Origin of the sequence: Nocardia sp. NRRL S-836 (assembly GCF_001279525.1) — a bacterium.
GTDB lineage: Bacteria > Actinomycetota > Actinomycetes > Mycobacteriales > Pseudonocardiaceae > Lentzea.
Genome location: NZ_LGDY01000107.1, coordinates 1 through 203,925, shown reverse-complemented (window position 1 = coordinate 203,925; position 203,925 = coordinate 1). Strand labels below are relative to the sequence as shown.

The window sequence follows — 203,925 nt, the reverse complement described above, 5'->3', positions numbered from 1 at the left end:
GTGGCGCCCTGGCGGGTGAGGGCGTCGGCGCCGGTGATCACGGCGGTCGGGCCGGCGAAGGACAGGGCGGCGTGGAGGCGGTCCAAGCGGGTTGGCGGTGAGGGTTTTTGCAGGATCACGCCGGGCAGGAGGAGTTGCCAGGGGCCTGCAGGCAGGCAGCGGCGGAGGATCTCGCGCGAGGAGAGACCGGATTTGCGCAGGTCAGTGGTGGTTGTGATAGCCATGAGTTCATCTTGGGGCACGAGGTGATCGGTGAAAGGACCTCGGCGCCAACCTGTGGACAACTCGGGCCACGTTCACTCGATGGTGGCCACCGCAGCTCGCCAACGCGGGTTGGGAGCAAGGGACCAGTCGGCGCAGACGAGAGCCAGACCCCGTCTGAACTCGACCGGAACCCTGGACAGAGCCAGACCCGCAGTCTGACCAGAACCCTGAACACAGGCCACCAGAACCCCGGCCACACCGCGAACCCGGCGAAGACCCGAAAACGGCTCAGACCTCCTCGAACCCCGGCTGCCACCGAGCCACGATCTCGCGCGCCTTCACGTGCGCGTCGAGCTGGCAGAGGATGCCGGTCGCACCCAGCGTCACGCGGTGGATCAGCAGGTACTGCGGCGGCAGGTTCAGCGAGCGGCCGGTCTGCGAGTCGGGGCTGCGCAGGTCGCCGACGCGTTCGGCCTGTGACTGCAGCCAGCGGCGGGTGAAGTGGAACGACTCGGTGCGCAGGGGCTCGACGAACGGGGCCAGGTAGCCCAGGACGTCCTCGCCGTCGAGGGGCATGCCCTCGCGGATGAAGTTCTCGGTGCGCAGGAGGTCGACGAGGTCGGCGGAGCGGCCGTCCAGGGCCAGGCGGGTCATGCGGCCGAGGGTTTTCGGCAGGCCGTCCGGGAGGCGGGCCACGGCGCCGAAGTCGATCACGCGCAGGCGGCCGTCGGTGCCGAGCATGAAGTTGCCGGGGTGCGGGTCCGCGTGCAGCAGTCCGGAGCGGGACGGGGCCGAGAAGTGGAACTCGGACAGCAGCTGGCCGGCCAGGTCGCGGTCCTCGGCGGAGCCCTCGCGGATGATCGTCGACAGGCCCACGCCGGAGGTCCACTCGGTGACCATGACCTTGGGTGCCGAGGCGATGACGCGGGGCACGAGCACGTGCGGGTCGTCTTCGAAGGCCTTGGCGAACGTGCGCTGGTTGGCGGCCTCGTCGCGGTAGTCGAGCTCCTCCAGGTACCGGTCGCGCAGCTCCTCCAGCAGCGGGCGCACGTCGGTGCCGGGCATGATCGCCTGCAGCAGGCGGGAGAACCGCAGCAGCTGCTTCAGGTCGGCGCGCAGGGCCTCGTCGGCGCCGGGGTACTGGACCTTCACGGCCACGTCGCGGCCGTCGTGCCACACGGCGCGGTGCACCTGGCCGATGGAGGCCGAGGCGGCGGGCTCGTCGTCGAACGACTGGAAGCGCTTGGTCCAGGACGCGCCGAGCTGTTCGGCGAGCACGCGGTGGGTGGTGCGGGCGGGCATCGGCGGGGCGGCGGTCTGCAGCTTGGTCAACGCCTCGCGGTACGGGGCCGCGAGCTCGTCGGGCACGGCCGCCTCGAACACGCTGAGTGCCTGCCCGAACTTCATGGCGCCGCCCTTGAGCTGGCCGAGCACGGCGAAGACCTGCTCCGCGGTCTTGGCGGTCACCTCGGCGTTGACCTCGTCGGCCGCGCGCCCGGTCAGTCGCTTGCCCCAGCCGCCGACCACCCGGCCCGCCACGCCGAGCGGGAGGCTCGCCAGCTTGGCGGTGCGCTGCACGGCCTTGCGCGGAATCTCGGTCACACGGCCATGTTATGTGCGCTGCACTGACAGTCAGGGTGCGGATACCAGCTTCGTTTCTCAGCAACGCCCGTGACCAGGTCGAGCTCGACAGTGGCGTTGAGCACTGGCGGCGGTGCCTGTGCGGCTCCGCGGACGTAGCGCAACGACTCCAGCGCCTGCACGACGGCGAGCGCGGCGGTGCCCGAGGCGAACAGCACGTCGGACGAGGCGGGTTTGGCCACGAGCTGCGCGGCGATGTCGGGCCACGCCGGGTCGTGGTCGGTGCGGTGCAGGTCGGCGCAGTTCAGGCAGCTGGTGCGGCCGGGGAGCACGAGGGGGCCGACGATGCCCACGCCCTCACGCACGCGCACCGCCATATGCGGTGTCCGGGCGGCCATGAGCCCGGAGACGACGCTCGGATCGGGGACCAGCGTCGCGGCGAGCACCACGAGATCGGCCTGGTGGGCGAGCCGGACGCCCGACTCGGCCAACAGCGACGTCATCGCGAGCGCCAGGTGGCCGGCGCCGAACACGGCGACCGTCGCGCCCTTCGTCGTGGAGGGCGACTCGAGCAGGCCCGCGTCGTCCAGCGCCTCCAGCACGGCGGTCAGCTGGGCGGGGTCCTCCCCGCGTTCTCGGAGCTTTTCACCCAGTTCAGTGATCGTGTAGCGGCCGTCGAGGACGAGCAGCTCGTCCACCAGCGCGGCGGGCAGCTCGTCGATCACGACGGCGTGCTTCGGGTCGGTTCCCACCTGCACGACGCCGGGGCCGCGGCGCACCACGGGCAGTCCGCTGCGCACTCGGGGTCGGGTGTCCACACTGGAGAGACTGGCAGGGGGCAGCGCCCCCTGCCAGCGGAAACGTCAGACCTTGGCCTTGCCGAGGATCCGCGTCATCTTCGTACCGCACACAGGGCAGGTGCCCTTCGCCATGCGCCGGCCGTTGGTCTCCTCGACCTTGCCTTCGAAGTCGCGCTTCTCGCGGCACTTGACGCAGTAGCCGTTGTAGGTCTCGGCCACAGCCCCTCCCTTGCAGTTGTGAGTGCGGACACACTCGGGGACCTTGGCGCGACGGTACCTCTGCAGGGCGGCGATTCCGCGCATGTCGATTCTGCGCGTGTCCAGCCGCCGTTCGGTGGAACTTCACCCGCCGGGTGCGCGCCTGCGGCCGGTTGGGGGCGGAAAATTGTCGGTGCCGCCGATTACGGTGACTGCATGGCCGAACCGCGGGTGGAGGTGCGGCGGAGCTCCCGGCGCCGTCGCATGGTCAGCGCGTACCGGGAGGGCGACACCGTCGTCGTCCTTCTGCCGGCACGGATGACCAAGGGGGAAGAGAAGCACTGGGTGGCGGAGATGTTGAGCCGCCTCCAGCGCAGTGAGACGCGCAGGAGATCTCCTGCGCGGACGTCGGACGAGGCGTTGATGGCGCGGTGTGCCGAGCTGTCGGCGCGCTACCTGGACTCGCTCGCCGATCCGGTGAGCGTGCGCTGGGTGCCGCCCATGCGCACGAGGTGGGCGTCCTGCACGCCGTCCGAGGGCACGATCCGGGTGTCCGAGCGGCTGCGTGACGTGCCGCCGTGGGTGCTCGACTACGTGCTGGTGCACGAGCTGGCGCACCTGCTGGTGCCAGGGCACGGCAAGGACTTCTGGGAGTGGGTGCACCGCTACCCGAAGTCCGAGCGGGCCATGGGCTACCTGGAGGGCATCTCGGCGGCGGCTGGACTGGGTTTGTCGGAAGACTGATCCGCGGACCGGTTCCGCGGCGAACGCGAAAGCGCCCGATGAGGGTGTGCTCACCGGGCGCTTTCACACGTCAGGAGGTGCTCAGTCGGTCTTCGGCTCGTCGCCGGGCTGCGGCTTGCCGCCGCCCTGGGACTCGCCGCCCTGCGGCTTGTCACCAGCCTGGGACCTGTCGCCCTGCGGCTTGTCACCGGCTTGGGACGTGTCGCCCTGCGGCTTGTCACCGGCTTGGGACGTGTCGCTCTGCGGCTTGTCACCGGCTTGGGACGTGTCGCTCTGCGGCTTGTCACCGGCTTGGGACGTGTCGCTCTGCGGCTTGTCACCGGTCTGGGACTCGCCGTTCTGGGACTCGCCGGTCTGGGACTCGCCGGTCTGGGACTCGCCGGTCTGGGACTCGCGCGCCTGCGGCTTGTCGTCCTGGGGCGCGTTGCCCTGGGGCCGGTCCGCGGGCTCGCCCGTGCTCTCGGCCTTGGCGCCGTTCTCCGCGCGCATGGTGCGCTCGAGCTCGGCGATCGGGTCCTCGAGCGCATTGCGGGTGTTGGCGAGCCGCTCGGCGAACTCCAGCGGGTCGTCCAGGTCCTCGGCGGTCGGGATCAGCTCGGCGTGCTCCCAGACGCTGTCGCGGACCTCGACGCCGTGCTGGTCGCCGACGAGCTTCCACAGCGCCGAGGCGGCTCGCAGGCGCCGCGGCCGCAGCTCCAGGCCGACCAGGGTCGCGAACGTCTGCTCGGCGGGCCCGCCGGACGCACGGCGGCGGCGCAGCGTCTCGCGCAGCGCGGGCGCACCGGGCAGCCGGTCGGCCACGGCGGCGTCGACCACGACGTCCACCCAGCCCTCGACGAGGGCGAGCAGCGTCTCCAGGCGGGCCAGCGCGGCCTTCTGCTCCGGGGTCGTCTGCGGTTCGAGCAGGCCGGAGCCCATGGCCTCCTCGATCGAGGCGGGGTTCGACGGGTCGATCTGGCCCGCGAGCTGCTCCAGGGCGGACGTGTCGACCGTGATGCCCTTGGCGAACTCCTCGACGGTGTCGAGCAGGCGCTGCCGCAGCCACGGCACGTGGGTGAACAGGCGCTGGTGCGCGGCCTCGCGGGCGGCGAGGAACACCATGACCTCGGAGGCGGGGCGCTCCAGGCCCTCGGTGAACTTCTCGATGTTCGCCGGCAGCAACGCCGCGGTGCCCTCGGGCCCGAGCGGCAGGCCGACGTCGGTCGAGGTGAGGACCTCGGCGCCGAGCTGCGCCAAAGCGTTGCCGAGTTGAGACCCGAAGGCCATGCCGCCCATCTGGCCGAGCATCGACAGCAACGGTCCGGCGGCCTGCTTGGCCTCGGCCGGCATCGCCTCGACCCACGCGCCGGACATGCGCTGCGCCACCGGGTCGCACAGCCGCTGCCAGGTCGGGATGGTGCGCTCGATCCAGTCGCGGGCGGTCCACGCCTGCGTGGTGCGCGTACCGGCGGGCAGCGAGGTGACGGGGTCGAGCCACATCTCGGCCAGGTGCACGGCGTCGGTGACCGCGCCGGACTGGTCGGCGGCGAAGCCGATCGTCGTCTGCGACGAGGACAGCTGCTGGAACGCGATCTGCTTGGCGAGGTCGTAGTTCACCGGCCCGCTCGACGACCCTGCGCTGCTCAGCATCGCGCCCAGCTGGCTCAGCATGTTGCCCAGCTGGCTGAAGTCGAACGGGTTGTCTCCCGGTTTCCCGCCCTTGTCATCGGGGTTTTGCGCGCTGAACCCGAACGGCACGTCACTCATGCCTCTACCGTACGCGGATCGACATGGTCGTACGCTGTTCAGCCGTGAGTGAAACCGTCACGACCGCACCCGCTCCCGCGCCCCCGCCGAGGGAGCGCGGACTGACCCGCCGGACGTGGACGCTGATCGCCAGCTTCCTGGTCGTGGCGCTCCTCGGAACGGCGGGCGGGTTCGCCCAGGTCCCCTACGTCGCACTGGGCCCCGGCCCCACCTACGACGTGCTCGGCAAGGTCAAGGACACCGACGTCGTGTCCATCGACGGCCAGAACACGTTCCCCACCCAGGGCACCCTGCGGATGACGACGGTCTCGCTCACCAACGACCTGTCGCTGTTCGGTGCGCTGGGCCTGTGGCTGTCCGGCCGCTACGCGCTGGCGCCCAAGGAGGACTTCATCAAGCCCGGCCAGACCGAGGAGGACGTCCAGCGCGACAACGAGCAGGCGTTCAGCGAGTCGCAGACCGCCGCCGAGGTCGCCGCGCTGCACTACCTCGGCTATCCGGGCAAGGTGATCGCGAACCAGGTCACCAAGGGCAGCCCCGCGGAGAACGTCATCCCGCTCGGTGCCCGCATCATCTCGGTGAACGGCAAGCAGGTGCAGAGCGCCGCCGACGTGAGCGCCGCGCTGGAGAACACCAAGCCCGGCGACCGCATCGAGGTGGCCTTCGAGCAGGACGGCACCTCCAAGTCGACCCAGCTCACCCTCGGCAACCGGCCCGACGACCGCCCGTCCGGCTTCATCGGCATCTCGCCGGTCGACCGCGCCGACGTGCCGTTCAAGATCAAGATCAGCCTCTCCGACGTCGGTGGCCCGTCGGCCGGCCTGATCTTCGCGCTGGCGATCGTGGACAAGCTGACGCCCGGCGAGCTCAACGGCGGCAAGGCGATCGCGGGCACCGGCGAGATCCAGGGCGACGGCACGGTGAAGCCGATCGGCGGCATCGCGTTCAAGATGGTCGCCGCGAAGGAGGCCGGGGCGAACGCCTTCCTGGTGCCCTCCGCGAACTGCACGGACGCGAAGCAGCAGGCGCCGGAGGGGCTGACGCTGATCAAGGTCGAGAACCTCAAGGACGCGGTGTCGTCGCTGGAGGCGTTGACCAAGGGGCAGCCGACGCCGAGTTGCTGACCTGCGGGTGACGGTTTCAGCGGGGTCTTTCGCGCCGGGCGGTGCGGGAGGCCCCGCTGTCGTTCCCGCCTGCGGTGAGCTAGGCTTTCTTGCTCGCGGAAGGGCTGTGGGCGCGCTTTCGCAGGGGTACCCCCGTGTTGGGAACCCCTGCGTTTCAACGTACTCAGGGGGTCCGACAAGATCGGGTGGCGGCCGGGGGCGTGACGCGTTCCGCCGTGGGTGAGCAGCGCCAACACCGCCCGGCGTGATCAAGCGCCCGGCCTGGACTGTTCCAACTCCGAGCTGGAGCCGGGCCGGCGCCGCCCGCAGTGGAGCCCAGCCGTTCACCCTGCGGTGGTGCTCGGCCGTTCTGCGCGCGGCGGGCTGGGCTTTCTTGCCCGCGGTAGGGCTGTGGGCGTGCTTTCGCAGGGGTACCCCCGTGTTGGGAACCCCTGCGTTTCAACGTACTCAGGGGGTCCGACAAGATCGCGTGGCGATCGGGGGCGTGACGGGTTCCGCCACGGGCGAACAGCACGAACACCGCCCCGGCGCGATCAAGCGCCGGGGCTGTGCCAGCCTGGAGGTGTGACGACTAGGGCCGCAGTGTGGCGAGCAGGGCGTCGGTGAGGTTGGGCGCGAGCTCCGGGTGCTCGACGAACTCCTCGGGGACCTCGACCGTGCCGCGCAGCCGCAGCACGCACGACACCGTGCCGTCCCGCAGCACGGCGGCGACCAGGCGCGCCTCGCGGCGGGCCGGGTGCTCCGCTGCGAACTGGCGCGCGGCCTCGTCGTCGAGCTCGCCGTGGTGCAGCTCGGTCTCGGCTTCCGGCGGCAGGACGACGATCTCCTGCGCCAGCGCGCAGCCGGTGACCGCGGGCGGCCACTCGATGCCCGCCAGCGCGTCGGCCAGGTCGCCGGAGAGGGCGTCCTGGGCGATCGGCGTCAGCGGGGAGGCCTCCGCGTCGAGCTGGGAGCGCAGCTCCGGCTGCTGGGCGATCAGGTCGGCCGTCGCCACGAGGGCGAAGAGCTGCGGGGGCTGTTCCCAGCCGCCGGCCGCTACGAACTCTTCTACCTCGCGGGCGACCGTCGGGAGGACGACCGCTGGCGTTTCACTCGCTGACACGCGTGTCATCGTAAGACGGCGCTCTTCACGGGAACCCAGGGCGTCGTCCGTAGAGTTGGACTAAACGTACGTATCGAAATACCGCGATCCAGGAGCGTGCCTCGTGGCCACACGGCCTCCGGTCGGACTGCCGAAACTGTCCCGGCGCAGTCGAATACTGCTCATCGTCGGTGTCGTGCTCCTGTTCGGTCTCATCACGGGATCGCGGCTGCTCGACACCTACGTGAACTGGCTGTGGTTCGGCGAGGTCCAATTCCGCAACGTCTTCAGCACAGTGCTGCTCACCCGGCTGGGGCTGTTCCTGGCCGTCGGGGTCGTGGTCGGCGGCATCGTCGGGCTCAACCTCTGGCTCGCCTACCGGGCCCGGCCGGTGTTCGTGCCGGTCTCCGGCCCGGACGACCCGGTGGCCCGCTACCGCACGGTCGTGATGCGGCGGATGCGGTGGTTCTCCATCGGCATCCCGGTGTTCGTCGGCCTGATCGCGGGCGCGTCGGCGCAGGCTGAGTGGCAGCAGGTCCAGCTGTTCCTCAACGGCCAGCCGTTCGGGATCACCGACCCGCAGTTCGGCCACGACATCGGCTTCTACGCGTTCCAGCTGCCGTTCTACGAGTACGTGCTGTCGTGGCTGTTCATCACCACGGCCGTGTCGTTCATCGGCGCCGTGATCGCGCACTACCTCTTCGGCGGCATCCGGCTGGCCGGTCGCGGCGGGCAGCTCTCGGGTCCCGCGCGGCTGCACCTGGCGCTGGTCGCCGGCACGTTCGTGCTGCTGAAGGCGGTCGCGTACTTCTTCGACCGGTACGAGCTGCTGCTGCACGAGAACGAGAAGTTCGTCGGCGCCAGCTACACCGACCTCAACGCGGTGCTGCCCGCCAAGCTGATCCTGCTGTGCATCGCGGTGTTCTGCGCCGTGGCGTTCTTCGCGGGCGCCTTCATGCGCAACGTGCAGCTGCCCGCCATCGCGACCGTCCTGCTCGTGCTGTCCAGCGTGCTGGTCGGCGCGGCGTGGCCCGCGGTGCTGGAGCAGTTCTCGGTCAAGCCGAACGCCATCCAGAAGGAAGCCGAGTCGATCACCCGCAACATCGCGGCGACCAGGCAGGCGTTCGGGCTCACCGACGACAAGGTCACGACCAAGCCGTACGAGGGCAAGCAGAACGTCCCGAACGACCAGATCAAGACCAGTGACGCCGCCACCCTGGGCAACATCCGCCTGCTCGACCCGGCGGTGCTCGGCCGCACGTTCACCCAGTTCCAGCAGCTGCGGCCGTTCTACGGGTTCCCCAGCAAGCTCGACGTCGACCGGTACACAGTGGACGGCAAGCTGCGCGACTACATCGTGGCGGTCCGCGAGCTGAAGCTCGACAGCCTGCCGCAGGGCCAGCGCGACTGGATCAACCAGCACCTCATCTACACCCACGGCAACGGCTTCGTCTACGCCGAGGCCAACAAGGTCAACGAGGTCGCCGACCAGTCCAACGGCGGCTACCCCGACTTCAAGGCCGGTGAGGTCAAGCCCAACGGCGAGGTCGGCAACGAGTCCAACGGCATCAAGGTCGAGCAGCCCCGCACCTACTACGGCGAGCTGTTCGGCACGAACGACTACTCGATCGTCGGCGGCCGGCCCACCGGCTCCGCGGCCGAGTACGACACCGACGCCAAGTCCTACACCTACACCGGTGCCGGCGGCGTCCCGATCGGCAGCCTGTTCAACAAGCTCGCGTTCGCCGCGTACTACGGCGAACGGAACATCCTCTTCAACCAGTCGATCGCCGACGAGTCGAAGATCCTGTTCAAGCGCACGCCGCGCGACCGCGTGCAGGCCGTCGCACCGTGGCTGACCGTCGACAGCGACCCGTACCCGGCCGTCGTCAACGGCCGCATCACGTGGATCGTCGACGGCTACACCACCCTGGAGAACTACCCGTACGCGCAGCGCACGCCGCTCAGTGACGCCACCAACGACTCGCTGACCGCGGACGGCGTGGTGATCTCGCAGGTCAACAAGCCCGTCAACTACATCCGCAACTCGGTCAAGGCCACTGTGGACGCTTACGACGGCACGGTGTCGCTGTACGCGATCGACGAGAAGGACCCGGTCCTCAAGGCGTGGATGGGCGTCTTCCCCGGCACCGTCAAGCCGGCCAGCGACATCAAGCCGGAGCTGCGCCAGCACTTCCGCTACCCCGAGGACCTGTTCAAGGTGCAGCGGCAGATCCTGTCGAAGTACCACGTCTCCTCGCCGTCGGACTTCTACTCCGGCGTGTCCTACTGGGCACCGGCGCAGGACCCGACGATCGACAACGTCACCTCGGCCGACGCCCAGCAGGCGGAGGCCAAGAAGCGCCGCGACGCGCAGCCGCCGTTCTACGTGCTGGCCGGTGACCCGACCGACGGCAGCAAGGTCCGCTTCCAGCTCACGAGCCCGCTCGTGCGCGAGAACCGGGAGTTCATGGCCGCCTACGTCTCGGTCGGCTCCGACCCGGACAACTACGGCAAGATCAACGTGCTGCAGCTCAACACCGACGCCAAGGGCCCGCAGCAGATCCAGACGCAGTTCCTCACCTCGGACAACGTCAGCAAGGAGCTCAACGTCCTGGCGTTGCAGAAGACGTCCGTCGTCTACGGCAACCTGCTGACCCTCCCGGTCGGCGGCGCGCTGCTCTACGTCGAACCCGTCTACATCGAGCGCGCGGCGAACAACACCTCGTTCCCGCAGCTGTCCAAGGTGCTCGTCTGGTACGGCGACCGCGTCGGCTACGCCTCCACCCTCGGCGAAGCGCTCGAACAGGTGCTCAGCGGAGCCGGATCCGTCGTGCCGCCGCCCAGCGACAACCCCGGCAACGGCCAGACCTCCACGCCGCCGTCGACGACCACCCCGGGCAACGGCAACACCTCGCTCAGCCCGGACCTGCAGAAGGCCGTCAACGACATCGACGCGGCACTGGCCGACATCAAGAAGGCCCAGTCGAACGGCAACTTCACCGAGCTCGGCCAGGCCTACCAGCGCCTCGACGACGCGACGAAGCGGTTCAAGCAGTACAACACCGGGTCGGCCTCACCCCCGCCCACCGGCCAGTCGTCCGTTGTGCCCAGCCCCACACCGTCCGGCTGACCGCTCGATTTGCATCAACCGCTCCACCCCGCGTAAGGTTCTATTCATACCGACGCGGGGTGGAGCAGCTCGGTAGCTCGCTGGGCTCATAACCCAGAGGTCGCAGGTTCAAATCCTGTCCCCGCTACAAAGTGGGATGGCCCTGTTCGCGGAGATCGCGAACAGGGCTTTTTCGCATTTTGCATTGGGGGCGAAGCCCCCAAACCCCACCCGGGAGGCTTCGCCCCCGGACCCCCACCCGGTGGGCCCACCTTGACGGAGGTCCGGGGGGATCAGGGGGATTGCAGGGGAGTGCAGGGGGGATGACCTGCGGAGATGTGGTTAGAGGGGGGTGGTGGAAAAGGGGTTTTTGGAGGGTGTAGAGTTCTCCTTACAACAGCAAGACAGCAAGAAAAGCTAGAAGCGGCGCGGGGTGGAGCAGCTCGGTAGCTCGCTGGGCTCATAACCCAGAGGTCGCAGGTTCAAATCCTGTCCCCGCTACTAGATGGAAGGCCCGGAGTCTCAGGACTCCGGGCCTTCTGCGTGTTCTGGCCACGGTGTGGCGGGTCTGGGCCTGGGGTTCAGGTCATGTTCTCCGCCCAGTACTGGGCGCACAGCATGCTCGAACAGATCCGGCCCTCACCGTTGACCGTGCGGTGCTTGCGGATCTGCTTGCCGCACACCATGCACTCGTCCTTGCCCGCCTGCTCCGGGATGCCGCCGGTCATCCACGCACGCGTGTGCATGGCGACCTTCTTGTGGTCCAGCCACTTCAACTTCAGGTTCATGCCCATGGTTCCCCGACCTCCGCTGCTGCTGCTCGTCGCACTGCTGTCGCCCCGGCGAGGGCAGTGATCATTTTTCCAGGCCTGCGCCGAGGCGAAAGAGGGCAGAACGGACATCACCGGGTCGTGCGACGGGAGCCCTCGTCCGTCCAATCGGGTGGCTTCGGCCGGTGAGAGCAGTGCCGCCGATCGGGTGAGATCGGGTGAGTTTCGTTTGTGCGGAAGGATTTTTCCATCCGGGATGGACACGGACGGTCAAGCGGCCAAACGCGTGAGGCGCGAAAACTGCCGCTTACTCAGCGAGACTTTTCGTTGCTCCGCATGGCCCATCAGACTAGCCCGGTGATCAGCCACAGTGGACAGAACGGCTGACCATTGTGGACAGCTTCCCCCGGACGTGGGAACGTTGTCGTTGTGTCAGACCTGAATGCGACCGCAGCCGCCCTGCTCGGGCTGCTGCACGACGGACCCAAGACCGGTGGCCAGTTGGTGGCGGAGGCAGGGGAGCGCTTCGGTGCGTTCTTCAGCGTGACCCGCAGCCAGGTGTACCGCGAGCTGCCCGCGCTGGCCGACCAGGGCCTGCTGCGACTCGGCAAGCAAGGGCCGCGCTCCAGCCAGCAGTACGTGCTCACCGCGGCGGGCAAGAAGGCCTTCAAGAACTGGCTGCTGTCCGAGCCGGGCCCGGACCACCTGCGCAGCCCGCTGATCCTGCGGCTCGTGCACGCCGGCTCGCTGACGGCGAAGCAGCGCGAGGCACTGGTGGCGACGGCACGCACCACGTACGGCGCTGAGCAGGAGAGCGCGCGCAGCGCCTCGAAGACCGCCGAGGACCCCTACGCGAAGGCGGTGGCCGAGTTCGGCCTGGCCCACGCGAAGGCCGTGCTCAAGTTCCTGGACGCGATCCCCACGGCCTGAGACCGGGACGTCCGCGAGTACCGCCGGCAACCGGGCCGGCGGCACTCGCGGACGCCGTCACCTGCGCCGGTTTCGCGGCCGGTCGCTGGTGGTGACCGGCTTTGGCGTAATCTTCTGCTGTGAATCCGGACGTCGAAGCAGACATCAAGGACCTCTCCGCCACCCTGAGCAGCATCGAGGCGGTGATGGACCTCGATGCCCTGCGTGCCCAGGTCGCGGATCTGGAGGAGCAGGCGGCCCGCCCCGACCTCTGGGACGACCAGGAGAAGGCGCAGAAGGTCACCAGCCAGCTCTCGCACAAGCAGGGCGAGCTGCGCCGCATCACCGGGCTGCGCGAACGCCTCGACGACCTGCCGCTGCTCTACGAGCTCGCGGAGGAGGCCGAGGACGCCGACGCCCAGGCCGACGCGGACAACGACCGCGCGAAGCTGCGCGACGAGATCGCGAGCCTCGAGGTGCGCACGCTGCTGTCGGGCGAGTACGACGAGCGCAACGCGCTGGTCACCATCCGCGCCGAAGCCGGTGGCGTCGACGCCGCGGACTTCGCCGAGATGCTGCTGCGCATGTACTCGCGCTGGGCGGAACGCCACAACTACGGCGTCGAGGTCTTCGACACCTCCTACGCCGAAGAGGCCGGCATCAAGTCCGCCACCTTCCGCGTCACGGCGCCGTACGCCTACGGCACGCTGAGCGTCGAGCAGGGCACGCACCGCCTCGTGCGCATTTCGCCGTTCGACAACCAGGGCCGCCGCCAGACGTCGTTCGCCGGCGTCGAGGTCGTCCCCGTCGTCGAGCAGACCGACCACGTCGAGATCGACGAGAAGGACCTGCGCGTCGACGTCTACCGCTCCTCCGGCCCCGGCGGCCAGGGCGTCAACACCACCGACTCGGCCGTGCGCCTCACGCACATCCCGACCGGCATCGTGGTGTCCTGCCAGAACGAGCGCTCGCAGCTGCAGAACAAGGCCACCGCCATGGCCGTCCTGCAGGCGAAGCTGCTCGAACGCCGCAGGCAGGAGGAGCAGGCGAAGATGGACGCGCTGAAGGACTCCGGCTCCAGCTGGGGCAACCAGATGCGCTCCTACGTGCTGCACCCGTATCAGATGGTCAAGGACCTGCGGAACAACCACGAGGTCGGCAACCCGTCCGCGGTGCTCGACGGCGAGATCGACGACTTCCTCGAGGCCGGCATCCGGTGGCGCAAGCAGTCCCAGCAGGGCTAGCGGAGCGCGCCGCCACACGGCTGGTCACGTTGATCTGAGGCGAAGGGCACGTTCGGGCCGTCCGATGGTCCGAACGTGCCCTTTCGTCAACCGGTTGTGCCGGGGTGACCACGCCCTGTCGACGGCGGGGCTCGCCTTTCCGGGGCGGGAAGTTAACCGGAACGGGGGCTTTACCCCGGCCATGGGTAGACTCGCGCCTCGTGATTCGCCTCGAACACGTTTCCAAGGTCTACAAGACCTCTACGCGTCCCGCGCTCGACGACGTGTCCGTCGAGATGGAGAAGGGCGAGTTCGTGTTCCTGATCGGGCCCTCCGGGTCCGGTAAGTCGACCTTCCTGCGCCTGCTGCTGCGCGAAGAGGTGCCGACCAGGGGACGCGTCTACGTCTCCAACTTCGACGTCGCCAAGATGTCGCGGCGCAGGGTCCCCCGCCTGCGCCAGTCCATCGGCTGTGTGTTCCAGGACTTCCGCCTGCTGCCGACGAAGACGGTCGCCGAGAACGTCGCGTTCGCCCTCGAGGTCATCGGCAAGCCCCGCAACACCATCGTCAAGGTGGTGCCGGAGGTGCTGCAGCTGGTCGGCCTCGACGGCAAGGAGGACCGGTTCCCCACCGAGCTCTCCGGTGGTGAGCAGCAGCGCGTCGCGATCGCCCGCGCGTTCGTGAACCGCCCGCTGGTGCTGATCGCCGACGAGCCGACCGGAAACCTGGACCCCGACACGAGCCAGGACATCATGCTGCTGCTGGAGCGGATCAACCGCACCGGCACGACGGTCATCATGGCCACCCACGACCACGGCATCGTCGACTCGATGCGGCGCCGCGTCGTGGAGCTGTCGTACGGCAAGGTCGTCCGTGATGACGCGCGCGGCGTTTACGGCGTCGGCCGCTAAGCGCTCCCCACCCCCGACCCCCCAAGGAACCCCGCCCCCGATGCGTACCAGCTTCGTGTTCAGCGAGGTCGTCACCGGACTTCGCCGGAACGTCACGATGACGATCGCGATGATCCTCACGACCGCCATCTCGCTCGGGCTGCTCGGCGGTGGCCTGCTCGTCGTCCGCATGGTCGACAAGATGCAGGCCAACTACGCGGGCAAGCTCGAGGTCTCGGTCCTGCTGACCAACGACGTCAGCGCCAACGACAAGGACTGCACCCAGCAGCCCTGCGCGGGGCTGCGGTCCCAGCTCGACCAGACCTCCGGTGTCGAATCGGTGGTGTACCAGAACCGCGACGAGGGCTTCGAGCGCTTCAAGCAGATCTTCGAGGCCCAGCCCGAGCTGCTCAAGCTCGCACGGCCGGAGGCCATCCCGGCCACGTTCCGGGTGAAGCTCGAAGACCCGGAGCGCACCGACGTCATCAAGAACGCCTTCCAGGGCAAGCCGGGCGTGAAGGGCGTCGACGACCAGGGCAAGTTCCTGGAACGGTTCTTCGACGGCCTCAACGGCTTCCGCGACGTGGCGCTGATCCTCGCCCTCATCCAGGCGTTCGCGGCGTTGCTGCTGATCTCCAACACCATCCAGGTGTCGGCGTTCACCCGCCGCGTCGAGGTCGGCATCATGCGCCTGGTCGGCGCGACCCGCTGGTACACGCAGCTGCCGTTCCTCATCGAGGCGGTCGTCGCGGGCATCATCGGCGCGGTCACCGCGGTGGCGGGCCTGGTGCTGTTCAAGGCGTTCTTCCTGGACCGGATCACCCGCAACCTCACCGAGTCCGGCATCATCCCGCCGGTCGGCTACCTGGACATCCTCATAGTCTCGCCGTGGCTGTTCCTGGTCGCGGTCCTCATCTCGGCCACGACCGGCTACGTCACGCTGCGCCTCTACGTGCGGCTTTAAGAGTTTTACCGACCACGTAAAGTTGTCGCCATGGTCAAGGAACGCGGGCAGAAGGTCATCGCGTCGAACCGCAAGGCTCGGCACGACTGGGCCATTCTGGACACCTACGAGGCGGGCATTCAGCTCGTCGGCACCGAGGTGAAGAGCCTGCGCATGGGACGGGCGTCCCTCGTGGACGCCTTCGCCCAGGTCGACGACGGCGAGATCTGGCTGCACGCGCTGCACATCCCGGAGTACGTCGCGGGCACCTGGACGAACCACGAGGTCCGGCGCAAGCGCAAGCTCCTGCTGCACAAGAGCGAGATCGAGCGGCTGATCGGCAAGACCAAGGAGTCCGGTCTGTCGCTGGTCCCGCTGCAGATGTACTTCAAGGACGGCTACGTCAAGGTCGAGATCGCGCTCGCGAAGGGCAAGAAGGCCTACGACAAGCGGCAGGACATCGCCAAGCGCGACGCCAACCGCGAGATCGCGCGGGCGCACGGACGGGCCTTGAAGGGCCGCTACTGAACTGGCTGCGCTGATACCGCACCGACGAGAACGCCCAGCTCACCACACTGTGGGGAGCTGGGCGTCCACGTTGGTGGGCGACGGTGCCCGGCCGGCTCAGCTGTCGAGGTAGGCCAGCACCGCGCGCACCCGGCGGTGCTCGGAGTTCGACGGCTCCAGGCCGAGCTTCGCGAAGATGTTGCCGACGTGCTTCTCCACCGCGCCGTCGGACACCACGAGCGTGCCGGCGATGGCCGTGTTGGACAGTCCCTGTGCCATCAGCCCGAGCACCTCGCGTTCGCGCGGCGTCAACGAGTCGACGGGGCTCTTCTTGCTGCGCACCATGAGCTGCGTGATCACCTCGTGGTCGATGCTCGTACCCCCGTCGGCGACCCGGCGCAGGGCGTCGACGAACTCGGCGACGTCCGCCACCCGTTCCTTGAGCAGGTAGCCGACGCCGCTGGCGCCGCCGGCGAGGAGCTCGACGGCGTAGCGCTCCTCGACGTACTGCGACAGCACCAGCACCGGCAGCCCCGGATGACGCCTGCGGGCCTCGATGGCGGCGCGCAGGCCCTCGTCGGTGAACGTCGGCGGCATCCGCACGTCCACCACGCACAGGTCCGGCCGGTGCTCGGTGACGGCGTCCAGCAGCCCGTCACCGTCCTCCACGGCCGCGACGGTCTCGATGCCCACGTCGGCGAGCAACCGCTGCACGCCTTCCCTCAGCAGCACCGAGTCCTCGGCGATCACCACGCGCACGGCAACTCCGCTCGAACAACGGTCGGCCCACCGACGGGGCTGACGACGACAACAACACCGTCGATCGTGGCAGCCCGGTCGGCGAGCCCGGCGAGCCCACCACCCGGCTTCAGCTCCGCGCCGCCCTGACCGTTGTCGGTGACCTCGACCAGCACCCCGGTGTCGACCCGGTTGACCCGCACGGTCGCCCTGGTGGCGTTGGAGTGCTTGGTGATGTTCGTGAGCGCCTCGCCGACGGTGAAGTACGCGGCGCTCTCCACCGCCGTCGGCGGCCGCGGATCGACGTCGACCTGCAGGTCCACCTCGATCGGCACGCGTGCGGCCAGCGCGGACAGCGCCGCGTCCAGCCCGCGGTCGCCCAGCACCGACGGGTAGATGCCCCGTGCCAGGTCGCGCAGCTCCTTGATGGCGAGCTTCGCGTCCGCGTGCGCCTCGGCGATGAGCTCGGCCGCACCCTCCGGATCGGTGTCCATCTTGGACTTCGCCCGGCCCAGCCCCATCGCCACGGCCACGAGCCGCTGCTGCGCGCCGTCGTGCAGGTCGCGTTCGATGCGCCGGCGCTCCGCCTCCGCCGCCTCGACGCCGCGGGCCCGGCTCGACTGCAGCCGTTCCGTCTCGATCGCCAGCGCGTCGGCCCGCGTCGGCCCCAGCATGGCGCGGGCGAACCTGCCGTGCAGCACACCCAGCCACCTGGTGCCCATGACCGCGAACGGGATCAACGCGAGCCCGACCAGCGCGACCGGCAGCGCGGAGCTGAACGAGTTGATGGTCCAGAAGTTGCCGACGACCACCGCGAACGGCGCGTCGTCGATCCAGAACGGCAAGCCGACGAGCGACGCCACCACCGACCACATCGCGACCACGGAGGTGAACTCCAGGATCCCCACCGGCAGCAGGAGCAGCAGGTAGCCGAAGTCGCGCCACGTCGCCGGATCGGTGAACTGCGCCTTCCACCGCTCCCACAGCGTGCCCCGCGGCCGCTCCCGGTACGGCGAGGGGATCTCCGTGCGCAACGCCGCCCCGACCCACGCCCGCTCCACCGACGCGCCGCCCCGCACGACGTTCATCGCGAGCCAGAGGATCGGCAGCCCGACCCAGATCACCGACGTCGCCAACCCCACGACCGTGAGCACGACGGAGAGGGTGAACCAGAAGATGCCGGTCACCAGGTTGGTCAGCAGGTAGAACCCGGCTGCGAGCGCGTTCGGTTTCCTCATGACGTCCATGTTGTCGTTACCGCTGGTCAGGGACCATGTGGCCAACCAGTCAGCCGGGGGTGGGGACAGCCCTACCTGCCTCGGGAAGAACTCGGTGGCGAACATCGTTATGCTAGGTGCTACCACTACGAGGGGGTGAACGGTTTCGACTGTGGACGTTGATTCAGGGGAAGCGTGCCGGTGCAGGCGAGAGACCACCGCAAGCGTCATCGCAAACCAATAAGCGCCACGTCTAACGACAAGCGCGCGTTCGCTCTCGCCGCCTGAGGCGAGTAGCAACGCTGTCGGCCTAGGAGTGCCTTCGGCCTAGAGTCCGGCATCAGCTAGAGGGCTTACCTGCAGTCCCGGTCGCGGGGACTGTCGGGGAAACTCACAGCGACTGGGCCCGTCACATCAGCTCGTCCGCGTGACTGATGGGGTCAAGCAGAGGCAGAGCGGACTGCGCACGGAGAAGCCCTGATGAACCGCCATAGGACCCGGGTTCGATTCCCGGCACCTCCACTCGGACGGCGGGTGCTCGCGCACGCTGCGCGTGCGCTCGCCGTTTCTCGTTCCGGGTGTCTATCTGGGGGGCGACCCCCAGGCCCCCGAGCAGTTCGGGCGCGAGCGCCCTCACGCGGCCGTTGCATGCAACGGACCCCTCTCCGGTAGTGCCGACCCTTTCTCCGGTAGCGCCGGCCCTCTCGCCGGTAGCGCGGCCCTCTCTCCGGTAGTACTGGACCCCTCTCCAGTAGCGCTGGACCCCTCTCCGGTAGCGCCGGTTTCTGTCCGCGGGAGCGTGGAAGGCTGAGGTGTGGCTGTGGGGTGTGAGGTTGTGTTCGTCGTGTTCGACGGTGTGAAGATGTTGGACGTCAGTGGGCCCGCCGAGGTGTTTGCCGAGGCCAACGCTGCCGGGGGTGCGTACGGGATTTCCTGTGTTTCGCCGTCTGGGGGAGATGTCACGACGTCTGTCGGTATCCGGCTGCCGGTTGATGGCGCTGCTGCGGGCGTTCTTGAAGCTGACACGGTTGTGGTGGCCGGGGGTGACGTGCTGGTGGAGCGCGGGGTGCCGGCCGAGTTGGTGGCCGCCGTGCGGCGGGTGCGGGCGCGCAGGCTGGTGTCGATCTGCACCGGGGCGTTCGCGCTGGCCGCGGCCGGGGTGCTGGACGGGCGGAAGGCGACCACGCACTGGAAGCAGGCGGACCGGCTGGCGCGGGCCTATCCGGGCGTCGAGGTGCGGCCGGACGCGATCTTCGTCGAGGACCGCGGCGTGTTCACGTCGGCCGGGGTGTCGGCGGGCATGGACCTGGCGCTGGCGCTGGTCGAGCAGGACCACGGGCCGGAGCTGGCGCGGACGGTGGCGCGGAACCTGGTGATGTTCATGCAACGGCCCGGCGGGCAGTCGCAGTTCTCGGCGCCGCTGCAGGTCAGGCGGCCGAACGTGCCGGCGTTGCGGGAGGTCGTGGACCTGGTGTCGGCGCAGCCGGCGCTCGACCACAGCGCGCGGGCGATGGCGGCGCGGGTCGGGGTGAGCGAGCGGCACCTGGCGCGGTTGTTCGCGAGCGAGTTCGAGCTGACGCCCGCGCGGTACGTGGAGCAGGTGCGGCTGGACCACGCCAAGGCGTTGCTGGACGCGGGGCACGGCGTGGCGCAGACGGCGCGTGCGGCGGGGTTCGGGAGCGCGGAGACGCTGCGGCGGACGTTCGTGGCGCGGTTCGGGGTGTCGCCGAGCCACTACCGGGCGCGGTTCGTGTCCACATCTGTGGGCTGACGGTCCGGTTCAGCGGTGGGAGGCCGGCCGGTCCTCGCCAACCATGGAGCCATGGCTGAGTTCATCGCAGGGGTGGAGATCCCCGACACGGAACTGGTGCGCGCGGCGACGGAGCTGGTGCGCGAGGCGGCGGACGACACGGTGTTCCACCACTCGCGGCGGGTGTTCCTGTGGGGGTCGCTGAAGGCGGCGGCGCGCGGGCTGGAGGTCGACCCGGAGCTGGCGTACGTGGGCGGGTTGTTCCACGACCTGGGGCTGACCGCCGGCTACGCGGCGAAGGACCGGCGGTTCGAGATCGACGGCGCCGAGGCCGCGCGGACGTTCCTGCTGGAGCACGGCCGTGGCGAGCACGACGCGCGCACGGTGTGGCTGGCGATCGCGTTGCACACGACGCCGGAGGTGCCGATGTACCTGGCGCCGGAGGTCGCGGTGGTGTCGCTGGGCGTGGAGACCGACGTGCTCGGGCAGGGCCTGGACGAGCTGACCGAGCGGCAACGGGCCGAGGTCGTGGCGGCGCACCCGCGGCCGGACTTCAAGAACCGGATCCTCAAGACGTTCTACGACGGCATGGCGCACCGGCCGGACACGACCTTCGGGACGATGAACGACGACGTGCTCGCCCACTTCGATCCCGACTTCCGGCGCACGGACTTCGTGGAGATCATCACGAACAGCGCGTGGCCGGAATGACGTCCGAGAGCGACTGCAGGAAGTCGGCGGCGTCGAACATCGCGCCCGCCGACGCCACGCCGGTCACCCGGAAGCGCCCGGTGAGCAAGCGTTGGACCGCCTCCACGGCCAACGGCGCGCTGACGGCGTAGATGTCGCGCCCGGCAACGCAGGCCCGGCGTTCCTCACCACCCCGCCGCACCACCACGTCCACCTCGAACGTCTCCGGCTCCTCCCGCGCACCGGCGGCCGCGAGGCCCCGCGCCGCCGTGACCGACATGTACGAGGTGACGGACGGAATGGCCAGGTGGCTGGGCACGGTGACGACGTCGGCCATCGAGAACTCGCCGATGACCTCGCGTGGTCCGCTGGGGAACTCCCAGGTCAGAACGGGCGGCGGGGTGTCGTGGTACTCGAGCCGGCCGTCGTGGAACCGGACCCGCCGGCCGCCGCGGCGGTCCCGGGAGACCGCGCCCGCGGCGAGCGTGCCGGGCGTCGGCTGCCAGCCGCTCAGCCCGTAGGCGACGTGCGCCTCGTCCGCGGCCGGCCAGTCGGCCATCGCGGCGGTGACCAGCAGGTCGGCCAGGCCGCCGAAGAACGCCATCGCGGGCACGACCGGGACCGCGGCGCCGCGGGCGAACGTGTCGGCGTTCGCCTCGATCTCGGCGGCCACGTCGACGTACGGGATGCCCGCGCGTTCCGCCGCGGCGACCAGCGGGGCGGCGGTCACCGCGAACGGGCCGGCCGTGTTGACCACCGCGGCGGCACCGGTGAGGGCCCGGTCGAGTGCGACCGGGTCGTCCGCCGCTGCCTGCGCACGGCCGAACGGCCACGGCTCGAAGCCGCGCTTCTCCAGTTCCGCCAGGACGAACCGACCGGTGTGGCCGGATGCGCCGTAAACCGCGACCTTGTGTCCCATGTGGACCAGCGTCACAGTCGGACGAGGTGCGGGCCAGTGTCCGGAACGACACGATGCGTACAATTCCGGACATGCTCGCGTTCGCTGTGACCGGCGGGATGCTGCACTTCGAGCTGACCGCGACCTACGAGATCTTCACCGCGCCCCAGCTCGGCTACCGGGTGGTCGTGTGCGGCGACGAGCCCGTGCGCGTCGGCCGGTTCACGCTGGAGCCGGACCTGCCGCTCGAACAGCTCCACCGCGCGGACACCGTGGTCGTGCCCGCGATCGAGGACGTGGACCAGCCGGTCGACCCGCGCCTGGTCGGCGCCGTCACGGCCGCCCACGCCAACGGTGCGCGGATCGTCTCGCTGTGCACGGGTGCGTTCGTGCTGGCCGAGGCGGGACTGCTGGACGGGCTGCGCGCGACCACGCACTGGGCGCACACCGACGTGCTGGCCCGCCGCTACCCGCGGGTCGAGGTCGACCCGGACGTGCTCTACGTCGACAACGGCCAGGTGCTCACGTCCGCGGGCAAGGCGGCGGCGATCGACCTGAGCCTGCACCTGATCCGCCGCGACCACGGCGTCGCCACGGCCAACACGGCGGCGCGGCGGCTCGTGGTGCCACCGCACCGCGACGGCGGGCAGGCGCAGTTCGTGCTCGCGCCGGTGCCGACGGGGGAGGGGCACCCGCTGACGGAGCTGTTCGAGTGGGTGAGCCGGCGGCTCGACCAGCCGGTGACCGTCGAGGACCTGGCGCGGCAGGCGAACATGAGCTCGCGGCACCTCACCCGGCTGTTCAAGGACGTCACGGGCACGACGCCGTTGCAGTGGCTGCACACGCAACGCATCCGGCGCGCGCAGGAGCTGCTGGAGCTGACCGACGACAGCGTCGACCTCATCGCGGAGGCGGCGGGCATGGGCACCGCGACGACGCTGCGCCGGCACTTCCACCGGACCGTGGGTGTGCCACCGGACACATACCGCCGCACGTTCCGGCCGGTTGCCGGCGGGTAGGTCCCGGCCAGGGCGTTATGTTGGCTCGATGAGGAACGATCAGCGCATCGGGGCGCGGGTGTTGCGGCGCAAGCCGATCGACCAGCTGACCCATCCCGGCGGCGAGCTGCGGCGCACGCTCGGCGTCGGCCACCTCACGATGATCAGCATCGGCGCGACGCTGGGCACCGGCATCTTCGTGGTGCTCGGCGAGGCGGTGCCGCTGGCCGGTCCGGCGATCGTGGTCTCGTTCGTGCTCGCGGGCATCACCGCGTTGTTCTCCGCGCTGTCCTACGCCGAGCTCGCCGGCCTGATCCCGGCGTCCGGCTCCTCGTACTCCTACACCTACGCCACGCTCGGTGAGATCGTTGCCTGGGTGTGCGGCTGGTGCCTCGTGCTGGAGTACGGCGTGTCGGTGGCGGCGGTCGCGGTCGGGTGGGGGCAGTACGTCAACGAGCTGCTGCACCTCGTCACGGGGCTGCGGATCCCGGACGTGCTGAGCCAGCCGCCGGGTGCCGGTGGGGTCGTCAACATCCCGGCCGTGCTGGTCGTGGTCATCTCGATGCTGGTGCTGCTGGGCGGCGCCAGGGGCAGCGCGCGCACGAACACGATCCTCGTGTACATCAAGATCGGCGCGCTCATCATGTTCTGCGCGGTGGCGTTCACGGCGCTCAAGGCCGGCAACCTGCAGCCGCTGTTCCCGCTGGGCCTCGCGGGCATGAGCGCGGGCGCGGCCACGTTGTTCTTCTCCTACATCGGGTTCGACGCCGCGTCGACCGCCGGTGAGGAGGCGGAGAACCCGCAGCGCGACCTGCCGCGGGCGATCATCCTGTCACTGGTCGTGATCACGGCGCTGTACTGCGCGGTCGCGCTCGCGGCGGTCGGGGCGATGCCGTGGCAGTCGTTCGAGGGCACCGAGGCCGCGCTGAGCCGGGTGCTGACCGACAACGTCGACGGCGCGATCTGGCCGATCCTGCTGTCGATCGGTGCCGTGGTCGCGACGACGTCCGTGGTGCTGACCGTCCTCTACGGACAGACGCGCATCCTCTACGCGATGTCGCGCGACGGGCTCGTGCCGTCGATCTTCGCGAAGCTCAGCCCGCGCACCGGCGTGCCGTTCGTCAACACCGTCGTCGTGGGCCTGTTCATCGCGGTGCTCGCCGCGCTCGTGCCGCTGGGGTCGCTGGCGGACGCGACCAGCATCGGCACGCTGTTCGCGTTCGGGCTGGTCAACATCGCGGTGATCATCCTGCGCCGCACGGAACCGGACCGGCCGCGCAGCTTCCGGGTGCCGCTCTCGCCGGTCACGCCGCTGCTGGGGCTGGCGTTCTGCGTCTACATGATGTTCAGCCTCGGCCTGGACACGTGGATCGCGTTCCTCGCCTGGATGGCGCTCGGGTTCGTCATCTACTTCGGTTACAGCATCAGGAAGGCGCGCCTTGCGGTTCCAGGCGATCACTGACGTGCCCGGCATCGCCAGGGCGGCGCGGTACTACGCGGACGTGTGGGAGACCAGCGTCGACGTGCTGTCCACCGAGACTCTGCACTGCGTCCGGCACGCGGGCGGCGCGACGATCGGCGCGTTCGACGGCGACGAGCTGGTCGGTGCCACGACCGGGCTGTTCTGCCCGGACGGCTCGGCGTACTCGATGATCGCCGCCGCCGCACCCGGCGTCGGCCTCCCGTTGAAGCTCGCGCAGAAGCAGTGGGCGGCCGGGCTCGGCGCGCGGTCGATGCGCTGGACCTACGACCCGCTGGTGGCGCGCAACGCCCGGTTCAACCTGGTGAAGCTCGGCGCCGTCGTCACCGAGTACACGGTGGACTTCTACGGGCCGATGAACGACGGCGTCAACGACGGCGAGTCCGACCGGCTCACCGTGCGGTGGGACCTGACCGGCACCGCCGTTGCGCACGAGTCCGAGCCGCGCGGCGAGGTCACCGCGACCGCGCCCGACGGGGAACCGTTGCGGCGCACCGACGGCGAACGGATCTGGTGCCGGGTGCCACACGACATCGTCCAGGTGCGCAAGGAGTCGCCGGAGCGGGCACGGCAGTGGCGTGAGGCGGTGCGGGAGGTGTTCGTCGACGCCTTCGACCGCGGCTTCGTCGCCACGTCGATGTCCCGTGACGGCTGGTACGAGCTGGAGCGGCGCGGATGAGGATCGACCGGGTCGAGTTGCTGCACGTCGCGATCCCGCTGGTGTCGCCGTTCCGCACGTCGTTCGGCACGATGACGACGAAGGACACGTTCCTGCTGCGCGTCGTCACGGACACCGCGGAGGGCTGGTCGGAGTTCGCGGCCGACCCGGAACCGCTGTACTGCTCGGAGTTCGTCGCCGCCGCGGAGCTGGTGCTGGCCGAGCACCTCGTGCCGCGGGTGACACCGGAGGTCACCGCTGCGGCGGTCGGGCCGAGGACGCACGCGGTCAAGGGCCACAAGCTCGCCAAGGCCGCGCTGGAGACCGCGGTCCTGGACGCCGAGCTGCGCTCGTTCGGGATGCCGATCGGCACGTTCCTGGGTGCCACGGCCGACGAAGTCCCCGCCGGTGTCTCGGTGGGGATCAAGGACTCGATCCCGGAGCTGCTCGCGGACGTCGAGGACTACCTGGCGCAGGGCTACGCGCGGATCAAGCTCAAGATCGAGCCGGGCTGGGACGTCGACCCCGTCCGCGCGGTCCGCGAGCGCTTCGGCGACGTCCTGCTGCAGGTCGACGCGAACACCGCCTACACGCTGGCCGACGCCGACCACCTGCGCCGCCTGGACGAGTTCGGCCTGCTGCTGGTGGAACAACCCCTCGAAGAGGACGACCTCCGCGGCCACGCCCTGCTGGCACAGCGGATCCGCACGCCGATCTGCCTGGACGAGTCGATCACCTCGGCGAAGGACGCGGCCACGGCGATCGCGCTCGACGCGTGCCGGGTGATCAACGTCAAGCCCGCGCGGGTCGGCGGGTACCTGGAGGCGCGCCGGATCCACGACGTCGCGGTGGCGCACGGCGTTCCGGTGTGGTGCGGCGGGATGCTGGAGACCGGTGTCGGGCGTGGGCCGAACCTCGCGCTGGCCGCGTTGCCCGGTTTCGTGCTGCCCGGTGACGTGTCGGCGTCGCGCCGCTACTTCGCGGAGGACCTCACGGAGCCGTTCGAGCTGGTGGACGGGTTCATGCGCGTTCCGGCCGGGCCGGGCATCGGCGTCGAGCCGATCCCGGAGACCCTGCGGCGCTTCACCACCGCCACCCGCGTGCTCTACGCCAGGGACTGAAGCTCGCGGGCCAGGTTGCTCCGCGCGGCGGCGTCCCACAGCTGCCGCGCGGGCTCGGTCACGTAGAGGTCGTCGCGCTCCAGCAACGACCTCAGCACCGCGGCCCGTCCGGTGCGCCACGCCGGGTCGTCGTACCGCGCGTACTCGCGGCGCACGGCCTGCCGGTAGCGCTCGTAGTGCTCGGGTTCCGAACCGAGGATCGCGAGGTCGGCGTCCAGCAGCACGTGTGCGAGCGGGTCGTCGGACGAGTGCGTGATCGTGGCCAGCACCAACGACTCCACGCGGGCGATGTGCTGTTCGTCCAGTCCCGCAAGGCGGTCACGGGCCCACTGCGCGCTGGCGCGTTCGTCGTCACCGGGCTTGCCGTCGTAGATCACGTCGTGCGCGCACGCGGCGAGGGCGAGGACCGCCCGTTCCTCCACGGAGAACGCGAAGGCGTCCGCGAGTGCGGAGGAGTCGCGCACGACCGTCACCACGTGGAAGGTGTTGTGGTAGGCCCGGTGCGGCTCGGCGTAGCGTTCGGCCAGGTCACCCGCGTCCGGTGTGCCACCCAGCGCCCGAACCGCGTCGTCCCAGATCCGTCTCACCGTGCCAGCTCCTCTTCGACGACGTCCGCGGCGGCGGTGCTGCCGCCCGCCCGGTGGATCATCCGCTGCATGTCCTCGACGCGTGCGGAGATCGCCGAGTCCGAGGCCAGCTGGTCGACCAACGACCGCACGCCCTCCGCGGTCGCGGTGTCGAGCACCACGCCCAGACCGAGCTCCTCGACCCGCTGGCCGTTGAGGCGCTGGTCGGTCATCCGCGGCACGACGATCATGGGCACGCCGTGGTGCAGCGCCTCCATCACCCCTGCCATCCCGCCGTTCGTGACGAAGACGGCGGCGTGCTCCAGCACCCGCAGCTGCGGGACGTCGTCGTGCACCTCGACGTTCGACGCCGCCCGGCCGCCCGTCGTGACCAGGTGCCACGGCATGCCGATCGCCGCCTCCGCGCACTCCTCGACCGCGGCCGTCGCGAGCACCACCGGTCCGCCCGGCGGCGTCCACGGCGCCTGGAACGGCCGCGAGGTCAGGCACGGGCCGACGAACGCGTGCCAGTCGCCGAACGTGTCGCCCTCCGGCTGGAACTCCCTGGGGAACAGGGCGATCCGCCTGCGCACACCCGTCATGAACTCCGGCAGCGCGCTGCCGACGAACCCGTGCACCCTGGTGAAGAACTCGACAACGTCCGGGCCGAACCCGGTGGACGGCACGGCGGCGTCACCGAGCGACCAGTGCCCGTTGCTGGACAGCAGGCTCTCCACCAACAGGTCCGGCACGCCCAGCCGGCGCGCGACCAGCGCACCCGCCCAGGCGGCGATGTCCCACAGCACGAGGTCCGGCGGATCGGCGCGGAAGAGCCGCTCCAGCACCGGAAGCGTGGCCTCGGCGTCGGCGAACACCGCCCTGGCCGCGAAGTGCAGCTCGGCGGGCAGCGGGAAGCTGAGCGTCGTGTCGTGGCACCGCGGCGTGGCACCGGTGCTCGACACGGCGGCGGCGAGCGGTGCGGGCACCGGGACGCTCACCCGGTGCCCGCGGCGCACGAGCTCCTCGGCCAGCCCGAGCGCGGGCAGCACGTGACCGCGCTCGGGGAGCAGGAAGATCGCGATGTGTGCCATGGCCCGCCCCTCACCTGCTCTTGTCGTAGGGGCGTTCCGGCCAGTGGTGCTTGGGGTAGCGGCCCTTCAGCTCGCTGCGGACCCGCAGGTAGCCGTTGCGCCAGAACGACCTGAGGTCGCTCGTCACGGCCGTGGGCCGGCCCGCGGGGGAGAGCAGGTGCACCACCACCGGCACGCCCGCGATCTTCGGCGTGTCGGCCCACTTCATCGCGTCCTGGATGCGCACGTGCAGCGCGGGGACGTCCTGGGTGTAGTCGACCTTGCCCTGGCCGATGCGTTCCGGGGCGAGCTGGTCGAACTCGGCCGCCTCCGGCCACGGCAGCAGGTTCCGCAGCACCTGCGCGGTGTCGATCTTGGCCAGGTCGGAGCGCTTCTTCGCCTTGCCCAGGTCGAGCGAGCGGATCAGGCTCTCGTCGTCCACGGCGGGCCAGTCGCGGGTCCGGTGCAGGAACGCCATCCGTTCGCGCAGGCGCTTGGCGGCGTCGGTCCACTTGAGCAAGCCCAGCCCCTCGGCCTCCAGGCCCATGCGCAGTGCCTGCTGCGACTTGGCCAGGTCGTTGAGCGGGCGTTCGTCCAGGGTGATCGCGCCGAGCTTGCGGACGCTGTTCGCGACGACGTCACGGTCCCAGCGGATGTCGTCGACCGTGTGCACGAGTGCGGCGGCGGCCGTGACGGCGAGCTCTTCGTCGGCGGGCGCGGCGAGGCGGATGCGGCCGTGCTTGCTGCCCGGTTCGCGGTCGGCGATCGCGACCGCGAGCCACTGGGAGTGCGAGTTGTCGTGCTCGACGGCCGTGCCGTTGGCCATCAGGTAGACGGTGCTGTTCTTGGACCTGCGCTTCGCCAGCCGCTCCGGGTAGGCGAGGGCGACGACCAGGGCCGGGTCACCGTTGCCCTGCGGGTTCGTGCCGAGCTTTTCGAGTTTCTTGGCCTCCTGGCGCCACTTGCCGGGGGACTTCAGAGCGGTGGCCAGGTCGGTCGTGGCGGGGTGGGTGCTGTCGTCGAGCAACGCCACGACCTCGGCGGCCGTCCGGTTGCCCGCGAGTGCGCTGCCGTCGATCAGCGCGCGGCCCAGGCGCGGGTGCAGGCCGACGCTCGCGATGCGGTCGCGGCGGTCCGGTTCGAGCGCGCCGATCGCGGTCAACGTCTCCTGGGCCGCCTTGAGCGCGCCCTCCGGCGGGGCGTCCCACCAGTTCAGGCCGGAACCGTCCGGGGTGCCCCACACGGCGAGCTCGAGCGCGAGCCGGGTCAGGTCGGCGGTGCGGATCTCCGGTTCGGGGTAGCGGGGAAGCGTCGAGTGCTCGTGTTCGGGCCAGCAGCGGTAGACGCGGCCGGGCGCCTCACGTCCGGCGCGACCGGCGCGCTGGTCGGCGACGGCCTGGGACACGCGGATCGTCGCGAGGCCGGCGAGCCCGCGGCGGTGGTCGACGCGCGGGACGCGGGCCAGCCCGGCGTCGACGACCGCCCGCACGCCGGGCACGGTCAGGCTGGACTCGGCGATGCTGGTGGCGAGCACGACCCGCTGGCGCGGACCGGGCTGGAGGGCGGCGTCCTGCACGGCTGCCTTGAGCTGGCCGTGCAGCACCACCGTGTCGGCGTTCAGCAGGCGGGCCGTGCGGTTGATCTCGCGCACGCCGGGCAGGAACGCGAGCACGTCACCGTCCACTTCGGACAACGCCCGGTTGATGGCCCGCGCGACGGTGTTCTCGATGTGCTCGTTGCGCGCCGGCGGCACGTACGTGATCGTCGTGTCGAACGTGCGGGCCTCGGTGTGCAGGACCGGTGCGTCGCCGAGCAGGTCGGCGAGTCGTTGGGCGGCAACGGTCGCGGACGTCGCGAGCAGCCTGAGGTCAGGCCGCAGGCCCGCTTTGGCGTCCAGCAGGAGCGCGAGCAGCAGGTCGGCGTCGAGGTGGCGTTCGTGGCACTCGTCGAGCAGGACGGTGCCGACGCCGGTGAGCTCCTGGTCGTGCTGCAGGCGGCGGACGAGCAGACCGCTGGTCACGACCTCGATGCGGGTGTGCCGGCTGGTCTTGCGGTCGCCGCGCACCGAGTAGCCGACGGTGTGGCCGACCGGTTCGCCCAGCAGGCTCGCCATGCGCGCGGCGGCGGCGCGGGCGGCGATCCGGCGTGGCTCGGCGACCACGACCTTGCCGGGCAGCGCCAGCGGGACCAGCGTGGTCTTGCCGGTGCCAGGCGGCGCGACGAGAACCGCCGACCCGTGGTGCTCCAGGGTGCGCAGGAGCTCGGGCAGGACGGACTTCACCGGGAGATCGGGCAGGTGCACGTACCTGAGTGTGTCAGGGTGGACGCATGGTCCTGTTGGGTGTGGTGTCCGGGGTGCTGTCCACACTGCGGTCCGCGCGCACCGTCGCGCAGTGGAAGCACGTGCCGATGGTGTCGGAGTCGTCGAAGACAGGGTCCGTGCTGGCCGTGGTGCCGGCACGTGACGAAGAAGCCACCCTGCCGTCGTTGCTGACCGGTCTGGTCGGCCAGCCGGGCGTGCGCGTGGTCGTGGTGGACGACGCTTCCGCGGATTCGACGGCCAAGGTGGCGCTCGCGCACGGCGCCGAGGTCATCGCGTCGCCCGGTCCGCCGCAGGGGTGGGCGGGGAAGGTGCACGCGATGCACCTCGGTGTGCAGGCCGTGCGCGACGAGGACTGGCTGCTGTTCGTGGACGCTGACATCACCTGCTCGCCCGACCTGGTCGGACGGCTCGTGGCCACGGCCTCGGAGCTGGGCGCGGACCTGATCTCGTCGTCGGCGCGCGGCACCGGGCCGGCCTGGTGGTTCCTGCTGCCCGCGTTCAACTCGCTGGTGTTCGAGGGCTCGCCGCCGGACGGCAAGGGACCGACGGCGCTCGCGGTCGGGCACTGCGTCCTCGTGCGGCGGGCCGCGTTCGAGAAGGCCGGTGGCTGGGAGGCGCTGGCCGGCGACCACGCCGACGACGTCGGGCTCGCGACCCTGGTCAGGGACTCCGGCGGGTTCGTGCGGTTCGTGGACGCCTCGATGCTGCTGACGACCTCGGGCCTTGACACGTTCGGTGACACCTGGCGGTCGTTGCGCAAGAGCATCCAGCCCGCGTTCCGGGACATGTTCGGCGCGCGGGCCCGCCCGCTGCTGTTCGCCGCCGGGCTGCTGCACCTCGTGTACGGGCTGGTCCCGGTCCTGCGGTGGCGCTCGCCGTGGTCGTGGCTGGCGTGGTGCGCGCAGGCCGCACCGCACCGGGCGTTCGTCAAGCGCGTCGGCCAGCCGGAGGTCTCCGCCGTGCTGGCACCGCTGTCGTGGGCGACGATCGGGGTGTTCCTGCTGGACTGCGCGCTGCGACCCGGCGCGAGGTGGAAGGACCGCCGCGTTGGTTGACCCGTTGCGCGACCCGGACGACCCGGAGCTGCTCGACCCGTACCAGTCGCGCTCGCTCGCGATCCTCGTGGAAGGCGCGCGGCTGGCGTCCGGCGCGGTCAGGTACGGCAAGATCGGCCGAGTCGGCAGCGCGGCCGTCGTGATCAACCGGGAGAACCCGTTGCCCAGCGGCAACTTCGGCTGCGCGCTCGACGGGTCGTCGGTGGAGGTCGCCTCGACGCTGCTGCGGCTGGAGCAGACGTTCGCCGACGTGGGGCGGGCCGAGGCCGTGGTCTACGCCTCGCCGACGACCGTGGACGAGATCGAGGGCATCGCCGACGACTCCGGCTGGTACGCCGTCGAGGAGCTGCTGACCGTCGTGCACCGCGGGCGTGCCGTGGTCGCGGAGGGCGTGCGGCGGGCGGAGGACGCCGACCTGCCGGGCATCGTGGAGCTGCTGTCCGACGAGCTGGTCGGCAACCGGGCGCGGTTGCAGAAGTGGCTCGGGCACCGGCTGGACGACCCGCGGTGCCTGCTGCTGGTCGTGGACGACGGCGACCGGGTCGGCGGTTTCGTGTCCGGGTTCGCCGAACGGGGCGTCGGCCTGGTCGAGCAGTGCGTGGTGCGACCGGCGCGACGACGCCGTGGCCTGGGGCTCTCGCTGGTGGTGTCCGCGGTCGCGGCACTGCGGTCGGCGGGCGCGGCGCTGGTCGCGTCGCAGGTGGACGAGGGTCCGGGGGAGCGGTTCGCCGAGGCGTGCGGGTTCGTCGCCGCCTACCCCGTGACTGCGTACGTACGCAGAGTGGATGAGCTGCTCGACTGAACATTTAGTTGCCGCGTGACATATCCTTAGCAGGGCTAAGGGAGGCTTTCGGTGCGCGAGCGCTTGCCGGTTGAGGTGTGGGTACTGGTCGCGGCGAGCTTCATCATCGCCATCGGGTTCGGGATCGTGGCGCCGGTGCTGCCGGTGTTCGCGGCGACCTTCGGCGTCGGGCACACCGCCATCGCGGTCCTGATCAGCGTGTTCGCGCTGGTCCGGCTGGCGTTCGCGCCGCTGAGCGGACTGCTCGTGAACAGGTTCGGCGAGCCGCACGTCTACATCGTCGGCATCCTGATCGTCGCGGCCGGCACGACCATGGCCGGGTTCTCCGGCAGCTACTTCGAGATGCTCGGCTGGCGGGCGCTCGCGGGCGTGGGGTCGACGATGTTCACCGTCGCCGCGCTCGCGTTGCTGATCCGCATCACCCCCGCGCCGATGCGCGGCCGGGCCTCCGGCATGTGGGCGGCCGGCTTCCTCGTCGGCAACGTCGCGGGCCCGATCGTCGGCGCCGGCCTCGTGCCACTCGGGCTGTGGGTGCCGTTCGTGTCCTACGGCGCGTTGCTGTGCGTCGCGGCGTTCGTCGTCTGGTTCTTCCTGCGGCGTTCGGAGCTGGCGGCACTGGACAGGGCGAACGGCACCGACCACATGCCGTTCATGGACGCGATGCGCCACCGTGCCTACCACGCCGCCCTGGCCTCCGGGTTCGCCAACGGCTGGGCCGTGTTCGGCGTGCGGATCTCGCTGGTGCCGGTGTTCGTGATCGAGGCACTGGAACAGACCCCCGCCATCGCCGGCATCTCGATGTCGGTGTTCGCCGCCGGCAACGCCTCGATGCTCTTCTTCTCCGGCCGGATCGCCGACACCCGCGGCCGCAAACCGGTCGCGATCGCCGGCCTCGTCGTCAGCGGCGTCACCACGATCTGGATGGGCTTCACCACCGGCACGTGGGACTTCATGGCCGCCTCGCTGATCGCGGGCATGGGCGCGGGCCTGCTGAACCCGCCGCAGAACGCCGTGGTCGCCGACGTGATGGGCGCCCGCGGCCGCGGCGGCCCCGTGCTCGCCGGCTTCCAGATGGTGACCGACCTGGGCGCCATCATCGGCCCGATCTCCGCAGGCGTCCTCGCCGACACGCTGGGCTTCGAAGCCTCCTTCGCCGTCACCGGCGCGGCCCTGCTGCTGTCGGTCTTCTTCTGGGTGATCGCCCCCGAAACCCTCCCCACCCACGAGGAGGAACACACCGCCGCCGCCGTGGCACCCGAGTGCGGCCGCCTCGACGAGACCGCCGAGGTCCCGACCGGCGAACGCGTCGGCGGCAAACCACGCCACCCGGAAGCGTGACGCCGTACTCAGGTTCTTTTCAGCCTGAATCGCTACCCTCGGCGCCGTGGGTGGAGCAGAGCGCAGTGCGCGGAAACGAAAGCAGGCCGCGCGTGCGGTGACCCAGGCCCGTAAGGGCGGGGACCGGACCAAGGTCATCGCCGGCATCGCGGTGGTAGCAGTCCTGGCCGTGGCCGTGATCGGTTACGTGATCTTCCAACAGCAGTCGAGCGGCTCGACGACGGACGGCGCCATTCCCGCCGCCCCCGCCGCGAAGATCATCTCGGCCCCGTCGGCCAGGGACAACAACGTCGTGGTCGTCGGCAAGGACACCGCCAAGGTGACCATCGACGTCTACGAGGACTTCCTCTGCCCGGCCTGCGGCCAGTTCGAGGAGATCTACGGCAAGGACCTCAAGAGCGCGGTCGAGGACGGCAAACTCAAGATCCGCTACAACATCCTCCCGATGCTGGACCGCCTCTCGAAGCCGACCGGCTACTCCTCGCTCTCCGCGAACGCCGGCCTCTGCGCCGCCGACGCCGGCAAGTTCAACGAGTTCCACGCCGCCCTGTACGCCAAGCAGCCGCAAGAAGGCGGCCCCGGCTACACCAAGGACCAGCTGATCAAACTCGGCAAGGACCTCGGCATCACCGACGCGGCCTACGAGACGTGCGTGCAGAACGACACCTACAAGCCCCAGCTCGCCGACCTGATGGCGAAGACGAGCGCGAACGACGCCCTGAAGAACAACGGCGGCTTCGGCACCCCGACCGTGGCGCACAACGGCACCCGCGTCGACATGGCGGGCAACGACAACTGGCTGGCCGACCTGCTGAAGTGACCCGTTCCGACGCCCGGCCCCTCGTTGGTGGGGGCCGGGCGTTGTGCTTTTCCGGGGGTGTGTGGTCCGAGTCACTCGATCTTGTGGTGGCTCGTGTCCTGCGGGATTTGGTCGTTGAGGCGGGGTGAACGTGGCGTCTACCTGGGACGATGGGGGGTGGGGGACCCCGATTTTTATCTTGTGGCGGGGGTGATGTACGGTATTGGCACACGAGAACGGCAGGGAAACCTACCGGGAACGTGGACCTTCAAGGGGCTGTGGCGCAGCTGGTAGCGCATCACACTGGCAGTGTGAGGGTCAGGGGTTCGAGTCCCCTCAGCTCCACAATTGAAAGTGGTACAAAGATCGCCCGCTGACCTGCGGTTTCTGGGTCGGCGGGCGATCTTTGTTCTTCGTCCCAAGTGGACGGTCGTGGTCCTGCGTGGAGCGGAACTGGAGCACGATCCCGCATCTGGCGAAATGGGGTCAGGTAGTCGCTCCAGGATCGGTCGCCCGGTCGGGCGAATGTCCCTGGGACTTTCGATTGCCTGCAGACGTGCTGGCGTTCCGTCTGCGCTGTCCCCTTGTTGAACGCGTTTCGCGCGGATGCTGTCTGTTTGTGGGCGACCGCGGTGGTCACGCCGGTGCGGTGTGTCGGGTCCTGTGGGGCAGGTTGAGCGGGTGTCGACTTCGGCGTGACGCTGCGCAGATGTGAGCTGTGCACGTGCTTGTTCCTGTCTACTTGTTAGCCTCGGCAGGAGTGCTGGCTCAGTCGTGGCGCTGCGGTGTTGTCGATCTCGCTGCTTCTGTGGTTGTTTGGCGCGACGATGCTCTGGATGCAGTTGGCGTGCCGCAGTTGTGGTTGGGAACCGTAGGCGTGGTGTGACACGCCGTGAGGTTCCGAAGCGTGGTGGCGGCGTGTTGTGTCCGCAACGACGATATGGCGATCAACGAAGATGCTCGTAGGATGGTTTTGCCTGTTCGGGCAGGGCAGCGCTGGGCGTTCGCGCTCAGCGAGGATCGCAACCACTGCTTGTTCAGCCAGGCCTGCACCCGCTCACGCAGCGCTGGGCGTCCGCGCCCAGCGAGGATCGCAACGAGGTCGAGGTCCCGGAGCCGGCAGGCGATCTCCCAGGCAGCGCTGGGCGTTCGCTCAGCGAGGATCGCAACACGGCGAAAGCAACGGCAACGCAGCTGCCGTTGGGCAGCGCTGGGCGTTCGCGCTCAGCGAGGATCGCAACACCACGTTCGGGCGCAAGACCAAGGAGCGCCCCAACAGCAGTTCGCGCTCAGCGAGGATCGCAACACCACGTTCGGGCGCAAGACCAAGGAGCGCCCCAACAGCAGCGCTGGGCGTTCGCGCTCAGCGAGGATCGCAACTACCCCGTCAACAGCGACGGCGTCGAGGACGAGTTCGCAGCGCTGGGCGTTCGCGCTCAGCGAGGATCGCAAAAGCAGCGACAGCGCGGCGCGCCCGGCGTTGTGGCGGCGGCAGCGCTGGGCGTTCGCGCTCAGCGAGGATCGCAACATCAATCAGTGCGTGGGCGCGTCCGGGTTGGTGGTGCAGCGCTGGGCTTTCGTGCTCAGCGAGGATCCCAACCAGGACGAGGAGGAGTGCTCGTGCTGCACGTCGGACAGAAGCGGCGGGCGTCCATACGCAGCGGGCATCGCATTGCTCATGCTTTTTTCATCTCGAAGAGTGACAAGTTGTTTATGTCATCAAATTGGTAATTAAACGGCTTTATCGTCACTGAATGACTAGTCGATCTGCGTTTATGGCTTCACTCGAACGGGGTATCATCGCCGATGAAGGATCACTGCCGGCGTTGCGATACTGCGGATCGTGGGCCGGATGAGTGAGGGCGCAAGCGTTAGCTGATCTCTTTGGGGTGAGCCGCACCCCTATGTAGAGAACAAGAAACCCAGGTCACGGTACTGTCCCGCCATGTTCTGGCGACGGCGACGTCACGCCGGTCGCGTGCTGCGAGCCCTGACAGCACGACCCGACCTTGAGTTCGATACCGCTGCACTTGCAGAAGCAGCAGCCCTTAGTCCTGCGCAGTTGTACCCGGTGCTTGTGCGCCTACGCCGGCTGAATCAGGTCACAACACGCTGGGACGTGGTCGAGACGTCCAATCTCGGACGCTCGGGCCGTCAGCTGCACCGCGCGACGGTCTACGGGTGGTGGGTATCGGTCGAATACTGTCCGCGGTTCATTCCTTCGTGGCTTGCCGAGGGTGAGAATGCGGAGTGAACACCGTCTGGCTGCCCATCAACGATGGCGGCTATGACAGAGCAGTGGCGCTCCAAGCGGTGCTGGCCGAAGGCGGGGACGACCCTGCGCATGTTCTCATCGGAACGGGCGCTGCGGTCAGCGTGGCCGCCGTACTCTACGCGTTGCGCTACTGCCTTGTTCTCCGGTCGCTTTCGGTGCAGCCGCGCGAAACGGCCTGGCTTCTCCTGATCGCCCCCTTGCTGCCCTTTGATGAGGCTCGTGCGTGGATCGCAGACTTTGAGGGACAACTCGCTGACCTGCCGCCGCGGCGACGTGATGTAGTGCGATCGCATGCTTGTGTGTCGTTCCTGATGTTGCTGGGCGCGGCCTGGGCGGCATGGGCGGCGAAGAAGCTCGACGTGCTGCGTGAGTTGTCCAGGTGGCTCGTCGCGATGTGGACACTGCCCCGCATCGGTCGGGTGAATGCGCTGCTGCGTTCCAGGATGCCGGTGTGGCCGAAGCATGAGGAGCAACTCCATCAGTTGCAGACACAGTTGAGGCAGCTCCGGCTCTGGAGTCGTCTGTTGGCATGGGGGTAAGCGAGCGCCATCATCCGAAGATCGTTACGAACGCCGTGTGGCTGGCCAGGTGCTGCACCGGTCTGCTGGTGGAACAAGGTCGGCCTGAATGGGATCGTCCACAAGATCGCTTGCCGTACCCGCTTGAGGTCGCCTATATGATGGAGATCAACCACACGACGCTGGTACTCGCGCACTTGGTCACGAAACTTGCGAGCTCCCGGCGACTGTGGAGGCGTGAGGTCGACGGAGCAGTCTTCGTCGGCCCCGACGGCGGGCTCCTGCGGCGCAGCAACTTCGCCCGCCGCGCCCAGCGCCCCGCCGCCGACGGCAACCACCACATCGTCAACCCCAGCCTCCGACTGCACCCGGTCAAACCAGGCCTGACCTTCCACGGCACCCGCCACAGCCACAAAACCTGGATGATCGACGACGGCATACCCGAGATCGCCCAGGCACTCCGCCTCGGCCACGTCATGCCCGACAAGGTCCAGGAGACCTACTCCCACGTTGCAGCCGCCGTCGAGGCGCGCCTGCTGCAACGCCTGCAGGATCGCTGGGACAAGGCCGTCATCGACGTGCCTATAGACCTCGACAGCACTTGGCGCAGTGCCGCGTGAGAACGCTCCTAACCCCCGCTGACAACAACCACGGCGGCTGTTCTCAGGTGCAGATCAGGTCGTTGATAGAGTTCGAGCTCTGTCGACGGTGCGCTACTTATCTGCGGCCAGAGGTAGCGCTGGGCGTCCGCGTCCGGCGAAGGATCGCAACAACCGCTGGAACATCGAGGCCGAGGCACACCGGCAGCAGCGCTGGGCGTCCGTGCCCAGCGAGGATCGCAACATCCTGGCCACCGCAGCTCCGTCTGTGCCGCAGGCAGCGCTGGGCGTCCGCGCTCAGCGAGGATCGCAACAACGCAACGCGTGGGGCTGCGCCGACGACGAGTGGGCAGTGCTGGGCGTTCGCGCTCAGCGAGGATGGCAATGAGGAGGACGCGCGCGCCCGCAGCCCTGGGATCGCGCAGCGCCGGGCGTCCGCGCCCAGCGAGGATCGCAACAAGGTCGCCGTCGCGTTGGACGGTCGGCTTTTCGCAGCGCTGGGCGGCCGCGCTTAGCGAGGATCGCAATACCGCGGACGCCGTGGATGTTGCTGAACCGTTGCGATAGCAACGCTGGGTATTCGTGTCCAGCAAGAATCGCAACAACGACACCAGTAATAAGCTGGTTGTCGGCCCCTTCGCAGCGCCCGGTCCATGAGCAACGTCGGGCGTCGGCGCTCATTGAGAATCGCAACCGCTGCCCCAAGAGACGACGGACATCCCAGGATGGGCGGTGCCGAGCCGAGCAAGTGTGCTGCTGTGTGCGCTCGGGTGGAATCGCTGACGAGCTGACGGTGAGGTGCTTGCCGAGAGCAGTTCGCATGTCACTCGTTCGTGTGAACGTGCCTGGTTCTGACCAGCGATCGCTTGGTTTAGGTCCATTTTTTGTCGGTGCTCGGGTGTACGTCTACGGGCGTGTTGTCTGACGAGGTTGCGGCGGAGTGTCTGTGGGCGCACAGCGAGAACGAGGATGGGGTACGGCACGGTCTTGTTGATCATTTGAGGGCGGTTGCGGTTCTTGCCGCGGAGTTCGCGGGGGCGTTCGGCGCTGCGCCTTTGGCGTGGTGGCTGGGCCTGCTGCACGACGTGGGCAAGGCCGCCGAGTGCTGGCAGCGGCTCCTCGTGTTGTTGGGCGTTGGTGGTGGCCGCATCGGGGTTGATCATAAGGCTGCGGGGACGCGCTTGGCTGTGACGCGGCTCGGGTTGGGACGGCTGGCGATGGCTGTTCATGGACACCACGGTGGACTGGAGAGCCCGGCATCTCTGCATGGGTTTCTGACCAGTCCAGACCGTGACCTGTCTGCTGAGCAGCAGGCCGTGTCCCGGTTGTCGGCGGTGATTCCGGAGCTGCGAGACCCGAAGGTTCCGCCGTGGCCGGACTGGGCGCGGACGGATCGGCTCGCGCAGGAGATGCTGCTGCGGATGCTGTTCTCGGCGTTGGTGGATGCTGACTTCCTGGACACGCAGGCGCACTTTCGTGGTGCTTCCGGTGTCTTCGTCTCACCGAGGCTGGGGATGGCGGAGTTGCTGCGCCGCTTCGAGCACAAGCGCATGAAGAGGTTCGGTGCGCGCCCGTCGTCGGATGTCGGTGAGATGCGTGCGCAGGTGTATCGGGACTGTGTCGCCGCTGCCGGGCTGCCGCCTGGTTTCTTCCGTCTGGCTGCTCCGACCGGTGCCGGCAAGACGATCGCGGTCGGCGGGTTCGCGCTGCACCACGCGGCTCGATTCGAGATGCGGCGTGTGGTGGTGGCGGTGCCGTTCTTGTCGGTGACTGACCAGAATGCCCAGGTGTACAGGGATTTTCTGGACTCCGGGGGCACTGGGCGGGTGGTGCTGGAGCACCACACCGCGGTGAACGTGGAGGGCGGCCGCGGTAGCAGGTGGCGTCGGTTGGCGGCGGAGAACTGGGATGCCGAGTTCATCATCACGACCACGGTGCAGCTGTTCGAGTCGCTGCACGCCCGGACGCCGTCGCGGATGCGCAAGCTGCACCGGCTTGCGCGGTCGGTGATCGTTCTGGACGAGGTGCAGGCGATCCCGGTTCACGTGCTGGAGCCGGTGCTGCTGGTGCTTCGGCAACTGGTGGACCACTTCGGGGTCACCGTCGTGTTGTCCTCGGCGACACAACCCGAGTTCTGGCACCTGCCGGTGGTCGACGGCGTCAAACCGCGGCCGATCATCTCCGACACCGCGCGGCTGTATGCGACGTTGAAACGGGTGCGGTACCGCTGGTGGACCAGGCCGAAGCCCACGCTCGCGGAGGTGGCTGCCGAGGCCGCCACACATCCCAAGGCGCTTGTCGTCGTGAATACCACCGCTCATGCGCGGGTGATCGCGGGGGAGTGGAGCGGCCGCGAAGACGCGCAGGTGCGGCATCTGTCGACCAGGATGTGCTCTCGCCACCGCCTGGACACCATCGACAAGATCCGGGAGCTGTTGTCGGGCGACGGCCGGGTGCTGGTGGTGTCCACGCAGCTGATCGAGGCCGGCGTCGACTTGGACTTCCCCGCGGTGTATCGGGCGATGGCGCCGGCGGAGTCGTTGTTGCAGGCGGCCGGCCGCTGCAACCGCGAGGGTTGTCTCGGTCACGCGGGCGGCTTGGTTGTGGTGTTCGACCCCGTCGAGACCGGCAGCCCGCCCACCTACGCGATTCCGGTACACGAGACCCGCAAGCACTTCGGGCCCGCCAAGGGGCAGGCCGAGCTCGACGACCTCGACGAGTTCGCGGCCTACTCCGCTTCCGTGTACTCCTCACTCAGCCCGATCGACCGCGGGCAAGCCGTGGTCGATGCCCGTGCCGAGTGGGACTGTCGGCGGGTCGCCGACCTGTTCCGGATGATCGACGACAACACCGTGCCCGTCGTCGTCGACTACACACCCACCGACGACCAGAAGTTGCGCAAGCGAGCCGACCGAGTCCTGTCGGCCATTCGCCGTGGTCTCACGCCGCGGCCCGACGAGCTGCGCCACCTGCAGCCGTTCCTCGCCACCATCCCCCGCGGCCGAGCCCAGCGCGACAGCCGTGCGGTCCCGCTCATCGGAGACCTGCACGTCTGGACCGGCCATTACGACTCGACCTACGGCATCGACCTCGACTCGGAGGAGACGTGAAACCGACCCGCAAGCCCGTGACCACCGACGCGCCCATCGTGCTGGACATCGCCGGTGATCTTGCGTGCTTCACCCGGCCGGAAGCCAAGGCCGAACGCATCAGCTATCCGATGATCACTCCCAGCGCCGCGCGTGGCGCGCTGGAGGCGGTGTACTGGAAGCCGGAGTTCACCTATCTCGTGCGCAGGATCGAGTTGCTCAAGCCGATCCGGTGGTTCCGGATCCGCCGCAACGAAGTCTGCTCGGTGCCCGCGCTGTCGACGATCATCAAGCAACGCGAACGGTTCCGCTACGACGCCGCCGTCGACCGCGACCAGCGTTTCACCCTCGGTCTGCGGGACGTCGCCTACCGCATCCACGCCGACATCGAGCTGCGGCCGCACGCGACCGACCCGGTCTCGAAGTACGTGGCGCAAGCGCATCGACGCATCAACCGCGGCGCCTGTTTCACCTACCCCTGTCTGGGCAGCCGGGAGTTCTCCGCGTCCGACTTCGGACCGCCCGACAGCGCCATCTCACCGTTTCCGCACAACGAGTACCTCGGGATCATGCTGCTCGACGTGGACCACAGCGTGCGTCCCGCGCGGTCCACGTGGTTCACGGCCTGGCTGCGCGGCGGCGTTCTTGAGGTCCCGCCTGAGGGCATCCACGACCCCAGCCGTGACGAGCACGCGACCGGCGACTCCGGCCGAGTGGTGGCTGGTGAGCAATGTTGATGACACGTCTGCGTGAGTTCGCCCAGACCCGCGACGACATGCCGCCGATGTTCTACGCGCGCAGGAACGTCCGCTGGATGCTGGAGCTGCGCGCGGACGGCACCGCGGTGGGTGAGCTCGTCGACCTCGCGGTGCCCAACGAGCCGGCACGAAGCAAGGGACGCAGGGAGGTAGTGCCGAATCTGCAACGCTCAGGTATGAAACCGCAGCCGTTCCTCGGCTGCGACGATCTGAAGTATGCCCTGGGCTGGGCCGACCAGAACGCCTCAGCCAAGGACCTCGCCTGGGCTCACCGCTGCCACGACGACTTCACCGCCTTGGCCGATCAATGGGCCCAGGCACATCCCACCGACCGCGGCGCGAAAGCGCTCCAGCGCTTCCTGCGCAACGGCGGCCCACAACAACTGCCGCGCCCCCACAAGTACGCCGCCTCCGACACCATCGCCTTCCGATACAAGGGCGGCTTCGTACACCTCTCGCCCCAGGCCCGGCAGCACTGGACGGGGGTCGCCGTGCAACGCAAAAGCAGCGGCACGCACAGCCTGTGCCTCGTCTGCGGCCAGCAAGACCTGCTGATCGACACGTTCCCGCAGCAGATCACCGCCGGCCTGATCCCCGCGATCGGTGTCGACCCGGACAACCGCAGCAAGAACCAGCCCAAGCCGAACCCGGTCACCCCGGCCAGCATCAACAGGCAATCAATGGGGTTCGAGCTGCTCACACAACTCATCCACTCACCCATCTGCATGGCCTGCGCCGAATCAAGTGTCGCCGCACTCGACCACCTCCTGCGCGACCGCGACCACACCCGCCGCATCGGCGACACCGCCCTGACGTGGTGGCTGCTCAACGCCACACCGGGCACCGTCGCTCCGATCACGCTCGTGTTCAACCCCGACGACGCGGCCATCGACGCACTGCTCACCGACCCACCAACGGCAGACGGCTCGCCCAGCGACCACCAGCTCGTCAAACTCGCCGGAACCGTCATGGACAGCCCCAAAACCGGGCGCCCGCCGGGCCGAGTCAACACCAGCGTGTTCTGCGCCGCGGCCGTGTCGGCGAACAAGACGCGCCTGATCCTGCGCGACTGGATCGACGTGCCACTTCCCGCCGCGAAACGGGCGGTCCGTCAGTGGTTCGCCGACCAGAGCGTGATCAACCCCTGGACCGGCCAGATCCACCGATTCTCCCTGCACCGGCTCGTGCTGGCCTGCGGACGATGGAGCCGGAAGACCAAGAACTACCTGCCTCTGGGAGAACCGGCGGCCGACCGCCCACTCTGGGCACAGCGTGAACTGCTGACCGCCGCACTGCACAAGACCGCGCCACCGCGCAGCCTCGCGCAGCACCTCGTTCGCAGACTCCGCACCGATCAACACCTCGACCCTCAGCGACACGCACTGCTCAAACTCCTGCTCGCACGCACATTCCACACCGACAGGGAGAACCACGTGGCGCTCGACGACACCAACGACAACCTGGCCTACATCGCCGGCCGCCTGTTCGCAGTCCTCGAATCCCTCCAGTACTCCGCCACCAAACTCGACAACAAGAACCTCAACACGACCCTCGCCGACCGCTACCTCTCGGCCGCCTCCTGCAGCCCCGCACGCGTGATGCCCGAACTGATCCGCGGCTCGCAGGCACACCTCAAGAAACTCCGCACCCGCAACCGCCCAGCCAGTGCCGTCGCCTACGCCAAACAACGCGGCGACCTGTGCGGACGCCTCAACCCGATGCCCATGACCCTCGGACTCGCCGACCAGTGCAACTGGTTCAACGGCTACGCCGACCAGCGCAACCACATCTTCGCCGCCGCGGCAACCACCCGCGCACAACAGCCCGACATCGACGTACCAGAACTCCCCGACACCCCCGCCGACGCCACCGCAAGCAACTGACCGAAGGAACCGCCGTGACCCAGCCACACCTCGACCCGCACCGCCGCCACGACGCCGTGCTCCTGTTCGACGTCACCGACGGCAACCCCAACGGCGACCCCGACGCCGGCAACCAGCCCCGCACCGACACCGAAACCAGCCAGGGCCTCGTCACCGACGTCTGCCTCAAGCGCAAGATCCGCGACCAGATCCCACTCATCCACCCCGACAAACCCCGCTACAAGATCTTCGTCGAAGCCGACATCGCCCTCAACGCCAACATCAAACGAGGCTTCGAAGCCACCGGCACGCCACTTACCAAGCAGACCAGCCCCCAGCAGCGTGGCGATGTCCAGCAGTGGCTGTGCAACGAGTTCTTCGACATCCGCATGTTCGGCGGTGTCGTCGGAACCGGCGACGGCAACGCCGGACGCATCCGCGGACCACTCCAGCTCACCTTCGCCCGCAGCATCAGCCCAGTCCTGGCACAAGCCCACGCCATCACCCGGATCACCCAGACGACCGAGAAGGACATCGAAAGCGGCGAGTCCACCGAGATGGGCTCCAAGTGGACCGTCCACTACGGACTCTACCGGGCGTACATCCACTACAGCGCAACACGCGGTATCCAGACCGGTGTCTCCGAGGAGGATCTCGCCACCTTCTGGACGACGCTGGAGAACCTGTTCGAGCACGACCGCGCGAGCGGCCGCGGCGAGATGGACGTCAAGGGTCTCTATGTCTTCAGCCACGACAACGCCTACGGGCGTGCGCGAGCCAGTCAACTGTTCAAACATGTTGCTGTCCAACAGTTGGACGGCGTCGTTACGCCGCGTTCGATCGACGACTACAAACTCGACGTCAACCATGACGGGCTGCCAGACGGCGTTACGCTGAAGGCTCTCGTGTAGTGAGCTTGTGAGGAGGAACGACCAGCCGGTAATCAGATCCGCCAGATGCGGCCCTGGGCGTCCGCGCCCAGCGAGGATCGCAACTTGTTGTAGCTGTTGCCCAGCAGCAGGTACCGGTGCAGCGCTGGGCGTTCGCGCTCAGCGAGGATCGCAACCTGGCGCCAGAGTCCCCGGCGTCGCTGGCTTCGGTGGCGGCGCTGGGCGTCCGCGCCCAGCGAGGATCGCAACGCGTTGTTCGAGGCGTTCGGGCCGTGCCGGTTCGCCGCAGCGCTGGGCGTCCGCGCCCAGCGAGGATCGCAACGCGATCGAGCGAGGCGTGATCATCCACGGGTCGATGGCAGCGCTGGGCGTCCGCGCCCAGCGAGGATCGCAACGGCGAGTACGACGAGATCGTCGACTCGCGGGCGTTCGAGCAGCGCTGGGTGTCCGCGCCCAGCGAGGATCGCAACTGGCTCGACACGACGGCCGGCGGCGACACGTTCAGCAGCGCTGGGCGTCCGCCCAGCGAGGATCGCAACGCGATCCAGGAGGACCGCCGTGGCTGAGCGCGCCGGCAGCGCTGGGCGTCCGCGCCCAGCGAGGATCGCAACTCCAACCCGGTGCCGCCGCGAGGACGGGCCGATGCGCAGCGCTGGGCGTCCGCGCCCAGCGAGGATCGCAACGCATTGTAGACGTCGCTGAACAGGCGCGTGATGTCCTGCAGCGCTGGGCGTTCCGCGCCCAGCAAGGATCGCAACTGCCGGTCGACGTCGCCGACACGATGACCAAGCTCGCAGCGCTGGACGTCCGCGTCCGGCGAGGATCGCAACAAGCGATGGTTCGGTGACGGCGATGTCGTTGACGCGAAGCGTTCGGCCACGCCACTCGTCCTGTTCGCGCGGGTAGAGCGGGGCGTAGGTGAACAGCCTCCATCGGGAGATCGCCGGCTGAGGGCCGGTCTCCGCGGGTTCGGCCGAGGTATGGGCTGCACGTAGCCGCGCATGGCGCGACGGGGTGCGCTGGAGACGTAGAACAAGCGCGGTGGTCGGGTTGCCGTAGTCGTATTCGACTTCCAGCGGGTCAACGAACGTGACGGTGTGAGGAAGCTGACTCGACCGTCTGCGAGCGAGTCCGTTCACACTGATCGTGCTGGAGCGGAAGTGGAGCAAGACCAGGAGCACAACGTCATCGAACGGCGCTCAACGGCGCCGAACTGCGGCTAGTTGCGTTGGGCCTATTGGGGTTCTAGTGTTTGTGCTGGCAGGAGTCCTCTATGGACCAAACTGGCAGTGTGAGGGTCAGGGGTTCGAGTCCCCTCAGCTCCACAATTGGATATGGCATGAGAATCGCCCGCTGACCTGCGAGAATCAGGTTGGCGGGCGATCTTGCTTTTCTGTCCCAAGTGGACTGTGGTATCCCCGACTGGAGCACAGTCCCGAACCCGGCGAAACAGGGTGACGCAGCTGCTCCGGAACCGGTCACCCGGTCGGCTTGTCCAACGCGCTGGCTTCGAGTGGACGCGCAGAGGGCGTTCTGCGACTTCACGCGGAAGACGGGACCTGGATGGAGGTGGCCGTCTTCGCGGCGCTCGATCAACGCACCACCGCGGCGCTTGCCACCCTGACGGTGCCAGATCGGGGCAAGGTCGACTGAACAAGACGGTGTGAAGGGTTCGGCGCACGGGTTCTCACCCAGGTCGTCGACGTGACTGCTGAATGGCGTTCAAGCCGCAGCCACCTCCGAGCTGGGAGGCGTCGATTCCGTGTTCGCGGCGGCGGGAATCATCCACCGGGGAAGCTTGCTCGATTCCGACGTCGCGGACGTCGAGCGCGTCATGGCGGTCAACTGGCGAGGGCTCATGTACACCGTCAAAGCTCACCTGCCCTTCCTGGTCGACTCGGCAGACGGACTTCGATCGTGCGCAACGGCTTGTTCGCGGACGGCGAGAACCGGGAAGCCGCCGTCCGCGGCTTCGAAAAGCGTGTCGTGGTACCGAACCCGAAGATGCTGCCGTGATCGTCCTAAGAGGAGTTGAGCGACGCCGTGCACGCGTCTTCGTCGGGGCAGACGCGCGCCTGGTCGCCGTGCTCGCCCGCCTCGTCGGCGGTCATCACCAAGACCTGCAGCCAGCCGCCAGGCGGCTGCTCCGGCGGCTTGGCCGACGGTAATCGGGATGGGCGAATCCGGTTGACCGGCTACGGCGGTCTGGACCTCGGCGTGCCGGCCGCCCTGGGCGGCGGCCGGCTGGGAACCACGCGCGGTGTACGCCAACCTCGAACTGCTGGCCAAGACGTCACGCCAACCACCTCCGCATCACCGTGCAGACCGTCTCATAACGCCGAACAACACCGTCCGGTCCTTCCGCATCCCACGCATCCGGCTTCCGGTCGTGAGCCACGTAACCCAACCGCTCGTACAGTGCGCGAGCGCGAGGATTTCTCTCTTCGACGCCCAACTCCGCTCGGCGCAGCCCTCGGGCGAGAATGCGCTGCTCAGCCGCCTGAATCAGGAGGGTGCCGATGCCGCAGGACTGTAAGGAAGGGTGCACAGCGAGCTGCCACAGAGTTCCGGCTCCCGGATTTACCTGGTAATCAACTCCGCCGATCGCCACGGGAATGTCGGACGGAGGACACACGGCCAGGTAGTCCACCATCCCGTCCTGGGCGCGCTCCAACTCTCGGGCGACCTGCGTCAGATGCAGAGCCGAACCAGACCACTCGCACCGTTGCAGATGTTGAGTCGCGCCTTGCGAGCGGCCGGTCGTCACCGGATATTCGCAATGACATGTCCGTTCCACGCCAAGGAAGCCGACACGCTGGGGAGGCTGGGCGACGCACTGCACGCGGCGGGCGAGGTCGGCGAGGCCACTGCCTCCGGATGTGCGAATGCCGGTCCGGGGCTCGGGCTCACCAGCAGCTCTGCACAGTCCCTCCACGTCCGCATCCACGCACTCGGCGAACGCGCCGGGTTCGGTATCTACGGCAGCGATACCGGTTCCTATCGTGGGGAAGACTCCTGGGGGAGCGGGAAACGCAGCCATGTTGATGACCGAGTTCAGCAACGAGGACCTGTCCGGCGACGACCAGATCGACTGCTGGTTGGAGGTGATGGACCAGGACCTGGTTGCCACCCGCATACGCGCCGCCGCCGACGATGGTTTCCCGGCCTCGGCACGGACATTGACGTGGGATGGGGTCCAAGTTTCCATGATGAGGTACCCCTCGTTGTGGGTGGAACGGACCGCGACGCTGGTCCGCCGGTCCGACCCCGAGGCCTACCAGGTCAACCTCGTGCTCGACGGCGAGGGCGCGATCTGCCAGGCGGACAGGGAGGCCTGCTTCGGCGCCGGTGAGTTCGTCTTGTTCACCACGTCCCGCCCGTTTCACGGGTGGCGTTCCTGCGATCCCGGCAGCCGTGCCGTCACGTTGCAGATCGACCGGGCATTGCTCACCTTGCCCGCCGACAAGGTCGACCGGCTCGCCGCCGTCTCCTTCTCCGGACGCCGCGGAATGGGCGCCACGTTGGCCCATTGGCTGACCGACCTGGCCAACCGGGCCCACGAGTTCACCCCCGACGACGCGCCGACGCTCACATCCGTCACCGTGGACCTGCTGTCCGCGGTGCTGGCCACGCCTTTGGAGCTCGGCAGGACGCTGACCCCCGAGTCACGCCGAGGTGCGTTGCGCCTGCAGGTCCGCCGGTTCATCGAGCAGCGGCTCGGCGATCCGGCCTTGACGCCGACGACCGTCGCGCGGGCCCATCACATCTCCCTGCGCACGCTGCAACAGTTGTTCGCAGAGGACGAGACCAGCCCGGCCGCCTGGATACGCCAACGCCGCCTGCAGCGCTGCCACCGGGACCTGGCCAACCCACACCTGCTCCACCGGCCCATCGGGGCGATCGCCACGCGGTGGGGACTCACCGACCCAGCCCACTTCAGCCGCCTCTTCCGCGCCACCTACCAGATGGCTCCCAGCGACTTCCGGCGGCACGCCCTGCTGCGCGAGTAGACAACCACTGTGCGCGCACGGACAAGGACTTCGCCTTCTGTCCACGAAACCCTTGCCAGGGAACAGAAGTGTCGAACTGAGCGGGCCTGTCTGCGTGCGACGTCGGCCGGTTCGCGCGATCTTTGGAGATGCTGATGAGATACAGGGTCCTGGCGTTGCTCGCGGCGATCGTCGCCGCGGTGCTGGTCGCTCCCTCGGCGGCCTCCGCCCACTCGACGGACGACTGGGTGAAGGTGAGCAACCCCGACCTGGACGGGTGGTCCTCCCGTTACGCGGAAAGCACAGCGGGCAACGTGGACCAGGGCACCGCGATCTACTGGAACAGCAGAAGCGACGTGGTCGTCGTCGGTGGGGTGTCGGACCTCAAGGCCGACGGTTACTGCGGGGCGATCCAGATCCGCTACGAGATCGCGGACTCCTCCGGGAACTGGGCCGGCCACTGGCACTACCGGCAGCTCGCGCCCGCTGTCGACTGCAGCACCGACGGCAAGTACACGTACAGCTCCATCTGGCGGTCCCGCTACCCCACGCGGTACCTGTCGGCGCGCGCCTGCCACGCCGGTTCGGACGGCGCGATCATCCACTGCGAGTCGAACTGGCACTGAGAGGCGGCGGCAGTCCTCGTCGTCCGATCAAGGGGGAAACGGCCCGCAGCCCGAACGGGGGTGCGGGCCGTCCGCGGCTCATCGGCCACCCGGCGCCGTGCCGGCACGACCAGGTCGACGGTGTGGGCTTGCGGTGTGCGCCATCGAGGCCGCCGACCCGTAAGCGGTCGTGGTGTGGACTACGCCGCGTGTGCTGCCTATGCCCAGCGGGGAAACGCTCCGGTGTCGAGGTCGAAAAGATCCAGTACACGCCCCACGGTGTGGTCCACGACGTCGTCGAGCGTCCGCGGGCGTGTGTAGAAGGCCGGCACCGTCGGCGCGATGACCGCACCGTTCTCAGTAGCGGTGGCCATGTTCCGCAGATGCGTCAGGGTGAGAGGCGTCTCCCGCACCATCAGGACCAGACGTCGACGCTCCTTGAGCGTGACTTCGGCTGCCCTGGTCAACAAGGTGTCGCAAACACCGGTGGCGATCTGTGCCAGCGACTTCACGGAGCACGGAGCGACGATCATGCCTCTGGTGCGGAACGAACCGCTGGAAATCGCGGCTGCCATGTCGGAGGGGCTGTGGTGGACATCCGCGAGCGCGGCGATCTCACGCACCGACAGGTCGCACTCGTAGGGCAGCGCCTTCCGGGCGCCGACGGAGATGACCAGGTGGGACGGTATCTCCAAGGTCCGCAGAACCTGGAGCAGACGGATTCCGTAGATCACCCCGCTGCCGCCGCTGATCCCGACCACCACGGGCAGGTTGCGGCCGCGATGAGGCTCGTCCAGGTGACGACGATGTTGCCCGTTGGCGCTCAGCTCCCCGATGGTCATGCGAGCGAAGCTCCGTTGCCTGCTCGGTGGTCGCCGTGCAGATCAACGAGGACCTTCTGACGCAGCTCCACCGGGTAGTTGTCGGCGAACGCGGTGCTCCGCGGCGCAGGTAGGTCGACACGGAGCAGACAGTCCAGCACTTCGACCGGGCCGCGAGCGGCCTTGCGTTCCGCATCGTCGTAGGACACGACCCCCGCCGGGATCCGCTGATCGGTGACGACCTGACGTCCGGTGGCAGGGTGGCACCGGGTTGCCCAGGCCCACATCAAGTCGCGGTGGTCGGACAGGTCGATGTCCTGGTCCAGCACCATCAGCCGGTTGATCCACCAGCCCGCATGAACGGCGCCGGGAGCCTTGCACACCTCCAGCACGCGCCGCGCCAACTCGGACGAGGTCGACCCGGTGCGCTGCCGCCAGTCCGGTGCGACCGACACCGCGAGCATGGTGCACGCGCTTTCTGGAACGACCCAGGCGGACGTGATCGGTAGTTCGGCCGACCGCAGCTCGTTCAGGAGGACGGCGGCGATGGCGGGTCCGCAGATGGTGTGGTCCTCGTCCACGGGTTTGCCGCCGCAGACGACCGGCAGGATCGGATCGTTTCGATGAGTGATCGCGGTGATGTGGTAGACCGGGCGCGACTTCGTACCTGTGCCCAGATAGCCGTGGTACTCGCCGCTCGGTCCCTCCGGCCAGCTCTCGTCCATGTCCAGGTAGCCCTCGATGACGAGCTCCGAGGAAGCGGGAACGTCGACGTCCACCGTCTTGCACCGCACGGTCTCGATCGGCTCGCCGAAGTAACCACCGAGGAAGTCCGCCTCGTTCACGCCGTCGGGCAGTGGCATCCCGCCCATGAACAACGCCGCGGGCGGTGCTCCCTGCACAAGTGCGAACGGCATCGGCTCGCCTCGCTCCTGCCACATCCGGCGGATGACGTTGTTGTGCTGGTCCCCGCTGACCACACCCGTCATGCGCCGGCCGTCGATCAGCATGGCGCGGGCGACCGACCAGTTCGTCCACTTCCGGTCAGGGCTGTTCAGCACGAAGATGCCCAGCGTGTTGATGTATCGGCCACCGTCTCCGACATGGAGCAGCGGGACCGGCAGATCGGTCAGGTCCGCGTCGTCGCCGAGCAGAACGTTCTGCTGACAGGGCGCCTCTTGCACCACGACCGGGGCGATCGGATCGTTGCGCAGTGCGGCGGCGAGCTTTTCGACGATGAGCGGACCGGGTGTCGCCGGGTCCAGTCCCAGCGCGACGGCGACTCTGGCCATCCTGGCACCGGGATCAGAGCTGTAGGCCAGAGGAGCGCCGGCCACGCGGTACCCGTCGTGGCCCCGGATGTCGGTGAACAACGGTGCCGGAGCACACGTCTCACTGCTGTGCCGGATGATCGCGCCGATCTCCAGGTCCGTGTCGACCTGCCAGTCGATCTCGCGCAGATCGCCGAGCTCGTCCAGCACTTCCAGGTAGTCGCGAAAGCTCCTGGAGCCGTTTCCCGGCTCGGGACGGATGGCCACGGCTGGTTCTCCCATCGTCTACAGCTCCCAATTCGCGGCGAACCTGTGCACGCCCCGACATCCTGCGGCCGAGCTCACAGGAACGGGGTCCACCCGAGCCTGGAAGCTCCGGTGCGGATCGTCTCGATGCGGTTGACGACCTCGGTCAAGGTGGCGGGGCTCTGATGGGCGTTCTGCGCAAGCCATGCGATCAGCTCGATCTCGAGCGCATCCGCCAGCACCTCGTACCCCTCCCAGTCCTTCACGTCGAAGCCGTATCCGCCGACGAAACCCTGGTATTCGGCTGCGGTGTGCCAACCGAGTCGGTGGTGGTACAAGGCCACGGGCGTGAGGTCCAACTCCCGTGGTCCCACCGCCAAGGTGTCGAGATCTCCCAGGACAGGTGCTCCACGGTGGTCCAGGAAAACGTTCGACACGTTCGCGTCGCCGTGCACGACGCCTTGGGGGAGGGTGAACGAGAGTTCCTCGTATCTGGCCACCAGGTCGTTGAGGAGACCATTGGCGAACAACAGGTCCTCTTCGCTCAGCGCTTTCGCGCGATCGAGGCAGGTGCGTGCACGGCGAAACGGGTCGGCGAGTGGAAGATCAAGTTCGGAGGGTGTCTCCAGGGTGTGAAGATCACGTAGCAAACCGGCCAGATCAGCAGGGCTGCCATGGCAGACCTCCGTACTCACTGATTCCCAGAACGTGACGACGTGCCCGTCCAAGAAAAAGGGCTGGTGGACATCGAGCGCGCGAACAGCCGGAACGGACATCCGCGCGAGCCACCGGGCCATTCGCACTTCCCGGTCCACCTGGGCCGTGCGGGCACTGCTGCGGCCGATCCGTGCTACGACAGAACGTGAGCGCAGCCAGAACACGGCGTTTTCGCCGAGACGTATGAGCTCCGCGTCGCCGGGGTCGAGGTCGAGGTCGATCGTCGAACAAGCCGCCCTCAGCACGCTCTGAGCCTGCTGAGCGTCGAACAGGTCATCCATCCTAGGTAGCCACCTCGGCGCCGATCACTCCGGATTGGACTGCTGCTGCCACGGTCGCGGTGTGACGCGACTGGTCGGGGCACAGTTCGAGAGCAGTGGCGAGTTGACGGAGGTCGGTCAAGCCCCCGGCGCCGTCATCGGCCCTGTTCAGCCACACACCGTGCAGGCCCGCGGAGTCCGCGGCCTGGGCATCGCTGAGCTTCTTGTCGCCGACATAGGCGACGACGGCAGGTAGATGTCCCAGCTCCGCGCATGCGCTGTGAAAGATCCGAGGATGAGGTTTTGACACGCCGGCGGTGTCCACTCCGACGATGCAATCAAACCGTGCAAGCAGTCCGGTGCGGCGAAGTTTGACTCTTGTGTACACGGAGTCGCTGTTGGTCACGATGCCCAACGGCATGTCCCCGAGCAACGCCAATCCATCGAGCACATCGGGAAACAGGGTCAGCGACGCTTCGTAGTGGCGACGATAGCCCAGAAACCAGTCGTACGGATCGGCCGGCGGGGACAGTTCCAGCCAATCGACCATCGCGGCCGCAAGGGCGGTCGCCTGCCCGGTGTAGTCGATCAGGCCGGCGAGATAGCGATCGAAGTAGTAGCCCTGCAACTCGCCGAACCTCGCTACCGCGGCGGCGAGATCGCAGGCCACGGCCAAAGAACGCAGGTAAGTGGTGATCCCGTCGCGTTCGGCCTTCCCGTAGTCGATCAGGGTGTCGTCTACGTCGAACAACACGGCTTTGATCATGCGACTTACCGCCGCACGAATATCTTCGAGGGCTCTACCCGTACCACCACTCGTTCCTCGCCGCGCTGCGCTGCCCAAGGCTTGCCGCAGTAGGCGAGTGACAATTCGTCGATCAGTTCCATCGCGCCCTCGGGCGTGATCGTGACCGTGCCCTGCACGTGAACATAGCTGCGCGGGCTTTCGGGATCAAACGCCATCACGCTCACCCTCGGGTTCGCCCGCAGGTGGCGGATCTTCACCCGGTTGCCGGCCGCGGAGAACAGCAACCGACCGGCGTCGTACTTGATCCAGACCGGGCTGGACTGCGGGTACCCGGCTGGACTCACGGTGCTGACCGTTGCGATGATCGGCGCTCGGAAGAGGCGTTCCATCTCGTCAGGCTCCACAGAGGCGGAATCGAGCTTTCCGGCCTCGTGCGACGGTCTGGACATGGAACCTCCTGAACGAAAAGAGTGCGGGTTGCGGTCGTGGTCAACCGCCATGAACAGATCGCGATGTGGTGGTTGGTAACCAGCGGTGGAATATCGGCGGTAACAGAGATGCCTTGTTGGGCGCGGATAGTGCACCAAGCGACCTAAGGCATGTCCAGAACTCATCCCAACTCTCGGAACACCCTCCTGAACAAGCCGAGTCCCGCTACTTGATCAGCTGTGGTGACCGAACGTTCATGATCATTGACCACGAAGGGTGAGGAACTGGGACGCATGCGCATCCTGGACCGGCAGGTCCTGCAAGGGGCTGCTGCACGAGTGGGTGACAGCGGTAGTCACGCATACGCGAAGAAGCTCTCCATCGCGGGGGACCAGGTCGTCGTGCACCGGCGGGCCGGTCTTCTTGCCGATGCGGCCGCGTTTTCTGCTGAACGCGCTCCACCAGCCCATGGCCGAGCAGATCCGCCACGCGGTCCGATCTGTCATCGACAAGCCGGCGTCGCGGGCCTCGTCGGCCAGGAACCGGTGGCCGAACTCCGGATCGTCGCGGTGCGCGTCGAACAACGCGTCCGCCGGACCCGCTGCACGGCTTCGCCCCGGCCCAGCCGGATGGCGGGTGCCGGGGCGAAGCGGAAGTTTTCAGCCGGTGATGTTGCGTCGGCGACGGAAGAGGAACCAGGCGCCGGCCACGAGCACGAGCGCCGCACTCGAACCGCCGACGAGCAACGGCGTCGTGGACGACGCGCTCTCGGCCCCGCTCGCGATGCCGTAGCCGCTCGACATTCCCTTGGTGCCGTACTCCGATGCGGGCAGCTTGTCGGCATAACGGGCCTTGACCAGCTTCTGGTAGTCGCTCAGCGACATCGACGACTTGCCGCCCAGCCCTTCCCGTGCCTGGTCGTTGAGCGGCTCCACCGTGATGAGCTTCAGCAGGTACCAGCCGCGGATCTGCGGCTCGGTGAACACCAGGGTCCCCGCACCGGCCTTGCCGGCGAACGTGGCTTCGCCGTCACCCTCGCGCACCGCCGCCAGGTGCCAGCCGCCGCCCTGCGTGGGAGCGAGCATGACGGTGACCTGGCGGTCGTTGACGGTGGTGTTCAGCGAGGACACCAGACGGGTCAGCTTGACCGCCTCGGCAGCGATCGGCTGGGACGTGCCCGCGACGAAGCCCGGCGTGATCTCGCTGACCGGCAGCGGATCTTTGATCGTGAAGGCGGGCATGCCCTCGCACGGATCGGCCTTGTCCGGGATTGTCTGCACCGTGTCGGACCCGCCCCGGGGCACCGGCACGCTGAGGAAGCGGCACACGGCGTTGCGGATGTCGGCCGACTTCACAGCGTCGAGAGCGGCCTGGTAGTCGGGGATGTCCACCGGGAGCGGGTCGCTGGCCGGGGCCGCGTGGGCGGGGCCGGACAGCAGCACGGATGCGCCTGTTGCCAGCACCGCGGTCAGGCGGGAAAGGCGCGAAGCTGCCCACCGTCCGGACGTTCTTGGTTCGCGCATGATGCCTGCCTTAACGGGAGATGCCGATCCGGGAGTGGGTCCACTTGAACGAGTTGTTGCTGACGTAGTCGTTGTAGTTCCACCACGTGTAGGTGGCGGTGTCCGGCCACGGGTCAGCGACCGCGATGGTGTTGTTCGAGGTGTCGAAGCCATAAACGACGTTCATGTGACCCCCGCCCGAGGTCCACCCGATGCGCGCACCGACGGGACGGGCGCCCTTGACTTCGGTGTAGACCTGGTTGAACGAGGCCGCGCTGCTCAGGCCCGAGCCGGGGCGAGCCATGCCGAGGCTGCTCCAGCCCCTGGCCATGTCGTCGAGCGTGGCGGGCTGGTTGTTGCAGCCGTAGTAGGGCTGGGCCCGGGTGCAGAAGTCTGCCTGCGTGCTGCCGAGGCCGTGGTACTTGGCGATCGTCAGACCCGAGGCGACCCAGCACCACTGGGTCTTCTCCTGCTTGTACATGCCGATGTTGTCGTACCCCGACTCCGCCTGAGCCGCGCCTGCGGCGGCCGCGAGCAACCCCGAGGTCGTCAGCGCGATGGCCGACGCCGTGATGGCGAATCTGGATCTACCCATTTCCTGCCCTCCTGCACGTGATGAGTACCGGGAGACCTGAGGGACATGAAAGCGCGAAAATACGTTGCCACGCAGAAGCGGGCGTGCAAATACGCCCGCAAGAGTGACGGTCATGAAATGCGAACCCATTTCGAAGTTGTGGGTCGTTGAACATCAACAACGGGTCGCCGAAATTATCCACTGATTTCCACCCTCTTCCGAGAAACTTGCGGCACTGCACTCTTTGCGGTGTCGAGGGCAGTCAAAAAGGCCACTATCCGTTCCCGTCCCCGGGAATCTGAGGGTGACTTGAACACTTTGAGGTGAAGCAGACGTGACGTTCCGAGGGTTCCGGTGCGGGCGGACGGTCGACGTTGTCGCGTCGCAGTCCGGTGAGCTCGCCCCAGCGGTAGCCGGTCCGGGCGGCGGTGCGGGGTGTGATCGCCTCGGCGGGTGTGACCGGGGCGACTCGGGGCTGACATGGCTAGCTGTTTCAGTCGAGGAGGACGCGCGATGTCCATTCAGGACGATCAGGACGAGGTGCTGCGGTGGGTCGAGCGGGTGGCCACGTTCTGCGTGGAGGAGTGGGCGATCGGCCGTGAGCTGCGTGCCGGGCGGGCTGGAGACCACCCGAGCCAGGGTGTGAGGATGGCGTGGAAGTTGCCGGGGTGTGCGCGGAAGCTTGCTGATGGGGGAGTAGATGAAGATCGCGTTCGTCAGTGCTGCGGTGGCACTCGCGCTCACGGCCGTGGGGGCGTGCAGCAGTGTCGACGCGCCGGCTGGTGCGCCGACCGGCAAGGGGGCCTCGGTGGAGGTACCGGCTGGGCTTTCGGACAAGGTCGGGTCAGGTTGTCCTGATCTGATCAAGCCCGAGCCGGTCGCGGTCATCACCAAGGGCTTCGAGGTCGTCGAAGTTGCCCGCGGGGCCGCTGCCGACAGCTGCACGGTCTCCGTGCGGGGTGGCCGTGAGGTGCTCTTCGTCGGCTTGATCGGCTACCCCGGCAAGGAGCTGGCCGAGCAGTACGTCGACATGCAGTGCCCCGGTGACGGGTTCGAGGGTGCGGACCAGTCGTGCAAGATCGCGGCACGGGATGGCAAGGGGCTTCGGGTGCACGGTGTGGCTGGTCGGTGGGAGGTGAAGATCTCGGTCTCGGAGGTGCCGATGAGCGATGAGGTCGAGGGCGCCGCGGTTCAGATCCTCAACGATCTGAGGAGCTCCAAGAAGACCGCGTGATCACCTGCGCGATGATCTTCAAGGCACGGCGGACGCTCGCGCTGCGGGCGTCCGGTTCGGTGGGCAGCATGGCCGTATGACCCAACGCAGTTCCGCACCACCGCGAGGAGCTTCTCTGCTGACCGCCGATGCGAACGCGGTGGCACATCGCTTCGTCGACGTCGACGGGATGCAGGTCTTCTACCGCGAGGCAGGCCCGAGCGACGCACCTGTGCTGTTGCTTCCGCACGGCTACCCGTGCTCGTCGTTCCAGTACCGGCGGCTCATGCCGGCGCTGGCGGATCGGTGGCGCCTGGTGGCCCCGGACTTCCCCGGCTTCGGCCTGAGCGATACGCCGCCGGCCGATGCCTTCGGGTTCGACTTCGACGCCTACGCGGGCTTCCTCGAAGCCTTCTGCGATGAGCTGGGCATCGATCGGTATGTCCTGTACCTGCACGACTACGGTTCGCAGATCGGTCTGCGGCTGGCCATCCGCCGTCCTGACCGCGTCGCCGCGATCATCATCCAGAACGGCGACATCTACGAGGACACGCTCGGACCCAAGTACGAGGGCATTCGAGAATACTGGCGCGATCCATCGGACGACAACCGTGCGGTGATCGACGAAGCGGTGAGCGAAGAGGGTTTTCGCGACGAGTTCGTCGGCGAGGTTCCCGCAGATCAAGCCGCACGGATCCCGCCCGAGCTGTGGAAGCTGCACTGGCCGTTGATGAACACGCCGCAGCGGCGGGGCCTCATCCGCAAGCTGATGGAAGGACTGAAAGAAAACCTCGAATGGTTCCCGCGTTATCAGGCGTATCTGCGCGAACATCAGCCGGAGACGCTCATCATCTGGGGACCCAACGACGGCTACATGCCCGAGGAATCCGCACGTGCCTACCTGCGCGACATTCCGAAGGCGGAGCTGGTGCTCACGGACGGCGGCCATTGGCTGCTCGAGACACACCTCGACCAGGTCGTTCCGGTGATCCGGCGGTTCCTGTCCGCCATCTTCTAACCAGTCCCGCGCCTGTGAGGCACCGCCGGTCCGCCCGCCGCCGTCGAGGCCGCGGGCGGACCGGCGCGGGATCAGGACGCGGTGCAGGTGAGGGTCGGTGTGCCCGCGGTTCCGGAGGCGACGAGACCGAACGTGGTGCTGGCGCCCGCGGCCACGGTGCCGTTGTAAGCGGCGTTGCGGGCGGTGACCGTGGACCCGCTCGTGGTCAGGGTCGCGCTCCACGAGGAGTTGATCTGCTCACCGTTGGTGAACGTCCAGCTCACCGTCCAGCCGGAGATCGCCGTCGCGCCGGCGGTCACGCGCCCCTCGGCCTGGAAGCCACCGGACCAGTGCGAGGTCACCTGGAAGGTGGCCGAGCAGCCCGCCGAGGGGTTGCCGGTCGTGGTGGTGGTCGTAGTGGTGGTGGTGGTCGTCGTCGTGCCACCGTCGGTGAAGTTCACGTCGCTGCACGCGTAGTAGCTCTGGTCGAGGTGGCTGGCCTGCCACACCGTGTACAGGACGTGGTGGCCGGTGCGGCCGGGCGCGTTGACCTCGACGGGGGTCCGGGTGCCCGTGGGGATCCTGCCGGTCTGGCCGACGAGCTCCAGGTCGCTCCACTTCAGGGGCTGGGTCTTGGGGTCGAAGCCCTGCTTGGTGGCGTAGACGCGGATGTAGTCGGCGCCGTGCGAGGACGTGTCGTTCAGGTTGAGGGTGAACCGGCTGGGCCGGTTCGCGGCGACCCACGCGCCGGGCTTGTCCATCGCGGCGTAGCGGCCGTTGAAGGTCAGGCCGCCGCTGCACAGTTGCCCGTCGGGGATGGCTCCCTGGTGGTTGCCGGCGACGCCTTCGCGGAACAGGCCGTTCCAGTTGTACATCGCGGACGGGTCGGCCTGCCACGCCTGGTAGCACATGGGGTCTTCGGTGGCCATCTGCTGCGACGGGTCGTTGGGCCAGCGGTTGTAGCAGCCGTAGTGGCGTGACGGTGGGTCGCTGACCGCGCCGTGCGCGGATGCGTTGCCGGCGCCGAAGGTGACCAGCACGGCCGCCAGCAGGGTCAGGCAGGTGCCGAGGATCCCGAACGCCCGCCAGGCGGCGACCTTCCCGCTGGCCGGTTTGGCGTTCGCCGGTGCCCGCCGGTGCCGGTTGGGGACGTCTGCAAAGAAGCGAAGCATGTGTACCGCCAAATCTTCGTTGATCGACGACGTGAGTGCCTCCGGCCGGTTCTGGGAGCGCTCCCAGAACGCTGTCAGTGTCAGGTCGTGCCAACTGGCCGGCATCCGCCATTCGGGTTGTGAGGCGCGAAAGCGGCGGTAAAGCGGCCATGTGGATCGGGTGCGTGGGGCGGATCGGACGCTGCTCGTGAGGCCGGGTGTCGGCACGACTAGCGGTAGGAGCTGGCGTTGCCGGGCGATCGGACGTTTCGGCGAGGGTCGAAACGGTTCTGGTGGAGTTGGCGCGGTTCGCGCGCCGCTGGCAGGGTCGATCCCGGAGGGTGTCGTAGGAGAGATCGAGAGGAAGTCCCTTGAAACCAAGAGTCAGAGTTCTCGCGCTCGTCACGTTGGCCCTGTCCGTGCTCCTGGCCGGTGTCACGCCGGTGTCCGCCACCGGTGCCCAGACCGTGGTGCTCGCCGCGCCGGCGGGCAGCGGCCTGCGGCCCTACGTCGCCGTCATCAGGCCGGTCACCGCGAAGCGGCTCGCTTCCAGCTGGCGCGAAGGCTGTCCCGTCGGGCCCGATCAGCTGCGGCTGGTCAGCCTGGACTTCGTGGGGTTCGACGGTGCCGTGCACCGCGGCGAGCTGGTGGTCAACGCCGATCTCGCGGCCGAGGTCGCCCGCGTCTTCGCCGACCTGTACTTCGGCCGGTTCCCCATCCAGCGGATGGAGACCGTCGAGAAGTACGGCTCCGACGACGACGCGTCGATGGCGGCGAACAACACCTCGGCGTTCAACTGCCGGGCCATCACCGGTGGCACCGCCTGGTCCAACCACTCCTATGGGCGGGCCATCGACATCAACACCGTGCAGAACCCCTACATCTCCCGCAGCGGCGCGGTCTACCCGCCCAACGGCGCGCCCTACGTCGACCGCACGCAGAACGTGCCCGGCATGATCCACGCGGGTGATGCCACCGAGCAGGCGTTCACCACCCGCGGCTGGACCTGGGGCGGCTCCTGGCAGACGCCGATCGACTACCAGCACTTCGAGAAGCCCTGACCCGGTGCCGCAGATCAGGGTGCCGCAGATCAGGGGTGCAACGGGGCCCGCGGGCCCGGGTAGAGGCCGCCGTTGACGTCGAACACCTGGCCGGTGACCCACCTGCTGCCGGGCGTGGTGAAGAAGGCGACCGCGTCGGTGTTCACGGTGATCCCTCTGTCTTCCAACGTGTTCGCCAGCGACCGGCCGAGTGCGTTCAGCGCGCCCTTGGTCATGGCGTGGACCGCCTCGGGGATTGCGATTCGATGGCGGCGATCGTCTCCAGTGCGGCCGCCTTGTTGCTGCCGTAGTGCACGGTCACGAGCGCTCGCGGAGCAGGTGGGGGTGGCGTGCGAGCTATCCGTTCGAGTGCGGTCGCAGCAGTCCGTCCAGGACGAGGGTGATGAGGTCGTCGGCCTCGGTCCGCCAGCGGGGGCGGTCGTGGGCCGCGCCGATGCCGTGCAGCGCCATCATCACGGCACCAGCGTCCACGTCGTCACGAACGGTGCCGTCCCGCACGGCGGCGGCCACCAGGTCGGTGACGGCCTGCTCCAGCGCCTGGCTGCCCTCGGCGAGGGCGCCGGAGCGGTCGGCCATGAGCGTGGCCAGCGTTCGGGCGAGGCCCTTGTGGGCGGCTATGTGGTCGACCATGGTGCGGAGGAACGTCGCCAAGGCCTCCGCCGCGGGCAGTGTGGCCTGGAGTTCGCGGGCGCGGTCGCACAGCGTGGCGACCTCGCCGCGGTAGACCGCCTCGGCCAGTGCCTCGCGGGTGGGGAAGTGGCGGTACAGCGTGCCGGTGCCGACCCCGGCCAGGCGGGCGAAGTCGTCGAAGCGCAGGTCGAAGAAGCCGCCGGAGTCGAAGACCTCCCGGGCTGTCGCCAGCAGTGCCTCGCGCTTGCGCTGGGCGTCGGCCCGCAGCGGCTTGTCGGGGGTCATGTGCTCCCTCACGTTGACAAGTGGAGATGGTCTCCATATTTTCAGAAGTGGAGATGATCTCCAGATCGATCGTACCCGACGAGGTGCAGCGTGAAGATCCTGATGTTCGGCCGCGGCGTGATCGCCACCATCTACGGCTGGGCCCTGCAGCGGGCCGGGCACGACGTCGAGTTCTACGTCCGGCCGGGCCGTGCCGCGACGTACGGGGACGCGATCGACCTCGATCTGATCGATGCGCGGCGCCGGGTGCGGGGGCGGCGCGTCGTGGAGAAGTGGCCGGTGCGCTACCGCGAGGCGTTGGCGCCGGACCACGACTTCGACCTGATCGTGCTCAGCGTGCCCCACCACCGCCTGCCGGAGGCGACGGCGTTCCTGGCGCCGCGGATCGGCCGGGCCACGGTGCTGGTCTTCGGCAACGTCTGGACCGAGCCGCGGGCCGCGATCGGCGCACTTCCGCTCGACCGGGTCGCCTGGGGCTTTCCCCAGGCCGGTGGCGGTTTCCGGGCGGACGGCGTGCTTCGCGGGCTGTTGCTGCCGTCGGTCGTCTTCGGCACGCTCGGCCGGCCTCCGACCGACCGGGAACGGGCTGTGCGGCAGGCGTTTCGCGAGGCCGGGCTGCGGATCAGGGAGCGGCCTGACTTCCGCGGCTGGCTGTGGGTCCACTTCGTGTCGGACGCCGGCCTGTTCTCGCAAGGGTTGCGGCTGGGTTCGCTGTCCGAGCTGGCCGGGGCGACGGGCGACCTCCGCGAGGCGTTGCTGGCCGGTCGTGAGCTACTGCCGGTCCTCGCGGCGCGCGGTGTCGACCTGCGCCGTCACCGCGGCGGCGTGCTGCTGTTCCGGGTGCCCGTCTGGTTGTTGGCGCCCGTCCTCGCCTGGCTGACCGCTCATGTCACGCCCCTGCGCGTGAGCATCGAGGCGCACGACGACCCCGACGCCGAGGAACCGCGGGAGGTCTGCCGCGACACCCTCGCCGAAGCACGACGGCTGGGCATCTCCGTGCCACGCCTGGAGGCGGCGGAACCGAACTTCGCCGGTCCGACGGCGGGCGGTTCGCGCAACTAAAGGTTGCGCAATACGAGGGGTGCCGGTTAGGTTGAAGCGCAACCGATAGTTGCGCTTCGAGTGAGGAGAACGCCGTGGAACACGGAAGCATCGAACGCGAGCTGCGCATCGACGCCGCCCCCGAGGTGGTCTACGAGGTGGTCAGCGCTCCCGAGCACCTGCGCGAGTGGTGGCCAGACGACGCGGAGCTCGACCCCGTGCCCGGCGGCACCGGCACGATCACCTTCGGTGACCCGGCCTCGCCGGATGCGAAGGTCGAGCACCTCACGGTCGTGGAGGCCGACCCGCCCCGCCGGTTCGCGTTCCGCTGGGTGTACGACCGGGGCGCGTCGGCGGCGCCGGGCAACTCGCTGCTCGTCACGATCGACCTTGTGCCCTCCGGCGACGGCACGTTGCTGCGCTTCAAGGAGACCGGGTTCCGCGAGCGCGGCTGGGAGGCGGCCGTGCTGGAGCAGGCCTACGCCGACCACGTCCGGGGCTGGGACCACTTCCTCCCGCGTCTCGTCGCGCGGGCCGGCAGCCTGGTCGCGCGGCCGTGAGCACGGCGATCGACGACGAACTGTGGTCCGCGGTGGGCGACCCGACCCGCCGCCGCATGCTCGACCTGCTGCTGAGCGACGGGGGTGGCACCGCCACCACGCTGAGCGAGCGGCTCCCGGTCACCCGGCAGGCGGTCGCCAAGCACCTCGGCGTGCTCGACCGCGTCGGGCTCGTGCACGTGACACCGGCCGGACGCGAGCGCCGCTACGAGGTGGACGAGGCACAGCTCGCCCGTGCGGTCGCCCAGCTGACCGCGGTCGGCACCACGTGGGACGCCCGGCTGCAGCGGATCAAGCGGATCGCCGAGCGCATCCAGCGCGGCACAGCGGAACGGGAGACGGGACCGGAGCAGCCGTGACGACGCGAGCACCGCGCACCGAACGCGGCTGCACCAGCCGCCGGGTGTCCGGGGTGGTCACGCGGCGCGGCAGGTCCTGAGGTAGCTGAGGAACGACGACTGCAGGCCGGTCATGTGCGTCTCGCGCAGCACCTCGCTGGTCACGGCCGCGCCGCGGGCGGTGAGGCGGTGCAGGACGGTGGCCGCGTTCTTCGTGAGGTTCTGGTAGATGGGCACGGTCCCGAGGATCTCCCGGTCGTTGAAGGTCAGGTGGAGCCTGGCCGGCTGGTCGCCCAGCTCCTCGATCTGCTTGAAGATCTGGCTGTCCTCGCCGGCGACGCCGGGGCTGCCCGCTCCGATGCTCTCGAAGAGCGTGGTGCCGGTGAGCCAGGCGTAGAGGCTGAAGAGTCCGCCGTAGGAGTAGCCGAAGAGGCCGTGGCCGCTCGTGGCCGTGCCGTAGTCGCGTTCGATCCGGGGATGCAGCTCCGCGGTGAGGAAGCGCAGGAACGCGTCGCCCCGGGTGTCCCGCAGCTCGTCGACGTAGGCGTCGGCCTGCTCGCGGGTCATCGAGCCCGCCTGGACCCCCATCTCCACGGCGTCGAGGAACTCCTGGGCGACGGGCTCGCCGGGCGGCACGAGGTCCCTGTTGCGCAGCCTCGCCCAGTGCTGCGCCTCCTCGCCCGCGTAACCCACGCTGACCTGGATATACGGCTTGATCTTCTGCATGGGGTCCTGCTGGGTGACGATGAGCGGCGCCGTCAGGCCCACCGCCCAGTTGCCGTCGAGCACGTACACGGCCGGTGCGGGCGCGGTGGCGGGGTCGTAGCCCGGCGGCGTGGTGACCCAGACGCCGTAGTCGTGCCCGGCGCTGGAGCGCATCTCGAAGTAGTCGGTGTCGGCGAGGCAGCCGTGCCACATGGTGCTCATCGGAGGTCCTTCACAACACGTCCGGACTGGACGACGGTTACGGCGTTGGCGGGGTCGGAGAAGAGGGTCGGGTCTTCGAGCGGGTTGCCGTTCCAGAGCACCAGGTCCGCCCGCATGCCGGGAGCGATCACGCCCACCTCGGGCAGCCCGATGATCTCGGCGTTGGTCTTCGTGGCGGCCACGAGAGCGTCCATCGGCGTCTCGAGCTGTGCGCGCAACGTCAGTTCCACGCCGCGGCGGTCCTGGTCCGGGCCGATGAGGTCGGAACCCAGCCCGATCCGCACCCCGGCGTCCTTGGCGGCGGCGAGCGCCCTGGCCATCCGCTCCCGCACCCCCGCCACGCGCTCGCGGACCGAGTCGCCCAGGCCGGCCGCGGCGGGATCGTGCAGCAGGCGGTCGAGGACGGCGAACGTGGGCACGAGAGCGACGCCGTGCGCGGCCATCAGGGCCGCGGTGGGTTCGTCTAGATCGGTGCCGTGCTCGACACACCGCGCACCGGCCTCGACCGCGTTCCGGATGCCCCCGTTGTTGTGCGCGTGCACCGTCACGTAGGTGCCCCGCGCCGCGGCTTCCTGCACGGCGACGGCGATCTCCTCGACGGTGAACTGGGTGTCGGTCAGCCGGTCCTTGCCGCCCACCACCCCGCCGGTCACGCAGAGCTTCAGGAACGACGCCCCGCGCCGGAACGCCTCGCGCACGTTGCGCCGCAGCTCGTCCGCGTTGCCCGCCATCATGGACAGCGCGCACAGGCCGGGGACGTGGTGGCTGCTCCACAGCTCGGTGGGCTCCCACTCGGCGCCGTAGTAGCCGTGGCCGCCGGTCTGGCACTGGACAGGCCCGCACGACACCACGCGCGGCCCCCTGACCTTGCCCTTCGCGATCGCGGTGACGACACCGCCGTCGATCCCGCCGGTGTCCCGGACGGTCGTGAAGCCGGCGTCGAGCGTCGCGCCGGCCGTGGCGAAGATGTCGGCCGCGATCTCGGCGGCGCTGATCTGGAACGAGAACTGCGGCTGGATCGGACTCGACAGCCCCAGGTGGACGTGGGCGTCGATCAGGCCTGGCGTCATGGTCAGACCGCCGGCGTCGAGCCGCTCGCCGTTTGTGCCGGCAGCGCCGAGCGCGGTGATGCGCCCGTCCTCGACCGTGACGGCGACGTCAGCCGGGTCACGACCCGACCCGTCCACGACCGTGGCGCCCACCACCTGGAAACGTCCCACGAGCCCTCCGGCGATTTTCCAATGGATAAATCTCTTTTCCAATGGATAAACTACGGGCGTGGCCCTGTCAAGCACGGCACGCACCGGCGATGCCCGCGAGCGCCTCCTGGCGCGGCTCCTCGACGTCTTTGACGACGGCCTCCCACCACCGGAGACCTCACTGCGCGAGATCGCGGCCAGGACCGAGACCAGCCACGCGCTCCTGCGCTACCACTTCGGCTCGCTCACGGGCGTCCTGGCCGCGATGCTCGCGGCACAGCGGACCCGCGACAACGAGGAGCTGTTCCGGACCGCCGGGCAGGGCACGTTCGAAGACCTCGTCCTGGCGATCTGGCGCGCCTACACCCGCCCGGACCAGCTGTCGCGCGTCCGCGGGTTCTTCCACGTCGTGGGGCGGGCCGCGTACAGCCCGGACGACTTCCGCGAGTTCATCTCGTCGCTGGACGACCTCACCGGCATGCTGGCCGCGCTGGCGGAACGCGAGGGGCTCGCCGCCGGGGACGCGCTGACCAGGGCCACCGTCACCGTTGCCGCGATCCGTGGGCTGCTGCTGCAGGAGGTGCTGACGCCGGGGGTGTGCTCGGAGGACGCGGTCGCGCTGATCCTGGGCATGGACGGGGAGCGGCGCACCGGCTGACCGGGTCCTGGTGTCCACGATGGACTGGCACGGCCCGATGACCCGCTGACACCACGCTTGCACGCGGTGTCAGTGAAGTGTCAGCGGCCCTCGCAATCCTTCAGGCCATGAGGAAGTCAGCGCTCTCGGCGCTCAAGAGAATCACCTTCGTGGCGTTGATGGGCGCGCTGGTCGGCGTGTCCATGGGCGCGGCCACGGCGAACGCCGCCACGGCCCGCAACGGCTCCTGCGAGTCCGGCGAGTTCTGCCTGTACTACAACAGCAACCACGAAGGTTCGGTGTCCGACTTCGACTCGTCGGTCCCGGACTACGGCGACGAGCAGCCGAGCTGCTACGACTTCAAGGGCACGGGCAACGGCAAGGGCCTGTGCGTGAAGAACGAGGCCGCGTCCGTGTGGAACCGCACCAGCGGCCCGGTCACGGTCTACTTCAACAGCGGCTACGCCGGCCCGCGGCAGACGATCGCCGCCGGTGGCAAGGTCAACCTGAACTCGGAGCTCAAGAACGAGAACGCCGCGCACAAGTTCGGTGACGGTGGCGGCACGCCGCCGCCGGACGGCTCCTACGGCACCCCGGCGACGAACCCGCACCCGTCGGCCACCGCGCGGGCGCCGCAGGCGACGAAGCGCACGCAGTTCATCGACGACCAGATCCGTTCGCTGACCGGCGAGAAGGACTGCTGGGTCGGTGACTACCGCAGCTACGAGTCGTCGACGAGCAACCACAACACCGGCAACGCGCTCGACTGCACCATCTCGAACGCGATCGGTTCCTACCCGAGCGCGGCGCAGAAGGAGCAGGGCTGGAAGCTCGCCCGCTGGCTGCAGAAGCACGCCGAGAGGCTCGACGTCCGCTACGTGATCTGGCAGGGCAAGATCTGGAGCGTCGCGCGTTCGTCCGAGGGCTGGCGCACCTACACCGCGGGCAGCGGTGTGACCGGTGGCCACTACGACCACGTCCACGTCTCCGTGCAGAACCCGTACGGCGACTGACGATCCGGATCGCCGGCGTCCGCAGGGGGACGTGACCCGATCCGGTGCGGCGAAGGGCGAGTGCTCACGACGAGCGCTCGCCCTTCGCTTTTCACGCGTTCCGGCGGCGCACCACCTCGTTGATCCAGATCGGTGCGAACGGCGACGTGCAGTTCGGGGGCGTCGGGTAGTCCTTCAGCACCTCCAGCCGCTCGCCGATGGCGATCGCCCGTGCCCGCAGCGCCGGGTGCTCGATGCCGATCTGCGCCAGGCAGTGGTTCATGGCCCACTGCAGGCGGTCCGGGGCGTCGCGCAGCTCCGTCTCGACGACGTCCAGCAGCCCGTCGAGGTCGAGCCCGTCCGGTTTCCTGGCCACGCGGTCGGTGGTCAGCGCCCACCCGGCGCTCGCCACGACCGGGTCGGGGTCGGAGAACCACGCGACGCGCAGGTCTTCGGCGTGTGCGCTCTTCTTCACGACGTAGTTCACGAGCCAGTCGTGCACCTTGGGTGTGCGGGCCTCGCGCAGCATCGTGTCGAGCTCGTCGCGCGTGAACGCCTTCGGGCGGCAGATCAGCAACGCCAGCAGCCGCGCGGCCGTGTCCCTGGTCGCCCACAGCTCGACCGCGAGGTCCTGCTGGGTCTTGAGCTCCTTGGCCAGTGCGCGCAGCCGGCCGAGGTGCACGCCGTGGTCGTCGCCGTGCTTCTCGTTGACAGCACGTGCTTTCGGGTCTTCGAGCGCGGCCAGCTCGGCCATCACGCCGGTCACGGTCATCGCAGCCTCCCGTTCGTCACCGACAAGAGAATACGTCGGTGACGAACGGGAGCGCCGCCGTTACCGGCCGGCCACCGTGCAGGTGGCGGTCGCGGTCTTCGCCGGGTTGCTCTCGGACGTGGCCGTGAGCGTCACCTTCGACATCAGCGGCCCGCCGTCGCGCTTGGCGTGCACCGGCACGTCCACGCGGCCGCCGAACCTCGCGGTCGCGAGCGCGTTGGGCAGCGAGACGGTCCAGCCGGTGTCCGCGACCTTCGCCGACACGCGGTAGACGTCGCCGTCGAGGTACTGGGTGACGTCCTCGGGGTGACCGCCGACCGTGGCCGCGCGACCGGTGTTGGTCAACGGGAACCGGCACGTGGCCACCCCGTCGGAACCGACGCGTGCCGCCGTGGGCGTCACCCGCACGCCGCGCTGCTGCGGGCCCGCGCCGTCCAGCGAGCGGACGGCGACGGTGTAGGACAGCACACCGGCGGCGTCGCGCTGCACGTCGAGCACGTAGAAGTGCACCCGGTTCGCCTGGTCGACGTACTCGAACTCGCTGCCGGAGTTGGTGCCCGCGTGGAACAACGCGTCCGACAGCTGGCGGTAGTCGCCGACGGTGATGGGGACCTTGGTGCCGTCGGGCAGGACGTAGTCGGTCATGCCGATGTCCTGCGGGTTGGCGTCGACCACCCACGTGAACGGTGCCGCGTCGGCGTTCTTGGTCTTCGCGAGCATGACGCCCGAGTCCGGGGTGAACGAGTCGGCGCCCATGCGGTCGACCACTTCGAGCGTGTAGTTGTTGTAGCCGCCGCCGTCGCAGAACGGGTCGGTCGAGACGTTGCACGACGGCGCGCGGTCGGCGTTCATCGCGAGGTTGACGCCCGTCAGGCCGGTCGCGCCGGGCTGCACGGACCTGGCGGTGATCTTCGCGATGACCGTGCCGGAACCGGCCAGCGCCTCGCGGGACAGGCGCAGGACGTTGCGCTCGTCGACGATGCCGAGCTTGATCTTGTTGCGCAGGGTCTGCTGCGCGCCGAGCGACGCGCCGCCGGTGGCCGGGATGGTCCACCGCGAGTGCGGGCCGCCGGGGCCGTTGAACGAGCCGCGCGACAGCATGTCCCACGGACCGGAGTAGTCACGCCGCGGCGGGCTGCCGTACGGGTTGTTGTAGTTGTCGCCGATGCCGAGGATGTGGCTCAGCTCGTGCGCGTAGACGCCCTGGCCGGAGCTCTCGGCCTGGGTGGACGACCCGCCGCCCGCGTTCGGCCAGATGCTGGAGCCCGCCGCCCACGACGTCCAGTCGACGTACCGGGTGCGCGACCAGTTCGGCAGCGCGGGGTCCGGCGGGCCGAAGTCGTCGGTGACGTCCTCCTTGGTCCGGAACTTCATCATCCCGAACTCCTGCCAGGTGCCCGACTCGTCCTGGCCGGCCGACAGGTAGTAGGTGAAGTCGTAGCCCGCCGGCACCTCGGCGCCGACGTCGGCCACCCACGCGGCACGGCCGTCGGTGCGGATGTTGCGGTTGCACGTGTCGCCGGCCGGGCACCCGGTGCCGCCCTGGAACTCCATGGCGTACTCGTGGTCCTTGCCCGGCATCGTGTACGGGCCGAACGCCTTCAGGTCGACGCCGTAGCGGCCGCCGGAGGTCTCCATCCAGTACTCGTGCACGGTGTGGCCGCGGTTGAGCGCGTTCGGCTTGTTGAGGAAGTCCTGGTAGAACTGCGCGACCTGCTCGCGCGGGACGCCGCTGGCCTCCGCGCTGGGGTTGCCGAACACCGTGGAGTGCGCGGGTTGCGTCACCACGAACGGCTGGTTCGGGTAGTCCAGCAGCACCAGCGCGCCCTTGAACGTGCGCACCGAACCGTGCTTCGCGGGATCGGCCCAGTTGGTGCCGGGGATCTTCCGGTAGTCCCGTTCCCACGTCATGTGGTCGGGGTTGACCCAGTTCTGCGGGTCGATCGGGCCGGGGAGACCGGCCTGCGCCGCCACTCTCGCGGCGTCACGCGACTGCTGCCACGGCTGTTGCTGCGGCCAGTGGTCGTGCTGCCAGTGGTGCAGGGGCTCGTCGGGGGGAGCGGCGCTCGCGCTGTAGGTGCCGGCGATGAGTCCGCCGACCGACAGCAGTGCGGTGACCACCAATAACGGACGCCTGTTCCGTCGACGGACATGTGTGCGGTCCATACCACCCACCGTGGTGCAGAGCGCGGGGTTCCGGCCACGGCCTGCCGTCGGGTGCGCGCGTTGCCAGTTGACGGAACCGGGGGTGGTCCCCCGGTCACTCCACAACGGACGGTTTGGGCCGGTACGACCAGGTCGTGCCGCTGGTGAGCGCTCGTCCACTGTGGAGCCTTTTCGGCTGACCGGGGGTGAGGTTGCCCGATTAGTTTGTGGCCGGAAGAATGCGGGCACTCCATGCGGTGAATCACCTCCTGACCAGCGCATGAGCTTCCTTGTCAGTGTTCCGGGGAGCCTCTACGCTCGGTATTGAGAACGTTGATGACGGCGGGTTCGGTACTCGGCGCGGTAATCGTGCCGATCTGGGTGAGGTGGCCGGTCCCGCGATTGTGAAGCTGCATTTACGAGTCGAATGACCAATGGTTCGGCTCGGCTTACCGATGCCATGGCCACCGCGGTGGTCGGCGCGCGTCGACAGCGAGGTCGACGGGAGTGACGAGAGGGGAACGTCATGGGCTCGGGAGACGTCCGAGGGCGCAGGGCTGCGATCAACCGCGCAGGTCGGAGCGGTGATCAGGTGCTGATGACACGGGTCGGGCTGCGCATACCCTCGGCGTTGAGCTTCGCCGAGTGGGAGCGTGCCGGGCGCAGGCTGGCCGAACTGGTGGATTCCTCCGCGTGGTCGCTCGGCGATTGGCTCGTCTTCGGCAAGGAGCACTACTCCGACCGCTACCAGCACGCCGTGCGGGCGGTCGGGCTCAGTTATCAGACTTTGCGGAACTACGCCTGGGTGGCCGGTCGGTTCGATTTGACGCGGCGGCGTCCGGCGTTGACATTTCAGCACCACGCGGAAGTCGCCTCGTTGCCGCCTGATGTTCAGGAATACCTGCTCAGCCAGGCGGAGACGAATTCGTGGACGACCCGGCAGCTGCGGTCCGCCATTCGCGGCGGGAACGACGCCGGGAACGAGGTCGTGGCCGACTCGCGGATCACCGTGCCGCAGGACCGCGTCGAGACCTGGCGCCAGGCGGCGGACGTCGTCGGGCAGGACTTCGAGAAGTGGCTGGTGACGAGCCTCGACCAGGCCGCCGAGCGCACGCTGCGGTCGGGGCAGGGATTGCGGGTCGTCTCCTGACGCGCGCGGCTACAGGTGGCGCACGAGGCCACCGTCGCAGCGCAGGGCCGTGCCGGTGATGTAGGAGGCGGGCGCGCCGCACAGGAACGCGGCCGCCGCGGCGAACTCCTCCGGACGCCCATAGCGGCCGGCCGGAATCGTGGCGAGGGAGGCCTCCGTGACCTCGGCGACGGTGCGGCCGGACCGCTCGGCGTTCGCGGCGTCGACCGCGGCCAGGCGCTCGGTCTCGATCCGGCCGGGCAGCACCATGTTCACGGTGACGCCGGCCGCGGCCACCTCGCCGGCCAGCGTCCTGAGGTACCCGGCGAGCGCGGCGCGGCCGAGGTTGGACAGCGCCATGCCCGGCAACGGCGCGGCGACCCCGCTGGAGCCGACCGCGACGATCCGGCCCCAGCCGCGCTCGCGCATCGCGGGCAGGCACAGCCCGACGAGCCGCAGGTGCGGGCGCAGCAACGCGTCCAGCGCACCGTCGGCGTCGGCCACGTCCAGTTCGTGCGCGGGACCGGGCCGGGGTCCGGGACCGTTGAGCACCAGCACGTCCGGTGGCCCGAAGTGCTCGACCGCCGCGGCCACCAGCGCGGCGGGGCCGTCCGGCGCCGTGAGGTCGACCTCGACCCCGATCGCGCTGGGCAGCTCGGCCGCGATGGCCCTGGCGCGGTCGCCCCGGCGGCCGCAGACCACCGTGTCCGCCCCCTCCGCGGCCAGTGCGCGGGCGACCGCCTTCCCGATTCCGCCGGTCGACGAACAAACGAGCGCGGTGCGTCCGGTCAGTCCGAGATCCATGAAGTCCGCCCTTGAACACAAATCGGCAACTGCTGGACTGGATAGCAGTGCGCAGCGGCCGGTGCAAGCGAACGTCCTGTTGGCAGGACACTCGGCGGGACCGGGAACAGCGCCCGGAAACGCAATTCGTTGCGGCACCACGAGAAAACGTGCTAGGCATTTGTCATCGACCTACCCGGAGGCGGGCCGATGCTGTTCGGAATTCTTCTCGACCACCGCCTAGATATCTGGGAATGGACATGACTGCCGAATACGACCCACTACTGGTGCCGTTGACCAGCGAAATTCTCGACACAACGTTGCGGGACGGCTCGTACGCCGTCGACTTCCAGTTCGACGAGGGCTTCGTCGTCGAGCTGATGCGCCGCCTGGACGAGACGCCGATCCAGAAGATCGAGATCGCGCACGGAGTCGGGTACGAGGCGGAACGGGCCGGCAACCGGCCGGGCAGCATCTCGCTGCGCCGCTGGTGCGAGCTGGCGGGCACCCACCTGCGGTCGTCGACGTGGGGCGTGTTCGCCCAGCCGTCGTTCAGCCGCCTGGAGACGATGACCGAGCTGGTCGCGGCGGGCATGACGTTCGTGCGCGTCGGCATGGAGGCCGAGAAGATCACGGCCAACCTCGACTACCTGCGGCGGGCCACCGAGATCTGCGGGCAGGTCTACCTCAACCTGATGAAGTCCAGCTCCACGCCCTACCAGGCGCTGCCCGAGCTGCTCAGCGACGTGCCGCGCGAGGTCGCCGGCGTCTACGTCGTCGACTCCTACGGCTCGATGCTGCCCAGCGACGTGCACCGCTATGTCTCGGTGGTGCAGCGGTCGTTCCCCGTCGTCGGCTTCCACGGCCACAACAACCTGGGCCTCGCGAACGCCAACAGCATCGCGGCGCTCACGGCGGGCGCGTCGATCGTCGACGGCACGCTGCACGGGTTCGGCCGCGGCTCCGGCAACGCCGAGACCGAGTCGCTGGCCGGGATCCTCGCGGTCAAGGGCGAGGACCGCTACGACTACCGCGAGCTCTCCCGCATGGCCGAGTTCTGCCGCGAGCACCTCGACGTGCTGCCCGACAACCGGAACATGCAGGTCCTGGGCGGTGTGCTGGGCGTGCACTCGAACTACTACCAGCTGGTCGAGGACCTGTGCGCGCAGCACCGGCTGGACCCGGCGTCGGTCATGCAGAAGGCCGCGGACCTGGCCACGCGCAGCGTCGACGGTGCCGACATCAGGGCGGCGGCCGAGCTGCTCTCCGTGCACGCGACCGTCGGCGCACGGGTCTGAAGGGGGAGACGCTGTGAAGCTGGCGCGGTTCACGACGGGCATCAGCCACGAGGTCCACGCGGGCCTGGCCGACGGGCGCTGGGTGCCGTTGTCACTCATCCCCGGCTACGAGGAGCCGGTGCGCCTGGTCGACCTCCTCACCCCCGAACACCGTCCTGACCTGGAGGAACAGGTCAACGCGCTGGCCGGGAGGGCGGTCGAGCTGGACCTGGGCGACGCCGCGACGATCGCGCAGGGCCCGGTGTGGGGCGCCGGCCTCAACTACCGCAAGCACTCGCAGGACCTGCTGACCGAGCAGCCCAAGTCCGGCCCCGGCTCCTACCTGCGCCCGGACAGCGCGCTGATCGGCAACGGTGGCGTGATCGAGCTGCCGAGGCAGAGCGAACGCGTGACCGCGGAGGCCGAACTGGGCCTCGTCATCGGCACGGAATGCAAGAACGTGCGGCGCGACGAATGGCTTTCGGTGGTCGTCGGGGTCACCGCCGTTCTCGACATGACCGCCGAGGACGTGATCAGGGAGAATCCGCGGTACATCCCGTGGGCGAAGGGCTTCGACACGTTCTGCAGTGTCGGGCCGCAGCTGGTCACCGTCGACGAGATATCCGATTTCGACTCGATTCAGGTGTCGACGGTGCGCAATGGTGAGGTCATCGCTTCGGCTCCCGTTTCCGACATGCTCTACGACCTCGCCTTCCTGGTGGAGTACTTCACCGCCGGCCGCACGATCGCGCCGGGAACGGTCATCTGCACCGGCACGCCGGGTGCCGCCGTGATCTCCGCGGGTGACTCGGTCCACGCCGTGGTCGAAGGCGTCGGCACGCTCGTGCACACCGTTGAACAGGCACCGTGAAGGGGCGGCAGGCGTGTTGGTTGAGCAGGATTCCATCGTGGACGCGATCTGGCGGGCCGTCGCGGAGCACGCCGGCCGGGCCGCCGTCGAGACGGCGACCGAGACGATCACCTACCGCGAGCTCGGCGACCGGGTCGCGGCGTGCGCCGAGCAGTTGGAGGCCCGCACCGAGCCCGGCGAGTTCGTCGGGATCGAGGCGGCGCGCGGTGCCGCGACGATCGTCGCGCTGGCCGCGGCGCTGACGTCGGGGCGTCCGTTCGTCGTGCTCGACCCGCGGGACAGCACGTCGAACGCGGTGAAGGTCGCCGCGCTCGGCGTCTCCTGGCTGGCCCGCGGCGGTGAGCTGGTCGAGATCGCCGGCGAGAAGCGGGAGGTCGACGCGTCCGGGGCCGCCTACGCCATCCACACCTCGGGTTCGACCGGTGAGCCGAAGTGCGTGCTGGTCGCGGTGGAGCCGCTGGCGCGGATGATCGCCGACCACGTGCGGCGGCTGGAGCTCACGCCGGACTGCCGGACGCTGCAGTTCGCGCGGCTGACGTTCGACGGCTGCGTCACCGAGATCCTCTGGACGCTCACCTCGGGCGCCTGCCTGGTGGTGGTCGACGAGGCCCGGCTGGCTCCGGGGCCGGTGCTACAGGGCACGCTGGAGGACCTGCGGATCACGCACCTGAAGACCACGCCGTTCGCGCTGACCGCCACCGAGCCGACGGGCTCGATGTCGTTGCGGCACGTGGTGAACGGCGGCGGCCCGTGCCGTCCGGTGCTGGTCGGCAAGTGGTCGGCGGTGGCCGCGTTTCACAACGCCTACGGGCTGACCGAGACCACCGTCTGCAACCTGCTCAGCGACGTGCTCGACCCGGCCGTGCACGTGGACTCCGTGCCGCTGGGCGAGGTCGTGGGCGACTGCGGCTACGAGGTCGAGCCGCGTCCTGGCGACCCGGACTCGCGCGGCGAGCTGGTGATCACCGGCAGGAGCGTGGCGATCGGGTACCTGACCGCGGACGGCGTGCAGCGGTTCGGGGGCGCGTACCGGACCGGTGACGTGGTGGAGCGGCGCGACGGGCACCTGTACTTCGTGGAACGGGTGGACCGCCAGCTCAAGGTCCGCGGCTACCGGCTGGACCCCGGCGAGATCGAGATCGCCGCGTGCCGGCTGGCCGGCGTGGTCGAGGCGGTGGTGACGGCCGAGTCGCACGACGGCTCGGACGTGGCCGACGCGCTGGTCTGCTACTTCGTGGGCACCGTGGACGAACGGGCCGTGCGCGCGCATCTGGAGGCGGTGCTCGACCCGTACAAGGTGCCGTCGGTGGTGACGCGCATCCCGCAGATGCCGTACACGCCCAACGGCAAGGTGGACCGCGACGCGTTGCGGGCTTCCCGTTGTGCCGCACCGGAGTCCGACCTGCCGGAGGACCGGGTCCTCGCGCTGGTGCGGCGGCTGACCGGTGTCTCGGACGCCTCGCTGGACGACAACTTCTTCGACATCGGCGGTGACTCCGCCTCGACCGTGGTGCTGGTGAACGAGCTGCGCGGGCTCGGCTGGATGGACGCGGGCGTGCGGGACGTGCTGCGGGCCGAGAACCTCAAGTCGCTCATCACCGAGCTGCGCGAGCGGGGCGCCTGATGTGCGGCGTGTGCGGGACCTTCGCTGCCGACGGCGCTGTCGACCGCGGTGTCGCCGCGGCCATGCACACCCGGCTCGTGCACCGCGGCCCGGACGAGACGTACTCGCTGAACACGCCGTCGCTGGCGGTGAAGCTGGGCCGGCTCGGCATGACCGGGCTGGCCGACGGCTGGCAGCCGGCGCAGGACCGCGGCGGCCGGTTCGTGGCGATGACGAACGGCGAGATCTACAACGCGCCCGAGCTGAAGGCGCGGCTGGGCACGGACCCGGCCAACGGCGTCGACGTCGCGGTGATCCCCGACCTGGTCGCTGCCCACGGCGTCGCGGGGCTCGCGCAGGTCGACGGGCAGTTCGCCTCCGTGGTGTTCGACCGGGAGGAGAACGCGCTGTACCTGGCGCGCGACCGGTTCGGCGTCTGCCCGCTGTACTACACCTCGGTCGGGTCCGCGGTGCACTTCTGCTCCGAGCTCAAACCGCTGGTGCAGTGCGTCGGCGGGCCGTGGCGGGTCGACGTGACCGCGGTCGACCAGTACTTCTCGCTCGGCAACGTCGTCGCTCCCCGCACGCTGGTGCGGGACGTGTTCGCGGTGCCGCCGGGGTGCGCGGTGCGGATCTCGGCCGACGGCGTGGAGACCGTGCGGTACTGGCGTTACGGGGACTTCGACGAGTCACCGGTGTCCGCCGACGAGCTGCGGTCGGCGCTGCGGGAGTCCGTGTCGGCGCGGTTGCACGCGGACGTGGAGATCGGGGCGTACCTCAGCGGTGGCTTCGACTCCACGGCGATCGTGCTGGAGGCCGCGTCGCTGGTCGACCGTCCGATGAGGACGTTCTCGGTGGTGTTCGACGACCCGTCGCTGGACGAGGGCCGGTTCCAGCGTGAGGTGGCCGCTCTCGCCGAGACCAAGCACGAGCAGATCCGCTGCGGCGTCCCCGACATCACCGCGATGTTCGAGAAGATGGTGCGGCACTGCTGCTTCCCGCAGCGCGAGACCTACAACGTCGCCGCGATGATGCTGGCCGACGCGGTGCGCTCGGCCGGGATCAAGGGCGTGGTGTCCGGCGAGGGCGCCGACGAGCTGTTCTTCGGCTACGACTCCTACGCCTTCGACAGCTCCGGCCGTGGCCGGCGCCCGGCGCGTGACGAGAACGAGCAGGCGTGGGGACGGGCCGACTTCGGCTGGGAGGTGAACTGGGACCGCGTGTCCGCGCGGCGGTCGTCCTTCCTGGCCCCGGACGTGCGGGAAGCGTTGCGGGGTGCGGAGTTCTGGCGGTCGCGGCTGATCCCGTTCACCGACGCGGAGGTGCGGGCGTTGTCGCCGATGCAGCTGCGGTCGGTCGCCGACGTGTACGTGCAGCTGTCCGGGCACCTGCTCGGCGACCACGGTGACGCGATGGTGATGCGGAACTCGGTCGAGGGGCGCTACCCGTTCCTGGGCAACTCGGTGGTGTCGGCGGCGCTGCGGGTGCCGGACGCGGAGAAGGTCGCGGACTTCGAGGGCAAGGCGTGCCTCAAGTCGGCCTACCGCGGGATCGTGCCGGACTCGGTGCTGCGCCGGGGAAAGCACGGGTTCACCGCGTACGACCTGGACTCGGTGGTGGACCGGGCCACGTGGGCGCGGTGGGAGGAGCTGGTGGCGGCCAGCGGTGTGCTGGTGCCGGGGTGCCTGACCGTCGAGCCGGGCACCGACAAGTTCGACTTCCGGTTGAGTGCGATCAGCATCGCGATGGTGGTGGATGAGCTCGGGTTGCGGGTCTGAGGTGTTCGTCTTCCCCGGCGCCGGGTCGTTCGGCAGCGACTGCCAGGAGCTGCTGCGCTCGGGGCGGCTGGTGAAGTACCCGGGGCGGTTCGGCCGGGACGGGCCGGCCGCGTCGTTCGACGCGCTGGTGCGGGCGTGCGCCGAGCAGGTCGCGGCGGCACGGCCGGTGCTGGTCGGTCACAGCTTCGGGGCCTACGTGGCGTACGCGGTCGCCGGGGTGCTGGAGGCGGCCGGTGCGGACGTCGAACGGCTGGTGGTGGTCGGAGCCGTTGCGCCCGCTCGGCATTCGGTCGCGCCGGAGTCCATTTCGGACACCGGCGCGTACCTGGAACGGGTCGCGCCGGGGCTCGTCGAGGGCGAGTGGCGGGACGTGGTCGTGGAGACCGCGGCGGAGGACATGAAGCTGCTCAGCGAGTTCCGGGGCGAGGACCACCCGGTGGTGCGGTGTCCCGTGCTGGCGGCCCACGGCCGGGAAGATCCGCTGACGACCGCGGACGGTGTCGCCGCGTGGGCGGAGGTGACCACGGGGGGGTTCGCGCGGCGGGAGTTCCCCGGCGGCCACTCCGACCTGCTCACCGCGCCGGACCTGCTCACCCCGCGCTAGGAAGTGCGGCCGCGCAGCCGGTCGAGCAGACGTTCGCCAGCAACGGCAACGGGTCCGCGGCGCCGCGCCGCACGGTCCACCGCTGGTGCAGCTCGGTCACCGGGCCGTCGCACACGCTGCACGAGCGGACGTACTCGGTGCCGTGCGTGCCGGGGTCGAGGCACGTGAGGTCTGTCGTGGGCGGGTGCAGCCGCGGCAACGCGCCCGCGTAGACCGCGCCCGTGCCGACCGCGCTCCCGGCGAGGTCGCGGCAGCGGGTCAGCTCGTACGGGAACCAGTGCAGCCGGTGCGAGGTGGACGGGTCGAACCGCCGCAGGCTCGTCATGGCACCGATCTCCGGCGGGACGCGCACGAGGTTCGACCCGCGCAGATCCAGCACCTCGACCGCCGTGAGCTTCGCGATCGTGGGCGGGAGGGTGACGATCTCGCGGCGTTCCGCGGGGCTCAGCTCGTGCAACGGCCGGAAGACCGCGCGTCCGTCCGCGGCGGCTTCCTCGACCAGCTCCAGCAGGTGCAGCCACCCCGACAACGCCGGGTTCTGGCGGTCGTGGTGGAAACGCGCGTCCTCGACGCACCGGCACGGGTCCTCGACATCCCCCATGAGGGGCAGGGTAGCGCTGCTGCCGTTCGGACCCGTCGAGATCGGCCAGGTCAGGCCCCGGCCGTGACCCGGCGCGGCCGGAACCACATCGTGATACCGCTGATCATGAGGACGAACAGCGGCAGCAAGGGCACGTAGGACACCCACACCACCGAGCTGTCCACGGTCAGCGCGACCGCCGTGAAGACGACGGTGGCCATGAAGACCATGCTCACCAGCCGGTGGAACCGGCGCATCCGCTTGCTCATCGCTAGCCTCCAGATCAGGGTGTCTGCCGAGGTCAACGGTAGGGCGCGGGGTGCGGCCGACGCTTCTCGATTCCTGACCGGTCGAGCAGCCCGCCCCTCGGCGCCCCGGATGCGGATCAGGCAGGATGCGCGTGTCGAAAGTGGCCACCGCCGTTCGACGCACCGGTGACAGCCCACCGGAACACCTGAGGAGAACACCGATGCGCACCCTGATCGCCACTGCGTTCGTTTCGCTCGACGGCGTGGTCGAGGCACCCGGCGGCGAGCCCGGCCACCGCAGCTCCGGCTGGACCTTCAAGGACATCGAGTTCGACGAGGCCGCCTACGAGATCAAGGGCCGCGAGCAGGAGGAAGCCGCGGCCATGCTGATGGGCCGCGTCACCTACGAGGCGTTCTCCCCGGTGTGGCCGACGCTCGACTACTTCCCGCGGTACAACGTGATGCCGAAGTACGTCGTGTCCAGCACCCTGAAAGAGGATCAGCTGGTCGACAACTGGGGTGACATCACGATCCTGCGCGGCCTGGACGACGTGGCGGCGCTCAAGGAGACCGACGGCGGCCCGATCTCCCTCCACGGCAGCGCCACGCTCAACCGCAACCTGTCCGACGCCGGTCTGATCGACCGCTACCACCTGCTGGTGTTCCCGGTGCTGCTGGGCGCGGGCAAGCGGCTGTTCAGCGAGACCGACAAGGACAAGCAGATGCTGAAGCTGGCCGAGAGCGAGTCGTACTCGAACGGCATCCAGAAGCTGGTCTACGACGTCGTGCGCTGACGTTTCCGGTGGCGGGCCGCGCCGGACGGCGTCACCGCATGGCGCGGCCGACCACCGGCAGAACGGACACGACCACCGCCGTGAGCCACAACAGCAACGCGATCACCGGCACGACGAGGAACGAGCTCACGTACGTCGTCGCCATGCGCACCACCACGAAGACGTAGTACGCGGTGATCACGAACCCGAGCGCGGCGAGGACCCAGCGGGCGAACCCGAGCCGCGCGAACAGCAGGACGGCGAACAGCAGCACCACGCCACCCGCGACGTACGTGGCGACGATCGCCGGGTCGCCGTTGCCGATCACGCTGCGCGGCAGCGCCAGGCCCAGCAACGCGACGGCGGCCTCCGGCGTCTGCCGGATGCCCTTGCCGTGGGCGGAGTTGAGCCCGGCCAGCACGAAGCACAGGATCGACACGAGCACCCACAGCCCACCGGCGAGGAACGCGGGAACCGGGCTGGGCGGTCGCTGCGGACCCCAGCCGGGCGGGCCGTAGCCGGGCCGGCCGTAACCGGGCGGCGGACCGTAACCGGGCGGACCGTAGGCCGGTCCGCCATAACCCGGTGGCTGGTGGGGCGGGCCATAACCCGGGGCGGGTCCCTGAGGTCCCGGCTGCTGCGGTGGCCAACCCTGGTTCGGATGCACGGCCGACACGATACGAGCCCGCCCGCCACCGCGCCCGCCGTTTCGCGGAACGCCCTGAACGTCCACTTCGGACGGCTTCGGGCGCCACACCGGTCAGCGGCCGCCTAGGAACCCTTGCGGTCGGTGTGGCCGAGTGAGCGCTCCGGCGCCACCCGGTCACGCACCAGCTGCTTGAGCACCGCGAGGTCCGGGAACCCGTCCCGCTCCTTGCGCGACCACACCGTCTCGCCGTCCAGCCGCACGTCGAACACGCCGCCGGTGCCGGGGATCAGCGCGACCTCGCCCAGCTCGGTCGTGAACGTGGTCAGCAGCTCCTGCGCGGTCCACCCGGCGCGCAGCAACCACCTGCACTGGGTGCAGTACTCGATCTCCAGCCGGGGCGTCCTCATGCCTGGTTGTGCACGGACGTGCCCGCGCGGGTCGCGTCGCGGCCCCAGTTCGCCAGCAGCTGCAGGGCTTCCGCGGACGGCGAGGCGGGCTCGGCGTGGTAGGTGGTCAGGAACAGCTCCGGCTCGCTGGGCATCCGCAGCGTCTCGTAGGCCAGTGTCATCTCGCCCACCAGCGGGTGCCGCAACACCTTGGTGCCGAAGGACTTCTCCTTCACGTCGTGCTTGGCCCACAGCGTGCGGAACAGGGCGCTCTTGACCGACAGCTCGCCGACCAGCGCGGCCAGCTCGGGGTCGTCGGGGAAGCACCCGGCGTCCATCCGCAGGAACGCGACCACGTCGGCGGCCTTGCTCTCCCAGTTGACGAACAGCTCCTGGCAGGACGGCCGCAGGAAGATCAGCCGGCCCCAGTTGCGCTCCCGCGGTTCGAGCTCGGCCCAGTCGCCGAACAACGCGGCGGCCATCGGGTTCCACGCCAGGATGTCCGAGCGGCGGCCGCCGATGTACGCGGGCACACCGATGTTGTCGAGCAGGTGCTTCAACGCCGGTCGCACGTGTGTGCGCTGTGCTTTTTTCTTCTTGCGGCTGCGGCACTGCGTCAGGTTCCGCAGGTGCGCGTGCTCGGCGTCGCTCAGCCGCAGCGCGCGGGCGATCGAGTCCCACACCTCGGCCGAGACGTTGCGGCCGTTGCCCTGCTCCAGCCGCGTGTAGTACGCGACCGACACGCCCGCGAGCTGGGCCAGCTCCTCGCGGCGCAGTCCGGGCACGCGCCGGGTGCGGCCGAACTGCGGCAGCCCCACGTCGTCGGGTGACAGCCGCGCGCGGCGGCTGCGCAGGAACTCGCTCAGCTCGGTGCGCGGATCGACAGTCATGCTCACCAGTATCCCTGACCTGCGTGAACCGTGCCTGCTACTGCCAGTGGTAGGCACAGCAGGCGTACGCGGAGCAGGTGTCTGGGTAGCGGGGCGCGGCGGGGGCAGTGTTACCGGTGGACCCGACGAACGAGGAGAACACCTGATGAGCACCGTCGCTGCCTATGCCGCTCCGGCCCCCAAGGCACCGCTGGAGCGCACCACGATCGAACGGCGTGCCGTGGGGGCGCACGACGTCCTGATCGACATCAAGTACGCCGGCATCTGCCACTCCGACATCCACCAGGTCAACGAGGGCTGGGGTCAGGGCATCTTCCCGATGGTCCCCGGCCACGAGATCGCGGGCGTGGTGGTCGAGGTCGGTTCCGAGGTCACCAGGCACGCCGTCGGCGACCGGGTCGGTGTCGGCTGCATGGTCGACTCGTGCCGCGAGTGCGACTACTGCCTGCGCGGGCTGGAGCAGTACTGCGCCAACGGCAGCACGATGACCTACAACGGCATCGGCCGTGACGGCGAGGTCACCTACGGCGGCTACTCGAAGCAGATCGTGGTCGACGAGAACTACGTCGTGCGCATCCCGGACGCCCTGCCGCTCGACGTGGCCGCGCCGCTGCTGTGCGCGGGCATCACGCTGTACTCGCCGCTCAAGCACTGGGGCGTGGCCCCCGGCAAGAAGGTCGCGATCGTCGGCCTCGGCGGGCTCGGCCACATGGGCGTCAAGATCGCCGCCGCGCTCGGCGCCGAGGTGACCGTGCTGTCGCAGTCGTTGCGCAAGAAGGACGACGGCCTCAAGCTCGGCGCCCACGACTACCGCGCCACCAGCGACCCGGCCACGTTCGCCGAGCTGGCGGGCAAGTTCGACGTGATCGTGTCCACGGTGTCGGCGCCGCTCGACCTCACCGCCTACCTCGGCCTGCTCAAGACCGACGGCGCGCTGGTCAACGTCGGTGCGCCGGAGGAGCCGGTCTCGATCAACCTGTTCGGCCTGCTGGGCGGCCGCAAGACGCTCGCCGGCTCGATGATCGGCGGCATCGCGGAGACCCAGGAGATGCTGGACTTCTGCGCGGAGCACGGCCTCGGCGCGGAGATCGAGCTGATCACCGCCGAGCAGATCAACACCGCCTACGACCGGGTGCAGGGGAGCGACGTGCGGTACCGGTTCGTGATCGACACCGCGACCATCTAACCCCGCCGGCACGGCACCCCGGTGTCGTGCGCACTGGTCGCACTCGCGATCACCGAGTCGAGTCGGTCGAGCGTGCCGCGCAGGTCGTCGATCTGCCGCTCGACCGACTCGCGGTGTTCGCGCAGCCGCGCCAGCAGCTCCGGCGTCGCCTCCCCGGTCACGACGCACGGCAGCAGCTCGTTGATCCCGTTCGTGGACAGTCCGGCGCCGTAGAGCTGCTGGATCAGCAGCACCCGGTCCGCGGCGTGGTCCGCATAGCGCCGCTGCCCGCTCGCGGTGCGTTCGGCCTCAAGCAGGCCTTTTTCCTCGTAGTAGCGCAACGACCGCACGCTCACGCCGGTCCGCGCCGCCAAGTTCCCGATTCGCACATGACCTCCGCCACAAAACCTACCCCTGACGTCAATGTCAGGTTTCTAGCGTGGACGGCATGCTCCTCACCGGCTACCGCCTCGGAAACCTGACCCTGCCGAACCGTCTCGTCATGGCGCCGATGACCCGTTCACGCGCCGTGGACGACAAACCGACCGCATCGACGGCTACCTACTACGCCCAGCGCGCCACCGCCGGACTCATCGTCACCGAGGGCGTGCACCCGAGCGCGGCGAGCCAGTCCGGTCCGTTCACGCCCGGCCTGCACCGCGACGACCAGGTCGAGGCGTGGCGGGTCGTCACCGGCGCCGTGCACGCCAACGGCGGCCGGATCTTCGCCCAGCTCATGCACGGCGGCCGGGTCAGCCACCCGGAGATCGCCGGACACCACCCCGCCGGGCCGTCCGCGGTCGCGCTGACCACAGAGGTCTTCGCCGGTGGCGGCCGCAAGCCCGCGCCGACGCCCCGCGCGTTCGAGCTGGCCGAGATCCCCGGCGAGGTCCAGGCGTTCGCCGACGCGGCCCGGCGCGCCGTCGACGCCGGGTTCGACGGCGTCGAGCTGCACGGCGCGAACGGCTACCTGATCCAGCAGTTCCTGTCCTCCAACGCGAACCTGCGCACCGACCGCTACGGCGGCTCGATCACCGGCCGCATCCGCTTCGCCGTCGAGGCGGTCGAGGCCGCGGCCGACGCGATCGGCGCCGACCGCGTCGGCATCCGGCTCTCACCCGGCGGCAGCACGTGGGACGTGGTCGAGGACGACGTGCCCGCGCTGTACTCGGCGTTGCTGAAGGCGTTGCCGGACATCGCGTACGTCCACGTGCTGGCCACCACCGGCGACGAGGTGCTGATGGGCCTGCGCAAGCTGTGGCCCACCGCGTTCGTGCTCAACCCCGGCGGTCAGATCAGCCCGCACGCGGGTACCCGCGAGCAGGGGGAACGCTGGCTCGCCAACGGCGCCGACCTGATCAGCTACGGTCGCGCCTACCTCGCCAACCCCGACCTCGTCGAACGGTTCCGGCTCGGCCTCCCGCTCGCCACCGCGGACCAGGAGAGCTGGTTCCAGGGCGGCGACCAGGGCTACCTCGACTTCCCGGCTTACCGGCACTGACCGTGCGTGCGGGCGTGGTGTCACTTCAGCTGACCGCAGGGTACGACGAAGAACCAGCTCGCCGGCTCGTGCTCCAGCCGTGCCTCCGCGGCACCGGACGCGCACCGCGCCCGCCCCTGCTCGACACTCGCGCCCCACGGCACGCCCCGCAGGACCGTCCTGGGCTCCTGGAAGTACCCGACGGTGCTCGACACCAGCAGGATGCCCATCACCCACTGCCCGGCGCGCACCGCGAACCGTTGCCAGGTCGCGAAAGGCGTCGCGTCGAGCCCGACCGCCACGGCCGTGGACAGGAACAGCACCGGCGCGACGCTGTAGCGCTGCCCGGCGAGCACCACACCGGGCTGCTGCACCTGCAGCAGCACGCTCCAGTTGAGCACCAGGCACAGCACGATCACCAGCACGCTGTAGCCGGTGGCGGCCAGCGCCAGCGCCCGCCCCGCCCGGCCGCCCCACCACAGCGCGGCGAGGACCGGCAGCCCGGTCACCAGCACCGCGCCCAGGACCACCAGGTTGCCGTGCGCGGGGTAGAAGGTCGTGAGGCGTTCCGACCCGGTCAGCGCCACCACCGGCACCCGCAGCAGGCCCGCCAGCACCACCTGCACCGGGTCGGCCGGGTCCTGCGAGTACGGCGTGCGCTCGGCGAACAGCATCACGACCGCCTGCGTCAGCACCCCGGCGAGGAACGCGATCGGCACCTCCCTGCGCGGCACGAGCAGCCGGACGAGCGCGACGGGGGCCAGCAGGAAGATCAACGGGCTCGACAGCGCCGCCAGCAGCACGAACAGCGCGACCGGCACCCGTGGGGCGGTGCGCCACACCAACGCCCAGAAGACGCCGTACAGCAGGAACCAGTGCAGGTTCGTCATGTTGTTCAACGTCTCGGAGTTGCCCGCCGGCAACACCACCACGAGCGCGGCGAGCACGAACCGCAGCCCGGCCGACCTGAGGTACGCCCCGGACGCCGCGAACGTGATCAGCGCGACGACCGCCCGCAGCACCGCCGCGGCCACCGCGAACCCGGCCGCGGTCCACTCCAGCGGCAGCAGCGCGACGGCCTCGGCCGCCAGCCGCGGCAGCACGTGCAGGTAGCCGCCATACGGGTCGGTGAGGTTCCGCAACGCCGGGAACCGGATCGCGTCGACCGCGAACCGCGCGCCGTCCTCGGCCCACAGGTGGTCCAGCCGCGCCCAGCCGGCCGGGATGAGCAGCAGGAACGCCACCGCTGCCACGAAGCCGAGCACGTAGCCGGTGACGGCCCGTTCGCCGTGCGACTCCGGGATCAGGCTCGCCGCGAACGCCTGTGATCTGTCCTTGGTCGCCGTCACCGTGCCGTCCCCCAGGTCGGTTGCAGGGGTGAAGGTACCGGTCAGCGGGCGGAGAGGTCCTGGTGGCGCTCGTAACGCTCCCACTGCTCGGCGGTCACCTGCTTGACCGCCGACGAGTTCAGCGTCGCGGCCTCCACCGAGCCGATGACCCACAGCTTGTTCTCGATCAGCAGCCCGACGACGCCGTCCGGGTTGGCCACGGCGGGCGCACCGGCCGGCACCCGTGCCGCCACCTTGAGGTAGTCGACCCCGGTCGGACGGTCGGCGAGCACGGCGCGGGCGAACTTCTCCGCCACCGACCGGCGTTCGAACCGCACGATCTTGCCGCCCACGACCACGTCGACCGTGCGTTCCGGCGAGGGCATCGCGAAGCCGTTGAGCGCGCTGGCCTCGTCCGAGGACGCGCAGCCCTTCAGCCCGACCGCGTCGAGGCCGAAGCGGAAGATGTTCGTGGGCGCGTTGGCCCCACCGTCGACCGTGGACCGCAGCACGTCCAGCGCCACCCGCCCGCACGGGTCCGCCGCGTCGATCGGCGCGTGCCCCTGCGGCGTGCGCACCAGGCCGGGGCCCTCGCGCCAGCTGCCGGGGATGAGCACCGGCTTGAACGGGTGGCGGGTGAAGTCCTTGTTCCAGAACGTCACGGTCGTGCCGTGGTCGGTCGAGTGCGCGATGGCCCAGGTCGAGGCCGCGTCGATCCACATCCAGTCGGCGCTGAACGCCTCGACGACCGACCGGGTGCGCGGCTTGTTCGTCGCCGGCACCGGCTGGAACCCGGACTGGCCCAGCGCCTCGACACCGGTCGCGAACGTCGGGTCCTTCGACCGCAGCACGTACTGCCCGGCACCGTTCTGGTGCGAGGCGAGGCCCGTGGTGTCGGTGAACATCAGGTACACCCAGCCGTCGAGGTAGACGGCCGACTGCTGACCGGCGCCGTAGGTGTTCTCGCGGATCACGTCACCGGACGGCACGACGATCGACTGGCCGTTGTTCGCACGGGACCAGCTCCGGCCGTCCTGGCTGGTCGCGACGCCGACGGCGCTGCCGTTCGCGTGGTTGTCACGTGACGCGCCGGTGTAATACATGTAGTAGGTGCTGCCGATCTTGACCAGCGACGGGTCGCACGTGTGCATCGCGTCGAAGCTGGCCCCGCTGCCGGAGAACACCGGAACAGCGGTGCTCATCGGCCCGTCCAGCGACGTGCCCTCGCTGTAGAGGATGTCGTCACCGCCGGGCGGCGCGGCGCTGAGCTGGCTGCACCACCACGTGCGCACCTTGCCGTTGTCGAGCATCACGGCGGGCGCGTAGTTGTACGGCGCGTCCGCGGCTCCGGCGATCACCACGCCGGGGCTCTGCCTGCCGTTCTCCGTCTTGAGCGCGAGCTGGTTGCGCGGTGGCGGCGGCTTGCGGGTGGTGCCCGATGACGTGGGCTTCTTCTCGCTCGTGGCTGCCACGGGGTCGCCGGCGGCCGCATTGGTGCACGCCGTGACCGCGCCGAGAAGCGCGAGCGCAGCGAGCAGCGACAGAGGACGGCGACTCAGGGGCACTCACTCATCATAGTGATCAACTCCTCCAGCCGGGTGAAGAACCTGATCGCCGCCCGTTCCACACCCGGCGGGTCTTTCTTCGATTAGCCCGGCGAATAGCGGCTCGGGGTGCAATTCCGCTGCCCAGGGCTCCATTCGGTGATCAACGGCACCAATGGGCACGCGCGGCTTGTCAGCAGGCCCTTTTTGGCTCGAACTGCGGTGACGGGAATCCCTGTGAGAGTCGGCACACGCCGTTCAGCTGCCCAGGTAGCGGACGACGGCCATCACGCGGCGGCTCACGCCGGAGGAGCCGCTGAGCTGGAGCTTGTCGAAGATCGCGTTGATGTGCTTCTCCGCGGCGCTCTGCGAGATGTGCAGCTGCGCGGAGATGCGCGCGTTCGTCAGGCCCTGCGCCATCAGTTCGAGGACCTCCTTCTCGCGGTTGGTCAGGGTGTCGAGCGGGTCGGCGTGGGTCGTCCTGGTCAGCAGCCTGCGCACGACCTCCGGGTCGAACGCCGCCCCGCCCGCCGCGACCCGGTCGAGCGCGTCCAGGAACTCGTCGACCTGGGCGACGCGGTCCTTGAGCAGGTAGCCGACCTTGCCGCCGGTGCTGGTGATCAGTTCGGTGGCGTAGCGGTTCTCCACGTACTGGGAGAGCACGAGCACGGCGACCGCCGGCCACCGCTCGCGGATCTCCAGCGCGGCGCGCATGCCGTCGTCCTTGTGGTCCGGCGGCATCCGGACGTCCGTGACCACCACGTCCGGCTGGTGGCGCTCGGTGGCGCTGAGCAGCTCGGGCGCCGTGCCGACCGCCGCGACGACGTCGTGGCCCTCCTCGGCCAGCAACCGGATGAGGCCTTCGCGCAGCAGCGTCGAGTCCTCGGCCAGGATCACCCGCACGGCAACCTCGCGCAGACCGTGGTGGGGCCGCCCGGCGGGCTGCTCACCTCGAACGTTCCGTCCACCGCCTTGACCCTCCTGGCGAGGCCGGACAGCCCGGTGCCACCGGGGTCCGCCCCGCCGATGCCGTCGTCCCGCACGGTGACCGTGATGCCGTCCGGCCCCTGCCGCAGCGACACCTCGACGACCGACGGGCCGGCGTGCTTGGCCGCGTTGTTCACGGCCTCCGACACCACGAAGTAGATCACCGTCTCCAGCGCGGTACCCGGCGGCCCGGTGAGCCCGTTGCCGATCTCGACCCGCACGCTCGACCGCTCGGCCAGCACCTCGAGCGCCGTGTCCAGCCCGGAGTCGTCCAGCACCGCCGGGTAGACGCGGGTGGCGACCTCGCGCAGCTCGTCGATCGCCTCGGCCGCGGTGTCGTGCGCCTGGCGCAGCAGCTCCTGCAACTGCTCCTCACCCCTCATCCGGCGGGCCCTGCCGATCAGCATGCCCAGCGCGACGAGCCGCTGCTGCACGCCGTCGTGCAGGTCGCGCTCGATGCGCCTGCGCTCGTCGTCGATCGCCTCGATCACCCCCGCCCGCGTGCTGGTCAGCTCCTCGACCCGCTGCCGCAGCAGCGTCTGGTGGCTGCGGCCGAGCATCGTCGTCGCGAGCCACCGGTCCAGCGCCGCCACCCCGGTCACGCCCGCCAGCGAGACGAAGATCAGCAACGTGCCCGGCAGCGTCGCCACCGCGATCAGCTCCGCGTCGACCCGGTCGCCGTCCCTGACCAGGCCCCAGTGCCCGTCGAACAACCACGCCGTCAGCATCGACAGCGCCGTGACGAGGTAGAGCAGCAACATGAAGATGACGCCGAAACCCAGCGCACCCACGAGCCACCGCACGCCGAGGTAGCGCTGGCACCGGCGCGGTGTCAGCGGATCGGCGTGGGCCGCGTCCCCGTACCGGGCGATCCGCAGGAGCTCCAGCTCGGTCATCTTGACGACGCCGACCCCCAGCACCGCCGCCGCCAGATCGGGCAGGACGCTCACCGTTCCGGCGAGCACCCCGTAGAACGCCCGGAACCACCTGCGCACCACCGAGCCGGCGGTGAGTTGTTCCCCCTGATGCACATTCCTCACCGTACTGCCCGCCCCCGACCGCGGCATTGTGGTTTACCACAGTATTGCCCTGCGGTTTTCCCCACGATTCTCAACGCTCAACCCCATGGCCCCATCCCCGTCCCCATTCCTAACGTTGACCCCGACCAATCACCGAACAAGGGAAAACGAATGCTGGCCGAGTGGGCAGTCGAGTTGATGGAGTCGCTGGGCGGCGTGGGCGCCGCCGTGGTCGTGGGCCTGGACAACCTGTTCCCGCCGATCCCGAGCGAGCTGGTGCTGCCGCTGGCGGGCTTCTCCGCGAGCAAGGGCGTGTTCAGCCTGCCCGCGGCACTGTTCTGGACCACGCTCGGCTCCGTGGCCGGTGCCGTGATCGTCTACTTCGCGGGCCTGCTCCTGGGCCGCGACCGCACCCGCCGCCTGGTCGCCCGCATCCCGCTGGTCCGGGTCACCGACTTCGACAAAACCGAGGCCTGGTTCACCCGCCACGGCACCAAAGCCGTGTTCTTCGGCCGAATGGTGCCGTTGTTCCGCAGTTTCATCTCTTTACCCGCGGGCGTGGCCCGGATGAACTTCGCCACCTTCCTCCTCCTCACCACGGCGGGCAGCCTGATCTGGAACGCCATCTTCGTCGGCGCCGGTTTCCTGCTCGGCGAGAACTGGCACCTCGTCGACTCCTACGCCGGCGTCTTCCAGAAACTCGTGCTCGCCGCCCTCGCCATCGCCTTCACCTACTTCGTGATCACCCGCATCCGCACCCGTCGCCGCCCGGCCCCCATCTCCGACCACGACGCCACGGAGGTGCTCCCTCGAATCCGCTGACCGCCGCCCACACGCCTGGGTGGCCGCCGTGCCCTGCGGCGCTGGGCGTGTGTCGGAGGTGGCCGCCGTGCCCTGCGACGCTGGGCGTGTGCCGCAACGGCCCACCGCCCGTCGATGAGCGGCGGCGTGGAGCGATGTCGTTGTCAGAGCCGGTGATCGCGCCGATGCGACGGCTCATCACGCCCGTCTGCCGTCCTCCGGCCCGCTGCCGTCTGTCACCTTCGGCCACCGCGTCTCTGGCGTGGGCTCCGCTGATCGGAGCCGGGGCTTGGCTCCGGTCAGCGCCGCCGCAAGCGGCGAGCGGCCGTGTGGCGGAATGCCCGTCGCCACCGGTCTCCGGCAGCGTTGTCCCGGGATGACCGGCCGCGGCCGGCCTGCCTCCGAGGCCGCTAGCCAGTCTCGGCTGAGAGGAGTGGTGCCCGAAACGACCATCCCGGTCCGGTGATGTGCCTGCGGCGTGGCGCCATGTCGTTGCCAGAGCCGGTGATCGCCCCGACGTGGCGGGTCAGCACGCCCGTCTGCCGTCCTCCCGCCCGCTGGCGTCCATCGCCTTCGGCCTCACCACGGCCGCCTGCCGCCTTCCGCACACCACGCCAAGCTGCCGTCCCGCCGCCTTCTGTCCTAACGCGGTCCGTCGCCTCCGGCGCTTCACCTCGCCGCGGTACCCAGCTTCACCGCGGTACCCGGCCTGAACGCGACCGGACCCGCAACCTGTCCCGGCGTCCCGCCCTTCATCGGTTCGCCCGAATCGCGTGGAAGCCGGGGCAACCCGCCCGCCCTCCCGCGCAGGCACCCACACCGGTCGGCCCCCAACCCCGAAAACACCGGTGCCCCAGACCGAAGATCGGCCTGGGGCACCGGGTGTGGTGGGAACGGTCAGCCGTTCCGGCGTTCGCGCGTCCTGAGGGTCAGAGGCCCTGGACGACGTCGTAGCGGTCCGCGTTCATGACCTTGTTCCACGCCGAGACGAAGTCGGTGACGAACTTCTCCGAAGCGTCGTCACTGGCGTAGACCTCGGCCACGGCGCGCAGCTCGGAGTTCGAGCCGAACACCAGGTCGTTGCGGGTCGCGGTCCAGCGCACCGTGCCGGTGGCGCGGTCGCGGCCCTCGAAGCTCTCCTGGTCCTCGGTGACCGACTTCCACTCCGTCTCCATGTCGAGCAGGTTGACGAAGAAGTCGTTGGTCAGCGTCTCCGGCTTGGCGGTGAGCACGCCGGCCTTCGAACCGCCGTGGTTCGCGCCCAGCACGCGCAGGCCGCCGACGAGCACGGTCATCTCCGGTGCGGAGAGGCCGAGCAGGTTGGCCCTGTCGATGAGCAGGTACTCCGACGGCAGCGGGGTGGCCTTGTTGCCGAAGTTGCGGAAGCCGTCGACGACGGGCTCCAGGACCGCGAACGACTCGGCGTCGGTCTGCTCCTGGGTGGCGTCGGTGCGGCCGGCGAGGAAGGGCACCTCGATGTCGTGGCCGGCGGCCTTCGCGGCCTGCTCGATCGCCGCGGCGCCGCCGAGGACGATCAGGTCGGCCAGCGAGACCTTCTTGCCGCCGGTCTGCGCGCTGTTGAAGGCCTCCTGCACGCCTTCGAGCGTGCGCAGGACCTCTGCGAGCTGGTCGGGCTCGTTGACCTCCCAGTCGCGCTGCGGCTCGAGGCGGATGCGGGCACCGTTGGCGCCACCGCGCTTGTCGCTCTGGCGGAACGACGACGCGGACGCCCACGCCGTCTTGACCAGCCGCGAGACCGGGAGACCGGTCTGCAGGATCTTGGCCTTCAGCTCGGCGACGTCGGAGGCGTCGATCAGCTCGTGGTCGCGCACCGGCAGGCGGTCCTGCCAGATCAGCTCCTCCTGCGGCACCAGCGGGCCGAGGTAGCGCTGGATCGGGCCCATGTCGCGGTGGGTCAGCTTGAACCACGCGCGGGAGAACGCCTCGGCGAACGCCTCGTGGTCCTCCGCGAACTTGCGCGAGATCGGCTCGTAGACCGGGTCGAAGCGCAGCGCGAGGTCCGTGGTCAGCATCATCGGCTGGCGGTTGAGCGTGCCGTCCTCGGGGTCGGGCACGGTGTTGGCGCCCGCGTCACCCTTTGGCTTCCACTGGTGCGCGCCGGCCGGGGACTTGGTGAGCTCCCACTCGAAGGCGAAGAGGTTCTTGAAGAACAGGTTCGTCCACTCGGTGGGCTTCTGCGTCCAGGTGACCTCGAGGCCGGACGTGATGGCGTCGCGGCCCTTGCCGGTGCCGTGCGTGCTGATCCAGCCGAAGCCCTGCGCGTCCATCAGCGAGCCCTCGGGCTCGGCGCCGACGAGCGACGGGTCACCGGCGCCGTGCGCCTTGCCGAAGGTGTGGCCGCCGGCGATGAGCGCGACGGTCTCCTCGTCGTTCATGCCCATGCGGCCGAACGTCTCGCGGATGTCGCCGGCGGAGGCCAGCGGGTCCGGGTTGCTGTTCGGGCCCTCGGGGTTGACGTAGATCAGACCCATCTGGACGGCCGCGAGCGGGCTCTCCAGCTCGCGCTCGCCGCTGTAGCGGGAGTCGCCGCCGAGCCACTCGGTCTCCGGGCCCCAGTAGACGTCCTCGTCCGGCTCCCACACGTCGTTGCGGCCGCCGGCGAAGCCGAAGGTCTTGAAGCCCATGGTCTCCAGCGCGCGGTTGCCGGTGAAGATCATGAGGTCGGCCCAGGAGACCTTCTTGCCCCACTTCTTCTTGACCGGCCACAGCAGGCGGCGCGCCTTGTCCAGGTTGCCGTTGTCCGGCCAGCTGTTCAGCGGGGCGAAGCGCTGCATGCCCGCGCCCGCGCCACCGCGGCCGTCGTGCGTGCGGTAGGTGCCGGCGCTGTGCCACGCCATGCGGATCATGAACGGGCCGTAGTGGCCGAAGTCCGCGGGCCACCAGTCCTTCGACTCGGTCAGCACGGCGTCGACGTCGCGCGCCAGCTCGTCGAGGTCGACGGTCAGGAACTCCTTGCCGTAGTCGAAGTCACCGCCGAACGGGTTCGCCTGCACGGGGTGCTTGCGCAGGATCCGCAGGTTGAGCTGCTTGGGCCACCAGTCGCGGTTGCCGCCGCCCTCGGTGGGGTGGCTGAGTCGCCGCCCGTGCGCGACCGGGCAACCGCCCGCCTCCTCCTCGTTCAGCTCGCTCACCTTGGCGTCAGTGCTGTCGGACACGGGAATCCTTCCGGGTGTTCAGGAACTTTTCGCGGCGGTCGTGCAGTCGGGGCAGGTGCCCCAGTAGATGACCTCGGCCTCGTCGATGACGAAACCGTGGTCGTCGGACGCGTCCAGGCACGGCGCGTGGCCAACGGCGCAGTCGACGTCGGAAATGGCGCCGCAGGAACGGCATACGACGTGGTGGTGGTTGTCCCCGACGCGAGCCTCATAGCGCGCTACCGACCCTTGCGGCTCGATCCGCCGCAGCAGGCCTGCTCCGGTCAGCGCGCGGAGTACGTCGTACACGGCCTGGTGGGAGACCGCGCCGAGGTTCTGACGCACGACACCGATGATCGAGTCCGTGTCGGCGTGCGGATGTGAGTGCACGGCGGACAGCACAGCTATCCGCGGAGCTGTCACCCGCAGTGACGCTCCACGCAGCATGCGCTCGAAATCGGAAGCCGTGGGCACGCTCCTACCCTGCCTGGTTTTCTGGAATCAGTCAAGTTAACGAGTGATGTCAGACAATCGGCGAACGCCTTCGACCAGCGCGTGCTCCGGCGCGCCCCCGTAGGTCAAACGGAGGAAGTTGCCGGACGGTTCAGCCGCGAACCACGGCCGTCCCGGGAACACCACCACGTCGCGGGCCGCGGCGGCGGTGGTCAGCTCGACGTCGTCGAGCCCGTCCGGCAACGTCACCCACAGGTGCAGGCCGCCGGAGGACGGGGCGACGGTGAACTCGGGCAGGTGGGTGGCGAGCGCGGTCCGCAGGGCGTCGCGCCGGGACCGCAGGGCCTGCTGGAGCGTGCGCAGGTGCCGTCGCCAGACCGGGGACGTCACGAAGTCGATCGCCGCCTCCTGCAACGGTCCCGCGACGTACAGGTCCTGCCGCGAGCGGGTCGTCCGCAGCCGCCGCCCGGCCGGTCCGCGCGCGCCGATCGCCGCCACCCGCAGCCCCGGCGCGGCGACCTTGGTCAGCGAGCGGACGTACACGACGTGCCCATCGGTGTCCTGCGAGGCCATGGTGGGCGGCGCGGTGCCGTCGAGGGTGAAGCCGCGCGCCCAGTCGTCCTCGACCAGGAACGCCCCGGCCGCGGCGACGATCCGCAGCACCTCGGGCCGCCGGTCGTCGGACAGCACGCCGCCGTGCGGGTTCGCGTGCAGCGGCTGGCAGTAGAAGAGCTTCGCGCCCGTGTGCGTGAAGGCGGCCTGCAGCAGTTCCGGGCGCACGCCGTCCTCGTCCGCGGGCACCGGCACGACCTTGAGCCCCGCGTCCCGTGCGGCCGCGATCGCCCCGAGGTAGGTGGGCGACTCGACCAGCACGGTGCCGCCGCGTTCGCCGAGGCCGCGGAACACCGTGGCGAGCGCTTCCTGCGCGCCCGCGCACACCGTCATGTCACCGGCGCGGAGCTCGCCGCCCGCCTCCCTGGCGAACCAGGCGCGCAGCTCCTCCGAGCCCTCGACCGGCACCCGCCCCCACGACGCGGGCCGGCGCGCGGCGCGGGTGAGTGCCGCGCCGAGCGCCTCGGTGGGCTGCAGGTCCGGGTCGAGGTAGCCGCTGGAGAGCTGGATGACCTCGGGTTTCGGCACCGCGAGCAGGTTCGCGACCAGTTCCTCGCCCGGCCGTCCCTCGCCCAGCGCCACCGACTGCCACGACAGGTCCTGGCCGCTTGCCCGTCCGGCGCGCGCGGCGACGAAGCTGCCGCGGCCGGGCCGGACCTCGACCAGCCCCTCCGCGGCGACCCGCTGGATCGCCTGCTGCACGGTCGCCGGCGAAGCCCTGTGCCGCGCCATCAGCTCGCGCACCGACGGCATCCGATCGCCCGCGCGACCGGACCGTGCCGTCGCTCTCAGGTCCTCGATAACGCGCACGGCTGCGTTATCCTCGTTCATGAGAGCCAAGAGTAACGTTATCGTGCCTCCGGGGGTAACACTCGGCGCGCTCGCGGTGCTGGGGTTCAGCTACTCGCTGCCCGCGACCCGCTTGGCGGTGCAGGGACTCGACCCGTGGTTCGTCGCGTTCGGCCGCGCCGTGGGTGCCGCCGTGCTGGCCATCGCCTACCTCGCGTTATCCCGCGCGCCGCTGCCTTCGGTAACGCAGGTGCGCCGCCTGGTCGTGGTCGCCGCCGGGATCGTCATCGGCTTCCCGCTCTTCACGTCCTTGGCCCTCACCACGCAGACCTCTGCGCACGGCGCCGTCGTCATCGCCGTGCTGCCCATGTCGACCGCGATCTGGGCCGTCCTGCGCGCCCACGAACGCCCGCCCTTCGTGTTCTGGCTCTCCAGCGGCGCCGGGCTGCTCGCCGTGCTCGGTTTCGTGGCGGCCGGTGGCGGCCTCTCCGGCTCGTTCAGCCTGGCCGACGGCTACCTGCTGATCGCGGTCGTGGTGTGCGGCCTCGGGTACGCGGAGGGCGGCGCGCTGTCGCGCGAGCTCGGCGGCGCCAACACGATCTGCTGGGCGCTGGTCGTCGCGCTGCCGGTGACCATCCCGGTTTCGCTGTACACAGCCGACTTCTCGCGCGCCACCGGCACGGTGTGGTTCCACTTCGCTTACGTGACCACGATTTCGATGTTCCTCGGCTTCGTCGCCTGGTACGCGGCGATGGCCGCGGGCGGTGTCGCGAAGATCGGCCAGCTCCAGCTCGCCCAGCCCGTGCTGTCCCTCGGCTGGGCCGCGCTCGTGCTCGGCGAACCGGTCGGCTGGCCCGCACTGCTCACCGCCGCGATCGTGCTCGTGTGTGTGGTGCTGACTCAACGAAGCCGTGTCGTGTCAACGAAGGCCGTTGCGGAGCCCGCGGTCCGCTGACCGCGCACCCTCCGAAAATTGTCAGACCCTCCTGCCATGCTCGAACCACCCGAGGAAGGAGTGTCCGGTGCGGATCGAGGTGGCGAGCAGGCGTCGCAAGGTGCAGCGTCCCGACGCGGTCGTGGTCGACGTGACGTCGCGCGGCCCGGAGCCGTGGGTGCGCTTCAGCCCGTTCTACCCGCACGGCGGTATCCCGGTGCCGATGTCGCCCGGTGTGGTGAGCGAGTCCGTCGAGGGCGTCTGGCAGGCCCTGAAGGTCTTCGCCGAGTCCGATGTGGACGCCTCGAAGCTGACCGTCCGCACCATGAAGGGCCTCAAGCGCACCGTCCGCCGCTTCGGCCCGGTGCGCGGCCATCGCGCCGGGCTGCACGGCACCTCCCTGCTCGACTACCGCACCGCCCGCCACGAGATCTACCTGCCGACGTACCGCTGGGTCCTCGAACACCGGGTGGCCGGCCTCGTCGCGGAGCTGCGCGCCTTAGCCGAGTCGGCGCCCGTCGTCCTGCTCGACTACACGACGAACGGCGACGCCGACGACCTCAGCACACCCCTGTCCCACGCGGCCCTGGTCGCCGACCACCTGAGGAGGCATGTGAACTGACGGCCACGCCGAAGCTGGGCGCGTGCGCCCGCCCTGGAAACCTGTCGTGGCGACCGCTCGCCGCACGGGGCCGACGGTCGGAACAGCCGGATTTATACTGCGGTCCTTCGGCTTTGGGGGCGCAGTGGCTACACCGGACCAGTTCATCGAGATCGCGGAGGCGCTCACCGAGGTGCAGCGCTCCTCCGGTCAGCAGTACGAGACCTTCCGCGTGCGCGGCAAGGTGTTCGGCTACTACTGGCCGCGCACGCGGACCGTGGGTCTGAAGCAGACGCTGTCCGAGCAGCGGGCCCTGGTGGCCGAACGCCCGGACGTGTTCGAGGAGCAGTTCACCGCGGGCGGCTTCGGCTGGGTCGTGGTGTACCTGGAGGGCATCGAGGCCGACGAGCTCGGCGAGCTGGTCTTCGAGGCCTGGCGGCTGTCCGCGCCGGAGGAGCTCGTCGCCCAGGTCCCCGACCTCGCACGCTGACCGGGGTCAGGTTCGAGCGGCCCGCCGGCGACCTCGCACGCGCCACGGCGGCAGGTCCGCCGGGGACGCCGTCGTTCCGGGCGATCGACCTCCAGCGGGACGGAGGGTGCGGCATCCACGGCATGAACGCGGTGGTCGCGGTGACGGCGGGTGTCGGGCACGCGCATGCGGCGTGAACGTGGGCGCGGTTGACGGCAGGGGTTTCGGGCGCGCGTACGGCGTTTCAGGGCCGAGGCGGGTCAGGTGCGGTGCGCGGAGGCGATGTTCGCCGTGAACCAGCCGCGTGACCGCTTCACCGCTCGTTCCACTTCGAGCCCGTGCGGGGCGGCTAGCGGAACAGGATCCGGGTGATCTCCGTGTCGGTGGCCCGGCCCTCGTCGTAGCCGCCCTCGCCGGCGAGGTTGTTCATGATGGCGAGCGTGTAGCGCTGGTCGGGACCGATGAAGCCGACGGAGTTCATCACCCAGCCGGTGTCCTCCTGCGACCAGCCGTTCTTCGTGCCGGAGTCCGGGCCCCACACGCCCCACTGCTGTTCGGGGCCGACGCCGCGCATCTGTTCCACGATGTACGCGCGGTCTTCCGGGTGCACCTTGTCGAGGACGTGGTTGATCAGCCGGTCGAGGTCGTCGGTGGTGCACTTCTCGAAGCCCCAGTACGGGAACGACGTGGAGTAGCCGCGCTGGGCGACGAGGCCGGTCATGCCGTACTGCGGGAAGGCGGCGTTGAAGGTTGAGCCGCTGTAGCGCTTCCACAGGGTGTCGGCGGCGTCGTCGTCGGAGCTGTGCAGCATCGCGGTCATCAGGCGGCGGTCGTCGCTGGTCAGGCGGATCTGGCCGGTGCGGTGGCGGTCGAGCAGGTTCACGATCATCGCGAGCTTGATGGTGGAGGCGGTCCACACCTTGTCGGCGGCGTGCTTGTTGCGCCAGACCACGCCGTTCTGGCGGTCGCGCAGGACGATGCCGACGGTGCCGGGGCGGGTCTCCGCGTACTGCTGGGCGGCCTGGATGCGCTTCTGGAACGCGCAGTCGAAGCCGCTGTCGGGCATCGGGCACACCTCGGGCGTGGCCACGACCGGGGCCGCGGCGGGGGTGTGGGCCGCGCTCGGCGGTGGCGTGGCCGCGCTCGGCGATGTCGTGGACGTGGACGACGGGGGTGGGTCGGCCGGCACGGCGGCGCTGCACGCCGTCAGGGCGAGCGCGCACGCGACGAGGATCGGCCTGAGCATGAGGCGCACCCTAGACACTCCGAACGGGTGACGTCGACCGCCGGACGCCAAACCGTCCGATCTGGGTGTTTTGCGGCCAAACCGGCCGTCAGGTCAAAGATGTTTGACACTGTGTCGGGTTCGCTTTACGTTGGTCGTGTCAGGTTTCTTTGACATCAGGAGTGGGTCGTGGCCTTCGAGGAGAAGCGTGCGTGGGCCATGGCGGTCGTCGCCGTGCTCGCCTACGCGGTGTACGTGGTGCTGGTGCTGGGGCGTGCTGACGGGCGGGCGCTGGCCGAGGTGCCGTACGCCGGCACTGCGCTGTGGACGATCGGTGCCGCGGTCGTCGTGGGGATCGTGGCGGGGATCTGGTTCGGCATCGCGTCCCGCCGGGAGGGCGGTCCGCAGGCCGACGAGCGCGATCAGGAGATCGGCCGGTTCGGCGATCACGTCGGGCAGTCGTTCGTCGTGATCGGGGGTGTGGCCGCGCTGGCGCTGGCGATGGCCGAGGTGGCGCACTTCTGGATCGCGAACGTGCTCTACCTGTGCTTCGTGCTGTCGGCGGTGTTCGGCTCGATGGCGAAGATCGCGGCCTACCGGCGGGGCCTGCGGTGAAGCCGACGAAGGTCACGAACTCCATCCGCGCGCTGCGTTTCGCGCACGGCGAGATGAAGCAGGCCGACCTCGCCGCGGCCATCGGCGTGACGCGGCAGACGTTGATCGCGATCGAGCAGGGGCGTTACTCGCCCTCGCTGGAGATGGCGTTCCGGATCGCGCGTGTGTTCAAGGTTCCGCTCGAAGAGGTGTTCCAGTACCCGGAGGAGGAGACGACGTGAAGGCTGTCGTGCAACGAAGATACGGGTCGGCGGAGCTCGGTGACCTGGACGTGCCGGTGCCAGGGCGGGGTGAGGTGCTGCTGGAGGTGCGAGCGGCGGGGGTCGACATGGGCACCTGGCACCTGCTCACCGGCAGGCCGTACCTGTTGCGGGTCATCGGGTTCGGGTTCCGCGGGCCGAGGTCGCCGGTGCCGGGCAGGGACGTGTCCGGTGTCGTGGCGGCGGTCGGTCCCGGTGTGACCGCGTTCGCGGCCGGTGACGAGGTGTTCGGCACGTGCGACGGGGCGTTCGCCGAGTACACCGTCGCGCCCGTCACGCGGCTGGCGCGCAAGCCGGCGGGGCTGTCGTTCGCGGAGGCGGCGGCGATGCCGATCTCGGGCGGGACCGCGTTGCAGGGTCTGCGCACGGTCCAGGCAGGGCAACGGGTTCTGGTGCTCGGTGCCGGTGGTGGCGTCGGGTCCTATGGCGTGCAGATCGCACGATCCCTGGGTGCGCACGTCACGGGCGTGTGCAGCACAGGCAAAGTTGAGCTCGTGCGGTCGTTGGGAGCGCACGAGGTGGTCGACTACACGGTCGCTGACTTCACCGGCACCTACGACCTGGTGCTGGACTGCGGCGGCCACCGGTCGTTGTCCCGGCTCAGGGCGGCTGCGGGACGGCACGGCACGGTGGTGCTGGTCGGTTCGGAGACGTCGGGTCCGCTGCTCGGCGGGTTCGACCGGGCGTTGCGGGCCATGGCGCTGAACCCGTTCGTGCCGCAGAAGCTCGTGGCATTGACGTCCGCGGAACGCGGCGACGTCTTCGAGGAGCTGCGCGTGCTCGTCGAAGACGGCCACGTCAGGCCCGCCGTCGGCCGCACCTTCCCGCTGCCGGAAGCGCTCGACGCGGTCGAGCACGTCTACTCGCGACGGTCGGCCGGCAAGGTCGTCGTCACGATCTGACCGCCGATCACGACGGTGGTCACGCGGTGCATCGCCGTGATGTCCCGCATCGGATCTCCTTGCACCGCAATGATGTCCGCATCCCGTCCCGCTCTGAGCACACCCCCGGCGAGCCCGCACGCCCGCGCGGCCTGACCGGTGGCGGTGGCGAGCACCGCCGCGTTCGGGATGCCCGCCTCGACCAGCTGCTCGAGCGCGTGCGCCGTGATCCCGTGCGGCTTGCCCGCCCCGATCCCGCCGTCGGTGCCGGACACCGTCCGGACGCCGTGGCCGTGCATGCGCCCCGCCGCGGCGATCTTGGCGGCGAAGCTCATCCCCATCCGCTCGAACGCCTCCTGGATGTGCGGTGGCGGTTCCACGGTGTTGCCTAGGGTGTGGCAGACGGCGATGTCCGCCTCGGCCAGCGCGTCCACCAGCTCGTCCGGCACGACCATCGCCCCGCCGGCCAGACACGTGCAGTGCTCGATGCCGTCGACCCCGGCGGCCACGGCCCGCTGCACGGCGGCGAGGCTGTGGGCGTGCGCGGTCACCGGAAGCCCGCACCCGTGTGCTTCCTCCACGACGACCCGGAGCTCGCGTTCGGTGAACTGGCAGTCGTCGACGACCGTGCCGGGGGTGGCGAACCCGCCGCTGGCCATGATCTTGACGACGTCGACCGCCCGTTCCGCCCGTTCGCGCACCGCACGGCGCAACGCGTCCTCGCCGGTGCTTTCGCCGCCCATGGACCAGCAATGTCCTTTCGCGCTGGTGATGGGCGGACCGGAGGCGAGGACGTGCTGACGGTGCCGGCCGCGCTGCTCGACCACGGCCCACGCGCGGTCGCCGAGGTCCCTGACGGTGGTGACACCGGCCCTGAGGTGCCGGTCGAGGCCGTCCCGGATCACCGCGTCGAGGTGGTCGGCGGTGAAACCGGGGAGGCGGTCGAGCGCGCCGTTCTCGCTGTCGGCGCAGAGGTGGACGTGGGTGTCGACGAGTCCGGGCAGGACGGTCGCGTCGCCGAGGTCGAGGACACGCGCGTGCGGGACGTCGGGGTGGCCCCGCTCGACCGCCCTGATGGTGCCGCCCTCGGTGATGACCGTGACGGGACCGGCGAGCGGGTGCTCGCCGTCGAAGGCACGCGCCGCTCTCAGCGCCAGCATGGCGGCCAGTGTGAGCGCCGCGTGCCGGGAAAGCAATGGTCAGGCGGGTGCGCGGCCGGTTCGCCCGGAAGGCCGCGTGCGGTGCCCGAGCATGCGGGCAGCCCGTGCGGTCAGCGCGCGTGCGGGAGCGTGAACGAGGCGACCTGCGGCAGGTCGTGGCCGAGGCGGTCGCGCTTCGCCGTCAGGTACGCGATGTTGTGCGGGTTGGGCGGCATGAGCAGCGGCACGCGGGCGCTGACCGTGATGCCGTTGTCCTCCAGCGCCGCGATCTTGTCCGGGTTGTTGGACATCAGGCGGACCGACTGCACGCGCAGGTGCCGCAGCACGCGCGCGGCGGGGGAGTAGTCGCGGACGTCCACGGGCAGGCCGAGAGAGGTGGCCGAGTCCAGCGTGTCCATGCCGGCGTCCTGCAGGACGTGGGTGCGCACCTTTGCCACCAAACCGATTCCGCGGCCTTCGTGGCCGCGCAGGTAGATGAGCACGCCGCTGCCCTCGCGGACGATGGTGTCGAGGGCCGCGTCGAGCTGTTCGCCGCACTCGCAGCGCATGGCGCCGAAGATGTCGCCGGTCATGCACTCGGAGTGGATGCGGACGAGGACGTTCTCGCGCAGCTTCGTCTTGCCGTAGACGAGTGCCATGTGTTCGTGGCCGTCCGCGCGGAAGGCGATCGCGCGGAAGGTGCCACGGCGGGTCACCAGGTCGGACTCCGCCACGTCTTCGTCGTTGAAGGCCTGTTCGAACATCTCGGGTCCCCTCGTCACCAGGCGCCTGCCGAGCGTTCAACTACGCTCGGAGTGACGTCGCACCGTAACCCGGCCGCACAGCGGAGGTCACCCTGTTCAGCATCACCGTCCGCGATCACGTGATGATCGCCCACAGTTTCCGCGGCGAGGTCTTCGGTCCGGCACAACGTCTGCACGGAGCAACGTTCCTGGTGGACGCAACGTTCAAACGTGCCGAGCTGGACCAGGACAACATCGTCGTCGACATCGGACTGGCGACCCAGGAGCTGGGCAAGGTCCTGGCCGCGTTCAACTACCGCAACCTGGACGAAGAACCGCAGTTCGCGGGCATCAACACGTCCACGGAGTGGCTCGCCAAGCACATCGCGGACCAGCTCGCCGACGCCATCGCGGCGGGGTCGCTGGGTGAGGGCGCTCACGGGATCGATGGGATCACCGTCACACTCCACGAGTCGCACGTGGCGTGGGCCAGCTACGAACGTGCACTTCGTACTGCCGGCTGACGTCGCCGATCCGGCCAGTCCCAGCGGCGGCAACGTCTACGACCTCAAGGTCGGCGACGGCCTGCGACAGGTCGCCGTCGCCGGTGACTGGCCGCGTCCGTGTGACACCACCGCGTTGCGGCAAGCGCTTGCGGGCATTCCGGACGGTGACACGGTTCTGCTCGACGGCCTGGTTTGCTGCGGTGTGCCCGAAGTGGTCGTGCCGCACGCACAACGGTTGAAGCTCGTCGTGCTCGTGCACCTGCCGTTGGCGGATGAGACCGGTCTGGACCCGGAGACCGCGCACGACCTCAACGCCAGAGAACGCGAGGTCCTGCACGCCGCGACAGCGGTCATCGCGACCAGCCCGACGGCGGCCGGGAGCATCGCGGCCAGGCACGGGCTCGCGCACGTCCACGTCGTCGTTCCCGGCACCGACCCGGCCCCGCTCGCCACCGGCACGGACGGCCGGTCGAACCTGCTCTGCGTCGCGTCGGTCACGCCGCGCAAAGGCCAGGACGTGCTGGTCAGGGCGCTGCGCAGGATCGACCGCGACTGGCGGCTGACGTGCGTCGGCCCGCACCGGCCGTTCCTGCGCGAGATCCCGCGCGACGACCGCGTCACCTTCCCCGGACCGCTCACCGGCGGGGCCCTGACCAGCGCGTACGTCAACGCGGACCTGTTCGTGCTGGCGAGCAGGAACGAGACCTACGGCATGGTCGTCACCGAGGCCCTCGCGCACGGTCTGCCGGTGATCGCGAGCGCGGTGCCCGACGCGCTGCGGGACGGCGGCCTGCTCCTCCCGGCCGGCGACGAGGACGCGTTCGCGGCCGCGCTGACCCGGTGGTTCGACGAGCGCGAGTTCCGCGCGGAGCTGGCGGCGCGGGCGCTGCGCCGGCGGGCCGAACTGTCCACTTGGGAGCAAACGGGCCGGGAGCTGCGGAGGGTGCTGGCTAGTCTGCGGGCATGACCTTCGCCCCGGAATGGCTGGCACTGCGGGAGAACGCCGACGCACAGGCGCGCTCGACCGAGCTCGTCGACGTGCTCCGCGCAACTCTGGTGAACCGAAACCCGCTGACGATCCGTGACCTGGGTTGTGGAACGGGATCGATGGGACGGTGGCTCGCCGGGCGGCTCGGCGGCGCGCAGCACTGGGTGCTGCACGACCGCGACCCCCGGCTGCTCGGGCTGGCGCGGGCCGGCGTGAGCGCCGTCGGGAACGTCACCGCCGAGACGCGGGAGGGCGACCTCACGGCGCTGCGTGCCGCCGATCTCGCCGGTGCCGACCTGGTCACCTGTTCCGCGTTGCTCGACCTGCTCACCGCCGACGAGGTGAACGCTCTGGCCGCGGCCTGCGTAGAAGCTCATGTGCCCGCACTGTTCACGCTCTCCGTGGCCGGCCGGATCGAGTTCGACCCGGCCGAGCCGCTCGACGCCGCCTTCCAGGACGCGTTCAACGCCCACCAGCGCCGCGTCGTGGACGGGCGGCGGCTGCTCGGACCGGACGCACCGGCCGTCGCCGAGGAGGCGTTCACGGCTCTGGGCGCGACGGTGCGGACGGCGCCGAGCCCGTGGCGCACGCACGCCGACGCCCTGCAGAGGGAGTGGCTGACGGGCTGGGTCGGTGCGGCCGTCGAGCAGGAACCCGCACTCGCCGCCGAGGCGCCCGAGTACCTGCGCCGCAGGTGGGAGGCATCAGCGGTGGTCCACCACGTCGACCTGCTGGCACTACCGGGAGCTGCATGATGAAGAAGTTCTGGCCGTGGCTTCGCCTGCTGGTGGCGGTGGGCATCCTGGTCGGCCTGGGCCTGCGCCTGGGCACCGGGGCGTTCCTCGACGGGCTGCGCGCGATCGACGCGTTCTCCGTCGCCGCCGCGCTGGCGATCGGGTTCGCGACGACCCTGCTCAGCGCCGGTCGCTGGGTGCTCGTCGCGCGCCGCCTCGGCCTGCCGCTGACCGTGCGGACCGCGGTCGGCGACTACTACCGCGCCCAGCTTGTCAACGCCGTCCTGCCCGCGGGCGTGCTCGGCGACGTGCACCGCGCGGTGCACCACGGCAGGGAGTCGGGTGACGTCGGACGCGGTGTGCGCGCGGTGTTCTTCGAGCGCTTCGCCGGTCAGTTCGTGCTGGTCGGGATCGGGGTCGTGGTGCTGTTCACCCACCCCGCCCCCGGCCTCGACCTCACGCCCGACGCCACCACGGCGGCCGTCGTGCTCGCCTGCCTGGCCGCGCTCGTCGCCGTGGGCATGCGGGTCGGGCCCGTCCGCAGGGTGCTGGTCAACACGCTCGCGGACGGCATCAGGCTGCTGTCGCTGCGGACCTGGCCCGCTGTCGTCGCGCTCTCCGCGGCCACGGTCGCGGGCTACGTCGCGATGTTCCTCGTCGCGGCCCGCGCCGCCGGCTCGCACGCCACGGTCACGCAGCTCGCACCGGTCGTCGTCGTCGCGTTGCTGGTCATGGCGATCCCGGTGAACATCGGCGGGTTCGGCCCGCGTGAGGCGTTCCTCGCGGTGGCGTTCGGTGCCGCCGGGCTGGGCGCTCAGCAGGGGTTCACCACCGGCATCGTCTACGGCGTGCTCGCGCTGATCGCGAGCCTGCCCGGCGCGGTCGTCCTGGTCACGTCACGGCGCAAGGCCGTCGACCAGGTCGAGCTGGTGGCGGAACGACTCGACCAGCCCCGCGAGCAGGAGCTCGCCCTTGCGCGCTGACGCGAGCGAGGGCCGGCCGATGACGCCGGACGACGTGTACGGCGCCAGACCCAGGGTGAGCATGTGCCGCCGGTCCTCCGCCAGGTGGTCAGCGGATTCGTAGCCGGGACGGACGAGATCGGGGTGGGTGTGCAGCAGGATCGAGGTCTCCAGCTCACCCGCGTGCATGTCGCTGTACGCCGAGGTCTCGACACCGGCCTTCTCCCGTGCGAACGCCCAGTCGTCGCGACCGGGGAACAGGGCCATCCCGCCGGCTTCCTGCACGACGTTCGAGAGAACGTAGTTGCCGCCGTGCGCGTTCACCAGCACGAGGTGCTCCACACCGTTGTGCCGCAACGAGTCCGCGATGTCCGTGATCAGTGAGATCAGCGTGCGCGCGGAGATGCTGACGGTGCCCGGCCAGTCGGCGTGCTCCTGCGAGCACGAGAACTGGACCGGCGGGAGCAGCCGGACCTCGTACGCCTGCGCCAGCGCCGACGCGATGGTCCACGCGATCACCGCATCAGTGGCCAGCGGCAGGAAGGGGCCGTGCTGCTCGGTGCTGCCGACCGGGAGCACGGCCACGCGCCGCCCGCGGACGTCGACCGTGGTGTCACTCGGGAACATGGCCCTGACCGTAGTCAATCCGGTGGCACAGCGCAGGAATCTGCCCGTCGGCCAGCTTCGGCATGACCGCGGGCAGCTCCTCGAACGCGCTGGAGCCGGTGATCAACGCGTCGAACCGCGGGTCGGCGAGCAGGTCCAGGGCCAGCGCCATGCGTTCGGCGTAGCTGCGGTCGGGACGGCCGACCGTGCCGACCTGGCTGCTGCGGATCGTGAGCCGCCGCGAGTGGAAGAACTCGCCCAGCGGCACGGCGACGCGCCGGTCCCCGTACCAGCTCAGCTCCACCACCCGGCCCTCCGGCGCGAGCAGGTTCAACGCGGTGGTGAGCCCGGCCTCCGTCGCACTGGCGTGGAACACGAGGTCGCAGCCGTCGAGTGCGTTGTCCGGCAACGCGAACCCGACGCCCAGCCGGTCGGCGACGTCCGCACGGCCGGGGTCGGCGTCCACGAGCTGGACCCGCGCGCCGGGGAACGTCGCGAGCACCGCGGCGATGCTCGACCCGACCATGCCGCCGCCGACGACCGCGATCCGGTCGCCGATCAACGGACGTGCGTCCCACACGGCGTTCACGGCCGTCTCCACGGTGCCCGCGAGCACCGCGCGAGCAGCGGGAACACCGTCCGGGACCGGCGTGACGGCCGTTTCCGGGACCACGTAACGGGTCTGATGTGGATAGAGGCAGAACACCGTGCGCCCGAGCAGCTGTCCGGGGCCGTGTTCGACGACGCCGACGTTGAGGTACCCGTACTTGACCGGCCACGGGAAGTCGCCGTCCTGGAAGGGGGCCCGCATCGTCGCGTACTGGTTCTCCGGCACGCCACCGCGGAAGACGAGCGTCTCCGTGCCGCGGCTGACGCCCGAGAACAGCGTGCGCACCTCGACCTCACCCGGCCCCGGCTCGGCCAGTGCGACCCGCCGAACCTCCCCGTTTCCGGATTCATTGAGCCAAAAGGCATCCGCCGTACGTGTCACTCACAACACCTCCACCGCACGAAGTCCACTAGGGGCCTCTGATGACCACACTTCAGCACACCGGCCGCTCCGCTGCTGTCACGCGGGGGTCTCGCACCGCCCAGGCGGTGCCTCGCGTCAGCCCGGAGCCGGGCATGTGGGCGGGGGCGCAGGCCGGGTTGCTCGCGGTCGTGACCGCGACGGCCGGGCTCGGGGCGCTGGGGTGGGCCGCCGGTCTGGCCTACGGGTTCGCCACCTGGGCGTTCCTCGGCTACGGCATGCAACGGCACCGCGTCGCCGCGCTCGGCCCCGCTGACCGGGTCACGCTGGCACGCGGCCTGCTGGTCGGGGCGGTGACCGCGCTGGTCGCCGACCGCGCCGGTCAGGACGTGCCGGTCGGGCTGGTCGTGACGCTCGCCGCGGTCGCGCTGTCCCTCGACTGGGTCGACGGGCAGGTCGCGCGCCGCACCGGGACGTCGACCGCGCTGGGTGCGCGGTTCGACATGGAGGTCGACGCGTTCCTGATCCTGGTGCTGAGCGCGTACGTGGCCGTGCAGGTCGGTCCGTGGGTGCTCGCGATCGGGCTCATGCGGTACGTGTTCGTCGCCGCGTCGTGGCGGTGGCGCTGGCTGAACGCGCCGCTGCCGGCCAGCTACGCGCGCAAGGTCGTGGCCGCGGTGCAGGGGATCTTCCTGGTCGTGGCGGCGTCGGGGCTCGTGCCGTTCGCGGCGGTCGTCGCGGGTCTCGCGCTGGTGTCGCTGGTGTGGTCGTTCGGTCGCGATGTGCTGTGGCTGTGGCGCAACGCCCCCGCCGCGGTGGGAGGATCCCGCCATGCCTGAGCAGACCTCGACCGCGGCGAAGATCGGCAACATCGTCGTCTGGATCCTGCAGATCGCGCTTGCCGTGCAGTTCGTCCTGAACGGCTACGCGTTGTTCACCGACCAGTTCGTCGCGAAGTTCGACGACATCGGCTTCGGGCAGTGGTTCCGCTACCTCACCGGTGTGCTGGAGATCGCCACCGCGCTCGGCCTGCTGGTCCCGCGGATCTGCGGCATCGCGGCACTGGCGCTCGCGGGGATCATGGCCGGCGCCGCGCTCACCGAGATCTTCCTCGTGACCGGCGGCGGCCTCGACGACGCGACGCTGCCGCTGATCTTTGTGGTGTGGGCGCTGGTGATCGCGGTCTACCGCCGCGAGCAGTTCCTCGGCCTGCTCAGGACGAGGACGAGCTGACTTTCGGGAAGTAGCGCAGCACGGCGACGTCTCCGACTTTCGCTACGTCCTCCAGGTGGAATCGGCGGGCCGGTCCACCGGGGAATTCCGCGGGATTCACGAAACGCGGGGCGCTCGCCTGCCCGATGAGCATCGGCGCGACGGCCACCCTGATCTCGTCGGCCAGCCCGGCGCGCAGGAACGCGGTGTGAATGCTCGTGCCGCCTTCGACCATGAGCTTTCGCACGCCGCGTTCACCCAGGTCGTCCAGGATTTCCGCGAATTCGCTGAAGGTCTTCGTTTCGGCGAGGTGGTCGACGGTCGTCGGCGTCGTCCGCGAGTAGACCAGCCGCTCGCCGCCGCAGTGCCAAAACCGCAGCTCAGGATCCAGCTGACCGCTCCTGGTGACGGTCACCCGCAGCGGGAACTCCGGTTTTCCGTCGGCTATTCTGCGCGCGCGCCGCTCGTCGCTGTAGACGAGCAGGCGCGCGTTGTCACGCCGCAACGTCTCGGCTCCGGCCAGAATCGCGTCGGACTCCGCGCGCATCCGGTCGACGTGGTCGAAGTCCTCGGCGTTGGAAAGCGGGAACCTCTCGGCGCCGCGGTCGTCGATGTGGCCGTCGAGGCTGACGGCCACGCTCAGCAGAACGTGCGGGCGGGTCACACCGCCGATGCTAGTGCAGCTGAACCGGTCGCGGGTCGGGGCGCGTTTACTCCCATAGCGCGGGAAAGGGGAAACTCGGTGAAGATGGTGCTGCGGCGGATGGCCACGGTCTTGGCGGGGCTGTTCGTGTTGTTCGTGCTCATCGCACCGAGCGACCTGGAGAAGTTCACGCCGGAGGCGTTCCTGCGGGTGCCGCTCGAAGGCCTCGTCGGCGTGCTCGTCCTGGCGCTGCTGCCGGAGCGGTTCCGCAGGCCCGCGGCGCTCGTCCTCGGTGGGGCGCTGGGCGTATTCACCGTCGTGAAGATCATGGACATCGGGTTCGACGTGGTGCTGTACCGGCCGTTCGACCTGGTGCTCGACTGGCCGCTGCTGGTGCCCGCGGTCGACTTCGTGGACGTGACGTTCGGCCGGTTCGCCTCGGTGCTGGCCGTCGGGCTCGCGGTCGCGCTGGTCGCCGGGATCGTGTTCGTGGCGGCGGTGTCGGTGCAGCGGCTCGGTTCGGTCGCGGCGAGCCGGCGCCCGATCGCGATCAGGGTCGTGGCGCTGGCCGCCGTGGCGTGCGTTTCCCTTGCGGTGCCCGGGGTTCCGGTCTACTCCGACGCGGCGGCGACCTCGGTGGCCGACCACGCCCGGCGCTTCCAGGCGGGGCTGCGCGACCAGGAGGTGTTCGCCGCCGAGGCCTCGGTCGACGCGTTCCGCGGGCACCAGGGGCTGCTGTCGGAGCTGCAGGGCAAGGACGTCGTGTTCACGTTCGTGGAGAGCTACGGCAAATCTGCGCTGGAGATGCCGGACGTGGCGGCGAAGCTCGCGGACGGCGGCGCGCGGCTCAAGGCCCGCGGGTACACGGCGAAGTCGGCGTACCTGACCTCGCCGACAGCCGGCGGCGGCAGCTGGATGGCGCAGGCGACGCTGCTGTCCGGACTGTGGATCGACAACCAGCAGCGGTACCGCAACCTGGTGGCGAGCGACCGGCTCACGTTGCCGCGCGCGTTCCGCGAGGCGTCGTGGCGCTCGGTCGGTGTCGTGCCCGGCATCACGCAGGCGTGGCCGGAAGGGGACTTCTTCCACTACGACCGGGTCTACGCCGCACAGGACCTCGGCTACACCGGCCCGCGCTTCGGGTACGCCACGACGCCCGACCAGTTCACGCTGGAGTCGTTCCAGCGCAACGAGCGCGCGAAGCAGCACGGCCCGGTGATGGCGGCGATCCCGATGGTGTCCTCGCACGCGCCGTGGTCGCCGACGCCGGACTTCGTGGACTGGGAGGAGCTGGGCGACGGTTCGGTCTACGCCACGATGCCCGCCTCGAACGACCCGCCGGAGTCGATCTTCGGCCGCGACCCGGCCGCGGTGCGCGCCGACTACGCCCACTCGGTGTCGTACTCGCTGGAGTCGGTCGTCTCCTACCTCGAACGGTACGGCGACGAGAACCTGGTCTTCGTGTTCCTCGGCGACCACCAGCCGGCGCAGCTGGTGACCGGTGAGGGCGCCTCGCGGGATGTGCCGATCACCATCGTCGCCAAGGACCCCGCGGTGCTGCGGCAGGTCGAGGCCTGGAGGTGGGACGACGGCCTGCGGCCGGGCGCGTCGGCCCCGGTGTCGCGGATGAGCGACTTCCGCGACCAGTTCCTGTCGGCGTTCTCGCCGCCGAAGCCCTAGCCGGACGAGCGAGCACCCCCGTGCCCTGGTCCGGACGCGGGGGTGCGGCTGCTCGGCTGGGCTCAGCCCATCGTCTTCTGGCCGTCGATCGTCTCGCGGATGATGTCCGCGTGCCCGGCGTGCTGCGCGGTCTCGGCGATGATGTGCACCAGCACCCGGCGTGCCGACCTGGTCGCGCCCTCGGGGAACCACGGCGCGGCCGGCAGCGGGTGCGAGAGGTCCAGGTCGACCGACTCGACCAGCTCGTCGGTGTACGCCGCGACCTCGTTGTAGCGCTCGATGATGCCCGCCAGCGTCTCGCCCGGCTCCATCCGGAAGGTCGCCGCGTGGTTCTCGTAGTCCGTCGACTCGTGGTCGGTCTCCATCGCCGACGTGCCGTGCTCGATGAACCGGACCCAGGCCTGCTCGACCGCCGTCACGTGCTTGATCAGGCCGCCGATGCCCAGCGAGCTGACCGTCGGCGTGGCCGCGGCCTGCTCGTCGGTGAGGCCCTGCGCGGTGAAGAGCAGGAACCAGCGGTGCTGCCGCAGGCTTTCGAGCAGGTCCGCCCGCTCGCCGGTGAGGATCTCGGTGGTGGTCATCGCTGGTGTCCTTCGCTCGTTTGTCCGACAAGAAGGACTCTATGACCACTTGAGGTCAGCTTGTGTCCTAGACGAGCGGCTGTTCAAGCAGAACTCAAGCATCTTTCGAGTGACACCCGGTTGGATCGGACGTAACTCTGCGTACTCACCGGTCGAGGTAGCCGTCGTCCGGCCGGTCGACCCGGCCGCCGCCCTCCTCGGTGTCCTCGATGTGCATGGCGGTCTCCTCGGGTGCCGTGACGTGGCCACCCTCGCCCGCCGCGACCGCGACCGCGTCCGGCTCCTCGTCGACCGGCTCGCCGCCACCCTCCGGCGTCGTGAACTGCTGGGGTTCAGTCATGCCCTCCTGGTTTCCGGCGAGGCGGTCGCACAAACGTCGGTGCCGCCCGTTTCCCCGGTTCGTGACTCCCGTCCACCGCCGCTCGGGGAGACTCGGCGGATGATTGCCGACGACCTGCGCCACTACCTGCAGGAGACCCGCGACGCCGTCGTGTCCTCTTTGGACGGTCTGAGCGAGTACGACGTCCGCCGCCCGCTCGTGCCCAGCGGCACCAACCTGCTCGGCCTGGTCAAGCACCTGGCCGGCATCGAGCTCGGCTACCTCGGCGACTGCGTGGGCCGTCCGGCACCGGTCGCGCTGCCGTGGGTCGAGGACGGTTCGATCTGGGACGGCGCCGACATGTGGGCGAGGCCGGAGGAGAGCCGCGAGTTCCTGCTCGACCTGTACCGCACGGCCTGGCGGCACACCGACTCCTCGATCGCCACCCTGCCGCTCGACGCGCCCGCGTCGGTGCCGTGGTGGGCCGAGCACAAGCGCCACACCACGTTCGGGCACCTGCTGGTCCGCGTGGTGTCCGAGACCGCGCACCACGCGGGACACTGCGACGTCGTGCGCGAGCTGATCGACGGCCGCAACGGCGCGGGCAACCCGCCGGAGTACCACGACCTCGTGCTGCGCATGGCCGGCGAGCACCGGGGCTGACGCACCACCCTGTCGAAAGACAGGTCGGGCCGGTTCCGATCGGCAGAGGTGCGCGCGGGCCGTGGTTCGTAGGTTCGGCCGGGTGACTTGGCTGACGGTGGGCACCGACGCGGTGCTGGGTGTGTTCGCGCTGATGTTCGCGTTCCTGTGGTTGCGGTTCCGGCTGCGGGCGTTCCTCGCCGGGGCGGGGGTCGTGGTGGCGTACGCGGCGAGCGAGGTCGTGAAGCTGGTGGTGCAGGAGGAACGGCCCTGCCGCACAACGCCTTCGCTCGCGCCGTGCCCGGAGCCGGGCGACTGGTCGTTCCCCAGCAACCACTCCGTGATCGCGGGTGCGTCGGCGATGGCGATCTGGGCGATGCACCGCACGCTGGGGTGGGTCGCGGCGGTCTGCGCGCTCGCGGCGGCGGCGTCGCGGGTCGTCGTCGGTGTCCACTATGTACACGACGTGCTGGCAGGTCTGGTGTTCGGAGCGGTGGTGTCGTGGGTGATCGCGCTGCTGCTGCGGAAGAAGCGGCGTCACAACGACGACGCGCCGACCGTGGTGTTCAGCCGCCTGGGATGATGGGGCCCGTGTGGCTGAGGCTGGTCCTGTGGGTGGGTGCGGCACTGCCGGTGGCCGGGGCGGGCGTGACGTCGAGGGCGGGCCGGCTCGCTGTGTGGGAGGTCGTGCTCTACCTCGCCGTGTTCGCCGCCGCGCTCGTCGTCGTGCGCGCCCGGCCCGCGGTGGCGCTCGGGTCGATGCTCAGCGCGTGGCTCGTCTGCTACCTCGTGCGGGTCGAGCTCGACAGCGCCACCGGTGTGGTCGCCCTGGCGCCGGCGCTCGCGGTCACGAGCTTCTTCGCCGGACGGCACGCGCGTGACCCGCGGGCGAGCGCGATCACCCTCGCCGTCGCCGAGTTCGCCGGTGTGGTCGTGGCGCTGACCGAACGCGGCGGCTCGGACACCGCGCTCGCGGTCACCTCCGGCATCGGCGTGCTGGGCGTGGTGCCGTGGGCGTTCGGGCGGTTCCGCCGCAGGTACGCGGAGCTGCAGGAGGTCGGCTGGGAGCACGCGGCGCTGCTGGAACGCGACGCCGACAACGCCCGTGACGCCGAACGCGCGCGCTTGGCCGGTGAGATGCACGACCTCGTGGGCCACGAACTGGCCAGAGCCGCGTTGCTGGTCGGTGCGCTGGAACTGGAACCGACGCTCACCCCACAGCAACGCGAGGCCGCCAGGACCGCACGAACCAGTGTCACGGCGGCCGCCGAACGGCTCGCGGACGTCATGCAGGTCCTGCGCGCCGACGAGGACGAGCCGGTCGCGACGGTCGAGGAGGTCGTCGCACGGTCCGGCCTCGACGTGGCGCTCACCAACCACCGCACCGAGCCGCTCGACGGGATCATCGCGAGGACCGTGCACCGGGTGGTGGCCGAGGCGCTGACGAACGTGATCAAGCACGCCCCCGGCGCCAGGGTGACCGTCGAGCTGAGCGCGGACCTGGACCTGCGGATCACCAACGGCCCGGCGCCCGCCACGCACGCCGTCGGCAGCGGCAAGGGCCTGGTGGGCCTGGCCGAACGCGTCGCGCTGGTCGGCGGCCGGTTCGACGCGGGACCGACCGCCACCGGGTTCGAGGTGCGGGCGAAGCTGCCGGAACGCCCACTCCCGCGCACCACGCCCACGCACGTGCGGAGGGAGCGCACGGAGGAGGAGATCCGCAAGACCGCCAAACGCACCGTGCTGATCACCACGGTCGTGTGCGCGGGAATCGCGGTCGGCGTGCCGGGCTACATGGTGTTCGACGCGGTGACGTCCGTTCTCACGCCGCAGCAGTTCGAACGGGCGCGGCCAGGGCAGGCCGAGGACGACCTGGACCTGCCGCTGCGCACCCGCGTGGACAACCCGCTGGGCGTCACCGCGCCGCCCGGAACCGAGTGCCGCTACTACAGCACGCACGCCAACCCGTTCGACCACGACCGCCACGACCTGCACCAGCTGTGCTTCCGGGATGATCGGCTCGTGTCCAAGGTGTGGCTCGCCAGGAGGAGCGGTTGATCAAGGTCGTGCTCGCGGACGACGAGCCGGTGGTCAGGTTCGGGGTGCGGGCCGTGCTCGCCACGGCAGGGGACGTCGAGGTGGTCGCGGAGGCGGAGAACGGCAGCCAGGCGATCGACCTCGTCGCCCGCCACCGGCCGGACGTGGCCGTGCTCGACATCCGCATGCCGGTGTTCGACGGGCTGGACGCGGCGAAGGTGATCCGCGAGTGCCATCCCGGCACGAGGACGCTGGTGCTCACCACGTTCGCCGACGACGCGTACATCAGCCGGGCCCTGGCGGAGGGTGCCGCGGGGTTCGTGCTCAAGACCGGCGACCCACAGGAGATCATCGCCGGGGTCCGGGCCGTGGCGTCCGGCGCCGCGTACCTGTCACCGCTGGTGGCGAAGCGAGTCGTCGACCAACTCTCCCGCGCCCACCCACGGCCGCAGGCGGAACAACGGATCGCGGTCCTCACCGCACGGGAACGCGAGGTGCTCGGACTCGTCGGAGCCGGCCTGTCCAACGCCGAGATCGCCGCGCGCATCCACGTCGTGGAGGGCACGGTGAAGGTCTACGTCAGCACGATCCTGCGTCAGCTCGGCGTGCGGAACCGGGTGCAGGCCGCGATCATCGCCCACGAGGCCGGGATCATCCCGGGCTGATCACGTGCGGGCGCCGATGCCGGAGATGGCGCGGACCTCCATCTCCGCCGCCAGTCGCGCGTTCTCCGGCTCGGGCTTCGAGAAGATCGTGGCCAGGAACCCGCACAGGAACGAGAACGGGATCGACACCAGGCCGGGGTTGCCCAGCGGGAACCACGCGAAGTCGACGTCGGGGAAGATCGCCGTCCGCGACCCGGACATGACCGGCGAGAAGATGATGAGCAGCAGGCACGACCCGAGGCCGCCGTAGATGCTCCACAGCGTGCCGGTGGTGTTGAAGCGCCGCCAGAACAGCGTGTAGAGGATCGTGGACAGGTTCGCCGACGCGGCCAGCGCCAGAGCCAGCGACACGAGGAACGCCACGTTCTGGCCGTTCGCCGCGATCCCGCCGATGATCGACAGCACCCCGACGACGATGGCGGTGAGGCGTGCGACCCGGATCTCGCGGCGGGGCTCCGCGTTGCCGCGCTTGATGACGTTGGCGTACACGTCGTGGGCGAACGAGGCCGACGCCGCCAGCGTCAGGCCCGCGACCACGGCGAGGATCGTGGCGAACGCGACGGCGGACACCACACCCAGCAGGACCGCGCCACCGATGCGGAACGCCAGCAGCGGTGCCGCCGAGTTCTCGCCACCCGGTGCCGCCGCGATGGTGTCGGTGCCCACCAGCGCCATCGCGCCGAAGCCGATCACCAGCGTGCACAGGTAGAAGATGACCATCGTCCAGGTCGCCCACACGACCGAACGGCGTGCCTCGGCGGCGTTCGGCACGGTGTAGAAGCGCATCAGCACGTGCGGCAGCGACGCGATGCCCAGCACCAGCGACAGGGCCAGCGACACGAAGTCCAGTTTGGACATCGTGCTGATGCCGTACTTCGCGCCGGGGTCGAGCACGGCGGTGCCGAGCTCGTTGTTCTCGGTGGCCTGCTCCATGATCGCCGACAGGCTGAACCCGAACTTGCCCAGCAGGAAGATGCTCATCAGCGTCACGCAGAGCAGCAGCAGGACGGCCTTGATGATCTGCACCCAGGTCGTGCCCTTCATGCCGCCGACCAGCACGTAGAGCACCATGACCATGCCGACCACCGCGATCAGCAGCGCCTGGCCCCACTTCGAGGACACGTTGAGCAGCAACGCGATCAGGCCGCCCGCGCCCGCCATCTGCGCGATCATGTAGAAGAACGAGATCACCAGCGTCGCGTTCGCCGCGGCCGCGCGGACCGGGCGTTGCCGCATCCGGAACGCCAGCACGTCGCCGACGGTGAAGCGGCCGGTGTTGCGCAGGCCCTCCGCGATCAGCAGCAGGCCGACCAGCCACGCCACGACCCAGCCGACGGAGTACAGGAAGCCGTCGTAGCCGTGCGCCGCGATGCCGCCGGAGATGCCGAGGAACGAGGCGGCCGACAGGAAGTCGCCGGACAGCGCCACGCCGTTCTGGGCGCCGGTGAACGAGCTGCCCGCCGCGTAGTAGTCCGACGCCGTGACGTTGCGGCTGCTCGCCCGGTAGACGATGTAGAGGGTGATCAGGACGAACACCGCGAAGACGCTGAGGTTCAGCACCGGGTTGCCGGTGGTGGGCATTGCTTACTCCTCGACGCCGGTCTTCTCGGCGAGCAGCCTGCGCTGCGGGTCCAGCCTCCGTTTGGCGTAACGCGCGTAGGAGAGCGTGATGACGATGGACACGACGAACTGCCCGAGACCCAGCAGGATCCCGAGGTTGATCACACCGATCACCTTCGTGCTGACGAAGTCCTTGGCATACGCGGACAGCAGCACGAACGTCAGGTACGAGGCGAGGAACAAAGCGGTCATCGGGAAGACGAACGTCGTGAGCCGGCGGCGTAACGCCCGGAATTCATCGCTCTGTTGAATCAGCGTGAAGTTCGGATTGCCGTTGGAATCGACGTACGACGGGACGTCGGGGTCGTCGAACGACGCGAAACCCCGGATTTCCGGTTGCCCGTGCTGTGTTTCGCCAGGCGACCACATCGCCTTGGTCATCGGTTCCCGCCCCTCCTGCGTGCGGGCACACTCTAGCGTCCGCACGTGTCCAGTCAACGCCTTCGCGCACAGCTCAGGTACCGGGATCCGGCCGAAACCGGACATGTCCATTCGTCTCAAATGGTTGACCAGCGATGATCTTCGGGGCAGGCGCCGGAGTTGCGAGATGCGCAACAGCGGTGCGACAGGTCCAGACCGTTGTCGCACGTGTGCGGCTGGCCTAGGATCGTCCGGTCCGCGTTTTTGTGACGGTTGGGGATAAAGTGGGGTTCTTAGCGCGCGAACGCACGGTCGCGCCTCCCGGATGGAACCGCTGGCTCGTTCCGCCCGCGGCGCTGGCGATTCATCTCTCCATTGGACAGGCCTACGCCTGGAGCGTCTTCAAGACCCCGCTGGAGAAATCGCTCGGCATCACCGGAACGCAGAGCGCACTGCCCTTCCAGCTCGGCATCGTGATGCTGGGCCTGTCGGCGGCCGTGCTCGGGACGACCGTGGAGCGCCGCGGCCCGCGCTGGGCGATGTTCATGTCGCTCGTCTGCTTCTGCTCGGGCCTGCTGATCTCGGCCGCCGGCGTGTGGGCCGGCCAGTACTGGGTCGTCGTGCTCGGGTACGGCCTCGTCGGCGGCATCGGGCTGGGCATCGGCTACATCTCGCCGGTGTCGACGCTGATCAAGTGGTTCCCCGACCGGCCGGGCATGGCGACCGGCATCGCGATCATGGGCTTCGGTGGCGGCGCGTTGATCGCGTCCCCGTGGTCCACGTCGATGCTGACCGCGTTCGGCAACACCTCGACCTCGGGCATCGGCAAGGCGTTCCTCGTCCACGGCATCGCCTACGCCGTCTTCATGACCGTCGGCGTGCTGCTGATCCGCCTGCCCTCCAAGGAGTTCGAGGCGGCGAAGGCGGCGCTGGCCAAGGACCGGCCAAAGGCCGTGGTCGCGCACAACGTCTCCGCCAACAACGCGATCAGGACGCCGCAGTTCTGGCTGCTCTGGGTCGTGCTGTGCTTCAACGTCACCGCGGGCATCGGCATCCTGGAGAAGGCGGCGCCGATGCTGGTCGACTTCTTCAAGGAGTCGTCGACGCCGGTCGCCACGGCGGCCGCCACCGGTTTCGTCGCACTGCTGAGCGCGGCGAACATGGCCGGCCGGATCGTCTGGTCGTCCACCTCGGACCTGGTGGGGCGCAAGAACATCTACCGGATCTACCTGGGTGTCGGCGCGCTGCTGTACCTGCTGCTGCTGACGTTCGGCTCGACCAGCGTGCCGCTGTTCGTCGTCGGCGCGATGGTGATCCTGTCGTTCTACGGCGCGGGCTTCGCGACCGTTCCCGCCTACCTGCGGGACCTGTTCGGCACCTACCAGGTCGGCGCGATCCACGGCCGCCTGCTCACCGCGTGGTCGGTGGCCGGCGTGCTCGGGCCGCTGATCGTCAACGCCATCGCGGACGCGGGCAAGAAGGCCGGGCACTCCGGGCCGGACTTGTACGCGACGTCGTTCTACATCATGATCTCGCTGCTGGTCGTCGGTTTCGTCGCGAACGAGTTGATCCGCCCGGTCAACCCGAGGTTCCACGAGCCCGTGGCCGAGTCCGCGACCACGCGGGCCGGGGACGCGGCCGGTGACGGGGCCGCGGCCGCCAGGTGGAACGAGGCCGAGGCGGCGGACGCCGCCGTGCAGAAGGCCGCGGACGCGGACGAGTCGGAAGGCGTGGTGCAGAAGTGAGCCCGGAAGTGAGCCCGGAAGTGAACTCTGCCCAGGAGGAGAAGTCGCAGCTGCCGTTGCTGGTGGGCGCGTGGCTGTGGGTGGGCATCCCGCTCGCCTACGGCCTCTACCGGCTCTTCCTGAACGCGGCGAAGCTCTTCGTCTGAGCCGATGTTCACCTCGCTCGTCAACTGGCGCAACTGGCGCCTGCCGGTGAAGCTCGCCGCGGTGTTGATCGTCCCGGTCACCATCGCGGTGGTCTCCGGCGTCCTCCAGATCCACTCGCACATGGTGCGGGCCGACTCCTACGCCGCTCTGCAGCGGCTGGAGAAGGTCCGCACCGCCCTGATCCCGGTGATCGAAGGCGTCCAGGCGGAACGGCGGGCCGTCGCGGAAGGCACCGGCCCGCAGGTCCTGCAGGACCAGGTGCGCCGCACCGACGAGGCGCGGCAGGCGTTGCGCGCGGCGATCGGGAAGGCCACGCTCAGCGACGTCGTCACCGCCCGCATGGGCGACGTCCACGCCAAGATCGAGCGGCTGCCCGCGCTGCGCGCGCAGACCACCGACGTGCCGGCCGCCGTCAAGGAGTACACCTCGCTCACCGAGTCGATGCTCGACGTCGACGAGGTCCTCGCGAGCGACTTCGGTGACGCGACGCTGTCCAAGACCGCCATGGGCCTGCACCACGCGCTGCACGTGCAGGAGGAGGTCCTCTACCAGCAGGCGGTCGTGCTGTCCGGCCTCACCCGCGGTCTGCTCGCGCAGGCCGAGGTGCGGTCGCTGGTCGAGTCGAACGTCAAGCTCAGCTACATCGCCGGCCAGTTCGCCGCGCTCGCGACGCCGCAGCAGCTGAGCTCCTACTGGACGGGCTTCAACGGGCCCGACATCGAGGCCCAGCGCAGGATGCTGAGCGCCGCGGTGCTGCACCCGACGTCGGACTCGGTGGCGGCGGGCGGGACCAGGCCCCGGCCGTTGCCGATCGCGGCGGCGGACTGGACCAGGGCCTCCGGCGCGGTCGCCGACTCGCTCGACGGCGTCGTGCAGGGTCTGCAGACCGACCTGCGCGACACCGTGAACCGGCTGCGCGACGAGACCAGCGACGCCGCGGGCACCGCGTCGGCGCTGCTGTTCGCGAGCCTCGTGCTGGCGGGCTCCATCGGGTTCGTCGTCGGCCGCTACCTGCTGCGCTCGCTCAACGCCCTGCGCCGCTCCGCACTGGACGTGGCCTGGGAGAAGCTGCCGGAGATGGTGGCCACCGGCCGCGGCAGCACCGACGTCGAGCCGGTGCCGGTGCACACCACCGAGGAGTTCGGCCAGGTGGCGCGGGCGTTCGACGCGGTGCACCAGCAGGCGGTCCGCTCGATCGTCGAGCAGGCCGGCATGCGCGCCAACATGCGCAACATCTTCGTGAACCTCTCGCGCCGCAGCCAGAGCCTCGTCGAACGCCAGCTCAAGCTCATGGAGGAGCTGGAGAAGTTCGAGGAGGACCCGGAGCAGCTCGCGAACCTGTTCAAGCTCGACCACCTGGCCACCCGCATGCGCCGCAACAACGAGAACCTCATGGTGCTCTCCGGCGGCGACGTGGCCCGGCGCTTCACCCGCCCGATCCCGCTGACCGACGTGCTGCGCGCGGCGGCCGCGGAGATCGAGCAGTACCAGCGCGTCGTCGTGCACACCGCGCCCGGCGCCGAGGTCGTCGGGTACGTCGCGAGCGACCTCGTCCGCCTGCTGGCCGAGCTGCTGGACAACGCGACGGCCTTCTCGCCGCCGCAGACGCAGGTCGAGATCAGCGCGTCCATCGAGGCCGGCGACATCGTGCAGATCGACGTCGTCGACCGCGGCATCGGCATCGACCGCGAGGCGCTGGCCGTCGTCAACGGCCGGCTGGAGGCCGCCGGTGAGGGCGCAGACGTGCAGGTCTTCCGCGAAATGGGACTTTTCGTCGTCGGCAGGCTCGCGGCGCGCCACCAGATCGTGGTACGTCTCGACGCGCAACAAGGCAAGGGAACTCGCGCGATCGTGTTGGTTCCGGCCGAACTGGCACCACGGCGGGAAGAGTCCTGGGAGTCTTTCCGCGGGGAGGCGATCGAGGAGCAGACCACGCAGATGACCACGCGCGTGCCGGGACAGCACATGTCCTGGTTCGACGCACCCGCTGCGAGCACCCCGCCGCCCCCCGCACGCCAGACGCCCGAGTCGGCCCGAGGCTTCCTCGACGCCTTCCAGCGCGGCGTGCAGAAGGGCCTTCCCGACCGGCAGGAGAGTCGATGAGCACGCAGGTGGACCAGTTCGGCTGGCTGGTCACCAACTTCGCCGAACGCACGCCCGGCATCGAGCACGCGGTGGTGATCTCCGCCGACGGCCTGGTGCTGGTCTCCTCGTCGAAGCTCCCACCCGAGTCGAGCAAGCAGTTCGCGGCGATCGTCGCGGGCGTCGTCTCGCTCGCCGCGTCCGCGTCGCAGTGCTTCGCGGGCGAGGCGGTCGTGCGCACGGTGGTGCAGATGGACCGCGGCGTCATGCTGCTGATGTCGATCAGCGACGGTTCCGTCCTGGCCGTGCTCGCCTCCGCGGGCTGTGACGTCTCGCAGGTCGCCTACGAGATGACGGTCGTCGTGCGGCAGGTGGGTCAGCTGCTCACGCCGGAACTGCGGGCAGAGCTGGCATGAGGGAGCCCGACGACCAGCAGGTCAACTTCGGTGACCTGATCAGTGGTTTCAGCCTCGACAGCGACCGGATCCGCCGCCGCGGCCGCAAGGGTAGGGCGAAGCGCGAGCCGGAGCCGGAGCCGGACTGGGTCGTCGACTCGAACCCGCCCGACCCGCACGCGGCCGACCCGTACGAGCGGACGGACCGCTACGCCAAACCCGGCCGGCACCCGAGGCCGGACCTGTACTCGAAGCCCGATCCGTACGCCACGGCACCGTTCGAACCCGTGCCGCCGTTGCCGCCGATCGAGTCGTCGGCGTCCATCGTGCGTGCGTACGCGTGGACCGGCGGGCGCACGACGTCCGAGGTGCACCTCGAAATCGAGACGCTGGTGTCGGTCAACGAGCGGTCGGCCACGGCCGTGCGGCCCGAGCACCAGGAGGTGCTCACGCTGTGCTCGCTGCCGCGGTCGGTGGCGGAGATCGCGGCGTTGCGGGGGTTGCCGCTGGGGGTGACCAAGGTGCTGCTGGGGGACATGGCTGCGCACGGGTTGATCGATGTCCACCGGACTGCGTCGACCTATGGGGACGACCGGCCGGATGGGGAGTTGATGGAGCGGGTGCTGGCCGGGTTGCGGCGGTTGTAGAGGCTTCCTGGGGGCTTCCTGGGGCTCCGCCCCAGACCCCGACACTCCCAAAGAAGCCGGCCAGCGCTGTGAGCAGGTAGATGGCACGCCTGTTGCGTAGAGCGGCTGCCGGTTGCGTTGGTGCTTGCGTTGCGGTGGGCGTCTTCCCCGTTTAGCGATCCAGGAACGAAAAGCGTGTCGGTTTGACACCCCTCCTCAGGCCCGGCAGACGATCGGAGCGCTAGACGGGGAAGCCACCCACCGCGGAACCGCCCGAGGAAAGGCTGAAACGCCTCGCCTTCGGCTCGATCATGAGTTCACGCCTCGCCTTCGGCTTCGCCCCCTCCGGACCGCGTTCCGTTACGGTCGAGGCCAGGCGGATCTGTGGGGAGGTTGGCGTGGAGTTCCAGGACGTCGTGCGCAAGCGGCGGATGGTGCGGAAGTTCACCGACGAGCCGGTCAGCGATGAGAGCGTGCGGCGGATCATGCGCAACGCGGTGCGCGGGCCGTCGGCGGGGTTCTCGCAGGGGCAGGGGTTCCTGGTGTTGCAGGGGGAGTCGTTGCAGCGGTACCGGGAGAAGTTCTTCGAGGTGTGGGCCTCGGAGGAGACGATGGCGGCGCCGGTGGTCGTGGTGCCGATGTCGGCCAAGGACGTCTACCTGGACCGGTACGCGCAGCCCGACAAGGGGTGGACGGACCGCAGCGAGGACCACTGGCCGGTGCCGTACTGGCACATCGACACGGGCATGGCGGCGTTGCTGATCCTGCAGACCGTGGTCGACGAGGGGCTGGGGGCGGTGTTCTTCGGGATGCCGCGGGAGACGTGGGCGGCGTTCCGCGAGGAGTTCGGGGTGCCGGAGGCCTACGAGCCGATCGGGGCGATCGCGGTCGGGCACGCGGCGGAGTCGGAGCTCTCGCAGGACGCGTCGCCGCGGCGGCGGAAGCGGGCGGCGTTCGAGGAGGTCGTGCGCTGGGGCCGGTGGGAGTGAGGGTGTTCCGGCTGCTCGGGCCGTTGGACGTGGTGCTCGACGGGCGCCGCGTCCACGTCCCGCCGGGCAAGCGGCGGGTGGTGCTGGCGGCGTTGCTGCTGCGGGCCCGGCAGGTGGTCGGGGTGGACGAGCTGGTGGAGCTCGTCGGCGGGACGCGCAACGCGGTGCAGACGACCGTCGGCCGGTTGCGGGAGGACCTCGGGGTGCCGGGGCTCGTCAGGACGCAGCCGGGCGGGTACCTGATCGACGTCGAGCCGGACGAGGTGGACGTCCACCTGTTCGGGCGGCTGGAGCCGGAACGGGCGCTGGCGCTGTGGCGCGGGCGGCCGTTCGCGGACATCGGCAGCGACCGGCTGGAACGCGACCACGCGCCCGCGCTGGTGGAGCGGTACCTGGCGGTGCTGGAGGCGCGGATCGAGCAGGACCTGCGGGCCGGCCGGCACGAGCAGCTGGTGCCGGAGCTGCGCACGCTCACCCGGCAGCACCCGGCGCGGGAACGGATGTGGGCGCAGCTCGTCCACGCGCTGCACCGGTGCGGGCGGCAGGCGGAGGCGCTGCGGACCTACGAGGAGGTCCGCCGCAGGCTCGCCGACGAGCTCGGCGTCGATCCCGGCAGGGACCTGCAGCAGGCGCACCAGCAGGTGCTGCGGGCGGACAACCGGCCCAGGGCGCGCAACGACCTGCCCGGCGACATCGCGGACTTCGCCGGGCGCGAGGAGGACCTGGCCAGGGTGCTGGCGGCGGTGCCGTCGGGGTGCGTGGCGATCACGGCCATCGACGGCATGGCGGGCATCGGCAAGACGACGCTCGCGGTGCGGGCGGCGCACCGGCTCAAGGAGCGGTTCCCGGACGCGCAGCTGTTCGTGGACCTGCACTCCCACACCGAGGGCGTCGAGCCGCGGACGCCGCAGGACGCGTTGCTGGCGTTGCTGACGGCGCTCGGGGTGTCCGCGAAGGACGTCCCGGACGAGCTGGACGCGCGGGCGGCGCTGTGGCGTGCCGAGATGGCGCACCGCAAGGCGCTGGTGGTGCTGGACAACGCGGGTGGTGCGGCGCAGGTCCGGCCGCTGCTGCCGGGCAGCGGGCTGGTGATCGTCACGAGCCGGCGCCGGCTGGTGGACCTGGACGCGGCGCACACGATCTCGCTGGACGTGCTGCCGGAACGCGACGCGCTGGACCTGCTCACGAGCATCGTCGGGCCGCACCGCGGCGAGGACGCGGCGGCGATGCGCGAGATCGTGCGGCTGTGCGGGCACCTGCCGCTGGCGGTGCGGATCGCCGGGGCGCGGTGGCGGACGCGGCCGGCCTGGACGGCGCGGGACCTCCGGCGCCGGCTCGGCGAGCAGCGGCTGACCGAGCTGGCGGCGGGGGAGCGCAGCGTCGCCAAGGCGTTCGCGATGAGCTACGAGCAGCTCACCGGCGAGCAGCAGAGGTTGTTCCGGCTGCTCGGGCTGCACCCCGGCGACGACTGGGACGCCCACCTCGCGGCCGCGTTGATCGGCACGACCGCGAACGAGGCCGAACGGCTGCTGGACGAGCTGCTCGACGTGCACCTGGTGCAGCAGCGGGAGAACGGCCGCTACCGCTTCCACGACCTGCTGGCCGAGCACGCGAAGGCCGGTGTCCTGCCGGAGGAGCGGGAGGAGGCGGTCGTCCGCGTCCTCGACCACTACCTGCACAACGCCGCCGTGGCGGAGTTCCGGATGTCGCCGGGCAACCCGCGGATCCCCTCCGCCGTGCGGTACCCGCCGTTCGACCCGCCGCCGCTCACGAACGCCCGCCTGGCCTCCGCGTGGCTCGACGCCGAACGCCGCAACCTCAAGGCCGCCGTGTACCTGGCCGCCTACCAGGGCCACTACGAGCACGCCTGGCAGCTGCCGCACCACCTGTCGCAGTTCATGCTCAACCGGGGCTACGGACGCGACCGGGTCGAGGTGCAGAGCCTCGCGCTGGCCGCCGCGCACCAGCTCGGCGACCTCGCGGCCCGCGCGGAGGCGTTGAAGGGCCTGGGCCGCGCGCACCTGGCCCGGCCCGGCGGCAACCCCGGCAAGTACCTGCGCGAGGCGCTCGACCTGATGCGGCAGATGGGTGACGTGCGCGGGGAGGCCTCGGTCCACGGCCTGCTCGGCATCATCGCGCGCGAGGCGGGCGAGCTGGACGAGGCGCAGGACCACTTCGAACGCGGTCTCGCGCTGATGCGGCAGGTGGGTGCGCCGACCGGTGAGGCGAGCGCGTTGCACCACGTCGGCATCGTGCACGCGGTGCGGGGCGACAACGAGCGGGCCATGGCGCACATCCAGGCGGCGCTGGCGCTGCTGGAGGAGCACGGCGACCAGAGCCGGGCCGCGATGGCGTTGCAGGACATCAGCTTCGTGCACTACAACCTCGCGAACGACGACGAGTGCATCGCCTACCTGGAACGGTCGCTGGTGGCCTTCCACGAGGCCGGCGACTGGCGTGGCGAGGCGTTCGCGCGGACCGACTACGCCCACACCGCGCTGGAGCTCGGCAGGCCGGGCAAGGCGCTGGAGATGGCGCGCAGGGCCGCGGAGCTGTGCCGGACCGGGACGGGGCTGAGCGACGACGACGAGGTGCTCCGGAGCCTGTTCGACGCCGAGGACCACTACGGCGAGCTGGGGCTGTCGTTCGCGCTGGCCATCGGCGCCGAGGTCGAGGGCCGGCTGCGCGACGCCGCCCGGTACGCGCAGTGGTGCGCGGACGCGATCGCACGGTCGGGCCGCCGCTGGGCCGGTGACCGCGTGCTCGGCCAGCTGTGCCGCCTGCACCTGGCCCTCGGCGACCGCGAGACCGCCGTCGCGTTCGGCGAGAGGGCGGTCCGCGCCGCCGAGGGCCTGTGCCAGCCCAGGGCGGTGGCCGTCGCGCAGCGGATCCTCGCTACAGCGACAGCCCCAGCAGCACCAGCGTGACGACGGCCGCCGCCACGATCACCAGCGCCAGCCACTGCTCCGCGACGTCCCTGGTCCTGCGCATCCCCGGCTCCCCTCGGTGGTGGTGCCACCGAGGGTGCGCAACGCCGTCCACACCTCGTCCCCACCGCGGTCACACCGGTGTGGCCGGTTGTCCGCGCACGAGCGCCCGATCGTCGGTGCGCTGAGTACACGCGCCCGAGGTCCGGCTGGTCTGAACGGGCGACGTCCGCCACGAACGTGTGGATCAAGGTTTCACCATCTGGCGCGGCTGCGCGCCGGGCTGGTTGCGTTCACCGCGACACGTCCACCGCGCGGAGGTCCCACGCCCATGCAGCCGTTCCAGCTGCCGGAGTTCTACACGCCCCACCCGGCCCGGCTGAACCCCGGTCTCGAACGCGCCCGCGTCCACACGCGGGCCTGGGCGCACGAGATGGACATGATCGACGTGCCGCAGCACGGAACGGTCATCTGGACCGACCACGACCTCGAGTCGCACGACTACGCGCTGCTCTGCGCGTACACCCACCCCGACTGCGACGGTGAGACGCTCGACCTGATCACCGACTGGTACGTGTGGGTCTTCTACTTCGACGACCACTTCGTGGAGCTGTACAAGCGCAACCCGGACATCGCGGGCGCACAGGCCTACCTCGACCGGTTGCCGCTGTTCATGCCGGTCGACGGCGTCATCACCGCCGAGCCGACGAACCCGGTCGAGAAGGGCCTGGCGGACCTGTGGCGCCGCACGGTGGGCAAGCACTCGCCCGACTGGCGTGAACGGTTCGCCGCCAACACCCGGCACCTGCTCGACGAGTCGATGTGGGAGCTGCACAACATCAGCGCCAAGCGGCTCGCCAACCCGATCGAGTACGTCGAGATGCGCCGCAAGGTCGGTGGCGCGCCCTGGTCGGCGAACCTGGTCGAGCACGCGGTCGGCCTGGAGGTGCCGGCCCGTATTGCGCTGAGCAGGCCGATCGGGGTGCTGCGCGACACCTTCAGCGACGCCGTGCACCTGCGCAACGACCTGTTCTCCTACGAACGCGAGGTGCTCGACGAGGGCGAGCTGTCCAACGGCGTGCTGGTGTTCGAGAAGTTCCTCGACCTGCCCACCCAGGCCGCCGCGGAGGCCGTCAACGACCTGCTGACCTCCCGGCTGCACCAGTTCGAGCACACCGCGCTCACCGAGGTGCCGATCCTGCTGGACGAGCAGGCCATCGACCCCATCGGGCGCGCCGCCGTCCTGGGCTACGTGAAGGGCCTTCAGGACTGGCAGGCGGGCGGCCACGAGTGGCACCTGCGCTCGTCGCGGTACATGAACTCCGGTCAACGGTCACGGCTCGGCGTCCTCGGCTCGTACGCGAAGACCATGCCGCAGCGGCTGCGGCAGTTCTCCAGCACGCCGAAGGCCGTCGAGCCGTACACGCTGCCGGCGTTCGACGTCCCGTTTACCCTGACCCTGGCACCGCACCTCGACCAGGCCAGGGAGCAGGTGGTCGCCTGGGCCGTCGAGCACGGCATGACCGGCGAGGGCGTCTGGGACGAGCGCAAGATCCGCGGGTTCGACTTCCCGCTGTGCTCGGCGGGCATCGACCCGGACGCCACGGCGCAGGAGCTGTTCCTGTCCGGCTGCTGGCTCACCTGGGGCACCTACGCCGACGACGCCTACCCGCTCTGGTTCGGCCAGACCCGCAACCTGCTCGGCCTGAAGGCGCAGACGGCCCGGCTCAAGGCGTGCATGCCGCCCGACCTCGTCCAGACCGTCGTGCCCGCCAACGCCATGGAGCTCTCGCTGGCCGACCTCTGGCAGCGGACGGCGGCGCCGATGACCCCGGAGTTCCGCGCCACGTTCCGCGAGACCGTCGACGCGATGCTCGACGCGTGGGTGTGGGAGGTGGTCAACATGCACTTCAACCGCATCCCCGACCCCATCGACTACGTGGAGATGCGGCGCAGCACGTTCGGGTCCGAGCTGACGATGTCGCTGTCCCGCTTCTCGCACTCCGCGACCGTTCCGGCGCAGTTGTGGGGAACGCGGGTCGTGCAGACGATGGAGCGGTCGGCCATGGACTACTGCACGATGCTCAACGACGTCTTCTCGTACCGCAAGGAGATCCAGCACGAGGGCGAGGTGCACAACGTGGTCCGCGTGGTCGAGAGCTTCCTCGGCGTGCCCCAGAAGCGCGCCTTCGAGATCGCCTACGCGTTGATGGACGCCCGTCTCGGCCAGTTCGTGCGGGCCGTCGAGACCGACCTGCCGAAGATGTTCGACGACCTGTCGCTCGACGCCGGTGCGCGTGCGGGACTGACGAGGTACGCCGACGAGCTGAAGGACTGGATCGCCGGGATCGTCCACTGGCACGAGGAAACCAGCCGGTACGACGACGCCGGTGCGCTCCCGGTGTTCAGCCGGGGCCCGTCCGGCCTCGGGACCTCCGCCTACCGGCTCACCTCCCGGGCTTCGAGCTGAGTCACGCGCGCGTGGCTGCCCGGCGCTGACAGCGTGCGTCACCACCTGTCAGCGCCGGGCAGCCGATGGTCAGCCGCCGGTCAGCGCGGCACGGCACCTTGTGGACGTCGACCACTCCACAGGGGGAAGCACCATGAAGAACGTCCTGATCTCCGGCGCCAGCATCGGCGGCCCCGCCCTCGCGTACTGGCTGCGCCGCAACGGTTTCGCCGTCACCGTCGTCGAGCGCCACCGCGGCCTGCGGCCCGGCGGGCAGGCCGTCGACGTGCGCGGCCCGGCGCTCGGCGTGGTGGAGCGGATGGGGCTGGGGGAGCGCTTGCGGTCGCTGACGACCGGCATGCGCGGCATGAGCATGGTCGACGCCGACGGCAACGAGCTCTTCCACTCCACCGAGCACACGCTGACCGGGGGCGAGCTGGCGAGCCCCGACGTCGAGGTCATGCGCGACGACCTGGCCCGGTTGCTGTTCGACGCGGTCGAGGGCGTCGAGTACCTGTTCGACGACACCATCACCGCCATCGACGGCACCCGCGTGACGTTCGAACGCTCCGCCCCGCGCGACTTCGACGTGATCGTCGGCGCCGACGGCCTGCACTCGAACGTGCGGCGGCTCGTGTTCGGTCCCGAGCGGGACTTCATCAGCCACCTCGGCATGAACCTCGCCGTGTTCACCGCGCCGAACTTCCTGAACCTCGACCACTGGCAGGTGTTCCAGCAGGGCGAGGTCGTCGGCGGCGGCATCATGAGCGCCCGCGCCAACGCCGAGTGCCGGGTGTACATGGGTTTCTACGGCGAGGTCGACTTCGACCACCGCGACGTCGAGGCCCAGCGCCGCCTGCTCGCCGAGCGGTTCGCCGACGCCGGCTGGGAGTGGCAGACCGCGCTCAAGCACATGTGGGAGGCGCCGGACTTCCACTTCGACTCCATGGCGCAGATCCGGATGCCCTCCTGGTCACGCGGCAACGTCGTCCTGCTCGGCGACGCCGGCTACTGCGGCTCGCCGCTGTCCGGCCAGGGCACGAGCATGGCACTGGTCGGCGCGTACGTGCTGGCCGGCGAGCTGAGCGCCAACCCGGGCACGGCTTTCCAGCGCTACGAGGAGCTGCTGCGCCCGTACGTGACGGCCAACCAGGACATGGCGCTGAAGAACCAGGCCAACGGCGGCCGCCCCGTCGAGGAGTTCCCGGCCGTCGTCAACTCGTTCCAGCTCCCGGCCTACTGACGCAGCGCGTCCCGCAGGTCGTCCTCGGCGATCACGGCACCGGTGAACCGCGCCACCGCCGTGACCGCCTTGGCGTCGACGTGGCGCCGGTCGGTGAAGCTGAGGCCCTCCAGGGCTTGCCGCACCTCCGGGTCGGTACCGAACCACGTCTCGTCCAGGACCTCCTCGGCGGACAGGACCGTGCCGCCGCGCGCGAACGAGAGCCTGGTCAGCCGGTTGACGTTCCAGTAGTGGCTCGCGGCCTTCCCGTTGCGGGACAGGCGTTTCAGGACCTCCGTGCGGGAGCCCAGGTAGTCGTTGTCCTCGACGACCAGCACCCCGCCGTCGACCTCCACGGCGACGGCGCCCTCCCCGAACTCGGCCACCACCTCGTCCAGGGTGACGTTCGTGGCGATCGTGACGGTGGCCGCTTCGCCCAGCTCGGTCCTCAGCCAGCGAAGACCGGCCTCCGGGCGCCGGATCGGCGGCGGCGCCGGTTCACCGCGCAGCAGGTGGCCGACGCGGTCGGTGCGCTTGCGCACCACCGGGTCCGCGTGCGGGGCCGGCCAGATCGTCAGCTCGTAGCGCTCGTCGGCCTCGTCGCGGCCGGTCGCGCTGACCCGCGCGCGGAACTCGCCACCCCACGGCGCCGTCGCGCTGTGCCCGAACCTCGCGTCACCGTCGACCGCGAGGTAGCTGATCTCCACGACCTCGTCCCACGCCGCCAGGTCCGGTTCGGCCGGCTCGCGCAGCACGACCCGCACGCTGACCGGCACTTGGCCCTCCGCGATGCCGGTACGGACGGCGAACCCGCTGTGGACCGGTGCGGCCAGGCCGGTCCGCGTGAAGTCGGGCTCGTCCAGGCCCGGTTCCTCGACCAGGACGAACCGGTGAGCGGCCACCGGCGCGTGCGTGTACCAGGACGAGCCCATGTACTCGGCCCGCCGCTTCTCCAGCAACGCTCGCGCGTAGCCGGGTGGCATGGGGAGATCGGCCAGGACCTGTGCGGTCACGCCGATCGCGATGCCGATGGCGGCTCTCGGGTCGGTCGCGGTGGGGGTGCCGATGGCGTTGAGGACCGCCCTGGCCACGGCCGTCGCGGTGGCCAGGTGCGCGCTGCCGCGCCTGGCGGCGATCTCGGCCTCGCTGCCGGTGACCTCGCTGAGGTCGGGCAGCAACCGCTCGACGTGCCGCAGGACGAGGTCCGCGGCACCGCGGTGCACGGTGTCGACCATGGCGACCGGGGTCGTCATCGCGCTTTGGCCGTGAGCGGAGAGCACGGAGAACGACGAACCGTCCGGCAGCGGTCGGAGGTCCGCGACCAGCGCCGCGGGCGCGGTCAGCGACAGCCGGCCCACCTCCAGCTCCAGCGCCCCGAGCAGCCGTTCCGCGAGGAGGCCCGGCACCTCGCGCAACCCCTGCTGCGCGGCCGAGGCGGCCGGAATGCCGTCCCGCCGCTGCCGCCCGGTGTGCCGGCCCAGCTCGGCGGCCGGCTCGGCGGGTACGAGCGCCTCGATCCGCGGCACGACGGACGCGACCAGCGTTGCGAAATCCCCCATGCGCCTGATTCTGCCCGGCCGGGTCACGGGCGTCGGCACCACCGCTGAATTGGCTCAGACCATTGACGGCATCTGACCGGTTGACCACGCTGTGACCTGGGCCGCCGCCCCCGACTCAGAGGAGGAGTCGTGAGAACTCGCGTTCTCGCCGTGGTCGTCACCGTGACCGCCGCGCTCTCCGTGAGTGCGCAGTCGCAGGCCGCGGAACCCCTGCGGAGCCTTGTTCCGGCGCCGGTCTCCGTGCAGGCCAGAGCGGGTGTCACGCACGCGCTGACCACCGGCACCAAGATCTACACCAGCCCGGCCGCGCGGGACGTGGGTGACTTCCTGGCCGGCGTGCTGCGGCCGTCGACCGGGTACGCGCTGCCGGTAGCCGACGCGACCGGCACACCCGCCGACGGCATCTCGTTGCTGCTCGCGGGCGCACCGGGCAGCGTCGGTCAGCAGGGCTACCAGCTCGACGTCGCCGCCAACGCCGTTGTGTTGCGCGCCAACACCTCCGAGGGGCTGTTCGCGGGCGTGCAGACGTTGCGGCAGCTGCTGCCCGCCAAGGTGGAGAGCGCGACCACCCAGCCCGGTCCGTGGACGGTGCCGGGCGCGCTGGTCGTCGACCACCCGCGGTTCGCCTACCGCGGCGCGATGCTCGACGTGGCGCGGCACTTCCACCCGGTCGCGTCCGTCAAGCGGTACCTCGACCAGCTCGCGCTCTACAAGATCAACTATTTCCACCTGCACCTGAGCGACGACCAGGGCTGGCGGATCGTGGTCGACAGCTGGCCGCGGCTCGCCACGTACGGCGGCAGCACCCAGGTCGGTGGCGGTCCCGGCGGCTACTTCACCAAGGCGCAGTACAGCGAGATCGTGCAGTACGCGGCCGCGCGCAAGATCACGGTGATCCCCGAGATCGACCTGCCCGGCCACACCAACGCCGCGCTCGCCTCGTACGCCGAGCTGAACTGCACCGGCCAGGCACCGCCGCTGCGCACGGACATCGAGGTCGGCTACTCCTCGTTGTGCGTCGACAAGGACATCACCTACCGGTTCGTGGACGACGTGGTGCGCGAGATCGCGGCGCTCACGCCCGGCCCCTACTTCCACATCGGCGGCGACGAGGCGCACGCGACCTCCGGCGCGCAGTACCAGGCGTTCATGGACCGGGCGCTGCCGATCGTGAAGAAGTACGGCAAGACCGTGCTCGGCTGGCACGAGTTCGTGAAGACGACCACCGACGTCAGCGCCATCCCGCAGTACTGGGGGACCACGACGTCCAACGCCACCGTGCAGGCGGCGGTGGCGCGCGGCAACAAGGTCGTCATGTCGCCCGCGAACAAGGCGTACCTGGACATGAAGTACAACTCCAGCACGCCGCTGGGCCTGTCGTGGGCCGGTCTGGTCGAGGTCCGGGACGCCTACGACTGGAACCCCGGCACGCACCTGAGCGGTGTGCCGGAGTCGGCGGTGCAGGGCATCGAGGCTCCACTGTGGACGGAGACGATCGCGACCTCGCGCGACGTCGAGTTCATGGCGTTCCCCCGGCTCGCCGTGCACGCCGAGCTCGGCTGGTCGCCGTGGTCGGCGCACGGCTGGGACCAGTTCAAGGTGCGCCTGGGCAACCAGGGTCCGCGCTGGACGACCATGGGCATCAACTTCTACCGCTCGCCGCAGGTGCCGTGGGACGACGGCGGCCTGCCGCCCGGCCCGTGCGCGCAGCCCGCGTGGGAGCGCTCGAAGGCCTACTCCGGCGGGAACGTGGTCTCGCACAACGGCCACCGGTGGACGGCGCAGTGGTGGACGCAGGGGGAGGAGCCCGGCACCACCGGTCAGTGGGGTGTGTGGCGCGACGGCGGCGTTTGCTGAGACTTCCTGGGTACTCCGCCGTCATGACGGATCCGGAAGTGGCAGAAGAGTTCGCCGAAGAGGCCGGTGTCGACCCGACGCCGCAGGAGGTCGACCAGTACCGCGACCTGACCGAGCCGGGTGAGTGGCGCGCCGACGAGAAGATGGGACCGGGTGACGCGCCCGCGCCGCAGGACGGTGACGACCCGACCGGCGGCTCCGGCGCGTGATGTCTGATTCATCCGGTGTGGGCGAATATCTTGCGCCCACACCGGGTACCAGGCTGTCGTGGATGCCCGAGTTGCCGTATTTGCCCCGTCTCCTCAACTGACCGTGACCGTCGAGGACCTCGATGGTGAACCCGACGTGCACCTGCACGCGGGTGGCCAGGGCTTCTGGCAGTCCCGGATGATCGCCGCGCTGGGCGTCGAGGCCGTGGTGTGCGCGACGTTCGGCGGCGAGACCGGCCGTGTGCTGCGCACGTTGCTCGAAGGCGAGCACGTGGACCTGCGCGCACGGGACGTGGCCGCCCGCAACGGCGCCTACGTGCACGATCGCCGCGACGGCAGCCGTTCCGAGGTGGTCGAGATGCTGCCGGACGCCTTGTCCCGCCACGAGCTCGACGACGTGTACGAGCTGGCGCTGGTCGAGGGCATCCGCGCGGGCACGGCCGTGCTCAGCGGCCCGTCCGACGACCGGGTGCTGCCGCACGACGTCTACCACCGGCTGACCGCCGACCTGACGAGCAACGGGTGCCGCGTGATCGTGGACCTCGCCGGCGACCGGCTCGCCGAGGCGGTGCGCGGCGGCCCGCACGTGGTGAAGGTCAGCCACGAGGAGCTGGGTGAGGAGGAGGTGCCCAAGCTCGTGGCGAAGTGCCGTGAGATCGCCGAGTCGTGCGTGCACGGCGTGGTCGTCTCACGCGCGGACGAACCCGCGTTGGCGCTGCTCGAAGGCCGGTTGTACTTCGTGCGCATGCCGCAGCTGCAACCGGTCGACACGCGTGGCGCCGGAGACTCCATGACCGCGGGGATTTCAGCCGGCCTCGCCCTGGGTATGTCGGTGGAGGACGCGGTGAAGCTCGGTGCGGCCGCGGGCGCGGTCAACGTCACGCGGCACGGCCTCGGCAGCGGTAGCGGGGAAGCGGTGCGTGAGCTGAGTAAACGCGTGGAACTGGAACCGATCGAGGAATGAGCGGATGCGCGCGCTGATCACGAACGACGACGGGATCGACTCACCCGGCCTGCTGACCCTGGCCCAGGCCGCCGTCTCACTCGGCTACGACGTGCTGGTGGCGGCACCGGCCCAGCAGGCCAGCGGCACGAGCGCCTCGGTGGCCGCGGTCGGTGACACCGGCCGGGTGGTGAGCGAACGCCGCCGGCTGCCCGGCCTCGACGCGGAGGCCTACGCCGTCGCCGCGCACCCCGGCCTGATCTCGCTGATCGCGTGCCAGGGCGGCTTCGGCGGCAAACCCGACGTCGTGCTCTCCGGGGTGAACCTGGGCGCGAACGTCGGCCGCGCGATCCTGCACTCCGGCACCGTCGGCGCCGCCCTGACCGCGCACGTGAACGACGTGTCCGCGCTGGCCGTGTCGCTCGACGTCGGGTTGGACGGGCCCGAACCGTTGTGGGACAAGGCGGGCGAGGTGGTGCGTGTGGTGCTGCCGATGCTCGCCGACATGCCGGACGCGACGGTGCTGTCGCTCAACGTGCCGAACATCGTTGACGTGAAAGGACTTCGCTGGGCCGAGCTGGCCCGCTTCGGCACCGTGCAGAGCCGCGTGGACGAGGTGGGCGAGCACGAGGTGGAGCTCGTCGCCGTGTACTCGGAGGACTCACCCGCACCGGGCACGGACGCGGCGTTGCTCGGCGAGGGCTACGCGACGCTGACCGCGCTGCGCTCGGTGGGCCGCGACACTAGCGTCGAGCGACCTTTCCCGGCCTGACCAGCATGATCATCAGCCCGAGGAACGCGGTGCGCACCTCGAGGAACGCCTCGGTCGTGAGCTCGTTGAGGGAGAACGCCAACGTCCCGAACGCCAGCAGCAGGAGGGCGCCGTAGATCCGCGCGTGGTGCAGTCGCCAGGCCATCACGACACCCAGCACGCCGACGCCGATCTGCACCACGTGGTAGTTCGGGTCCAGCCCGAAGATGTCGAAGCAGCCGAACGTGAGCTGCAACATCCCCGCCGTCAGGGTGATCGCCTGAGGCCTCGTGAACTGGAACTGCTTGCTCGACAAGGCCATGGCTCTCTACCTTTCGGATTGCCGCCAAACCGCGTCGTACTTCGCCTGTCGTTCGCGGTCCTGCACGGCCGTGCGGTCCCGTCGACCAGCTGTCGCTGCTCCTCTCGGATACCCGTACTTCGTCAACCGGTAATCCACGCTTTCGGGGGCGTAGGACAACGCAAAGTAAAGTCCCACAACGAAACCGAGTGCACCGCACGCGACGGCGAGGGGCCACGGCGAGCCGAGTCCGAACACCAGTGCGAGCGTGATGGCCGTGGTGAGCGGCGTGACCTGAACCAGGCTGCGCACCGTGAACCGCAGCAGCCACCTCGGTCCGGTGACGTCCCGGTAGACGAACTCGCGGTGCTCCTGCGGCAGCCTGCCGCCCGCGTAGTACCAGAGCTTCAACGCCGGGTTCATGCCGTGGCCTTCGCGATCACTTTGCGCAGCACCTCGTTCAGCCCGGCGAGCTCCTCGAACGACATGCCGAGCCGCTCGACGACCTTGAAGGGGATGGTCACCGCCTCGTTCCTCAGCTCCTGCCCCTCCTCGGTGAGCCGCAGCGCCAGCGCCCGCTCGTCGGCCCGGTCGCGCTCGCGCCGCACGTAGCCGATCGACTCCAGGCGCTTCAGCAGCGGGCTGAGCGTGCCGGGGTCGAGCTGCAGCGCGTTGCTCAGGTCCTTCACCGTGCGTGGCGAGCGTTCCCACAGGGCCAGCATCACCAGGTACTGCGGGTGGGTGAGGTTGAGGGGTTCGAGGATCGGGCGGTAGACGGCGATCACCGTCCGGCTGGCGACGGCCAGCCCGAAGCAGACCTGCCGCTCCAGTTCGAGCGGGTTGTCCGGGATACTTGGTGTACTAATCATTTGTGTACACGGTATCTCGGGGCCGCCCTCGGGTCCAGCGGATGTGGCGCGGCAGACGCCCGGCCTGCCGTTTCACGTCACGCGGGGGCCCCGCGTGCCCCTCAGGGGAACGCGGGGCCCCCGCGTGACATCCGGGGAGCGGGTGCGGCGCTCAGGCCTTGCCGGGGTTGAAGAGGTGCAACGGGTCGAGGGTGGCCTTCAGCGCGTTCTGCACGGCGTGCGCGTCGGGGCCGAGCTCGCGGATCATGCCGTCGCGTTTGAGCAGGCCGACGCCGTGTTCGCCGGTGACGGTGCCGCCGAGGGTGAGGGCGGCGTCGATGATGTCGTCGAACGCGGCCTGTGCGGCGAGCCGGGCGTTGTCGTCGCCGGGCGGGGTGATGAGCAACGGGTGCAGGTTGCCGTCACCCGCGTGGGCGATGGTGGCGATCCGGACGCCGTGGCGCGCGCCGATCTCCTCGACCCTGGCGAGCATCGCGGGGACCTCGGAGCGTGGCACGCACACGTCCTCGGTGAGCAGCGGGCCGAGGCGCTCCAGCGCGGGGTAGGTGAGGCGGCGCGCGGCGAAGAGCGCCTCCGCCTCGGTCGAGTCGGTGGAGCGCTCGGTCCACAGGGCTCCGGCGTCGGTGAACGCGGCGACCAGGCCGTCCGCGTCCTCCGCCGTGTCCGCGCGGGCCAGGAGCATCGCCTCGGTGCCGGGGTCGATGCCGAGGTGCTTCCAGTCCTCGACCGCCTGCAGGCACGCGCGGTCGATCAGCTCCAGCGCGGCGGGCTGCAGGCCGCGCCGCGTGCTCGACGCCACGGCGCGACCGGCGTCGACCAGGCCGGCGAACGCGCCGACGACCGTGGCCTGCTGCCGGGGAGCGGGACGCAGCCGCAGGGTGATCTCGGTGACTACGCCGAGCGTGCCCTCCGAGCCGACGAGCAGGCTGGTCAGGTCGTAGCCGGCGACGCCCTTGGTGGTGCGGTGCCCCAGCCGGACGGCGGTGCCGTACGCGACGGGACCGCCCATGACGACCTCCAGGCCGAGGACGTAGTCGCGGGTGACGCCGTACTTCAGGCAGCACAGGCCGCCCGCGTTGGTGGCGACGTTGCCGCCGATGGTCGACCACGGCGAGCTGGCCGGGTCCGGCGGGTACCAGAGCCCGTGCGCGGCAACGGCTTTCTTGAGGTCGTCGTTGACCACGCCGGGCTGCACGACGGCGAGCAGGTTGTCCTGGTCGATCTCCAGGACCTGGTTCATCCGGCTCAGGTCGAGCACCAGGCAGCCGTCGACGGCGTTCGCGCCGCCGGACAGGCCGGTGCCCGCGCCGCGCGGCACGATCGGGATGTTGTTGGCGGCGCAGTGCCTCACCGCCTCCTGGACGTCCGCTGTGGACTGTGGCCGGAACGCGGCCCACGGCGTGCCCGTCGGCGCCCACTCGGCCTCGTCGTGGCTCAGGCCCGCCAGCGTGTTCGGATCGGTGATCAGGTTCGGCAGTGTCATCGGTGCTCCAGTGCGCCGTGCGCGGCCTTGTGCGCCACGCGTTCCAGTTCCGCGCCCCACTCGGCCGGGGTGGTGTCGGCGTGGATCGGCACGACACCGAACCCGGCCACCGCGAACCGTGCGAAGAGCAGCAGGTCGAAGGCCTGTGCGGGGGAGGCCAGCGGGGGTGTGAGGAGGGCGGCGATGCTCTCGGCGCCCGCCCTGAGCTCCTGGGTGCCGGTGGCGATGAGGTCGGGCTCGCGCGCGATCACGGCGCGGCGGCCCAGTTCGAGCGCCCACTGCTCCGGCGTGATCGTGTCGACCGCGGCGTGCACCGCTTTCACCAGTGCCGCAACGGGATCCGGGCCCATCCGCAGCGCGCGCACGACCCGGCTGAGGAACGCGTCGTACCAGAAGATCGCGGCCTTGGTGCCGAACGTGCGGAACAGCGTGCGCTCGGACACCCCGGCGCGGTCGGCGATCGCCTTCGTGGAGGTGGCGGCGAAACCGTGGTCGAGGCACAGTGCGATGGCCGCCTCCTGGATCGCGAGACGGGTGCGCAGGTCCTTCGCGGCGCGGGTCGTGAGCGTCTGCACGCCGTCAACGTAGCTTGAGATGACAGTAACTGCCAGATTTTCTGTCAGTGAGCGCCAAGTGTGGTCGGCGGGCTGCGGGGTAGACGACGTACATGCCCCGTACGACCGTCGTCATCGCCACCCGCGACCGCGCGGACCGCCTCATGCGGACCCTCGCGCACCTCTGTCCGCTGCGGGTGCCGGTGATCGTGGTCGACAACGCCTCCAACGACGCCACGGTCGCGCGTGTGCGGGAGGAGTTCCCGCTGGTCCGCGTGCTGGAGTCGCCGGTGAACCTCGGCGCGGTCGGACGCAACCTCGGGGTGCGTGCGGCGCGCACGCCGTTCGTGGCCTTCGCGGACGACGACTCGTGGTGGGCACCGGACGCGCTCGGCCGGGCCGAGCAGATCTTCGACGACCACCCGGACCTCGCGGTGATCGCGGCACGCACGCTCGTGGGACCGGAGGAGAAACCGGACCCGATCACGCCGCTGCTGCGGCACAGCCCGCTGGGCGAGGGGGTGGCCGGGCCCGCGGTGCTGGGGTTCCTGGCCTGCTCGGCGATCGTGCGGCGGCAGGCGTTCGAGGAGGTCGGCGGGTTCAGCCCGGTGCTGTTCTTTCGAGGCGAGGAAACGCTGCTGTCGTGGGACCTCGCGGCCGCGGGGTGGGCGCTCTGCTACGTCGAGGACGTCGTGGCGCACCACCACCCGGCCTCGGAACGGGCGTCGGACGGCGAGATCGTCCAACGGCGCAACGCCGTGCTCACGTCGTGGATGCGCCGGCCGGTGCACCGCGCACTGGCCGACTCGCTGAGGGACCCGGCGGCGTTCCGCGCGGCCGTGCCCCGCCTGCGCCAGGCGCTCCGGCAGCGCAGCGCACTGCCGAAGCACCTGGAGGCGCAGATCAGGAAAGCGAGCGGACCGCCGCGGCAAGACGCGTGATGCCCTCGTCGATCTGCTCGGGCGTGACACCGGAGAACGCGAGGCGCATCTCGTTGTCACCGCCCTCCAGCAGGAAGTCGGAGCCCTTCACGAACTCGACGCCGTGCTCCTTGGCGACCGGCACGAGCTGCTCGATCGACACGCCCGGCAGCTCGACCCACATGAAGTAACCACCCTGCGGCGCGGAGAACACGGCCTCGGGCAGCTCGCGCCGCAACGCGGAGACGAGGGCGTCCCGGCGCGCGCGCAGGGCCGTGCGCACGTTGACGACCGACTCGTCGAGACGACCGGAACGGCAGTAGGCGTTCACGATCGACTGCGCCACCATGTTCGGCGAGATGTACGTGGTGGTGGCGATGTCCTGGACCTTCTTGATGACGTCCTTCGGCCCCACCAGGTAGCCGCAGCGGATGCCGGGCGCCATGGTCTTCGAGAACGACGACGCGTAGACGACCTTCTCGTTCTTGTCCTGCGACAGCATCGTCGGCAGCGGCTCGCCCTCGAACCGCACCTTGATGTACGGGTCGTCCTCGAACAGCACGAAGCCGAACTTGGCCGCGAGCTCCAGCAACCGCGCGCGCTTGGCCTCGGACAGCGTGTAACCGGCCGGGTTGTGGAAGTTCGGGATGATGTGCGCGAGCGAGGGCCGCACACCGCTCTCCAGCAGCTCCTCCAGCGCGTCGACGTTGATGCCGTCGGTCTCCAGCTCGATGGCGTGGATCTTCGCACCGCGCTGGCGCAGGTTCAGCAGCGTGCGGTCGTACGTCGGCGCCTCGACCACCACGTCGTCACCGGGCTGCACGAGCAGCTCGAACAGGAACGCGTCCGCCTGCATCGAGCCGTTGGTGACGAGCACCTGCTCGGGCTCCACGCCGTGCTGCTCCGCGATCCACGCGCGCAGCGGCTCGTAGCCCACGCTCGTGCCGTACGCGAACGTGCCGCCGGGGTCGTTCGTGAAGGCCTGTTGCGCCGCGTCGCGCAGGCCCTCCTGGTCGATGATGTCGAGAGAGGGCGCTCCGCGCGTGAACAGGATCGAGGCCATGCGCGGAGCGTACAACTCCCAGCATTTGGGCTACGGACCATATACGTATGTGTTCAGCTGGTTGACGGCCGCGGCCGCGTTGCCCAGGTGGTAGAGGTCGACCGCCAGGAAGTTCGGCTTCTTGCGCGCGGCCGGTTGGCAGAACTGCTGCGCCCGGTTCAGCAGCTTGCCGTTGTCCGTCGTGGCGGTGCCGGTGAACGGGACGTCCCGGAAGTGGTTCATGACGAACAACGGCTGGAAGCGGTCCGTGGCCGTGAGCGGTTTGTCATCCCATCGGCTGTAACAGGACCAGTCCGAGGTGCCCACGCCCGGCCCCATCGACCAGTAGTTCTCGACCGTCCAGTCCTTTTGGTACAGCACACCGGAGTCCTCGCGGCCGTCCTTGCCGTGGTCGGTGAAGATCAGCAGCCGCTTGTTGCTCGCCAGGACCCGGCTGCGGGTCGGCCAGCCGTTCTCCCGGACGCCCTCGGCGCGGTTGAGCACCTCGTCCAGCCCCGCGACCTTGCGCAGCTCGGCACGCAGCGTGGCGGCGTCGACGTAGTCCTCCAGGAACACCGTGACGATCTCGGAACGGTTGGCGCGCAGGAAGTCGACGATGCGCTGGAGGTCGACGTTGAGCGCGACCGGCCGGCTGACGAGCGTGCAGCTGTTGTGGCACAGGATCGCGCCGTCGGGCGTCTGGTGGACGTCGAGCATGAACCCGCGGACGCCGTCGCCGAGCTGCTGCACGATGCCGCGGGTCTGGTTCTTGGCGAGGTTGACGAACGGTGGCGCGAACCCGCCGTCGACCCCGTTCGCGTAGGCGTTGTGGGCGGTCAGGAACGTCATCTGGTCGAGCCGCGGATCGGCCGGCATCGGGCTCGTGCTCCCGGTGGTGGGCGTCAGGTACCAGCGGGTCTCACCGCCGAGCGCGAAGACCTCCCACTGGTCGCCGGACTGCCTCAGCTCGTGGACCGTGTCAGCCTGGGCGCACGGCGCCATGGTGAGCTGGCGGGTGATGCACTGGCCCGGCGAGTCGGTGTTCTCGAACCTCCCGTCCGCGAGCCGCCACTGCTGGTGGTCCTCGTTGCCCTTGGGACGGTGCAGGGCGAGTCCGGTGCCGCTCTGGGCGACGTTGAGGCCGGTGCGGACACCGGTGACGTAGAACGTGCCGCTCGGGGCCGCCTGCGCCGGGGTGGCGGTGGCGACGGGCACCAACGGGAGCAGCAGCGCGGCTGCGATGGCAGGGAGGTGTCGCATCCTCACAGCGTCACGTACGCGGGTGAAACATGAAACATCTTCAGCCGTGTGGACGTTTAACACTGTGGGTACGGCTCGCGGGCGCCGACCCGGCTGGAGCCGGCCAGGCCGCGACCGAGGAGTTCGGCCCGCTGGGCGTCCTGCCGTCGCTCGTCACCGACGGCGCCGCGCTCCTGCTCACGGTCGCGCTCGTGGTCGACCTGGTCCGGACGCGAAAGAAGCCCGCCCAGCGGGGCTGAGCGGGCCGTGGTGCGAAGCTGGATCAGATGGCGCGGACGGCCTGCGCCTGTGGTCCCTTCTGGCCCTGACCGATCTCGAACTCCACGCGCTGCTGCTCGTCGAGCGAGCGGAAGCCGTTGCCCTCGATCTGCGAGTAGTGGACGAAGACGTCCGGACCGCCGCCGTCCTGAGCGATGAAGCCGAAGCCCTTCTCGCCGTTGAACCACTTAACAGTGCCCTGCGCCATGCGAAATGCTCCTCAGATGTTGTTACCCCGGAGACCGGGGCCGCTGAGCAGTCTGCCAGCCGGACGTCCTTCTCACATCGTGGTTAGCCCGGTGGTGTGACGAAGTAAGTTGGCACGGGTACCACCGAGAGGAGCAGGGATGACGAACTGGCTGGACGTCGCGCGGCAGGTCGCGGCGACGCTCAGGTCCGACGCGGCGGACAGGGACCGGGCCGGCCAGCCACCCGCCAAAGAGGTGGAACTGCTCCGCCAGAGCGGCCTGCTGAACGTCCGCGACTGGACCGAGCAGCAGCGGATCGGCCGCATCGTCGGGGCCGCCGACGCCAACGTCGGGCACCTCCTCGGGTACCACTACCTGCAGATCTGGCGCAGCGGGCTGTTCGACGTGCCCTTCGCGCGCCACGACGACGAGTTCTGGGCCGGGGTCAGCAACCCGCTCGACGCCGCCCTCGAGCTCACGCCCAAGGGCACCGGGTTCCTGCTCAACGGGCGCAAGACGTTCGCCACCGGAGCGAGTGTCGCCGACCGGATCGTGGTCAGCGCGACGCGCACGGACAACGGCGAGAAGCTCACCTTCCTGCTCGACGGACGGGCGACCGGAATCACCTACCTGGACGACTGGGACAACATCGGCCAGCGGCTGACGGCGTCCGGCGGGGTCGTCTTCGAGGACGTCGAGGTCACCGAGGTCCTCGGGGTGCAGCCGCCGAACGAGGACCCGCGGGTCAGCCTCGCCGCGATCGGGTTCCAGCTCGTGCTCGCGCAGCTCTACGTCGCCATCGCCGAGGGCGCGCTCGACGAGGCCGCCGACTACACCCGCACGAAGACCCGCCCGTGGTTCCTCAGCGGGGTGGAGCACGCGACCGAGGACCCGTACATCGTCGCCGCCTACGGCGAGATGGTGGCGCAGACCAGGGCGGCGGGATTGCTCGCCGACGAGGCCGCGCGGCAGCTGTGGGAGGCCAGCGAGCTGGGCAGGCACCTCACGCCGCAGAAGCGCGCCCAGGTCGCCGTCGAGGTCTCCGCGGCCAAGGTGGTCAGCACTAAGCTCGTCAACGAGGTCACCAGCCGCATCTTCGAGCAGGTCGGCGCGCGTGGCACGGCGGCGAAGTACGGCGTGGACCGCTTCTGGCGCAACGCGCGCACGCTGACGCTGCACGACCCGGTCGTCTACAAGGCCCGCGAGGTCGGCGAGCACTTCCTGACCGGTGCACGGCCCGCGCACACCGGGTACAGCTGATGGAACCGGTGCTCGCCGACTCCGTGCGGCTGACCGACGACGGCGTGCTGATCCTCGACCGCCGCGAGTTCCCGTTCGAACGCAACTGGGTGCTGTGCAGGACGGTCGAGGACGTCGCGAAGGCCATCGAGGACATGGTCACCCAGTCCTCCGGGCCGTACTTCGCGGTCCTGTACGGCCTGGTCCTCAAGGCCCGCACGCTGGAGCACCTGCCGTTCGACGAGGCCCGCGCGCAGCTCGGGCACGCGGCGGCGCTGCTGGAGAACACCCGGCGCACCAACAACGCCCTGCGCAAGGCCACCGCGGTCGTGCTGGCGGCGGTCGACGCCGCCCAGGACGTCACGCAGGCGCTCCAGGGCGCCCGGACCGGCGACGAGCGGTACCGCGGCAAGTCGAGGGCACTGGGCGAGCACACCGCGAACCTGCTGCCCGACGAGGCAACCGTCCTCACCCACTGCTGGGCCGACCTCTACCTCACGGAGACGGTCAAGGCCGCCCAGCGGCAGGGCAAACGCCTCCGGTTCTTCTGCACGGAGACCCGCCCATATCTCCAGGGCGCCCGGCTGACGGCCGAGACGTTGATCGAGATGGGCGTCGACACCACGCTGATCACCGACGGCATGGGCGCCGCGGTGCTTCAGAGCGGCGAGGTCGACGCGTTGGTCACGGCGGCCGATCGGGTGACCATGGATGGGCACGTCGTCAACAAGGTCGGCACACTGGGACTGGCCGTGGCGGCACACGCGTTCGGCGTACCGTTCCACGCCCAGGTGCAGGCGCCCGACCACCTCGCGCCGACGACCGAGCACGTGGAGATCGAGTACCGCGACGGCGCCGAGGTGCTGCGGGTGCTCGGCCGGCCGAGTGCCACACCCAGGGCGAAGGGGCTGTACCCGGCGTTCGACGTGACACCGCCGCGGTTCGTCACGGACGTGGTGACCGACCGCGGGGTCTTCGGCGCCGGCGAGCTGGACAAGTACTACGAGGGAGAACAGCGGTGAGCAAGTGGGTCGTGCTCGACATCGAGGGCACGCTGAGCGCCACGGACCAGGTGCTGGTCGTGCTGTACGACTACGCGCGCCCGCGGCTCGGGCCGTGGATCGAGCAGCACGGTGACGACCCGGTGGTCGCCGAGGCGGTCCGGCAGGTCAAGGAGCTGTCGGGCCACGACGACGTCGTCAAGGCGCTGCACGACTGGATGAACGCCGACCAGAAGGTCACGCCGCTCAAGACGTTGCAGGGCCTGATCTGGCAGCAGGGCTACGCGCAGGGCGACCTCGTGGCGGAGTTCTTCCCCGACGTCGTGCCCGCCATCCGCAAGTGGCACGACGACGGCGTGAAGCTCGCGATCTTCTCCAGCGGCTCGGTCGCGGGCCAGGTCGCGTTCTTCCGGCACACCACCGACGGCGACCTGACCCCGTTGCTGGAGCACCACTTCGACACGGTCAACGCCGGCCCGAAGCGCGAGGCCGCGTCGTACCGCAAGATCGCGGAAACCCTGCGCAGCGACGACATCACGTTCTACAGCGACGTCCCGGCCGAGCTGCACGCGGCCGCCGAGGCGGGCTGGAAGACGGTCGGTGTCGCCCGCGCGGGCGAGCCGTACGGCAACGCCGACTTCACGCCCCACCCGACGGTCTGGGAGCTGTCGTGACCGCGGAGCTCGCGCGCGAGTGCGCCCGGTACGCCGCGATGGGCTGGATGCGCGGCACCTCGGGCAACCTCTCCGTTGTCACGCAACGCGATCCGCTCCGGCTCGCCGTCACGGTCAGCGGTGTCGACAAGGGCGAGATCACCGCGGCGGACAGCGTGGTGATCGACGAGAACGGCCTCGCCGTCGACAGCGACAAGGTCCCGTCCGCCGAGGCCGGCCTGCACGCCCGCATCGCGCGGGTCGCGGGAGCCGGAGCGGTCGTCCACGTCCACGCGCTGGCCCCGGTCGTGGCCGCGGAGCACTGGCCGGACGGCGTGGTGCTCAAGGACCTGGAGATGCTCAAGGGTTTCGGCCGCCACGACCACGAGGAGGTCGTGGTTCCCGTGGTCCGCAACTCGCAGGACATGGCCGAGCTGGGCGACGCCTTCGAGAAGGGCTTCGACCCGAGGACGCCCGCGCTGATCGTGGCACGGCACGGCGTCTACGTGTGGGGTGCCGACCTGGTGCAGGCCCGGCACCGCCTGGAATGCCTGGAGTGGTTGCTGCGCTTCAAGGTGGAGACGCGCAAGGACACCTTTACGGGGAGGCACGCATGACGCTGCTGACGGTGTGGCCGGAGTCCGGCCCGGAGGAGACGCTGGTCCGCACCTCCGATCCCGAGGAGATCGCCACCACGCTCAAGGAGCACGGCGTGCGGTTCTCCCGCTGGTCCGTTGTGGACGGTGTGACGGCCGAGAACGCACTGCGCGCCTACGAGGACGAGATCGCCCGCGTCAGCGAGACCGAGGGCTACGGCTACGTCGACGCGATGGAGATGACGCCGGCCGACACCGACGAGTACCGCGCGAAGGCCGTCGAGTTCCGCAACCGGTTCCTCGCCGAGCACACGCACGACGACGACGAGGACCGCTACTTCGCCCGTGGCGCGGGCGTCTTCTACCTGCACATCGGCGACAAGGTCTACGCGGTGCTGTGCACGGCCGGCGACCTGCTCAGCGTCCCGGCGAACACCACGCACTGGTTCGACATGGGCACGCGGCCCGACTACGTGTCGGTGCGGTTCTTCCACGACGACGACGGCTGGATCGGCAACTTCACCGGCAGCGACATCGCCACGCGGTTCCCGACCTTCGACGAGCTCGTTTCCGCCGCCGGTTCAGGAATGTGAAAAGTTCGCCCATCTGAATCTCGTCCCGGTATTTCGGAAAACTGTTGATCCCTCCGCCTTCATGCCCTCAAAGTGGTACAGACCACTTATCGAAGGTCGGAGGGACTCACCGTGGAAACCCCTGCACTCCACACACGACGAACCGCGCTCACCCTCGCCCTCACCGCACCCCTGCTCGTGGCACCGGCTGGTCAGGCCCTCGCCCAGCCGCCGTCCGCGCAGTGGGTCTCGGCCCCGTACACCTACACGATCCAGAAGCCGCACAACCTCGCCACCAGCGCCCGCTACCGGTACGAGGGCGGCGTGCACACGATGTGGGTCTACGACTACGACGAGCCGCACACCCCTGGCAGCCCAACGGATCCGCGCACCGAGATGCGCTTCGACCAGGAGTACTCCAGCGGCTCGCGCGCCTGGGAGGGCGAGATCTACATCCCGTCCGGCGTCAGCGGCCCGACGGTCGTGCAGATCCTGCGCGGCAGCCGCCCTGACGGCACCCGCGCCACGGACGTGATGCTCAACGTCGCCAACATCAACGGCGGCACCCTGCGCAAGGACAGCGACCAGGTCATCGCCACGGGCATCTACAACCGGTGGTTCCGGATCCGCGTCGAGCACACCGCGGTCGCGGGCGGCCGGGGCACCGTGAAGACGTATTACAACGGCACCCTCAAACTCACACATTCCGACGAGGGCCCGGCCACGCGCTATTTCAAGAACGGCGTCTACCACCACGGCAGCGGCCGCGCGGAGGCCCGTTTCCGCAACATCACCTACTGGCGTCAGTGATCATTCTTCAGCGGACCCTATTGTGAGCGCATGAGCTCACAGGTGGCGGTGGCATCGCTCGGCGGCACGATCACGATGACGGGCTCCGGTGCGGTGTCACCGACCCTGGGCGCCCAGGACCTCGTCGGCGACCTGGAGGTCGGCGAGATCGCCACCCTGGCCACGATCCCCGGCGCCTCGCTCACGTTCGGCACGCTGCTGGAGGCGTTCGACTGGGCCGACCGGCAGGTCGCCGGAGGCGCCGCCGGTGTCGTGGTCGCCCAGGGCACCGACACCCTCGAAGAGACCGCGTACTTCTTCGACTGCCTGTGGCCGCACGAGGAACCGCTCGTCGTCACCGGCGCCATGCGGCACCCCGGACTGCCCGGCGCCGACGGCCCGGCCAACCTCGCGGCGGCCGTCGCGGTGGCCGGGGCGGCGAACTCGCGCGGCCGCGGCGCCCTGCTCGTCCTCAACGACGAGATCCACGCCGCGCGGTGGGTGCGCAAGTCGCACAGCAGCCTGCCCAACGCCTTCGAGTCGTTCCCCGGCCCGCTCGGCCTCCAGGTCGAGGGCACGCCGCGCTACTTCCACCCCGCCCACCGGCTGCCCGCACTGCCACGCCCGCGGACCGTGCCCCCGGTGTCGCTCGTCGAGGCCACGATCGACGACGACGGCGCCCTGCTCGACTGGCTCAACGTCGGTGGTGTCGTCGTCGCCGCAACGGGCGTCGGGCACGTCTCGGAAGGCCTGGCCGACGCCATCTCCCGGGCACGCTTCCCGGTAGTGGTGGCGACGCGGACGGGCGCGGGCACCACGTTCCGCGCCACCTACGGCTTTCCCGGCTCCGAGTCGGACCTGGTCAAGCGCGGCGCCGTGATGGCGGGCTGGCTGTGCCCGCGCAAGGCACGCGTGCTGCTGCGGCTCGCCCTGGGCACGGACCAGCCGATCGAGGAGGTCTTCGCGAACCGGGGCAGCGTGCTGCACTGAGCGTGCGCGAGGGGTGAGGACGGAATCCCGCCAGCACGGGAGATCGGCGCCTCCCAACATTGATCGACGTGCACACTGGTCAAGCAAGTCGGCTGAGCGGCCCGGTCGTGGTCTTCATGGCGTTCGCGGCCGCACTCGGAACGTCCACCCTGTACCCGCTGCAACCCGCGATCGCGGCCGTGGCGGACTCCTTGAGCGCGCAGCTCACCACCGTCGGGCTCGCGCTCGCGTGCGGCCCCGCCGGGTACCTGGTCGGCCTCGGCCTGCTGGTCCCCCTGGTCGACCGGTTCCCACCGGCACGGGTGCTGGCCGCGCAGTTCGGCGTGCTCGCCGCGGTGCTGGCGGCGAGTGCGACCGCGGCCGGCGTGGTGGTGCTGGGCGTGCTGATCGCCCTGGCCGGGACGTGTTCCGCGGTGGGCGCGGGACTCAGTTCGGTGGCGGGCCGGCTCGCGCCCGCACACCGGCGCGCGACCGTCCTCGGCGTCGTGACCGCGGGCATCTCGGCGGGCATCCTGGCGGGCCGCATCGCCGGCGGCTGGCTGACCGAGGAGATCGGCTGGCGCGCAACGCTCCTGGTGTTCGCCGCCGCCTGCGCACTCGTCGCGGCGGGCTGCCTGCTGCTGGTGCCACCCGCACCTGATGGAATCGGACGCAGTGGAATCGGACGTGGGTACGGTGCGACCCTGCGTTCCCTGCCCGGCCTGCTCGTCCGGCACGCCGTGCTCCGGGTCGCGGCCGTCCGCGGCGCACTGTGGTTCTTCGCCTTCTGCACGGTGTGGTCCGGACTGGCCGTGGTCCTCTCCCAGCCGCCGTACTCCTACTCCGCCGAGCGGATCGGCCTGTACGCACTGGCCGGCCTCTCCGGCATCGCCGCCACCCAGGTCGCCGGCGCGTGGACCGACCGCGTGGGCGCCCGCCGCGTGGTCCTGGCGGGCCTGCTCGTGGCGGGCGTGGCCGCGCTCGCCCTCGGCTGGTCGCTCACCAGCACCGCCGCCACCCTCGGCTGCCTGCTGCTCTTCGACGCGGGCCTCTTCGCCGCCCAGGTCGCGAACCAGAGCACCGTCCTCGCCATCGACCCTGCCGCGCCCGCCCGTTTCAACAGCGCCTACATGCTCGTCTACTTCGTCGGCGGCAGCCTCGGCACGGCCTTCGGCGCGGCAGCGGCCGACCGCCTCGGCTGGCCCGCCACGGCCACGATCGCAGCCGCGGCGATCGCTGCTGCTGCGTGCTGCACACGGCGCGAGGGCGCCTATCGGTAACGTATGCGCAGCTCGCAGCGGGGTTCTTCGACTCTGTTTTCACCCGAACGAGCCAGTTACTTGGTTTCATTCCACGCCATAGCTTCCTTGCTATGGCAGCAATCGCATCTACTCCGTACAGCCGTGACCTCGGCGACGAGCTGCGTCGCATCAGGGAGTCGTGCACCCCGCACCACGGCCGGGCGATGGCCGTGCACCTCGGCTGGGACCCGAGCAAGGTGTCCGACATTGAGCTGGGCAAGGCACGGGCGAGCGACATCGACCTCGTGCAGTACCTGGCGACCTGCGGCAAGGACCTGCATTTCGTGGAGTCCTTCCGCCGCCGGTACCACCACGCGTTCGACCTGTACTTCGCGCAGGACAACAGCAATCTGCGCACGCTGGCGATGACCGAAACCATGGCCACGAAGATCATGTCGTACGACCTGATCGTCATCCACGGCCTTCTGCAAACGGAGCGCTACGCGCGGGAGCTGTTCGTAGACTCGCACATCGAAGCCCCGTCGGACATCGACGCGTACGTCGAGGCGCGCATGGGACGGCAGACGATCATGAGGCGGCACAACCGCCCTGAGTGCGTGTTCTACGTGCACGAACTCGCGTTGCGGATGCGGCTGGGCAGCGCCGAGATCCGTGAGGACCAGTACCTGCGCCTGCTGTTCAACAGCCACATCCTGCGCATCGTGCCCGCGCACATCACCAGTTTCCGCTCGGCGTGCACGTTGTACGAGTTCCCGAAGGCGGCTCCGGTGGTGTTCACGGAGACCGAGATGGCGCAGGTGTTCGCCCAGGAAAAGGCCGCTGTCGCGCGAGCCAGGAGGCTCTTTCAGCGGCTGGATGCCGTTGCCTTGGATGAGGAACAATCGCGGAGCAAGCTGATGGAGTACGTCAGCGGACTGCGAGAGGATTCTCATGACCCCGGAACGGACCTGGCGTAAGAGCAGCTACAGCACCGGGAACGGCAACGGCAGCTGTGTGGAGGTGTCGTTGGCCCAGGATGCGCGCGTGCGGGACACCAAGAACGTGAGCGGTGACGTGCTCACGTTCTCGTCTCCCGCCTGGCGCGCGTTGATCGGCTGGATCGGCTGATCGGGAGAGGATTCTCATGACCCCGGAACGGACCTGGCGCAAGAGCAGCTACAGCGGTGGGACGGGCGAAAGCAGCTGCGTGGAGGTGTCGTTGGCCCAGGACGCGCGCGTGCGGGACACCAAGAACGTGAGCGGTGACGTGCTCACGTTCTCGTCTCCCGCGTGGCGTGCGTTGGTCAGCTGGATCGGCTGATCGCGACCGAGGTGTTCGCGGTCTCGACCGTCACGCGGACGGTCTGAGGGGCCAGCGACTGCAGGTACTGCGCGTGGTCGCGGCCGATGCTGTCGCCCAGCGCGATGAACGCGAGGCGCGGCAGGTCGAACGCGGTGGTGGCGCAGAAGTCCTCCAGGCGGTCGAAGCCGCGCCGGACGCCGGTGGCGTCGAGGCCGAACACGGCGTACCGGTCGAGCTTGGCGGCGCCGATGTCGAGCAGGTGCAGGGCGTGCAGTGCGTGGGTGAACGCCATCGCGCACACCTCGATGCGCGCGCACGACGCGAGGAGCGTGCGCACCATCGACGGGTGCAGCGACTTGCCGGACGTGCGCAGGACGACGTCGATCCCGGCCTGGCGGAACTGGTCGACGATCTCGAAGAGACCGGGCACGGTGAGCGGTTCCCCGCCGCCCAGCGTGACCGTGTCGGGGCGCATCGAGACGAGCGCCTTGGTGATGTGCAGCATGCGGTCGTGGCTGAGCCGTGCGTGTGCGACGTCCCAGGTGATGTCCATGGGCGGGGCTCCCTGAAAGCTCGGCGGATGCGCCGATCCAAACCGGGGACGTGTCCCGCTGTCAGGTGACCGGTGTCCTCAGCCGACCGGGACCGCGGTTGGTCAGGAGCTGCCCAGCCCGGCCTCGCGCGCGGCGACGATGGCCTGCGCGCGGTCCGCGACCTGCAGTTTCGTGAAGATCGCGGACACCCGGTTGCGGACGGTCTTCTGCGAGAGGCTGAGCCGGTGCGCGATGGAGGCGTTGTCCTTGCCGGACGCCATCAGCTCCAGCACGTCGCGTTCGCGGTCCGTCAGCTGGGGGAACACCACGGCCTTGGACGACGAGATCGCGGTGAAGTAGCCCATCATGCGCTGGGCGATGGTCGCGCTGAAGATCGCCTCACCGGCTCCGATGGCCTGCACCGCGCGCACGATCTCCTCGTCGTCCGTGGTCTTGACGAGGTAGCCGCGCGCGCCGGCCCGCATGGCGGCGAAGACCAGTTCGTCGTCCTCGTGCATCGTCAGCACCAGCACGCCGACCCCGGGCAGCGCCCCGATCATCTGCTTGGCCGCCTCGACGCCGCCCAGCCGTGGCATGTGCAGGTCCAGCACGACGACGTCCGGCTCGGTCGCCAGCACCACGGCCACGGCCTCGACGCCGTCCGCCGCCTCGCCGACGACGGAGATGCCGTCCTCGCCGTCCAGCAACGCCTTCATGCCGCGCCGGAACACCGGGTGGTCGTCCGCGATCACGACGCGCGTCATCGAACCTCCAGCATCCTCGGACTTCTGGCGTCACCGGACTTCCGGCGTCATCGGACTTCCAGCGGAAGCCGCGCGACCACCCGTGTGCCGTGTGGCTGTGCGGGTCCCACTGTGCACGATCCGCCCAGCTCGGCGCAGCGTTCCCGCATCGAGTCCAGCCCGACGCCGGGTCTCGCGTCCGCCGCGACGCCGTTGCCGTCGTCCACGACCTCCACGACGAGGTCCCCGTCGTGCCGGACCGTGATCACGCAGTTGCGCGCGCCCGAGTGCCGTGCGGTGTTCGTCAACGCCTCCGCGACGATCCGGTAGGCGGCCACCTCGACGGCGGCGGACAGCCCCTCGACCTCCTCCGCCTCCACCCGCACCGTCAGCTCGCCGTGGAACCGCGCCGCCTCGTCGCGCACGGCCAGCGCCAGCCCCTGGTCGAGGATCGGCGGCCGCAGCCCGTCGACGAGCCTGCGCACCTCGCCCGCGGTGGAGTCGACGTCACCCAGCACCGGGTCGAGCGCCTCACCCATCGACCGCCGCAACGCCCTGAGCTGCAACCGGATCCCGACCAGCGCGGGCCCCACGCCGTCGTGCAGGTCACGCCGCAGCCGCAGCCGTTCTTCTTCGCGGGCACGCACGAGCCGTTCCCGCGCGAGCTGGAGGTCCGCGGTGAGCTTCATCGACTGCGCGGCGGGGGCGGTGGACCGGGCCAGGTCCACGAGCAGGCTGAGCTCCTTGTCGCTCAACCGTTCGTCCGGCGCCCGCGGCTCCACCACGAGGTCGCCGACGAGCGATCCGCGGTACGTCATCGGGAAGCGCAGCTGCGGCCACCCGCGGCTGCGCCCGTGCTCGGCGAGCACCGACCCGCCCCGGATCGCCACGTACGGCAGCTTCAACGACTCGGCGACCGTCTGCGCGACGGTCGGCAGCACGTCCTGCGACCGTTCGAGCTTCTCGCTCAACGTCGACAGCGCGGCATGCGGATCAGCCCGCTGGCCGTAGAGCCACCGGTCGAGCTTCCTCTGCAGCCAGCCGCGGAACGGCGCGAACACCAGCCCCGCCGCGACGACCCCGATGACCTCGGCGTCGTTGCTGAACAGCTCACCGGCCGCCAGCATCACACCCAGGTAGATCAGCAGCAACGCGACCGTCAACGTGCCGTAGAGCAACGACCGGTGGATCAGCAGGCTGATGTCGTACAACCCGTACCGCACGATGGCGATGACCGCGGCCGCCGGAAAAGCCAGCACGCCAACGACCCACGCGAAGCGCCCGTCCGTCGTCTCCACCACGGTCGCCACGACCGCCAGCGCCAGCAACGCGAACGCCCACACGAGCAGCCGCCGTTCGTCCCCCTCGGCCCGCCGCCAGCGCAGGAACAACGCCACCACCGCCGCCACGACCGACACCCCGGCCGCGAGCACGGCGACCAGCGTGATCGTCTTGGCGGCCCCCCCGCCACCGTTGCGCCAGAACCCCGCGGGATCACCCCACGACCCCCAGGCGATCCCGACCGTGCCGAAGACGGCACTCAGCACACTCGCCCCGATGGCGAACCACCACCGGTCGCTCAACGGCCTGCCGCTGGGGAAGACCAGCGCGACAGCCGGCAGCAGCGCGTAGGTAGGCCACCAGATCCACGCCTCGACCCAGCGCGCGGGATGGTCGACCGGCTGCCCCGCGACCGCGACCGTGATCCCGCCGAACAACCCCATGACCAGCAACAACCACCCGACCGCAGACCGTTCGACGTGACCGATCACCCGCACCCCGAGCAGGGTGCAGGCGAAGGCCACGAGCCAGTTGCGCGGATGCGAGACCGCGCCGGTGACCACCATGTGCACCAAGCCGTACAGCACACAGGCGGCCACCAGCACGCCGACGACCCGGGCGAGGAGGACCTCGCCGCGGGTCAGTCGCTGAGCCAGTGCCACAGGTTGTGGAACGGAGAACCGGCGTCCATCGTGCCGAGACCGCCCGGCCACCCCCGGAAGGTCATGAGCCGGTGCCGCAGCTGCTCCACGGTCATCGGCTGGGCCGGCTTGTGGGTGTGGTCGAAATCGACGTCACCAGGCTGCGGGTTCATCGCCCGCGCCTGAAGCTCCGCGTACCAGGACAGGAGCTCTTCGTCTGACATGGTCGAGAAGTAGGGCGGCAGCTGTACTTCCTGCCCGGCTTTCTGCTCGGACTTCGACATGCCCTAGAGGAGCTGGGTCCGTTCACGCAGATACACGGGTGGCCCCGATCGTTGCGACGATCGGGGCCACCCGCTCACTCAGGGACACGTGCCGGTTGCGGCTGGGTACCCACTTCACGGCGTGCCGGGCGTACGACAGCGCGTCGCTCGTTTCCGGTGGCGCACGGTTCGTCTTCAGGACTGAAGGGATTCTTCCGATGCCCGATCGCCCGACCAGGTCGCAGCGGATGTGGTTCTGGATCATCACCTGCACGATCTACGCGGTGCTCGTCCAGCGACAGCCGGTCACTGACGCGACTGTTCTCGTTGTGTCGCGTGCGATCATCGGCCGTGGAAGGGCATGTGCCAACACTCGGTGAAGTCGTAAAAGTGCTACGGGCAGTGCTCGACAAGATCGATCGGGCAATCGGTGCGGCGCACACGGCAGCGGAGCTGGCGGAAGAAATCCGAAACTCGTCGGGGTTGCCTCATGACTCCGTGCTCAGCTCCTGCCGCCTGTGCGGGAGCGGGGCCAGAAGACATACGGGCGATGGTTCGCTCAGATCCTGATGAACAGGAGATGGTGAGCACAGACGATCACAGGAGGTGAGAAGGTGCCGTGGTGACACTGAGAGCGGTCTTCGACTTCGAGTCCGGGAGGTCCCCACTCCTGGTCAGCACTCACGACGAGCTGTCCGAGCTGGTCGCGCGTGTGATCGCGCTGTCAGAGGGTGAAACGATCCCCTCGATCGTCGAGATCGGGGTCGACGCCGAGAACCCGTACGCCTTCCCCGCGCTCCAGGCGGGCATCGGGCCGGAGTCCGGTTTCGTCTACGAGTTGTGGAATCCCTCGCGGGCCACGGCCGGCGACCCGGAGGCCGGCGGGACAGTGCTGTTCGACTACTCGGCACATGCCCAGGAGATCCCCGCGCGCCACGTCGTGCCGCTTTCCACCGTGCGCTCGGTGCTGACGGCCTACCTCGACCACGGCGGGTTCATCCCGGCGGACTTCCCGGCTCTCCAGGTGGTCGAGGACTGAGAACGGGTTCTGCCCGCCTGCCGACCGGGCAGGCAGGCAGAACCCGTCAGCTCACGGCAGGACCTGGATCTTGCGGCCCTTGCCCGCCTTGAACTGGTCGAGCGCACCGGCGTAGTCGTCCAGCGGCAGCCGGTCGCTGATGAACACCTCCGGGTCGAGCACACCGGTCGCGAACAGGTCGGCCGCCCGTTCGAACGAGTGCAGCACCGCCATCGAGCCGGTGATCGTGATCTCCTGGTTGTAGATCTTGTACGGCTCGATCGTGACGCGCGCCGAGTAGTCCGAGACGCCGAACTGCAGGAACGTGCCGCCCTTCGCGACCCGGCCCAGCCCGTCCTGGATGGCCTTCTCGTTGCCGGTGGCGTCGATGACGACGTCCCAGCCCTGCGGCCGGTCCAGCTCGTCCGCCGACGCCGCCGCGGCCGTGACGCCGAGCTGCACCGCGGTCTTGAGCCGTTCGGCGTTGAGGTCGACGATGTCGATCGACGACGCGCCGGTCAGCTTGCCGAGCTGCAGCATCATCAGGCCCATCGTGCCCGAGCCGTAGATCAGCACCCGTGACGCCATCTGCGAGCGCAGCACGTCGTAGCCGCGCACCGCGCACGACAGCGGCTCGATGAGCGCCGCGTCCTCGGTGCGCACGTGGTCGGGCAGCTTCACGCAGTTCGCCACCGGCGCGACCGCGTACTCCGCCGCGCCACCGGCCGTGGTGACGCCGATGGCCGCCCAGCGCTCGCACAGGTTGCTCTTGCCCGAGCGGCACATCCGGCACTCGTGGCAGTACAGCGACGGGTCGACGGCCACGCGGTCGCCGACCTTCACCTCGGTCACCTGCGCGCCGATCTCCACGACCGTGCCCGCGAACTCGTGGCCCGGCACGACCGGCAGGGTGGGCGCGAACTCGCCCTGCAGGATGTGCAGGTCCGTGCCGCACAGACCGCAGGCCGCCACGTCCACGACCACTTCGCGCGGGCCGCACCTGGGATCGTCCACAGTGGTCACTTCGATGGACCCGACGCCCGTGATCACTGCTGCTTTCACTTGACCGCTCCCAACGAGAGGCCCTGGACGAGCTTGTCCTGGGCGGCGAACCCGGCGATGAGCACCGGCAGAGACACCACGACCGCGGCCGCGCACACCTTCGCGAGGAACAGGCCCTGCGAGGTGACGAACCCGGTGAGGTAGACGGGTGCGGTGCCGGCGACGACGCCGGTGAGCACCCGTGCGAACAGCAGTTCGTTCCAGCTGAAGATGAAGCAGATCAACGCCGTCGCCGAGATGCCGGGCATCGCGATCGGCGCCACGACCCTGCGCAGGATCGTGAGGAGCCCGGCGCCGTCGATCGACGCGGCCTCCAGGATCTCCTTCGGCACCTCGGACAGGAACGACCGCATGAGCCACACCGCGATCGGCAGGTTCATCGAGGTGTACAGCAGCGTGAGGAACGAGATGTTGTCGAGCATCCCGGCGAACTGCGCGATCAGGTAGATCGGCAGCAGCGCCGCGACGACCGGCATCATCTTGGTGGACAGGAAGAAGAACAGGACGTCCGTCCACTTCTCCACCGGCTTGATCGACAACGCGTACGCGGCCGGGATCGCCAGCAGCAGCACGATGATCGTCGACCCGATGGACGCGCTGAACGAGTTGAGCAGCGGCGGCCACGCGCCTGCGTCGAAGAACTCCGCGTACCCGTCGAAGGTCAGCGGTGCCGCGAGCGACGGCGGGTTCGTGGCCGCGTCCGACTCGCTGTGCAGCGAGGTCAGGAACATCCACGCCACCGGCGCGAAGAACAGCAGACCGAAGAACCAGGCGAGCACGCCCCAGCAGTGTCCAACCCACTTGGGACTCATCGCGCCTCCTCCTTGAACAGCGAGGACACCACGCGCAACGCGAACGTGGCGATCAGGATCGAGCCCGCCACCACGATCACACCCGCCGCGGACGCCTCGCCGTACTCGTGGGCCTGGTAGAAGGTCTGGTAGATCATGTACGGCAGGTTCGCCGTGCCCAGGCCACCCGACGTGATCGTGAAGACGGCGTCGAAGTTCTGCACGACGTAGATCGACCCGAGCAGGCCGCCGAGCTCCAGGTACTGCCGCAGGTGCGGGAACGTGAGGTAGCGGAACACCTGGAACGGTGACGCGCCGTCGATCCTGGCCGCCTCGACCGGTTCCACCGGCCGGGACTGCAGCCCGGCCAGCAGGATCAGCATCATGAACGGCGTCCACTGCCACACCAGCGACAGCACGACGGCGGTCATCGGCATGGAGCTGATCCAGTCCGGCTGGGCGTCGAAGCCCAGCCAGTTCAGGATTCCGTTGAACAGGCCGTACTCCGGGTTGTAGAGCACGTGCTTCCAGATCAGCGCCGCCGCCACCGGCACCACGAGGAACGGCGCGATCAGCATGGTGCGCACGAACCCGCGGCCGGCGAACTTCTTGTCCAGCAACAGGGCCAGCCCCAGCCCGAGGACCAGGCTGATGAGCACGACCGACGCCGTCAGCACGATCGTGTTGACGACCGACGAGCGCAGGTCGGGGTCGGTGAAGACGTTGACGTAGTTGTCGAACCCGGCGAACCCGCGCCCGGCGGGGTCCAGCGAGTTCCACCTCATGAACGAGATGACCAGGGTGGCCACGAAGGGCAGCTGCGTCACGATGACCAGGAAGATCAACGCGGGCAGCAGGGGAGCGCGCCTGAGCCACCGGTTCGCAGGCTTGCGGGGAGCGGGCGGCGGCCGGTCGTCCACGTCCGGCCGCGCCTGCGTCATGACTGCCATGTCAACGGCCCCTTCACTGGCCCTTGTACTTCGCGGCGACCTTCTCTGCGAGTGTCTGACCGTTGTTCAGCGCGTCGTCCACCGACACCGCGCCCGCGATCGCCGAGCTGACCTGCTGCGAGACCTGCGTGCCGAGGTCGGTGAACTCGGGGATGCCGACGAACTGGATGCCGGGCGCCGGGCGGGGCTGCACACCGGGGTTGAGCGGCTTCGCGGCCTTGATCGCGGCCTCCGCCTGCGCGGAGAACGTGCCGGAGGACTGCTTGTACTCGGCGCGCTGATAGGTCGACGAACGCTTGCCGTCCGGGAGCTTCGACCAGCCGAGCTTGGTGCCGACCAGCTCCTCGTAGCCCTTGCCGGACGCCCACGAGATGAACTTCCAGGCCGCGTCCTGCTTCTTCGACGCCTTCTGGATGCCGAACGCCCAGGTGTAGAGCCAGCCGGAGCTGTCGGTCTTCACGACCGGCGCCTGCGTGAAACCGAGCTTGCCCTTGACCGGCGAGTCGGCGGCCTCCAGCAGACCGGCGGCGACCGTGGCGTCGTACCACATCGCGACCTTGCCCTGCGTCATGTTGTTCAGGCACTCGGCGAACCCGGCCTGCGGGGCGCCCGCCTCACCGTGGTTGCGCACCAGGTCGACGTAGAACTTGGTGGCCTCCTTGAACTCCGGCGCGTTGACCTGCGCCTGCCAGTCCTTGGTGAACCACGTGCCGCCGAAGGTGTTCACGACCGTCGTGAGCGGCGCCATGACCTGGCCCCAGCCCGGCTGGCCGCGCAGGCAGATGCCGCGCACCTCGGGCGTGGCGACCTTCTGCGCCGCCTCGGCGACCTGCTGCCAGGTCGGCTTCTCCGGCAGCGTGACGCCCTTGGCCTCGAAGATGTCCTTGCGGTACATGAGGAACGACGACTCGCCGTAGAACGGCTGCGCGTACACCTTGCCGTCGGCGGCCGTGAGCGACTGCTTGATCGGCTCCAGGATGTCCGCCTGGTCGAACGCGCTGTCCTTGGCCACGAAGTCGTCCATCGGCGCCAGCCAGCCGTTCTTGGCGTACATCGGCGTCTCGTAGTTGGAGATCGTGGCGACGTCGTACTGGCCGGCCTGGCTGGAGAAGTCCTGGCTGATCTTGTCGCGGACGTCGTTCTCCGGCAGCACGGTGAAGTTCACCTTGATGCCGGTGTCCTTGGTGAAGTTGTCGGCGGTGAGCTTCTGCAGGTCCTGCATCTGCGGGTTGTTCACCATCAGGACGTTCACGGAGTCGGCGCCGCCGCCTCCACCACCTCCCGCGCCGGCACAGGCAGAGGCTAGGAGCAACACAGCGGTGGCGGCGCCGAGCGTGCGGATCGACGACATCGTCGGTTCCTTTCGGGGGATTTCGGGCACGTCGAAGAGAGCTGACGTGCCCGGTCAGGCGGGGAGATCAGGCCCGGAACACTTTTGGCCCGAGCAGGGAGTACCGGTGCGCCTCGTGGGCGGACAGACCCGAGTCGGTGACGATCGCTTCCATGTCACCGACCTCGGCGAACCGGTTGAAGCTGGAGACGCCGAACTTCGTGTGCACCCCGACGAAGATCTTCCGCCGGGAGACGCTGAGCGCTTTGGCCTTCACCGCGCCGACCACCGGGTCGGGCGTGGTGAGGCCGTGCTCGCGGGAGATGCCGTTCGCGCCGATGTAGGCGAGGTCGATCACCATCTCGCCCAGCATCCGCAGCACCCAGTGGTCCACGGTGGCCAGTGTGTGGCCGCGGACCCGGCCGCCCAGCAGCAGGACGACGCACGACGGGTGCTCCGACATCGCCGCCGCGGTCGGCAGCGACGCCGTGATGATCGTGAGCGGGTTGGTGGTCGGCAACGCCTCCGCGACGAGCTGCGGCGTGAAACCCTCGTCGATGAAGACCGTCTCGGCGTCGTCGAGCCGTTCCGCGGCGGCCTTCGCGATGCGCCGCTTCTCCGGCACGTGCGACCCGGCGCGGAACCGCAGGCCCGTCTCGAAACCCGCGCTCTCCACCGGAACCGCGCCACCGTGCGTGCGCCGCACCAGGCCGTGCTCGTCGAGCAACCTCAGATCGCGCCGGACGGTCTCCGGCGCCACCTGCAGCTCCTGGGCCATCTCCACCACGTCGACGCGGCCGTCGGCGCGAGCCCTGGCCAGGATGCGGCGCTTGCGGTCCTCGGCTCGCATGTCACCTGCCCATTCGGATCTACGGATGCCCGTTCGGGCTGTGCATAGATGAAACACCGCTGAAACCTTGTGGTTGGCACCACAACAGAGCGAGATCTTGCCCGATTTCAGCCCGTTTCACATGCCAAAAGCCGCGCCCACCTGGGACACGGCTTTCGGGCATGCCCGTTTTCGCTACCAGAATTGCCCGTTTTCAGCCCAACCAGGCAGCGGCGTCGACCGGAAGCCTGCCGTCGCCGTCGAGGGCGACGCTGGTCAGCACCGGTGTACCAGGAAGGTCGATCGGCCGCTCGGAAAGGTTGACGACGCAGGTGTGCCGCCCGCGCCGGAACGCCAGCACGTCCTCGCCCAGGTCGAGCCACTCCAGCTCGCCGTCGATGGACCTGCGGTGCGCGAACACCTGCCGGTACAGCTCCAGCATCGATTCAGGCCTGCCCGTCTGGGCCGAGACCGAGAACTCCTGCCAGTTCTCCGGCTGCGGCAACCAGCTCGGACCGTCTTCGGCGGACCAGGGCAGCGGCACGCGGCAACCGTCGCGACCCCGGTCGGTGAAGCCCGAGCGGTGCCACACCGGGTCCTCGCGCAGCTCGTCGGGCAGGTCCTCGACCTCCCACAGACCGAGTTCCTCACCCTGGTAGACGTAGACGCCGCCGGGCAGCGCCGCGGTGAGCATGATCGCCGCACGCGCCCGTTTCGTGCCCAGTTCGAAGTCCGTCGGAGCACCGTGCTGCCGGTCGGCGAACGAGAAACCGGTCTTCTCCCGGCCGTAACGGGTCACGTGCCGGGTGACGTCGTGGTTGGACAGCACCCAGGTCGGCGGCGCGCCGACGGGCTCGTGCGCCCGCAGCGTGTCGTCCACGACCCTGCGCAGCTCGGCCGCGTTCCACGGGCAGCACAGGAAGTCGAAGTTGAACGCGCTGTGCATCTCGTCGTTGCGCAGGTACCGCGCGAACCGCTCCGGGTCCGGCAGCCACATCTCGCCGACGAGGATGCGGTCGCCGTCGTACTCGTCCACGACCTTCCGCCAGTGCCGGTAGATCTCGTGCACACCGTCCTGGTCGGAGTAGGGGAGGTCCGCGTCGGGCCGGCTGAAGTCCTTGACCAGGCCGTCGGCCACGTCGATGCGGAAACCGTCCACGCCGCGGTCCAGCCAGAACCGCAGGATGTCCTCGAACTCCTGGTGCACCACCGGGTTGTCCCAGTTGAAGTCCGGCTGCTCGGCGGCGTAGAGGTGCAGGTACCAGCGCCCGTCCGGCAGCCTGCTCCACGCGGGCCCGCCGAACCGGGACCTCCAGTCGTTGGGCAGCTCCTCGGTGTCACGGATGTGGAAGCGGTCCCACAACCCGTCCTTGAACCACGGGTGCTGGTCGCTGCAGTGGTTCGGCACCAGGTCGATGATGATCCGGATGCCCAGCCCGTGCGCGTCCGCGATGAGCTTCTCCGCGTCGGCGAGGGTGCCGAACACCGGCTCGATGTCGCGGTAGTCCGCCACGTCGTAACCGCCGTCGGCCAGCGGGCTCGGGTACCAGGGGTTGAGCCAGATCGCGTCGAACCCGAGTCCGGCGATGTGCTGGAGACGCTGCCTGAGGCCGGCGAGGTCGCCGACGCCGTCGCCGTTGCCGTCGGCGAAGCTGCGGAGGTAGACCTGGTAGATGGATGCGTTGCGCCACCAGCTCATGGGCGGTGTCCTTTCATCCCTTGATAGATCCTGCGGTGAGCCCCGCGAGGATGTGCCGCTGGAACGCCAGGAACAGCGCGACCATCGGCAGGCTCGCCAGCACGAGCCCGGCGAGCAGGAGGTTGATCGGGGTGTCGGGGGCGAAGCGCTGCAGTGCCACGCTGAGCGTCTGCTTCGCCGGGTCGGGGAACACGAGCAGCGGCCAGATGAAGTCCTTCCAGGCGGCCACGACCGTGAAGATCGAGACGACGGCGAGGATCGGGCGGGAGATCGGCAGGACGATGCGCACGAGGGTGGTCCAGGTGCCCGCGCCGTCGATCCTGGCCGCCTCCAGCAGCTCCTCGGGGATCTGGTCGAAGAAGCGCTTGAGCAGGTAGACGTTCAGCGCGTTCGCGGCGGCGGGCAGCCAGATGCCGGCCGGGTTGTTGAGCAGGTCCAGGTCGGTCAGCGTGAGGTAGACCGGGACCAGCAGTGCCGTGGCGGGCAGCATCAGCGTGGCCAGCATCAGGCCGAGGACGACGTTGCCGAACAATGGTTTCAGCTTCGACAGCGCGTAGGCGGCGGGGACGATCACGGCCATCTGGACCGCCCACGCGCCGAACGCGACGACGATGGTGTTGAGGAAGAACCGGCCGAGGTCCATGTAGTCCCAGGCGTCGGCGTACGCGCCGGGCTCCCAGGTCCGCGGCAGGATCGTCGGTGGTTGCTGGGCGAGCTCAGCCGGTGGTTTGAAGGCGCCGAGCAGGACCCAGAGCAACGGCACCAGGAACGCGACCGTGAACAGGACCAGGGTCAGGCCCAGGACCACCCAGTAGGCCTTGCCGCCGGGCTTGGTGAGCGTTCTCACGCGTCCGCCCTCCTGGTGACCTTGAGGTAGAGGAAGGAGAAGGCGCCGAGCACCGCGAACAGGATGAGGCTGAGCGCGCTGGCGGTGCCGAAGTCGTTGTAGACGAAGGCGTAGCGGTAGAGCAGCAGCAGGACCGTGACGGTCGACTCCTCCGGGCCGCCGCCGGTCATGATGAACGGCTCGGTGAAGACCTGCATGGTCGCCACAACTTGCAACAGCAGCAACATGAGGATCACGAACTTCGTCTGCGGGATGGTGACGTGCCAGACCTTCCTGGTGATCCCCGCGCCGTCGAGCTCCGCGGCCTCGTAGAGCTCGCCGGGGATGGTCTGCAGCGCGGCCAGGTAGATCAGGGTGGCGCTGCCCATGTTCGCCCACGTCGTGAGCAGGACGATGCTGATCAGCGCGGTGTTGCCGGAGTCGAGCCATTGTGACGTGGGCAGACCGAGTCCGCGCAGGACGGAGTTGAACAGGCCCGGCCCGGGGTCGTAGAACCACTTCCACAGCAAGGCCGTGACGACCGGCGGCAGCATCACCGGCAGGTACACCAGCAGGCGGAAGTAGCCCTTGGCGTGCCGCAGCTCGTTGAGCACCACGGCCGTCAGGAACGGCACGCCGAAGCCGATGACGAGCGCGAGGACCGTGAAGTAGGCCGTGTTGCGCCACGCCACCGCGAACAGCGGATCGTCGAAGAGGCGCTGGAAGTTCTCCCAGCCGACCCATTCGGGGTCGGAGACGAAGTTGACCTGCTGGAAGCTCAGGACCACCCCGCGCACGATCGGGTACCAGGAGAAGACCGCGAAGACGACGAGCGCGAGGCTGAGGAAGCCGTACGCGGTGACGTGGCGCCGCACTTACTTCACCTGCGCCAGAACGGCGTTGACCTTGGTCTCGGCGTCCTTGAGCAGCTGCGCGTGGTCGGCGCCGGAGTTCGTGAGCGTGGCCTGCACGACGTTGTCGAGGATCGCGTAGACCTGCTGTGCCTGCGGCGGTTCGAGGCTGCCCCTGGTCTTCTCGGAGCCGTCCACATAGGCCTGGAAGTTCTCGACCGGCATCGTCGCGTACTTGCCCTTGAGCTCTTCCTGCTTCTTGCGCGGCTCACCGGTCCAGACGTCGGCGATCGGCGGGATCGGCAGGCCGACGGGCTGGCCGCGGTCCTTGTACTTCTGCAGGTTGGTTTCGAGGCGGTCCGGGTTCAGGTACTTCCACTGGATCCACTTCAGGCCCGCCTTGATCTTCTCCGGCGTGGCCTTCGGGTGGATCATGTAGCCCTCGCCGCCGAGCAGCGTGCCCTGCTGACCGGGAATGGCGGCCAAGCCGTAGTCGTCGTACTTGCCCTTGAACTGGTTGACGATCGCGGCGACGTTGTCCGGTGCGGCCAGGTACATGCCGAGCTGGCCCGCGCCCATCATGTTCTGCACGTCGCCGATCTCCAGGAGCTGCTTCTCGCCCATGGAGCCGTCGTCCCAGCGCATCTCCTTGAGGCGGCGCAACACCTCCAGGCCCTTGGCGTTGTTGAAGTCGGCCTTGAAGGTGTCGCCGTCCTTGCGCGCGATGTCACCGCCCACGGACTTCATCCAGGTGGTGAAGTGCCAGCCGCCCTGGTTGCTCTTGCTGTACTCGGCGAACCCGGTGACACCGGCGTCCTTGAGCTTCTTGGCGGCCGCGCGGACCTCGTCCCACGTCTGCGGCGGCTTGTTCGGGTCGAGCCCGGCCTTGGTGAAGTTGGTGCGGCTGTAGAGCAGGCCCATCGTGTAGTTCGCGGTGGGCAGGCCGTAGACCTTGCCGTCGACGGTGAAGACGTCCTTGAGCTCCTGCTTGATCTCGCCGTAGTGCGGGACGTCCTTGACGTAGTCGGTCAGGTCGGCGGCCTGCTTGCGGGCGATGAGCGACGCCGGATCCGTGAAGTAGACGTAGAAGACGTCTTCGAGCTGCCCGCCGGCGAGCTTGGCGGAGAACGTCTTCGGGTCCATGAACCCCTCGTGCGGCACGAGGTCGATGTTCTGGTTCTCCTTCTCGAACTCCGCGACGTCCTCGTCGAACACCTTGCGGTCGAACGCCTGCGTCTGCGGCGGCTGGCCGTTGATGTTGATCACGACCTTGCCGCCCGTGTCGGCCGTGGTACCGCTCCCACAGCCGGCAACGAGCACGCAGCCCAACAGCACGGCAGCGGACTTCTTCATGGTGGGGCCGCCCTTCTCGCGAGCGCGTCGATGTGACGGCGACCATAAGTCCCCGTTACATCTGGACGCAATATCCAGACGAAAACTCGCAAGAAGTCGACTTGAGTTACGGCGCAGGTGCCGTGGAGGCCCTCACCACCAGTTCCGGCTCGAACAGCAGCTCGTCAGGCGCCACGGCGTTGCCGCTGATCTGGTTCGCGAGCAGCTCCACCGCGGCTCGCCCCATGGCCTCGATCGGCTGGCGGACGGTGGTGAGCGGCGGATCCGTGCAGGTCATGAACGCGCTGTCGTCGTACCCGATGATCGACACGTCCTTGGGCACGTCCAGACCGGCCCTCCGGACCGCCCTGATCGCCCCGAGCGCGAGCGGGTCACTGGCGCAGATGATCGCCGTGACCCCGCGCTGCACCAGCTTGGTGGCCGCCGCCTGCCCGCCTTCGAGCGAGAACATGGCGTGCTCGACGTCCGCGCCCCCACACCGCTGGATGGCCTCCAGCTTGCGCTGGCTCGGCATGTGGTCCGGCGGCCCGAGCACCGCACCGATCCGCCGGTGCCCCAGCGACGTCAGGTGCCCGTGCGCCTGCTCCACCGCCACCGCGTCGTCGCAGCTGACCCGCGGGAACGCCAGGTCGGCGATGGCCGCGTTGACCAGCACCGCCGGCAGCTTCCTGGCCATCATCTGCTGGTAGTGCCCGTGACTTGCGTCCTTTTGCGCGTACAGCCCACCCGCGAAGACGATCCCGCTGACGTGCTGTTCGAGGAGCAGCTCCAGGTACTCCGCCTCCGTGACCCCACCCGCCGTCCGCGTGCACAGCACCGGCGTGAAGCCCCTCTGGGCGAGCGCGTTGCCCACCACGTCCGCGAACGCCGGGAAGATCGGGTTCTGCAGCTCGGGCAACACCAGCCCCACCAGCCGCGCCCGCTCACCCCTGAGCTGCGTCGGCCGCTCGTACCCCAGCACGTCCAAGGCGGTGAGGACAGCCGAGCGGGTGGCGTCCGAGACACCGGGCTTGCCGTTCAGCACCCGGCTGACGGTGGCCTCACTGACCCCGACCTTGGCCGCGACCTCGGCCAGCCTCCGTTGCGTCATGGCGCAAGTGTACGCAAATTCTTGCGCTCATTTGCACGCCGCGCTCACCCGCCTGGCGGGCGTGGTGCCGACCTGGGCGTGGCTAGGCTTGAACGCCGTTCAAGGCGAGGGGAGAGGTCATGGCTTCCGTACCCGTTCCGAACACTCCCGTCCCGGTCGAGCCGGACCGGACGTGCCGGCCGGAGTCCTCCGTGCGCGGCGTCGACTGGTTCCTGCGGATGCCCAACGGCGGTGGCACGGTCTACCGGCGCCCCTGACGCTATTTCGATCGCGCGGCGGCCTGCACCGGACCTAGGGTCGCGGGATGCGTGTGATCGGTCCGAACGATCCCCTGCCGGTCGAGCGGCCACGCCGGATCGCGGTGGCCGGAGCCCCGGCAGCGGGCAAGACGACCCTCGCGCGCCGCCTCTGCGAGCTGCTCGGGGTGCCGTTCGTCGAGTTCGAGTCCTTCTACCACGCACCGGGCTGGACGGTCCGGCCCACCTGGCAGCAGGACGTGCTGGAGTTCCTGGAGCGCCCCGAGTGGGCGATCGAGTGGCAGGGCGAGGAAGTGCGGGAGCAGATGACCGCCAGGACGCAGGTCCTCGTGTGGCTCGACCACCCGCGCCTGCTCACCACGGTCCGGGTGGTCGTGCGCACCGTGGTGCGCCGGCTCGGTGGGGGCACCGCGATCGCCGGCGGCAACAGCGAAAGCCCGCTGCGCACGTTCTTCACGGACCCCGGCCACATCGTCAAGGAGTCGTGGCGGCGCCACCCGGTGCTGCGGGCACGGGTCCGCCGGACCATCGCCGAGAACCGCCATCCCCACCTGGTCGTGGTTCGCTTGCGCGGTCAGCGGCAGGTCGACGCGTGGCTGCGCGGGCTGTTCGCCGAGGTCAGCTGAGGGCCTCACGCCACAGCAACGCCACCCCGTGCCCCGGCAGCAACCACGACCGCACGTCCAGGTCCCCCAGCTCCGCAGCCTCCAGCCACTGCGCGGAAGCCGTCGCCGACCGGAACGTGAACGGCATGACCCGGAACTCGTGCCGCGGCGAGTCCGCCACCGCCAGCCCGGTCGCGTCGAAGCTGATCTTGTCCACAAAGGACGGGTACGGGGACTGCCAGTAGCAGAACCCGTCGTTGGTGCGCTGCAGGGTTCGTGACCACACCGTCAGGCCGCAGATCGCGCGCACCACGTGGTCGTCGGCGATGCCGCTGAGGTCGCACTCGAAGATCCGCAGGTCGCTCATATGGCTCATCGGGCTGAGCTTGGGCAGCGGGCCCATCGACTCGCGGAAGAAGGTCAGGTAGGTGGCCCACTCGCCGAACTTCACCTCGACCGGCGGGATCTGGCTCGGTTCGGCCGAGCGGCGCTGGCCCTCGTGGTCGAGGTAGTCGATGGCGATCTGGGTGGAGTGGCGCAGGTCGTCGACGGACTCCAGGAACAGCGACGAGTCGGGGATGAAGTACAGCTCGAACAGCGGGTAGCGGCAGGCGGCGCTGATGGTGTCGCGGAGCAGGGCGTTGGAGGTCGCGAAGATGACGAAGCGGTCGACGGGGACGCTGTTGCGGAACTGGTAGTGCTGCGTCGTGCGCAGGTGGTAGGTCTTCGTGTCGATGCCCTGCAGCTCCAGCTTCACGGTGGTGCCGGTGCTGATCGTCAGGTCGTCGCCGCGCGGGCGCATGCCGTTGCCGCCCAGCACACCGGCGATCACCTCGTCGTTGGCGACGTTCGGGCCGTAGACGGAGGCCAGGAACGTGCGCAGGACCTCGGACGGGAGCAGGTGCTCCAGGAAAACCGGGCCTGCCAGCCGGCCGACCTCGGCGACCAGGCGCTGGTGCCAGAAGAGCTCGTAGGCGCCGAGCAGGAAACCGGCCAGTGCGGGCAGCGGCCACAGGACGACGAGCACGTCGTGCGGCACCGAGCGGGTGGCCGGTTGCCAGAGCAGAACGACACTCAGGTCGAGCGCGGCCAGCAGGACCAGGACAAGAGCGAGGGCCAGCGCCTGTTTCCGCCTGCGCGCCGCCACCACCTCGCCGCCGCCCCCTCACTCCACCGGCTCGTCCATACATGGTGGGAGCGATGGGGCAGCGGCGCCAGAGCCGTTCGGTCGATGCCGTACTAGCGGGAACGGCCCCACATCGGCTCGTCGTGCACGCCGACGTAGGTGCTCAGGCCCGCGCGGGGGGTGGTGTCGTCGCCGGTGAGGTCGTCGTACAACCCGAGCAGGTGGGTGGTCATCGCGCTCTTCGCACCCACTTCGTCGTGCCGGCGGAGGAACCAGATCACCTGCTCGTGCTCGTTCGCCGCGCGGTTGTGCACCTCACGGGAGGGGTGCGCGTGGCGCTTGCAGTCCTGCAGACCGGGGACGAGTGCCTGGTACATCTGCTCCAGCAGCTCGTTGTGCGCGGCGCGGACGAGGGCCGAGTGGAACTCCTCGTCCGACTCGATCACCTCCCGCACGTCGTCGACCTCGGCGCGCTGGTAGCGGTGGTTGAGCTTGGCCAGCTCGTCCAGCTCGCCGTCGCCCGCGCGGACCGCGGCGAGCGAGGCGGCCGTGGTCTCCAGCGCGATGCGCACCTCGAGCAGGTCGGTGTGGGTGAACCGGCGGGCGGCGAGCCGGCCCTCCAGGTGCTCCTCGACGGCGGCGAGGTCGGTGCGGCGGACGTACCAGCCCAGGCCGCGGCGGACCTCGACGATGCCCTGCAGCTGCAGCCGCTGCAGAGCTGTACGCAACGACGACCGGGCGACATCCAGTTTGCGAGCCAGTTCCGGCTCGGTGGGGAGGCGGTCGCCCGCCTTCAGCGCCCCGCCGATGATCTGCTCCCGGAGCTTCTGCTCGATGAGCTCCGGCAGCGGCCGTCGCGAGTCGGGCGAGAGCGCCCAGCTCTCGCCCGGATGGGAGTCGTCGGCGGGCATTGGCCCAGGTTAGGGCTCTTGCAGTCTGGTTGCAACTTGTCTGGCAACCCGTCTGCGGTTGACAGACAACCTACAACTACGTGATTCTGTAGACACGGCGAGTCGCCTCGGACCGCCCACACCGAGGAGCTCGAACTCGCCTAGTCGGGAGGGGATCGAGATGTCCGCAGGGAGTGCACTCGGAATCGCAGCAGCCGTCGCAGTCGCCGTCACCGCCATCGGATGGCGCACCGTGCTCACGATGGTCACCGTCTCTGTCGTCGCGCTGGCCGTCGTCGGCTTCGTGAACGTCACCAGCATCATGTTCGGCTGATGAGCAGAACCCAGGTGCCCGGTCTGCGCGCCCCGCAGGCCGGGCACCGGTCTTCACGGGGGCACGTCCCGCGGTCGCGCTATGGTTTCGCGCCTCCACGGCACGTGAATACGGGGTCTTCGATGGTGGCTACTGCTCACACGCTGCACGCGCGCATCGCGCACGCGGACGTCCTGGTCGACGAACGGCGCACGCTCTACCGGCTCGCGGCCGACCTGTTCGCACCGGGAGCGGAGTTGTCCGACAACCTCGCCGACCACCCGATCGTCCGCTACGAGATCGGCCGGGCGCTGGCCGGCGCCGGTGACCTGGACCTGGCACGGGTGCACGAGGCCGCCGGTCTGCGCGTGCGTGACGCCGGCGTGCCGGTGGCCGCCGACCGGCGGTCCGGTGCGTTGCTGGAAGCGCCGCTGCGGATCATCGCGCCGCCCGGCGCGTCCATCGAGCCGTTGACCGAGGCGGACGGGGAGCGGTTCGAGGCCGCCTTCGAGGTCGTGGCGGAGGGCATCCGCCTGTTCCGCACGCTCGCGCCCGCCACGGCCGACGACCTGCTCGCCCACGTGTCGATGCTCGCGGTGCTCAAGCGGGAGACGTCCGACGGCGTCGTCTCGGCGTCGTCGCGCTACGTGCCCGGCATCGTGCTGATCGACGAACCGGCCCTGCCCGTCGAGGTGGCCGAGGCCCTGGTGCACGAGGGGGCGCACGAGAAGTTCTTCGACCTGGCGATCACGCGCGAGTTCCTCGACGGGCACGCCGAGGACGTCGAGTTCTTCGAGACGTCGTGGTCGCACGCGCGCTGGCCGCTGGAGCAGACGTTCGCGGCCTGGCACGCCTACAGCTGTCTCGCGCAGTTCGCCGACGCCTGCGCGGGCGTCGAGCTCGGCCCGGACTCCCTGCTGCCCAAGGCGCGGGAGCGGGCCGCGGAGATCGGCGACTGGCTGCTCGCCCACGAGCAGGACCTGCGCCCGGACGCACGGTGGTTGTTGCGCGCCATCGCCGGGGAACCGGAGCCTGTCCCGTCCGCTGTGGACGGTCACGTGGCGGAGATCCGCGTGGACGACCGGTTCCGCGTGCGGCCGGGCGTGCGCTACCGGCGGGCGGCGTCGGGCCGGGTCGTGGCGGGCCGGACGACGCGTCCGCCGGAGATCTTCTGGCTCAACGGCGACACGGGCCCGGTGCTCGGCCAGTTGCCGCACGACGGCGGCGCCGTGGCGTTCGAGGACATCGTTATGGGGGCGATCGGGACATGGACGGCGGACGCGGAGACCACGGCACGGCGGTCGAAGGCCGCTCTGGCCTCGCTCCTGGCCGGTTCGATCGTCGAGCGGGTGTCCTGACCGGACCGCCCAGGCCCGGCGCGGGGCGACCGGTCGTGCCGGTCGAGTGGTTCCGCCGTGTGCCGAACGGCGGCACGGCGTACCGCAAGCGCGAGTCGGGTAACACGATCAGGTGAGATAACGGCGGTCGGGCAACGCGGTGGCGGAGCAGCAGGAATTGCGCGGCCGAATGAGTGGGTCTGCTGAAAGTTTGCGTTTCTGAGGCCGCATTGACGCAAGTCTTTCAGTTCCCTGACTTCCGATCATAGGACGTTTTGCCGACCGGCTCGGCCCGCGCACGCCTGTGACGACCCAAAGTTGCTGGTGAGAACGGCTTGCGGTCCGATGTAGACTTCCGCATCCCGACGTGGTGACCTCGTAACACGGCGGTAAGGACGCATCGGTAAGTTTCGCTCGACGCGCAAGCCAGCAGGGCTCCGGTGCCGCGCGTCATCATCGAAGATCCATATGGTTCGAGCTCTGATTCAGGCAAACCGTGAATCGCTGGTCGTCGATGCCGTGTCTATGGGAGTGGCGCCTTGAAGATCGTTCGGTGTGCTCAGGTGCAGGGCTCGTGCCGTCCCGCTCCCGAGAAGGAACGATGACCACCCCGAACCAGCCTCTTCGCCGGCCGCAGCTCCCGCAGACGCCCGGCGTTCCCGTTCCCCACCTCCCCACGAGTGGGGGCCCGGTGATCGGTCAGCCCGTCACCCCGGTCGACTGGTTCAGGCGCATGCCGAACGGTGGCACCGTGTTCCTCAGGCCTGCGCGCAACGACTGAGCAGTGATCAACCTTGAGGGGGCCGGCGGGAGCCGGCCCCCTCATCGTTCGGGTATGCCACCTCAAGGCCGCATAACAACTGGGCCACAAGGCGTACCCCAGGCCCGTCATTGGGCCGTTAGGGGGGATGTCCATGGTCTTAGATCTCGGCATCCCGCCGAGCCAACGGAGTGAACCCCGATGCGCCTGACACCCCTCAGAACTGCCGGCCTCGCCGCTTCCGCACTGGCGGCCGTGTTCGCGCTCACGACCGTCGCCACCGCCAAGCCCGGACCGGTCTCCGGTGACGACCGCGCGGTCGCGTACGACGGCAACGTCGACATCAACCACCGGGACGCCTGCGCGGTCGGCGGGCTGAGCGGGACGCCGATCGCGCCGGGCAAGTTCACCTTCACCGGCGGGACCGGCCAGCAGGACCTCGACATCACCGCCGTCCCGGCCGGCACCACGATCACGGGTGTCGTGGTCAAGGGCTCGGACGCCTACAACGTCTACCTCGCGCCCAAGCTCGGCGCGCTGCCGTGGAACGACCTGCGCTCGCCGCAGAACAACGGCGGCCAGGTGCCGGCCATCAGCCACTGGTACGCCTGCGGCACCGGCACCCAGCAGTCGAGCAGCAGCACCACCACGACCACGACGACGACCACCACCACGACGTCCGGCTCCTCGACGACGTCGAGCAGCAGCTCGACCACCGTGCCGTCGACGACCACGACCTCCTCCGGCGTCATCGCCACCACCACCGCCGTCACCACCACGGCCGCTGCCGTGCCGGTGAACGACGACGACCTCGCGTCGACCGGGTTCGGGTCCGCGTGGCTGGTCGGGCTGGGTGCCGCGCTGCTCGCCGCCGGTGCCGCCGTGCTGTTCGTCCTGCGCAGGCGCCGCGCCTAGGAGTTGCGCATCAGCACGCCCCAGAGCGTGCCGAACAGGATTCGCGTGCGGACGTGGAACTCCACGTCCTCGGGAGCCGCCCCGCCGCCGTAGGTCTCCACGGTGCGCCGGGCGGCTTCCGCGCCTTCCGCGCCGGCCAGGCACGCGAGGTCCCACGCGACCGGGCCCAGCCAGGTGTCTTCGAAGTCGAGCCACACGGGGCCGTGCGGGGTCATCAGCAGGTTGCCGTGGTGCGGGTCGCCGTGCAGCGGCTGGACGTCGCGGTAGTGGGCGTCCCACGACGCCATGAGCTCCGACGCGCGCTCACGGAACGGCTCAAGATCCGCCACGCCTATGCCACTTAGATAGGCCAGCGTGTTGTCCACGTCGTCCATCGGGCCGCGAATGGGCAACGGTCCGTCGTACGCGCGCAGCTCGGCGTGCAGGGCGGGCAGCAGCTTGAGCACGTCCGCGCGCGTGAACTCGTGGCCGGGGTCGTGCGGCACGAACGTGCTGAACGACATCACGTGGCCGGCGAACGAGTGCGGTCCGGGCGGCAGCTCGGCCGACGGCGTCACCACGGGCACGCCGCGCGCGGCCAGGAACGCGGAGATCGCCAGGTCACGGCCGAAGTGGCCGGCCACGGACGGCCGCACCAGGGCGGTCCTGGCGGCGACGCGGGCCACGACCGGGGCCGGGCGCAGGTGGACGATGACGTTGCTGCCGTCCTTCAGCACGACCGGGTCCGCGGTCGCGATGCCGTGCGTGGCGGCCAGCGACACAGCGGCGCGCACGGCGGCTGAGGTGCTCATGGGGACGAGGGTCACATCATCCCTGCGGGAGGAGCGACTCCATTTCCGCGATCTCCTTCTCCTGCGCCGCGATGACGTCCTGCGCGAGCTTGCGCGCTTCCGGGTCCGTGCCGGCGTCGAGGTGCTCGCGCGCCATGTCCACGGCACCGCGGTGGTGCTGGATCATCAGCGACAGCCACTGCCGGTCGAACTCGGTTCCGTGCAGGTCAGCGAGGTTGCCCAGGTCGACCATGCCGTGGTTGTCCGCGTGTCCGTGCGCGCCGTGCGACGAGGCCTGCACCGGCGCACCCCACGAGCGGAGCCAGCCGTTCATCCGGTCGACCTCCGGCTGCTGCGCCTTCGCGATGCGCTGGGCCAAGTCGACGACGTGCGTGCTGTCGGTGCGCGAGGTGACCAGCTCGGTCATCTCCAGCGCCTGCTCGTGGTGCGGGACCATGCCCTGGGCGAAGGCGACGTCGGCCGAGTTGTGGGTGGCGGGCGAGCCGCACGCGGCCAAAGGGGACATACCCAGCAGAAGGGTCGCGGCGACGGCGAGCGATCGGAGCACGGGGCCACCTTACGTGTGACGTGCGCTACGCCGCTGGCTACGGGCCATGGCCCACCCGAGTGATGCTGATCGGCTCCGTCTAATATCCGATGAGTTTCCCGAACGAACTGGTCCCACCAAGGCCTGGAGGCACCGTGACGGCCGTAGCCCCGCAGCCGATCGCAACGCGTCCTTTTCCGACGCGCACTGCGGTCAAGGGGTCCTTCCTGCTGCGGATGTTCCGCACCACGGACCACAAGCAAATCGGCATCATGTACCTGGTCACCTCGTTCGCCTTCTTCATGGTCGGCGGCGCGATGGCCATGTTGATCCGAACCGAGCTTGCCCGGCCTGGCATGCAGTTCCTGAGCCAGGAGCAGTACAACCAGCTCTTCACGATGCACGGCACCGTGATGCTGCTGCTGTACGCGACCCCGATCGTCTTCGGCTTCGCGAACTTCGTGCTCCCGCTGCAGATCGGGTCGCCCGACGTGGCGTTCCCCCGGTTGAACGCGTTCTCGTACTGGCTGTACCTCTTCGGCGGCCTGATCGTGATGGCGGGCTTCATCACCCCCGGTGGCGCGGCTGACTTCGGCTGGTTCGCGTACACGCCGCTGAGCAACGCCATCCACTCGCCCGGCGTCGGCGCCGACCTGTGGATCGCCGGCCTGGCGGTCGGTGGTCTCGGCACCATCCTCGGCGCGGTGAACATGATCACCACCGTGGTCTGCCTGCGCGCGCCCGGCATGACGATGTTCCGGATGCCGATCTTCACCTGGAACATCCTGGTGACGTCGGTGCTGGTGCTGCTCGCGTTCCCGATCCTCACCGCGGCGCTGCTCGGCCTGCTCGCCGACCGCCACCTCGGTGCCCACGTGTTCGACCCCGCCAACGGCGGCGTGATCCTGTGGCAGCACCTCTTCTGGTTCTTCGGCCACCCCGAGGTCTACATCGTCGCGCTGCCGTTCTTCGGCATCGTGTCGGAGATCTTCCCGGTGTTCAGCCGCAAGCCGATCTTCGGCTACAACGGCCTGGTCTACGCGACCCTCGGCATCGCGGCACTGTCCGTCGCCGTGTGGGCGCACCACATGTACGCGACCGGCGCCGTGCTGCTGCCGTTCTTCGCCTTCATGACGTTCCTCATCGCTGTCCCGACCGGTGTGAAGTTCTTCAACTGGATCGGCACGATGTGGAAGGGCCAGCTGACGTTCGAGACGCCGATGCTGTTCTCGATCGGCTTCATCGTCACGTTCCTCTTCGGTGGCCTCTCCGGCATCCTGCTGGCCGCGCCCGCGATCGACTTCCACGTGTCGGACACGTACTTCGTCGTCGCGCACTTCCACTACGTGCTCTACGGCACGATCGTGTTCGCGACCTTCGCCGGCATCTACTTCTGGTTCCCGAAGATCACCGGCCGCTTCATGGACGAGCCGCTGGGCAAGCTGCACTTCTGGACCACGTTCATCGGCTTCCACGCGACGTTCCTCGTCCAGCACTGGCTGGGCAACGAGGGCATGCCGCGCCGGTACGCCGACTACCTGGCGTCCGACGGCTTCACCACGCTCAACATGGTCTCCACGATCGGTGCCTACATCCTGGGCGCGTCGACGCTGCCGTTCATCTGGAACGTCTTCAAGTCCTACCGCTACGGCGAGGTCGTGACGGTCGACGACCCGTGGGGCTACGGCAACTCGCTCGAATGGGCGACGTCGTCCCCGCCGCCGCGGCACAACTTCACCGAGCTGCCCCGGATCCGTTCGGAGCGCCCGGCGTTCGAGCTGCACTACCCGCACATGGTGGAGCGCATCCGCAACGAGGGTCACGTGACCTTCACCGGCAAGGCGGTCAAGCACGAGGACGCGCCGCCCGCCCTGTCGGAGATGGCGGCCTCCGCGCTGAAGTCGGGGACGGCCTCCGAGAAGGACGACTCCGACCACAAGTAACCTGCACGTCACAGGTTCAACGACGAGCCCCGGCTGCCGCGCGCAGCCGGGGCTCGTCGCGTACTACGCGTGATGCGAGGAGACGACGACGTGAAAACGCCCGTGCTGATCACCGTGACCGGTCCCGACAAGCCCGGTGTCTCCTCGGTGCTGTTCGCCGTGCTGACCAGGCACGGCGTCGAGGTGCTCGACGTCGAGCAGGTCGTGATCAGGGGCCGGCTGGTGCTGGGCGCGCTGGTGTCGACCGAGCAGGACCCGGAGGGTCTGCAGGAGGCCGTCGAGCAGGCCATGGCGACCGTCTCCATGCAGGTGGAGATCGAGATCGGCGCCGACTCGAAGCGGACCGCGCGGCTGGAGTCCTCGCACGTGCTGATCGTGCTGGGCCGTCCGGTGACCGCGAAGGCGTTCACCGAGGTCGCACGCAGGCTGGCCGCGCTGGGCGTGAACATCGACGCGATCCGCGGCGTCGCGGACTACCCGGTGACCGGCCTGGAGCTGCGCGTCTCGGTCGCCGACGACACGCTGGAGAACGACGCCGAGCTGCGGTCGGCGCTCGCGGACGTGTCCGTGCGGGTCGGCCTCGACGTCGCGGTCGAACGGGCCGGGCTCACGCGCCGGGCGAAGCGGCTGGTCGTGTTCGACGTCGACTCCACGCTGATCCAGGGCGAGGTGATCGAGATGCTGGCCGCGCACGTCGGGTGCGAGGAACAGGTGCGCGAGATCACCGAGGCCGCGATGCGCGGGGAGCTCGACTTCGCCGAGTCGCTGCGGCGGCGGGTGGCGTTGCTGGAGGGCCTCGACGCGGCGGTGCTGGACGAGGTCGGCGCGTCGCTGGAGCTCACGGCCGGTGCGCGCACGACGATCCGCACGCTCAAGCGCCTCGGCTTCTACTGCGGCGTGGTGTCCGGCGGGTTCACGCAGGTCATCACGGGCCTCGCCGACGAGCTGGAGCTGGACTTCTGCGCGGCGAACACGCTGGAGATCGTCGACGGCAAGCTCACCGGCCAGGTAGTGGGCGAGATCGTCGACCGGCCGGGCAAGGCGGTGGCGCTGCGCCGGTTCGCCGAGGAGGCGGGCGTGTCGCTGGCGCAGTGCGTGGCGGTCGGTGACGGCGCCAACGACATCGACATGCTCGGCGCGGCCGGGCTGGGGATCGCGTTCAACGCGAAGCCGGCGTTGCGCGAGGTGGCGGACACCGCGCTGTCGCACCCGTTCCTGGACGCCGTGCTGTTCATCCTCGGTGTCACGCGCGCCGAGGTGGAGGCCGCGGACGCCGCGGACGGCCTGGAGCTGACCCGGCTGTGACGATCCTCGACCTGATCGCCTCCCGGAACTACGCCGAGGAGTCGGAAGTCCGCGCGATGCCGATGGTCATGCGCATCGAACGCGTCGACCCGCCGGGCCGCACCGCGTTGCTGGAGGCCGCGGCCGCTTCGGCGGTCGCGGTGTGCCTCGACCCGCGTGCCGACGAGGGCGGGGAGTGGCACGAGGCCGTGCGGGCGTGGGTGGCCGGGCGGATCCGCAAGGTGTCGCGGCGGGCCCGCGGCGTGCAGTGGGAGGCCGTGCAGGAGCTGCCGGGCGTGACGGTCACCGTGGACGGGGCGTCGGTGCGCTCGTTGCTGCCGGTGCTGGTGACCGAGACTCCGCGCGAGGTCGCCAAGTTGCAGATCTCCGGGTCGGACCTGCCGCTCGACACGCCGGGCGCCGTGCCTGAGGGGGCCCACGTGCTGTTGGTGAACCCTCGCGTGGAGATGTCCGCGGGCAAGCTCGCCGCCCAGGTGGGCCACGCGTCGATGCTGCTCGCACCGCATCTGTCGGCCGACGAGCTGAAGGCGTGGGCGGCCATGGACTACCGCTGTGCCGTGCGCACGCCGTCGGTGGCCGAGTGGGACGCGTTGATCCACCGCGGCGATGTGGTGGCGGTGCGGGACGCGGGCTTCACCGAGGTCGAGCCGGGCACGACCACCGTCCTCGCACCGCTGGGCCGGCCAACCCAGGATTAGAACCTCGTAATTCGGGTAAATCCACGTCTCGTGGGTCTACGAGACGTGCTGGACGCGAGGCTGGGCGACGGCCTGGAGAACCTGCTGTGCTCGCACCACGCACGCAGGCTCCGCCGACTGGGCTGGGGCGACGTGCTGGACGGTGACGGTTCCGGGTGGTTCACCCCGCGCCGGCCGGTCCAGCACGGCAACAAGATCCAGATCCTGGTCGACGGCGCCGAGGCGTTCCCATCGATCGCGGAGGCGATCGAGAACGCCCAGAAGTACGTGCACATCGCCAACTGGCACGCCTCGCCCGACTTCCGGCTGACCCGCGAGCCGGGCGCGCCGCAGCTGCGCGAGCTCCTGTCGGCCGCGGCGGAACGCGTCCCCGTGCGTGTGCTGCTGTGGGCGGGGCCGCCGATCCCGTTCTTCGAGCCGACCCGCAAACGCGCGGCGGCGGCACGGCGCGCGTTCCTGGAGTGCGGGGCGGTCCGCTGCGAGCTGGACGCCCGCGAACGCACCCTGCACTGCCACCACGAGAAGATCGTCATCGTCGACGACGTCGCGTACGTCGGCGGCCTCGACATGACCGCCGTGGAGGGCGACCGGCACGACTCGCCGAGACACCCGCCGCGCGACCTCGGGTGGCACGACCACATCGCCAAGCTGTCCGGCCCGGTCGTGGCCGAGGTGGCCGCGCACTTCGCGGCGCGGTGGCTGGAGATCGCGGGGGAGACGCTGCCCGCACCCGAGGTGCCACCGGAGGCGGGGTCGTCGTCGGTGCAGCTCGTGCGGACGGTCCCCGAACGCACCTACGACTTCTCGCCGCACGGCGACTTCACGCTCCTCGACTCGTACCTGCGGGCGTTCCGCGCGGCCAAGTCGCTGATCTACATCGAGAACCAGTTCCTCTGGTCACCGGAGATCACCGAGGTCCTGCTGGAGAAGCTCAAGCGCCCGCCGTCGGACGAGTTCCGGATGGTGCTGGTGCTGCCGCAGAAACCGAGCAACGGCGCCGACACCACCCGCGGGCAGCTGGGCCGGCTGCTCGACGCCGACCCCGGCGGCGGCCGCCTGGTGGCGGCCACGCTCGTCGCGCACGGCGACGCCCCGGTGTACGTGCACGCCAAGCTGTCCATTGTGGACGACGAGTGGCTGTCGGTCGGTTCCGCGAACCTGAACGAGCACTCGCTGTTCAACGACACCGAGGTCAACGTCGTCACCGACGACCCCGAGGTCGCCAGGTCGACCCGCCTGCGGTTGTGGGCGGAGCACCTCGACGCGGACGTCTCCGGACCCGCGCACGAGGTCGTGGACCAGGTGTGGCGCCCGGCGCTGGACCGCCCGTCGCGGGTGATGCCGCTGCCGGGGGTGTCGCGGCGGGCCGGAAGGCTGCAAGGACCGTTACGCGGTTTGCTGGTCGACGGCTGATCTCTGGGTCTAGCGTGGCCTGCGTGGCCAACGAGGTGACGATCCCGCTGCTGCCGTGTGCCTCCATCAACGAGGTGGCCGAGTTCTACGTGATGCTCGGGTTCACGATCACGCACCGGCAGCACCGCCCGACGCCTTACCTCTCGGTGCGGCGCGAGGAGATCCAGCTCCACTTCTTCGGCATCCGCGGGTTCGACCCCTCCACGTCCTACAGCTCGTGCCTGGTGCAGGTGGAGGACACGCGCGAGCTGTTCGACGCGTTCGCCGATGGCATGCGGGCCGTGTACGGGAAGGTGCTGTCGTCCGGCATCCCGCGGATGACGCGGCCACGGCGTGACGGGTTCCTCCTGGTCGATCCCGGCGGCAACTGGATCCGCGTGGTGCCGGCGGTGCAAGAGCCGGAGCCGGTGCGCAACGGGCTCGCGCGGGCGTTGCACAGCGCGGTGACGCTGGCGGGCTCGCACGGGGCGGAGCGGCGGGCGTTGCGGATCCTCGAAGGGGCGCTGGCGCGGGAACGTGACGCGTCGGAGGACGACCTGGCGCTGGCGCTGGAGTTCCGCGAGGAACTGCTTGAACGTCTTAATCTACATAGGTAGTATTGGTTCGTGGAGCCACTGCAGCGCATCGGCAAGGCCACCGTGGACGTGCTGGAGGTGCTGCTGGGCGCCACCGAACCCCGCTGGGGCCTGGAGATCATCAAGCTGACCGGGCGGCCGTCCGGGAGCGTGTACCCGTTGCTGGACCGGTTGGAGCGGGCCAGCTGGGTCACGTCGTCGTGGGAGGACGACGACACGCGCAAGGGACCGCGCCGGCGGATGTACGTGCTGACGCCCGATGGTGCCGCGGAAGCGCGCCGGGTGGTTGCCGCGCGGGCTCCGCAGCCGCGGTTCGTGCCGAGGACAGCGCAATGAAGGCCGCGTTGTTGTTGGTGCGCGTTGCGGCCGCCGTTGTGGGCGATGAGCGCTATCGCGAGCAATGGGAAGCGGATGTCATCGGTGCGCGCGAACTCGGCATGTCGCCAGTCCGGGTGGCGTTGGGGGCTCTGGTCGCTGTTGTCGTCATGCCGTCGAAAGGAGCTGTCGTGGCCGGGATCGGACCGTTGGGGATGGCGTTGCAGCACGCGCGGACGCCGCGTGGGCGGGTGTTGGCGATCGCGGTGGTGTCGGCGTTGTTCGTGCTGGGTGGGCTGGTCATGCTGTTCGCATGAGCAAATAGCTCCGTGTCGTTTTCGCGGGACCGGGCTTAGCGTCGGGCGGTGGCGAACGAACAGACGATTCCGCTCCTGCCCTGCCATTCCATCGACGAGATCGTGCCGTTCTACGAGATGCTCGGCTTCGAGGTCACGTACCGGCAGACACGGCCGAACCCGCATGTCGCGTTGCGGCGTGAAGACATCAACCTGCACTTCTTCGGCATGGACGGCTACGACCCGGCGCAGTCGTACAGCACGTGCCTGGTCGTCGTGCCCGACATCAACGAGTTGTTCGAGGCGTTCGCGGCGGGAATGCGGGCCGTGCACGGGAAAATCCTCGTCTCCGGCATCCCGCGGATGACCCGGCCCCGGCTGCGCAACGACCGGTACACCGGGTTCGTCGTCATCGACCCCGGCGGCAACTGGATCCGGATCACCAAGCCGGGCAAGGAACCCGAGGCGCGGACCAAGCTCGCCCTGGCCATGGAGAACGCCGCACGGCAGGCCGACGCGCGCGGTGACGAACGCCAGGCGTTGAAGATCCTCGAAGGCGCGCTGAAGCGGGCCGACGCGGCCGACCCGGAGCGGGCGGCGGCCGAGCAGTTCCGCGCCGAACTGCTCGAACGGATCAGTGGGCGGGCACCTGGCGAGCCCCCGGCCTGACGAGCGCAGGGCCGGCGAGCCCAGGGCTCCGACGAGCCCACGCCAGGCAAGGCCACCGCTGGCCGAGCCCGCGCCAGACAGGCCAACGCCTGACGAGCCAACGCTGGGTGAGCCGAGGTCAGGTGAGGCCAGGTCGGGCGGGCGCGGGCCAGCCGAGCTCAGGCCTCGCCGAGTTCCGGCCTGGCGAGCCCTGGGCTCTAACGGGTGTGGGCCGCGTCCAGGCGTTTGAGCGCGGCCCTGACGACGTCCGGGTCGTAGGTCGTCCAGAACGGCGGCAGCGACGCGCGCAGGAAACCGCCGTAGCGGGCGGTGGCCAGGCGCGGGTCGAGGATCGCGACCACGCCCTTGTCCGACATCGACCGCAGCAGCCGGCCGGCGCCCTGGGCGAGCAGCAGGGCGGCGTGGGTCGCCGCGACCGTCAGGAAGCCGTTGCCCCCACGGGAGTTGACGGCTTTCTGGCGTGCGGAGGCCAGCGGGTCGTCCGGGCGCGGGAACGGGATGCGGTCCATGATCACGAGCTGCAGCGACGGGCCCGGCACGTCGACGCCCTGCCACAGCGACAGCGTGCCGAACAGGCAGGTGCGCTCGTCCTCGGCGAACTTCTTCACCAGCAGGCCGGTCGCGTCGTCGCCCTGGCAGAGGATCGGGTAGTCGATCTTGTCGCGCAGCGCCTCGGTGGCCGCCTTCGCCGCCCGCGTGGAGGAGAACAGGCCCAGCGCGCGGCCGCCCGCCGCGTTCACCAGTTCCTCGATCTCGTCCAGGTACTCCTTCGGCAGGCCGTCACGGCCCGGCTGCGGCAGGTGCCGTGCCACGTAGAGGATGCCGCTCGACCGGTGCTCGAACGGGGAGCCGACGTCGAGGCCGCTCCACTTCGGACCGTCGACGTCCTTGATCTCCTTGTCGCTGGCCGCGCCCTCGATCTTGCGCACCTGCTCCGACGGCGGCAGCCCCCACTGCCGCGCCATCGCGTCGAACGCGCCGCCCAGCGTGAGCGTGGCCGACGTGAGAACGGTGGTGCGCTTGGCGAACAGGCGCTCGCGCAGCAGGCCGCCGACGCCGAGCGGGGCGACCCGCAGGGCCGGTGTCTTCTGGTTGAAGTCGCCCGACACCCACACGACGTCGCGTTCCTCGCCGAACGCGTCGAGGATGCGCACCGCGCAGTCGTGCACCTCTTCGAGCAACGACATCGCGAGCTTGCGGTCGGTCGCGCCCTCGACGTCCTCCTTGCGCTCCGGGCCGAGCGACGACATGCACATGTGCGCCGCGTCCCTGGTCGCCGCCAGCGCACCGGCGAGCGCCCGCGGCAGCTCGTCGAGGCGGCCGGCGGGCATGTCCTCCAGGATCATCGCGAGCCCGTCGCTCGCCTCGGCCAGCCGGTCGGCGACGTCCTGGTCGATCAGCCGGCCGCACCGGCGCGCCGCGATCGTGATCGACGCACCGGTGAGCTCCTCCGTGGCCACCGACGTGACCCGGTCGACCAGGTCGTGCGCCTCGTCGATCACCACCACGTCGTGCTCGGGCAGCACCTGGTAGCCCTCCAGCGCGTCGATGGCGAGCATCGCGTGGTTCGTGACCACCACGTCCGCCTTGCCCGCCTGGGCACGCGCCCGTTCGGCGAAGCAGTCCGACCCGATCGGGCACTTCGACACGCCCAGGCACTCACGCGCCGTGACCGACACCTGCCGCCACGCGTGCTCGCTCACACCCGGCACCAGCTCGTCGCGGTCGCCCGTCTCGGTGTCCGACGACCACTCGTGCAGCCGCTTCACCTCACGCCCGAGCTTCGACACGGCGAACGGGTCGAACAGCGCGTCCTCCGGCTCCTCCGGCGCGCCGTTGTGCACCCGGTGCATGCACAGGTAGTTCCGCCGCCCCTTGAGGATGGCGAACGTGGGCTCGCGGCCCAGGTCCTTCTTCAGCGCCTTCGCGAGCCGCGGCAGGTCCCGGTCGACCAGCTGCCGCTGCAACGCGATCGTGGCCGTCGAGACCACCACGGTCTCGCTCTCGGCCACCGCGTGCCGGATGCTCGGGACCAGGTAGGCCAGCGACTTGCCGGTGCCGGTGCCCGCCTGCACGGCCAGGTGCTCGCCGGTGCGGATGGAACGGTCGACGGCCTCGGCCATCTCCACCTGGCCAGGGCGCTCGGCACCACCGACGGCGTGGACGGCGGTCTCGAGCAGGCTCAGGGTGGGGGGAACTTCAGGCACGAGGAAGACCGTACCCGTCGGGTCTGACACTCCCGCCGGATGTCGTCACCTCCGCCCGCCCGGCCACTCCGCCACGAGCACGGCTGGCACCGCGACCGTCACCCCGGCCTGGGCCCACTGCGGTCTGGCGCCGCGACCCGTCACCCGACCTGGGCGGCGCGCCCCGACACCAGGACAGCCCTAGTCGCCGCCACCACCGCATCCACCGCCACAGCCGCTGCCACCGTCCCCGCTGCCACAGCTGCTCGACGAGCACCCGCTCCCGCACCCACTGCTGCTGTCCGACGACCTGCTGGGCGTCCCCACCACGGCCGGGGTCAGCCCGAACAACGCCGCCTGCACGCTCAGCCCACCCAGCGCGACCGCGCGCATCCGGTAGTGCGGGGTGGCGCGTTCGGGGCCGCGCGCGGACGAGATCTGGTGCTCGGCCCGGTTCACCATGAGGTGGGCCGCGCGGGTCCGCAGGCGGCCGGGGTCGCGGGCGCCGAGCACCGCCGCCACGGCGATCACCACCACGGCCACCGGGAACCACGTCCAGCGGGGCACGTCCAGCGGGATGGGGGCCACCACCTCCGGTGCGATGAACGAGAGGACGCCGACCGCCAGCAGCAGGAAGCCCAGGATGAACAGCCACGGGTACAGGCGCGGGCGCAGGGAGCGCTGCGCGCGCAGCAGGCCCCGGCTCACCAGGTGCGCGCGCAGGCTGGCGGCCTCCGGGCTCTCGGCCACCGCGGCGAGCAGGTCGGGCAGGTAGCGGCCGGAGTGGCGCAGCTCGGCGAGGACGCGGGCCTCCAGCGGGGTGGTGGCGCCGGAGCGGGAGACGGTGGCGGCGAAGCCCTCGCGGGACAGGCGGAGGTGGCCGGCGTCGGCCAGGCGGGCGACGGCGACCTCGGCGGCGCGGCGGGGGCCGCCGGCGAGGCAGGCGAGTTCCTCGGGGGTGGTCTGCACTGGGGTCTCTCCGCGGGCTGCAGGGGCGTCACGGAGTTCTCGGCGGGCCGCGGCGCGGTGTTACGCCGATCACCGAACGAGGTCAGGCGGTCACGTCGGCGAGGACGCGGTCGCCGAGGTCGAGCGCCGCCACCACGTGGTCCCGGGTCAACGGCACCGTCCCGTCCCGGCGGGCCGAGACCAGGTCCAGGAGCAACGGGCCCAGGTCGGGCCAGTGGGCGGCGGCCAGCGTGCCGGCGCGGGACTTGCTGACGATCTCGCCGGTGCGGATGGTGTGCCACAGGCGGGCCGGGCCGAGGCCGACCCACAGCACGGCTTCGCGGAACACCGGAATCCGCTGGTCGGTGGTCCGCACTGCCGCGCGACCACGGTCGAGCTGGGGCTTCCAGTAGGACAGGAGGTTCGAACGGCAGTACGCGGTGACCTCGGCAGCGGTGACCGGGCATTCGGGCCGTGTGCCGCGCACGGTCTGACCGACGGTGCGCAGCTGCTGCCACAGCACGGGCGTGACCTCACCGGCCAGCGGCGTCACCGACGAGACGGGACGGGAGAGGTCACCGGCCAGCACGACCGAGACGTCCACGCCCTCCACGACGGGCAGCTCGCCAGGGGCGGACAGCTCCACGACGACGTCCAGGTCCGAGTCGAACACGACGTCGTCCAGGACGTGCGAGCCATAAAGGTGCGCGCCTGCCACAAGACCGGGCAGGCGCGCATCCAGCAGCGAGAGGTACTCCCCGGGTGAGATCACCCGGTCCAAGCTACCGACGGCGCACGAGCGCCCACGCGCCCGGCAGCACACCGGCGGCCAGCGCGATCTTCAGCAGGTCGCCGAGCAGGAACGGCAGCACGCCCACGGCGAGCGCCTTCCCGAGACCCATGCCGGTCGCGGCCATCAGCCACGGCACACCGACCGCGTAGATCGCGAGGTTGCCCAGCGCCATCGTGCCGATGGTGCGCAACGGGGTCCGGTCGCCGCCGCGCGCGGCGAGAGCGCCGACCAGGGCGCCCGCGAACACGAAACCGACGACGTAGCCCAGCGACACCGGGGCACCGGACGAGCCGCCCTGGAACCACGGCACCCCCGCCACACCGGCGATCAGGTACAGCACCATCGACGTCGCGCCGCGCTGCCAGCCCAGTGCGGCACCGACCAGCAGGGCCGCGAACGTCTGGCCGGTCAGCGGAACCGGGCTGCCCGGGATCGGCAGCGACACCTGCGCGGCGAGACCGGTGAGGGCGGCACCGGCCAGCACGAGGGTGAGGTCGCGGGCGAGTGCGCCCGGCACGAAGTCGGCGAGCACGGTGCGACGGGGCGCGAGTGCGAGAGCGGCCACGAGCGTTCCCTCCCAGGCGGAATTGACGAGAGGGCCTGAGGTTAACCAGCAGAACTCGAGAACGTCTTTGTCCGGTGTCCACAAAGTGACCCGTTACACATCCAGTGCGACTTTGCCCGTGGCGTGTTCGGTGTTGCGCCTGGTCTTCGCCCATCCGTTGTGGCCGCGCACCAAGCGGACGACGGCACGCCACGACGTGATGTAGAAGGTGTAGATGTACAACGCGTAGCCGAGCCCGTACGCAATGGACTTCCAGAAGCCCACGGGTTCGCAGCGCGCGCGGTACACCGGTCCCCACAACACGAACGGCAACAGGCCGAACGCGCCGTAGACGGTGAACAGGATCCAGGCGCCGTCGAAGAACCACGCCACGACCTCACCCGGCGACACCGCGAACCGGTAGGCCATCATCGCCACCGGGATCGGGTAGATCAGCGTGCCGAGCAACTGCATCCACGGTTGCGCGAGGTAATACATCATCTCCGCGGCGCCCAGCGTCGTCAGGTGCTCGGAGTCCCAGATGCGCCGCAGGTAGCGCATGCACTGCATCGTCCCCTGACCCCACCGCGTGCGTTGCGCAAGGAAGCGCCGCAACGAGTACAGTGCCTCCTGGTTCACGTGCGTGTCGAGGGTGAACCCGGTGTGCCAGCCCGCGGTCAGCAGGTGCACGCCGAGCTCGAAGTCCTCCAGCAACGACCCGCGCCACGGGCTGCCCGCCGGTCCGGCGATGGAGTCCAGAGCGGACAGCCGGGTGGCCTGTCCGTTGCCGCCCATGGAGATCGTGCCGGTGGCACCGCGCGACATCTGGATCGCCGCGATCGCCGTGCGGAACTCCAGGTCCTGCATGCGCACCAGGCCGGCGCCGAACGCGCGCCGCCACCGCGGGACGCCCGGCTGGCGCTGGCCCGCGTTGATCATCCGCACGTCCACCTGCACGGCACCGATCCGCGGGTTGCCGAAGAGGTGCTGTGCCGCACAGACTTCGAGGAAGTTCGGGGCGGGACGGCCGTCCGCGTCGACCACGACGACGATCGCGCTCTCGGTGTCCGCGCGCCGGCCCATCCACAGCTTCAGCGTGCGGTAGGCGTCGTTCAACGCGTTGCCCTTGCCGGTGCGGGCGTACGGGCGTTGGCGTTGCACGAGGTGGATCTGCGGGTCGCGGACACCGCCGTTGCGCTTGAGCATGCGCACGACCCCGGCGGTCCGGTCGTCGGAGTCGTCGTCGATGACCCACACGTGCGCGATGGGGAAGGTGCCGCGCAGGTAACGGATCGTGTCACCGATGACGGCCTCCTCGTCGCGGCACGGCACGAAGAAGTGCCACTCCAGCGTGCTCGGCTCGCCGACGGGAGCGGGGGTGCGCCGCAGGTACGGCACCACGATCACGAACACGTACGTCACGAAGGCGACGCTCATCGTGAGGGCGAGCGCCTGCGTGAACCCGAGGACCAGGTCGAGGGTCATTTCCTCGTCGCCAGCCAGACGAACGCGACCAGTGCCGCCGCGCCACCGAACACGCTCACCATCGACCCGAGCAGCGTGTGCCCCCAGTAGTAGCCGGTGTCGATGCCCAGCCAGTTCACCAGTCCCACCAGCGTGAGCACCCGGACCTGGTTCACGACCACGACCGCCAGCGCGGCGGTGCCCAGCGCGACCAGCACCCGGTGCTGGATCCGCGGCCGCAGCGCGATCATCACCGCGCCCACGACCACCAGCGGCAGCACCAGGAACGCGGACGTGCACTCCGGCGTCATCCGCAGGCCCAGCGGCGTGTCCGAGCCCAGTCCGAAGTAGACGGTCTGGCGGTCGGGCACCACGTGCACGCCGTAGGAGCTGATGGCGCTCAGCGCCGCGCCGGACAGGGAGATCTCCGCCGTGCGGTAGAGGCGGTGCGCGAACACGAGCCCGGCGGCGATGGCGAGCAGGACGACCACCGTCACCCGGCTCGGGAATGCGGTGCGGCGCACGGCAAGCGTCACCCGAGGATCCTTTCCACCGATGAGGGAGCGCCCAGACGGGCTACTTGACGTTCCATCGGTAGACGGAACGTCAGCCCTCACCCCCGGATCGGGTGATGCCGTAACCGGAAATTGATCAAAAACTCCACCATGAGTGGCACCGATTGGGCGAGTCGAGTGGTCGTGTCGCCCGATACGGGGAGTAACCCTCAGTTCCCCCGGAAGAAAGCCGATGCCGGTAATTGCCCCCGGAAAGCGTGAACCAGAGTGGTTCGAGCGCGCCCTGGGGCCGGAGGAATGACGGAAGGAGTTTCATGCGTGTCCGAATGACGGCACTGGCCGGAGTCGCTGCGATCGCAGCACTTCTGGCCGGTGCCGCACCTGCTTCGGCCGCTCCGGGGGACGCCTCGGCCCGTGGTGCGAAGCTCGACGTGACGCTGCTCGGCAGTCCCGCGGTCCACGCGGAGCCGTTCGCCGCCGCCAACGCGAACGGGCCGACGCAGAACACGTTCCTGGGCGTCGACCTCACCGGCATCCTGAAGACCGGTGTGATCAACGCTTCGGCGTCGCGGGACGAGCGCTCCGGCGGCGTGTACTCGCGGGCGAGCACCGCGGACGTCCGGGTCGACCTGCTCTCGAAGGTCACCGGCAGGATCACCGCCGAGCTGGTCGAGGCGGAGTGCACGGCCACCCAGAAGGGGCTGGCCGGCAAGTCCAAGCTCGTGGGCGTCAACCTCGGCAAGCTCGGCCAGGTCAACGCCGACCCGGCACCCAACACCGTGCTGAACGTCGAACTGGTCGGGATCAAGATCGCCGAGGTCGTCCTCAACGAGCAGGTGAAGAGCAAGGACGGCAGCCTCACGGTCAACGCCGTCCACATCCGGCTGCTGCAGGGCGTGCTCGGCTCCATCGGCACCGGCGACGTGGTCATCTCGTCCGCCACCTGCGGCCCGGCCGGCCTGCCCATCCCGATGGCGTCGGGCGCGGGCCTGTGGATCGGCCTCGGCCTGCTCGGAGTCGCCGCCGCCCCGGTCGCCTTCGTGGCGCTGCGCCGCCGCGCGTCGCTGACCGCGGCTTAAGGAGAGCGGCAGATGTACAAGGTCCCCGGAACCGGCGTCGGTGTCGGCACGGGTGTCGGTGCCCTCGCGGTCACCGGCGCGGACGTGACGTGGTGGATCGCCGCGGGAGTCGTGCTGCTCGTCGCGGGCGCGTTCCTCCTGCACTCGGCGCGCAGGAAGCGGCGAGCGGCCCCCGTCACCACAACCAGACCGAATCGAGCGGGCTGAGTCGGTCCGCCTGGGGATGCCCCCGCCCCCAGGCGGACCTCCCGTTCTCCCCCGAGAGGACAACGGTGTGAGCAAGGAAGTTCTGCTGGTCGCGGGCACCCGCCCGGAAGCCGTCAAGATCGCCCCGGTCGCCATCGCGCTGAGGGGCCACCCCGGTCTGACCCCGACGATCGTCCACAGCGGACAGCACTGCGGCATGGTCGAGCAGGCGCTCGGCGCGTTCGACCTCGTCCCCGACGTGCGGCTGGACGTGCCCAGGGTCAGCGGCACCCAGGCCGAGCTCGTCTCCCGGCTGCTGCCCGAGTTCGACGCCGTGCTGGCCGACCGCGACCCCGCGGTGACCCTGGTGCAGGGCGACACGACCACCACGCTCGCCGCGGCGCTCGCCTCGTTCTGGCGCGGCATCCCGGTGGCCCACCTCGAAGCCGGTCTGCGCACCGGTGACCTGTACGGCCCGTTCCCCGAGGAGGGGAACCGGCAGATGATCTCCCGCATCACCTCGCTGCACCTGGCGCCGACCGACGACGCGGCCAACGCGCTCAGCTCGGAGTCCCTGCCCGACAGCCACATCGTGGTCACCGGCAACACGGTCGTGGACGCCGTGCAGCGGGTCTCCGCCCTCGACCTGCCCACCCGCAGCGCCGACCTCGCCGCGCTCGAACGCGCCCTGGACGCCACCGGCGGGCGGCTGATGCTGCTCACCGTGCACCGGCGCGAGTCGTGGGGACGGCCGCTGATGCGGGTGCTCAACGCCGTGCGGTCCATCGCCGACCGCCACCCCGACCTGCACGTGCTGATCCCCGCGCACCCGAACCCCGGTGTGCGCGAACAGGTCGTGTCGGTGCTGGCCGGGCACGAGCGGATCGTCATCACCGACCCGCTGGACTACCCGGACCTGGTGCGGGTGCTCAAGCGCGCCGCGCTCGTGCTGACCGACTCCGGCGGCATCCAGGAGGAGGCGCCGTCGTTCGGTGTGCCCGTGCTGGTGCTGCGTGAGACGACCGAACGCATGCTGGCCGTCGACGCCGGGTGCGCCTGGCTCGTCGGCACCGACACCACCCGCATCCTCGCCGAGGCGGGCTGGGTGCTCGGCTCCCGGCTGCGGCTGCCGCTGGGGCGCAACCCGTTCGGCGACGGGCGTGCCGCCGTCCGGGTCTGCGCCGCGCTCGAGCGGCTGGCCGGCCTGCCGACCGCGCTGCCGCGCCGGGAGCCGTTCGCCACGCTGGTGGGCGCGCGTTATTAGCAGGTCCCGTGTCACCGGTTCGGGTAATAGGGCCTCCACGAACGGGTGACGTAGCCGTGGAACCACGGGCCGTGCCGGGCCGCGCTACGAGGATCGGTGGAAGAAACCAAGAGGCCCGCAGACACCGCGGCAAGACCCGCCCGAGAGGACCGGAAGTGCGCAAGAGTTTGATCGCCGGGGCCGTGGTCGCGTTGACCTTCGCGACCGCGGGACCCGCGCTCGCGGCCAACCCACCCGGCCACGCGTCGGCCGGTTCCGCCGACTTCGCGAAGGACGGCCAGACCTACCAGGTCGAGCCCCTCGCCGTGTGCGACGTCAACCCGGAGCAGGCCGGCACGGTCACCGGGGCGAGCCCCGCCCTGACCAGGCCGGGGCTCAAGATCGGTGCGACGACCTCCACCTGCGAGACCACCGTGGTCAACGAGGCGGAGTCCGTCACCACGACCAGGTCCACCGCCAGGGGCTCGGGCTTCGAGCTGTCCGCGCTGATGGCGCAGCGGGGCCCGCGGCTCAAGATCGGCGAGTGGGCCGTCACCTGCTCCGCCGAGCAGGCGGGCACCCAGGCCGGCTGGGAGCTCAAGGGCCTGTCCGGCTGGGGCGGGCTGCCCGCGCAGATCCCGCCCGGCTACGTCCACGAGGTCAAGTCCAGCGCCGGGACCGTGCTGGCCAGGGCGACGTTCGTCGAGACCGCGTACCCGGTGCCGAACGACGGCAGCCTCGCGATGACGCTGCTGAGGCTCACGTTCGACCCGGCGTCCGGCTACACGGGCTCGATCACCCTCGGCACGGCGGCCTGCTCGCCGACGCCGTAGGACACCGCCAGGACACCGCTAGGACACGGTGACACCCGCGGCGCGCAGCTCCTCCAGGGCCGCGTCGCGGGTGTTCTGCGCCACGGCCGCGGTCAGGTCCACGAGGACCGTGGTGCGGAACCCGTTGCGGTGCGCGTCCAGCGCCGTGGCCCGCACGCAGTGGTCCGTCGCGATGCCCACGACGTCCACCTCGGTCACGCCCTTGGCCGTGAGCCAGCCGGCCAGGTCGTTCTCCGCCTCGAAACCCGAGTAGGCGGCGGCAAACCGGCCCTTCGAGAACACCTGCTCGATCCCGGCCACGTCGAGCTCCGGGTGGAACGACGCACCGGGCGTGCCGGCGACGCAGTGCACCGGCCAGCTGTCCACGAAGTCGGGTTCCGCGCTGAAGTGCGCGCCCGGATCCACGTGGTAGTCGCGGGTCGCCACGACGTGGTCGTAGGACGAGGCCGTGACGTGCCGCGAGATGGCCGCGGCCACGGCGGCGCCACCGGCGACCGCGAGCGACCCGCCCTCGCAGAAGTCGTTCTGCACGTCGACGACGATCAGTGCCTTGGTCACTTCGACTCCTCCAGGTAGACCGTCGGGATCGCGGGCTCGCCGCGCGAGAGCTTGAGGCCCTCCCACGGCACGCTGACCAGCGCGGCCCGCAGGCGTTCGCGGTTCTGCTCCAGCCCGGGAACGCCGTCGGCGAGCTTGCCCGCGCGCATCAGCGGGATCTGCACGAGCCGGTCGTGCGGGCCGATCTCGGGTTCGGCCGTGGCCTGGAACACGACCTCCTCCAGCGCCGTGCCGGTGTCCTTGTGCCGCCGCAGCGCCTTCTTCCACCCGCCGCGCGACTGCTTGGACGTGCTGCGCTTCTCCACGTGCCGGCCGTCGACCTCGACCAGCTTGTAGACCATGCCCGCCGTCGGCGCCCCGGAACCGGTGACGACCGACGTGCCGACGCCGTACGCGTCCACGGGCTCCGCGCGCAGGGCGGCGATCGCGTACTCGTCCAGGTCGCTGGACACGACGATCCGGGTGTTCTTCGCGCCCAGGGCGTCGAGCTGGTCGCGCGCCTGCCTGGCCATCACGCCGAGGTCGCCCGAGTCGATCCGGATCGCACCGAGCTCGGGGCCCGCGACGGCCACGGCCGTCTTGATGCCCTCGGTGATGTCGTAGGTGTCCACCAGCAACGTCGTGCCGACGCCCAGCGCCTCGACCTGGCTGCGGAACGCCTCCTCCTCGGTGTCGTGCAGCAACGTGAACGCGTGCGCGCACGTGCCGGCCGTCGGGATGCCGTGCCGGCGGCCCGCCTCCAGGTTGGAGGTCGCGTGGAAGCCCGCCAGGTAGGCCGCGCGGGCGCACGCCACGGCGGCTTCCTCGTGGGTGCGGCGCGAGCCCATCTCGATCATGTGACGGCCGTTGGCGGCGGTGACCATGCGGGCGGCGGCGGACGCGATCGCGCTGTCGTGGTTGAGGATCGACAGCGCCAGCGTCTCCAGCACCACGCCCTCGGCGAACGACGAGCGCACGGTCAGCACCGGCGATCCGGGGAAGTAGAGCTCGCCCTCCGGGTAGCCGTCGACCTCACCGGAGAACCGGTAGTTCGCGAGCCACTCCAAAGTCGAGTCGTCGACCACGGCGTTGCGCCGCAGCTGGTCGATCTCCTCCTCGCCGAAGCGGAAGTCCTCGATCGCGTCGAGCAGCCGGTTCACCCCGGCGACCACGCCGTAGCGGCGCCCGTCGGGGAGCCGGCGCGCGAACACCTCGAAGACGCACGGACGGTCACCGGTCCCGTCACGCAGCGCGGCCGCGAGCATGGTCAGCTCGTAGTGGTCGGTGAGCAACGCCGTGGAGTTCATGGTCACCAACCCTAAGGTCGCATCCGGTTTAGCCGCATGCCGTCTCCGCGACTGCGGCGAACATGACACCATTGGCGGTATGACCACGCCCGTCGAACAGGAACGGACGCATGCCGAGCCCATTGGCGCGGAGATCGCAGCCGAGGACCGGCCATGGCAGACCGTGGTCTGGAACGACCCGGTCAACCTCATGTCGTACGTGACGTACGTCTTCCAGAAGCTGTTCGGCTTCAGCAGGGACAAAGCGACCAAGCTGATGCTCGACGTGCACCACAAGGGCAAGGCGATCGTGACATCGGGCACCAAGGACAAGGTGGAGGCCGACGTGGCCAAGCTCCACGCGGCAGGGCTCTGGGCGACCATGCAGCGGGCCTCGTGAAGCGGTGGATCCGCGACGGTGACGTCGTCGTCGGCAGGCTCGACCGCCAGGAAGCGGCGGTCGTGCGGGGTCTGGTCAGCCAGATCCAGGACATGCTGGTGGCCCGCGCCGAGGAAGCGCCCCAGGACGAGCTCGCCGAGCTGACCGGGATCAGGACAGGCCCCTCGCAGGCACCGGACGACCCGATCCTGGGCCGGCTGCTGCCCGACTTCCACCGGCTCGACGACGACGCGCCCGACCCGGCCGAGGTCGACTCGGCCGCGGCCCTGCGGTCGTTGCACGAGCCGGACCTGCTGGACCAGAAGACCGGTGCCGCCGAGGTCGTGCTGCGGACCTGCTCACCGGACGGCGGGGAGATCAGGCTGTCGATCGTCGAGGCCGAGGCGTGGCTCTCGTCGCTCAACGACGTGCGGCTGGCCCTCGGGACGGCGCTGGACGTCCAGGAGGACATGCCCGACGAGCTGCCGCCGGAGGACCCGCGCTCGCCGCACCTGGGCGTCTACCACTGGCTGACGTGGGTGCAGGAGACGCTCGTCGAAGCGATGATGCCGTGATCCCCGGCGTGCTGGTCGGCCACCACCACCGGATCTCGGACGGCTGGGCCACCGGCACGACCGTGGTGCTCGTGCCCGCGGGCGCGGTCGCCGCGGTCGACGGCCGCGGTGGCGCGCCCGGCACCCGCGAGACGGACCTGCTGGACCCGGCGAACCTGGTGCAGCAGGTGCACGCCATCTGCCTCAGCGGTGGGTCGGCGTACGGGCTCGCGGCGGCGGACGGCGTGATGCGCTGGCTGTCGGAGCGCTCGATCGGCTTCCAGGTCGGCGCGCAGCCGCACCACGTGGTGCCGATCGTGCCCGGCGCGGTGATCTTCGACCTGCCCATGTCGGAGTGGGGCAACCGGCCGGACGCGTCGTTCGGCCACGCGGCCTGCGCCGCGGCTGCCGAGGACTTCGCCCTGGGCTGCGTCGGCGCCGGTGCGGGTGCGCGGGTCGGGTCGCTCAAGGGCGGCGTCGGCGCGTTCTCAGCCACGGCCGGCGAGCACCGCATCGGCGCGCTGGCCGTGGTGAACGCGGCCGGCGAGGTCGTGGACCGCTCGACCGGCCTGCCGTGGCTGCCACAGCTCGGGACCGAGCCGGTGGCGTTGCCGCAGCGCAAGCCCGACGGCCTGAACACCACGATCGGCGTGGTCGCGGTCGACGCGACACTGTCCAAAGCGGAGTGCCGGCGGCTCGCGATGGCCGCGCAGGACGGCCTGGCACGGGCGGTGCGCCCGTCGCACACGATGTTCGACGGCGACACGGTGTTCGCACTGGCCACGGGTGCCCGGCCGCTGGCGGAGCCGCGCGCGTTCGCCCTGGACGCGCTGTGCACGGCCGCCGCCGACGCCTTCGCCGAGGCCGTGGTGTCCGGCGCTCGCGAGGCGACAACGGTGCACGGGGTACAGGCGTTCCGCGACCTCTGAGTGGGTAACCCGCCGGCATGGCCGATGTGATCGATCAGGCAGCCGGTGTCGTGTCCGAGCTCGTGCCACCCTCGGTGGCCGGGCGTGAGGTGCCGGGCAGGGAGCTCGTGGCGGTCGCGCCCGCCGGGCTCTTCGTGGCGTCCTTCCTGGTCCCGCCGGGGGTCGGGAAGGTGCTGATGAAGCTGGGCGTGCTGACCACGCCGCTCGCCGCGTGGGCGGAGCTGGCCGCGTGGCGCACCCTCGACCAGGGGCAGCGGCGGCGCGGTGTGGCGTTGCTGGCGCTCTACCTCGTGGTGGTGCTCAGCCGGCGGCGGTGACCGCACCCGGAGTACGCATCCGCGCAGGTAAGGCCAGGTGCGAGAGGTGTTATCTCGCATACCGAGACAACTTCCGCCAGCCCGTAGGATTGACGACGTGCTGGTGATTCGCCGTGACCTGGTGGACGCGATGGTGGCCCACGCGCGCCGTGACCACCCCGACGAGGCGTGCGGGGTGATCGCCGGGCCCGCGGGCTCGGACCGTCCCGAGCGCTTCATCGAGATGGAGAACGCCGAGAGGTCGCCCACCTTCTACCGGTTCGACGCGGGTGAGCAGCTCAAGGTGTGGCGGGAGATGGACGCCAACGACGAGGTGCCGGTGGTCGTGTACCACTCGCACACCGCGACCGAGGCGTACCCGTCCCGCACCGACATCTCGTTCGCGGGCGAGCCGGAGGCGCACTACGTGCTGGTCTCCACGCGTGACCCGATCGAGCACGAGCTGCGGTCGTACCGCATCGTCGACGGTGTCGTGACCGAGGAACCGGTCAAGATCATCGAGTCCTGAAGTTTCTCTGGGAAGTTTTCCTGCGGAGGTAGAACCACCATGGCCGTCACCGTGTCGATCCCGACCATCCTGCGCACCCACACCGGGGGCGAGAAGTCGGTGTCCGCCACCGGCGCGACGCTCGCCGAGGTCATCGACGACCTGGAGAACAACCACGGCGGCCTCAAGGCCCGCCTGGTCAAGGAAGGCGCGCTGCACCGCTTCGTCAACGTCTACGTCAACGACGAGGACGTGCGCTTCGCCGGTGGCCTCGACGCCGCGGTGAAGGACGGCGACAACGTCACCATCCTCCCGGCCGTCGCGGGCGGCTGAGCCACGCCATGGCGCGCTACGACTCGCTGCTGGACGCGCTCGGCGGGACCCCGCTGGTGGGCCTGCCGAGGCTGTCCCCGTCGGAGAACGTGCGCATCTGGGCGAAGCTCGAAGACCGCAACCCGACCGGCTCGATCAAGGACCGGCCCGCGCTGGCCATGATCGAGGCGGCGGAGCGCGACGGCGTGCTGCGGCCCGGCGCGACGATCCTGGAGCCGACGTCGGGCAACACCGGCATCTCGCTCGCCATGGCCGCGAAGCTCAAGGGCTACGGCCTGGTGTGCGTGATGCCGGAGAACACCTCGACCGAGCGCAAGCAGCTGCTGCAGGCCTACGGCGCGCGGATCGTGTTCTCCCCGGCGGCGGGCGGGTCGAACCAGGCCGTCGCCGCGGCGAAGGAGCTCGCCAAGCAGAACCCGGACTGGGTCATGCTCTACCAGTACGGCAACCCGGCGAACGCCGAGGCGCACTTCCGCGGCACCGGGCCGGAGATCCTCGCCGACCTGCCGGAGATCACGCACTTCGTCGCGGGCCTGGGCACCACCGGCACGCTGGTCGGCGTCGGGCGGTTCCTGCGCGAGGCCAAGCCGGACGTGCAGGTCATCGCCGCCGAGCCGCGCTACGGCGAGCTGGTCTACGGCCTGCGCAACCTCGACGAGGGCTTCGTGCCGGAGCTGTACGACGAGTCGGTGCTGACCGGCCGGTACTCGGTCGGCTCCTACGACGCGTTGCGCCGCACCCGGCAGCTGCTGGAGACCGAGGGCATCTTCGCCGGCATCTCGACCGGCGCGATCCTGCACGCCGCGCTGGCCGTGGCGCAGAAGGCCGAGGTGGCCGGGAAGTCCGCCGACATCGTGTTCATCGTCGCGGACGCGGGCTGGAAGTACCTGTCCACGGGCGCGTACGCGGGCACCCTGGACGAGGCCGCCGCCCGGCTCGACGGACACCTCTGGGCGTAGTTCCCCTGGGCGGAGTTCTTCTGGGTGTGAGAAGTGGCGGTGACCGCGCGCAGCGGTCACCGCACCCGCCTTCAGAAGATCATCTGAAGGAACCCTTCCAAGCGAGGTCTTCCCTCATCACGCGGCCCCCAGGCGCTCGGTTGATCCGTACCGCACCTTTTGTAGTGCATTGCCCCGGGACGCACATCCGGATTAGCCGGCGAAGGCCACACCGGGCAGGCCGGCGCCGATGCCGGGCAGCACCAGCACGGACCCGTTGAGCTGCCGTTCCACAAGCGTCTCGTCGGACAGGCCGGCGCGGGCCGAGGTGACGTAGAGGTCGGTGAAGTCGTTGCCACCGAAGCAGCACGCGGTCGGCTGGTCGACCGGCAGCGCGATCTCCCGGTCCAGCTCGCCGTCCGGGGTGTAGCGGCGCACCGCGTGCCCGCCCCACAAGGCCACCCACACGCAGCCGTCGGCGTCCACGCACAGCCCGTCCGGTGAGCCGTCGGTGTTGCCGACGTGGGCGAGCGGGCGGCGGTTGCTCACCGTGCCGTCGGAGTTGTCGAAGTCGAACACGTCGATGCGGCGGGTGGGCGTGTCGATGAAGTACATGCGCCTGGCGTCCGGGCTCCAGCCCACGCCGTTGCTCGTGTTCACCTGGTCCACCACGACCTTCGCCGCGCCGTCGGCGGAGATCCGCGCGAGCCAGCCCTCGTTCGCGGCCTGGTCGTAGCGCATGGTGCCGGCCCACAGCCGTCCCGCCGGGTCGATGCCCGCGTCGTTGCCGCGCACGCCGTCGCGGGCCCAGTAGACCAGCCAGCTCTTGGTGCCGTCGCGGTCGACCAGCGCGATGCCGTCGCGCAGGTTGCAGACGAGACCGCCGTGCGCCCGCGGCTTCGCGGCACCGACGTGCTGGGGGAGCACGAGCACCGAGTCGTCGTCCCGCGCGGGGGCGTACCGGTGCACCTCGGAGGCCAGGATGTCCACCCACAGCAACGTGGAGCTGCCGTGGTCCCAGGTCGGCCCCTCGCCGAGCTGAGCCGATACCCGCACCGCTACCTCGATCGACACCCGCCCACCTTAGGGCCACGTACGCTGGTCGTGTGGACCGCACTGCGCTCGCGAAACGGGTGATCCCGCCGCATCCCGTGCTGTCGTTGCTGGTCGTCGCCGGGTTCGTCGGCTTCCTCTACGCCGTCGAGGCCTTCGACGTCGCCACCGGCGGCTCGCTGGAGGACGACGGCGTGCGCCCGCGCGACTTCAGCCAGTGGGACAACCTGGCCTGGATGCCGTTGATCCACGGCGACTGGAGCCACCTGACCGGCAACGCGCTTCCGTTGCTGCTGCTCGGGTTCCTGGCCTCCTCGGGCGGGATGAAGCAGTTCCTCCAGGTCACCGCGGTGATCTGGTTGACCAGCACGCTGGGCGTGTGGGTGTTCGGCAGCGAAGGCAGCCACATCGGGGCGTCCGGGCTGGTGTTCGGGTTCCTGACGTTCCTGCTCGTGCGCGGTGTGTTCGCGCGGTCGTGGCTGCAGCTGGTGATCGCGATCGGCGTGTTCGCGCTGTACGGCGCGGCGCTGTGGGGCGTGCTGCCGGGCCAGCCGGGCGTGTCGTGGGAAGGCCATCTGTTCGGCGCAATGGGTGGAATCCTCGCCGCCTGGGGTGTTTCTCGCGACAACCGCAGGACTGCCGCACCGGCTACATTCACGGCGTGACGATCGGGATCATGGACTCGGGCGTCGGCGGCCTGACGGTCGCCAGAGCCGTCATGGAACAGCTGCCCGGCGAGTCGATCCACTACATCGGTGACACGGCGCACGGCCCGTACGGCCCGCTGCCGATCGCGCAGGCCCGCAAGCACGCGCTGGAGGTCTGCGACCGGCTGGTCGGCGAGGGCGCGAAGATGCTCGTCATCGCCTGCAACACCGCCTCCGCCGCGTGTTTCCGCGACGCCCGCGAACGCTACGACGTGCCCGTGGTCGAGGTGATCCTGCCCGCCGTCCGGCGTGCCGTGCTGGCGACGCGGTCCGGCCGGGTCGGGGTGATCGCGACGGTCGGCACGATCAACTCGCACGCCTACCAGGACGCGTTCCAGGCCGCGCGGGACGTGACGGTCACGGCGGCGGCCTGCCCGCGGTTCGTCGACTTCGTGGAACGCGGCATCACCTCCGGCCGGCAGGTCCTCGGCCTCGCGCAGGCCTACCTGGAACCGTTGCAGCGCGCCGACGTCGACACCGTGGTGCTGGGCTGCACGCACTACCCGCTGCTGACCGGCGTGATCCAGATCGTCATGGGCGACCGCGTCACGCTGGTGTCGAGCGCCGAGGAGACGGTCAAGGACGTCGTGCGGCTGCTGACCGAGCGCGACGACTTCGCCGACGAACCACCCGTGCACAGGGTGACGTGCACCGGGCCTCCGGAGAGGTTCGCGAAGCTGGCCGCCAGGTTCCTGCCGACGTTCGAACAGTGGGGGTGAGGGCTCGTGCTGCTGACCGTGCTCGGCTGCTCCGGCAGCATTCCCGGACCCGGTGCCGCGGCGTCGGGGTACCTGCTGGAGGCCGACGGGTTCACGCTGGTGCTGGAGTTCGGCAACGGCGTGCTGGGACGGTTCCAGCAGGAGCGGCCGTTGTTCTCGATGGACGCGCTGGTGCTCTCGCACCTGCACCCGGACCACTGCATCGACGTGTCGTCGTTGTACGTGGCGCGCAAGTACCACCCGGCGCCGCCGTCCGGGCGACTGCCGGTGTACGCGCCGTCCGAAGCGCACTCGCGGTTCGCCGCGGCCTACGCGCCGTCCGCCGCCGAACGCGCGTCGCTCGACCTCACCGATGTCTTCGACTTCCACCCATTGGGCTCCCCAGTCCACATAGGACCGTTTACCGTGGAGTCAGCGGTCGTCGCGCACCCTTGCGAGGCATACGGGTTCCGGATCTCGTGCGGTGGCGTGACGCTGGCCTACACCGGTGACAGCGGGCCGTGCGCGGCGCTGGACGAGCTGGCGGCCGGTGCGGACGTGCTGCTCGCCGAGGCCAGCTGGACGCACGCGCCGGACCGCGTGGCGGACCTGCACCTGTCCGGGCTGCAGGCCGGTGAGCTGGCCGCGCGCGTGGGCGTCGGGCGGCTGCTGGTCACGCACGTGCCGCCGTGGACGTCGCGCGCGGCCGTGCTGGCGGAGGCCAGGTCGGTGTTCGAGGGACCGTGCGAGCTGGTCGTAGAAGGCGGCCGGTACGAGGTGGGGGAGACAGCATGATCGAGCTGGAGCGGGTGGGCGAGCACGAGTTCGTGGCGACGAACGACCGCGGTGCCTCGGTGCGCATCGGCCGCAAGGACCAGGAGGGCTCGTTCAGCCCGGTGGAGCTGCTCGTCGCGGCCGCCGCCGGCTGCGCCCTGGTCACGTCGGAGACGCTGATCCTGCGCCGCACCGGCGGCGACCGGTTGTCGGCGGTCGCGGACGCCGTGCAGTCCGAGAGCGGCAACGAGGTGATCTCCATCCCCGTCACGCTCTCCTACGACCTGTCCGCTGTGGACGATCCGGAGGCGCTGGAGCTCGTCGTCCGGCGCGCCGTCGAGCAGTTCTGCACGGTCACGCGGACGTTGAAGCAGTCGGCGACGGCCCCGCTTCAGCTCCCGACGCCGCTCCAGACCACCTCCGACCCGCTGTGACCTGCCCTCACCGTCTGCACGGTCGTCCCCACGGCGAGCAGCACGACCAGCACCGACACGACGACTGAGACCACCCGCCACGTCCTCGTGGTGGGTGCCTCCGCCTGCCGTTCCCGGTCGGCGAGCCGCCCGGCGACCAGCAGCGCGATCACCGCGACGCCGAAGCCGAGCGCGACGGGCAGCAGCGTCGTGCCCAGGTCCGCGTGCGACTGGATGGCCGGGTTCGGCGCGCCGGTGGCACGTTCGAGTGCGGCCTGGAGGTCCTCGCCCGCCTGCTTCGCGACCGGCACGGCGGCGACACCGGCCAGCGTGACCCCGAGAACGGGCCAGGCGTACCTGCGCCGCCAGGCCGGGACCAGCGCGATCGCGATCGAGCCGAGCGCGGCCAGGGGCAACAGCACGACCACGGCGTGCACGAGCAACGGGTGGATCGGAATACCGTCGATCGTCAGCATGTCTCTCCCTACGCCATGGCGCCTCGCAGGGTTCATTAGGGTAGGCGCCGTGGTGCGAAGCGACGGCCGAAACGATGACGTGTTGCGTGACATCCGGATCACGCGTGGATATCAGACCTGGCCGGCCGGCTCGGTCCTGATCGAGTTCGGGAACACCCGCGTGCTCTGCGCCGCGAGTGTCACCGAAGGCGTTCCCCGCTGGCGTTCAGGCTCCGGCCTCGGCTGGGTGACCGCCGAGTACGCGATGCTCCCGTCCGCCACGCACACCCGCAGCGACCGGGAGTCCGTGAAGGGCCGCATCGGCGGCCGCACGCACGAGATCTCCCGGCTGATCGGCCGGTCGCTGCGCGCGTGCATCGACCTGGCGGCGCTGGGCGAGAACACCATCGTCATCGACTGCGACGTGATCCAGGCCGACGGCGGCACGCGCACGGCGGCGATCACCGGCGCGTACGTGGCGCTGGCCGACGCGGTCACCTACCTCGGTGCCGCCGGTCGCCTGGCCGACCCGTCGCCGCTGTCGTGCGCGGTGTCCGCGGTGTCGGTGGGCGTGGTCGACGGGCGCGTGCGCCTGGACCTGCCCTACGAGGAGGACTCGCGGGCGGAGGTCGACATGAACGTCGTCGCCACCGACGCCGGCACGTTGATCGAGGTGCAGGGCACCGGCGAGGGTGCCACGTTCGCGCGGTCCACTCTGGACCGGATGCTGGACGTCGCGCTGCAGGGCTGCGCGGAGCTGAACCGCCTGCAGGCCGAGGCGCTGTCCGCGCCGTACCCCGGCGTGCTGCCCGAACCGAAGTCCGGTGGTCGCAGGTGAAGCTCCTGCTGGCGTCCCGCAACGCGAAGAAGCTCCGCGAGCTGCAGCGCATCGTCGTGGCCGAGGACCTCTCGGGCATCGAGGTGCTGTCGCTGTCGGACGTGCCGGAGTTCCCGGAGGCGCCGGAGACCGCGCCGGACTTCGAGGGCAACGCGCTGGCCAAGGCCCGCGACGCCGCTGCCGCCACCGGCTTGGTGTCCGTGGCCGACGACTCCGGCCTGGCCGTCGACGAGCTCAACGGCATGCCCGGCGTGCTGTCCGCACGCTGGTCCGGCCGCCACGGCGACGACGACGCCAACCTCGACCTGCTGCTCGGCCAGCTCGGCGACGTGCCGGACGAACGCCGTGGCGCGGCGTTCGTGTCGGTGGTCGCCCTGGTCGTGCCCGGCGGCGAGGAGGTCGTCGTCCGCGGCGAGTGGCGCGGTTCCCTGCTGCGCGAGCGGCGCGGGACCAACGGCTTCGGCTACGACCCGATCTTCCTGCCCGAGGGGTACATGGTCACCTCGGCGGAGATGAGCGCCGAGGAGAAGGACGCCCAGTCGCACCGGGGCCGCGCGTTGAAGCTGCTGGTCCCGCACCTGCGCAAGCTCCGTTAGGCGGTGACGGCGTGTGCGTGCGAGGCGACCGACACCACGCACACGCCGGCCGCGATCAGCGCCATGCCGCCGAGCATGGCGAGGTTCAGCGGGTCCTCGAACAGCACCCGGCTGGTGATGGTGACCAGCGCGATGCCCGCGCCGGCCCAGATCGCGTACGTGATGGCGACCGGCAGGCCCATCCTGATCACCACCGACTCCAGGTACAGGGCGGTCAGGAACCCGACACCCAGGCCGAGCACCGGCCAGGGTTTCGTGAAGCCGTCGGAGTATTTGAGACAAAGGGTTGCGAAAACTTCCGCGCCCACGGCGACGGTCAGCAGAATCCACTTGAGCATTGAATTTTCCCAGCACGAAATGCACGCAGCGCGAGGCGTGCGTGTTTGCTTGCGAACGGTGGGTTGAGGGCAGGAAGCCCTGATCAACCGCCGCGCGTGGGGAAGTGGACGCGCAAGACGAAATCAGACGGGATGTCGGGACCGCGAGGTGCCGTCAAGCGACACACGGTGTATCACCCTCACCGGAACAAGGGGCGGCATTTGTTGCACGCCCTCACCCCGAGGGTACCCGAAGAAGGGGCCGCCGCCGCAAGACTTGCGGCGGCGGCGTCACATTCCCGGGTGAATTTTCAGGCGGGCAGTTCGCGCAGCAGCTTCGCGACGTGGCCGGTGGCGCGCACGTTGTACATGGCCTTCACGATCTTGCCGTCCGGGCCGACGAGGAACGTCGAGCGGATGACGCCCTGCACGGTGCGGCCGTAGTTCTGCTTCTCGCCGAACGCGCCCCACTCGGTGAGGACGGTCTTCTCCGTGTCGCCGAGCAGCGGGAACGTCAGGCCCTCCGCGTCGCGGAACTTGGCGAGCTTCTCCTGCTTGTCCGGCGAGATGCCGATCACGGCGTAGCCGAGGTCGCCCAGCTGGGCGAGGCTGTCGCGGAAGTCGCAGGCCTGCTTGGTGCAGCCGGGCGTGCTCGCGGCCGGGTAGAAGTACACGACGACGGACTTGCCGAGGTAGTCGGACAGCGACACCGGCTTGCCCTCGCTGTCGGGCAGCGTGAAGGCGGGTGCGGTGTCTCCTGGTTCGAGACGGGTGCTCATGACGCTGAGACTAGGCCTGGCCCTCGAACACGGTCGGCGCGTCCTGGCCCTGACCGCCGGGCTGCACGGTGAGCTGCATCTGCACCGGGCCCTCCGGCACCGCGAAGGCGAGCAGCACCTGGGTGTCCTTGCCGGGCGGCAGCTCGGTCGCGGCGGCCGCGAGGCCGTTGAGGCCCTGGACCGAGTCGACCAGTTCGGGAGCGGCGGCACCGTTCGCCATGGCCTTCACGGCGAGCTGAGAGGGCCGGTAGGCGTTCTTGGAGCCGTTGTAGACCGTGAGCGTGAAGACGGCCGTGCGCGGCGCACGAGGCGTGGCCGTGTCGGACGGCGAGAGCGATCTCGGGGCGGACACCACGACGGAGAGACCGGAGCCCCACACGCGCTGGGTGCCGAAGGCGGCGTTCATGGTGGCGTCGGGGGTCTCGGCGCGTTGCTCGACGGTCAGGTTCTCGTCGGGGGTGACGGCGACGCTGGGGCCCGCACATCCCGCCACGGCCAGCAGCAGGCAGAGACCCGCTGCCGATTTGGCGAACTTCACGAACTCCCCTTTCCCACCCTGGCGGTGGGTGTGAACGACTCCCGTCAACTGTGACGGTGCCATGGGGAGTGCGGGGGCTGAAAGGGGGCCTTGAAGCGGACCTGGTGCCAGGCCGTGGCCGACTCGTGATGGGCGGCGTGGGCGGCGCCACAGAGTGCGCCGGCCCCACGCCGTCCTTCGGGTGATGCTAGGGAGCGCGTCGGGGGGCGTGCGCGCTCATACCGATCATCGCGCAGCGTGTGTCACGCGCTACAAGCGGAGCCGATTATCACCCGTTCAGACGAACGCCAGTCGTACGAAACGTGAAGCTCACGCGTGGCCGACTCACGTATGTGCGGCTGAACGGCCCAGCGAGGACGTCCGTTCGGCCACCGCGCTCAGCAGCTCGAACGAGCGCAGCCGGTCCTGCTGCCCGTGCACGATGGTCGTCACCATGAGCTCGTCGGCCGCGGTCGAGTCCAGCAGCTCGTCCAGCCCCGCGCGGACCGTGTCCGGGGAACCGATGATCTGGGTGGCCATCCGGTCCTCGATCACCAGCTCGTCGATCTCGGTGTACGGGTAGGCCGCGGCCTCCTCCGGCGTGGCCAGCGGAGCCGGGCGGCCCTGGCGCAGCTTCACGAACGACAGCGCACCCGGACCGGCGATGAACCGCGCGTGCTCGTCGGTGTCGGCGACGATCACCGAGGCGCACACCATGGCGTGCGGCTCGCTGAGGACCTCCGACGGCCGGAAGTGCTTGCGGTACAACGCGAGCGCCGGCAGCGTGTTCTGGGCGCTGAAGTGGTGGGCGAACGCGAACGGCAGCCCCAGCAGCCCGGCGGCCTGCGCGCTGTAGCCCGACGAGCCCAGCAGCCAGATCGGCGGCCTGTTGCCCGCGGCGGGCACGGCGTTGAGCTCGGCGGTGCCCTCGAAGTAGTTGATGAGCTCGGTCAGCTCCTGCGGGAAGTTCTCCGCGGACAGCCCGGCCTCGGTCCTGCGCAGCGCGCGGGCCGTCTTCTGGTCGGTGCCGGGCGCGCGGCCGATGCCGAGGTCGATGCGGCCGGGGTGCAGCGCTTCGAGCATGCCGAACTGCTCGGCGACCACCAGCGGCGCGTGGTTGGGCAGCATCACCCCGCCGGAGCCGACGCGGATGCGTTCGGTGGCAGAGGCGATGTGCTCGATCAGCACGGCGGGCGCGGAGCTCGCGATGCCGGGCATGTTGTGGTGCTCGGCGAACCAGTAGCGGTGGTAGCCGAGCCGTTCGGCCTGCTGAGCGAGTTCCCTGGAGTGCCGCAGCGCGCTGGTGGCGTCCGAGCCCGAACCGATCGGGGCGAGGTCGAGAACGGACAGCGGGATCTCACTGAGGCGGCTCATACATCGATCAACACCGATACTTCGTGACTTCTTCCGTGAGCCGCGTAACTCGTTTCGCCGCCTGGTCGTAGGAGGTGCCCCTCGGGTGCAGCGTGAGGACCGCGACGATGCTGAAACCGCAGGTCCCGGACGTGTGCATGGCCGGTGACGTGAGGTCGAGGTCCCACTCGGCCCGCGGCCGCGGGCGGTCCGTGCACGGCTTCACCGGGTCGCCGAACCCGGACCAGCCCTGCTTGAACGCGGGCCGCGTCGTCACGTCCGGCAGCCCGAACGACTGGTCGAACCCGTCCGCGGCGCACCTCTCCGCCCGGCGCAGGTGCCCCATGACCGTGTGCCGGACGTGCGGCCGGGCGTCTTCGAGCAGGTAGCGGTAGACCTTCACGACGTCGTGCGCGCTGACCGCCGTGTACCCCCACATGCCGCGCTTCTCCGGCGGCCTGGTGTCCTGGAGGCCCAGCCGCCGCGCCGTGCGCACGACGAGCTGCTCCCACCCGTTCTCGACCCACAGCTCACTGGCCGCGGTGTCGTCGCTGACCCGCAGCATCGGCTCGATCCGCGGGTCGTCACCCCTGGTCTCCAGCTGCTCGATCGCGATGAGGATCTTGACGAGCGAGGCGGACCTGATCGGCCGGTGCACGTCCCGCCCGGTCAGCGCGTGCGTGACCCGGTCGTAGACGGCGTAGGAGGCCGTGGTCGTCGGCACGGGGGTGGCCAGCAGGGCCAGCGTCAGCAACAGGTGCACCCTTCGGGAACCTAGGCTCGCTGACTCGTCCGTCACACCTGAAATCGAGCCCATGCCCCGATCGGTTGACGCAGGTGTGACGGATGTCGTGGTGATCGGCGCGGGCCAGGCGGGCCTGTCGGCCTCCTACTTCCTGCGCAAGCGCGACGTCGACCACGTCGTGCTGGACGCGAACCCCGCACCCGGCGGCGCGTGGCTGCACCGCTGGCCGAGCCTGCGCATGCGCACCGTGCACGGCATCCACGAACTGCCCGGCATGCCGTTCGAACAACCCCCGCCGGACGCACCGGCGAACGAGGCCATCCCCTCGTACTTCGCCCGCTACGAACAGCTCTTCGACCTGCCCGTGCTCCGCCCGGTCACCGTGACGTCCGTCGTCGACGACGCCCCGCTGCTGAAGGTCGAGACCTCCGCCGGCACGTGGACCACCCGCGGCCTGATCAACGCCACCGGTACCTGGCGCCGCCCCTTCTGGCCGCACTACCCGGGCCAGTCGACGTTCCTCGGCCGCCAGCTGCACACCGCGGACTACCGCGGCCCGGAGGACTTCGCCGGCAAACGCGTCGTGGTCGTCGGTGGCGGCGCCTCGGCCACCCAACTGCTGCTGGAACTGGCCCCGCTCGCCGCCGCGACCCGCTGGGTGACCCGCCACGAGCCGGTGTGGCGCGAGGGCCCGTTCACCGAGGACTACGGCCGCTGGGTCGTCGGCATGGTGGAGGAACGCGTGCGGGCCGGCCTCATCCCGCGCAGCGTGGTGAGCGTGACGGGCCTGGCCCTCACCGACCAGACACGCGCGGCGATCGCGTCCGGCGTGCTGCAACGGTGGCCGATGTTCACGCGCATCACCCCGACCGGCGTGGAGTGGGAGTCCGGCGACCGGTTCGACGCCGACGTGATCCTGTGGGCGACCGGCTTCCGCCACGACCTCGACCACCTGACGCCGTTGCGGCTGCGCGGGCCCGGCGGCGGGGTGCAGGTCGAGGGCACTCGGGTCGTTCACGATCCGCGGGTGCACCTGGTGGGGTACGGGCCTTCGGCCAGCACGATCGGGGCGAACCGGGCGGGGCGGAGTGCGGTGCGGGAGTTGGTGCGGGACTTGGGGCGGGACTTGGGGCTGGGGCCTGCGTCGCTCGATCGGGTGACTCATGTCCGGACTCGTCCGTCTGCCCGTCTTGTTTGACGAGGCGAGGTGAAGGGTCGCCCGGTCGGGTGACATGTGTCCGGAACCTCTCGCTCGCTCGTCCCC

At 69.9% G+C, this 203,925-nt stretch carries 212 protein-coding genes, 3 tRNA genes, 1 other RNA gene, 3 pseudogenes and 1 CRISPR repeat array; of the genes and pseudogenes, 124 read left to right on the top strand and 95 right to left on the bottom strand.

Annotation, left to right across the window (positions count from 1 at the left end; genetic code table 11):
* The 4 genes and pseudogenes from ADL03_RS25430 to ADL03_RS48710 all read right to left on the bottom strand — a co-directional run.
* A pseudogene (locus ADL03_RS25430) lies at positions 1-224 on the bottom strand (hypothetical protein); the annotation flags it as partial.
* Positions 225-492: 268 nt separating this feature from the next.
* Positions 493-1,806 carry an AarF/ABC1/UbiB kinase family protein gene (locus ADL03_RS25425; RefSeq protein ID WP_053736038.1) on the bottom strand — a complete coding sequence of 438 codons (1,314 nt, stop codon included), beginning with the start codon at positions 1,804-1,806 and terminating at the stop codon, positions 493-495.
* The gene (locus tag ADL03_RS25420) at positions 1,803-2,603 is read right to left on the bottom strand and encodes a TOMM precursor leader peptide-binding protein (protein ID WP_197288638.1); all 801 of its coding nucleotides are present in this window, start codon (positions 2,601-2,603) and stop codon (positions 1,803-1,805) included. The genes ADL03_RS25425 and ADL03_RS25420 overlap by 4 nt, the downstream gene beginning before the upstream one ends.
* Before the next feature lie 45 nt (positions 2,604-2,648).
* Positions 2,649-2,804, bottom strand: coding sequence for a DUF5679 domain-containing protein (locus ADL03_RS48710; RefSeq protein WP_167979751.1), 156 nt, complete (start codon positions 2,802-2,804; stop codon positions 2,649-2,651).
* 195 nt (positions 2,805-2,999) lie between these two features.
* Between ADL03_RS48710 and ADL03_RS25415 the strand changes: the two genes are divergently transcribed.
* Positions 3,000-3,527, top strand: a complete 528-nt coding sequence (locus ADL03_RS25415) for a M48 family metallopeptidase (RefSeq protein ID WP_053736036.1) — start codon at positions 3,000-3,002, stop codon at positions 3,525-3,527.
* Between the two features lie 432 nt (positions 3,528-3,959).
* Here the strand turns inward: ADL03_RS25415 and ADL03_RS25410 are convergent.
* Positions 3,960-5,273: pseudogene (locus ADL03_RS25410) on the bottom strand (zinc-dependent metalloprotease); the annotation flags it as partial.
* 44 nt (positions 5,274-5,317) lie between these two features.
* On the opposite strand from ADL03_RS25410, the gene ADL03_RS25405 reads away from it, so the two are divergent.
* Positions 5,318-6,397: a PDZ domain-containing protein gene (locus tag ADL03_RS25405; RefSeq protein ID WP_197288636.1), complete on the top strand. Its 1,080-nt coding sequence runs from the start codon at positions 5,318-5,320 to the stop codon at positions 6,395-6,397.
* Between the two features lie 571 nt (positions 6,398-6,968).
* Here the strand turns inward: ADL03_RS25405 and ADL03_RS25400 are convergent.
* Positions 6,969-7,499 (bottom strand): PPA1309 family protein, encoded by a 531-nt coding sequence (locus ADL03_RS25400; RefSeq protein ID WP_369809025.1) that lies wholly within the window; start codon positions 7,497-7,499, stop codon positions 6,969-6,971.
* Positions 7,500-7,602: 103 nt separating this feature from the next.
* Between ADL03_RS25400 and ADL03_RS25395 the strand changes: the two genes are divergently transcribed.
* The 3 genes from ADL03_RS25395 (at position 7,603) to ADL03_RS25385 (ending at position 11,091) form a co-directional block, all read left to right on the top strand.
* Positions 7,603-10,611: a UPF0182 family protein gene (locus ADL03_RS25395; protein ID WP_053736034.1), complete on the top strand. Its 3,009-nt coding sequence runs from the start codon at positions 7,603-7,605 to the stop codon at positions 10,609-10,611.
* A 53-nt stretch (positions 10,612-10,664) separates the two neighbouring features.
* A tRNA-Met gene (locus ADL03_RS25390) sits at positions 10,665-10,738 on the top strand.
* 279 nt (positions 10,739-11,017) lie between these two features.
* Positions 11,018-11,091: transfer RNA gene (locus ADL03_RS25385), tRNA-Met, on the top strand.
* An 80-nt stretch (positions 11,092-11,171) separates the two neighbouring features.
* Here the strand turns inward: ADL03_RS25385 and ADL03_RS25380 are convergent.
* A complete protein-coding gene (locus ADL03_RS25380) occupies positions 11,172-11,378 on the bottom strand; it encodes a hypothetical protein (protein ID WP_157529203.1) in 207 nt (68 codons plus the stop codon).
* A 411-nt stretch (positions 11,379-11,789) separates the two neighbouring features.
* Here ADL03_RS25380 and ADL03_RS25375 point away from each other — a divergent pair, with 411 nt between their 5' ends.
* The 5 genes from ADL03_RS25375 to smpB all read left to right on the top strand — a co-directional run bounded on the left by ADL03_RS25375 (position 11,790) and on the right by smpB (position 15,853).
* Positions 11,790-12,290 (top strand): PadR family transcriptional regulator, encoded by a 501-nt coding sequence (locus ADL03_RS25375; RefSeq protein ID WP_053736033.1) that lies wholly within the window; start codon positions 11,790-11,792, stop codon positions 12,288-12,290.
* Positions 12,291-12,409: 119 nt separating this feature from the next.
* Positions 12,410-13,513 (top strand): peptide chain release factor 2, encoded by a 1,104-nt coding sequence (gene prfB / locus ADL03_RS25370; protein WP_053736032.1) that lies wholly within the window; start codon positions 12,410-12,412, stop codon positions 13,511-13,513.
* 200 nt (positions 13,514-13,713) lie between these two features.
* Positions 13,714-14,403, top strand: a complete 690-nt coding sequence (gene ftsE / locus ADL03_RS25365; protein WP_030470385.1) for a cell division ATP-binding protein FtsE — start codon at positions 13,714-13,716, stop codon at positions 14,401-14,403.
* A 40-nt stretch (positions 14,404-14,443) separates the two neighbouring features.
* The gene (gene ftsX / locus ADL03_RS25360) at positions 14,444-15,346 is read left to right on the top strand and encodes a permease-like cell division protein FtsX (protein WP_053736031.1); all 903 of its coding nucleotides are present in this window, start codon (positions 14,444-14,446) and stop codon (positions 15,344-15,346) included.
* Positions 15,347-15,376: 30 nt separating this feature from the next.
* Complete coding sequence (smpB, locus tag ADL03_RS25355; protein ID WP_053736030.1) at positions 15,377-15,853, top strand: SsrA-binding protein SmpB; 477 nt, start codon at positions 15,377-15,379, stop codon at positions 15,851-15,853.
* A gap of 96 nt (positions 15,854-15,949) precedes the next feature.
* On the opposite strand, the gene ADL03_RS25350 is transcribed toward smpB, so the two are convergent.
* The gene (locus ADL03_RS25350; protein WP_053736029.1) at positions 15,950-16,591 is read right to left on the bottom strand and encodes a response regulator transcription factor; all 642 of its coding nucleotides are present in this window, start codon (positions 16,589-16,591) and stop codon (positions 15,950-15,952) included.
* A complete protein-coding gene (locus tag ADL03_RS25345) occupies positions 16,579-17,808 on the bottom strand; it encodes a sensor histidine kinase (protein ID WP_157529201.1) in 1,230 nt (409 codons plus the stop codon). Before ADL03_RS25345 ends, ADL03_RS25350 begins: the two co-directional genes overlap by 13 nt.
* A gap of 131 nt (positions 17,809-17,939) precedes the next feature.
* On the opposite strand from ADL03_RS25345, the gene ssrA reads away from it, so the two are divergent.
* The 3 genes from ssrA (at position 17,940) to ADL03_RS25335 (ending at position 20,248) form a co-directional block, all read left to right on the top strand.
* Positions 17,940-18,312: a transfer-messenger RNA gene (ssrA, locus tag ADL03_RS44805) on the top strand.
* 295 nt (positions 18,313-18,607) lie between these two features.
* Positions 18,608-19,558: a GlxA family transcriptional regulator gene (locus tag ADL03_RS25340; RefSeq protein WP_082373455.1), complete on the top strand. Its 951-nt coding sequence runs from the start codon at positions 18,608-18,610 to the stop codon at positions 19,556-19,558.
* Positions 19,559-19,609: 51 nt separating this feature from the next.
* Positions 19,610-20,248 carry an HD domain-containing protein gene (locus ADL03_RS25335; RefSeq protein WP_053736027.1) on the top strand — a complete coding sequence of 213 codons (639 nt, stop codon included), beginning with the start codon at positions 19,610-19,612 and terminating at the stop codon, positions 20,246-20,248.
* On the opposite strand, the gene ADL03_RS25330 is transcribed toward ADL03_RS25335, so the two are convergent.
* A complete protein-coding gene (locus ADL03_RS25330) occupies positions 20,223-21,146 on the bottom strand; it encodes a saccharopine dehydrogenase (RefSeq protein WP_053736064.1) in 924 nt (307 codons plus the stop codon). The two genes, ADL03_RS25335 and ADL03_RS25330, sit on opposite strands and share 26 nt — an antisense overlap.
* A gap of 71 nt (positions 21,147-21,217) precedes the next feature.
* Between ADL03_RS25330 and ADL03_RS25325 the strand changes: the two genes are divergently transcribed.
* From ADL03_RS25325 to menC, 4 genes are read left to right on the top strand one after another with little or no spacing between them, the layout of a single operon-like run.
* Positions 21,218-22,144 (top strand): GlxA family transcriptional regulator, encoded by a 927-nt coding sequence (locus tag ADL03_RS25325; protein WP_197288635.1) that lies wholly within the window; start codon positions 21,218-21,220, stop codon positions 22,142-22,144.
* Between the two features lie 28 nt (positions 22,145-22,172).
* The gene (locus ADL03_RS25320; protein WP_053736026.1) at positions 22,173-23,585 is read left to right on the top strand and encodes an amino acid permease; all 1,413 of its coding nucleotides are present in this window, start codon (positions 22,173-22,175) and stop codon (positions 23,583-23,585) included.
* The gene (locus ADL03_RS25315; RefSeq protein WP_053736025.1) at positions 23,563-24,282 is read left to right on the top strand and encodes a hypothetical protein; all 720 of its coding nucleotides are present in this window, start codon (positions 23,563-23,565) and stop codon (positions 24,280-24,282) included. Before ADL03_RS25320 ends, ADL03_RS25315 begins: the two co-directional genes overlap by 23 nt.
* Positions 24,279-25,382 (top strand): o-succinylbenzoate synthase, encoded by a 1,104-nt coding sequence (gene menC, locus ADL03_RS25310; RefSeq protein ID WP_053736024.1) that lies wholly within the window; start codon positions 24,279-24,281, stop codon positions 25,380-25,382. The genes ADL03_RS25315 and menC overlap by 4 nt, the downstream gene beginning before the upstream one ends.
* On the opposite strand, the gene ADL03_RS25305 is transcribed toward menC, so the two are convergent.
* Genes ADL03_RS25305 through hrpB form a run of 3 tightly spaced genes read right to left on the bottom strand, consistent with a single transcriptional unit; the run spans position 25,367 to position 29,320 of the window.
* The gene (locus tag ADL03_RS25305; RefSeq protein ID WP_053736023.1) at positions 25,367-25,969 is read right to left on the bottom strand and encodes a hypothetical protein; all 603 of its coding nucleotides are present in this window, start codon (positions 25,967-25,969) and stop codon (positions 25,367-25,369) included. The two genes, menC and ADL03_RS25305, sit on opposite strands and share 16 nt — an antisense overlap.
* Entirely contained in the window at positions 25,966-27,039 is a 1,074-nt protein-coding gene (locus tag ADL03_RS25300; protein ID WP_053736022.1) for a nucleotide disphospho-sugar-binding domain-containing protein, read from the bottom strand. The genes ADL03_RS25305 and ADL03_RS25300 overlap by 4 nt, the downstream gene beginning before the upstream one ends.
* Positions 27,040-27,049: 10 nt before the next feature.
* Complete coding sequence (gene hrpB, locus ADL03_RS25295; RefSeq protein ID WP_053736021.1) at positions 27,050-29,320, bottom strand: ATP-dependent helicase HrpB; 2,271 nt, start codon at positions 29,318-29,320, stop codon at positions 27,050-27,052.
* Between the two features lie 26 nt (positions 29,321-29,346).
* Between hrpB and ADL03_RS25290 the strand changes: the two genes are divergently transcribed.
* The 12 genes from ADL03_RS25290 (at position 29,347) to ADL03_RS50860 (ending at position 45,361) form a co-directional block, all read left to right on the top strand.
* Positions 29,347-30,396, top strand: a complete 1,050-nt coding sequence (locus ADL03_RS25290) for a glycosyltransferase family 2 protein (RefSeq protein WP_053736020.1) — start codon at positions 29,347-29,349, stop codon at positions 30,394-30,396.
* On the top strand, positions 30,389-31,198 hold the full coding sequence (locus ADL03_RS25285; protein ID WP_053736019.1) for a GNAT family N-acetyltransferase: 810 nt from the start codon (positions 30,389-30,391) through the stop codon (positions 31,196-31,198). The genes ADL03_RS25290 and ADL03_RS25285 overlap by 8 nt, the downstream gene beginning before the upstream one ends.
* 51 nt (positions 31,199-31,249) lie before the next feature.
* Positions 31,250-32,536, top strand: a complete 1,287-nt coding sequence (locus ADL03_RS25280) for an MFS transporter (protein WP_053736018.1) — start codon at positions 31,250-31,252, stop codon at positions 32,534-32,536.
* 46 nt (positions 32,537-32,582) lie between these two features.
* Entirely contained in the window at positions 32,583-33,356 is a 774-nt protein-coding gene (locus ADL03_RS25275; RefSeq protein WP_053736017.1) for a thioredoxin domain-containing protein, read from the top strand.
* Positions 33,357-33,607: 251 nt separating this feature from the next.
* Positions 33,608-33,680: transfer RNA gene (locus ADL03_RS25270), tRNA-Ala, on the top strand.
* A gap of 1,905 nt (positions 33,681-35,585) precedes the next feature.
* On the top strand, positions 35,586-36,149 hold the full coding sequence (locus ADL03_RS25265; protein WP_053736016.1) for a hypothetical protein: 564 nt from the start codon (positions 35,586-35,588) through the stop codon (positions 36,147-36,149).
* Complete coding sequence (locus ADL03_RS48705) at positions 36,140-36,748, top strand: hypothetical protein (protein ID WP_197288634.1); 609 nt, start codon at positions 36,140-36,142, stop codon at positions 36,746-36,748. Before ADL03_RS25265 ends, ADL03_RS48705 begins: the two co-directional genes overlap by 10 nt.
* An 893-nt stretch (positions 36,749-37,641) precedes the next feature.
* Positions 37,642-39,837, top strand: coding sequence for a CRISPR-associated endonuclease Cas3'' (locus ADL03_RS25255; protein WP_197288633.1), 2,196 nt, complete (start codon positions 37,642-37,644; stop codon positions 39,835-39,837).
* The gene (gene cas5c, locus ADL03_RS25250) at positions 39,834-40,553 is read left to right on the top strand and encodes a type I-C CRISPR-associated protein Cas5c (RefSeq protein ID WP_063798699.1); all 720 of its coding nucleotides are present in this window, start codon (positions 39,834-39,836) and stop codon (positions 40,551-40,553) included. The genes ADL03_RS25255 and cas5c overlap by 4 nt, the downstream gene beginning before the upstream one ends.
* Positions 40,547-42,457 (top strand): type I-C CRISPR-associated protein Cas8c/Csd1, encoded by a 1,911-nt coding sequence (cas8c, locus tag ADL03_RS25245; protein ID WP_082373454.1) that lies wholly within the window; start codon positions 40,547-40,549, stop codon positions 42,455-42,457. Before cas5c ends, cas8c begins: the two co-directional genes overlap by 7 nt.
* A gap of 14 nt (positions 42,458-42,471) precedes the next feature.
* Entirely contained in the window at positions 42,472-43,347 is an 876-nt protein-coding gene (gene cas7c / locus ADL03_RS25240; protein ID WP_053736012.1) for a type I-C CRISPR-associated protein Cas7/Csd2, read from the top strand.
* A 47-nt stretch (positions 43,348-43,394) separates the two neighbouring features.
* Positions 43,395-44,155: a CRISPR direct-repeat array (repeat unit 37 nt; unit sequence GCAGCGCTGGGCGTCCGCGCCCAGCGAGGATCGCAAC).
* Between the two features lie 879 nt (positions 44,156-45,034).
* Entirely contained in the window at positions 45,035-45,361 is a 327-nt protein-coding gene (locus ADL03_RS50860; RefSeq protein WP_082373453.1) for an SDR family NAD(P)-dependent oxidoreductase, read from the top strand.
* Between the two features lie 258 nt (positions 45,362-45,619).
* Here ADL03_RS50860 and ADL03_RS48700 read toward each other — a convergent pair whose 3' ends face one another.
* Positions 45,620-46,534: an N-acetyltransferase gene (locus tag ADL03_RS48700; protein WP_231642219.1), complete on the bottom strand. Its 915-nt coding sequence runs from the start codon at positions 46,532-46,534 to the stop codon at positions 45,620-45,622.
* On the opposite strand from ADL03_RS48700, the gene ADL03_RS25235 reads away from it, so the two are divergent.
* Both ADL03_RS25235 and ADL03_RS25230 read left to right on the top strand, forming a co-directional pair.
* Complete coding sequence (locus ADL03_RS25235; protein WP_231642217.1) at positions 46,434-47,336, top strand: helix-turn-helix domain-containing protein; 903 nt, start codon at positions 46,434-46,436, stop codon at positions 47,334-47,336. The two genes, ADL03_RS48700 and ADL03_RS25235, sit on opposite strands and share 101 nt — an antisense overlap.
* Positions 47,337-47,470: 134 nt before the next feature.
* Positions 47,471-47,941, top strand: a complete 471-nt coding sequence (locus tag ADL03_RS25230) for a hypothetical protein (RefSeq protein WP_157529197.1) — start codon at positions 47,471-47,473, stop codon at positions 47,939-47,941.
* 197 nt (positions 47,942-48,138) lie between these two features.
* Here ADL03_RS25230 and ADL03_RS25225 read toward each other — a convergent pair whose 3' ends face one another.
* The 8 genes from ADL03_RS25225 to ADL03_RS25190 form a co-directional block, all read right to left on the bottom strand.
* Positions 48,139-48,762 (bottom strand): UbiX family flavin prenyltransferase, encoded by a 624-nt coding sequence (locus ADL03_RS25225; RefSeq protein WP_082373451.1) that lies wholly within the window; start codon positions 48,760-48,762, stop codon positions 48,139-48,141.
* A complete protein-coding gene (locus ADL03_RS25220) occupies positions 48,759-50,294 on the bottom strand; it encodes a UbiD family decarboxylase (protein ID WP_063798698.1) in 1,536 nt (511 codons plus the stop codon). The genes ADL03_RS25225 and ADL03_RS25220 overlap by 4 nt, the downstream gene beginning before the upstream one ends.
* A 59-nt stretch (positions 50,295-50,353) precedes the next feature.
* Positions 50,354-51,256 carry an aminoglycoside phosphotransferase family protein gene (locus ADL03_RS25215; RefSeq protein ID WP_053736008.1) on the bottom strand — a complete coding sequence of 301 codons (903 nt, stop codon included), beginning with the start codon at positions 51,254-51,256 and terminating at the stop codon, positions 50,354-50,356.
* A gap of 1 nt (position 51,257) precedes the next feature.
* Complete coding sequence (locus tag ADL03_RS25210) at positions 51,258-52,001, bottom strand: HAD family hydrolase (protein WP_053736007.1); 744 nt, start codon at positions 51,999-52,001, stop codon at positions 51,258-51,260.
* Positions 52,002-52,006: 5 nt separating this feature from the next.
* Positions 52,007-52,432 carry a PPOX class F420-dependent oxidoreductase gene (locus ADL03_RS25205; protein WP_053736006.1) on the bottom strand — a complete coding sequence of 142 codons (426 nt, stop codon included), beginning with the start codon at positions 52,430-52,432 and terminating at the stop codon, positions 52,007-52,009.
* 240 nt (positions 52,433-52,672) lie between these two features.
* Positions 52,673-52,996: a hypothetical protein gene (locus ADL03_RS48695; protein WP_197288628.1), complete on the bottom strand. Its 324-nt coding sequence runs from the start codon at positions 52,994-52,996 to the stop codon at positions 52,673-52,675.
* A 75-nt stretch (positions 52,997-53,071) separates the two neighbouring features.
* Positions 53,072-53,875: a hypothetical protein gene (locus ADL03_RS25195; RefSeq protein ID WP_197288627.1), complete on the bottom strand. Its 804-nt coding sequence runs from the start codon at positions 53,873-53,875 to the stop codon at positions 53,072-53,074.
* Positions 53,876-53,945: 70 nt separating this feature from the next.
* A complete protein-coding gene (locus ADL03_RS25190) occupies positions 53,946-54,509 on the bottom strand; it encodes a papain-like cysteine protease family protein (RefSeq protein WP_053736004.1) in 564 nt (187 codons plus the stop codon).
* 679 nt (positions 54,510-55,188) lie between these two features.
* Between ADL03_RS25190 and ADL03_RS45725 the strand changes: the two genes are divergently transcribed.
* Positions 55,189-55,722: a hypothetical protein gene (locus ADL03_RS45725; protein WP_053736003.1), complete on the top strand. Its 534-nt coding sequence runs from the start codon at positions 55,189-55,191 to the stop codon at positions 55,720-55,722.
* 76 nt (positions 55,723-55,798) lie between these two features.
* Entirely contained in the window at positions 55,799-56,719 is a 921-nt protein-coding gene (locus ADL03_RS25180) for an alpha/beta fold hydrolase (RefSeq protein ID WP_157529193.1), read from the top strand.
* Between the two features lie 71 nt (positions 56,720-56,790).
* On the opposite strand, the gene ADL03_RS25175 is transcribed toward ADL03_RS25180, so the two are convergent.
* The gene (locus ADL03_RS25175; protein WP_082373463.1) at positions 56,791-57,870 is read right to left on the bottom strand and encodes a lytic polysaccharide monooxygenase; all 1,080 of its coding nucleotides are present in this window, start codon (positions 57,868-57,870) and stop codon (positions 56,791-56,793) included.
* Between the two features lie 350 nt (positions 57,871-58,220).
* On the opposite strand from ADL03_RS25175, the gene ADL03_RS25170 reads away from it, so the two are divergent.
* A complete protein-coding gene (locus ADL03_RS25170) occupies positions 58,221-58,910 on the top strand; it encodes a M15 family metallopeptidase (RefSeq protein ID WP_053736002.1) in 690 nt (229 codons plus the stop codon).
* Between the two features lie 29 nt (positions 58,911-58,939).
* On the opposite strand, the gene ADL03_RS25165 is transcribed toward ADL03_RS25170, so the two are convergent.
* Positions 58,940-59,125, bottom strand: coding sequence for a hypothetical protein (locus ADL03_RS25165; RefSeq protein WP_053736001.1), 186 nt, complete (start codon positions 59,123-59,125; stop codon positions 58,940-58,942).
* 121 nt (positions 59,126-59,246) lie between these two features.
* Positions 59,247-59,825 (bottom strand): TetR/AcrR family transcriptional regulator, encoded by a 579-nt coding sequence (locus ADL03_RS25160; protein WP_053736000.1) that lies wholly within the window; start codon positions 59,823-59,825, stop codon positions 59,247-59,249.
* A 90-nt stretch (positions 59,826-59,915) separates the two neighbouring features.
* Between ADL03_RS25160 and ADL03_RS25155 the strand changes: the two genes are divergently transcribed.
* The 3 genes from ADL03_RS25155 to ADL03_RS25145 all read left to right on the top strand — a co-directional run bounded on the left by ADL03_RS25155 (position 59,916) and on the right by ADL03_RS25145 (position 61,785).
* Positions 59,916-60,887 (top strand): ketopantoate reductase family protein, encoded by a 972-nt coding sequence (locus ADL03_RS25155; protein ID WP_053735999.1) that lies wholly within the window; start codon positions 59,916-59,918, stop codon positions 60,885-60,887.
* A 74-nt stretch (positions 60,888-60,961) separates the two neighbouring features.
* Positions 60,962-61,426 carry an SRPBCC domain-containing protein gene (locus ADL03_RS25150; protein ID WP_053735998.1) on the top strand — a complete coding sequence of 155 codons (465 nt, stop codon included), beginning with the start codon at positions 60,962-60,964 and terminating at the stop codon, positions 61,424-61,426.
* Complete coding sequence (locus ADL03_RS25145; protein ID WP_053735997.1) at positions 61,423-61,785, top strand: metalloregulator ArsR/SmtB family transcription factor; 363 nt, start codon at positions 61,423-61,425, stop codon at positions 61,783-61,785. Before ADL03_RS25150 ends, ADL03_RS25145 begins: the two co-directional genes overlap by 4 nt.
* 57 nt (positions 61,786-61,842) lie before the next feature.
* On the opposite strand, the gene ADL03_RS25140 is transcribed toward ADL03_RS25145, so the two are convergent.
* Together ADL03_RS25140 and ADL03_RS25135 are read right to left on the bottom strand one after the other, a co-directional pair.
* Complete coding sequence (locus tag ADL03_RS25140; protein WP_053735996.1) at positions 61,843-62,691, bottom strand: alpha/beta hydrolase; 849 nt, start codon at positions 62,689-62,691, stop codon at positions 61,843-61,845.
* The gene (locus tag ADL03_RS25135; RefSeq protein WP_053735995.1) at positions 62,688-63,911 is read right to left on the bottom strand and encodes an amidohydrolase family protein; all 1,224 of its coding nucleotides are present in this window, start codon (positions 63,909-63,911) and stop codon (positions 62,688-62,690) included. The genes ADL03_RS25140 and ADL03_RS25135 overlap by 4 nt, the downstream gene beginning before the upstream one ends.
* Before the next feature lie 58 nt (positions 63,912-63,969).
* Between ADL03_RS25135 and ADL03_RS25130 the strand changes: the two genes are divergently transcribed.
* Both ADL03_RS25130 and ADL03_RS48690 read left to right on the top strand, forming a co-directional pair.
* On the top strand, positions 63,970-64,548 hold the full coding sequence (locus ADL03_RS25130) for a TetR/AcrR family transcriptional regulator (RefSeq protein WP_053735994.1): 579 nt from the start codon (positions 63,970-63,972) through the stop codon (positions 64,546-64,548).
* Between the two features lie 107 nt (positions 64,549-64,655).
* The gene (locus ADL03_RS48690) at positions 64,656-65,540 is read left to right on the top strand and encodes a peptidase inhibitor family I36 protein (protein ID WP_053735993.1); all 885 of its coding nucleotides are present in this window, start codon (positions 64,656-64,658) and stop codon (positions 65,538-65,540) included.
* A gap of 91 nt (positions 65,541-65,631) precedes the next feature.
* Here ADL03_RS48690 and ADL03_RS25120 read toward each other — a convergent pair whose 3' ends face one another.
* Both ADL03_RS25120 and ADL03_RS25115 read right to left on the bottom strand, forming a co-directional pair.
* The gene (locus ADL03_RS25120; RefSeq protein ID WP_053735992.1) at positions 65,632-66,291 is read right to left on the bottom strand and encodes a DNA alkylation repair protein; all 660 of its coding nucleotides are present in this window, start codon (positions 66,289-66,291) and stop codon (positions 65,632-65,634) included.
* 60 nt (positions 66,292-66,351) lie between these two features.
* Positions 66,352-68,412 carry a M6 family metalloprotease domain-containing protein gene (locus ADL03_RS25115; protein ID WP_231642215.1) on the bottom strand — a complete coding sequence of 687 codons (2,061 nt, stop codon included), beginning with the start codon at positions 68,410-68,412 and terminating at the stop codon, positions 66,352-66,354.
* Between the two features lie 622 nt (positions 68,413-69,034).
* Here ADL03_RS25115 and ADL03_RS25110 point away from each other — a divergent pair.
* A complete protein-coding gene (locus tag ADL03_RS25110; RefSeq protein WP_053736058.1) occupies positions 69,035-69,586 on the top strand; it encodes an LmbU family transcriptional regulator in 552 nt (183 codons plus the stop codon).
* A gap of 9 nt (positions 69,587-69,595) precedes the next feature.
* Here the strand turns inward: ADL03_RS25110 and ADL03_RS25105 are convergent, their stop codons facing one another.
* Positions 69,596-70,369, bottom strand: coding sequence for an SDR family oxidoreductase (locus tag ADL03_RS25105; RefSeq protein WP_053735990.1), 774 nt, complete (start codon positions 70,367-70,369; stop codon positions 69,596-69,598).
* A gap of 239 nt (positions 70,370-70,608) precedes the next feature.
* Between ADL03_RS25105 and ADL03_RS25100 the strand changes: the two genes are divergently transcribed.
* The 5 genes from ADL03_RS25100 to ADL03_RS25080 are packed head-to-tail and all read left to right on the top strand — an operon-like array spanning position 70,609 to position 76,481.
* On the top strand, positions 70,609-71,646 hold the full coding sequence (locus ADL03_RS25100; RefSeq protein ID WP_053736057.1) for a hypothetical protein: 1,038 nt from the start codon (positions 70,609-70,611) through the stop codon (positions 71,644-71,646).
* A 13-nt stretch (positions 71,647-71,659) separates the two neighbouring features.
* Positions 71,660-72,496 carry a fumarylacetoacetate hydrolase family protein gene (locus ADL03_RS25095; RefSeq protein WP_053735989.1) on the top strand — a complete coding sequence of 279 codons (837 nt, stop codon included), beginning with the start codon at positions 71,660-71,662 and terminating at the stop codon, positions 72,494-72,496.
* A gap of 37 nt (positions 72,497-72,533) precedes the next feature.
* Positions 72,534-74,120, top strand: coding sequence for a non-ribosomal peptide synthetase (locus ADL03_RS25090; protein WP_197288625.1), 1,587 nt, complete (start codon positions 72,534-72,536; stop codon positions 74,118-74,120).
* 8 nt (positions 74,121-74,128) lie between these two features.
* A complete protein-coding gene (asnB, locus tag ADL03_RS25085) occupies positions 74,129-75,877 on the top strand; it encodes an asparagine synthase (glutamine-hydrolyzing) (RefSeq protein WP_197288624.1) in 1,749 nt (582 codons plus the stop codon).
* Entirely contained in the window at positions 75,855-76,481 is a 627-nt protein-coding gene (locus tag ADL03_RS25080) for a thioesterase II family protein (RefSeq protein WP_082373448.1), read from the top strand. Before asnB ends, ADL03_RS25080 begins: the two co-directional genes overlap by 23 nt.
* Here ADL03_RS25080 and ADL03_RS25075 read toward each other — a convergent pair.
* Positions 76,468-77,082: a leucine-rich repeat domain-containing protein gene (locus tag ADL03_RS25075; RefSeq protein WP_157529191.1), complete on the bottom strand. Its 615-nt coding sequence runs from the start codon at positions 77,080-77,082 to the stop codon at positions 76,468-76,470. The genes ADL03_RS25080 and ADL03_RS25075 overlap by 14 nt on opposite strands.
* 50 nt (positions 77,083-77,132) lie before the next feature.
* Entirely contained in the window at positions 77,133-77,330 is a 198-nt protein-coding gene (locus ADL03_RS25070; protein WP_053735984.1) for a hypothetical protein, read from the bottom strand.
* Positions 77,331-77,530: 200 nt separating this feature from the next.
* On the opposite strand from ADL03_RS25070, the gene ADL03_RS25065 reads away from it, so the two are divergent.
* Positions 77,531-78,103: a dihydrofolate reductase family protein gene (locus ADL03_RS25065; RefSeq protein WP_053735983.1), complete on the top strand. Its 573-nt coding sequence runs from the start codon at positions 77,531-77,533 to the stop codon at positions 78,101-78,103.
* Positions 78,104-78,134: 31 nt separating this feature from the next.
* Here ADL03_RS25065 and ADL03_RS48685 read toward each other — a convergent pair whose 3' ends face one another.
* The 3 genes from ADL03_RS48685 to ADL03_RS25050 all read right to left on the bottom strand — a co-directional run bounded on the left by ADL03_RS48685 (position 78,135) and on the right by ADL03_RS25050 (position 80,007).
* Positions 78,135-78,527, bottom strand: coding sequence for a hypothetical protein (locus ADL03_RS48685; RefSeq protein WP_053735982.1), 393 nt, complete (start codon positions 78,525-78,527; stop codon positions 78,135-78,137).
* A 326-nt stretch (positions 78,528-78,853) separates the two neighbouring features.
* Positions 78,854-79,138: a SelT/SelW/SelH family protein gene (locus ADL03_RS25055; protein ID WP_053735981.1), complete on the bottom strand. Its 285-nt coding sequence runs from the start codon at positions 79,136-79,138 to the stop codon at positions 78,854-78,856.
* Entirely contained in the window at positions 79,135-80,007 is an 873-nt protein-coding gene (locus ADL03_RS25050) for a helix-turn-helix transcriptional regulator (protein WP_053735980.1), read from the bottom strand. Before ADL03_RS25050 ends, ADL03_RS25055 begins: the two co-directional genes overlap by 4 nt.
* Before the next feature lie 145 nt (positions 80,008-80,152).
* Between ADL03_RS25050 and ADL03_RS25045 the strand changes: the two genes are divergently transcribed.
* Positions 80,153-81,193 (top strand): NAD(P)-dependent alcohol dehydrogenase, encoded by a 1,041-nt coding sequence (locus tag ADL03_RS25045; protein ID WP_053735979.1) that lies wholly within the window; start codon positions 80,153-80,155, stop codon positions 81,191-81,193.
* Here the strand turns inward: ADL03_RS25045 and ADL03_RS25040 are convergent.
* Positions 81,190-81,561, bottom strand: coding sequence for a MerR family transcriptional regulator (locus ADL03_RS25040; protein ID WP_053735978.1), 372 nt, complete (start codon positions 81,559-81,561; stop codon positions 81,190-81,192). The two genes, ADL03_RS25045 and ADL03_RS25040, sit on opposite strands and share 4 nt — an antisense overlap.
* 59 nt (positions 81,562-81,620) lie before the next feature.
* Here ADL03_RS25040 and ADL03_RS25035 point away from each other — a divergent pair, with 59 nt between their 5' ends.
* Positions 81,621-82,673: an alkene reductase gene (locus ADL03_RS25035; RefSeq protein ID WP_053736056.1), complete on the top strand. Its 1,053-nt coding sequence runs from the start codon at positions 81,621-81,623 to the stop codon at positions 82,671-82,673.
* 20 nt (positions 82,674-82,693) lie between these two features.
* On the opposite strand, the gene ADL03_RS25030 is transcribed toward ADL03_RS25035, so the two are convergent.
* From ADL03_RS25030 to ADL03_RS25015, 4 genes are all read right to left on the bottom strand, one after another.
* Positions 82,694-84,001 (bottom strand): hypothetical protein, encoded by a 1,308-nt coding sequence (locus tag ADL03_RS25030; RefSeq protein ID WP_053735977.1) that lies wholly within the window; start codon positions 83,999-84,001, stop codon positions 82,694-82,696.
* Positions 84,002-84,042: 41 nt separating this feature from the next.
* The gene (locus tag ADL03_RS25025; protein ID WP_053735976.1) at positions 84,043-85,545 is read right to left on the bottom strand and encodes a beta-xylosidase; all 1,503 of its coding nucleotides are present in this window, start codon (positions 85,543-85,545) and stop codon (positions 84,043-84,045) included.
* 237 nt (positions 85,546-85,782) lie between these two features.
* Positions 85,783-86,427, bottom strand: coding sequence for a response regulator transcription factor (locus ADL03_RS25020; protein ID WP_053735975.1), 645 nt, complete (start codon positions 86,425-86,427; stop codon positions 85,783-85,785).
* On the bottom strand, positions 86,418-87,542 hold the full coding sequence (locus tag ADL03_RS25015) for a sensor histidine kinase (protein WP_053735974.1): 1,125 nt from the start codon (positions 87,540-87,542) through the stop codon (positions 86,418-86,420). Before ADL03_RS25015 ends, ADL03_RS25020 begins: the two co-directional genes overlap by 10 nt.
* Positions 87,543-87,701: 159 nt before the next feature.
* Here ADL03_RS25015 and ADL03_RS25010 point away from each other — a divergent pair, with 159 nt between their 5' ends.
* Positions 87,702-88,352, top strand: coding sequence for a DedA family protein (locus ADL03_RS25010; protein WP_053735973.1), 651 nt, complete (start codon positions 87,702-87,704; stop codon positions 88,350-88,352).
* A 908-nt stretch (positions 88,353-89,260) separates the two neighbouring features.
* On the opposite strand, the gene katG is transcribed toward ADL03_RS25010, so the two are convergent.
* From katG to ADL03_RS24995, 3 genes are all read right to left on the bottom strand, one after another.
* Positions 89,261-91,507: a catalase/peroxidase HPI gene (katG, locus tag ADL03_RS25005; protein WP_053735972.1), complete on the bottom strand. Its 2,247-nt coding sequence runs from the start codon at positions 91,505-91,507 to the stop codon at positions 89,261-89,263.
* Between the two features lie 18 nt (positions 91,508-91,525).
* Positions 91,526-91,933, bottom strand: coding sequence for a Fur family transcriptional regulator (locus ADL03_RS25000; RefSeq protein WP_369809026.1), 408 nt, complete (start codon positions 91,931-91,933; stop codon positions 91,526-91,528).
* A gap of 63 nt (positions 91,934-91,996) precedes the next feature.
* Positions 91,997-93,382, bottom strand: a complete 1,386-nt coding sequence (locus ADL03_RS24995; protein ID WP_053735970.1) for a PLP-dependent aminotransferase family protein — start codon at positions 93,380-93,382, stop codon at positions 91,997-91,999.
* A 22-nt stretch (positions 93,383-93,404) separates the two neighbouring features.
* Here ADL03_RS24995 and ADL03_RS24990 point away from each other — a divergent pair, with 22 nt between their 5' ends.
* From ADL03_RS24990 to ADL03_RS24980, 3 genes are all read left to right on the top strand, one after another.
* The gene (locus ADL03_RS24990; protein WP_082373447.1) at positions 93,405-94,295 is read left to right on the top strand and encodes a DMT family transporter; all 891 of its coding nucleotides are present in this window, start codon (positions 93,405-93,407) and stop codon (positions 94,293-94,295) included.
* A gap of 67 nt (positions 94,296-94,362) precedes the next feature.
* The gene (locus tag ADL03_RS24985) at positions 94,363-94,896 is read left to right on the top strand and encodes a hypothetical protein (RefSeq protein WP_053735968.1); all 534 of its coding nucleotides are present in this window, start codon (positions 94,363-94,365) and stop codon (positions 94,894-94,896) included.
* A gap of 124 nt (positions 94,897-95,020) precedes the next feature.
* On the top strand, positions 95,021-95,365 hold the full coding sequence (locus ADL03_RS24980) for an MmcQ/YjbR family DNA-binding protein (RefSeq protein ID WP_053735967.1): 345 nt from the start codon (positions 95,021-95,023) through the stop codon (positions 95,363-95,365).
* Between the two features lie 328 nt (positions 95,366-95,693).
* Here the strand turns inward: ADL03_RS24980 and ADL03_RS24975 are convergent, their stop codons facing one another.
* The gene (locus ADL03_RS24975) at positions 95,694-96,410 is read right to left on the bottom strand and encodes a tat pathway signal sequence (RefSeq protein ID WP_053736055.1); all 717 of its coding nucleotides are present in this window, start codon (positions 96,408-96,410) and stop codon (positions 95,694-95,696) included.
* 348 nt (positions 96,411-96,758) lie between these two features.
* On the opposite strand from ADL03_RS24975, the gene ADL03_RS24965 reads away from it, so the two are divergent.
* From ADL03_RS24965 to ADL03_RS24955, 3 genes are read left to right on the top strand one after another with little or no spacing between them, the layout of a single operon-like run.
* Positions 96,759-97,184 carry a hypothetical protein gene (locus ADL03_RS24965; RefSeq protein WP_197288623.1) on the top strand — a complete coding sequence of 142 codons (426 nt, stop codon included), beginning with the start codon at positions 96,759-96,761 and terminating at the stop codon, positions 97,182-97,184.
* Positions 97,181-97,405, top strand: a complete 225-nt coding sequence (locus ADL03_RS24960; RefSeq protein ID WP_231642212.1) for a helix-turn-helix transcriptional regulator — start codon at positions 97,181-97,183, stop codon at positions 97,403-97,405. The genes ADL03_RS24965 and ADL03_RS24960 overlap by 4 nt, the downstream gene beginning before the upstream one ends.
* Positions 97,402-98,346 carry an NAD(P)-dependent alcohol dehydrogenase gene (locus ADL03_RS24955; protein ID WP_053735965.1) on the top strand — a complete coding sequence of 315 codons (945 nt, stop codon included), beginning with the start codon at positions 97,402-97,404 and terminating at the stop codon, positions 98,344-98,346. Before ADL03_RS24960 ends, ADL03_RS24955 begins: the two co-directional genes overlap by 4 nt.
* On the opposite strand, the gene ADL03_RS24950 is transcribed toward ADL03_RS24955, so the two are convergent.
* Positions 98,304-99,485, bottom strand: coding sequence for an amidohydrolase family protein (locus ADL03_RS24950; RefSeq protein ID WP_053736052.1), 1,182 nt, complete (start codon positions 99,483-99,485; stop codon positions 98,304-98,306). The genes ADL03_RS24955 and ADL03_RS24950 overlap by 43 nt on opposite strands.
* A 110-nt stretch (positions 99,486-99,595) precedes the next feature.
* Complete coding sequence (ribA, locus tag ADL03_RS24945; RefSeq protein ID WP_053735964.1) at positions 99,596-100,228, bottom strand: GTP cyclohydrolase II; 633 nt, start codon at positions 100,226-100,228, stop codon at positions 99,596-99,598.
* Between the two features lie 122 nt (positions 100,229-100,350).
* Between ribA and ADL03_RS24940 the strand changes: the two genes are divergently transcribed.
* Genes ADL03_RS24940 through ADL03_RS24925 form a run of 4 tightly spaced genes read left to right on the top strand, consistent with a single transcriptional unit; the run spans position 100,351 to position 103,418 of the window.
* On the top strand, positions 100,351-100,731 hold the full coding sequence (locus tag ADL03_RS24940; RefSeq protein ID WP_231642210.1) for a 6-carboxytetrahydropterin synthase: 381 nt from the start codon (positions 100,351-100,353) through the stop codon (positions 100,729-100,731).
* A complete protein-coding gene (locus ADL03_RS24935) occupies positions 100,709-101,680 on the top strand; it encodes a glycosyltransferase family 4 protein (RefSeq protein WP_197288622.1) in 972 nt (323 codons plus the stop codon). The genes ADL03_RS24940 and ADL03_RS24935 overlap by 23 nt, the downstream gene beginning before the upstream one ends.
* Positions 101,677-102,456 (top strand): class I SAM-dependent methyltransferase, encoded by a 780-nt coding sequence (locus ADL03_RS24930; RefSeq protein ID WP_053735961.1) that lies wholly within the window; start codon positions 101,677-101,679, stop codon positions 102,454-102,456. Before ADL03_RS24935 ends, ADL03_RS24930 begins: the two co-directional genes overlap by 4 nt.
* Entirely contained in the window at positions 102,453-103,418 is a 966-nt protein-coding gene (locus tag ADL03_RS24925; RefSeq protein WP_197288621.1) for a lysylphosphatidylglycerol synthase transmembrane domain-containing protein, read from the top strand. Before ADL03_RS24930 ends, ADL03_RS24925 begins: the two co-directional genes overlap by 4 nt.
* On the opposite strand, the gene ADL03_RS24920 is transcribed toward ADL03_RS24925, so the two are convergent.
* Together ADL03_RS24920 and ADL03_RS24915 are read right to left on the bottom strand one after the other, a co-directional pair.
* Positions 103,332-104,024: a creatininase family protein gene (locus ADL03_RS24920; protein ID WP_053735960.1), complete on the bottom strand. Its 693-nt coding sequence runs from the start codon at positions 104,022-104,024 to the stop codon at positions 103,332-103,334. The genes ADL03_RS24925 and ADL03_RS24920 overlap by 87 nt on opposite strands.
* Positions 104,011-104,898 (bottom strand): zinc-binding alcohol dehydrogenase, encoded by an 888-nt coding sequence (locus ADL03_RS24915; RefSeq protein WP_231642208.1) that lies wholly within the window; start codon positions 104,896-104,898, stop codon positions 104,011-104,013. The genes ADL03_RS24920 and ADL03_RS24915 overlap by 14 nt, the downstream gene beginning before the upstream one ends.
* 137 nt (positions 104,899-105,035) lie before the next feature.
* Between ADL03_RS24915 and ADL03_RS24910 the strand changes: the two genes are divergently transcribed.
* Together ADL03_RS24910 and ADL03_RS24905 are read left to right on the top strand one after the other, a co-directional pair.
* Positions 105,036-105,812: a CDP-alcohol phosphatidyltransferase family protein gene (locus tag ADL03_RS24910; RefSeq protein WP_231642206.1), complete on the top strand. Its 777-nt coding sequence runs from the start codon at positions 105,036-105,038 to the stop codon at positions 105,810-105,812.
* Positions 105,805-106,206, top strand: coding sequence for a DoxX family protein (locus tag ADL03_RS24905; protein WP_053735957.1), 402 nt, complete (start codon positions 105,805-105,807; stop codon positions 106,204-106,206). Before ADL03_RS24910 ends, ADL03_RS24905 begins: the two co-directional genes overlap by 8 nt.
* Here ADL03_RS24905 and ADL03_RS24900 read toward each other — a convergent pair.
* A complete protein-coding gene (locus ADL03_RS24900; RefSeq protein WP_053735956.1) occupies positions 106,187-106,849 on the bottom strand; it encodes a dihydrofolate reductase family protein in 663 nt (220 codons plus the stop codon). The two genes, ADL03_RS24905 and ADL03_RS24900, sit on opposite strands and share 20 nt — an antisense overlap.
* A gap of 84 nt (positions 106,850-106,933) precedes the next feature.
* Here ADL03_RS24900 and ADL03_RS24895 point away from each other — a divergent pair, with 84 nt between their 5' ends.
* Positions 106,934-108,508, top strand: coding sequence for a sulfatase-like hydrolase/transferase (locus ADL03_RS24895; protein ID WP_053736051.1), 1,575 nt, complete (start codon positions 106,934-106,936; stop codon positions 108,506-108,508).
* A 62-nt stretch (positions 108,509-108,570) separates the two neighbouring features.
* On the opposite strand, the gene ADL03_RS24890 is transcribed toward ADL03_RS24895, so the two are convergent.
* Positions 108,571-109,089: a DinB family protein gene (locus ADL03_RS24890; RefSeq protein WP_053735955.1), complete on the bottom strand. Its 519-nt coding sequence runs from the start codon at positions 109,087-109,089 to the stop codon at positions 108,571-108,573.
* Between the two features lie 145 nt (positions 109,090-109,234).
* The gene (locus ADL03_RS24885; protein ID WP_157529185.1) at positions 109,235-109,429 is read right to left on the bottom strand and encodes a hypothetical protein; all 195 of its coding nucleotides are present in this window, start codon (positions 109,427-109,429) and stop codon (positions 109,235-109,237) included.
* A gap of 99 nt (positions 109,430-109,528) precedes the next feature.
* Between ADL03_RS24885 and ADL03_RS24880 the strand changes: the two genes are divergently transcribed.
* From ADL03_RS24880 to ADL03_RS24865, 4 genes are all read left to right on the top strand, one after another.
* The gene (locus ADL03_RS24880) at positions 109,529-110,071 is read left to right on the top strand and encodes a DinB family protein (RefSeq protein WP_082373444.1); all 543 of its coding nucleotides are present in this window, start codon (positions 109,529-109,531) and stop codon (positions 110,069-110,071) included.
* An 82-nt stretch (positions 110,072-110,153) separates the two neighbouring features.
* Entirely contained in the window at positions 110,154-110,633 is a 480-nt protein-coding gene (locus ADL03_RS24875; RefSeq protein WP_197288620.1) for a phosphatase PAP2 family protein, read from the top strand.
* 8 nt (positions 110,634-110,641) lie between these two features.
* Positions 110,642-112,108, top strand: a complete 1,467-nt coding sequence (locus tag ADL03_RS24870) for a sensor histidine kinase (protein WP_053735952.1) — start codon at positions 110,642-110,644, stop codon at positions 112,106-112,108.
* Positions 112,084-112,752, top strand: a complete 669-nt coding sequence (locus ADL03_RS24865; protein ID WP_304438811.1) for a response regulator transcription factor — start codon at positions 112,084-112,086, stop codon at positions 112,750-112,752. Before ADL03_RS24870 ends, ADL03_RS24865 begins: the two co-directional genes overlap by 25 nt.
* Here the strand turns inward: ADL03_RS24865 and ADL03_RS24860 are convergent, their stop codons facing one another.
* Both ADL03_RS24860 and ADL03_RS50855 read right to left on the bottom strand, forming a co-directional pair.
* A complete protein-coding gene (locus ADL03_RS24860; protein ID WP_053735951.1) occupies positions 112,753-114,333 on the bottom strand; it encodes a cation acetate symporter in 1,581 nt (526 codons plus the stop codon).
* Positions 114,334-114,336: 3 nt separating this feature from the next.
* Positions 114,337-114,858: a DUF485 domain-containing protein gene (locus ADL03_RS50855; protein ID WP_369809024.1), complete on the bottom strand. Its 522-nt coding sequence runs from the start codon at positions 114,856-114,858 to the stop codon at positions 114,337-114,339.
* Positions 114,859-115,016: 158 nt separating this feature from the next.
* Between ADL03_RS50855 and ADL03_RS24850 the strand changes: the two genes are divergently transcribed.
* From ADL03_RS24850 to ADL03_RS24815, 9 genes are all read left to right on the top strand, one after another.
* The gene (locus ADL03_RS24850; RefSeq protein ID WP_082373443.1) at positions 115,017-116,477 is read left to right on the top strand and encodes an OFA family MFS transporter; all 1,461 of its coding nucleotides are present in this window, start codon (positions 115,017-115,019) and stop codon (positions 116,475-116,477) included.
* A 20-nt stretch (positions 116,478-116,497) separates the two neighbouring features.
* Positions 116,498-116,623, top strand: coding sequence for a hypothetical protein (locus ADL03_RS50270; RefSeq protein ID WP_255353394.1), 126 nt, complete (start codon positions 116,498-116,500; stop codon positions 116,621-116,623).
* A 4-nt stretch (positions 116,624-116,627) separates the two neighbouring features.
* Complete coding sequence (locus ADL03_RS24845) at positions 116,628-118,727, top strand: nitrate- and nitrite sensing domain-containing protein (RefSeq protein WP_053735949.1); 2,100 nt, start codon at positions 116,628-116,630, stop codon at positions 118,725-118,727.
* Complete coding sequence (locus tag ADL03_RS24840) at positions 118,724-119,122, top strand: roadblock/LC7 domain-containing protein (protein ID WP_053735948.1); 399 nt, start codon at positions 118,724-118,726, stop codon at positions 119,120-119,122. The genes ADL03_RS24845 and ADL03_RS24840 overlap by 4 nt, the downstream gene beginning before the upstream one ends.
* The gene (locus ADL03_RS24835) at positions 119,119-119,748 is read left to right on the top strand and encodes a DUF742 domain-containing protein (RefSeq protein WP_053735947.1); all 630 of its coding nucleotides are present in this window, start codon (positions 119,119-119,121) and stop codon (positions 119,746-119,748) included. The genes ADL03_RS24840 and ADL03_RS24835 overlap by 4 nt, the downstream gene beginning before the upstream one ends.
* A 377-nt stretch (positions 119,749-120,125) precedes the next feature.
* On the top strand, positions 120,126-120,716 hold the full coding sequence (locus tag ADL03_RS24830; RefSeq protein ID WP_053735946.1) for a nitroreductase family protein: 591 nt from the start codon (positions 120,126-120,128) through the stop codon (positions 120,714-120,716).
* Complete coding sequence (locus tag ADL03_RS24825; protein WP_197288619.1) at positions 120,707-123,643, top strand: BTAD domain-containing putative transcriptional regulator; 2,937 nt, start codon at positions 120,707-120,709, stop codon at positions 123,641-123,643. Before ADL03_RS24830 ends, ADL03_RS24825 begins: the two co-directional genes overlap by 10 nt.
* Before the next feature lie 331 nt (positions 123,644-123,974).
* Positions 123,975-126,113 (top strand): geosmin synthase, encoded by a 2,139-nt coding sequence (locus tag ADL03_RS24820; protein ID WP_053735944.1) that lies wholly within the window; start codon positions 123,975-123,977, stop codon positions 126,111-126,113.
* A gap of 133 nt (positions 126,114-126,246) precedes the next feature.
* Positions 126,247-127,335 carry an FAD-dependent monooxygenase gene (locus ADL03_RS24815; RefSeq protein WP_053735943.1) on the top strand — a complete coding sequence of 363 codons (1,089 nt, stop codon included), beginning with the start codon at positions 126,247-126,249 and terminating at the stop codon, positions 127,333-127,335.
* Here the strand turns inward: ADL03_RS24815 and ADL03_RS24810 are convergent.
* Positions 127,329-128,873: a DUF6461 domain-containing protein gene (locus ADL03_RS24810; protein WP_053735942.1), complete on the bottom strand. Its 1,545-nt coding sequence runs from the start codon at positions 128,871-128,873 to the stop codon at positions 127,329-127,331. The genes ADL03_RS24815 and ADL03_RS24810 overlap by 7 nt on opposite strands.
* A 129-nt stretch (positions 128,874-129,002) precedes the next feature.
* On the opposite strand from ADL03_RS24810, the gene ADL03_RS24805 reads away from it, so the two are divergent.
* The 4 genes from ADL03_RS24805 (at position 129,003) to surE (ending at position 132,654) form a co-directional block, all read left to right on the top strand.
* On the top strand, positions 129,003-130,730 hold the full coding sequence (locus tag ADL03_RS24805; RefSeq protein ID WP_157529178.1) for a family 20 glycosylhydrolase: 1,728 nt from the start codon (positions 129,003-129,005) through the stop codon (positions 130,728-130,730).
* 23 nt (positions 130,731-130,753) lie between these two features.
* On the top strand, positions 130,754-130,939 hold the full coding sequence (locus ADL03_RS47350; RefSeq protein WP_157529176.1) for a hypothetical protein: 186 nt from the start codon (positions 130,754-130,756) through the stop codon (positions 130,937-130,939).
* 103 nt (positions 130,940-131,042) lie between these two features.
* On the top strand, positions 131,043-131,903 hold the full coding sequence (locus ADL03_RS24800; RefSeq protein ID WP_231642204.1) for a 1-phosphofructokinase family hexose kinase: 861 nt from the start codon (positions 131,043-131,045) through the stop codon (positions 131,901-131,903).
* Between the two features lie 4 nt (positions 131,904-131,907).
* Positions 131,908-132,654 carry a 5'/3'-nucleotidase SurE gene (surE, locus tag ADL03_RS24795; RefSeq protein ID WP_053735939.1) on the top strand — a complete coding sequence of 249 codons (747 nt, stop codon included), beginning with the start codon at positions 131,908-131,910 and terminating at the stop codon, positions 132,652-132,654.
* Here the strand turns inward: surE and ADL03_RS24790 are convergent.
* The 5 genes from ADL03_RS24790 to ADL03_RS24770 form a co-directional block, all read right to left on the bottom strand.
* A complete protein-coding gene (locus tag ADL03_RS24790; protein WP_053735938.1) occupies positions 132,626-132,955 on the bottom strand; it encodes a hypothetical protein in 330 nt (109 codons plus the stop codon). The two genes, surE and ADL03_RS24790, sit on opposite strands and share 29 nt — an antisense overlap.
* Positions 132,956-132,961: 6 nt before the next feature.
* Positions 132,962-133,357 (bottom strand): DUF5313 family protein, encoded by a 396-nt coding sequence (locus ADL03_RS24785; protein WP_053735937.1) that lies wholly within the window; start codon positions 133,355-133,357, stop codon positions 132,962-132,964.
* Entirely contained in the window at positions 133,354-133,803 is a 450-nt protein-coding gene (locus ADL03_RS24780; RefSeq protein WP_197288618.1) for a MarR family winged helix-turn-helix transcriptional regulator, read from the bottom strand. The genes ADL03_RS24785 and ADL03_RS24780 overlap by 4 nt, the downstream gene beginning before the upstream one ends.
* A gap of 151 nt (positions 133,804-133,954) precedes the next feature.
* Positions 133,955-135,286, bottom strand: a complete 1,332-nt coding sequence (locus ADL03_RS24775) for an FAD-binding oxidoreductase (protein WP_053735936.1) — start codon at positions 135,284-135,286, stop codon at positions 133,955-133,957.
* A complete protein-coding gene (locus tag ADL03_RS24770; RefSeq protein ID WP_053735935.1) occupies positions 135,283-135,861 on the bottom strand; it encodes a TetR/AcrR family transcriptional regulator in 579 nt (192 codons plus the stop codon). The genes ADL03_RS24775 and ADL03_RS24770 overlap by 4 nt, the downstream gene beginning before the upstream one ends.
* 92 nt (positions 135,862-135,953) lie before the next feature.
* Between ADL03_RS24770 and ADL03_RS24765 the strand changes: the two genes are divergently transcribed.
* Positions 135,954-136,781, top strand: coding sequence for a glycosyltransferase family 2 protein (locus ADL03_RS24765; protein ID WP_053735934.1), 828 nt, complete (start codon positions 135,954-135,956; stop codon positions 136,779-136,781).
* Here the strand turns inward: ADL03_RS24765 and ADL03_RS24760 are convergent.
* Positions 136,744-137,823 (bottom strand): PLP-dependent aminotransferase family protein, encoded by a 1,080-nt coding sequence (locus ADL03_RS24760; protein ID WP_197288617.1) that lies wholly within the window; start codon positions 137,821-137,823, stop codon positions 136,744-136,746. The genes ADL03_RS24765 and ADL03_RS24760 overlap by 38 nt on opposite strands.
* A 30-nt stretch (positions 137,824-137,853) precedes the next feature.
* Entirely contained in the window at positions 137,854-139,062 is a 1,209-nt protein-coding gene (locus ADL03_RS24755) for a PI-PLC domain-containing protein (RefSeq protein WP_197288616.1), read from the bottom strand.
* A 29-nt stretch (positions 139,063-139,091) separates the two neighbouring features.
* Between ADL03_RS24755 and ADL03_RS24750 the strand changes: the two genes are divergently transcribed.
* A complete protein-coding gene (locus tag ADL03_RS24750; RefSeq protein WP_053735931.1) occupies positions 139,092-139,301 on the top strand; it encodes a hypothetical protein in 210 nt (69 codons plus the stop codon).
* Positions 139,302-139,324: 23 nt separating this feature from the next.
* On the opposite strand, the gene ADL03_RS24745 is transcribed toward ADL03_RS24750, so the two are convergent.
* Complete coding sequence (locus ADL03_RS24745) at positions 139,325-139,528, bottom strand: cold-shock protein (RefSeq protein WP_053735930.1); 204 nt, start codon at positions 139,526-139,528, stop codon at positions 139,325-139,327.
* Positions 139,529-139,667: 139 nt separating this feature from the next.
* Here ADL03_RS24745 and ADL03_RS24740 point away from each other — a divergent pair, with 139 nt between their 5' ends.
* The 11 genes from ADL03_RS24740 to ADL03_RS45710 all read left to right on the top strand — a co-directional run bounded on the left by ADL03_RS24740 (position 139,668) and on the right by ADL03_RS45710 (position 147,889).
* Entirely contained in the window at positions 139,668-140,768 is a 1,101-nt protein-coding gene (locus ADL03_RS24740) for an acyl-CoA dehydrogenase family protein (protein ID WP_053735929.1), read from the top strand.
* The gene (locus ADL03_RS24735; protein ID WP_053735928.1) at positions 140,768-141,769 is read left to right on the top strand and encodes a s-methyl-5-thioribose-1-phosphate isomerase; all 1,002 of its coding nucleotides are present in this window, start codon (positions 140,768-140,770) and stop codon (positions 141,767-141,769) included. Before ADL03_RS24740 ends, ADL03_RS24735 begins: the two co-directional genes overlap by 1 nt.
* Entirely contained in the window at positions 141,766-142,422 is a 657-nt protein-coding gene (gene mtnC, locus ADL03_RS24730) for an acireductone synthase (protein WP_053735927.1), read from the top strand. Before ADL03_RS24735 ends, mtnC begins: the two co-directional genes overlap by 4 nt.
* On the top strand, positions 142,419-143,018 hold the full coding sequence (gene mtnB, locus ADL03_RS24725) for a methylthioribulose 1-phosphate dehydratase (protein ID WP_197288615.1): 600 nt from the start codon (positions 142,419-142,421) through the stop codon (positions 143,016-143,018). Before mtnC ends, mtnB begins: the two co-directional genes overlap by 4 nt.
* Positions 143,015-143,590, top strand: coding sequence for an acireductone dioxygenase (locus tag ADL03_RS24720; protein ID WP_053735926.1), 576 nt, complete (start codon positions 143,015-143,017; stop codon positions 143,588-143,590). The genes mtnB and ADL03_RS24720 overlap by 4 nt, the downstream gene beginning before the upstream one ends.
* 111 nt (positions 143,591-143,701) lie before the next feature.
* The gene (locus ADL03_RS24715; protein WP_053735925.1) at positions 143,702-144,379 is read left to right on the top strand and encodes a polysaccharide lyase family 7 protein; all 678 of its coding nucleotides are present in this window, start codon (positions 143,702-143,704) and stop codon (positions 144,377-144,379) included.
* A 30-nt stretch (positions 144,380-144,409) separates the two neighbouring features.
* On the top strand, positions 144,410-145,348 hold the full coding sequence (locus ADL03_RS24710) for an asparaginase domain-containing protein (RefSeq protein WP_053735924.1): 939 nt from the start codon (positions 144,410-144,412) through the stop codon (positions 145,346-145,348).
* 68 nt (positions 145,349-145,416) lie between these two features.
* Positions 145,417-146,607 (top strand): MFS transporter, encoded by a 1,191-nt coding sequence (locus ADL03_RS24705; protein ID WP_231642196.1) that lies wholly within the window; start codon positions 145,417-145,419, stop codon positions 146,605-146,607.
* Positions 146,608-146,699: 92 nt separating this feature from the next.
* Positions 146,700-147,545 (top strand): DUF5753 domain-containing protein, encoded by an 846-nt coding sequence (locus tag ADL03_RS24700; protein ID WP_157529174.1) that lies wholly within the window; start codon positions 146,700-146,702, stop codon positions 147,543-147,545.
* The gene (locus ADL03_RS45715; RefSeq protein ID WP_082373441.1) at positions 147,520-147,696 is read left to right on the top strand and encodes a DUF397 domain-containing protein; all 177 of its coding nucleotides are present in this window, start codon (positions 147,520-147,522) and stop codon (positions 147,694-147,696) included. The genes ADL03_RS24700 and ADL03_RS45715 overlap by 26 nt, the downstream gene beginning before the upstream one ends.
* A gap of 16 nt (positions 147,697-147,712) precedes the next feature.
* On the top strand, positions 147,713-147,889 hold the full coding sequence (locus ADL03_RS45710) for a DUF397 domain-containing protein (RefSeq protein ID WP_082373440.1): 177 nt from the start codon (positions 147,713-147,715) through the stop codon (positions 147,887-147,889).
* Here the strand turns inward: ADL03_RS45710 and ADL03_RS24695 are convergent.
* From ADL03_RS24695 to ADL03_RS24680, 4 genes are all read right to left on the bottom strand, one after another.
* Entirely contained in the window at positions 147,873-148,424 is a 552-nt protein-coding gene (locus ADL03_RS24695; protein WP_053735921.1) for a radical SAM protein, read from the bottom strand. The genes ADL03_RS45710 and ADL03_RS24695 overlap by 17 nt on opposite strands.
* Before the next feature lie 102 nt (positions 148,425-148,526).
* Complete coding sequence (locus tag ADL03_RS24690; protein WP_053735920.1) at positions 148,527-149,168, bottom strand: response regulator transcription factor; 642 nt, start codon at positions 149,166-149,168, stop codon at positions 148,527-148,529.
* Positions 149,169-149,215: 47 nt separating this feature from the next.
* Positions 149,216-151,090, bottom strand: a complete 1,875-nt coding sequence (locus ADL03_RS24685) for a sensor histidine kinase (protein ID WP_053735919.1) — start codon at positions 151,088-151,090, stop codon at positions 149,216-149,218.
* Positions 151,069-151,353 (bottom strand): hypothetical protein, encoded by a 285-nt coding sequence (locus ADL03_RS24680; RefSeq protein ID WP_053735918.1) that lies wholly within the window; start codon positions 151,351-151,353, stop codon positions 151,069-151,071. The genes ADL03_RS24685 and ADL03_RS24680 overlap by 22 nt, the downstream gene beginning before the upstream one ends.
* Before the next feature lie 601 nt (positions 151,354-151,954).
* Here ADL03_RS24680 and ADL03_RS24670 point away from each other — a divergent pair.
* Positions 151,955-152,371 (top strand): Imm1 family immunity protein, encoded by a 417-nt coding sequence (locus ADL03_RS24670; RefSeq protein WP_197288614.1) that lies wholly within the window; start codon positions 151,955-151,957, stop codon positions 152,369-152,371.
* 51 nt (positions 152,372-152,422) lie between these two features.
* Here the strand turns inward: ADL03_RS24670 and ADL03_RS24665 are convergent, their stop codons facing one another.
* The 10 genes from ADL03_RS24665 to ADL03_RS24620 all read right to left on the bottom strand — a co-directional run bounded on the left by ADL03_RS24665 (position 152,423) and on the right by ADL03_RS24620 (position 163,131).
* Positions 152,423-153,412 (bottom strand): zinc-dependent alcohol dehydrogenase family protein, encoded by a 990-nt coding sequence (locus tag ADL03_RS24665; protein WP_053735915.1) that lies wholly within the window; start codon positions 153,410-153,412, stop codon positions 152,423-152,425.
* Positions 153,409-154,224: a carbohydrate ABC transporter permease gene (locus ADL03_RS24660; protein WP_053735914.1), complete on the bottom strand. Its 816-nt coding sequence runs from the start codon at positions 154,222-154,224 to the stop codon at positions 153,409-153,411. The genes ADL03_RS24665 and ADL03_RS24660 overlap by 4 nt, the downstream gene beginning before the upstream one ends.
* Positions 154,221-155,153, bottom strand: coding sequence for a carbohydrate ABC transporter permease (locus tag ADL03_RS24655; RefSeq protein ID WP_053735913.1), 933 nt, complete (start codon positions 155,151-155,153; stop codon positions 154,221-154,223). Before ADL03_RS24655 ends, ADL03_RS24660 begins: the two co-directional genes overlap by 4 nt.
* Before the next feature lie 13 nt (positions 155,154-155,166).
* On the bottom strand, positions 155,167-156,405 hold the full coding sequence (locus ADL03_RS24650) for a sugar ABC transporter substrate-binding protein (RefSeq protein WP_369809023.1): 1,239 nt from the start codon (positions 156,403-156,405) through the stop codon (positions 155,167-155,169).
* A gap of 166 nt (positions 156,406-156,571) precedes the next feature.
* Positions 156,572-157,333 (bottom strand): DeoR/GlpR family DNA-binding transcription regulator, encoded by a 762-nt coding sequence (locus ADL03_RS24645; RefSeq protein ID WP_053735911.1) that lies wholly within the window; start codon positions 157,331-157,333, stop codon positions 156,572-156,574.
* A gap of 193 nt (positions 157,334-157,526) precedes the next feature.
* Positions 157,527-159,011 carry an alpha-amylase family glycosyl hydrolase gene (locus tag ADL03_RS24640; RefSeq protein ID WP_053735910.1) on the bottom strand — a complete coding sequence of 495 codons (1,485 nt, stop codon included), beginning with the start codon at positions 159,009-159,011 and terminating at the stop codon, positions 157,527-157,529.
* Positions 159,012-159,024: 13 nt separating this feature from the next.
* On the bottom strand, positions 159,025-159,858 hold the full coding sequence (locus tag ADL03_RS24635) for a carbohydrate ABC transporter permease (RefSeq protein ID WP_053735909.1): 834 nt from the start codon (positions 159,856-159,858) through the stop codon (positions 159,025-159,027).
* Positions 159,855-160,712, bottom strand: a complete 858-nt coding sequence (locus tag ADL03_RS24630) for a carbohydrate ABC transporter permease (RefSeq protein WP_053735908.1) — start codon at positions 160,710-160,712, stop codon at positions 159,855-159,857. The genes ADL03_RS24635 and ADL03_RS24630 overlap by 4 nt, the downstream gene beginning before the upstream one ends.
* A complete protein-coding gene (locus ADL03_RS24625) occupies positions 160,713-162,041 on the bottom strand; it encodes an ABC transporter substrate-binding protein (protein ID WP_053735907.1) in 1,329 nt (442 codons plus the stop codon).
* A 106-nt stretch (positions 162,042-162,147) separates the two neighbouring features.
* Entirely contained in the window at positions 162,148-163,131 is a 984-nt protein-coding gene (locus ADL03_RS24620) for a LacI family DNA-binding transcriptional regulator (protein ID WP_053735906.1), read from the bottom strand.
* A gap of 119 nt (positions 163,132-163,250) precedes the next feature.
* On the opposite strand from ADL03_RS24620, the gene ADL03_RS47345 reads away from it, so the two are divergent.
* The gene (locus tag ADL03_RS47345) at positions 163,251-163,388 is read left to right on the top strand and encodes a hypothetical protein (RefSeq protein WP_157529172.1); all 138 of its coding nucleotides are present in this window, start codon (positions 163,251-163,253) and stop codon (positions 163,386-163,388) included.
* Positions 163,389-163,435: 47 nt separating this feature from the next.
* Positions 163,436-164,014: an adenylate kinase gene (locus ADL03_RS24615; RefSeq protein ID WP_053735905.1), complete on the top strand. Its 579-nt coding sequence runs from the start codon at positions 163,436-163,438 to the stop codon at positions 164,012-164,014.
* On the opposite strand, the gene ADL03_RS24610 is transcribed toward ADL03_RS24615, so the two are convergent.
* Positions 164,007-165,140: a hypothetical protein gene (locus ADL03_RS24610; RefSeq protein ID WP_197288613.1), complete on the bottom strand. Its 1,134-nt coding sequence runs from the start codon at positions 165,138-165,140 to the stop codon at positions 164,007-164,009. The genes ADL03_RS24615 and ADL03_RS24610 overlap by 8 nt on opposite strands.
* A 92-nt stretch (positions 165,141-165,232) precedes the next feature.
* Positions 165,233-166,030, bottom strand: coding sequence for a FadR/GntR family transcriptional regulator (locus ADL03_RS24605; protein WP_053735904.1), 798 nt, complete (start codon positions 166,028-166,030; stop codon positions 165,233-165,235).
* A gap of 160 nt (positions 166,031-166,190) precedes the next feature.
* On the opposite strand from ADL03_RS24605, the gene ADL03_RS48680 reads away from it, so the two are divergent.
* The 3 genes from ADL03_RS48680 (at position 166,191) to ADL03_RS49745 (ending at position 169,334) form a co-directional block, all read left to right on the top strand.
* Complete coding sequence (locus tag ADL03_RS48680) at positions 166,191-166,343, top strand: hypothetical protein (RefSeq protein WP_197288612.1); 153 nt, start codon at positions 166,191-166,193, stop codon at positions 166,341-166,343.
* Positions 166,344-166,465: 122 nt separating this feature from the next.
* A complete protein-coding gene (locus ADL03_RS24600) occupies positions 166,466-167,680 on the top strand; it encodes an HEXXH motif domain-containing protein (protein ID WP_053735903.1) in 1,215 nt (404 codons plus the stop codon).
* Positions 167,681-168,620: 940 nt separating this feature from the next.
* Complete coding sequence (locus ADL03_RS49745; RefSeq protein WP_053735902.1) at positions 168,621-169,334, top strand: LPXTG cell wall anchor domain-containing protein; 714 nt, start codon at positions 168,621-168,623, stop codon at positions 169,332-169,334.
* On the opposite strand, the gene ADL03_RS24590 is transcribed toward ADL03_RS49745, so the two are convergent.
* Both ADL03_RS24590 and ADL03_RS24585 read right to left on the bottom strand, forming a co-directional pair.
* Positions 169,331-170,125: a phosphotransferase gene (locus ADL03_RS24590; RefSeq protein ID WP_053735901.1), complete on the bottom strand. Its 795-nt coding sequence runs from the start codon at positions 170,123-170,125 to the stop codon at positions 169,331-169,333. The two genes, ADL03_RS49745 and ADL03_RS24590, sit on opposite strands and share 4 nt — an antisense overlap.
* 16 nt (positions 170,126-170,141) lie before the next feature.
* Complete coding sequence (locus tag ADL03_RS24585) at positions 170,142-170,672, bottom strand: DUF305 domain-containing protein (protein WP_063798695.1); 531 nt, start codon at positions 170,670-170,672, stop codon at positions 170,142-170,144.
* Between the two features lie 134 nt (positions 170,673-170,806).
* Between ADL03_RS24585 and ctaD the strand changes: the two genes are divergently transcribed.
* From ctaD to ADL03_RS24545, 8 genes are all read left to right on the top strand, one after another.
* The gene (gene ctaD / locus ADL03_RS24580) at positions 170,807-172,594 is read left to right on the top strand and encodes a cytochrome c oxidase subunit I (RefSeq protein WP_053735899.1); all 1,788 of its coding nucleotides are present in this window, start codon (positions 170,807-170,809) and stop codon (positions 172,592-172,594) included.
* 72 nt (positions 172,595-172,666) lie between these two features.
* Complete coding sequence (gene serB, locus ADL03_RS24575; protein ID WP_053736046.1) at positions 172,667-173,899, top strand: phosphoserine phosphatase SerB; 1,233 nt, start codon at positions 172,667-172,669, stop codon at positions 173,897-173,899.
* Positions 173,896-174,597 (top strand): peptidyl-tRNA hydrolase, encoded by a 702-nt coding sequence (locus tag ADL03_RS24570; RefSeq protein WP_053735898.1) that lies wholly within the window; start codon positions 173,896-173,898, stop codon positions 174,595-174,597. Before serB ends, ADL03_RS24570 begins: the two co-directional genes overlap by 4 nt.
* Before the next feature lie 30 nt (positions 174,598-174,627).
* Positions 174,628-176,010: a phosphatidylserine/phosphatidylglycerophosphate/cardiolipin synthase family protein gene (locus tag ADL03_RS24565; RefSeq protein ID WP_053735897.1), complete on the top strand. Its 1,383-nt coding sequence runs from the start codon at positions 174,628-174,630 to the stop codon at positions 176,008-176,010.
* A 23-nt stretch (positions 176,011-176,033) separates the two neighbouring features.
* Positions 176,034-176,606 carry a hypothetical protein gene (locus tag ADL03_RS24560; protein ID WP_053736045.1) on the top strand — a complete coding sequence of 191 codons (573 nt, stop codon included), beginning with the start codon at positions 176,034-176,036 and terminating at the stop codon, positions 176,604-176,606.
* 9 nt (positions 176,607-176,615) lie between these two features.
* Positions 176,616-176,921 (top strand): PadR family transcriptional regulator, encoded by a 306-nt coding sequence (locus ADL03_RS24555; protein WP_053735896.1) that lies wholly within the window; start codon positions 176,616-176,618, stop codon positions 176,919-176,921.
* Complete coding sequence (locus tag ADL03_RS24550; protein ID WP_053735895.1) at positions 176,918-177,217, top strand: hypothetical protein; 300 nt, start codon at positions 176,918-176,920, stop codon at positions 177,215-177,217. Before ADL03_RS24555 ends, ADL03_RS24550 begins: the two co-directional genes overlap by 4 nt.
* 48 nt (positions 177,218-177,265) lie before the next feature.
* Positions 177,266-177,865 (top strand): hypothetical protein, encoded by a 600-nt coding sequence (locus ADL03_RS24545; protein ID WP_053735894.1) that lies wholly within the window; start codon positions 177,266-177,268, stop codon positions 177,863-177,865.
* Between the two features lie 197 nt (positions 177,866-178,062).
* Here the strand turns inward: ADL03_RS24545 and ADL03_RS24540 are convergent, their stop codons facing one another.
* From ADL03_RS24540 to xrtP, 6 genes and pseudogenes are all read right to left on the bottom strand, one after another.
* Complete coding sequence (locus tag ADL03_RS24540; protein ID WP_053736044.1) at positions 178,063-180,072, bottom strand: ATP-dependent DNA helicase; 2,010 nt, start codon at positions 180,070-180,072, stop codon at positions 178,063-178,065.
* A 180-nt stretch (positions 180,073-180,252) separates the two neighbouring features.
* Positions 180,253-181,056: pseudogene (locus ADL03_RS24535) on the bottom strand (TIGR04222 domain-containing membrane protein); the annotation flags it as partial.
* A 46-nt stretch (positions 181,057-181,102) separates the two neighbouring features.
* Positions 181,103-181,771 carry a nucleotidyltransferase domain-containing protein gene (locus ADL03_RS24530; RefSeq protein WP_157529170.1) on the bottom strand — a complete coding sequence of 223 codons (669 nt, stop codon included), beginning with the start codon at positions 181,769-181,771 and terminating at the stop codon, positions 181,103-181,105.
* A 10-nt stretch (positions 181,772-181,781) separates the two neighbouring features.
* The gene (locus ADL03_RS24525; RefSeq protein ID WP_053735891.1) at positions 181,782-182,357 is read right to left on the bottom strand and encodes a biotin transporter BioY; all 576 of its coding nucleotides are present in this window, start codon (positions 182,355-182,357) and stop codon (positions 181,782-181,784) included.
* Positions 182,358-182,450: 93 nt separating this feature from the next.
* Positions 182,451-183,821: a glycosyltransferase gene (locus tag ADL03_RS24520; protein ID WP_053735890.1), complete on the bottom strand. Its 1,371-nt coding sequence runs from the start codon at positions 183,819-183,821 to the stop codon at positions 182,451-182,453.
* The gene (xrtP, locus tag ADL03_RS24515; protein WP_197288610.1) at positions 183,818-184,336 is read right to left on the bottom strand and encodes an exosortase P; all 519 of its coding nucleotides are present in this window, start codon (positions 184,334-184,336) and stop codon (positions 183,818-183,820) included. Before xrtP ends, ADL03_RS24520 begins: the two co-directional genes overlap by 4 nt.
* A gap of 293 nt (positions 184,337-184,629) precedes the next feature.
* Here xrtP and ADL03_RS24510 point away from each other — a divergent pair, with 293 nt between their 5' ends.
* The 4 genes from ADL03_RS24510 to ADL03_RS24495 all read left to right on the top strand — a co-directional run bounded on the left by ADL03_RS24510 (position 184,630) and on the right by ADL03_RS24495 (position 187,656).
* Positions 184,630-185,394: a choice-of-anchor P family protein gene (locus ADL03_RS24510; protein ID WP_053735889.1), complete on the top strand. Its 765-nt coding sequence runs from the start codon at positions 184,630-184,632 to the stop codon at positions 185,392-185,394.
* 12 nt (positions 185,395-185,406) lie between these two features.
* Positions 185,407-185,601 (top strand): LPXTG cell wall anchor domain-containing protein, encoded by a 195-nt coding sequence (locus tag ADL03_RS24505; RefSeq protein ID WP_053735888.1) that lies wholly within the window; start codon positions 185,407-185,409, stop codon positions 185,599-185,601.
* A 67-nt stretch (positions 185,602-185,668) separates the two neighbouring features.
* Positions 185,669-186,844: a non-hydrolyzing UDP-N-acetylglucosamine 2-epimerase gene (gene wecB, locus ADL03_RS24500; RefSeq protein WP_231642194.1), complete on the top strand. Its 1,176-nt coding sequence runs from the start codon at positions 185,669-185,671 to the stop codon at positions 186,842-186,844.
* Between the two features lie 155 nt (positions 186,845-186,999).
* Positions 187,000-187,656 carry a hypothetical protein gene (locus ADL03_RS24495; RefSeq protein ID WP_053735886.1) on the top strand — a complete coding sequence of 219 codons (657 nt, stop codon included), beginning with the start codon at positions 187,000-187,002 and terminating at the stop codon, positions 187,654-187,656.
* 18 nt (positions 187,657-187,674) lie between these two features.
* On the opposite strand, the gene ADL03_RS24490 is transcribed toward ADL03_RS24495, so the two are convergent.
* Together ADL03_RS24490 and ADL03_RS24485 are read right to left on the bottom strand one after the other, a co-directional pair.
* Entirely contained in the window at positions 187,675-188,214 is a 540-nt protein-coding gene (locus tag ADL03_RS24490) for an isochorismatase family protein (RefSeq protein WP_053735885.1), read from the bottom strand.
* The gene (locus ADL03_RS24485) at positions 188,211-189,500 is read right to left on the bottom strand and encodes a nicotinate phosphoribosyltransferase (RefSeq protein ID WP_053735884.1); all 1,290 of its coding nucleotides are present in this window, start codon (positions 189,498-189,500) and stop codon (positions 188,211-188,213) included. The genes ADL03_RS24490 and ADL03_RS24485 overlap by 4 nt, the downstream gene beginning before the upstream one ends.
* Positions 189,501-189,579: 79 nt before the next feature.
* On the opposite strand from ADL03_RS24485, the gene clpS reads away from it, so the two are divergent.
* The 7 genes from clpS to ADL03_RS24450 all read left to right on the top strand — a co-directional run bounded on the left by clpS (position 189,580) and on the right by ADL03_RS24450 (position 193,437).
* Positions 189,580-189,879, top strand: coding sequence for an ATP-dependent Clp protease adapter ClpS (gene clpS, locus ADL03_RS24480; RefSeq protein ID WP_053736042.1), 300 nt, complete (start codon positions 189,580-189,582; stop codon positions 189,877-189,879).
* Entirely contained in the window at positions 189,876-190,433 is a 558-nt protein-coding gene (locus ADL03_RS24475; protein ID WP_082373438.1) for a DUF2017 domain-containing protein, read from the top strand. The genes clpS and ADL03_RS24475 overlap by 4 nt, the downstream gene beginning before the upstream one ends.
* Complete coding sequence (locus ADL03_RS24470; RefSeq protein WP_053735883.1) at positions 190,430-191,341, top strand: P1 family peptidase; 912 nt, start codon at positions 190,430-190,432, stop codon at positions 191,339-191,341. Before ADL03_RS24475 ends, ADL03_RS24470 begins: the two co-directional genes overlap by 4 nt.
* 17 nt (positions 191,342-191,358) lie before the next feature.
* A complete protein-coding gene (locus ADL03_RS24465) occupies positions 191,359-191,658 on the top strand; it encodes a hypothetical protein (protein ID WP_053735882.1) in 300 nt (99 codons plus the stop codon).
* A 97-nt stretch (positions 191,659-191,755) separates the two neighbouring features.
* On the top strand, positions 191,756-192,166 hold the full coding sequence (locus tag ADL03_RS24460) for a Mov34/MPN/PAD-1 family protein (protein ID WP_053735881.1): 411 nt from the start codon (positions 191,756-191,758) through the stop codon (positions 192,164-192,166).
* Between the two features lie 39 nt (positions 192,167-192,205).
* A complete protein-coding gene (locus tag ADL03_RS24455) occupies positions 192,206-192,478 on the top strand; it encodes a MoaD/ThiS family protein (RefSeq protein ID WP_053735880.1) in 273 nt (90 codons plus the stop codon).
* 8 nt (positions 192,479-192,486) lie between these two features.
* Positions 192,487-193,437 carry a PLP-dependent cysteine synthase family protein gene (locus tag ADL03_RS24450; RefSeq protein ID WP_053735879.1) on the top strand — a complete coding sequence of 317 codons (951 nt, stop codon included), beginning with the start codon at positions 192,487-192,489 and terminating at the stop codon, positions 193,435-193,437.
* A 192-nt stretch (positions 193,438-193,629) separates the two neighbouring features.
* Here the strand turns inward: ADL03_RS24450 and ADL03_RS24445 are convergent, their stop codons facing one another.
* Positions 193,630-194,490 (bottom strand): SMP-30/gluconolactonase/LRE family protein, encoded by an 861-nt coding sequence (locus ADL03_RS24445; RefSeq protein WP_053735878.1) that lies wholly within the window; start codon positions 194,488-194,490, stop codon positions 193,630-193,632.
* A gap of 32 nt (positions 194,491-194,522) precedes the next feature.
* Between ADL03_RS24445 and ADL03_RS24440 the strand changes: the two genes are divergently transcribed.
* Genes ADL03_RS24440 through ADL03_RS24425 form a run of 4 tightly spaced genes read left to right on the top strand, consistent with a single transcriptional unit; the run spans position 194,523 to position 197,082 of the window.
* On the top strand, positions 194,523-195,134 hold the full coding sequence (locus ADL03_RS24440) for a rhomboid family intramembrane serine protease (protein WP_197288609.1): 612 nt from the start codon (positions 194,523-194,525) through the stop codon (positions 195,132-195,134).
* An 11-nt stretch (positions 195,135-195,145) separates the two neighbouring features.
* Complete coding sequence (gene murI / locus ADL03_RS24435; protein WP_053736039.1) at positions 195,146-195,895, top strand: glutamate racemase; 750 nt, start codon at positions 195,146-195,148, stop codon at positions 195,893-195,895.
* A 6-nt stretch (positions 195,896-195,901) separates the two neighbouring features.
* Positions 195,902-196,669: an MBL fold metallo-hydrolase gene (locus tag ADL03_RS24430; RefSeq protein ID WP_053735877.1), complete on the top strand. Its 768-nt coding sequence runs from the start codon at positions 195,902-195,904 to the stop codon at positions 196,667-196,669.
* On the top strand, positions 196,666-197,082 hold the full coding sequence (locus ADL03_RS24425; protein ID WP_053735876.1) for an OsmC family protein: 417 nt from the start codon (positions 196,666-196,668) through the stop codon (positions 197,080-197,082). The genes ADL03_RS24430 and ADL03_RS24425 overlap by 4 nt, the downstream gene beginning before the upstream one ends.
* Here the strand turns inward: ADL03_RS24425 and ADL03_RS24420 are convergent.
* On the bottom strand, positions 197,040-197,537 hold the full coding sequence (locus ADL03_RS24420; protein ID WP_063798694.1) for a DUF2231 domain-containing protein: 498 nt from the start codon (positions 197,535-197,537) through the stop codon (positions 197,040-197,042). The two genes, ADL03_RS24425 and ADL03_RS24420, sit on opposite strands and share 43 nt — an antisense overlap.
* On the opposite strand from ADL03_RS24420, the gene rph reads away from it, so the two are divergent.
* Complete coding sequence (gene rph / locus ADL03_RS24415; protein WP_231642191.1) at positions 197,536-198,354, top strand: ribonuclease PH; 819 nt, start codon at positions 197,536-197,538, stop codon at positions 198,352-198,354. The two genes, ADL03_RS24420 and rph, sit on opposite strands and share 2 nt — an antisense overlap.
* The gene (gene rdgB, locus ADL03_RS24410; RefSeq protein ID WP_053735873.1) at positions 198,351-198,950 is read left to right on the top strand and encodes an RdgB/HAM1 family non-canonical purine NTP pyrophosphatase; all 600 of its coding nucleotides are present in this window, start codon (positions 198,351-198,353) and stop codon (positions 198,948-198,950) included. Before rph ends, rdgB begins: the two co-directional genes overlap by 4 nt.
* Here the strand turns inward: rdgB and ADL03_RS24405 are convergent.
* The 5 genes from ADL03_RS24405 to ADL03_RS24385 form a co-directional block, all read right to left on the bottom strand.
* Positions 198,947-199,288 carry a multidrug efflux SMR transporter gene (locus tag ADL03_RS24405; RefSeq protein ID WP_053735872.1) on the bottom strand — a complete coding sequence of 114 codons (342 nt, stop codon included), beginning with the start codon at positions 199,286-199,288 and terminating at the stop codon, positions 198,947-198,949. The genes rdgB and ADL03_RS24405 overlap by 4 nt on opposite strands.
* Before the next feature lie 290 nt (positions 199,289-199,578).
* On the bottom strand, positions 199,579-200,046 hold the full coding sequence (gene bcp, locus ADL03_RS24400) for a thioredoxin-dependent thiol peroxidase (protein WP_053735871.1): 468 nt from the start codon (positions 200,044-200,046) through the stop codon (positions 199,579-199,581).
* Between the two features lie 10 nt (positions 200,047-200,056).
* Positions 200,057-200,584 (bottom strand): hypothetical protein, encoded by a 528-nt coding sequence (locus tag ADL03_RS24395; RefSeq protein ID WP_053735870.1) that lies wholly within the window; start codon positions 200,582-200,584, stop codon positions 200,057-200,059.
* Positions 200,585-200,908: 324 nt separating this feature from the next.
* Positions 200,909-201,937 carry an LLM class flavin-dependent oxidoreductase gene (locus ADL03_RS24390; RefSeq protein WP_053735869.1) on the bottom strand — a complete coding sequence of 343 codons (1,029 nt, stop codon included), beginning with the start codon at positions 201,935-201,937 and terminating at the stop codon, positions 200,909-200,911.
* Positions 201,938-201,944: 7 nt separating this feature from the next.
* Positions 201,945-202,679: a hypothetical protein gene (locus tag ADL03_RS24385; RefSeq protein WP_053735868.1), complete on the bottom strand. Its 735-nt coding sequence runs from the start codon at positions 202,677-202,679 to the stop codon at positions 201,945-201,947.
* Between the two features lie 52 nt (positions 202,680-202,731).
* On the opposite strand from ADL03_RS24385, the gene ADL03_RS24380 reads away from it, so the two are divergent.
* Entirely contained in the window at positions 202,732-203,859 is a 1,128-nt protein-coding gene (locus ADL03_RS24380) for an NAD(P)-binding domain-containing protein (protein WP_053735867.1), read from the top strand.
* The last annotated feature ends 66 nt before the right edge of the window (positions 203,860-203,925 follow it).

Coding starts and splice junctions, on each gene's coding strand:
- ADL03_RS25055 (WP_053735981.1), bottom strand. CDS start 79,138: ATGAGGACGCCCCGGCTGGAGATCGAGTACTGCACCCAGTGCAGGTGG.
- ADL03_RS24930 (WP_053735961.1), top strand. CDS start 101,677: ATGACCTTCGCCCCGGAATGGCTGGCACTGCGGGAGAACGCCGACGCA.
- ADL03_RS25215 (WP_053736008.1), bottom strand. CDS start 51,256: ATGGATGACCTGTTCGACGCTCAGCAGGCTCAGAGCGTGCTGAGGGCG.
- ADL03_RS25010 (WP_053735973.1), top strand. CDS start 87,702: ATGCTGGCCGAGTGGGCAGTCGAGTTGATGGAGTCGCTGGGCGGCGTG.
- ADL03_RS24605 (WP_053735904.1), bottom strand. CDS start 166,030: ATGCCCGCCGACGACTCCCATCCGGGCGAGAGCTGGGCGCTCTCGCCC.
- ADL03_RS47345 (WP_157529172.1), top strand. CDS start 163,251: ATGGCTTCCGTACCCGTTCCGAACACTCCCGTCCCGGTCGAGCCGGAC.
- ADL03_RS24775 (WP_053735936.1), bottom strand. CDS start 135,286: ATGACACTGCCGAACCTGATCACCGATCCGAACACGCTGGCGGGCCTG.
- menC (WP_053736024.1), top strand. CDS start 24,279: ATGAGGATCGACCGGGTCGAGTTGCTGCACGTCGCGATCCCGCTGGTG.
- ADL03_RS25290 (WP_053736020.1), top strand. CDS start 29,347: ATGGTCCTGTTGGGTGTGGTGTCCGGGGTGCTGTCCACACTGCGGTCC.
- smpB (WP_053736030.1), top strand. CDS start 15,377: ATGGTCAAGGAACGCGGGCAGAAGGTCATCGCGTCGAACCGCAAGGCT.
- rph (WP_231642191.1), top strand. CDS start 197,536: ATGTCTCTCCCTACGCCATGGCGCCTCGCAGGGTTCATTAGGGTAGGC.
- ADL03_RS45725 (WP_053736003.1), top strand. CDS start 55,189: ATGAAGATCGCGTTCGTCAGTGCTGCGGTGGCACTCGCGCTCACGGCC.
- ADL03_RS24810 (WP_053735942.1), bottom strand. CDS start 128,873: ATGGGGGATTTCGCAACGCTGGTCGCGTCCGTCGTGCCGCGGATCGAG.
- ADL03_RS25105 (WP_053735990.1), bottom strand. CDS start 70,369: ATGGATCTCGGACTGACCGGACGCACCGCGCTCGTTTGTTCGTCGACC.
- ADL03_RS25065 (WP_053735983.1), top strand. CDS start 77,531: ATGCGCACCCTGATCGCCACTGCGTTCGTTTCGCTCGACGGCGTGGTC.
- ADL03_RS24510 (WP_053735889.1), top strand. CDS start 184,630: ATGCGTGTCCGAATGACGGCACTGGCCGGAGTCGCTGCGATCGCAGCA.
- ADL03_RS25075 (WP_157529191.1), bottom strand. CDS start 77,082: ATGGGGGATGTCGAGGACCCGTGCCGGTGCGTCGAGGACGCGCGTTTC.
- ADL03_RS24735 (WP_053735928.1), top strand. CDS start 140,768: ATGGAACCGGTGCTCGCCGACTCCGTGCGGCTGACCGACGACGGCGTG.
- ADL03_RS25160 (WP_053736000.1), bottom strand. CDS start 59,825: ATGACCCCCGACAAGCCGCTGCGGGCCGACGCCCAGCGCAAGCGCGAG.
- ADL03_RS45710 (WP_082373440.1), top strand. CDS start 147,713: ATGACCCCGGAACGGACCTGGCGCAAGAGCAGCTACAGCGGTGGGACG.
- ADL03_RS25180 (WP_157529193.1), top strand. CDS start 55,799: ATGACCCAACGCAGTTCCGCACCACCGCGAGGAGCTTCTCTGCTGACC.
- ADL03_RS24880 (WP_082373444.1), top strand. CDS start 109,529: ATGATTGCCGACGACCTGCGCCACTACCTGCAGGAGACCCGCGACGCC.
- ADL03_RS48680 (WP_197288612.1), top strand. CDS start 166,191: ATGTCCGCAGGGAGTGCACTCGGAATCGCAGCAGCCGTCGCAGTCGCC.
- ADL03_RS24695 (WP_053735921.1), bottom strand. CDS start 148,424: ATGGACATCACCTGGGACGTCGCACACGCACGGCTCAGCCACGACCGC.
- ADL03_RS47350 (WP_157529176.1), top strand. CDS start 130,754: ATGACGGATCCGGAAGTGGCAGAAGAGTTCGCCGAAGAGGCCGGTGTC.
- ADL03_RS25110 (WP_053736058.1), top strand. CDS start 69,035: ATGACACGGGTCGGGCTGCGCATACCCTCGGCGTTGAGCTTCGCCGAG.
- ADL03_RS24765 (WP_053735934.1), top strand. CDS start 135,954: ATGCCCCGTACGACCGTCGTCATCGCCACCCGCGACCGCGCGGACCGC.
- ADL03_RS24645 (WP_053735911.1), bottom strand. CDS start 157,333: ATGCGAGCCGAGGACCGCAAGCGCCGCATCCTGGCCAGGGCTCGCGCC.
- ADL03_RS24590 (WP_053735901.1), bottom strand. CDS start 170,125: ATGAGCACCTCAGCCGCCGTGCGCGCCGCTGTGTCGCTGGCCGCCACG.
- ADL03_RS24465 (WP_053735882.1), top strand. CDS start 191,359: ATGGCCGATGTGATCGATCAGGCAGCCGGTGTCGTGTCCGAGCTCGTG.
- ADL03_RS25325 (WP_197288635.1), top strand. CDS start 21,218: ATGCTCGCGTTCGCTGTGACCGGCGGGATGCTGCACTTCGAGCTGACC.
- ADL03_RS24785 (WP_053735937.1), bottom strand. CDS start 133,357: ATGAACCCGGCGTTGAAGCTCTGGTACTACGCGGGCGGCAGGCTGCCG.
- ADL03_RS25045 (WP_053735979.1), top strand. CDS start 80,153: ATGAGCACCGTCGCTGCCTATGCCGCTCCGGCCCCCAAGGCACCGCTG.
- ADL03_RS25175 (WP_082373463.1), bottom strand. CDS start 57,870: ATGCTTCGCTTCTTTGCAGACGTCCCCAACCGGCACCGGCGGGCACCG.
- ADL03_RS24820 (WP_053735944.1), top strand. CDS start 123,975: ATGCAGCCGTTCCAGCTGCCGGAGTTCTACACGCCCCACCCGGCCCGG.
- ADL03_RS25205 (WP_053736006.1), bottom strand. CDS start 52,432: ATGTCCAGACCGTCGCACGAGGCCGGAAAGCTCGATTCCGCCTCTGTG.
- ADL03_RS24910 (WP_231642206.1), top strand. CDS start 105,036: ATGACCACACTTCAGCACACCGGCCGCTCCGCTGCTGTCACGCGGGGG.
- ADL03_RS24455 (WP_053735880.1), top strand. CDS start 192,206: ATGGCCGTCACCGTGTCGATCCCGACCATCCTGCGCACCCACACCGGG.
- ADL03_RS24505 (WP_053735888.1), top strand. CDS start 185,407: ATGTACAAGGTCCCCGGAACCGGCGTCGGTGTCGGCACGGGTGTCGGT.
- clpS (WP_053736042.1), top strand. CDS start 189,580: ATGACCACGCCCGTCGAACAGGAACGGACGCATGCCGAGCCCATTGGC.
- ADL03_RS25345 (WP_157529201.1), bottom strand. CDS start 17,808: ATGAGGAAACCGAACGCGCTCGCAGCCGGGTTCTACCTGCTGACCAAC.
- ADL03_RS25230 (WP_157529197.1), top strand. CDS start 47,471: ATGAGATACAGGGTCCTGGCGTTGCTCGCGGCGATCGTCGCCGCGGTG.
- ADL03_RS24700 (WP_157529174.1), top strand. CDS start 146,700: ATGGCAGCAATCGCATCTACTCCGTACAGCCGTGACCTCGGCGACGAG.
- ADL03_RS24450 (WP_053735879.1), top strand. CDS start 192,487: ATGGCGCGCTACGACTCGCTGCTGGACGCGCTCGGCGGGACCCCGCTG.
- ADL03_RS48705 (WP_197288634.1), top strand. CDS start 36,140: ATGGGGGTAAGCGAGCGCCATCATCCGAAGATCGTTACGAACGCCGTG.
- ADL03_RS24950 (WP_053736052.1), bottom strand. CDS start 99,485: ATGCTGGCGCTGAGAGCGGCGCGTGCCTTCGACGGCGAGCACCCGCTC.
- ADL03_RS24905 (WP_053735957.1), top strand. CDS start 105,805: ATGCCTGAGCAGACCTCGACCGCGGCGAAGATCGGCAACATCGTCGTC.
- ADL03_RS25080 (WP_082373448.1), top strand. CDS start 75,855: ATGAGCTCGGGTTGCGGGTCTGAGGTGTTCGTCTTCCCCGGCGCCGGG.
- ADL03_RS24550 (WP_053735895.1), top strand. CDS start 176,918: ATGAAGGCCGCGTTGTTGTTGGTGCGCGTTGCGGCCGCCGTTGTGGGC.
- ADL03_RS24740 (WP_053735929.1), top strand. CDS start 139,668: ATGACGAACTGGCTGGACGTCGCGCGGCAGGTCGCGGCGACGCTCAGG.
- surE (WP_053735939.1), top strand. CDS start 131,908: ATGCGCGCGCTGATCACGAACGACGACGGGATCGACTCACCCGGCCTG.
- ADL03_RS24755 (WP_197288616.1), bottom strand. CDS start 139,062: ATGCGACACCTCCCTGCCATCGCAGCCGCGCTGCTGCTCCCGTTGGTG.
- ADL03_RS24615 (WP_053735905.1), top strand. CDS start 163,436: ATGCGTGTGATCGGTCCGAACGATCCCCTGCCGGTCGAGCGGCCACGC.
- ADL03_RS25300 (WP_053736022.1), bottom strand. CDS start 27,039: ATGGCACACATCGCGATCTTCCTGCTCCCCGAGCGCGGTCACGTGCTG.
- ADL03_RS24815 (WP_053735943.1), top strand. CDS start 126,247: ATGAAGAACGTCCTGATCTCCGGCGCCAGCATCGGCGGCCCCGCCCTC.
- ADL03_RS24420 (WP_063798694.1), bottom strand. CDS start 197,537: ATGCTGACGATCGACGGTATTCCGATCCACCCGTTGCTCGTGCACGCC.
- ADL03_RS24975 (WP_053736055.1), bottom strand. CDS start 96,410: ATGCCCGACAGCGGCTTCGACTGCGCGTTCCAGAAGCGCATCCAGGCC.
- ADL03_RS24720 (WP_053735926.1), top strand. CDS start 143,015: ATGACGCTGCTGACGGTGTGGCCGGAGTCCGGCCCGGAGGAGACGCTG.
- ADL03_RS24405 (WP_053735872.1), bottom strand. CDS start 199,288: ATGCTCAAGTGGATTCTGCTGACCGTCGCCGTGGGCGCGGAAGTTTTC.
- ADL03_RS25140 (WP_053735996.1), bottom strand. CDS start 62,691: ATGAGCACCATGTGGCACGGCTGCCTCGCCGACACCGACTACTTCGAG.
- murI (WP_053736039.1), top strand. CDS start 195,146: ATGGACTCGGGCGTCGGCGGCCTGACGGTCGCCAGAGCCGTCATGGAA.
- ADL03_RS25210 (WP_053736007.1), bottom strand. CDS start 52,001: ATGATCAAAGCCGTGTTGTTCGACGTAGACGACACCCTGATCGACTAC.
- ADL03_RS24425 (WP_053735876.1), top strand. CDS start 196,666: ATGATCGAGCTGGAGCGGGTGGGCGAGCACGAGTTCGTGGCGACGAAC.
- cas8c (WP_082373454.1), top strand. CDS start 40,547: ATGTTGATGACACGTCTGCGTGAGTTCGCCCAGACCCGCGACGACATG.
- ADL03_RS24885 (WP_157529185.1), bottom strand. CDS start 109,429: ATGACTGAACCCCAGCAGTTCACGACGCCGGAGGGTGGCGGCGAGCCG.
- bcp (WP_053735871.1), bottom strand. CDS start 200,046: ATGAGCACCCGTCTCGAACCAGGAGACACCGCACCCGCCTTCACGCTG.
- ADL03_RS48690 (WP_053735993.1), top strand. CDS start 64,656: ATGAGGAAGTCAGCGCTCTCGGCGCTCAAGAGAATCACCTTCGTGGCG.
- ADL03_RS24660 (WP_053735914.1), bottom strand. CDS start 154,224: ATGAGTCCCAAGTGGGTTGGACACTGCTGGGGCGTGCTCGCCTGGTTC.
- ADL03_RS25100 (WP_053736057.1), top strand. CDS start 70,609: ATGACTGCCGAATACGACCCACTACTGGTGCCGTTGACCAGCGAAATT.
- ADL03_RS45715 (WP_082373441.1), top strand. CDS start 147,520: ATGACCCCGGAACGGACCTGGCGTAAGAGCAGCTACAGCACCGGGAAC.
- ADL03_RS24890 (WP_053735955.1), bottom strand. CDS start 109,089: ATGACCACCACCGAGATCCTCACCGGCGAGCGGGCGGACCTGCTCGAA.
- ADL03_RS24390 (WP_053735869.1), bottom strand. CDS start 201,937: ATGAGCCGCCTCAGTGAGATCCCGCTGTCCGTTCTCGACCTCGCCCCG.
- ADL03_RS24625 (WP_053735907.1), bottom strand. CDS start 162,041: ATGAAGAAGTCCGCTGCCGTGCTGTTGGGCTGCGTGCTCGTTGCCGGC.
- ADL03_RS25335 (WP_053736027.1), top strand. CDS start 19,610: ATGGCTGAGTTCATCGCAGGGGTGGAGATCCCCGACACGGAACTGGTG.
- ftsX (WP_053736031.1), top strand. CDS start 14,444: ATGCGTACCAGCTTCGTGTTCAGCGAGGTCGTCACCGGACTTCGCCGG.
- ADL03_RS24920 (WP_053735960.1), bottom strand. CDS start 104,024: ATGTTCCCGAGTGACACCACGGTCGACGTCCGCGGGCGGCGCGTGGCC.
- ADL03_RS25330 (WP_053736064.1), bottom strand. CDS start 21,146: ATGGGACACAAGGTCGCGGTTTACGGCGCATCCGGCCACACCGGTCGG.
- ADL03_RS25235 (WP_231642217.1), top strand. CDS start 46,434: ATGGACCAGGACCTGGTTGCCACCCGCATACGCGCCGCCGCCGACGAT.
- serB (WP_053736046.1), top strand. CDS start 172,667: ATGCGAGGAGACGACGACGTGAAAACGCCCGTGCTGATCACCGTGACC.
- ADL03_RS25380 (WP_157529203.1), bottom strand. CDS start 11,378: ATGAACCTGAAGTTGAAGTGGCTGGACCACAAGAAGGTCGCCATGCAC.
- ADL03_RS24380 (WP_053735867.1), top strand. CDS start 202,732: ATGCCCCGATCGGTTGACGCAGGTGTGACGGATGTCGTGGTGATCGGC.
- ADL03_RS25415 (WP_053736036.1), top strand. CDS start 3,000: ATGGCCGAACCGCGGGTGGAGGTGCGGCGGAGCTCCCGGCGCCGTCGC.
- ribA (WP_053735964.1), bottom strand. CDS start 100,228: ATGTTCGAACAGGCCTTCAACGACGAAGACGTGGCGGAGTCCGACCTG.
- ADL03_RS25000 (WP_369809026.1), bottom strand. CDS start 91,933: ATGCTGCGTGGAGCGTCACTGCGGGTGACAGCTCCGCGGATAGCTGTG.
- ADL03_RS24790 (WP_053735938.1), bottom strand. CDS start 132,955: ATGGCCTTGTCGAGCAAGCAGTTCCAGTTCACGAGGCCTCAGGCGATC.
- ADL03_RS24600 (WP_053735903.1), top strand. CDS start 166,466: ATGGTGGCTACTGCTCACACGCTGCACGCGCGCATCGCGCACGCGGAC.
- ADL03_RS49745 (WP_053735902.1), top strand. CDS start 168,621: ATGCGCCTGACACCCCTCAGAACTGCCGGCCTCGCCGCTTCCGCACTG.
- ADL03_RS48700 (WP_231642219.1), bottom strand. CDS start 46,534: ATGGAAACTTGGACCCCATCCCACGTCAATGTCCGTGCCGAGGCCGGG.
- ADL03_RS24940 (WP_231642210.1), top strand. CDS start 100,351: ATGATCGCCCACAGTTTCCGCGGCGAGGTCTTCGGTCCGGCACAACGT.
- ADL03_RS24780 (WP_197288618.1), bottom strand. CDS start 133,803: ATGATTAGTACACCAAGTATCCCGGACAACCCGCTCGAACTGGAGCGG.
- ADL03_RS24485 (WP_053735884.1), bottom strand. CDS start 189,500: ATGAACTCCACGGCGTTGCTCACCGACCACTACGAGCTGACCATGCTC.
- ADL03_RS24760 (WP_197288617.1), bottom strand. CDS start 137,823: ATGGCCTCGATCCTGTTCACGCGCGGAGCGCCCTCTCTCGACATCATC.
- ADL03_RS24745 (WP_053735930.1), bottom strand. CDS start 139,528: ATGGCGCAGGGCACTGTTAAGTGGTTCAACGGCGAGAAGGGCTTCGGC.
- ADL03_RS25165 (WP_053736001.1), bottom strand. CDS start 59,125: ATGACCAAGGGCGCGCTGAACGCACTCGGCCGGTCGCTGGCGAACACG.
- ADL03_RS25070 (WP_053735984.1), bottom strand. CDS start 77,330: ATGAGCAAGCGGATGCGCCGGTTCCACCGGCTGGTGAGCATGGTCTTC.
- ADL03_RS24640 (WP_053735910.1), bottom strand. CDS start 159,011: ATGAGCTGGTGGCGCAACGCATCCATCTACCAGGTCTACCTCCGCAGC.
- ADL03_RS24995 (WP_053735970.1), bottom strand. CDS start 93,382: ATGAACGAGGATAACGCAGCCGTGCGCGTTATCGAGGACCTGAGAGCG.
- ADL03_RS25320 (WP_053736026.1), top strand. CDS start 22,173: ATGAGGAACGATCAGCGCATCGGGGCGCGGGTGTTGCGGCGCAAGCCG.
- ADL03_RS24835 (WP_053735947.1), top strand. CDS start 119,119: ATGAGGGAGCCCGACGACCAGCAGGTCAACTTCGGTGACCTGATCAGT.
- ADL03_RS50855 (WP_369809024.1), bottom strand. CDS start 114,858: ATGTCCGGTTTCGGCCGGATCCCGGTACCTGAGCTGTGCGCGAAGGCG.
- ADL03_RS24750 (WP_053735931.1), top strand. CDS start 139,092: ATGAAACATCTTCAGCCGTGTGGACGTTTAACACTGTGGGTACGGCTC.
- ADL03_RS24895 (WP_053736051.1), top strand. CDS start 106,934: ATGGTGCTGCGGCGGATGGCCACGGTCTTGGCGGGGCTGTTCGTGTTG.
- ADL03_RS24655 (WP_053735913.1), bottom strand. CDS start 155,153: ATGGCAGTCATGACGCAGGCGCGGCCGGACGTGGACGACCGGCCGCCG.
- ADL03_RS24845 (WP_053735949.1), top strand. CDS start 116,628: ATGTTCACCTCGCTCGTCAACTGGCGCAACTGGCGCCTGCCGGTGAAG.
- ADL03_RS24860 (WP_053735951.1), bottom strand. CDS start 114,333: ATGCCCACCACCGGCAACCCGGTGCTGAACCTCAGCGTCTTCGCGGTG.
- ADL03_RS25190 (WP_053736004.1), bottom strand. CDS start 54,509: ATGGGTAGATCCAGATTCGCCATCACGGCGTCGGCCATCGCGCTGACG.
- ADL03_RS24710 (WP_053735924.1), top strand. CDS start 144,410: ATGAGCTCACAGGTGGCGGTGGCATCGCTCGGCGGCACGATCACGATG.
- ADL03_RS24690 (WP_053735920.1), bottom strand. CDS start 149,168: ATGACGCGCGTCGTGATCGCGGACGACCACCCGGTGTTCCGGCGCGGC.
- ADL03_RS24680 (WP_053735918.1), bottom strand. CDS start 151,353: ATGTCGAAGTCCGAGCAGAAAGCCGGGCAGGAAGTACAGCTGCCGCCC.
- ADL03_RS25120 (WP_053735992.1), bottom strand. CDS start 66,291: ATGACCGTGACCGGCGTGATGGCCGAGCTGGCCGCGCTCGAAGACCCG.
- ADL03_RS24520 (WP_053735890.1), bottom strand. CDS start 183,821: ATGACCCTCGACCTGGTCCTCGGGTTCACGCAGGCGCTCGCCCTCACG.
- ADL03_RS25220 (WP_063798698.1), bottom strand. CDS start 50,294: ATGGGAGAACCAGCCGTGGCCATCCGTCCCGAGCCGGGAAACGGCTCC.
- ADL03_RS24840 (WP_053735948.1), top strand. CDS start 118,724: ATGAGCACGCAGGTGGACCAGTTCGGCTGGCTGGTCACCAACTTCGCC.
- ADL03_RS25225 (WP_082373451.1), bottom strand. CDS start 48,762: ATGACCATCGGGGAGCTGAGCGCCAACGGGCAACATCGTCGTCACCTG.
- ADL03_RS25050 (WP_053735980.1), bottom strand. CDS start 80,007: ATGACTGTCGATCCGCGCACCGAGCTGAGCGAGTTCCTGCGCAGCCGC.
- ADL03_RS24620 (WP_053735906.1), bottom strand. CDS start 163,131: ATGACGCAACGGAGGCTGGCCGAGGTCGCGGCCAAGGTCGGGGTCAGT.
- ADL03_RS24925 (WP_197288621.1), top strand. CDS start 102,453: ATGATGAAGAAGTTCTGGCCGTGGCTTCGCCTGCTGGTGGCGGTGGGC.
- ADL03_RS25035 (WP_053736056.1), top strand. CDS start 81,621: ATGCTCCTCACCGGCTACCGCCTCGGAAACCTGACCCTGCCGAACCGT.